The 170,479-nt window shown below is 71.2% G+C and carries 166 protein-coding genes, 2 pseudogenes and 1 riboswitch (1 of these 169 cut by a window edge); of the genes and pseudogenes, 87 read left to right on the forward strand and 81 right to left on the reverse strand.

The features are described 5' to 3' along the window. The 3 genes in view from ACZ418_RS27460 to ACZ418_RS27470 are tightly spaced (at most 2 nt apart) and all read right to left on the reverse strand, a layout consistent with a single transcriptional unit that may run on beyond the window. A protein-coding gene (locus ACZ418_RS27460; RefSeq protein ID WP_468367928.1) for an ABC transporter permease crosses the window boundary here: on the reverse strand, nt 1-1,999 show its 5' portion. Its footprint begins 302 nt before the window's first position; the window shows 1,999 of its 2,301 coding nt (coding positions 1-1,999); it begins with the start codon at nt 1,997-1,999; the stop codon falls past the left edge of the window. A 2-nt stretch (nt 2,000-2,001) separates the two neighbouring features. Next, on the reverse strand, nt 2,002-2,793 hold the full coding sequence (locus ACZ418_RS27465; RefSeq protein WP_468368342.1) for an ABC transporter ATP-binding protein: 792 nt from the start codon (nt 2,791-2,793) through the stop codon (nt 2,002-2,004). After that, entirely contained in the window at nt 2,751-3,266 is a 516-nt protein-coding gene (locus ACZ418_RS27470; RefSeq protein WP_468367931.1) for a PadR family transcriptional regulator, read from the reverse strand. The genes ACZ418_RS27465 and ACZ418_RS27470 overlap by 43 nt, the downstream gene beginning before the upstream one ends. Before the next feature lie 130 nt (nt 3,267-3,396). Between ACZ418_RS27470 and ACZ418_RS27475 the strand changes: the two genes are divergently transcribed. From ACZ418_RS27475 to ACZ418_RS27495, 5 genes are all read left to right on the forward strand, one after another. Further along, on the forward strand, nt 3,397-4,668 hold the full coding sequence (locus ACZ418_RS27475) for an ABC transporter substrate-binding protein (protein ID WP_468367933.1): 1,272 nt from the start codon (nt 3,397-3,399) through the stop codon (nt 4,666-4,668). 135 nt (nt 4,669-4,803) lie between these two features. Further along, nucleotides 4,804-6,414, forward strand: coding sequence for a glycoside hydrolase family 13 protein (locus tag ACZ418_RS27480; RefSeq protein WP_468367936.1), 1,611 nt, complete (start codon nt 4,804-4,806; stop codon nt 6,412-6,414). Nucleotides 6,415-6,455: 41 nt separating this feature from the next. Beyond that, nucleotides 6,456-7,781: an ABC transporter substrate-binding protein gene (locus tag ACZ418_RS27485; protein ID WP_453172517.1), complete on the forward strand. Its 1,326-nt coding sequence runs from the start codon at nt 6,456-6,458 to the stop codon at nt 7,779-7,781. Between the two features lie 12 nt (nt 7,782-7,793). Beyond that, on the forward strand, nt 7,794-9,146 hold the full coding sequence (locus ACZ418_RS27490) for an ABC transporter permease (RefSeq protein ID WP_468367940.1): 1,353 nt from the start codon (nt 7,794-7,796) through the stop codon (nt 9,144-9,146). Between the two features lie 8 nt (nt 9,147-9,154). Next, on the forward strand, nt 9,155-9,994 hold the full coding sequence (locus ACZ418_RS27495) for a carbohydrate ABC transporter permease (RefSeq protein WP_468368345.1): 840 nt from the start codon (nt 9,155-9,157) through the stop codon (nt 9,992-9,994). Nucleotides 9,995-10,009: 15 nt separating this feature from the next. Here ACZ418_RS27495 and ACZ418_RS27500 read toward each other — a convergent pair whose 3' ends face one another. The 7 genes from ACZ418_RS27500 to tkt form a co-directional block, all read right to left on the reverse strand. Then, nucleotides 10,010-10,426 carry a hypothetical protein gene (locus ACZ418_RS27500; protein WP_468368348.1) on the reverse strand — a complete coding sequence of 139 codons (417 nt, stop codon included), beginning with the start codon at nt 10,424-10,426 and terminating at the stop codon, nt 10,010-10,012. Continuing rightward, a complete protein-coding gene (locus ACZ418_RS27505) occupies nt 10,423-10,917 on the reverse strand; it encodes a lamin tail domain-containing protein (RefSeq protein WP_468367942.1) in 495 nt (164 codons plus the stop codon). Before ACZ418_RS27505 ends, ACZ418_RS27500 begins: the two co-directional genes overlap by 4 nt. 117 nt (nt 10,918-11,034) lie before the next feature. Further along, complete coding sequence (gene pgl / locus ACZ418_RS27510) at nt 11,035-11,817, reverse strand: 6-phosphogluconolactonase (RefSeq protein WP_468367945.1); 783 nt, start codon at nt 11,815-11,817, stop codon at nt 11,035-11,037. After that, nucleotides 11,814-12,872 carry a glucose-6-phosphate dehydrogenase assembly protein OpcA gene (gene opcA, locus ACZ418_RS27515; RefSeq protein ID WP_468367947.1) on the reverse strand — a complete coding sequence of 353 codons (1,059 nt, stop codon included), beginning with the start codon at nt 12,870-12,872 and terminating at the stop codon, nt 11,814-11,816. Before opcA ends, pgl begins: the two co-directional genes overlap by 4 nt. Beyond that, nucleotides 12,869-14,407 carry a glucose-6-phosphate dehydrogenase gene (gene zwf, locus ACZ418_RS27520; protein WP_468367950.1) on the reverse strand — a complete coding sequence of 513 codons (1,539 nt, stop codon included), beginning with the start codon at nt 14,405-14,407 and terminating at the stop codon, nt 12,869-12,871. The genes opcA and zwf overlap by 4 nt, the downstream gene beginning before the upstream one ends. A 1-nt stretch (nt 14,408) precedes the next feature. Continuing rightward, nucleotides 14,409-15,527 (reverse strand): transaldolase, encoded by a 1,119-nt coding sequence (gene tal, locus ACZ418_RS27525; RefSeq protein WP_468367952.1) that lies wholly within the window; start codon nt 15,525-15,527, stop codon nt 14,409-14,411. A 33-nt stretch (nt 15,528-15,560) separates the two neighbouring features. Further along, on the reverse strand, nt 15,561-17,648 hold the full coding sequence (tkt, locus tag ACZ418_RS27530; RefSeq protein ID WP_468367954.1) for a transketolase: 2,088 nt from the start codon (nt 17,646-17,648) through the stop codon (nt 15,561-15,563). A gap of 376 nt (nt 17,649-18,024) precedes the next feature. Between tkt and ACZ418_RS27535 the strand changes: the two genes are divergently transcribed. The 4 genes from ACZ418_RS27535 to ACZ418_RS27550 all read left to right on the forward strand — a co-directional run bounded on the left by ACZ418_RS27535 (nt 18,025) and on the right by ACZ418_RS27550 (nt 21,386). Beyond that, the gene (locus ACZ418_RS27535; RefSeq protein ID WP_468367956.1) at nt 18,025-18,981 is read left to right on the forward strand and encodes a heme o synthase; all 957 of its coding nucleotides are present in this window, start codon (nt 18,025-18,027) and stop codon (nt 18,979-18,981) included. A gap of 69 nt (nt 18,982-19,050) precedes the next feature. Further along, entirely contained in the window at nt 19,051-19,371 is a 321-nt protein-coding gene (locus ACZ418_RS27540) for a hypothetical protein (protein ID WP_468367959.1), read from the forward strand. Nucleotides 19,372-19,520: 149 nt separating this feature from the next. After that, nucleotides 19,521-20,627 (forward strand): amidohydrolase family protein, encoded by a 1,107-nt coding sequence (locus ACZ418_RS27545; protein ID WP_468367960.1) that lies wholly within the window; start codon nt 19,521-19,523, stop codon nt 20,625-20,627. Nucleotides 20,628-20,645: 18 nt separating this feature from the next. After that, nucleotides 20,646-21,386, forward strand: coding sequence for a DUF4111 domain-containing protein (locus tag ACZ418_RS27550; RefSeq protein ID WP_468367962.1), 741 nt, complete (start codon nt 20,646-20,648; stop codon nt 21,384-21,386). A 1-nt stretch (nt 21,387) separates the two neighbouring features. Here ACZ418_RS27550 and ACZ418_RS27555 read toward each other — a convergent pair whose 3' ends face one another. Genes ACZ418_RS27555 through ACZ418_RS27570 form a run of 4 tightly spaced genes read right to left on the reverse strand, consistent with a single transcriptional unit; the run spans nt 21,388 to nt 25,003 of the window. Next, nucleotides 21,388-22,398 carry a COX15/CtaA family protein gene (locus ACZ418_RS27555; RefSeq protein ID WP_468368351.1) on the reverse strand — a complete coding sequence of 337 codons (1,011 nt, stop codon included), beginning with the start codon at nt 22,396-22,398 and terminating at the stop codon, nt 21,388-21,390. 48 nt (nt 22,399-22,446) lie between these two features. Further along, nucleotides 22,447-23,178 (reverse strand): ABC transporter permease, encoded by a 732-nt coding sequence (locus tag ACZ418_RS27560; protein ID WP_468368354.1) that lies wholly within the window; start codon nt 23,176-23,178, stop codon nt 22,447-22,449. 53 nt (nt 23,179-23,231) lie between these two features. Further along, a complete protein-coding gene (locus tag ACZ418_RS27565) occupies nt 23,232-24,155 on the reverse strand; it encodes an ABC transporter ATP-binding protein (protein WP_468367964.1) in 924 nt (307 codons plus the stop codon). A 53-nt stretch (nt 24,156-24,208) separates the two neighbouring features. Continuing rightward, the gene (locus ACZ418_RS27570) at nt 24,209-25,003 is read right to left on the reverse strand and encodes an AAC(3) family N-acetyltransferase (protein WP_468367966.1); all 795 of its coding nucleotides are present in this window, start codon (nt 25,001-25,003) and stop codon (nt 24,209-24,211) included. A 183-nt stretch (nt 25,004-25,186) separates the two neighbouring features. Between ACZ418_RS27570 and ACZ418_RS27575 the strand changes: the two genes are divergently transcribed. From ACZ418_RS27575 to ACZ418_RS27610, 8 genes are read left to right on the forward strand one after another with little or no spacing between them, the layout of a single operon-like run. Next, on the forward strand, nt 25,187-25,921 hold the full coding sequence (locus ACZ418_RS27575; protein WP_468367968.1) for a helix-turn-helix transcriptional regulator: 735 nt from the start codon (nt 25,187-25,189) through the stop codon (nt 25,919-25,921). Continuing rightward, the gene (gene sufB / locus ACZ418_RS27580) at nt 25,918-27,339 is read left to right on the forward strand and encodes a Fe-S cluster assembly protein SufB (protein ID WP_351209414.1); all 1,422 of its coding nucleotides are present in this window, start codon (nt 25,918-25,920) and stop codon (nt 27,337-27,339) included. Before ACZ418_RS27575 ends, sufB begins: the two co-directional genes overlap by 4 nt. A gap of 59 nt (nt 27,340-27,398) precedes the next feature. Further along, nucleotides 27,399-28,583 (forward strand): Fe-S cluster assembly protein SufD, encoded by a 1,185-nt coding sequence (sufD, locus tag ACZ418_RS27585; RefSeq protein WP_468367970.1) that lies wholly within the window; start codon nt 27,399-27,401, stop codon nt 28,581-28,583. Next, nucleotides 28,580-28,897 (forward strand): non-heme iron oxygenase ferredoxin subunit, encoded by a 318-nt coding sequence (locus ACZ418_RS27590; protein WP_351604967.1) that lies wholly within the window; start codon nt 28,580-28,582, stop codon nt 28,895-28,897. The genes sufD and ACZ418_RS27590 overlap by 4 nt, the downstream gene beginning before the upstream one ends. A gap of 7 nt (nt 28,898-28,904) precedes the next feature. Next, nucleotides 28,905-29,669, forward strand: a complete 765-nt coding sequence (sufC, locus tag ACZ418_RS27595; protein WP_468367973.1) for a Fe-S cluster assembly ATPase SufC — start codon at nt 28,905-28,907, stop codon at nt 29,667-29,669. Next, complete coding sequence (locus ACZ418_RS27600; protein WP_451004181.1) at nt 29,666-30,922, forward strand: cysteine desulfurase; 1,257 nt, start codon at nt 29,666-29,668, stop codon at nt 30,920-30,922. Before sufC ends, ACZ418_RS27600 begins: the two co-directional genes overlap by 4 nt. An 18-nt stretch (nt 30,923-30,940) precedes the next feature. After that, nucleotides 30,941-31,408: a Fe-S cluster assembly sulfur transfer protein SufU gene (gene sufU, locus ACZ418_RS27605; protein WP_031166065.1), complete on the forward strand. Its 468-nt coding sequence runs from the start codon at nt 30,941-30,943 to the stop codon at nt 31,406-31,408. Continuing rightward, complete coding sequence (locus tag ACZ418_RS27610; protein ID WP_103812962.1) at nt 31,405-31,737, forward strand: metal-sulfur cluster assembly factor; 333 nt, start codon at nt 31,405-31,407, stop codon at nt 31,735-31,737. The genes sufU and ACZ418_RS27610 overlap by 4 nt, the downstream gene beginning before the upstream one ends. 68 nt (nt 31,738-31,805) lie before the next feature. Here the strand turns inward: ACZ418_RS27610 and ACZ418_RS27615 are convergent, their stop codons facing one another. After that, nucleotides 31,806-32,594, reverse strand: coding sequence for an AbfB domain-containing protein (locus ACZ418_RS27615; RefSeq protein ID WP_468367977.1), 789 nt, complete (start codon nt 32,592-32,594; stop codon nt 31,806-31,808). A gap of 128 nt (nt 32,595-32,722) precedes the next feature. Here ACZ418_RS27615 and ACZ418_RS27620 point away from each other — a divergent pair, with 128 nt between their 5' ends. From ACZ418_RS27620 to dapD, 3 genes are all read left to right on the forward strand, one after another. Then, nucleotides 32,723-33,046, forward strand: coding sequence for a DMT family transporter (locus ACZ418_RS27620; RefSeq protein ID WP_468367979.1), 324 nt, complete (start codon nt 32,723-32,725; stop codon nt 33,044-33,046). Next, complete coding sequence (locus ACZ418_RS27625; protein ID WP_468367981.1) at nt 33,046-33,579, forward strand: TetR/AcrR family transcriptional regulator; 534 nt, start codon at nt 33,046-33,048, stop codon at nt 33,577-33,579. Before ACZ418_RS27620 ends, ACZ418_RS27625 begins: the two co-directional genes overlap by 1 nt. Nucleotides 33,580-33,643: 64 nt before the next feature. After that, nucleotides 33,644-34,630, forward strand: coding sequence for a 2,3,4,5-tetrahydropyridine-2,6-dicarboxylate N-succinyltransferase (dapD, locus tag ACZ418_RS27630; RefSeq protein ID WP_468367984.1), 987 nt, complete (start codon nt 33,644-33,646; stop codon nt 34,628-34,630). 369 nt (nt 34,631-34,999) lie between these two features. On the opposite strand, the gene ACZ418_RS27635 is transcribed toward dapD, so the two are convergent. Next, the gene (locus tag ACZ418_RS27635; RefSeq protein WP_468367987.1) at nt 35,000-35,524 is read right to left on the reverse strand and encodes a hypothetical protein; all 525 of its coding nucleotides are present in this window, start codon (nt 35,522-35,524) and stop codon (nt 35,000-35,002) included. Nucleotides 35,525-35,899: 375 nt separating this feature from the next. Between ACZ418_RS27635 and ACZ418_RS27640 the strand changes: the two genes are divergently transcribed. The 4 genes from ACZ418_RS27640 (at nt 35,900) to ACZ418_RS27655 (ending at nt 39,578) form a co-directional block, all read left to right on the forward strand. Next, nucleotides 35,900-36,076, forward strand: a complete 177-nt coding sequence (locus ACZ418_RS27640) for a hypothetical protein (RefSeq protein ID WP_468367990.1) — start codon at nt 35,900-35,902, stop codon at nt 36,074-36,076. Nucleotides 36,077-36,534: 458 nt separating this feature from the next. Then, nucleotides 36,535-38,055: a helix-turn-helix domain-containing protein gene (locus tag ACZ418_RS27645; protein WP_468367993.1), complete on the forward strand. Its 1,521-nt coding sequence runs from the start codon at nt 36,535-36,537 to the stop codon at nt 38,053-38,055. Nucleotides 38,056-38,270: 215 nt separating this feature from the next. After that, nucleotides 38,271-38,624 carry a hypothetical protein gene (locus ACZ418_RS27650; RefSeq protein WP_468367996.1) on the forward strand — a complete coding sequence of 118 codons (354 nt, stop codon included), beginning with the start codon at nt 38,271-38,273 and terminating at the stop codon, nt 38,622-38,624. A gap of 351 nt (nt 38,625-38,975) precedes the next feature. Then, nucleotides 38,976-39,578, forward strand: a complete 603-nt coding sequence (locus ACZ418_RS27655; RefSeq protein ID WP_468367999.1) for a hypothetical protein — start codon at nt 38,976-38,978, stop codon at nt 39,576-39,578. Between the two features lie 1,101 nt (nt 39,579-40,679). Here ACZ418_RS27655 and ACZ418_RS27660 read toward each other — a convergent pair. Then, nucleotides 40,680-41,012, reverse strand: coding sequence for a hypothetical protein (locus ACZ418_RS27660; protein WP_468368001.1), 333 nt, complete (start codon nt 41,010-41,012; stop codon nt 40,680-40,682). Between the two features lie 334 nt (nt 41,013-41,346). Between ACZ418_RS27660 and ACZ418_RS27665 the strand changes: the two genes are divergently transcribed. After that, nucleotides 41,347-41,661: a hypothetical protein gene (locus tag ACZ418_RS27665; RefSeq protein ID WP_468368004.1), complete on the forward strand. Its 315-nt coding sequence runs from the start codon at nt 41,347-41,349 to the stop codon at nt 41,659-41,661. A 106-nt stretch (nt 41,662-41,767) separates the two neighbouring features. Here ACZ418_RS27665 and ACZ418_RS27670 read toward each other — a convergent pair whose 3' ends face one another. Continuing rightward, entirely contained in the window at nt 41,768-42,271 is a 504-nt protein-coding gene (locus ACZ418_RS27670) for an HAD domain-containing protein (protein WP_468368006.1), read from the reverse strand. Between the two features lie 111 nt (nt 42,272-42,382). Continuing rightward, nucleotides 42,383-43,285 (reverse strand): 4-hydroxy-tetrahydrodipicolinate synthase, encoded by a 903-nt coding sequence (gene dapA / locus ACZ418_RS27675; protein WP_468368008.1) that lies wholly within the window; start codon nt 43,283-43,285, stop codon nt 42,383-42,385. 167 nt (nt 43,286-43,452) lie between these two features. Here dapA and ACZ418_RS27680 point away from each other — a divergent pair, with 167 nt between their 5' ends. The 4 genes from ACZ418_RS27680 (at nt 43,453) to ACZ418_RS27695 (ending at nt 45,872) form a co-directional block, all read left to right on the forward strand. Continuing rightward, complete coding sequence (locus ACZ418_RS27680) at nt 43,453-43,596, forward strand: hypothetical protein (protein ID WP_468368011.1); 144 nt, start codon at nt 43,453-43,455, stop codon at nt 43,594-43,596. After that, a complete protein-coding gene (locus ACZ418_RS27685; RefSeq protein WP_468368014.1) occupies nt 43,593-44,285 on the forward strand; it encodes a hypothetical protein in 693 nt (230 codons plus the stop codon). The genes ACZ418_RS27680 and ACZ418_RS27685 overlap by 4 nt, the downstream gene beginning before the upstream one ends. A gap of 249 nt (nt 44,286-44,534) precedes the next feature. Further along, entirely contained in the window at nt 44,535-45,092 is a 558-nt protein-coding gene (locus tag ACZ418_RS27690) for a DUF3618 domain-containing protein (protein WP_468368017.1), read from the forward strand. 42 nt (nt 45,093-45,134) lie between these two features. Then, nucleotides 45,135-45,872: an SRPBCC family protein gene (locus ACZ418_RS27695; RefSeq protein ID WP_468368020.1), complete on the forward strand. Its 738-nt coding sequence runs from the start codon at nt 45,135-45,137 to the stop codon at nt 45,870-45,872. Nucleotides 45,873-45,884: 12 nt separating this feature from the next. Here ACZ418_RS27695 and ACZ418_RS27700 read toward each other — a convergent pair whose 3' ends face one another. After that, nucleotides 45,885-47,711: an endonuclease/exonuclease/phosphatase family protein gene (locus ACZ418_RS27700; protein WP_468368023.1), complete on the reverse strand. Its 1,827-nt coding sequence runs from the start codon at nt 47,709-47,711 to the stop codon at nt 45,885-45,887. A gap of 264 nt (nt 47,712-47,975) precedes the next feature. On the opposite strand from ACZ418_RS27700, the gene ACZ418_RS27705 reads away from it, so the two are divergent. The 5 genes from ACZ418_RS27705 (at nt 47,976) to ACZ418_RS27725 (ending at nt 54,349) form a co-directional block, all read left to right on the forward strand. Next, on the forward strand, nt 47,976-49,403 hold the full coding sequence (locus tag ACZ418_RS27705) for a hypothetical protein (RefSeq protein WP_468368026.1): 1,428 nt from the start codon (nt 47,976-47,978) through the stop codon (nt 49,401-49,403). Between the two features lie 184 nt (nt 49,404-49,587). Then, nucleotides 49,588-51,036, forward strand: coding sequence for an alkaline phosphatase PhoX (locus ACZ418_RS27710; RefSeq protein WP_468368029.1), 1,449 nt, complete (start codon nt 49,588-49,590; stop codon nt 51,034-51,036). A 359-nt stretch (nt 51,037-51,395) separates the two neighbouring features. Next, nucleotides 51,396-52,979, forward strand: coding sequence for a TROVE domain-containing protein (locus ACZ418_RS27715; protein ID WP_468368032.1), 1,584 nt, complete (start codon nt 51,396-51,398; stop codon nt 52,977-52,979). Nucleotides 52,980-53,157: 178 nt separating this feature from the next. Then, on the forward strand, nt 53,158-53,721 hold the full coding sequence (locus ACZ418_RS27720) for a 2'-5' RNA ligase family protein (protein ID WP_468368035.1): 564 nt from the start codon (nt 53,158-53,160) through the stop codon (nt 53,719-53,721). 61 nt (nt 53,722-53,782) lie between these two features. After that, a complete protein-coding gene (locus tag ACZ418_RS27725; protein WP_468368038.1) occupies nt 53,783-54,349 on the forward strand; it encodes a TetR/AcrR family transcriptional regulator in 567 nt (188 codons plus the stop codon). A gap of 81 nt (nt 54,350-54,430) precedes the next feature. Here the strand turns inward: ACZ418_RS27725 and ACZ418_RS27730 are convergent, their stop codons facing one another. The 7 genes from ACZ418_RS27730 to ACZ418_RS27760 form a co-directional block, all read right to left on the reverse strand. Beyond that, on the reverse strand, nt 54,431-55,621 hold the full coding sequence (locus ACZ418_RS27730; RefSeq protein WP_468368041.1) for a TerD family protein: 1,191 nt from the start codon (nt 55,619-55,621) through the stop codon (nt 54,431-54,433). Nucleotides 55,622-55,703: 82 nt separating this feature from the next. Further along, a complete protein-coding gene (locus ACZ418_RS27735) occupies nt 55,704-56,693 on the reverse strand; it encodes a zinc-dependent alcohol dehydrogenase family protein (RefSeq protein WP_468368043.1) in 990 nt (329 codons plus the stop codon). Next, the gene (locus tag ACZ418_RS27740) at nt 56,690-57,517 is read right to left on the reverse strand and encodes a carbohydrate ABC transporter permease (protein ID WP_468368045.1); all 828 of its coding nucleotides are present in this window, start codon (nt 57,515-57,517) and stop codon (nt 56,690-56,692) included. Before ACZ418_RS27740 ends, ACZ418_RS27735 begins: the two co-directional genes overlap by 4 nt. Next, nucleotides 57,514-58,449, reverse strand: a complete 936-nt coding sequence (locus ACZ418_RS27745) for a carbohydrate ABC transporter permease (protein ID WP_468368048.1) — start codon at nt 58,447-58,449, stop codon at nt 57,514-57,516. The genes ACZ418_RS27740 and ACZ418_RS27745 overlap by 4 nt, the downstream gene beginning before the upstream one ends. After that, nucleotides 58,446-59,810, reverse strand: a complete 1,365-nt coding sequence (locus ACZ418_RS27750) for an ABC transporter substrate-binding protein (protein ID WP_468368051.1) — start codon at nt 59,808-59,810, stop codon at nt 58,446-58,448. The genes ACZ418_RS27745 and ACZ418_RS27750 overlap by 4 nt, the downstream gene beginning before the upstream one ends. Nucleotides 59,811-59,887: 77 nt before the next feature. Further along, complete coding sequence (locus ACZ418_RS27755) at nt 59,888-60,658, reverse strand: DeoR/GlpR family DNA-binding transcription regulator (RefSeq protein WP_468368054.1); 771 nt, start codon at nt 60,656-60,658, stop codon at nt 59,888-59,890. A 690-nt stretch (nt 60,659-61,348) separates the two neighbouring features. Continuing rightward, nucleotides 61,349-62,158, reverse strand: coding sequence for an NAD-dependent epimerase/dehydratase family protein (locus ACZ418_RS27760; RefSeq protein WP_468368057.1), 810 nt, complete (start codon nt 62,156-62,158; stop codon nt 61,349-61,351). 212 nt (nt 62,159-62,370) lie between these two features. On the opposite strand from ACZ418_RS27760, the gene ACZ418_RS27765 reads away from it, so the two are divergent. Then, the gene (locus ACZ418_RS27765) at nt 62,371-63,312 is read left to right on the forward strand and encodes a 5-dehydro-4-deoxyglucarate dehydratase (RefSeq protein ID WP_468368059.1); all 942 of its coding nucleotides are present in this window, start codon (nt 62,371-62,373) and stop codon (nt 63,310-63,312) included. A 100-nt stretch (nt 63,313-63,412) separates the two neighbouring features. Continuing rightward, a complete protein-coding gene (locus ACZ418_RS27770) occupies nt 63,413-64,576 on the forward strand; it encodes a hypothetical protein (protein ID WP_468368061.1) in 1,164 nt (387 codons plus the stop codon). Here the strand turns inward: ACZ418_RS27770 and ACZ418_RS27775 are convergent. Further along, on the reverse strand, nt 64,513-65,745 hold the full coding sequence (locus ACZ418_RS27775) for an MFS transporter (protein WP_468368063.1): 1,233 nt from the start codon (nt 65,743-65,745) through the stop codon (nt 64,513-64,515). The genes ACZ418_RS27770 and ACZ418_RS27775 overlap by 64 nt on opposite strands. 239 nt (nt 65,746-65,984) lie before the next feature. Here ACZ418_RS27775 and ACZ418_RS27780 point away from each other — a divergent pair, with 239 nt between their 5' ends. The 5 genes from ACZ418_RS27780 (at nt 65,985) to araD (ending at nt 70,881) form a co-directional block, all read left to right on the forward strand. Further along, nucleotides 65,985-66,566 (forward strand): TIGR03086 family metal-binding protein, encoded by a 582-nt coding sequence (locus tag ACZ418_RS27780; protein WP_468368066.1) that lies wholly within the window; start codon nt 65,985-65,987, stop codon nt 66,564-66,566. A 150-nt stretch (nt 66,567-66,716) separates the two neighbouring features. Further along, complete coding sequence (locus ACZ418_RS27785; protein ID WP_468368069.1) at nt 66,717-67,469, forward strand: MBL fold metallo-hydrolase; 753 nt, start codon at nt 66,717-66,719, stop codon at nt 67,467-67,469. A 135-nt stretch (nt 67,470-67,604) separates the two neighbouring features. After that, nucleotides 67,605-68,252: a GntR family transcriptional regulator gene (locus ACZ418_RS27790; protein WP_468368072.1), complete on the forward strand. Its 648-nt coding sequence runs from the start codon at nt 67,605-67,607 to the stop codon at nt 68,250-68,252. Beyond that, nucleotides 68,249-69,160 carry a dihydrodipicolinate synthase family protein gene (locus ACZ418_RS27795; protein WP_468368075.1) on the forward strand — a complete coding sequence of 304 codons (912 nt, stop codon included), beginning with the start codon at nt 68,249-68,251 and terminating at the stop codon, nt 69,158-69,160. The genes ACZ418_RS27790 and ACZ418_RS27795 overlap by 4 nt, the downstream gene beginning before the upstream one ends. Further along, a complete protein-coding gene (gene araD / locus ACZ418_RS27800) occupies nt 69,157-70,881 on the forward strand; it encodes an L-arabinonate dehydratase (RefSeq protein ID WP_468368078.1) in 1,725 nt (574 codons plus the stop codon). The genes ACZ418_RS27795 and araD overlap by 4 nt, the downstream gene beginning before the upstream one ends. A 166-nt stretch (nt 70,882-71,047) precedes the next feature. Here the strand turns inward: araD and ACZ418_RS27805 are convergent, their stop codons facing one another. Further along, nucleotides 71,048-71,350: a hypothetical protein gene (locus tag ACZ418_RS27805; RefSeq protein WP_468368080.1), complete on the reverse strand. Its 303-nt coding sequence runs from the start codon at nt 71,348-71,350 to the stop codon at nt 71,048-71,050. Nucleotides 71,351-71,487: 137 nt separating this feature from the next. On the opposite strand from ACZ418_RS27805, the gene ACZ418_RS27810 reads away from it, so the two are divergent. Next, nucleotides 71,488-72,285, forward strand: coding sequence for an HAD family acid phosphatase (locus ACZ418_RS27810; protein WP_468368083.1), 798 nt, complete (start codon nt 71,488-71,490; stop codon nt 72,283-72,285). 108 nt (nt 72,286-72,393) lie between these two features. Here the strand turns inward: ACZ418_RS27810 and ACZ418_RS27815 are convergent. Continuing rightward, nucleotides 72,394-72,681, reverse strand: a pseudogene (locus ACZ418_RS27815) (hypothetical protein); the annotation flags it as partial. Nucleotides 72,682-72,832: 151 nt separating this feature from the next. On the opposite strand from ACZ418_RS27815, the gene ACZ418_RS27820 reads away from it, so the two are divergent. Continuing rightward, a complete protein-coding gene (locus ACZ418_RS27820; RefSeq protein WP_468368086.1) occupies nt 72,833-74,230 on the forward strand; it encodes an NCS2 family permease in 1,398 nt (465 codons plus the stop codon). A 22-nt stretch (nt 74,231-74,252) separates the two neighbouring features. On the opposite strand, the gene ACZ418_RS27825 is transcribed toward ACZ418_RS27820, so the two are convergent. From ACZ418_RS27825 to ACZ418_RS27850, 6 genes are all read right to left on the reverse strand, one after another. After that, on the reverse strand, nt 74,253-75,707 hold the full coding sequence (locus tag ACZ418_RS27825; RefSeq protein ID WP_468368089.1) for a peptidoglycan D,D-transpeptidase FtsI family protein: 1,455 nt from the start codon (nt 75,705-75,707) through the stop codon (nt 74,253-74,255). Nucleotides 75,708-75,761: 54 nt separating this feature from the next. Continuing rightward, the gene (locus tag ACZ418_RS27830; protein WP_468368092.1) at nt 75,762-76,421 is read right to left on the reverse strand and encodes a response regulator transcription factor; all 660 of its coding nucleotides are present in this window, start codon (nt 76,419-76,421) and stop codon (nt 75,762-75,764) included. Nucleotides 76,422-76,438: 17 nt separating this feature from the next. Then, nucleotides 76,439-77,680, reverse strand: a complete 1,242-nt coding sequence (locus tag ACZ418_RS27835) for a sensor histidine kinase (RefSeq protein WP_468368095.1) — start codon at nt 77,678-77,680, stop codon at nt 76,439-76,441. Then, nucleotides 77,677-78,615 (reverse strand): hypothetical protein, encoded by a 939-nt coding sequence (locus tag ACZ418_RS27840; RefSeq protein WP_468368097.1) that lies wholly within the window; start codon nt 78,613-78,615, stop codon nt 77,677-77,679. Before ACZ418_RS27840 ends, ACZ418_RS27835 begins: the two co-directional genes overlap by 4 nt. Nucleotides 78,616-78,692: 77 nt before the next feature. Further along, nucleotides 78,693-79,163 carry a GNAT family N-acetyltransferase gene (locus ACZ418_RS27845; RefSeq protein ID WP_468368100.1) on the reverse strand — a complete coding sequence of 157 codons (471 nt, stop codon included), beginning with the start codon at nt 79,161-79,163 and terminating at the stop codon, nt 78,693-78,695. A gap of 49 nt (nt 79,164-79,212) precedes the next feature. Beyond that, nucleotides 79,213-79,983 (reverse strand): IclR family transcriptional regulator, encoded by a 771-nt coding sequence (locus ACZ418_RS27850; protein WP_468368103.1) that lies wholly within the window; start codon nt 79,981-79,983, stop codon nt 79,213-79,215. A 131-nt stretch (nt 79,984-80,114) separates the two neighbouring features. Here ACZ418_RS27850 and ACZ418_RS27855 point away from each other — a divergent pair, with 131 nt between their 5' ends. From ACZ418_RS27855 to ACZ418_RS27875, 5 genes are all read left to right on the forward strand, one after another. After that, entirely contained in the window at nt 80,115-81,644 is a 1,530-nt protein-coding gene (locus ACZ418_RS27855; protein ID WP_468368106.1) for an aldehyde dehydrogenase (NADP(+)), read from the forward strand. A 50-nt stretch (nt 81,645-81,694) separates the two neighbouring features. Beyond that, nucleotides 81,695-82,303, forward strand: a complete 609-nt coding sequence (locus tag ACZ418_RS27860) for a DUF1349 domain-containing protein (RefSeq protein ID WP_468368109.1) — start codon at nt 81,695-81,697, stop codon at nt 82,301-82,303. Nucleotides 82,304-82,342: 39 nt separating this feature from the next. Further along, nucleotides 82,343-82,846, forward strand: coding sequence for a GNAT family N-acetyltransferase (locus ACZ418_RS27865; protein ID WP_468368112.1), 504 nt, complete (start codon nt 82,343-82,345; stop codon nt 82,844-82,846). Between the two features lie 76 nt (nt 82,847-82,922). Continuing rightward, nucleotides 82,923-83,639 (forward strand): DsbA family oxidoreductase, encoded by a 717-nt coding sequence (locus tag ACZ418_RS27870; RefSeq protein WP_468368115.1) that lies wholly within the window; start codon nt 82,923-82,925, stop codon nt 83,637-83,639. Between the two features lie 97 nt (nt 83,640-83,736). Beyond that, complete coding sequence (locus tag ACZ418_RS27875; RefSeq protein WP_468368118.1) at nt 83,737-84,807, forward strand: aminotransferase class V-fold PLP-dependent enzyme; 1,071 nt, start codon at nt 83,737-83,739, stop codon at nt 84,805-84,807. Nucleotides 84,808-84,874: 67 nt separating this feature from the next. Here ACZ418_RS27875 and thpD read toward each other — a convergent pair whose 3' ends face one another. The 4 genes from thpD to ectA form a co-directional block, all read right to left on the reverse strand. After that, nucleotides 84,875-85,768, reverse strand: coding sequence for an ectoine hydroxylase (gene thpD / locus ACZ418_RS27880; RefSeq protein WP_468368121.1), 894 nt, complete (start codon nt 85,766-85,768; stop codon nt 84,875-84,877). Nucleotides 85,769-85,774: 6 nt separating this feature from the next. After that, nucleotides 85,775-86,179 (reverse strand): ectoine synthase, encoded by a 405-nt coding sequence (locus ACZ418_RS27885; RefSeq protein WP_468368124.1) that lies wholly within the window; start codon nt 86,177-86,179, stop codon nt 85,775-85,777. A gap of 62 nt (nt 86,180-86,241) precedes the next feature. Further along, nucleotides 86,242-87,513, reverse strand: a complete 1,272-nt coding sequence (gene ectB / locus ACZ418_RS27890) for a diaminobutyrate--2-oxoglutarate transaminase (protein ID WP_468368127.1) — start codon at nt 87,511-87,513, stop codon at nt 86,242-86,244. A 13-nt stretch (nt 87,514-87,526) separates the two neighbouring features. Continuing rightward, entirely contained in the window at nt 87,527-88,045 is a 519-nt protein-coding gene (gene ectA, locus ACZ418_RS27895; protein WP_468368129.1) for a diaminobutyrate acetyltransferase, read from the reverse strand. Between the two features lie 520 nt (nt 88,046-88,565). Between ectA and ACZ418_RS27900 the strand changes: the two genes are divergently transcribed. The 5 genes from ACZ418_RS27900 to ACZ418_RS27920 all read left to right on the forward strand — a co-directional run bounded on the left by ACZ418_RS27900 (nt 88,566) and on the right by ACZ418_RS27920 (nt 93,213). After that, on the forward strand, nt 88,566-89,411 hold the full coding sequence (locus tag ACZ418_RS27900) for a basic amino acid ABC transporter substrate-binding protein (RefSeq protein WP_468368132.1): 846 nt from the start codon (nt 88,566-88,568) through the stop codon (nt 89,409-89,411). Then, nucleotides 89,408-90,241 (forward strand): amino acid ABC transporter permease, encoded by an 834-nt coding sequence (locus tag ACZ418_RS27905; protein WP_468368134.1) that lies wholly within the window; start codon nt 89,408-89,410, stop codon nt 90,239-90,241. The genes ACZ418_RS27900 and ACZ418_RS27905 overlap by 4 nt, the downstream gene beginning before the upstream one ends. Then, nucleotides 90,238-91,032: an amino acid ABC transporter ATP-binding protein gene (locus tag ACZ418_RS27910; RefSeq protein ID WP_468368137.1), complete on the forward strand. Its 795-nt coding sequence runs from the start codon at nt 90,238-90,240 to the stop codon at nt 91,030-91,032. Before ACZ418_RS27905 ends, ACZ418_RS27910 begins: the two co-directional genes overlap by 4 nt. Nucleotides 91,033-91,050: 18 nt before the next feature. After that, entirely contained in the window at nt 91,051-92,142 is a 1,092-nt protein-coding gene (locus ACZ418_RS27915; protein WP_468368140.1) for an amidohydrolase family protein, read from the forward strand. A gap of 168 nt (nt 92,143-92,310) precedes the next feature. Beyond that, nucleotides 92,311-93,213 carry an SCO1860 family LAETG-anchored protein gene (locus tag ACZ418_RS27920; protein WP_468368143.1) on the forward strand — a complete coding sequence of 301 codons (903 nt, stop codon included), beginning with the start codon at nt 92,311-92,313 and terminating at the stop codon, nt 93,211-93,213. A 129-nt stretch (nt 93,214-93,342) separates the two neighbouring features. On the opposite strand, the gene cobC is transcribed toward ACZ418_RS27920, so the two are convergent. Genes cobC through cobM form a run of 6 tightly spaced genes read right to left on the reverse strand, consistent with a single transcriptional unit; the run spans nt 93,343 to nt 99,684 of the window. Next, nucleotides 93,343-94,404, reverse strand: coding sequence for an Rv2231c family pyridoxal phosphate-dependent protein CobC (cobC, locus tag ACZ418_RS27925; protein WP_468368146.1), 1,062 nt, complete (start codon nt 94,402-94,404; stop codon nt 93,343-93,345). Continuing rightward, complete coding sequence (locus tag ACZ418_RS27930) at nt 94,394-95,332, reverse strand: sirohydrochlorin chelatase (RefSeq protein ID WP_468368149.1); 939 nt, start codon at nt 95,330-95,332, stop codon at nt 94,394-94,396. The genes cobC and ACZ418_RS27930 overlap by 11 nt, the downstream gene beginning before the upstream one ends. Next, nucleotides 95,329-95,916: a precorrin-8X methylmutase gene (locus ACZ418_RS27935; protein WP_468368357.1), complete on the reverse strand. Its 588-nt coding sequence runs from the start codon at nt 95,914-95,916 to the stop codon at nt 95,329-95,331. The genes ACZ418_RS27930 and ACZ418_RS27935 overlap by 4 nt, the downstream gene beginning before the upstream one ends. A gap of 5 nt (nt 95,917-95,921) precedes the next feature. Continuing rightward, complete coding sequence (gene cobJ / locus ACZ418_RS27940; protein WP_468368152.1) at nt 95,922-97,625, reverse strand: precorrin-3B C(17)-methyltransferase; 1,704 nt, start codon at nt 97,623-97,625, stop codon at nt 95,922-95,924. Next, nucleotides 97,622-98,869: a precorrin-6y C5,15-methyltransferase (decarboxylating) subunit CbiE gene (cbiE, locus tag ACZ418_RS27945; protein ID WP_468368154.1), complete on the reverse strand. Its 1,248-nt coding sequence runs from the start codon at nt 98,867-98,869 to the stop codon at nt 97,622-97,624. Before cbiE ends, cobJ begins: the two co-directional genes overlap by 4 nt. Next, nucleotides 98,866-99,684, reverse strand: coding sequence for a precorrin-4 C(11)-methyltransferase (gene cobM / locus ACZ418_RS27950; RefSeq protein WP_468368156.1), 819 nt, complete (start codon nt 99,682-99,684; stop codon nt 98,866-98,868). Before cobM ends, cbiE begins: the two co-directional genes overlap by 4 nt. A gap of 117 nt (nt 99,685-99,801) precedes the next feature. On the opposite strand from cobM, the gene ACZ418_RS27955 reads away from it, so the two are divergent. Then, entirely contained in the window at nt 99,802-100,536 is a 735-nt protein-coding gene (locus ACZ418_RS27955) for a ZIP family metal transporter (RefSeq protein WP_468368158.1), read from the forward strand. Between the two features lie 50 nt (nt 100,537-100,586). On the opposite strand, the gene cobI is transcribed toward ACZ418_RS27955, so the two are convergent. The 10 genes from cobI to ACZ418_RS28005 all read right to left on the reverse strand — a co-directional run bounded on the left by cobI (nt 100,587) and on the right by ACZ418_RS28005 (nt 114,192). After that, nucleotides 100,587-101,318, reverse strand: a complete 732-nt coding sequence (gene cobI, locus ACZ418_RS27960) for a precorrin-2 C(20)-methyltransferase (protein WP_468368161.1) — start codon at nt 101,316-101,318, stop codon at nt 100,587-100,589. Then, nucleotides 101,315-102,691 carry a cobyrinate a,c-diamide synthase gene (locus tag ACZ418_RS27965; RefSeq protein ID WP_468368164.1) on the reverse strand — a complete coding sequence of 459 codons (1,377 nt, stop codon included), beginning with the start codon at nt 102,689-102,691 and terminating at the stop codon, nt 101,315-101,317. The genes cobI and ACZ418_RS27965 overlap by 4 nt, the downstream gene beginning before the upstream one ends. Then, entirely contained in the window at nt 102,688-103,287 is a 600-nt protein-coding gene (gene cobO, locus ACZ418_RS27970; protein ID WP_468368166.1) for a cob(I)yrinic acid a,c-diamide adenosyltransferase, read from the reverse strand. The genes ACZ418_RS27965 and cobO overlap by 4 nt, the downstream gene beginning before the upstream one ends. After that, nucleotides 103,287-105,287, reverse strand: a complete 2,001-nt coding sequence (locus ACZ418_RS27975) for a putative cobaltochelatase (RefSeq protein ID WP_468368169.1) — start codon at nt 105,285-105,287, stop codon at nt 103,287-103,289. The genes cobO and ACZ418_RS27975 overlap by 1 nt, the downstream gene beginning before the upstream one ends. Then, a complete protein-coding gene (cobN, locus tag ACZ418_RS27980; protein WP_468368172.1) occupies nt 105,284-108,937 on the reverse strand; it encodes a cobaltochelatase subunit CobN in 3,654 nt (1,217 codons plus the stop codon). The genes ACZ418_RS27975 and cobN overlap by 4 nt, the downstream gene beginning before the upstream one ends. Continuing rightward, complete coding sequence (locus ACZ418_RS27985; RefSeq protein ID WP_468368174.1) at nt 108,934-110,442, reverse strand: cobyric acid synthase; 1,509 nt, start codon at nt 110,440-110,442, stop codon at nt 108,934-108,936. Before ACZ418_RS27985 ends, cobN begins: the two co-directional genes overlap by 4 nt. Beyond that, the gene (locus tag ACZ418_RS27990; protein WP_468368177.1) at nt 110,439-111,401 is read right to left on the reverse strand and encodes a cobalamin biosynthesis protein; all 963 of its coding nucleotides are present in this window, start codon (nt 111,399-111,401) and stop codon (nt 110,439-110,441) included. The genes ACZ418_RS27985 and ACZ418_RS27990 overlap by 4 nt, the downstream gene beginning before the upstream one ends. Nucleotides 111,402-111,499: 98 nt before the next feature. Then, a riboswitch (cobalamin riboswitch) is annotated at nt 111,500-111,641 on the reverse strand. A 142-nt stretch (nt 111,642-111,783) separates the two neighbouring features. Then, nucleotides 111,784-112,011, reverse strand: a complete 228-nt coding sequence (locus ACZ418_RS27995; RefSeq protein ID WP_468368180.1) for a hypothetical protein — start codon at nt 112,009-112,011, stop codon at nt 111,784-111,786. Between the two features lie 34 nt (nt 112,012-112,045). Further along, nucleotides 112,046-113,296 (reverse strand): inorganic phosphate transporter, encoded by a 1,251-nt coding sequence (locus ACZ418_RS28000; RefSeq protein WP_468368183.1) that lies wholly within the window; start codon nt 113,294-113,296, stop codon nt 112,046-112,048. Between the two features lie 143 nt (nt 113,297-113,439). After that, complete coding sequence (locus tag ACZ418_RS28005; RefSeq protein WP_468368186.1) at nt 113,440-114,192, reverse strand: lysozyme; 753 nt, start codon at nt 114,190-114,192, stop codon at nt 113,440-113,442. A gap of 189 nt (nt 114,193-114,381) precedes the next feature. On the opposite strand from ACZ418_RS28005, the gene ACZ418_RS28010 reads away from it, so the two are divergent. The 3 genes from ACZ418_RS28010 to ACZ418_RS28020 all read left to right on the forward strand — a co-directional run bounded on the left by ACZ418_RS28010 (nt 114,382) and on the right by ACZ418_RS28020 (nt 118,074). Further along, the gene (locus tag ACZ418_RS28010; RefSeq protein WP_468368187.1) at nt 114,382-115,044 is read left to right on the forward strand and encodes a class II aldolase/adducin family protein; all 663 of its coding nucleotides are present in this window, start codon (nt 114,382-114,384) and stop codon (nt 115,042-115,044) included. A gap of 133 nt (nt 115,045-115,177) precedes the next feature. Then, the gene (locus tag ACZ418_RS28015) at nt 115,178-116,305 is read left to right on the forward strand and encodes an alpha/beta hydrolase (protein ID WP_468368190.1); all 1,128 of its coding nucleotides are present in this window, start codon (nt 115,178-115,180) and stop codon (nt 116,303-116,305) included. A 203-nt stretch (nt 116,306-116,508) separates the two neighbouring features. Then, nucleotides 116,509-118,074 carry a hypothetical protein gene (locus ACZ418_RS28020; protein ID WP_468368192.1) on the forward strand — a complete coding sequence of 522 codons (1,566 nt, stop codon included), beginning with the start codon at nt 116,509-116,511 and terminating at the stop codon, nt 118,072-118,074. Between the two features lie 16 nt (nt 118,075-118,090). On the opposite strand, the gene ACZ418_RS28025 is transcribed toward ACZ418_RS28020, so the two are convergent. After that, nucleotides 118,091-118,504, reverse strand: a complete 414-nt coding sequence (locus tag ACZ418_RS28025) for a VOC family protein (RefSeq protein ID WP_468368195.1) — start codon at nt 118,502-118,504, stop codon at nt 118,091-118,093. 198 nt (nt 118,505-118,702) lie between these two features. Here ACZ418_RS28025 and abc-f point away from each other — a divergent pair, with 198 nt between their 5' ends. The 3 genes from abc-f (at nt 118,703) to ACZ418_RS28040 (ending at nt 121,810) form a co-directional block, all read left to right on the forward strand. Further along, complete coding sequence (gene abc-f, locus ACZ418_RS28030) at nt 118,703-120,301, forward strand: ribosomal protection-like ABC-F family protein (protein ID WP_468368198.1); 1,599 nt, start codon at nt 118,703-118,705, stop codon at nt 120,299-120,301. Nucleotides 120,302-120,624: 323 nt separating this feature from the next. Then, entirely contained in the window at nt 120,625-120,846 is a 222-nt protein-coding gene (locus ACZ418_RS28035) for a helix-turn-helix domain-containing protein (RefSeq protein ID WP_004002281.1), read from the forward strand. 160 nt (nt 120,847-121,006) lie between these two features. Next, nucleotides 121,007-121,810 (forward strand): enoyl-CoA hydratase/isomerase family protein, encoded by an 804-nt coding sequence (locus ACZ418_RS28040; protein WP_468368201.1) that lies wholly within the window; start codon nt 121,007-121,009, stop codon nt 121,808-121,810. Nucleotides 121,811-121,848: 38 nt separating this feature from the next. On the opposite strand, the gene ACZ418_RS28045 is transcribed toward ACZ418_RS28040, so the two are convergent. Next, nucleotides 121,849-122,571 carry a nucleopolyhedrovirus P10 family protein gene (locus tag ACZ418_RS28045; RefSeq protein WP_468368203.1) on the reverse strand — a complete coding sequence of 241 codons (723 nt, stop codon included), beginning with the start codon at nt 122,569-122,571 and terminating at the stop codon, nt 121,849-121,851. 96 nt (nt 122,572-122,667) lie between these two features. Here ACZ418_RS28045 and ACZ418_RS28050 point away from each other — a divergent pair, with 96 nt between their 5' ends. Genes ACZ418_RS28050 through amaP form a run of 5 tightly spaced genes read left to right on the forward strand, consistent with a single transcriptional unit; the run spans nt 122,668 to nt 124,943 of the window. Then, on the forward strand, nt 122,668-123,138 hold the full coding sequence (locus ACZ418_RS28050) for an Asp23/Gls24 family envelope stress response protein (RefSeq protein ID WP_468368206.1): 471 nt from the start codon (nt 122,668-122,670) through the stop codon (nt 123,136-123,138). A gap of 46 nt (nt 123,139-123,184) precedes the next feature. Beyond that, the gene (locus ACZ418_RS28055) at nt 123,185-123,379 is read left to right on the forward strand and encodes a hypothetical protein (RefSeq protein ID WP_468368209.1); all 195 of its coding nucleotides are present in this window, start codon (nt 123,185-123,187) and stop codon (nt 123,377-123,379) included. A gap of 6 nt (nt 123,380-123,385) precedes the next feature. Then, a complete protein-coding gene (locus tag ACZ418_RS28060; protein WP_468368212.1) occupies nt 123,386-123,742 on the forward strand; it encodes an Asp23/Gls24 family envelope stress response protein in 357 nt (118 codons plus the stop codon). Further along, on the forward strand, nt 123,742-124,356 hold the full coding sequence (locus ACZ418_RS28065) for a DUF6286 domain-containing protein (protein ID WP_468368214.1): 615 nt from the start codon (nt 123,742-123,744) through the stop codon (nt 124,354-124,356). Before ACZ418_RS28060 ends, ACZ418_RS28065 begins: the two co-directional genes overlap by 1 nt. A gap of 5 nt (nt 124,357-124,361) precedes the next feature. Next, nucleotides 124,362-124,943: an alkaline shock response membrane anchor protein AmaP gene (gene amaP, locus ACZ418_RS28070; RefSeq protein ID WP_468368217.1), complete on the forward strand. Its 582-nt coding sequence runs from the start codon at nt 124,362-124,364 to the stop codon at nt 124,941-124,943. A gap of 16 nt (nt 124,944-124,959) precedes the next feature. Here amaP and ACZ418_RS28075 read toward each other — a convergent pair whose 3' ends face one another. From ACZ418_RS28075 to ACZ418_RS28095, 5 genes are all read right to left on the reverse strand, one after another. Next, on the reverse strand, nt 124,960-125,715 hold the full coding sequence (locus ACZ418_RS28075) for an SDR family oxidoreductase (RefSeq protein WP_468368219.1): 756 nt from the start codon (nt 125,713-125,715) through the stop codon (nt 124,960-124,962). Between the two features lie 5 nt (nt 125,716-125,720). Continuing rightward, nucleotides 125,721-127,505, reverse strand: a complete 1,785-nt coding sequence (locus ACZ418_RS28080; RefSeq protein WP_468368222.1) for a glycoside hydrolase family 15 protein — start codon at nt 127,503-127,505, stop codon at nt 125,721-125,723. 91 nt (nt 127,506-127,596) lie between these two features. Then, on the reverse strand, nt 127,597-128,394 hold the full coding sequence (locus ACZ418_RS28085) for an SURF1 family cytochrome oxidase biogenesis protein (protein WP_468368225.1): 798 nt from the start codon (nt 128,392-128,394) through the stop codon (nt 127,597-127,599). A 49-nt stretch (nt 128,395-128,443) separates the two neighbouring features. Continuing rightward, nucleotides 128,444-128,677, reverse strand: coding sequence for a hypothetical protein (locus tag ACZ418_RS28090; RefSeq protein ID WP_055704294.1), 234 nt, complete (start codon nt 128,675-128,677; stop codon nt 128,444-128,446). Nucleotides 128,678-128,786: 109 nt separating this feature from the next. Then, a complete protein-coding gene (locus tag ACZ418_RS28095; protein WP_468368228.1) occupies nt 128,787-129,779 on the reverse strand; it encodes a DEDDh family exonuclease in 993 nt (330 codons plus the stop codon). A gap of 838 nt (nt 129,780-130,617) precedes the next feature. On the opposite strand from ACZ418_RS28095, the gene ACZ418_RS28100 reads away from it, so the two are divergent. Together ACZ418_RS28100 and ACZ418_RS28105 are read left to right on the forward strand one after the other, a co-directional pair. Next, complete coding sequence (locus ACZ418_RS28100; protein ID WP_468368230.1) at nt 130,618-131,328, forward strand: VIT1/CCC1 transporter family protein; 711 nt, start codon at nt 130,618-130,620, stop codon at nt 131,326-131,328. A 112-nt stretch (nt 131,329-131,440) separates the two neighbouring features. Further along, nucleotides 131,441-131,683 (forward strand): annotated as a pseudogene (locus ACZ418_RS28105) (zinc-binding dehydrogenase); the annotation flags it as partial. A 4-nt stretch (nt 131,684-131,687) separates the two neighbouring features. Here the strand turns inward: ACZ418_RS28105 and ACZ418_RS28110 are convergent. The 3 genes from ACZ418_RS28110 to ACZ418_RS28120 form a co-directional block, all read right to left on the reverse strand. Then, on the reverse strand, nt 131,688-132,698 hold the full coding sequence (locus ACZ418_RS28110) for a CopD family protein (protein WP_468368233.1): 1,011 nt from the start codon (nt 132,696-132,698) through the stop codon (nt 131,688-131,690). A 124-nt stretch (nt 132,699-132,822) separates the two neighbouring features. Further along, nucleotides 132,823-134,202: a CoA transferase gene (locus ACZ418_RS28115; protein WP_468368236.1), complete on the reverse strand. Its 1,380-nt coding sequence runs from the start codon at nt 134,200-134,202 to the stop codon at nt 132,823-132,825. A 150-nt stretch (nt 134,203-134,352) separates the two neighbouring features. Then, a complete protein-coding gene (locus ACZ418_RS28120) occupies nt 134,353-135,879 on the reverse strand; it encodes a S8 family peptidase (protein WP_468368239.1) in 1,527 nt (508 codons plus the stop codon). A 260-nt stretch (nt 135,880-136,139) separates the two neighbouring features. On the opposite strand from ACZ418_RS28120, the gene ACZ418_RS28125 reads away from it, so the two are divergent. The 3 genes from ACZ418_RS28125 (at nt 136,140) to moaA (ending at nt 139,257) form a co-directional block, all read left to right on the forward strand. Further along, complete coding sequence (locus ACZ418_RS28125; protein ID WP_468368241.1) at nt 136,140-136,496, forward strand: DUF485 domain-containing protein; 357 nt, start codon at nt 136,140-136,142, stop codon at nt 136,494-136,496. Then, a complete protein-coding gene (locus tag ACZ418_RS28130; RefSeq protein WP_468368244.1) occupies nt 136,493-138,112 on the forward strand; it encodes a solute symporter family protein in 1,620 nt (539 codons plus the stop codon). The genes ACZ418_RS28125 and ACZ418_RS28130 overlap by 4 nt, the downstream gene beginning before the upstream one ends. Before the next feature lie 155 nt (nt 138,113-138,267). Next, nucleotides 138,268-139,257: a GTP 3',8-cyclase MoaA gene (gene moaA / locus ACZ418_RS28135; RefSeq protein ID WP_468368247.1), complete on the forward strand. Its 990-nt coding sequence runs from the start codon at nt 138,268-138,270 to the stop codon at nt 139,255-139,257. Here the strand turns inward: moaA and ACZ418_RS28140 are convergent. After that, nucleotides 139,254-139,472: a hypothetical protein gene (locus tag ACZ418_RS28140; RefSeq protein WP_468368250.1), complete on the reverse strand. Its 219-nt coding sequence runs from the start codon at nt 139,470-139,472 to the stop codon at nt 139,254-139,256. The genes moaA and ACZ418_RS28140 overlap by 4 nt on opposite strands. A gap of 226 nt (nt 139,473-139,698) precedes the next feature. Beyond that, nucleotides 139,699-140,091: a DUF3099 domain-containing protein gene (locus tag ACZ418_RS28145; RefSeq protein WP_468368253.1), complete on the reverse strand. Its 393-nt coding sequence runs from the start codon at nt 140,089-140,091 to the stop codon at nt 139,699-139,701. Nucleotides 140,092-140,292: 201 nt separating this feature from the next. On the opposite strand from ACZ418_RS28145, the gene ACZ418_RS28150 reads away from it, so the two are divergent. Continuing rightward, nucleotides 140,293-140,580, forward strand: coding sequence for a GlsB/YeaQ/YmgE family stress response membrane protein (locus tag ACZ418_RS28150; RefSeq protein ID WP_468368255.1), 288 nt, complete (start codon nt 140,293-140,295; stop codon nt 140,578-140,580). A 66-nt stretch (nt 140,581-140,646) separates the two neighbouring features. Here ACZ418_RS28150 and tyrS read toward each other — a convergent pair whose 3' ends face one another. The 3 genes from tyrS to ACZ418_RS28165 form a co-directional block, all read right to left on the reverse strand. Then, nucleotides 140,647-141,915, reverse strand: a complete 1,269-nt coding sequence (gene tyrS / locus ACZ418_RS28155; RefSeq protein WP_468368258.1) for a tyrosine--tRNA ligase — start codon at nt 141,913-141,915, stop codon at nt 140,647-140,649. A gap of 66 nt (nt 141,916-141,981) precedes the next feature. After that, nucleotides 141,982-143,376: a metallopeptidase TldD-related protein gene (locus tag ACZ418_RS28160; RefSeq protein WP_468368260.1), complete on the reverse strand. Its 1,395-nt coding sequence runs from the start codon at nt 143,374-143,376 to the stop codon at nt 141,982-141,984. Next, the gene (locus tag ACZ418_RS28165; RefSeq protein ID WP_468368263.1) at nt 143,373-144,896 is read right to left on the reverse strand and encodes a TldD/PmbA family protein; all 1,524 of its coding nucleotides are present in this window, start codon (nt 144,894-144,896) and stop codon (nt 143,373-143,375) included. The genes ACZ418_RS28160 and ACZ418_RS28165 overlap by 4 nt, the downstream gene beginning before the upstream one ends. 157 nt (nt 144,897-145,053) lie before the next feature. On the opposite strand from ACZ418_RS28165, the gene ACZ418_RS28170 reads away from it, so the two are divergent. The 4 genes from ACZ418_RS28170 to ACZ418_RS28185 all read left to right on the forward strand — a co-directional run bounded on the left by ACZ418_RS28170 (nt 145,054) and on the right by ACZ418_RS28185 (nt 148,524). Further along, nucleotides 145,054-146,196: an SEC-C domain-containing protein gene (locus tag ACZ418_RS28170; protein WP_468368265.1), complete on the forward strand. Its 1,143-nt coding sequence runs from the start codon at nt 145,054-145,056 to the stop codon at nt 146,194-146,196. Nucleotides 146,197-146,525: 329 nt separating this feature from the next. After that, nucleotides 146,526-147,245 carry a 3-oxoacyl-[acyl-carrier-protein] reductase gene (fabG, locus tag ACZ418_RS28175; protein WP_453172279.1) on the forward strand — a complete coding sequence of 240 codons (720 nt, stop codon included), beginning with the start codon at nt 146,526-146,528 and terminating at the stop codon, nt 147,243-147,245. A gap of 5 nt (nt 147,246-147,250) precedes the next feature. Beyond that, nucleotides 147,251-148,018, forward strand: coding sequence for an enoyl-ACP reductase FabI (gene fabI / locus ACZ418_RS28180; protein ID WP_468368268.1), 768 nt, complete (start codon nt 147,251-147,253; stop codon nt 148,016-148,018). Between the two features lie 155 nt (nt 148,019-148,173). Further along, entirely contained in the window at nt 148,174-148,524 is a 351-nt protein-coding gene (locus tag ACZ418_RS28185) for a hypothetical protein (protein ID WP_468368270.1), read from the forward strand. Nucleotides 148,525-148,535: 11 nt separating this feature from the next. Here ACZ418_RS28185 and ACZ418_RS28190 read toward each other — a convergent pair whose 3' ends face one another. Next, nucleotides 148,536-149,228, reverse strand: a complete 693-nt coding sequence (locus ACZ418_RS28190) for a FadR/GntR family transcriptional regulator (protein ID WP_468368273.1) — start codon at nt 149,226-149,228, stop codon at nt 148,536-148,538. 94 nt (nt 149,229-149,322) lie between these two features. Between ACZ418_RS28190 and ACZ418_RS28195 the strand changes: the two genes are divergently transcribed. From ACZ418_RS28195 to ACZ418_RS28210, 4 genes are all read left to right on the forward strand, one after another. Next, nucleotides 149,323-150,693, forward strand: coding sequence for a CynX/NimT family MFS transporter (locus ACZ418_RS28195; protein WP_468368275.1), 1,371 nt, complete (start codon nt 149,323-149,325; stop codon nt 150,691-150,693). 480 nt (nt 150,694-151,173) lie between these two features. Then, nucleotides 151,174-151,293, forward strand: a complete 120-nt coding sequence (locus tag ACZ418_RS28200) for an SGM_5486 family transporter-associated protein (protein ID WP_279617406.1) — start codon at nt 151,174-151,176, stop codon at nt 151,291-151,293. A gap of 183 nt (nt 151,294-151,476) precedes the next feature. Next, the gene (locus ACZ418_RS28205; protein ID WP_468368278.1) at nt 151,477-151,683 is read left to right on the forward strand and encodes a hypothetical protein; all 207 of its coding nucleotides are present in this window, start codon (nt 151,477-151,479) and stop codon (nt 151,681-151,683) included. Between the two features lie 78 nt (nt 151,684-151,761). Continuing rightward, nucleotides 151,762-152,280 (forward strand): SixA phosphatase family protein, encoded by a 519-nt coding sequence (locus ACZ418_RS28210; RefSeq protein WP_468368281.1) that lies wholly within the window; start codon nt 151,762-151,764, stop codon nt 152,278-152,280. Between the two features lie 63 nt (nt 152,281-152,343). Here ACZ418_RS28210 and serB read toward each other — a convergent pair whose 3' ends face one another. Both serB and ACZ418_RS28220 read right to left on the reverse strand, forming a co-directional pair. Further along, entirely contained in the window at nt 152,344-153,567 is a 1,224-nt protein-coding gene (gene serB, locus ACZ418_RS28215; RefSeq protein WP_468368284.1) for a phosphoserine phosphatase SerB, read from the reverse strand. Between the two features lie 206 nt (nt 153,568-153,773). Continuing rightward, nucleotides 153,774-155,555, reverse strand: a complete 1,782-nt coding sequence (locus ACZ418_RS28220; protein ID WP_468368287.1) for a streptophobe family protein — start codon at nt 155,553-155,555, stop codon at nt 153,774-153,776. A 241-nt stretch (nt 155,556-155,796) separates the two neighbouring features. On the opposite strand from ACZ418_RS28220, the gene ACZ418_RS28225 reads away from it, so the two are divergent. Beyond that, nucleotides 155,797-158,385 (forward strand): ABC transporter ATP-binding protein/permease, encoded by a 2,589-nt coding sequence (locus ACZ418_RS28225; protein ID WP_468368290.1) that lies wholly within the window; start codon nt 155,797-155,799, stop codon nt 158,383-158,385. Nucleotides 158,386-158,468: 83 nt separating this feature from the next. Here the strand turns inward: ACZ418_RS28225 and ACZ418_RS28230 are convergent, their stop codons facing one another. From ACZ418_RS28230 to ACZ418_RS28240, 3 genes are all read right to left on the reverse strand, one after another. Further along, the gene (locus ACZ418_RS28230) at nt 158,469-159,224 is read right to left on the reverse strand and encodes a transglycosylase SLT domain-containing protein (RefSeq protein ID WP_468368294.1); all 756 of its coding nucleotides are present in this window, start codon (nt 159,222-159,224) and stop codon (nt 158,469-158,471) included. Between the two features lie 300 nt (nt 159,225-159,524). Beyond that, a complete protein-coding gene (locus tag ACZ418_RS28235; RefSeq protein ID WP_468368297.1) occupies nt 159,525-160,643 on the reverse strand; it encodes an S-adenosylmethionine:tRNA ribosyltransferase-isomerase in 1,119 nt (372 codons plus the stop codon). Continuing rightward, nucleotides 160,640-161,335, reverse strand: a complete 696-nt coding sequence (locus tag ACZ418_RS28240; protein ID WP_468368300.1) for an SDR family NAD(P)-dependent oxidoreductase — start codon at nt 161,333-161,335, stop codon at nt 160,640-160,642. Before ACZ418_RS28240 ends, ACZ418_RS28235 begins: the two co-directional genes overlap by 4 nt. Nucleotides 161,336-161,562: 227 nt before the next feature. Here ACZ418_RS28240 and ACZ418_RS28245 point away from each other — a divergent pair, with 227 nt between their 5' ends. The 3 genes from ACZ418_RS28245 (at nt 161,563) to ACZ418_RS28255 (ending at nt 163,759) form a co-directional block, all read left to right on the forward strand. Continuing rightward, nucleotides 161,563-162,708, forward strand: a complete 1,146-nt coding sequence (locus ACZ418_RS28245; protein ID WP_468368303.1) for a GAF domain-containing sensor histidine kinase — start codon at nt 161,563-161,565, stop codon at nt 162,706-162,708. Next, entirely contained in the window at nt 162,701-163,342 is a 642-nt protein-coding gene (locus ACZ418_RS28250; protein ID WP_351209562.1) for a response regulator transcription factor, read from the forward strand. The genes ACZ418_RS28245 and ACZ418_RS28250 overlap by 8 nt, the downstream gene beginning before the upstream one ends. Nucleotides 163,343-163,513: 171 nt before the next feature. Next, on the forward strand, nt 163,514-163,759 hold the full coding sequence (locus tag ACZ418_RS28255) for a chaplin family protein (RefSeq protein ID WP_468368306.1): 246 nt from the start codon (nt 163,514-163,516) through the stop codon (nt 163,757-163,759). 87 nt (nt 163,760-163,846) lie between these two features. Here ACZ418_RS28255 and ACZ418_RS28260 read toward each other — a convergent pair whose 3' ends face one another. Further along, a complete protein-coding gene (locus ACZ418_RS28260) occupies nt 163,847-164,635 on the reverse strand; it encodes a hypothetical protein (RefSeq protein WP_468368309.1) in 789 nt (262 codons plus the stop codon). 150 nt (nt 164,636-164,785) lie between these two features. On the opposite strand from ACZ418_RS28260, the gene ACZ418_RS28265 reads away from it, so the two are divergent. The 3 genes from ACZ418_RS28265 (at nt 164,786) to ACZ418_RS28275 (ending at nt 167,184) form a co-directional block, all read left to right on the forward strand. Then, complete coding sequence (locus ACZ418_RS28265; RefSeq protein WP_208901649.1) at nt 164,786-165,577, forward strand: ABC transporter ATP-binding protein; 792 nt, start codon at nt 164,786-164,788, stop codon at nt 165,575-165,577. A gap of 98 nt (nt 165,578-165,675) precedes the next feature. Next, nucleotides 165,676-166,107, forward strand: coding sequence for an NfeD family protein (locus tag ACZ418_RS28270; RefSeq protein ID WP_468368312.1), 432 nt, complete (start codon nt 165,676-165,678; stop codon nt 166,105-166,107). 111 nt (nt 166,108-166,218) lie between these two features. Continuing rightward, the gene (locus tag ACZ418_RS28275) at nt 166,219-167,184 is read left to right on the forward strand and encodes an SPFH domain-containing protein (RefSeq protein ID WP_468368314.1); all 966 of its coding nucleotides are present in this window, start codon (nt 166,219-166,221) and stop codon (nt 167,182-167,184) included. Nucleotides 167,185-167,253: 69 nt separating this feature from the next. Here the strand turns inward: ACZ418_RS28275 and ACZ418_RS28280 are convergent, their stop codons facing one another. The 3 genes from ACZ418_RS28280 to ACZ418_RS28290 form a co-directional block, all read right to left on the reverse strand. Further along, nucleotides 167,254-167,760, reverse strand: a complete 507-nt coding sequence (locus tag ACZ418_RS28280) for an HNH endonuclease (protein ID WP_468368317.1) — start codon at nt 167,758-167,760, stop codon at nt 167,254-167,256. A 168-nt stretch (nt 167,761-167,928) separates the two neighbouring features. Further along, nucleotides 167,929-168,468: a YbhB/YbcL family Raf kinase inhibitor-like protein gene (locus ACZ418_RS28285; protein ID WP_450984970.1), complete on the reverse strand. Its 540-nt coding sequence runs from the start codon at nt 168,466-168,468 to the stop codon at nt 167,929-167,931. Nucleotides 168,469-168,513: 45 nt separating this feature from the next. Next, nucleotides 168,514-169,296: a sporulation protein gene (locus tag ACZ418_RS28290; protein ID WP_468368320.1), complete on the reverse strand. Its 783-nt coding sequence runs from the start codon at nt 169,294-169,296 to the stop codon at nt 168,514-168,516. Between the two features lie 99 nt (nt 169,297-169,395). On the opposite strand from ACZ418_RS28290, the gene ACZ418_RS28295 reads away from it, so the two are divergent. Then, nucleotides 169,396-170,046 carry a DNA-3-methyladenine glycosylase gene (locus ACZ418_RS28295; protein WP_468368323.1) on the forward strand — a complete coding sequence of 217 codons (651 nt, stop codon included), beginning with the start codon at nt 169,396-169,398 and terminating at the stop codon, nt 170,044-170,046. Nucleotides 170,047-170,479 lie beyond the last annotated feature (433 nt).

Here is a 170,479-nt window from a genome sequence, read left to right on the forward strand (position 1 = left end):
CCAGCACGTCCCGCTCGCCCTCGCGAACGCTGCCGCCGATGGCGGTGAGCAGCTCGACCAGCCCGATCAGGGCCAGTACGGCGATCAGCCCGGCGACGACCGCACGCAGCGGGGACAGGCCGTCGGCCGGGTTCGTCACTGTGTGCACGTCGAGGTGGCCCCGGCCGGCCCGGGCCAGTGCGGCGGCCACGGGCTGCGGGGCGGTGCCGGGGCGCAGCCGCAGTTCGTAGAAGGCGGGGGTCAGCGCGGGGTCGTTCTCGCGGAGGGTGTCCAGGGAGGTGGTCACCACCCGGCCGGCGTTCTGCGGTTCGATGCTGCGCCCCACGATGTGCAGGATCTGCGGCCGGTCGCCCACCGTCATGCGCACCCAGTCACCGACCCGGGCGTGCAGCAGGTCCAGCAGGCCCTGGCCGGCCACCGCCTCGTCCGGTCCGTGTGCGGCCCGGCCCTCGGCGAGGGCGTAGGGGTAGGGCTCGGCACGGGTGCCCACGCCGCGCAGCGCGATGGTGCCGGTCTGACCGGGGACCAGTGCGGCGACCTCGACGCCGGGGTAGGCGGCGGCGACCCGGTGATCGCCGGTGAGCAGGGCCCGTACGGCGGATGTGTCCAGGGCACCGTCGGAGCGGACCGTCAGGGACGTCGGCAGACCCATGCGGTCCGGGCTGTTGTGGAAGCGGTCGATCGTGGTCCAGGCGCTGAGCGCCACCACGATCAGCAGCAGCGGCAGGGTCAGCCGGGCCACGGTGGCCAGCGAGCGGCCGCGCCCCGTGAACGCCTTGTGGCAGCCGAGGACCAGCGCGGCCGGCAGCCGCAGCCCGAGCGCCCGCCGGGCCGGTCCGGTCAGCCGTCCGCCGGCCGGTGCGGCCGGGCGCGGCACCGGAACCGGCGGCACCCGCCCGGCCCGCCACGCCGCGAGCCCCGTGGTCAGTCCGATGAACAGGACCGCGCCCACGGGCACCACGAGCAGCGCCACGGTGTGCCCCGGCAGCCCCTGCCACACTCCCACGGCGTCACCGAGCCGGCCCGGGATCAGGCTGCCCAGGGCATCGGTGAGCGCCGCCGCGGCCACCGAGCCGAGCAGGGCGTAGGCCAGGTGCTGGAGCAGGAAGATCCGGACGACCTGACCGGGTGTGAAGCCGATCGCCTTCAGCACCGAGATGTCCCGCAGATGCCCGCGGATGCGGGTGGCGATCGCCCCGTGCACGGCGAACCCGGCGGCGATCAGGGCGCCGAGACCGAACAGGCCGAGCACCTGGCCGAGCAGCCGGTTGTCGCCCTGGGCCGCGGCGCGTGCCTGCTGCCAGGTGGAGACCTCGCCGACCGCGCCCGCGCCCAGCACCGTGACGGCCCGCTGCACCGCGTAGTCCGTGTCGGCCGGGTCGCCGAGGCGCAGCCCGATCACTTGGCCGCCGGGAGCACGTACGGCGGAAGGCAGCGCCCACACCAGCCCCGGCTGCTCGCCCGCGCTGTAACGGGGCTCGGCACTGTCCGCGATGCCCTCGACGGTCAGGGAGCGGGCGGTACCGGGCAGGGTCAGGGTGTCCCCGGGCTCCGCCAGCAGCGCGCGGGCCAGGCTGCTCTCCAGCACCACCCCGTCCGGTTCGGCCGGATCCAGCCAGTGCCCGGCGGTGAGCAGCGGCCGGCCGACGGAGGGTGGCTTCGGGGTGCCGCGCAGCTCCACGGAGGCGCGGGTGCCGCGTACGGCGACGGTGGCGGACTCGGTGCGGTAGGGGCCGGCCACGGACTCGACACCGGCCAGCCGGGCCAGCCCGCGGGCGTCGGCCGACGGCACCGTGTGGATCCACACGTGCGCCCCGCGGGCCTGTGTGAAGACGCGCTGCCAGGGGTTGGTGGCGTATCCGAACAGGGCGGTGGCCAGCAGCAGCGAGACGACGATCCCGGCGGTGGCCAGCACGAGGAACAGCGCCTCACCACGGTGGGTACGCAGATCGGAGTGCGCCCAGCGCAGGGTGGCTCGTACGTCCCGGAGATCCAGCACCGTCAGTCCCTCAGCTCCAGCACGCCCGAGATCCCCGGCTTCCTGGGCGGCGGGGTGCCGTCCAGGGCGGCGTCGTCGGCTATCCGCCCGTCGAAGAAGCTGATCACCCGGTCGGCGGCGCTCGCCAGCCGGGCGTCATGTGTGACCAGCACGATCGTCTGGCCCCGTCCGTGGAAGCGGGACAGCAGCCGCATCACCTCGCGCGTGCCCTTGCTGTCCAGGCTGCCGGCGGGCTCGTCGGCCAGCAGCAGCGGGGGATGGTTGACCAGGGCCCGGGCGAGCGCGACCCGCTGCTGTTCGCCGCCGGACAGCTCGCCCGGCATGCTGCGCTCCTTGCCCTGGAGCCCCAGCTCGGCCAGCAGCTCCTCACGCTCGGCGCGGGCCTTCTTCGGCGGGACGCCGGCGAGCAGGGCGGGCAGCTCCACGTTGTCGGCGACGGACAGGTTCGACACCAGGTTGAAGAACTGGAACACGATCCCGATCGCCTTGCGGCGTTCCACCGCCCAGCGCGCCTCGCTGAAGGAGTCCGTGCACCGGCCGTCCAGCCAGATGCTGCCCTCGTCGGGGCGCTGCAGCCCGCCGAGCAGATGCAGCAGCGTCGACTTGCCGGCGCCGGACGGGCCGGTGATCGCCACGAACTCGCCCCGCGCCACGGACAGGTCGACCCCGCGTACGGCATGCGCGGGCGCGCCCTCGCCGTGGTGGGTCTTCACCAGACCCTCGGCGCGCAGCACCGGAGTGCCGTCAGTGCTCACCGAAGGTCCTCCAGTTCCTCCTGGCACCGCTCCAGCCAGTCGAGATCGGCCTGCAGATGCAGCATCGCGCCCTCGATGAGCAGATGGGCGATGCGGTTGTCCCGGTTCTCGGCCGCGGCCAGCTTCGACAGGTTGCGCATGGTGTTGAGGTACTGGCGCCGCTGGTGGTTGATGAGGGCGATCTGGTCGGCGAGACCGGTCTGCGGGGCGAGGGCGAGCTTCATGAAGAACTCGTCCCGCACCCGCGGCTCGTCCTCTGTCTCCTCGAACCAGGCGTGCAGCGCCTCCCGCCCGGCGTCGGTGAGGTGGTAGACCTTCTTGTTGGGTCGGCTGGACTGCGCGACGTCCTCGCCCTCGATCAGTCCCGACTTCTCGAGGCGGCCGAGGGTGACGTAGATCTGGCCGACGTTGGGCTGAGGGTACGCGGAGCCCAGCAGTTGCTCAAGGTCCTGCTTCAGCTCATAGCCGTGGGCCGGGCCGCGGGCGAGGAGTGCCAGGAGGGGCAGGCGCACTCGTGCTCTCCTCCTAGTCTGCGTAATGTGCTCCAGGCCCTAGTATCGCCCATACCTAACAGGTATACATGGCCTCTGGCTCCCGGGCGAGGGTGCCCGGAGCCGTGTGTACGTGTTCAGGGAGGAACCTATGCGGTGGATACGCGCCGCCGGTAGGGGCCTCCTCGTTCTCGCCGTGATCCTCACCGGGTACGTCGCCTCCGGCGCGCAGGCCGACGAGGGGACGGGCGACGGCCGCGGCCCGCTCACCCTGGCCACCGCCGGCGATCTCACCGGCTATCTCGCCCCGCTGCTCCAGGGCTGGAACCGCACCCACCCCGGCGAGAAGGTCACCCTCGTCGAGCTGCCGGACTCCGCCGACGAGACCCATGCGCAGATGACCACCGACCTGCGCGGCGGCGACCGGGGCCGGTTCGACGTCCTCAACATCGACGTCAACTGGACCTCGGAGTTCGCCGCGGCCGGCTGGATCCGCCCGCTGCCGCCGGACCGCTTCCCGCTGAAGAGCTTTCTGCCGCCGGTCGTGGACACGGCCACCTACGACGGCCGGCTGTACGCCGTCCCGTACGTCACGAATGCCGGACTTCTCCTGTATCGCAGGGACATCCTCGCCAAGGAGGGCGTGCCGCCGCCGCGCACCTGGGCCGAGCTGGAGCGCGACGCGAAGACCATCGCGCCGAGGTACGGACTCGGCGGCTACGCGGGTCAGTTCCTGCCCTATGAGGGCCTCACCGTGAACGCGGCCGAGGCCGTCTACTCGGCGGGCGGCACGATCCTCGGCGACGAGGGCACCCGGGTCACCGTCGACTCCTCCGCCGCCCGCAAGGGCATCGGCTTCCTCGCCCGTGGCGTCCGCGAGGGCTGGATACCCAAGGCGGCGCTGACCTACAAGGAGGAGGAGTCCAAGCAGGCCTTCCAGGACGGCAGGCTGCTCTTCCTGCGCAACTGGCCCTACGCCTACGTCGTCGCCTCCGCCAAGGGTTCCAAGGTCGCCGGGAAGATCGGCGCCGTACCGCTGCCCGGCCCCGACGGACCGGGGACCAGCGTGCTCGGCGGCTCCAACCTGGCCGTCAACTCCCATACCCGGCACCCCGATTCGGCCGCCCGTCTGATCGCCTACCTCACCAGCGCGCCCGTCCAGCGCCAGGTGCTCACCCGGGGCGCGCTGCCGCCCGTACGCGCCGCGCTCTACGAGGACCCCACGCTGGTCCGCAGGTTCCCCTATCTGCCGACCCTGCGCACCGCCGTGCTCACCGCCCGGCCGCGCCCCAAGAGCCCGCACTACGACCAGGTCAGCCTGGTGGTGCAGGCCGTGATGCAGGACGCGCTCAGCGGGCGGGAGACGCCCGAGCAGGCCGTGCGCCGGCTTGCGCGCGAGCTCGACGCGATCGCCCGCCGATAGTTACTTGTTAAGTAACGCGCAGATCTCATCTGGGCGCCCAATGCCCCATTAAGTCCGTATTCGAACCCCCAACTCCTCGGTAGCTTGCGTTCTTTTCGTTGACACCCTCACGACACACCTACCTAACATGCATGCATGCTGAGTAAGTACCACTGGTGGCGTGACGCGGTGATCTACCAGGTCTACGTCCGCAGCTTTCTCGACAGCACCGGCGACGGCATCGGCGATCTGGCCGGCGTCCGGGCCGGGCTGCCGTATCTGAAGAAGCTGGGCGTCGACGGCATCTGGCTGAGCCCGTTCTATCCCTCGCCCCAGCACGACCACGGCTACGACGTGGCCGACTACTGCGGGGTCGACCCGCTCTTCGGTGATCTCGCCGAGTTCGACCTGCTGATGGCCGCCGCGCACCGGCTCGACATCAAGGTGCTCCTCGACATCGTCCCCAACCACTGCTCCAGCGAGCACCCGTGGTTCCGCGAGGCGCTGGACAGCGCACCCGGCAGCCCGGCCCGCGCCCGCTTCCACTTCGCCGACGGCCGTGGTCCGGGCGGCAGCGAGCCGCCCAACAACTGGCACGCCATGTTCGGCGGCCCCGCCTGGACCAGGCTCGGCGACGGCCAGTGGTACCTGCACATGTTCACGCCCGAGCAGCCCGACTGGAACTGGCGCACCCCCGAGGTCGCCGCCGAGTTCGACCGCGTCCTGCGCTTCTGGCTGGACCGGGGCGTCGACGGCTTCCGCATCGATGTCGCCGCCGGCCTCTACAAGCACCCCGAACTGCCCGACTCCGACGACCCCGAGGCCGACGCCCGCACCCGCGACTCGGTCAACCCGCTCGCCTGGAACCAGCCCGAGGTGCACGAGGTGTGGCGCCGGTGGCGCGCGCTGTGCGAGGAGTACACCGCACGCGACGGCCGCGAACGCCTCCTGGTCGGCGAGGTCTCCGTCCCCACCGCCCGCGAACACGCCCGGTACGTCCGCCCCGACGAACTCCACCAGGCCTTCTTCTTCGACCTGCTCGGCGCCCCCTGGGACGCCGACGCCTTCCGCAAGGTCATCTCCGAGGCCATGGAGGACATCGCGGGCACCGGTTCCACGGTCACCTGGGTCCTCAACAACCATGACCAGGTCCGCACCGTCACCCGCTACGGCGAACCCGCTCCCGAGGGCAGCGGTCTCGGCGCCGCCCGCGCCCGCGCCGCCGCGCTGCTGATGCTGGCCCTGCCCGGAGCCGCGTACATCTACCAGGGCGAGGAGCTGGGCCTGCCCGAGGTCGTCGACCTGCCCGACGACGTGCTCACCGACCCGATATTCCGCCGCACCGGAAGCCGTGCCCGCATCCGCGACGGCTGCCGGGTGCCGCTGCCCTGGTCCGGACAGGCCTCCCCGTTCGGCTTCACCTCCGGCGTGGAGGGCGCCAAGCCCTGGCTGCCGCAGCCCGACTACTTCGCCGAGTACGCCACCGACCGCGCCCTCGCCGACACCCGCTCCTTCTGGCACCTGTACCGCGATGGCCTCCAACTCCGTGCAAATCTACCGCAGTTGGGCGAAGGCACGCTCGACTGGCTGGACACCCCGCCCGGCGTCCTCGCCTTCACCCGCGGCGAGGGCCTGGTCTGCGCCGTCAACTTCGGTACGGCGCCCACGCCCGCCCCGGTCTCCGGCACCCCCCTGCTGTCCAGCGGCCCCTGCCCGGCCGGCGTCCTGCCCGGCGCCACGGCCGCCTGGTGGCTCAGCGACCTCTGACCCCCGTCACCGTCACCTCACCCCCCGAAGGGACATCAACGATGATGCGACGACGTACCACCCTGCTCACCAGCTGCACCGCCCTCGCCCTGGCGCTCGGCGCGACCGCCTGCGGCGGCGGGCCCGTCTCGGCCGGCGGCGGTGACAAGGCGCTCAGCGGCCAGACCGTCACCGTGGCCGGCGTCTGGACCGGCAGCGAACAGAAGAACTTCCAGAAGGTGCTGGACGCCTTCACCGCGAAGACCGGCGCCAAGACGCAGTTCATCTCCACCGGCGACAACGTCTCCACCGTCGTCGGCAGCAAGATCGAGGGCGGCAACGCGCCCGACGTCGTGATGGTCCCGCAGGTCGGCGTGCTCGACCAGTTCGCGAAGAAGGGCTGGCTCAAGCCGCTCTCCCCGACGGCGCAATCGACGATCACCGCCGACTACGCGCCCGTGTGGAAGAAGTACGGCAGCGTCGACGGCACCCTGTACGGCCTCTACTTCAAGGCCGCCCACAAGTCCACCGTCTGGTACAGCCCCGACGCGCTCTCCCAGGCCGGGGTCAAGCCGCCGAAGACGTACGACGAGATGCTGAAGGCCGGCCACACCGTCTCCGACTCCGGGCTCGCGGCCTTCGCCGTCGGCGGTGAGGACGGCTGGACCCTCACCGACTGGTTCGAGAACATCTACCTCTCCCAGGCCGGACCCGAGAAGTACGACGCCCTCGCCGCGCACAAGCTGAAGTGGACCGACGCGAGCGTGGTCAAGGCGCTGGGGACGCTCGGCAAGCTGTTCAAGGACAAGCAGCTGATCGCGGGCGGCCAGAAGGAGGCCCTGAACACCGACTTCCCCAGCTCGGTGGAGAAGGTGTTCGGACCCAAGCCCGAGGCCGGCATGGTCTACGAGGGCGACTTCGTGGGCGGAGTCGCGCACGACCAGTTCGGCAAGACCATCGGCAAGGACGCGAACTTCTTCCCGTTCCCGGCGGTCGACGGCGGCACGGCACCCGTAGTCAGCGGCGGCGACGCGGCGGTCGTCCTCAAGGACGGCAAGAACGCCAAGGCCGGCATGAAGCTCCTGGAGTACCTGGCCACCCCGGAGGCCGCGGCCGTGTGGGCGAAGGCGGGCGGCTTCCTGTCCCCGAACAAGAAGCTCGACCCGGCCTCCTACGGCGACGACGTCACCCGCGCCACCGCCAAGTCCCTGATCGACGCGGGCGACTCGGTCCGCTTCGACATGTCCGACCAGGCCCCGGCGGCTTTCGGCGGCACCAAGGGCGCCGGCGAGTGGAAGCTGCTCCAGGACTTCCTGCGCGACCCGTCGGACCCGAAGGGCACCGCGGCGAAGCTGGAAGCCGCCGCGGCCAAGGCCTACCAGGGCTGAGCGGCAGCCATCATGACCGCCACCGCTCTCGTGAAACAGCAGGCGGGCCCGCGGGCCGCCGGCGCGGCGCGCGGGCGCCGCAGCCGGCGGCGCGCCCGGCTGATCGCCCTGCTCTTCGTCTTCCCCGCGCTGCTCCTGCTCGGCGCGCTCGTCGTCTACCCGGTGCTGTTCTCCGTCGGCCGCAGCTTCTTCGACGCCTCCGGCACCCGGTTCGTGGGCGGCGGCAACTACGCCGAGATGTTCCGCGACCCGGCGACCCTGAAGGCCATCCGCAACACCGCCATCTGGGTGGTCGTGGCCCCGTCCCTGCTGACCGGCCTCGGCCTGATCCTGGCCGTGCTGGTGGAGAAGGTCCGCTGGGCGACGGCGTTCAAGCTGCTGCTCTTCATGCCGATGGCCGTGTCCTTCCTGGCCGCCGGCATCATCTTCCGGCTCGCCTACGACGAGGACCCGAACAAGGGCGTGCTGAACGCGGCCGTGGTCTCCGTCCACGACGCCTTCGACGGCACCTCCTCGTACCCGACAGCGCGCGGCCGCCAGGGCCTGCTGACCCAGGACCGCGACGGCTCGTACCGTACGACCGCCTCCGCGGGCCACTCGGTGACGCTCCCGATGGTCGGGGTGCTGCCCAAGGACCTGCCCAAGGGCGCCTCGCCGGCATACCCGGCGGCCTCCCGCAGGGCCGCGCCGGGCGAGCTGCGCGGTGTCGTCTACCTGGACTTCACCCCCGGCGGGGGCGGCAGGCAGGGCAAGGTCGACCCGAAGGAGAGCGGCCTGCCCGGCATGCACGTCCAGGCGGTGCGCGACGGGCAGACGGTCGCGAGCACGACCACCGCGGCCGACGGTTCCTTCCGCTTCTCCGGGCTGCGCGCGGGCTCGTACACGGTGAGACTGCCGCAGTCCAACTTCGCCCCGCCCTACCAGGGCGTCTCCTGGCTCGGGCCGACGCTCGTCACCCCGGCGATCATCGGCGCGTACCTGTGGATCTGGACGGGCTTCGCGATGGTGCTGATCGGTGCGGGTCTGTCGACCCTGCCCCGGGACGCGCTGGAGGCGGCCCGGATGGACGGCGCGAACGAGTGGCAGATCTTCCGCCGGATCACGGTCCCCCTGCTGGCGCCGGTGCTCACCGTCGTCTTCGTGACCCTCGTGATCAACGTGATGAAGGTCTTCGACCTCGTCTACATCATCGCGCCCGGACCGGTGCAGGAGGACGCCACCGTGCTCGCGACCCAGATGTGGCTCGTGTCCTTCGGCGGCGGTAACAACCAGGGCCTCGGCAGCGCGCTGGGCGTGCTGCTCCTGCTCCTGGTGATCCCGGCGATGGTCTTCAACGTCCGCCGCTTCCGAAGGAGCCAGCGATGAACTCGGCGATGAACACCGTCCGGCGGGGCCTGGGCAACGGCCTGGTGCAGGCCTTCCTGGTGGTGATCGGCCTGGTCTGGCTGACCCCGCTCGCCGGCCTCTTCGTGTCCTCCCTGCGCTCGGCGCAGGACACCGCGAAGGGCGGCTGGTGGACGGCCCTCAGCAGCCCCGGACAGCTGTCCTTCGACAACTACTCGGCCCTGCTGAAGAACTCCGGCATGACGCAGGCCTTCTGGAACACGGTCCTGATCTCGGTGCCGGCCACGACGCTCGTCGTGGTCATCGCCGCCCTCGCCGGATACGCCTTCGCCTGGCTGGACTTCCCGCTGAGGGAGCCCCTCTTCCTGCTGGTGGTGGCCCTGTTGGTGGTGCCGGTCCAGATCGGCCTGCTGCCGGTGGCCAAGCTCTTCGGCGCGCTGGGCCTGTTCGGCACGATCCCCGGCGTGGTCCTCTTCCACGTGGCCTACGGCCTGCCCTTCGCCGTGTTCCTGCTGCGCAACTACTTCGCGGAGATGCCGAAGGAGATGCTGGAGGCGGCCCGGATGGACGGGGGCAGCGAGTGGCGCATCTTCACGCGCCTGGTCCTGCCGGTGGGGCGTCCCGCGATCGCCTCGCTCGCGATCTTCCAGTTCCTGTGGGTCTGGAACGACATGCTGGTCGCCCTGCTCTTCGCCGACAGTTCCTCCCAGCCGCTGACCGTGGAACTCCAGTCCCAGATCCGCCAGTTCGGCAGCAACATCGACGTCCTGGCCCCGGGCGCGTTCCTGTCCCTGATCGTGCCGGTGGTCGTGTTCTTCGCCTTCCAGCGGCACTTCGTCCAGGGCGTGATGGCGGGCTCGGTCAAGTGACCGAGCCCGCGCGGCTCACGCGTACGTCCAGCGCCGGGCGCTGCCGCTGTAGGAACACGTGATCGGCGTACCGCTCGCCGTGGTGGTCGTCGCCCCATGGTCGCTGCTGCGGCAGAACTGGCCCGTCTGGTAGCAGTTGCCGGCGTTGGAGACGATGGAGCAGGTGCCGCTGCCGCCGCCACTGCCGGTGTCGTCACTGCGCACCGTGCCGGAAGCGGCCTTGGTGACGGTGACGGTCGGTCCGGGCGTTCGGACGGTCTTCGTCCTGGTGACCGTAGGCCCGGGCTCAGGCCGGGCGGTCACGGTGGTCGTCGCGGTGACGGCCACGGTGGGCCGGGGCGCCGGTGCCGACGCCTTGGCCGCGCTGTCGTGCGTGGACTGGCCACAGCCGACCGCGCCGGCGGCCACTCTCCCGGGAGGGCTCGGCGTCAGCCGTGGAAGGTGATGTAACCGTTGCCGTCCGGGTCGTTGCCGGACTTGGTGTAGGCGTGGGTGTCCGCGTGGGCACCGGACGGCTTGTACAGGTAGATGGTGTCCCTGTCGTTGTTCCAGATGAAGTTGCAGTTCTGGCGGTAGACGACGTTGTTGGCGTCCGAGTCGGTGCCGTGCCCGCCGCGCAGCTTCACGTAGTCGCCGGGCTGGAGGTAGTGGTTCGAGGGGAACGTGAACCGGTTCCCGGCGGCGTCCTTGACGACGTAACCCTTGAGGTTGACGGTCGTGCTGCGCGAGTAGTTCTTGATCGTCAGGTACTCGTCGCGGGTGTTGCCCGTCTGGCAGTTGTTGGAGTCCCGCCCAGGCGCGTCGTACTGGACGCCCTTGATCTTCAGGGCGGAGGAGTACTCGGTCGCCTGGGCCGGCGCGGCGACGACGACGGCGAGCGTTCCGGCCGTGACAGCGGTGGCCAGCGCGAAGCGTATACGCATGATGAGGTCCCCCCTCAGTGGTGCGGTTCAGCGCCAGGAGCTTACACAAAAGTTGACGGTTGCACGGATGTTCCGTGCAGAAATTGTGAAGCTCCGTCGAGGGGGGACCTCAGTGGTTCACGGCGACGCCGGCGGATACAGCGATCGCGGCAGCTGCGAAGCCGCGGCCGAGTCCAGCAGCCACAGCGTGCGCGAGCGGCCGTACGCCCCCGCCGCCGGGGCCTGGATCTCGCCCGCGCCCGACAGGGCGATGGCCGCGGCCTCCGCCTTGTCCTCGCCGGCCGCGAGGAGCCAGACCTCGCGGGCCGCGCGGATCGCCGGGAGGGTGAGGGAGATCCGGGTCGGCGGCGGCTTGGGGGCGCCATGGACGCCGATCACCGTGCGTTCCGTCTCCCGCACCCCCGGATGCTCCGGGAAGAGCGAGGCCACATGGGTGTCCGGGCCGACGCCCAGCATCAGGACGTCGAAGGTCGGGACCGAGCCGTGGTTCTCCGGCCCGGCCGCCTTCGCCAGCTCTGCCGCGTACGCCTCCGCCGCCGCTTCGACGTCCGTACCGTACGGCCCGTCGGAGGCGGGCATGGCGTGCACGCGCTCCGGGTCCAGCGGGACCGAGTCGAGCAGGGCCTCGCGGGCCTGCGTGACATTGCGCTCGGGGTCGCCCTCGGGCAGGTAGCGCTCATCGCCCCACCACAGGTCGAGCCGGCCCCAGTCGATGGCGTCCCGGGCCGGTGCCGCCGCCAGCGCGGCCAGCAGGCCGTTGCCGTTGCGGCCGCCCGTGAGGACCACGGACGCGGTGCCCCGGGAGGCCTGCGCGTCCACGATCTTCGTGATCAGGCGGGCCGCGGCGGCCTGCGCCATCAGTTCCTTGTCGCGGTGGACGACCAGCTGCGGAGTGCTCACTTCGCCGCCGCCTTCCTCGCAGGTGCCTTCTTCGCGGTCTTGGCCGCCGCCCTCTTGGCCGGTGCCTTGGCCGCTTCCTCCTCGGGCTGGGGCTCGGCCACCGGCTCGCCCGCAGGCTGCTGCTCCGGGACCGTGTGCAGCCGCTCCACGCCGTAGCGCAGCGCCGACGCGTAGGTGTCGTCCGGGTCGAGCCGGCGCAGCTCCTCCGCGATCAGCTCGGCGGTGTCCCGTCGCTTCAGCGCCACCGCGCGGGCCGGCTGGCCCTCGATGGCCAGCGTGGCCAGCGTGCCGTCCGCGCGGTCCAGGACGATCGGGCCGCAGCTCGTGTCCATGCGGACCGCGGTGAGACCCGGGCCGCCCGACAGCGACCGCTTCACCGGTACGTCCAGCCGGTCCGCGAGCCACATCGCCAGCAGCTCACAGCTCGGGTTGAACTCCTCGCCCTCCACCTCGACGGCCCGCACCTCACAGGTGACCTGGTCCAGGGCCGCCGCGAGCATCGAACGCCACGGCGTGATCCGGGTCCAGGACAGGTCGGTGTCGCCGGGCATGTAGGCCTCGGCGCGGGCGGACAGCTCCCGCACCGGCTGCTCGGCGGCGTAGCTGTCGGTGACCCGGCGCTGGGCGAGCGCGCCCAGCGGGTCCTTCGCCGGGTCCAGCGGGGCGTTCACCGGCCACCACACGACCACCGGCGCGTCCGGCAGCAGCAGCGGCAGCACGACCGAGTCGGCGTGGCCCACGACCTCGCCGTACAGCCGCAGCACGACCGTCTCGCCGGTGCCCGCGTCCGCGCCCACCCGCACCTCGGCGTCGAGACGCGAGGAGGTGCGGTCGCGCGGGGTGCGGGAGACCCGCTTGATGACCACCAGGGTGCGCGAGGGGTGCTCGTGCGAGGCGTCGTTGGCGGCCTTCAGCGCGTCGTAGGCGTTCTCCTCGTCGGTGACGATGACGAGGGTCAGGACCATGCCGACGGCGGGGGTGCCGATGGCGCGGCGGCCCTGGACGAGCGCCTTGTTGATGTCGCCGGCGGTGGTGTCGGTCAGGTCTATCTTCATGGCCGGCGCCAGCTCCGTCCGTCTCGTGCGAGCATCTCGTCCGCCTCGGCGGGGCCCCAGGTGCCCGACGGGTACTGCGCGGGCCTGCCGTGCTTGTCCCAGTACTCCTCGATCGGATCGAGGATCTTCCAGGACAGCTCGACCTCCTCCGTGCGCGGGAAGAGGTTGGCGTCGCCCAGCAGCACGTCCAGGATCAGGCGCTCGTACGCCTCCGGGCTGGACTCCGTGAAGGACTCGCCGTAGGCGAAGTCCATGGAGACGTCCCGGATCTCCATCGAGGTGCCCGGCACCTTGGAACCGAACCGCACGGTCACGCCCTCGTCCGGCTGGACGCGGATGACGATCGCGTTCTGGCCCAGCTCCTCCGTCGCCGTGGTGTCGAAGGGCGAGTGCGGGGCCCGCTGGAAGACGACGGCGATCTCCGTCACGCGGCGGCCCAGGCGCTTGCCGGTGCGCAGATAGAAGGGGACGCCCGCCCAGCGGCGGTTGTCGATCCCCAGCTTGATCGCCGCGTACGTGTCGGTCTTCGACCTGTGGTCGATGCCCTCTTCCTCGAGGTAGCCGATGACCTTCTCGCCGCCCTGCCAGCCGCCCGCGTACTGCCCGCGCACGGTGCTGCGGCCCAGGTCCTTGGGCAGCCGTACCGCGCCGAGCACCTTCTCCTTCTCCGCGGCCAGCGCGTCCGCGTCGAAGGAGGCGGGCTCCTCCATGGCGGTCAGCGCCATGAGCTGGAGCAGGTGGTTCTGGATGACGTCACGGGCGGCGCCGATGCCGTCGTAGTAGCCGGCGCGGCCGCCGATGCCGATGTCCTCGGCCATGGTGATCTGCACGTGGTCCACGAAGGACCGGTTCCAGATCGGCTCGAACATCGTGTTGGCGAACCGCAGCGCCAGGATGTTCTGGACGGTCTCCTTGCCGAGGTAGTGGTCGATGCGGAACACCTGGTCCGGCTCGAACACCTCGTGCACGACCTTGTTCAGTTCCTCGGCCGACTTCAGGTCGTGCCCGAACGGCTTCTCGATGACCGCGCGCCGCCAGGAACCGCCCGACTGGTCGGCCAGCCCGTGCTTCTTCAGCTGCTGGATGACGACCGGGAAGGAGCGCGGCGGCACCGACAGATAGAAGGCGAAGTTGCCGCCTGTGCCCTGTGCCTTGTCCAGCTCCTCGATGGTGGAGCGCAGTCGCTCGAAGGCGTCGTCGTCGTCGAAGGTGCCCTGGACGAAGCGCATCCCCTGGATGAGCTGCTGCCAGACCTCCTCGCGGAACGGCGTACGGGCGTGCGCCTTGACGGCGTCGTGGACCTCCTGCGCGAAGTCCTCGTGCGCCCACTCGCGGCGGGCGAAGCCCACCAGCGAGAAGCCCGGCGGCAGCAGACCCCGGTTGGCGAGGTCGTACACCGCGGGCATCAGCTTCTTGCGGGACAGGTCGCCCGTGACACCGAAGATGACCAGACCGGACGGCCCCGCGATACGCGGGAGCCGTCGGTCGGCCGGGTCACGAAGCGGGTTCGCTCCGGAACCGGAAAGGGGTGACAACTCAGCCCTCCGAAGGGGCAAGGCGCTCGAGCTCCGCCTGAGTGGACTTCAGCAGGTCGTTCCAGGACGCCTCGAACTTCTCGACGCCCTCGTCCTCCAGCACCTGCACGACGTCGTCGTACGAGATGCCGAGCTTCTCCAGCGCGTCGAGGTCGGCGCGCGCCTGCTCGTAGGTGCCGGCGATGGTGTCGCCGCTGATCTGGCCGTGGTCCTCGGTGGCCTCCAGCGTGGCCTCCGGCATGGTGTTGACCGTGTTCGGCGCGACCAGCTCGGTGACGTACAGCGTGTCCGGGTACGCCGGGTCCTTCACACCGGTCGACGCCCACAGCGGACGCTGCTTGTTGGCGCCCGCGTTCTCCAGCGCCTGCCAGCGGTCGGAGGAGAAGACCTCCTCGTACGCCTGGTAGGCGAGGCGCGCGTTGGCGACGGCGGCCTTGCCGCGCAGCGCCTTGGCCTCGTCGGTGCCGATGCCGTCCAGGCGCTTGTCGATCTCGGTGTCCACGCGGGACACGAAGAAGGACGCCACGGAGTGGATCAGCGACACGTCCAGGCCGCGCTCCTTGGCCTTCTCCAGGCCGGAGAGGTAGGCGTCCATGACGGCCCGGTACCGCTCCAGGGAGAAGATCAGGGTGACGTTGACGCTGATGCCGTGACCGATCGTCTCGGTGATCGCCGGCAGACCCGCCTCGGTGGCCGGGATCTTGATCAGGGTGTTGGGGCGGTCCACCAGCCAGGCCAGCTGCTTGGCCTCGGCGACGGTGGCCCTGGTGTTGTGCGCCAGGCGCGGGTCGACCTCGATGGAGACCCGGCCGTCCTTGCCGCCGGTGGCGTCGAAGACCGGGCGCAGGATGTCGGCGGCGTCGCGGACGTCCGCCGTGGTGATCATGCGGATGGCCTCCTCGACGGTGACCTTGCGGGCGGCGAGGTCGGCGACCTGCTGCTCGTAGCCGTCTCCGCCGCTGATCGCCTTCTGGAAGATCGTCGGGTTGGTGGTGACGCCCACGACGTGCTGCTGGTCGATCAGCTCGGCGAGGTTGCCGGACGTGATCCGCTTGCGCGACAGGTCGTCCAGCCAGATCGCGACGCCTTCCTCGGAGAGGCGCTTCAGTGCGTCTGTCATGGAATTACATCTCCTACGTGTCGTATATGGGCGTCAGCGCTGGGCGGCGGCGATGGATTCCCGGGCCTTGGCGGCCACATTCTCGGCAGTGAAGCCGAACTCGCGGAAGAGCACCTTGCCGTCGGCGGAAGCACCGAAGTGCTCCAGGGAAACGATGCGGCCGGCGTCCCCCACATAGCGATACCAGGTCAGCCCGATGCCCGCCTCCACGGCCACACGGGCCTTCACGGACGGCGGGAGCACGGAGTCCCGGTACCCCTGGTCCTGCTCCTCGAACCACTCGACGGACGGCATCGACACGACTCGCGTCGGAACACCCTCGGCCTGGAGCTGCTCACGCGCCTCCACGGCCACATGCACCTCGGAACCGGTGGCGATCAGGATCACCTGCGGCTCGCCGCCTTCGGCCTCGAACAGCACATAGCCGCCCTTGGCCGCGTCCTCGTTGGGCTCGTAGGTCGGCACGCCCTGGCGGGTGAGCGCGAGGCCGTGCGGCTGGCCCTTGCCGAACTCCTTGGTCCAGCGACCCAGGATCTCGCGCCAGGCGATCGCGGTCTCGTTGGCGTCCGCCGGGCGGACGATGTTCAGGCCCGGGATCGCGCGCAGCGAGGCCAGGTGCTCGACCGGCTGGTGGGTGGGGCCGTCCTCGCCGAGGCCGATGGAGTCGTGCGTCCACACGTACGTCACCGGCAGGTGCATCAGGGCCGACAGGCGCACCGCGTTGCGCATGTAGTCGGAGAAGACGAGGAACGTACCGCCGTAGACACGGGTGTTGCCGTGCAGCGTGATGCCGTTCATCTCGGCGCCCATCGAGTGCTCGCGGATGCCGAAGTGGATCGTGCGGCCGTACGGCTTGGCCTCGGGCAGCGGGTTGCCCTCGGGCAGGAACGAGCTCTCCTTGTCGATGGTGGTGTTGTTCGACCCGGCGAGGTCGGCGGAGCCGCCCCACAGCTCGGGGATCACCGCGCCGAGCGCCTGCAGCACCTTGCCGGAGGCGGCACGCGTCGCGACACCCTTGCCCGGCTCGAAGACCGGGATCTTCTCCTCCCAGCCGGTGGGCAGCTCGCCGCGGCTGATGCGGTCGAACTCGGCGGCACGCTCGGGGTTGTCGTCCCGCCACACCTGCAGGGACTTCTCCCAGTCGGCGCGCGCCTGGGCGCCGCGCTCCAGGGCCTTGCGGGTGTGCGTGATCACCTCGTCCTCGACGGCGAAGCTCTTCTCCGGGTCGAAGCCCAGGACGCGCTTGGTGGCCGCGACCTCCTCCTCGCCCAGCGCCGAGCCGTGCGCGGCCTCGGTGTTCTGGGCGTTCGGGGCCGGCCAGGCGATGATCGAGCGCATCGCGATGAAGGACGGCTTGTCCGTGACCTTCTTCGCCTCCTGGATCGCGGCGTAGATCGCCTGCGGGTCCAGGTCGCCGTTGTCCTGGGCCTCCACGCGCTGCACATGCCAGCCGTAGGCCTCGTAGCGCTTGACGGTGTCCTCGGAGACGGCCGTCTCGGTGTCGCCCTCGATCGAGATGTGGTTGTCGTCCCACAGCAGGATCAGGTTGCCGAGCTTCTGGTGGCCGGCCAGCGAGGAGGCCTCGGCGGAGATGCCCTCCTGCAGGCAGCCGTCACCGGCGATGCAGTAGATGAAGTGGTCGAAGGGCGACTCGCCGGCCGGGGCCTGAGGGTCGAACAGGCCGCGCTCGTAGCGGGCGGCCATCGCCATGCCCACCGCGTTGGCGACACCCTGGCCGAGCGGACCGGTGGTGGTCTCGACACCCTTGGTGTGCCCGTACTCCGGGTGGCCCGGGGTCTTCGAACCCCAGGTGCGGAAGGACTCCAGGTCCTCGAGCTCCAGGCCGAAGCCGGCCAGGTAGAGCTGCGTGTAGAGGGTCAGGGACGAGTGGCCGGCGGACAGCACGAAGCGGTCGCGCCCCACCCACTCCGGGTCGGCCGGGTCGTGCCGCATCACCTTCTGGAAGAGGGTGTAGGCGGCCGGGGCCAGGCTCATCGCCGTACCGGGATGGCCGTTGCCGACCTTCTGTACGGCGTCGGCGGCCAGGACACGGGCGGTGTCCACGGCCCGCTGGTCCAGCTCGGTCCACTCAAGGTCTGTGGTGGTCGGCTTGGTGCTCACCCTGGGTCAGGGCTCCTCTCCACATGTCGGTCGCCGGTCTTCGGGGCATACGCCCACCCGGCCGCCGACGCGCTTGTCGCCCGCCGGCCGCTGACGAGCCTACCCCTGTGAGGACGTGCATTTTTTCGAGTGTTTCCAGACTGCCGGGACTCCGTCGGATCCGCCTCCCGACTGGCCGAGAAGCCATTTGGCACATGAATACGGAGGCGGTCATCTGAGCGCTCAATCGAGTGCCCGCTCCCCTCTTATGGGGCGTGCGCCAACACGACCCCACCCCCGCGAAGGGCGGGGTATGGGCAACGTCTAAAGTGGCGTGGTACGCGCGAGCCTTTACCGCGACTTCACCGGGGAGGCTCGCTGGGAGTCTCTGTCAGGGGTGTGCGTGACGGCCGTCGAATCACGTCCAGCGGGCGTGCTGGGTGGTGCGAGCCAGGGCCCGGTCCACCGGCCGTTCGGGGCCCGTGTCAAGGCGTTCGTGGCTCTGACCAAGCCGCGGATCATCGAGCTGCTGCTCATCACCACCGTTCCGGTGATGTTCCTGGCGCAGCAGGGCGTGCCCGACCTCAAGCTGGTCCTGCTGACCTGCATCGGCGGCTACCTCTCGGCAGGCGGCGCCAACGCGCTGAACATGTACATCGACCGGGACATCGACGCCCTGATGGACCGCACCTCGCAGCGCCCGCTGGTGACCGGCATGGTCAGCCCGCGCGAGTGCCTCGCCTTCGGCGTCACCCTCGCGGTCGTCTCGACGCTCCTCTTCGGCTTCACCGTCAACTGGCTGTCCGCCTGGCTGTCCCTCGGCGCACTCCTCTTCTACGTCGTCGTCTACACGATGCTCCTCAAGCGGCGTACCTCGCAGAACATCGTGTGGGGCGGCATCGCGGGCTGCATGCCCGTGCTCATCGGCTGGTCGGCCGTGACCGACTCCCTCTCCTGGGCGCCGGTCATCCTGTTCCTGGTGATCTTCTTCTGGACCCCGCCGCACTACTGGCCGCTGTCCATGAAGGTGAAGGACGACTACGCGCGCGTGGGCGTGCCGATGCTTCCCGTGATCGCCTCCAACAAGGTCGTCGCCAAGCAGATCGTGATCTACAGCTGGGTGATGGTCGCCGTCTCCCTGCTCCTCACCCCGCTCGGCTACACCGGCTGGTTCTACACGGCCGTCGCGCTGGCCGCCGGCGGCTGGTGGCTGTGGGAGGCGCACGCGCTGCAGAACCGCGCCAAGGCCGAGGTCACGGGCGTGAAGCTGAAGGAGATGCGGCTGTTCCACTGGTCGATCACCTATGTGTCGCTGCTGTTCGTGGCGATCGCGGTGGACCCGTTCCTGCGCTGACGCACGCCGGGCGTACGTCACAGAGCCCTGCTCTCGCCAGCCGATCTACCCGCGAGTAGCATCCTGGCCATGGCAGACACGCAGCAGGTTGACGCGAGGGCCGAGCGCAAGGCCGCAAAGCTCGCCCACCGGATCAGCGCCTTCGCCAAGGCCCACGGCGGCGCCGAGGGCCAGGTGGCCTACATCGGCGAGCGCGGCGCCCGCATCGTCCTCGTCGGCGAGGACGGCGGCTGGGGCGACCTGGTGGCCCCCAGCACCGAGATCGCCGAGAAGGCCGTGGAGAAGTCCGGCATCACCGTCCACGAGTCCTTCGACGGCGAGTTCGCGGCGAAGGTGAAGACGGGCTCGTACGAATGGAAGCGCATGGCCGGCATTCAGATCGGCGGTTGAACAGCCAACCCGGAGGGGCGCGGGGAACTGCGCGAGCAACCACAGACGACCGGTAGCCGCCGAACCACCCGCACTCCCCGAGCTGATCCGCGACCTCAAACCCCGTTCACTCGTTAGGCCGCAAAGCCAGCGCACGCGGGGAGGCCCGGATGATCGAAACACCGTCCCTCGTGGACCAGTACTGCCACGGCGTACTGCGCACAGAGCTGGGCCTCGGCACCTTCGAGGCCCAACTCGCCCGCACCGAGGGCCCACCCGCGCCCGGCACCACCCTCTTCGACACCCAGACGGGATTCGCCGTACGGCGCTGGTGCCCACCCCTGCTCGGCCTGGAACCGCACTGCCCGCCCGCCCGCTATCTGGCCCGGCGCCGGGAACTGGGCGTCCTGGAAGCGGGCCGCAGGCTGCTGCGGGGCAGCGGCATCACCACCTACCTCGTCGACACCGGTCTGCCCGGCGACCTCACCGGCCCCGCCGAGCTGGCGTCCACGGGTGATGCCGACGCCCGTGAAATCATCCGGCTGGAGCAGCTCGCAGAGCAGGTCGCCGACACCTCCGGCACCGTCGAGTCCTTCCTCGCCAACCTCGCCGAGTCGGTGCACGGCGCCGCCGCGAACGCGGTCGCCTTCACCTCCGTCGCGGGGCTGGGACACGGACTGGCGCTCGCGCCCGAGCCGCCGGGGCCGGGGGAGGTGCGGGGCGCGGCGGGTCGCTGGCTGGCCGGGCGGCGGGTCGGCGGGCCGCTCACCGACCCGGTGCTGTTACGGCATCTGCTGTGGATCGCCGTGGCCTCCGGCCTGCCGCTCCAACTGCACGCCGGGCTCGGCGAACCGGCCTCCCGCATCGACCGTACCGACCCCGTGCTGCTCACCGACTTCGTGCGGGCCACCGCGGGCCTCGGCACCGACCTGATCCTGCTGCACGGCTACCCGTACCACCGCCACGCCGCCCACCTGGCCGGCGTCTTCCCGCACGTCTACACCGACTCCGGCGCCGCGCTCGTCCGCACCGGCGCCCGTGCGGCCACCGTCCTCGCCGAGATCCTGGAGCTGGCCCCCTTCGGCAAGATCCTCTTCTCCACGGGCGCCCATGGCCTGCCCGAGCTGCACGTCGTCGGCGCCCGGCTGTTCCGCGAGGCCCTGGCCCGGGTCCTGGGCACCTGGGTCGCCGAGGGGGCCTGGTCCCTGGAGGACGCCCAGCGGGTGGCCCGGATGGTCGCGGCGGACAACGCGCGCCGGGTTTACGGACTGGCGTGAGCTGCCCAGACTGGGCGGATGCCGACCGTATCGCTGCTCGACCGCTTCCTCGACGGACTCACGCCGCTGCGACCGCGCGCCTTATGGGCACACGGCTCACTCGCCGGCGGTGACTATCAGGAGGGCCGCAGCGACCTGGACCTGATCGCCGTACTGCCGGGCCCGGTGCGCCTCGGGACCGTACGGCGGGTGGTGGCCCTGCACCGGCGGCTGCGGGCCGAACCCCTCGCCCCGAAACTCCACTGCAGCTATCTCACCCCGGCCACCCTGGGCGACCCGGACCGCTCGCACCTCACCTGGGCCCACGGACGCCTGCTGCGCCGCCCGGTCACCCCCGTCACCCGGCGCGAGCTGCACGACTTCGGGCGGGTGCTGTACGGCGGATCCCCGGCCGGACTGCTCCCGCCGGTGCCGGAGCGGCAATTGCACGACTTCGTCGTACGGGACCAGCGGGACTACTGGCGCCCGGCGGTGGACAAGGCGCGGCTGTGGCGGCAGGACGTGTGGGTGGACCTGGGCCTGCTCACCTTCGCCCGGGCCACCGTGACCCTGCGCGACGGGCGGCTGGTCTCCAAACGGGAGGCGCTCGACGAACTCCCGGCGCTCGGCGCTCCCGTCGAGGTCGTCAAGGACATCACCCGCCGGCGTTACGACGACGACCCCGCCCCGGCCGCCCAGGACTGGCTCGACCGCCGTGCCGAGCTGACCCGCGCCTACCTCGGCCCGGCGATCGACACGCTGGTCACCACCTACGGGTGACTCACGCGCGCGTGCCCACCGTCATCTCGGCCGAGGGGCCGGGCAGGTCCGGCGTGGCCTCCGGGCGTTCGCGCAGCGCCAGCAGGACGCGCAGCACGCCGATCCACACCAGGCAGGAGCCGAGCATGTGCAGGCCGACCAGCAGTTCGGGCAGGTGGGTGAAGTACTGCACGTAACCGATCACACCCTGGCCGAGCAGGATCAGGAACAGATCGCGGGTGCGCGCGAGCGGGCCCTTCGGGGCGTCCACCGCCTTCAGCACGAACCACAGCGCGAACGTCAGCGTCACCACGATCCAGGCGAGCACCGCGTGCAGCTTGGCCACCGTCTCCCAGTCGATGGGGATCCGCTTGACGTCGCTGGAGTCACCGGCGTGCGGCCCGGCTCCGGTCACCACCGTGCCGACCGCGATGAGCAGCAGGGACGCGGCCACCAGGAACCACACCAGCTGCTGCACGGCCTTGCCGACCAGCGGCCGGGGCGCGCCGTCGCCCTCGCGGGTGCGCTGCCACATCACCGCGGCGACGGTCGTCAGGGCCGTCGCGAGCAGGAAGTGGGCCGCGACCGTGTACGGGTTGAGGCCCACCAGCACCACGATGCCGCCGAGGATCGCGTTGCTCATCACCAGCCAGAACTGCGCCCAGCCCAGCCGGGTCAGACTGCGCCGGTACGGCTTCTCCGAGCGGGCGGCGATGATCGCCCAGCCGACCGCCGCGCACAGCACGTACGTCAGCATCCGGTTACCGAACTCGATCGCGCTGTGGTAGCTCAGCGCGGTCGTCGGCGTCAGCGAGCCGTCGGTGCACTCGGGCCAGGTCGGGCAGCCGAGGCCGGAGCCGGTCAGCCGGACGGCGCCGCCGGTGACGACGATGACCACCGACATCACGAGTGCGGCGAGGGCCGCCCGCTGGACCGTCCGGGGGGACGGGATCCAGCGTGCGGCGATGAAGGCGAGCGGGTTGCGCACGGCCGCTGCGGCGTCGGCGGGGTTCAGCTTGGGCACGCCCACCATCGTAGGCCGCCGCTTGTGCACGCTTTCACGAGGGTCCACCGCGACGCCTCACTCCCAGCGGAAGAACTTGCCTGCCGCGGCCAGCCCGACGCCCGCCCACACCGCGAGGATCCCCAGGTCGCCCCACGGCATCCCGGCGCCGTGCTGGAGCACGTCCCGCAGGCCGTCCGACAGCGCGGAGATGGGCAGCAGCCCGAGCACGTGCTGCGCGCCCGGGCCGAACTTCTCCAGCGGCACGATGACCCCGCCGCCGACGAGGAGCAGCAGGAAGACCAGGTTGGCGGCGGCCAGGGTCGCCTCCGCCTTCAGCGTGCCCGCCATCAGCAGACCCAGGCCGGAGAAGGCGGCCGTACCGAGGATCAGCAGGAGCAGGACGGCGGCCACGCTGGTAAATGTTCCAGCGCCGTGCGGGGACCAGCCCAGCGCGAACGCGATGGCCGTCAGCAGGACCACCTGGAGGACCTCGGTGACCAGCACGGACGCGGTCTTCGCGGTCATCAGGCCCCAGCGGGGCAGCGGCGAGGAGGCGAGCCGCTTGAGCACGCCGTAGCGGCGCTCGAAGCCGGTCGCGATGGCCTGCCCGGTGAACGCCGTCGACATCACGGCGAGCGCCAGGATGCCGGGGGCGAGGAAGTCGACCGCCTTGCCCTTGCCGGTGTCCACGATGTCCACCGAGCTGAAGAGCGCCAGCAGCAGGGTCGGGATGACCACGGTCAGCAGCAGCTGCTCGCCGTTGCGCAGCAGCATCCTCGTCTCCAGCGCCGCCTGGGCCGCGATCATGCGGGGGAGCGGCGCCGCGCCCGGCTTCGGGGCGTACGTACCGGTTGCAGTGGTCACGAGCGCAGCTCCTTGCCGGTCAGCTCCAGGAAGACGTCCTCCAGGGTGTGCCGCTCCACCGAGATCCGGTCCGGCATCACTCCGTGCTGGGCGCACCAGGAGGTCACGGTGGCCAGCAGCTGCGGGTCGACCTTGCCGACGACCCGGTAGGCGCCCGGGGTGAGCTCGGCGGCCGTGCAGTCGGCCGGGAGGGCCTTCAGCAGGGAGGCCACGTCGAGGCCCGGGCGGCCGGTGAAGCGCAGGGTGTTCTCCGCGCCGCCCTTGCACAGCTCCTCCGGGGAGCCCTGGGCGATGACCCGGCCGCCGTCGATGATCGCCACGTCGTCGGCGAGCTGCTCGGCCTCTTCCATGTAGTGGGTGGTGAGGATCACCGAGACGCCGTCGGCGCGCAGGTCCTTCACCAGGTCCCAGGTGGCCCGGCGGGCCTGCGGGTCCAGGCCGGCCGTCGGCTCGTCCAGGAACACCAGCTCCGGGCGCCCGACGACGGCCATGGCGAGCGCGAGACGCTGCTGCTGGCCGCCGGACAGCCGCCGGTAGCCGGTCCGGCCGCAGCTGCCCAGTCCCAGCCGCTCGATCAGGGCGTCCACGTCCAGCGGGTGCGCGTGCAGCTTCGCGACGTGCCGGAGCATCTCGTCGGCCCGGGCGCCGGAGTACACGCCGCCGGACTGGAGCATCACGCCGATACGGGGACGCAGCTCGGCGGACTGGCGTACGGGGTCGAGGCCCAGGACGCGCACCGTGCCGGAATCCGGCTTCCGGTACCCCTCGCAGGTCTCGACCGTCGTCGTCTTCCCCGCCCCGTTGGGACCGAGTACGGCGGTCACGCCCGCCCCGGCCACCAGGTCGAGGCCGTCCACCGCGGTCTTCGTGCCGTACCGCTTCACCAGGGCCTGGACCTGGACCACAGGCTCACTTCGCATGGTCCCAGAGTCTAGGGAGACCGCTTGCCGTCCGGACCGGCGGGTAGGGGAACTCACTCTTCCCGGGGCCGGTGCAGCGGCAGCCACCGCTCGGCGTAGGCCACCACGTCCGCCACCGGGAACAGCCGTGCCTGCGCCGCGCCGACCCCGCCGCGCACGACGGGCCGGTCCCGCTCGAAGTCGTGCCCCAGCTCGTCGAACCGGTCGGAGCTGATCGACACCTCGACCACCGTCTCCCAGCCCCCGCCGGGAGCGGGCCGCCCGACCTCGACCAGCCGGGCGGGTATCCGGTACTCGGCCAGGTGGAAGGCGGTGCAGGAGTCGTAGCCCGCGCCGAGCAGCAGGACCCGGGCGCCCAGCTTCTCCAGCCGGGCCAGCGGGCTCCGCTCGCCGAGCCGGCAGTCGGGGGCGTGACCGTCGGTGATCTCCCGCGCGCGGGGGCCGAGCGCCGCGAACGAGGTGTGCGGGTGCGCGCTGCGCAGGGCGCCCGGCCAGGTCCGTACGGTCTCCGGGATCACGCCGACCCCGCGGGTGGGGGTGATCAGCGGGTCGTACGGCGGCATGGTCGCCCGGATCCGGTCCCACCACTCCCGGGGCACGGGCGGTCTGCTCCACAGCGCGGGGTCCGACAGGTCGGCCGACTGGGCGGGGACGACGAGCGTGCCCGAAGGGCCCAGTGCGTCGAGCAGTCCCTGGACGACCGCGACGGCCCCTCCGTTGACCCAGCCCAAGGAGCTGAGCGAGGAGTGGACGAGGAGGGTCTCGCCGGACTCGACACCCAGGTGGCGTAGCTGTGCGGCGAGGGCGTCGCGGGTGACAAGAGGGCCGGTGGGAGGGGGTGTCGGCATGGTTCGCGAGTCTTCCGGACGGGCCCGCGTGCCGCCACCGAATTGCCTGCTCAGGACGGTGCCGGTGATCGATCAGAGATCGTTTCCGCAGGTCACTTTAGGTATGCCTAAGTGACGCAGGGCACCGCTCGGTGATCCGGACGGCGCTTGTCAGGCTCTGCGGAATTACGCAACAATGGCGTTGTGAAAAACGTCGGCGAGGCTCGGGAGACCCCCCTGGGGGCCCCGCAGGAGGAACTCGCGACCGGTGAGCGCTCCACGCGCAACCGCGTCGCGCGCTCCATCCTGGACCACGGCCCGTCGACCGTCGCCGAACTCGCCGGCCGGCTGGGACTGACCCAGGCGGCCGTCCGGCGTCACCTGGACGCACTGGTCGCCGACGACGTCGTGGAGGCCCGCGAACAGCGTGTGTACGGCACGCGCACGCGTGGCCGCCCCGCGAAGGTCTTCGCGCTGACCGACTGCGGCCGGGACGCCTTCGACCAGTCGTACGACAAGCTCGCCGCAGACGCGCTCCGCTGGATCGCCGAGCAGGGCGGAGGCCCCGAGGCGGTCGCGGCCTTCGCCCGCGCCCGGATCGCCGCCCAGGCGAGCGCGTACCGCAAGGCGATCGAGACGGTCACGCCGGACAAGCGAGCCGAAGCCCTGGCCAAGGCCTTGAGCGTCGACGGGTACGCTGCTACGGCGCGCAGCGCACCGGTCGGCGAGCAGCTGTGCCAGCACCACTGCCCGGTCGCCCATGTCGCGGAGCAGTTCCCGCAGCTGTGCGAGGCGGAGACGGAGATCTTCGCCGAGCTGCTGGGTACCCACGTCCAGCGACTGGCGACCATCGCGCACGGCGACGGCGTCTGCACGACGTTCATCCCCAAGACATCCACTGACGCACCTGCAAACACGGCCGGGAGGAACCCCGCATGACTCTCCCCACGGAGACTGCCCACCCTGAGCTCGAGGGCCTGGGCAAGTACGAATACGGCTGGGCCGACTCCGACGTGGCCGGTGCCTCCGCCAGGCGCGGCCTGAACGAGGAGGTCGTCCGCGACATCTCCGGCAAGAAGTCGGAGCCGGAGTGGATGACCAAGCTGCGCCTGAAGGGCCTGAAGCTCTTCGAGAAGAAGCCGATGCCGAACTGGGGCTCCGACCTCTCGGGCATCGACTTCGACAACATCAAGTACTTCGTGCGCTCCACGGAGAAGCAGGCGGAGTCCTGGGAGGACCTGCCCGAGGACATCAAGAACACCTACGACAAGCTGGGCATCCCGGAGGCCGAGAAGCAGCGCCTGGTCGCCGGTGTCGCCGCCCAGTACGAGTCCGAGGTCGTCTACCACCAGATCCGCGAGGACCTGGAGGAGCAGGGTGTCATCTTCCTCGACACCGACACCGCGCTGAAGGAGCACCCGGAGCTCTTCAAGGAGTACTTCGGGACCGTCATCCCCGCCGGTGACAACAAGTTCGCGGCCCTGAACACGGCCGTGTGGTCCGGTGGCTCCTTCATCTACGTGCCGAAGGGCGTCCACGTCGAGATCCCGCTGCAGGCCTACTTCCGTATCAACACGGAGAACATGGGCCAGTTCGAGCGGACGCTGATCATCGTCGACGAGGGTGCCTACGTGCACTACGTCGAGGGCTGCACCGCCCCGATCTACAAGTCGGACTCGCTGCACAGCGCCGTGGTCGAGATCATCGTCAAGAAGAACGCCCGCTGCCGCTACACGACCATCCAGAACTGGTCGAACAACGTCTACAACCTGGTCACCAAGCGCGCCGTGGCCTACGAGGGCGCGACCATGGAGTGGATCGACGGCAACATCGGCTCCAAGGTGACGATGAAGTACCCGGCCGTCTACCTGATGGGCGAGCACGCCAAGGGCGAGACCCTCTCCATCGCCTTCGCGGGCGAGGGCCAGCACCAGGACGCCGGCGCCAAGATGGTCCACATGGCGCCGAACACGTCGTCCAACATCGTCTCCAAGTCGGTCGCGCGCGGTGGCGGTCGTACCTCGTACCGCGGTCTGATCGAGATCGGCGAGGGCGCCGCCGGGTCGAAGTCCAACGTGCTGTGCGACGCGCTGCTGGTGGACACCGTCTCCCGCTCGGACACGTACCCGTACGTCGACGTCCGCGAGGACGACGTGTCCATGGGCCACGAGGCCACTGTCTCCAAGGTCTCCGAGGACCAGCTCTTCTACCTGATGAGCCGCGGCCTGTCCGAGGACGAGGCCATGGCGATGATCGTGCGCGGCTTCGTCGAGCCCATCGCCAAGGAGCTGCCGATGGAGTACGCGCTGGAGCTCAACCGGCTGATCGAGCTGCAGATGGAGGGCGCGGTCGGTTGATCCCCGGTCCGCAGTCCCCGTCAAGCCACTGACCTGAGAAAGCGAGCAATACGACAGCCATGGCTGAGGCCCAGAACATCCCGGTGGGTTCCACCACCGCCGGCTCGATCGCGGTCGCCGCGGAGTCGACCGTCGTCTCGCGCATGAGCGCGCCCCCGTCCTTCGACGTGGCGGACTTCCCGGTCCCGCACGGCCGCGAGGAGGAGTGGCGGTTCACCCCGCTGGAGCGCCTGCGCGGGCTGCACGACGGCACCGCGGTCGCCACCGGCGACGGCGTGAAGGTCACCGTCGAGGCCCCCGAGGGCGTCATCGTCGAGACCGTCGGCCGCGACGACGCACGGCTCGGCAGGGCGGGCACCCCGGTGGACCGGGTCGCCGCCCAGGCGTACTCGGCGTTCGAGAAGGCCGGCGTGGTCACCGTCCCCAAGGAGACGGTGCTCACCGAGCCGATCCGGATCGCCGCGCACGGCGAGGGTGGGGTCGCCTTCGCCCACCAGGTGATCGAGCTGGGTGCCTTCGCCGAGGCCGTCGTCGTCATCGACCACACCGGTGACGTCGTGCTCGCCGCCAACGTCGACTACATCCTGGGCGACGGCGCCAAGCTGACCGTCGTCTCCGTCCAGGACTGGGACGACAAGGCCGTGCACGTGGCCCAGCACAACGCGCTGGTCGGCCGGGACGCCTCCTTCAAGTCCGTGGTCGTCACCTTCGGCGGTGACGTCGTCCGCCTGCACCCGCGCGTGACCTACGCCGGCCCCGGCGGCGAGGCCGAGCTGTTCGGCCTGTACTTCACCGACGCCGGGCAGCACCAGGAGCACCGCCTGCTGGTCACCCACAACACCCCGCACTGCAAGTCGAACGTCGTCTACAAGGGCGCGCTGCAGGGCGACGACGCGCACGCGGTCTGGATCGGCGACGTGCTCATCGAGGCCAAGGCCGAGGGCACGGACACCTACGAGATGAACCGCAACCTGGTCCTCACGGACGGCGCGCGCGTCGACTCGGTGCCGAACCTGGAGATCGAGACCGGCGAGATCGTCGGCGCCGGCCACGCCTCCGCGACCGGCCGCTTCGACGACGAGCAGCTCTTCTACCTGATGGCCCGCGGCATCCCGGAGCACGAGGCCCGCCGCCTGGTGGTCCGCGGCTTCTTCGCCGAGCTGGTCCAGCAGATCGGTGTCGCCGACATCCAGGAGCGCCTGCTCGCCAAGATCGAGGAGGAGCTGGAGGCTTCGGTCGCATGACCTTCGTACGCGTCTGCGGGCTGAGCGAGCTGGAGGAGGACACCCCGAAGCGGGTGGAGATCGACAGCACGCCGGTCTCGGTCGTCAAGACCGAGGGCGAGGTGTTCGCGATCTACGACATCTGCTCCCACGCGAACGTCTCGCTCTCCGAGGGCGAGGTGGAGGACTGCCAGATCGAGTGCTGGCTGCACGGCTCGTCCTTCGACCTGCGCACCGGCAAGCCGTCCGGCCTCCCGGCCACGCGCCCCGTCCCCGTATACCCCGTAAAGATCGAAGGGGACGACGTGCTCGTCTCCCTCACCCAGGAGTCCTGAGGCACCCATGGCAACGCTTGAAATCCGAGACCTGCACGTCACCGTCGAGGCCGACAACGCCACGAAGGAGATCCTCAAGGGCGTCGACCTCACCGTGAAGCAGGGCGAGACGCACGCCATCATGGGCCCCAACGGCTCTGGCAAGTCGACCCTCGCCTACTCCCTCGCGGGTCACCCGAAGTACACGGTCACCAGCGGCACCGTCACCCTCGACGGCGAGGACGTCCTGGAGATGTCCGTCGACGAGCGCGCCCGCGCCGGCCTGTTCCTGGCGATGCAGTACCCGGTCGAGGTCCCCGGCGTCTCGGTCTCCAACTTCCTGCGCACCTCCGCCACCGCCGTCCGCGGCGAGGCCCCCAAGCTGCGCACCTGGGTGAAGGAGGTCAAGGAGGCCATGGAGCGCCTCAACATGGACCCGTCCTTCGCCGAGCGCAACGTCAACGAGGGCTTCTCCGGCGGTGAGAAGAAGCGCCACGAGATCCTCCAGCTGGAGCTGCTCAAGCCGAAGGTCGCGATCCTGGACGAGACCGACTCCGGTCTGGACGTCGACGCGCTCCGCATCGTCTCCGAGGGCGTCAACCGCGTCCGCGAGACCGGCGAGGTCGGCACCCTGCTGATCACGCACTACACGCGCATCCTGCGCTACATCAAGCCCGACTTCGTCCACGTCTTCTCCGGCGGCCGGATCGTCGAGTCCGGCGGTGCCGAACTCGCCGACAAGCTGGAGGACGAGGGCTACGAGGCATACACGAAGGGTGGCGTATCCGCGTGACACAGCTGCCGGGCCTCCTCGACACCGAGGCGATCCGCAAGGACTTCCCCGTGCTGGACCGGCTGGTCCACGACGGCAAGAAGCTCGTGTACCTGGACAATGCGGCGACCTCGCAGAAGCCGCGCCAGGTGCTGGACGCCCTGAGCGAGTACTACGAGCGCTACAACGCCAACGTCCACCGCGGTGTGCATGTGCTCGCCGAGGAGGCCACGGCGCTGTACGAGGGCGCGCGCGACAAGGTCGCCGCGTTCATCAACGCGCCGAGCCGCGACGAGGTGATCTTCACCAAGAACGCCTCCGAGTCGCTGAACCTCGTGGCGAACATGCTGGGCTGGGCCGAGGAGCCCTACCGGGTGGACCACGAGACCGAGATCGTCATCACGGAGATGGAGCACCACTCCAACATCGTGCCGTGGCAGCTGCTCGCGCAGCGCACCGGCGCGAAGCTGAAGTGGTTCGGTCTCACGGACGACGGCCGGCTGGACCTCACCAACATCGACGAGATCATCACCGAGAAGACGAAGATCGTCTCCTTCGTGCTGGTGTCGAACATCCTGGGCACGGTCAACCCGGTCGAGGCGATAGTCCGTCGCGCCCAGGAGGTCGGCGCGCTGGTCTGCATCGACGCCTCCCAGGCCGCCCCGCACATGCCGCTGGACGTGCAGGCCCTGCAGGCCGACTTCGTGGCCTTCACCGGCCACAAGATGTGCGGCCCGACGGGCATCGGCGTCCTGTGGGGCCGCCAGGAGCTGCTGGAGGACCTGCCCCCCTTCCTGGGTGGCGGCGAGATGATCGAGACGGTCTCGATGCACTCCTCCACCTACGCCCCGGCGCCGCACAAGTTCGAGGCGGGCACGCCCCCGATCGCGCAGGCGGTCGGTCTCGGCGCGGCCATCGACTACCTCCAGTCGATCGGCATGGAGAAGATCCTCGCCCATGAGCACGCGCTGACCGAGTACGCGGTCCAGCGTCTGCAGAAGGTCCCGGACCTGAGGATCATCGGCCCGACCACGGCCGAGGACCGGGGCGCCGCGATCTCCTTCACGCTCGGTGACATCCACCCGCACGACGTGGGCCAGGTCCTCGACGAGCAGGGCATCGCGGTCCGCGTCGGCCACCACTGCGCGCGGCCCGTCTGCCTCCGGTACGGAATTCCTGCGACCACGCGAGCGTCGTTCTATCTGTACTCCACGCCGGCCGAGATCGACGCACTGGTCGAGGGGCTGGAGCACGTACGGAACTTCTTCGGCTGAGAGGCGTGAGCTGAGACCGTGAAGCTGGACTCGATGTACCAGGAAGTCATCCTGGACCACTACAAGAACCCCCACGGGCGTGGTCTGCGGGATGGCGACGCCGAGGTGCACCATGTGAACCCGACGTGCGGCGATGAGATCACCCTCCGTGTGAAGTACGACGGCACGAAGATCGCGGACGTCTCGTACGAGGGCCAGGGCTGCTCGATCAGCCAGGCGAGCGCGTCGGTCCTCAACGAGCTGCTGGTCGGCAAGGACCTGGCCGAGGCGCAGAAGATCCAGGAGACCTTCCTGGAGCTGATGCAGTCCAAGGGCCGGATCGAGCCCGACGACGCGATGGAGGACATCCTGGAGGACGCGGTCGCGTTCGCCGGTGTCTCCAAGTACCCCGCGCGGGTCAAGTGCGCCCTCCTGAGCTGGATGGCGTGGAAGGACGCGACGGCCCAGGCGCTGGGTGGCGCCGACGCCGAAAGGAAGACGGCATGACCGACACCGCAGAGATGAAGCCGGTCTCGGAGGAGGAACTCCGCGAGGCCCTGATGGACGTGGTCGACCCCGAGCTGGGCATCGACGTCGTCAACCTCGGGCTGATCTACGGCATCCACATCGACGACTCCAACGTGGCGACCGTCGACATGACCCTGACCTCCGCGGCCTGCCCGCTGACGGACGTCATCGAGGACCAGGCCAAGTCCGCCACGGACGGCCTCGTCAACGAACTGCGCATCAACTGGGTCTGGATGCCCCCGTGGGGCCCCGACAAGATCACCGACGACGGCCGCGAGCAGCTTCGGGCGCTCGGATTCAACGTCTGACACAGAGCCTGTGAAAGGGGCCATGGCCGTGTGCCGTGGCCCCTTTCGCGTGCACGGGCTCAGCGTGCTCAGCCCAGCCCGTCCACCAGCAGGAACGCCGAGTCCGCGCGGTAGAGGTCGGTGTTCTGGTACGGGTCCAGCTTCAGCTGGAAGTTCTGGTGGCGCAGGAAGCGGCCGGGGTAGTTGACCGACTCCAGCATGACCGCCCCGCTGAAGGAGGAGGGGCGGGGGCAGAAGGTGGCGTCCTGGCGGAACAGGGGCGTGCCGTCGTCGAGTTCGGCGCGCAGGAGGAAGTTCCGGTGGCGGAGGTAGCCGCCGTCCGCCGTGGCGAAGGAGTAACAGCCGCTGTTCGCAAGACCTTTGACGACAGTGAAGGTCGCTGCGCGGCGGTCGGCGGGGGTGGTGACCGGATCGAGCTTCACGAGGTCACCGCTGATGTGCCAGTAGCGGTCCGGGTAGTTGAGGGAGCGGACGGAGGTTTCCCTCTTCGCGGGCTTGGTGGAAGTTCCCCGAGGCGACGGGGACTTGGTGGGTATGGACTTCGGTGTGGCCGAAGGCGAGGCAGCCGCCTGAGATGCCGCCGGGAACGTGCCCTTGCCGCCCTGCGGGGGCGGGGTCGTCCGTGCCGACGGGGAGGCGAAGGAGAGCAGGCCGGGGCCGTTGTCCGAGGGTGCTCCGGTCGGCTGCGCGGTGGTCGTGGTGCGCGGGGGCCTGTCCTTCATCGCCAACGCCGTGACGCAGGCGGTGACGATCGCGAGTGCCAGCGCGCCGGCCAGCCAGAGTCTTCTGGTGCCGGGGGACCGGGAGGCATCGGCGCTCCAGCCGGTCTCCCAGGGATGGGGGGTGTGGTCGGGCATGGCCCTGCACATTAGTGCCGGCGGACGGTTCAGCGAGCGGTTTCTGTGAGAGTGGAACGATCTCGTTGTGTACGCCCGTACGTATCTGTTGTGTACGACCGTACGCATCGTTGTGTACGCTCGTACGCATGGGATATCTGTCACTCGCCGGCGCCATCGCCGCCGAGGTCGCCGCGACGACGGCGATGAAGTACAGCGAGGGGTTCAGCCGTTTCTGGCCCTCGCTCGTGACGGCTCTGGGCTACCTGGTCTCCTTCGCACTGCTCGCCCAGACGCTGAAGACCGTCCAGATCGGCACGGCGTACGCGATCTGGTCCGGCGTGGGCACCGCGGCCATCGCCCTCCTCGGACTGCTGCTGTTCGGGGAGGGGCTGAGCCTCGCCAAGGTCGGCGGCATCCTGCTGATCGTCGGCGGAGTGGTCGTGCTGAACCTGGGCGGGGCGAGCCACTGATGCCGCGCCGCTACGACCCCGACCGGCGCCGGCGCCTCATCGACGCGGCGATCCGCGTGGTCGGCCGGGACGGCATCGCGGGCCTCAGTCACCGCTCGGTCGCCGCCGAGGCGGACGTACCGCTCGGCTCCACGACGTACCACTTCGCCACCCTCGAAGAGCTGATGGTGGCCGCGCTGCGGCAGTCGAACGAGAACTTCGGCCGGGTGCTGGCCGAGCAGCTGCCGAAGGAGGGCGAAGGCGATCTCGCCGCCGAACTCGCCCGCGCGCTCGGCGTGTGGCTGGGCGGCGACCGCACGGGCGTGGAGCTGGAGTACGAGCTGTATCTGGCGGCCCTGCGCCGGCCCGCCCTGCGCCCCGTCGCCGCCGAGTGGACCGAGGAGGCGGCTGCCCTGCTGGCCCGCCGCACGGACCCGGTCACCGCCCGCGCCCTGCTCGCCCTGCTGGACGGGATCTGTCTCCAGGTGCTGCTGACGGGCGGTTCGTACGACCAGGAGTACGCCCGCGCCGCCCTCGCTCGGCTGATCCCCTGAAGCGGCGCCCGGCACGTGAGACGCGGTTCGCCCTGACCACCCCGCCCACGTTAGGTTTTCTTCCATGACCGACTCTGCTTCCCGCACCACCGGCGCCGTCGCCGCCGGCCTCGCCACCCTCGCCTCCGACGGCACCGTTCTCGACACCTGGTTCCCGGCCCCCGAGCTGGTCGAGGAGCCGGGCCCGGCCGGCACCGAGCGGCTCACCGCCGAGCAGGCGGCTCAGCTGCTGGGCGGCGGCGCGACCGCGGCGATCGGCCCGGACGCCCGCCGGGGCGTCGAGGTGGTCGCGGTCCGCACGGTCATCGCCTCGCTGGACGAGAAGCCGATCGACGCGCACGACGTCTACCTGCGTCTGCACCTGCTCTCGCACCGCCTGGTCAAGCCGCACGGCCAGAGCCTGGACGGCATCTTCGGCCACCTCGCCAACGTCGCCTGGACCTCGCTCGGCCCCGTCGCCGTGGACGACGTCGAGAAGGTGCGGCTGAACGCCCGCGCCGAGGGCCTGCACCTGCAGGTCACCTCGATCGACAAGTTCCCGCGCATGACCGACTACGTCGCCCCCAAGGGCGTCCGCATCGCCGACGCCGACCGGGTGCGCCTCGGCGCGCACCTCGCCGAGGGCACCACGGTCATGCACGAGGGCTTCGTCAACTTCAACGCCGGCACGCTGGGCACCTCCATGGTCGAGGGCCGGATCTCCGCGGGCGTCGTGGTCGGCAACGGCTCCGACATCGGCGGCGGTGCCTCGACCATGGGCACCCTGTCCGGCGGCGGCAACGTGATCATCTCCATCGGCGAGCGCTGCCTGATCGGCGCCGAGGCGGGCGTCGGCATCGCGCTCGGCGACGAGTGCGTGGTCGAGGCCGGCCTGTACGTCACCGCGGGCACCCGGGTCACCATGCCCGACGGACAGATCGTCAAGGCCCGCGAGCTGAACGGCGCCTCCAACATCCTCTTCCGCCGCAACTCGATCACCGGCGCGGTCGAGGCCCGCCCGAACAACGCGGTCTGGGGCGGCCTGAACGACATCCTGCACAGCCACAACTGATCACGCGCGGCCGTGACCTGCGGCCCCCCTCTCGACCAACGCTGTGACCTGCTCCGAGCTGTCGGCACCTGTCGACGTTGGTCACCATTGAGCGCCCTTCCACGGCCCGAGGACGGCCCGGGAGGGCGCTCGTGCGTGAGCACCGCATTAGGAGTTCGATCACCAGGTAGGGAGTTCCTGGCGGCTCATGTGGGGGCGGGCCACGAACGGTCTCCACGGGGTGCCTACGTCTGCTGCGCTGGCAAGGATGGTGAAGGCGTTTGAAGTGAAGACATTGCCCCTTATGTACCAGTAGGTTACTCGCCGGATGGGTGTGTTCTCGTCCGTCGTGAGGTTGACCATGACAGACCGGGCCGAGCGGCTCCGCTGTCAGCGGTTGCTCGTGGTGCCGATGTCGACGATGTGGTTGTACCGCTCCACCAGCACGAAAAGCTTGATCTTCTGCGTCGTCTCCCCGCTGCCGAAGGTCAGGGTGACGATGACCTCATGGCCGTTACCCACGGCGCCGTTGTCGGTCACCGTCCACTTCCGCGGGACGTTTTGAGCACGCAGGACACCGTCCGCCCCGTGCTTCTTCTCCCAGGCCGCCAGTCGCTTGGCGAAGTCGGGCGTCAGGTAGTGCTTGCGGAGCACCGTTTCCAGCGTGGCGTCCGGGTCCGTGTAGTCGCCGATCGCGTCGATGTACGCGCCGTAGAAGTCGGCGACCCGGGTCACCACTTGGCCGCTCGTGCCGCTGACGGACTGCGGTGCGGCGGCGGACGACTTTGCGGGGGCATGGACGGATGCCTGTGCCGACACCTGTGTCGACACACCGAGTCCGACAGCCAGGACGAGGCCGGCGGCGACGGCCGCGCGGCGGCCCGGACGGCGGTGTGCGGGGGACTTCCTGTTCATGTGCATCTTCCTTTTCCGTTCCATATGTGGTTGCTCTCGGCCCGGTGTCTTCGTGCCGGGGCCGTCGTGTGGCTATCGCCTTTTCGGGTCGGCGGGCGCTGCCCCGGAGTCATGAACATCTGCTGCTGCGCGGACCCATTCCCCCCTGCCGCGGCTCGGGGCGCGTTCGACGACACCAAGTCCTGCTGAATCGCGCCGAATGACCCTGTCAGTGGTCGATTGGCCGGCCTCCCCACCCCCGTGGCGGAGGGCTGCCCCGGTCATGCGGTCAGCGGAGCTTGTCCGCGGCCCGTGACGGCCGTCTTCTTGGAGGCCTTCACCGGCGCATGCCGGAAGTCGCGAGACGGGTGTCAAAGACGCCCCAGGAGGTCACCGGTGCAGGCCGTATCCGTGCCTGCCCTCTTCGGCAGGCAGCGTGCCGTAGTCCTTCAGCGTGGCCTCGGTCTCCGGGTCGACCTTCTCGATGCGTGCGCACAGGACTTGATGTCGTTGCTCGGCCGCGAGAAGCGCCCCTTCGCCACAGTCGTCCTGGACAACTGCACGCTGACCTGACGGACGGTCGCTCCTGTCGAGTTCGGTGCGGAGCTCCCGGTACCAGGTCCGGGCTGTCGCCGCCCAGCGCCATGCGTAGACAGCGGTCCTGTTCCACCGCCTCCGGTACGCAGGCGGTGACCTTGCCGACCGTTCAGGGCGGGCTTGGATACGACGGGAGTTGGGCCGCCGTGAGGAAGCCGACGCCTTGGCCGCGACGTTTGCCAGTGTGGCGAGCGTCGTGCCGAGGGCGAGCCCGTGACGGCGAGTGCAAGGGGCGGGCCTGCTCGGGTGCGCTGGGGCATGGGTGTCTCCCGTGGATGAGTGCATGAGAGTCGTTTGTCGCCCGCCGCAGACTGGCCGGTCCGGTCCTGGTCGGTGCGACACCAAGAGCATCAGCCGTCACGACGGCTCGGCGCAACGCCGGACGCCCGCCCGGCGAGGGTGGAACCATCCCAGCCCATCTGACGTGCAGGTATATGGACCGCCTGAGATACGGGGACACGTGGGAGGTTGGGGGAGCGGTGTCGACCGAGGACGACGTCGAGCAGTTCGCGGCGCTGCTGCGCCGGCTGAAGGACCGCACGGACCGGAGCTACGGCTCCCTGGCCCGCCGTCTCGGCATGAACACCTCCACGCTGCACCGCTACTGCGCGGGCGAGACGGTCCCGCAGGACTACGCCCCGGTGGAGCGGTTGGCCGCCTTCTGCGGAGCAACACCGGAGGAACGCCTCGATCTGCACCGCCTGTGGCTGCTCGCGGTGACGGCACGACAGCGGCCGAGGGCGGGTGAGGAGGCAGCGGAGCCGACAAAGACCGAAGGGGCACTGAAGCCGACAGGGGACGAGCGGGCTTCGGGTCCGGACAGCCGGACGGCGGGGCGTGCGGGTGGCAGCACGCGCAGTGTGGGTGGCGGCGCCGACGGCATCGGTGGTGACGGGGGCGGCACGAGCGGTTCACCACCGCGACTCGATGCGGGCGCCCCCGACGCCGCACTGGCTGCTCCCGACGCTCCCGGACCGGGCAGTCGCGAGTCGACGGCCCAGTGGGATGCGGTCCGCTCAACTGGACGGCCCTGGTACGGCCGTCGCCGTACCGTCGTCGGCGCAGCCACGGCGACCGTACTGCTGGTGACGCTGGGTAGTATGTCGGCGCTGTCGGCCGACCGGTCTCACGACAACTCCGCCAAGGCCCCCGGTCAGTCCCGTACGACAGGAACCGGTACGTCACACCACCCCTCGGCTACTGCGGCCAGCCCCTCCCGCAGCCGCTCTTCGGCCTCGCCCTCCACAGGAGTACGGGCTTCAGGGAGCCCCGAGTCGAAGGGCGGATCGTCGGCGGAGACGAAGAGCGACGCCCCCGTGCCAACCGATGTGCCACTCACGTGGACCGCCGACTCGCAGATCTGGGACGGCGGTTGCGGGCACGACTACGTCATCGGGAAGGAGCCGGCCCAGGTGCCCCCGCCGCCCGTACAGCAGGACGCCGGAGTGTGGGCAGCGACGCAGCAGGCGGTACCTGGGCGGCAGACGATGGTGCAGATCTCGGTGCAGGGGAAGTCGTCCACGGCCGTGGTCCTCGCGGCCCTCCGGGTCCGTATCGTCAGCCGCGGCACCCCGGTCACCGGCAACGCGTACGCCATGGGCCAGGGCTGCGGCAGTGATCTGCCGCCCCGCAACTTCTCCGTGAACCTGGACGTCGACCGCCCGATCGCCCACGCGCGCCCCGGCAACGACAGCGGAAAGCCCGTCCCCGCGGTGCAGTTCCCCTACCGCGTCTCCGCCGAGGACCCGGAGGTGCTGCAGGTCACCGCGACGACCGAGGCCTACGACTGCAACTGGTACCTGGAACTCGACTGGTCATCCCAGGGCCGCACCGGCACGGTCCGTATCGACGACCACGGCCATCCGTTCCGCACCAGCAGCATCAAGGGCCTGCCCCACTACTGGTACGGCACGAACGACCACGGTGTGCGTCAGTGGGTACCCACCGACTCTTGAGGGAACGTGGGAGCTGCTCGGGCCATTTTCGCGATGTGACCGTTCCCCGTCACCCAGGCCCATGCTGCTGGAGGTGCCGGTTGCTGCCGCTTCGGCCAGGAACGCCCGCCTGGTTCCACTCAGGTTCGGTGTCGGCTCCGGCATGACACCTGTCATATGCAATACCGGATGCAGAGCACTGGGGCCCGCGGGCCGACGCCCGTACGGTACTTCCCATGACGAAGAGCAACGGGGTGAAGCCACAGAAGACCGACATCAAGGTGAGCCTGATCGGCGGTCATCGCCTGGCAGGAGCCACCCTCCACGAGAGGACCGTCACTGCTTCCCTCATCGGTGGTGCCGACGTCGATCTGACGGACATCGACATCCCGGACGGCACCGAGCTGCGCATCACCAAGTTGAGCCTGATCGGCGGCGTCAGCCTCAAGGTCCGCCGCGACGTCCGGGTGGAGGTCCACGGGCTGCGCCTGGGCGGAGTGAAGGACGATGGCCCGAGCGAACCGGGTGGCCCGACAGTCCGGATCGACGCCTGGGGCCTGGTTGGCGGCGTCAGCGTCACCCGCGCCTAGCTAAAGTTCAAAGAAGCCACCAACCTCCCACAGGCAGATGACAGATGATGGATCGGCAGGCGAGACGCAGATATCGCTGGGGTCGTGGCCTGTGGACACGGTGCGTGACCGTCGCCCGCGCCGTATCTTCACTGCATGCTGGACAGGTGCACGCTTTCCAAGTCTGTTGGTGGTCCCGGGGGCATCGAACATGGCCGTTCACCTGGGTTCATGCGCGGCCGCTCGTGAGGGTGGCGAGCGCCGTCGGTCTCGTCTGAACGGCCATGAACGGCGCTGAATGAGACGGAAACTGAGACGGACCCGCGCGTAACCCGGGTGACGGTGGGCTGCGATCGGCGCTACCGTGCGGCGGTGATCAGCAATGAGGGAGTACGTCTGGGCGCGGAGGCCGCACGGCGCTTGGCGCAGACAGGGCTCTATGAGTTCGAGTCAGGACTGACGGATGCCGAGTTCGAGCGCATCGAGCAGGAGTTCGGGTTCGAGTTCGCGGACGATCACCGCGCGTTCCTTGCGGCGGGCCTTCCAGTCAACGTGCCTCCCGAGGAGGGGCAGACCTGGTCCAAGCCCTGGCCCGAGTGGCGCAGCGGCGATCCGGAAAGGTTGCGCGATCAGCTCGGCTGGCCGGTCGAGGGCGTTCTCTTCGACGTCGAGCGCAACGCATTCTGGTACGAGGCATGGGGTGAGCGTCCGGCTGATGCCGCGGCCGCCCTGGCCACTGCACAGCGTCATCTTCCAGATGTGCCGCTGCTTGTGCCGGTGTACGGCCACCGGTACCTTCCTGCCGGCCGGGGAAGCTTCGGGCATCCGGTGCTCTCGGTGTGGCAGACCGACATCATCTACTACGGGCTGGACCTGGTCGACTACATGCACCAGGAGTTCGACGAGGCACGAAGCGATGTCGACGAGACCTGGGACCCGAGAGCAACAGTCCCCTTCTGGCGCGACCTTCTCTGAGTTCTGAGACCTGCGGGCGCCCTTAGCTTGGGAAGCTGAGGTGATCTCTGGCTGAATGGGCTGCTGCCCTGGGGCGGAGCGCTGACGGTGCCTGGCTGGCCGCTACTGCGTTGCCCGCTGTTCCCCGTGGTTCCCCGCACGAACTGGCACGCATCTGGCACGACCGCAAGCGGTGTGAGCCGTGGCCGCAAGAACAGTGAGGACCACGACGGCCAAGGGAGATGGCCAGATAGGAATGTCCTGGATTCGATCAGCGGTTGGTCACTCTGACCACCTAAGCGTTGTCCCGTAAAGTCGGGCGCCTCATGGCGTACGTCAACCCGTATGCCAACAGCAGCACACAACGACGCCTACCGCCTTTGATCATCCATCGGTGGGTCCAGGCTCAAGCCACACCCAGCGGTCATGGTGAAAGAAAGAGTCGACTAGAGACATCAGTGGATCCCCTTGCATTCCGCCACATGTAAAAGTAGCAGATTCCCCGCTTTGGACGGAAAATTGGACCTCTGGGCTTCCCGTCCAGTTGATACGCATTTGCAGGGTGTGCTCACCCGGACTGACCGTCAGCTCGATCTCCTCGCCCTCCCTGATACGAGCAACCTGGGTTCCATCCATCATGACCCGATACCGTACAAATCTATCCCCCGGACTCGGTTCTCGATACAGACTGATGGTCGCAGCGCCATGTTCCATATAAACAGGCTGGTGGCTGCCATTCTTGAACGCCACTCGTGAAGAGGCGCGCCGCCACGTAGCGGGACAGCCCTTAGGAGTAGCCCGGCGCTCGGAAGATGCGGGCAAGTTTTGGTGGGCTGGGCCGCCGGCGCTTCGCCAGTGGCGTGCTGGGCTGTCGAGTGCCGTTGCACCGCTTTAGGAGTTCGAGCGGGGTAGGTGCTGACTGCTGGACCGCCGCGCTTACGGTGCGGTGCAGTCAGGTGTGGATGTCAGCGGCTGCCCTACAGTCCGCGCCTACAAAGTTGCGCGCAGTCCGGAGGCCCCTTCGGTCCCAGACGTCTGCACGGGTCATAATCCTGCGAGTGATCAACGGGCTTGCGAAGCGGGTCGTGATCACCAGGACCCACTTCGCGAGGGGCGCGCCAGCTAGGGCGCAATGGTGACGGTGGTCTCGACGGCTTTGTTCGGGTTCGACGCGCAGGCCATGTAGATGCGCTCCGTGGCTCCGCGCTTGGCATGTTCATTGATGTTGGTTATGCCGACGAGCGTTCCCACGGGATACTCTCCAGTGGCGTCGGGCTTGAGCTCCGTAATCCCGATGGGAGATCTCGCCGTGGTCTCGCCGCCGATGAGCGCGCCCTCGGCAATCCCGCCCTGGCTGGGGTCCTCGCAGTTGCGCAGGGTCAGGATGACAGTTGCGCCGGGCTTTGCGGTTTTGGGGCTGACGGTGGCGATGGGGTTGGGGCCGTCGGTGGCCATCGCAGCGGGGGCCGACAATCCCAGCACGACGCACCCTGCGACGGCGGCAGCGGGTATTCGGAGCACGGTTGCCTCCCTCGGGCGCGGCCTGCGGGGGTCTCCCGAGCAAGATGACCGCCTCCCGTGCTTTCCGACCGTAGGAACTCAGGGTGTGCGCCGCGATGTTGATTAGCCCGAATGGGTGAACGCCTTGTGCGACGGTTACACCCGGCGAAACTTGCATGCTTGATCGTGCCGATCTCCAGAGGTCCACGTTGTCCGGCAGGTCAAGCTCATCCGAGGCACCCAGGCGGTCTTCGGCCCGCCCAAGGGAGGCAAGGAACGGCATGTGCCCTTGCCCGAGACGGTTTCCTTCGCGCTGGCCGCCCACATCACGAAGCGCGAGCCGGTTGAGGTCACGCTGCCCTGGAAGACGCCGGACGGCCCGCCCGTGACGGCCTCGCTGCTGTTCGTCAACGTCCGGAACAAGGCTCTGGCTGTACACCGAACTCGCTTCAACCGCTTCGTGTGGCGACCCGCTCTCACATCCGCCGGCATCCCCCTCGGACGCGAGAACGGCGAGGCGCGCACCCGGGCCGCCGTGGATCGCGTCTTCCGGGACCCCGACAGCACCGAGGACGGCCCCGAGACGGCCCAGGGGGCAAGCTAGGCCCCTGACCTGCGTCTTACTCAGAACAGCCACAACTGACCCACCGCGCCCCAGCGCCCTCCGCCGTATGTGGCGGAGGGCGCTGTGTCATGCGGAGGGTGCTGTGTCATGCGGACGGAGGCGCCGCGAACTCCCGCAGCGCCGCGAAGTCGTCCTCGCGCAGGCCGATTCTCGGGTTCACGTGATGGAGCAGGGCCGGGGCGGGGTGGCGGGCGGCCACGTACGCGGTGTCCGCCGCGCTCTGCTCGTCGTCCACCCAGGCGAACGGGCGGCCTCCCGCGTACGCCACGATCGCCTCCGTCTTCCAGTGCACGCCGTCGGGGCGCTCGGCGAACAGGCCCGTACCGAAGTCGACGTACGGCAGCTCGGGCAGCCCGACGACCGGGGCGATCCAGACGTTGGCCTCGGCCATCCAGGTCGTCGCCCAGACCAGTTCGTAGCCGAGCCCGAGCAGAGCCGGGCCGTGGTCCGGGTTCAGCCAGACCCGCAGCGGGCGCCGGGGGAACACGGGCACCCGGATCGTCGTATAGCCCGCGGGCCGGCGTTCCGGCTGGGCCGCGTACGGGTTGAGGGGGCCGTCGACGTCCAGGAACAGCAGGGGGCGGCTCACCAGGCCACCGTACGGCAGGGAGGCGGGCCGGTCCTCGGAGTTTTTCTCCGGGCCCCGGACGGGATCCTCGGTCCGGCGCCTGGGCGGACGGCAAGCGGTGCCGAGCGCTGATCAGGCCGTCGTCAGTTCCTCGTAGCGCGCCAGCAGTCCGTCGGCCGCCTCCCGGCCGGCGGGCAGCAGGGGTGCGCGCACCGGGCCCGCGGGCAGTCCCAGGCGGGCGAGGAGGGCCTTGGCCGTGACCGTGCCGGGCAGGCCCGCGCCCATCATCGCCTCGATCAACGGCGTCGCGCGTAGCTGGAGTTCGGTCGCCCGGGCGGTGTCGGCCGCGTCGAAGGCATCGAGGACTGCGGCGATTGCGCCGGGTACGGCGTTCGCTACCGTGCTGACACAGCCCGCCGCGCCGACCGCGTACAACGCGAGTACGTGCTCGTCGCAGCCCGCGTAGTACGCGAGGTCCGTGTGGGCCAGCACCTTCTGGGTGCCGAGGAAGTCGTAGGAGCAGTCCTTGACGGCCACGATCCTCGGGTGCGCGGCGAGGCGGATGACCATGTCCGGTTCGATCCGGGTGCCGGTGCGGCCCGGGATGTCGTAGAGCATCACGGGCAGCCCGCTCGCGTCGGCGACCGCGCGGAAGTGCGCCTCCACCGCCTCCTGTGGCGGCCTGCTGTAGTACGGCGTCACCACCAGCACGCCGTCGGCGCCCGCCTTCTCCGCCGCCAGGGCCAGCTCGACGGTGTGCCGGGTGTCGGCGCTGCCCACGCCCGTGACCAGGGACACCCGGTCGCCGACCGCCTCCCGGACGGCCGCGACCAGCTCCGCCTTCTCCGCGTCCGTGGTGGTGGGCGACTCGCCCGTGGTGCCGTTCAGCACCAGGCCGTCGCAGCCCCCGGCCACCAGCCACGAGGCCAGCTTCCGGGCACCGTCCAGGTCGAGGGCACCGTCCGCGGTGAACGGCGTGATCATCGCGCAGAGCGTGCGGCCGAAGGGGCGGGTGGTGGTGCGTGAGGTTGTCATACGGGTAGTGTCGGCAGTCTGTCGGTGAAGCTCTACTTAATTCTGCTACGGGGTATTGCTAAGAACTGCTGATGGGTGGCGGTTACGGGCGGAGGCCGTGTGTCCAACTCGGCCCCTCATGGGTCACTATGGCCGGAGGGTCACCGACGTCCGTCATGGGAGGCACCATGAAGCTCGGCAAGGCACTGGCCACCGGCGTCGCCGAGGAGCGGCCGCTCGTCCAGGAGGAGAAGGCCCCGCTCCCCGAAGAGATCGCCGCCCCCGTCGAACCGGCCGAGCCGGCCCGCGAAGAGGTTCCGGCCGTCCGATGAGACTGCGGCTCCCCGCGGAACGCCCTACGGAGCCGCCGACCGGATACAAGATCGCCCACCCGGTGCTGTCCCAGGACGGCACCCGGGCCGGGTTCACCGGTGTGTCGCTCGGCGGCGCGCTGCCGTACGCCGTGCTCGACGATGCCGCGTGTGTCTACGGCCGCCGGCACCGGCCGCCGGCCCGGCTGTGCGACTGCGGCTTCCACTGCGTCCACGACCGCGGTGCCGCCGAGGCCATGCTGTGCACCGCCGAGCACCGGACCGCCCTGCTTCTGGAGGTCTCCGTGCTCGGCGCCTACATCCGCTTCGAGCGCGGCTTCCGTTATGCCCGGCAGCGGGTGCGCACGGCCACCGCCGGTCCGTGCCCCTGTGGTGCCACCGCCGTCGCGCTCGGCGACGCCGGCTGGGGCAGGCCCGGCTGGCGGGCCCTCGCCCCCGTCTGCGGCGGTTGTGTGCGCGGCCGTACGTCGGTTTCGCTCGCCGGTTTCGCCCGGCTGGCCGGGCAGGGGGTGCGGGTGGTGGCGCGGGGCGGTGGCACCGGGTTCCCCGCCGCGTCGGTGGCCGGGGCGGAGCTGGGAGTACCCGAACTCGTCGCCGAGGCGGCGCTGTTGCAGGCGCGACTCGACTGGTTCCAGGGCCAACTCGCGCGCCTCGGCGAGCGCGGGGGCGGGGGCGTCGAGCGGGACTGACGGTCTTCGGGGCGGGTACCCGAATCTGTGGGTGCGTGGGTGCGGATGCCTGCGGCGGCCCCTGCAGGTGCGTCGCGGCCGGGGGCGCGCCTACGGTGGGTTGTGAGTCGGTGCCGCGCCGGGTGGTGCCCGTCCTCGGTCCGGCGCACTGTCTGTCCAGGGCGCGCCGGCCGCTGCGGGCGGACACCACCCGCCACGTCCCCTCCCCGCCGTGCGCGGCCTCGACACGATCAGGGAAAGGGCACATCGATGAAGCACAGGATTCCGCACGGATCGGGCGCCAAGGGGCCCGACGAGCTGCGGCAGCAGATCGAGCACACGAGGCACCAACTCGGTGGCACAGTCGCCCAGTTGGTCGGCAAGGCCGATGTGAAGGGTCGGGCCCGGGTACGGGCCGCCGACCTGAAGGACAAGGCCGGTGCCATGACCGTGCAGCTGCGTGAGAGCGCCGCCCAGGCCGGCCATGGCATGCAGGACCGGGCCGTCAAGGCCGGCCACGCGGTGCAGGGCCGGGCCGCTCAGGCGGGTCATGTGGTGCAGGGCCGGGCCTCGCGGGTGGGGCACGCGCTGCAGGGGCGGGCCGTGCAGGCCGGTCATACGGCGCAGGACCGGGCGAGCCGGGCCGGGCATGCCGTTCAGCACCGGGCCGGACGCGCGGGCCACGCCGTCGAGGACACCGTTCCGCAGCCCCTGCGCGGCGCGATGCGCGCGGGCATGCGCCATCCGGGACCGGTCCTCGCCGTGGGCGTGGTGGGCGCGGCCGCGGTGACGGCCGGTATCGTCTGGCGCAGGCAGCGTCACCATTGACCGCCCCATGGGGCCCCGACATGAGTGAGCAGGAGCCCCGCCATGTCCGAGGAATTCGAGATCGTCCGCGAGTTCGAGGTCGACGTCCCGCCTGAGAAGGTCTGGGCGGCCGTCACCACCGGCACCGGTGGCTATCTGTGGCCCATGGAGCCGCCAGAGCCCCGGGTCGGTGGTGCGGGCCCCTTCGGGTCCACCGTCACCGCCTGGGATCCGCCCCACCGGTACACCAACCGCAGTGAGGACGTCGGCTTCCCGGTCCAGTCGCTGAACCGGCTCGACTACACCATCGAGCCCCGCGACGAGGGCCGCCGCTCCTGGGTGCGCTATGTCCACAGCGGCATCTTCACGGATGACTGGAACAACCAGTACGACGGCGCGAGCAAGCACACCAACTTCTATCTGCACACCCTGTGCGAGTACCTGACGCACTTCGCGCCCCGCCCGGTCGCCTTCGCCCAGCTGAACGGGCCCGCGGCCTCGGGGACGCCGGGGGCGCTCGCCGCCGTCGCCCACGCCCTCGGTCTGGCGGACGACGCGGCCGCGGGTGCGAAGGTCGGGGTGCGGGGGCCGGGCGGGCGGACGCTGGACGCCGTACTCGACTACCGCAGCCCGTACTTCATCGGGCTGCGCACCGACGACGCGCTCATCCGCTTCTTCGGACGCGGCCACTGGGGCGCCCCGCTCGGCATCAGCGTCCACGACTTCGCGCCGGACGCCGACGCCGAGGCGAACGAGAGTGCCTGGCAGGACTGGCTGAACGGGGTGTTCAGCCAGTCCTGAGAGCGGCTCTGCTCACGGGCGGAAGCGCAGCACCTGCGGGTCGTGGTCGCTGATCTGGTCGTTGAACTCCGAGTTGATGTGCACGGAGTCGTAGTCGAAGTCGCAGCCGCGCCGGATCGCCGGGCTGATCAGGATCTGGTCCAGGACCTGCTCGTTGCCCTGGTAGTCGTAGGTGTAACGCTCGCTCCTGGGCAGCGACTTGATCGCCGACCACAGCTCCCCGTCACCCTCCAGGATCTTCGCCGTCCCGGAGAACTCGAAGTCGTTCATGTCGCCGAGCGCGATGACGTTCGCGTTCTTCTGGACGGCCAGGATGTCATTGACGAACGCGTTCACCTCGGTCGCCTGCGCGTGGCGCTGGATCTCCGAGCTGCGCGTCGGCGGCTGGTACTGCGAGGTCAGGCCCTGGTCGCCGCCCTTGGAGATCAGGTGGTTGGCGATCACGAAGACGGTCTTGCCGCGGAAGACGAACTGGCCGACCAGCGGCTTGCGGCTCTTGGTCCAGGCCGCGTTGCCCGGGTCGATGCGGCCCGGGGAGACCGTCAGCTCGGCCTTGCCGTTCTCCTTGGTGACGCCGACCGCGGTGGTGGAGTCGCCGCCCGCGCGGTCCACGAAGGACACCCGCTCCGGGTTGAACAGGAACACCTGGCGGATGTTGCCGCCCGGCTCGCCGCCGTCCTGGTCGTTGACCGGGTTGATCGAGCGCCAGTCGTACTTCGGGCCGCCCGCCGCGACGATCGCGTCGATCAGTTTGTTCACGGTGACGCTCGCGTCGACCGTGCCGTCGTCCGTGGCGCCGTTGTCGTCCTGGATCTCCTCCAGGGACACGATGTCCGGCGACTGCAGGTTGTTCACGATCGCGGCGGCGTGCTGGTCGAACGTCTTGTCCGACGGGTCGAGGTTCTCGACGTTGTAGGTGGCCACCGCCAGCTCGCGGCTCGACTGCTTGCGCGTGGTCTCGCGCTCCAGTCCGCCGCTCTGCAGGGTGCCGAGCTTGCTCGCCACCAGGGTGTAGCCGCCGTACTGGTTGAAGTCCAGCGGGCCGGTGGTGGCGCCCTCCAGGGTGTCGCCGACGTTCGCCTTCGGGAAGTCGGCGGTCGAGCCCAGCGACTGGATCTGCAGCCGGCCGGTGTTCTGCGAGTCGTAGGAGCCGTAGACCGTGCCGCCGCGCACATTGCGGTGCTCCCACGGCTTCACCGTCACCCACAGCTCGCTGTAGGGGTCGGTGGCGGTGACCACGCGGGTGTCCTCGACCTGGACGTTCATGCCCTCCAGGGACTCGTAGTAGTCCAGGGCGTACGTCGAGGGGTCCAGGGTCAGGCCGTTGATCGAGCCGCCGGCCGCGGTGTCGCCCTGCGGCGCGTACTCGTCCGGGACCGAGTCCTCGTCGATCACGACCGGCGCCGGGACCGCATCGCCGGTGGAGACCGTCGTGATCGCCGGCTTGGTGATCTCCGTGACCGACTGGTTGCCGGAGGCGGTGCCGCCCGGGACGTACTCGGAGACCGTGCCGGTCACCGTCACCGAGTCGCCGACCGCGACCTTCGGCGTGGAGCCGGTGAAGACGAAGACGCCCTCGCTGGTGGCCGGGTTGTCGTCCGGGCTCGGATCCTGGATCCAGAAACCTCTGGAGGAGCCGTACGCCCGCGTGGCCGTGACGATGCCCGGCACATCCGTCACCTTCTGGCCCGCGAACGGCGATATTCGGGTGGTGCTCTGAATGTCGTGGATGCGCACCGAGTCGGCGTGCGCGGGAGACGTGAGAACGACGGCGGACGCCGCGCTGCAGACAGCGGCGACGGTGAGCGCGGCGAGGCGCGCGGAAGACCTGCTCGGCAAGGTATCCCTCCGGGGACGTGACGATGTGCCGGGACGAGGTGGTACGGGAGCGTGTGGGGGTCGTAGCCCTCCGTGACGCGCGTAGAGCCGAGTGAACAGTTGTCCCCCCAACTTCTACGCGCGTCAATCTCCTGCCTGGCGAAGGGAGTTGTCAAGGTTTCGGCCATGTATGGCGGTCGACGGGGAGATGAACCGGGCGGCATGGGTGGAAATCCGTCTAGGCTGAGCGGCTGAGCCCGTTCACGGTCCGAGGAGAACCAGCCGATGTCAGACAGCTCCCCCCTGCCGCCCGTACGGCTGCACCCCGAAGCGGAGCTGGCACGCGCCGCGCTGTCCACCCCGCTGCTCTCCCGCGCCGCCCGCCTCGCCCGCTGGGCCGGGCCCGAGACCCGCGTGGACGCCGGCGGCGGACTGGTCGAGGAGCAGCTTCCGGCCGCCGCCCAACTGCTCGGGCTGAGCGGTGACGACGCCGCCGCGTACGCCAGTGAGGCCTGGCGGGTCGCCATGGACGCCGGGCTGGTCGAGATCGTGGACGAGGAGACGGGGACGGTCCGGGCCGGCGAGGAGCTGAAGCTGCTCACCGGCGGCGCCCCGGCCGATGTGCTCGCCGTGTGGCTCGCCGCACTGGAGACCGTCGTCGCCGACGCGAGCGTCCCGGACCTGGACGATCTGGTCGATGCCCTGGACGAGGGCGGCGAGATCGATTTCTCGTCACTCGACTGGGACCCCGAGGCCGAGGCGGAGTTCCTGGACGGCGTTCTCGGCAACCTCTACCTGCTGACGGTGAGTGAGGGCGGCCCCGGCGAGGGTCCGGTCCCGCTGCCCGCCCTCGCCGCCTCGATGATCGTCCCCGACGGCATGGTCGAGCCCACCAACGACGTCCTTGAACAGGTCTCCGACGCGATGATGCGGCTGGACGACCAGTTCCGGGCGCTGGAGCCGGTCGGACTCGTGGAGTACCAGCCGGTGGACGAGGTGTTGATGGCCGATGCCGAGGAGGAACCCGCGGCGCAACTCGACGACACCGATGTCTCGCGGTACGGCATGGTCCGGCTGACCCCGCTCGGCGTGTACGGGCTGCGGGCGCGGCTGCTGGAGGCCGGGTTCCAGGCGCCGGCCGTCGGTGAGCTCGCCGACAAGGGTGCGGACGCGCTGCTCGACGGTACGGCCGGGTTCGGGCAGTCCGCCGCCCGCGCCGAGACCGAGCTGTGGCTCACGCGGCGCGAACCGCTCGATGCCGCCCGGGAGTTGCTGGCGGCGGCACGAGGTGCGGACGCGGGCGCGCCGCTGCGCCGGCTGCGCTGCCAGCAGGCCTTGTCCCTGATCGGTGCGGAGGCCGAGCCGGCGCTGCGGGAGGTGCTGGACGATCCGGAACTGGGCGGGCTGGCCCGGGTGTGGCTCAGCGAACGGGGCGCGGCGGGTGTGCCGGCGCCGTCCGAGGAGCTGGTGTTCTGGCTGACCATCGACACGGTGGCCGCGCAGCTGGCGGCCGAGGGCAACTCCGAGGAGCTCCAGGCGCTGGTGGAGGGGCTGGCCGCGCAGCACAGCGGGTTCTTCTCCGCGGCCTGGCGGGTGGGGCACCCGGCCACGGCCGATGTGCTGGAGGCGATGGGGCGGCTGCATCCGGACAAGAAGGTGGCGAAGGAAGCGCGGAAGGCCGCGTTCAAGGCGCGGTCGCAGCGCGGGGCCTGAAAAACTCCTTGAGCTGATCATGGCGTGGCTTGAGTCGGCCATGGGGTGGCGTATACGGATTCTTGAACAAGGGTCTCTGAAGTAGTCCGCTGTTCAACCCCTGTTCAAGGTGCGGCGGGAGCGTGTGCGCCGAACCGAGGTCCGCCACCCTCCACGGCACTCCCACCGTCTCAGGAGACTCACCATGTCGCTCACCCGCAGGGACTTCGCCAGAAAATCCGCGATCACGGGTGCCGGGGTCGCCCTGGCGGGCAGCGTCGGCGCACTCGCCACGGCGCCGAACGCCCTCGCTGCGACGGACACCGACAGCGCCGGGACGGAGTCGGCGCACGGCGACCACGACGGCGTCGGCTACGGCCCGTTGGTCCCCGACCCGAACGGCCTCCTCGCCCTGCCCGCCGGCTTCGAGTACAAGATCATCACCTACAGCGGCAGGACCAGGCTGGAGTCCGGCGAGTTCACCCCGTCCAACCACGACGGCACCGCCACCTTCGAGGGCCCCCGCGGCACCACTCTCCTCGTCAACAACCACGAGCTGGCCGGCGCCCGCGCCAACTGGCCGCACCCCGTGCCGCTGACCGAGGGGCTCGTCTACGACCCGGCGGCGGCCGGCGGCTGCACCGTAGTGGAGGTCCGCCGTGGCGGCGAGGTCGCCGAGTGGGTCGGCATCGCCGGCACCGCCACCAACTGCGCGGGCGGCAGCACCCCTTGGGGTACCTGGCTGACCTGCGAGGAGACCGAGGACAAGGCCGGCAGATACGGTTTCACCAAGGACCACGGCTATGTCTTCGAGGTCGACCCGGAGGACCGCCGGGCCAACCGCGACCCCAAGCCCGTCAAGGCGCTGGGCCGCTACGCCCACGAGGCCGTCGTCGTCGACCCCAAGCGAGGCCACCTCTACCTGACCGAGGACGCGGCCGGCCCCAACGGCCTGCTCTACCGCTGGACCCCGCCGGAGGGCTTCCGCCACGGCCGCGGCGCGCTGCGCACCCTCGCCGACGACGCCGGCGTGCTCCAGGCCTTCAAGTGCTTCGACTCCGGCGGCAAGTTCGTGGACGACCTGTCCCGTGCCACGAGGATCGGCACGGTCTACGGCGTCGACTGGATCGACGTCCCCGACCGCGACGCCAAGACGGTCTCGGTCCGCAAGCAGTTCACCGACGGCCAGATCACCCGCGCCCGCAAGCTGGAGGGCATGTGGTGGGGCGACGGCGGCGCCTACATCGTCTCCTCCTACGCCCGTGCGGAGAGCCCGGTCCAGCACGACGGCCAGGTCTGGTTCTACGACCCGCGGCGCCGGACCCTCACCCTGAAGGTGCTGCTCGGCGTGAACCCCGACCCGGGCAAGGACGGCGCCTTCGACGGTCCGGACAACATCACCGTCTCCCCGTACGGCGGCCTGGTCATCGCCGAGGACGGCGAGGGCGTCCAGCACCTGTTCGGCGCCACCGACAGCGGCCGTACCTATCCGATCGCCCGCAACGAACTGAACATCGGCACCGAAGCGGAGCCGGAGTACAGCGAGTTCACCGGCGTCACCTTCTCGCCCGACGGCAAGACCCTGTTCGCCAACATCCAGACGCCCGGCATCATGCTCGCCATCACCGGGCCCTGGAAGCGGCAGCAGCGATAACGCCGGAAGCGGAGATTAATTCGCTCGCAGGTCCACAGCTGCGCCTCCTACAGTGAGATCACAACGTCACGCACCTCCCGGTGCGATGGCAGCGGCTACTTCCCTTTCCAGGAATGAAACAACAGCCGCAGCCGACTTGATCTCGGGAGGCGCAGCTCATGGTGGGTGTCCGGTGCGCAGGCAGCGGATACTTCATTGGGATCAGAAGGTTGCGGGTTCGACTCCCGTCACCGACTTCGGGTCGGTGTAGCTCAATGGACAGAGCATCTGACTAAGGACCGTCGCCGACTCTCGACCTCGGACACCCTCCATTTGCCGCGCCCCCTTCCGAAACCGCAATGAATTCGGGGGAATTCACCATGGCGCGATTCAACACGCGTGCCGCCAAGGCGCAGCCGACCTCGCCCGTCACCACCACCGCCCGCACCCTGCGGACCTACGAGGGCGGCCGGGGCCACGAGCGCGACACACGCTCCCAGCTCTTCCTGCTCGCCGTCTCCAACTTCGTCACGCGGAGCACCTTCTACGAGTCCGGCACCGACCGCGACGACCGGTTCGCCGAGCTCGTGCGCGACCTCGCCGTCAGCGACCCCGACTGGACCGCCGGCCTGCTCGGCTGGCTGCGCGGTGAGGGGCACATGCGGACGGCCTGGCTCGTGGGCGCCGCCGAGTATGTGCATGCACGTCTGACGGCCGGCGCGACCGACGGCCCGGCCAACCGGCAGGTCGTGGACTCCGTGCTCCAGCGCCCGGACGAGCCCGGCGAGCTGCTCGGGTACTGGACGTCGAGGTACGGCCGTGCCGTCCCCAAGCCCGTCAAGCGCGGGGTCGCCGACGCCGTACGACGGCTGTACCACGCCAAGTCGCTGCTGAAGTACGACACCGCGTCCAAGGGCTACCGCTTCGGCGACATCCTCAACCTCGTGCACGCGGCACCGGACCCGGACAAGCCGTGGCAGGGCGCGCTGTTCCAGTACGCGCTCGACCGCCGGCACCACCCGGACACCGCCGTGCCGCCCGCGTCCCTGCCGGTGCTCACCGCGCACCGCGAGCTGATGGCGCTGCCGGTGCCGGAGCGGCGGTCGGTCGTGACCTCGCCCGGCGGTGCAGAGCGGCTCGCGGCGGCCGGGATCACCTGGGAGGCGCTGGCCGGCTGGCTGCAGGGCCCCATGGACAAGGCGGCCTGGGAGGCCGTGATCCCGTCCATGGGTGCGATGGCGCTGGTCCGCAACCTGCGCAACTTCGACGAGGCAGGGGTGTCCGACGAGGTCGCGGCCCGGGTGGCGGCGAAGATCAGCGACCCGGAGCAGGTGGCGCGCTCGCGGCAGTTCCCCTTCCGCTACCTCGCCGCCTACCGGCACGCACCGTCGCTGCGCTGGTCGTACCCGCTGGAGCAGGCGCTCGGCCATTCGCTGGCCAACGTGCCCGCGCTGCCGGGCCGGACGCTGGTCCTGGTCGACCGGTCGGGCTCGATGTTCTGGTCGCAGTCCCAGGACGGCTCGGGGCTGACCCGGGCGGACGCGGCGGCGATCTTCGGCACCGCGCTCGCGCTGCGGGCGGCCGACGCCGACCTCGTCCAGTTCGGTACGACCAGCGACAGGGTGCCGTTCCGCAAGGGCGAGTCGGTGCTGAGGATCCTGGAGCGCTTCGGCAGCCTGGGCGGCACCGACACCACCGACGCGGTGCGCCGGCACTACCGGAAGCACGACCGGGTGCTGATCGTCACCGACGAGCAGTACGCCCCGAACCGGCACGGCGCCCCGACCGACCAGGTCCCGGCCCATGTGCCCGTCTACACCTGGAACCTGGAGGGGTACCGGGCGGGCCACGGACCGTCGGGAAGCGGGAACCGGCATGTATTCGCCGGCCTTTCGGATGCTGCCTTCCGCATGGTGTCCCTGATCGAGAATGGTCGCGACAGCCGTTGGCCGTGGCTTGTCTGAGTTCTGGCGGCCCTGCGCGGCGGAGCTTGTGCGGACGCCGGGCCCGGGGGGACGGGGCCATGATGGAAGAGTGCCCTGCCCCCCGGCGCCTCGTCCTGCGACGCCCGGCCCGTCCGAGGCCCCCCGTCCCGCCGCCGCTCCCGGTCGTCTGGAGTCGGGCCCCACGCCGCGGAGTGCCGTGGTGTGGCTGCCGCCGGCCGGGCTGTGGCCTGCCATCCAGGGCATCCGTGCCGAGCACGACCCGCAGATCCGCCGCTGGCCGCCCCATGTGAACCTGATCTTCGGCTTCGTGCCGGAGGAGGACTTTCCGGCGGCGCTCCCGCTGCTGGCCGCGGCGGCCGTGGAATGCGAGCCCTTCGACATCCGGCTCGGCGGGGTCCGCTCCTTCCGCCACCGGTCCTACTCCACCGTGTGGCTCGACCCCGCGGCGGCCGGTGCCGCGCCCTGGACGGAGCTCCGGCGTGTGCTGGCGGAGCCCTTCCCGTCCTGCACGGACCGCTTCCCGCGCTTCACCCCGCACCTCTCGCTCGGCCGCACCCGCGTCCCACGCGTCCTCACCGCCGAGTGCGCCGCCCGGCTCGGCGTGCTGCACGCGCGCGTGGACGAGATCGCCGTGCTGTCGCGCCGGGGTGACGGCCCCATGCGGACGCGTGCCACGATCGGCCTGGGCACCGGCGCGGTACGCCACCACCTGGGACCGGACCCGGCGACCGGCGGATACGAGCCACCCGAGCGGCACTGACCGGGTGAACCAGGTCTCGCTAGGCTGTGGAGATGATCCCCGGTGTGCGAGGAGTTGCTGGATGCCGCAGGTCAGGCCCATGCGCGCGGACGCCCGACGCAACTACGAGCGGTTGCTGAAGGTCGCGGCCGAAGCGTTCGCCGAGCATGGGGAGAACGCGTCGCTGGACGACATCGCCAAGCGGGCGGGCGTCGGCTCCGGCACGCTCTACCGGCACTTCCCGACCCGGCAGGCGCTGCTGGAGGCCGCGTACGTGGACCGGATGGAGGCGCTGGGGGCGCGGGCCGACGAGCTGGCGAAGGAACTGCCGCCGGGTGAGGCGCTGATGGAGTGGCTGAACGAGTTGTGCGTCGCCACGATTCAGGTGCGCGGGTTGAAGGCGCTGCTGGGGTCGGCGGTCACGGACGGCAGCTCGGCCGCGTCGACGGCGTGCGCCACCACGGTGCACAGGGCGGCGGGCCGTTTGGTGGAGGCGGCTCAGAATGAGCGTGCCCTGCGGGCCGACCTGCGGCCGATCGAGCTGCTGCGGCTGGCCCACGGGGTGGCGACGGCCTCGGAACTGGGGGGAGGGCAGGGCCGGGAGATCCGGCGGTATCTGACGCTGCTGGCACAGGGGCTGGCGCCCTGAAGGGCGCGAGGAACTCGTGGCCGGCAACGGTCCGCACCCCAGCGGCGATCTACGGCCCCACAGCTCCCCGCACCCGACCGGCTACAGGGCCCGCGCCCCCGGCTCGACCATGTTTCTCACCGTCCGGGCCTTCACGAAGTCGCCCAGCGCCGTCATGTCCCACTCACCCGAGAACTGGCGGATGAGCTTGGCCATCATCACTCCCGTCTGGGGCTCGGCGTGGGTGAGGTCGAAGCGGACCAGTTCCTCGCCGGTCGTGGCGTCCAGCAGACGGCAGTAGGCCTTGGCGACCTCGGTGAACTTCTGCCCCGAGAAGGAGTTGACCGTGAAGACCAGGCCGGTGACCTCCTGGGGGAGACGGCCGAGGTCGACCGTGATCACCTCGTCGTCGCCCGCGCCCTCACCGGTGAGGTTGTCACCGGAGTGCCTGATCGCGCCGTTCAGGATCGTCAGCTTGCCGAAGTAGCAGCTGTCGATGTGGTTGCGCTGCGGGCCGTAGGCGATCACCGAGGCGTCCAGGTCGATGTCCGCGGCATGGAACGCCGGCTCCCAGCCCAGCCCCATCTTGACCTGGGAGAGCAGCGGGCGGCCGCCCTTGATCAGGGACACGGTCTGGTTCTTCTGGAGGCTGACCCGGCCCTTGTCGAGGTTGATCTTCCCGGCGCCCGCAGCGGGCCCGGGCGGGACCGGGGGAGCGGACATCGGCGGGGCGGGCGGGGTGACCGGGGTCTGCATGGCGGGCGCCGGCGGGGCCACCGGCTGCGCAGGGGCTGCCGCCGGCTCCTCCACGGTCACCCCGAAGTCCGTCGCGATGCCGGCCAGACCGTCGGCGTACCCCTGGCCGACCGCGCGGGCCTTCCAGACGCCGCCCCGGCGGTAGATCTCCACGACGACCAGCGCCGTCTCCGTGCCGAGCTGCGGCGGGGTGAACGTGGCCAGCACCGCACCGCCGTCCGCGTCGCGGATCGTGGCCGTCGGTTCGATGCCCTGGAAGGTCTGGCCGACCGCGTCCGGGCTGGCCGTGACCACGATCTTGTCGATGTCCGGGGGGACGGCGGCGGTGTCGACCGTGATCGCGTCCGGCGCCGCACCGCCGCCGGAGGCGTATGTCACGCCCGGCCCCGCCGGCTGGTTGTAGAAGATGAAGTCGTCGTCCGAGCGCACCTTGCCGTCGGCCGTGAGCAGCAGGCCCGACACGTCGAGCCGCACCGGAGCGGCGACGTCCACCGTCACGCGCGCGGCCGAGAGAGGGATGTTCGAGCCAGGGGTCATAGCTGTCATGCCGGGTGAACGAACGACACCGCTTTACCGTTCCCTTACCCGCCGAAACCCGTCGAACGGCCCGCCGAACGGCCTACGGCACCACCACGATCTTCCGGCCCACCCCGGCCGCGAACTGCTCCAGCGCCTGCGGATACCGCGCCAGCGGGATCCGGTCGCTGATGAACACCTGTGGGTCCAGCACCCCGTTCGCGAACAGCTCGGCCGCCCGCTCGAAGCTGTGCAGCACCGCCATGGAACCGGTGATGGTGATCTCCTGGTTGTAGATGCGGTACGGGTCGATCGTCACCCGGGTCGCGTAGTCGGCCACCCCGAACTGCAGGAACGTGCCCGCCTTCGCCACCCGCTCCAGGCCGTCCTGGATCGCCGCCGCGTTGCCGGTCGCGTCCACGACCACGTCCCAGCCCTGCGGGCGGTCCAGCTCGTCCGCGCCGGCCGCCGCGCCCGAGACACCGAGCCGGCGGGCCGTCTCCAGCCGGGCCGGGTTCACGTCGACCACGTCCACGCTCGCCGCGCCGGTCCGCTTGGCCAGCTCCAGCATCATCAGGCCCATGGTCCCGGAGCCGTAGATCAGGACGTGGGCGCCGAGGCGGGACTGCAGGACGTCGTAGCCGCGCACCGCGCAGGACAGCGGCTCGACCAGGGCCGCGTCCTCGGTGCGCACGTGCTCGGGCAGCTTCACGCAGTTGGCCACGGGGGCGACGGCGTACTGTGCCGCCCCGCCCGCCGTCGTCACGCCGATCGCGCCCCACCGCTCGCACATGTTGTTGTGGCCGTCGCGGCAGTAACGGCACTCGTAGCAGTACAGGGAGGGGTCCACGGCCACCCGGTCGCCGACCGCCACCTCGGTCACCCGGCTGCCGACCCCCACCACCTCGCCCGCGAACTCGTGCCCGGGGACGATCGGCAGCTCGGGCGCGAACTCGCCCTGGAGGATGTGCAGATCCGTGCCGCACAGTCCGCAGGCCGCCACCTCGACGACGACCTCGCGGGGACCCGGAGTCGGGTCGGGCACCTCGGTGACGACGGCGCGGCCCACGGACTCGATGACGGCGGCCTTCATTTCACGGCTCCCAACGACAGGCCCTGGACCAGCTTGTCCTGGGCGGCGAACCCCGCGGCGAGCACCGGCAGGGAGACGACGAGCGACGCGGCGCACACCTTGGCCAGGAACAGGCCCTGGCTGGTGATGAAGCCGGTCAGGAAGACGGGGGCGGTCTCGGCGACCACGCCCGTGAGCACTCGGGCGAAGAGAAGTTCGTTCCAGCTGAAGATGAAGCAGATCAGCGCGGTGGCGGCGATGCCGGGCAGGGCGATCGGGGCGACCACGCGCGCGAGGATGGTCGGCAGCCGGGCGCCGTCGATCTGCGCCGCCTCGATCACCGCCACCGGGACCTCGGCGAGGAACGACTGCATCATCCACACCGCGATCGGCAGGTTCATGGAGGTGTAGAGGATGACCAGGAGCCAGACGTTGTCGAGCATCCCGGTGTTCTTCGCGAACAGGTAGATCGGCAGCAGTCCGGCCACCACCGGCAGCATCTTCGTGGACAGGAAGAAGAACAGGACGTCCGTCCACTTGCGGACCCGCCGGATCGACAGCGCGTACGCGGCCGGCAGGGCGAGGAGCAGCACGCAGATCGTGGACACCACGGACGCCACGGTGGAGTTGACCAGCGCCGGCCAGGGGCTCGCGCCGCCGCCCGCCCCGAAGAACTCGCGGTAGCCGTCGAGGGTCAGCGAAGCGGCGAAGGACGGCGGGTTGGTCGCCGCGTCCGACTCGGAGTGGAAGGACGTCAGCGCCATCCAGGCGATGGGCAGGAAGAACACGATCCCGACGAGCCAGGCCACGAGACCCAGGCCGCTACGGCTCCGCACGGCGTTCATGCGCGGGACACCTCCTCGCGGAACAGGGACGACACCACGCGCAGGGCGAAGGTCGCGATGATGATCGAGCCGATGACCACCAGGACGCCGGCGGCCGAGGCGAGGCCGTTCTCGTGGGCCTGGTAGAAGCTCTGGTAGACGGTGTAGGGCAGGTTGGCGGTGCCGAGTCCGCCGGACGTGATCGTGAAGACCGCGTCGAAGTTCTGGACGATGTAGATCGAGCCCAGCAGGGCGCCGAGTTCGAGGTAGCGGCGCAGATGCGGAAGCGTCAGATGGCGGAAGACCTGCCAGTCGTTCGCGCCGTCCACCCGCGCGGCCTCGATCTGCTCGTGGTCACGGCTCTGCAGCCCGGCGAGCAGGATCAGCATCATGAACGGCGTCCACTGCCACACCAGGGAGGCCTCGACCGCGAGCAGCGGGGTGTTGGAGATCCAGTCGGGCTGTGGGCCGCCCACATAGTGCAACAACCCATTGAGCAGGCCGTATTCGGGGTTGTAGAGCACATGCTTCCAGAGCAGGGCCGCGGCCACCGGGACGACGAGGAACGGGGCGATCAGCAGGGTGCGGACGACGCCCCGGCCGCGGAACTTCCGGTCCAGGAGCAGGGCCAGCGCCAGCCCGAGGACCAGGCTGACCAGCACCACCGTCACCGTGAGCAGCACGGTCGTCCAGACCGAGTGGCGCAGGTCCGCGTCGGTCAGGACCTGGCGGTAGTTGTCCAGGCCGGTGAAGTGGCGGGCCTTGGGATAGAGGGCGTTCCAGTCGAAGAAGGAGATCACCAGCGTGGCCACGAACGGCAGCTGGGTGACGACGATCATGAAGACGAGGGCGGGCATGAGGGGGGCCCGGGTGGCCCAGGCGCGCAGGCGGGCGGAGGGCTGCCGCGTGGCGCGTACCGGTGCGGTCGCAAGGGGTGCTGTCGTCGCGGTCATCGTCCCTCGTACTCCTTGGAGATCTTCTCGGCGAGCGCTTGAGACTTCTGCAGGGCCGAGTCGACGGACTGGCGTCCGGCGATGGCCGCACTGATCTCCTGGGAGACCTTGGTGCCGAGGTCGGTGAACTCGGGGATGTCGACGAACTGGATGCCGGGCGCCGGGCGCGGCTGTACGCCGGGGTCGTTCGGGCGGGCGCTCTCGATGGCCTGTTTCGTCATGTCCTGGAAGGCGGCGGCCGACGCACGGTAGTCGGCGTTGGTGTACGTCGACGCCCGCTTGCCCGCCGGGACGTTCGGCCAGCCGCTGGTCTCACCGACCAGCCGCTCGTACTCCTTGCCGGACGCCCAGGACACGAACTTCCAGGCCTTGTCCGGATTGCGGGAGGCCTTCTGGATGCCCCAGGCCCAGGTGTAGAGCCAGCCGGAGGACGGGGTCTTCTCCACGGGGGCGGGGGCGTAGCCGAGCCTGCCCTTGACCGGGGATCCCTTCGCCTCCAGCAGGCCGGCCGCGGAGGTGGCGTCGTACCACATGGCGACCTTCCCCTGGGTCGTGTCGTTGAGGCACTCGGCGAAGCCGGACTGGGCGGCACCGGACTCGCCGTGCGCGCGGACCAGGTCGACATAGAACTTCGTCGCCTTTTCGAACTCGGGGGAGTCGAGGTGCGCCTTCCAGTTCTTGTCGAACCAGGTCCCGCCGAAGGTGTTCACCACGGTGGTCAGCGGCGCGATCATCTCGCCCCAGCCGGGCAGGCCGCGCAGACAGATGCCCTTCATGCCGGACTGCGCTCCGTCCAACCGCGCGGCCAGATCGGCGACCTGCTGCCAGCTCGGATGCGCCGGCATCGTCAGGCCCTTCGCCGCGAACACGTCCTTGCGGTACATCAGGAAGGACGACTCGCCGTAGAAGGGCTGGCCGTAGAGCTTGCCGTCGGAGCCGGTCAGCGACTGGCGCATGGGCGCGAGGACGTCCTGTTCGTCGTACGACGGGTCCCCCGCGACGTACGAGCTCATCTCGTGCAGCCAGCCGTTGCGGGCGTAGATCGGTATCTCGTAGTTGCTCAGGGTCGCCACGTCGTACTGGCCGGCCTGGTTGGCGAAGTCCTGGCTGATCTTGTCGCGGACGTCGTTCTCGGGCAGGACCGTGAAGTTGACCTTGATGCCGGTCTCCTTGGTGAAGCGGGGGGCGAGCTTCTGGAGTTCGGTCATCTGGGGGTTGTTGACCATCAGCACGTTGATGGAGTTGCCACCACCGGTCCCGCCCGCGCCGACCCAGCAGCCGGAGAGCAGCGGGGCGAGCAGCGTCCCTGCGGCGGCCATGGCGAGCGTGGCTCGCGGCCTCCGTCGGCTCTGGGTTCGCATGGATCGCTCCTGGAGATATCTGGATTTAAGGGGCACTTGGGGGTGTGGAGGGCCTCTGTGGGGAGTGAGTTGGACTTTCAGACCCTGATGACCTGCGGGCCCAGCAGGGAGTAGCGGTGGGCCTCGGCGGCCGGGAGCTGGGTGCTGGTCACGATCGCCTCCAGCGCGCCGACCTCGGCGAACCGGCAGAAGCTGACCGCGCCGAACTTGGTGTGCACGCCCGCGAACACGGTCCGGCGCGAGGCCCGCATCGCCTGCGCCTTGACCTCGCTGACCGCGGGGTCGGGCGTGGTGAGGCCGTGCTCGCGGGAGATGCCGTTGGCGCCGATGTAGGCGAGGTCGAGAACGAAGCCGGCGAGCATCTTCGTCGTCCAGTGGTCGACGGTGGCCAGCGTGCCGGCCCGGACCCGGCCGCCGAGCAGCAGGACCTGGATCTGCTCGGCCTCCGCCAGCGCGCCCGCGACCGGCAGGGACGCGGTGACCACGGTCAGCGGCCGGCCGGCCGGCAGGGCCTCGGCGATGAGCTGCGGGGTGAAGCCCTCGTCCACGAAGACCGTCTCCGCGTCCCCGAGCAGCTCGGCTGCCGCGGCCGCGATCCGGCGCTTCTCGGGCACATGGCTGGTGGCCCGGAAGGCGAGCGTCGTCTCGAAGCCGGCGCTCTCCACCGGATAGGCGCCGCCGTGCGTACGGCGGACCAGTCCGTGGTCCTCCAGGGCGCGCAGATCGCGCCGGATGGTCTCCTTGGCCACGCCCAGCTCGGCGGCGAGGGCGGTGACGTCGACCGAGCCGGTGGCGCGTGCGGCCCGCACGATCGCGCGCTGGCGTTCTTCCGCCGTCCCTGTGCCCATGTCGTCACCCACCTTCCCGCGGAACTGCCCGTTCGGGCCCATGGGGGAAGTTCTACAGCGGCTGTGCGGCACTGACCAGGCCTGTTGCGGGCCCGATACTGCCCGTTCGTGCCCGTTCACCGAGGGCGCTGCCCGGCGCGGACCTGCGAGGCCGTGCCCGGCGGGGTGGGAGCGGGCGTCCCGGATGCCCGTATGCGGCGGCGGGCGGGCCCGTTCGGTGCCCGCCCGCGCGCATGGACGATGGGTTTGCGCCGCCGGAGCCCTTTCATTGTCCGGGGCTGCACGGTGGCCGGGTCGCCCCGGGGGCCTGTCGGCCCGTGGGCGGTGACGCAGGTGCCCCCGGCGCGTCGGCCGTCCTCCGCCAGGGCGGGCGAGCCGGTGGGGGCCGCCGCGCGCCCGGGCCCGGTGGCTTTCGTCGGATGGGGGCCGTGGCGGGCATGGTCGGGGAGGGCAGCGCCGGGAGTGCTCGGTGTGTGGGTGCTGTCGGTCGTGTCCGGCCGGCGGTGTTCTTCGGGTGGCACCTGTTCGGCGGCTCGGCGCGGCGCGGTGGCGAGGCAGGGTTGGTCGTTGCTCCTGGCGTACCGGGGGCCGCCTTGGGGGACAGGCGGCAGCCGGGGCCGTCACCGTGGCGTCGGCCGGCCGTGTGGCACGGCGTCCGGTCGGGGCACGCCTTCCCGCGGCCGGCGGGACTCAGTGCGGCCAGATCGGCGGGTCGTTCACGAAGTGCCCGCCGAGGTGGCTGTGTGCCGGGTTCTCCGGGTCCAGCTCGCCCTGCTCGGCGATCAGCTTCTCGGCGTACGGCTCGGAGTCGTCCTGCGGGTCGTAGCCGAGCGCCCGGGCGGTGGTCAGGTCCCACCACAGCCGGGTGTTGGCGGAGGAGCCGTAGACGACCGTGTGGCCGACCTCCTCGGCGGTCAGGGCCGCGTGGAAGAGGCGGGCGCCGTCGGCCGGGCTCATCCACACCGAGAGCATGCGCACGCTGGTCGGTTCCGGGAAGCAGGAGCCGATGCGCACGGAGACGGTCTCCAGCCCGTGCTTGTCCCAGTACAGCTGGGCGAGGTCCTCGCCGAAGGACTTGGACAGGCCGTAGAAGGTGTCCGGGCGGCGCGGGGTGTCGATCGGGATCGGCGGCTCGCCCGGGCGCGGGGCCGGGGTGAAGCCGACGGCGTGGTTGGAGGAGGCGAAGACGATCCGGGGCACGCCCTCCTGGCGGGCGGCCTCGTAGAGGTTGTAGGTGCCCTCGATGTTGGACTTGAGGATCTTCTCGAAGGGGGCCTCCAGGGAGATGCCCGCGAGATGCAGGACCGCGTCCACGCCCCGCACGGCCTCGCGCAGGGCCGCCGTGTCGGCGAGGTCGGCGGTGATCGCGTCCGGCGCGTCCTCGATGGGGCGCACGTCGAACAGGCGCAGCGTGTAGCCGTACTCCGGCAGCAGGGACCGCATCAGGGTGCCGAGCCCGCCGGCGGCGCCGGTGAGCAGAACGGTGCGGGGAGCAGGCATCCCGGTTCTCCTTGTGGCCGGCATTCACATACGTGGACACGCTAGAGACTTTCGCCGTGCACCGTCAAGTGTCGCGTGATGTCGGTGAATCCGCTCCGGGTCTTGCGAGTTTGCCTGCTTGACCTGCCGCGAAAAGGCCCCGTAGCGTGGTCGCGTTCAGAAATATGGACATGGATCAGAAACATGCACCGGCGTGTCGCAAGGGAGAGCCCGTGACGCCAGCCCCTCTCACCGAACGGCTCAACGAACCGAGCGGGCCGCTCTTCTTCCCCGTCACGGCCTACGGCCCCGACGGCTCGCTCGACCTCGACGTCTACCGCACCCACGTCCGCCGGGGCGTCGCCGCCGGTGCCGCCGCGGTGTTCGCCTGCTGCGGCACCGGGGAGTTCCACGCGCTGCTGCCGGAGGAGTTCGAGGCGTGCGTCCGGGCGGCCGTGGAGGCTGCCGAGGGGCGCGTCCCGGTCGTCGCGGGCACCGGCTACGGCACCGCGCTCGCCGTCCGCTACGCCCGTCTCGCCGAGCAGGCAGGCGCCGACGGCCTCCTCGCCATGCCGCCGTACCTCGTCCTCGCCGGTCAGGAGGGCCTGCTGCGGCACTACCGGGAGGTCGCCGCGGCCACCGGCCTGCCGGTCATCGTCTACCAGCGCGACAACGCCGTCTTCACCCCGCGCACGATGGTGGAGCTCGCCCGCACCGACGGGATCATCGGCCTCAAGGACGGCCTCGGCGACCTCGACCTGATGCAGCGGATCACCAGTGCCGTACGCACCGAGGTCCCTGGCGACTTCCTGTACTTCAACGGCCTGCCCACCGCCGAGCAGACCCAGCTCGCCTACCACGCCCTCGGCGTCACCCTGTACTCCTCGGCCGTCTTCTGCTTCGCCCCCGAGATCGCCCTCGCCTACTACCGGGCTCTGGCCGCGGGTGACACCGCGACCCTGCGGCGCCTTCTGGACGGCTTCTACGGCCCGTTCGTGGAGCTGCGGGCCCAGGGCCGCGGCTACGCCGTCTCGCTCGTCAAGGCGGGCGTACGGCTGCGCGGCCTGGACGTCGGCGAGGTCCGGCCCCCGCTGCACGAGCCGGCGGAGGAGCACGTCAAGCAACTCGCCCAGCTGATCGAGCGGGGCTGCGCGCTGCTGGAGGAGGACGCGTGAGAGAGCGTCGGTACGGCTCGGAGGGGATGTGTGAGGGGCGTCGGTACGGCTCGAAGGCGGGACGCGTGAGCGGGCGTTCGTGCGGCTCGGAGGAGGGCGTGTGAAGGCGTCGGCGTTCGTCTACCCCTGGGACGTCAACGGGGACCCTGAGGCCCCCGCGCGCATCGCCGGACTCGGCGTGGAGCAGGTGACCCTCGCCGCCGCCTACCACTCCACCCGCGCCCTGACCCCCCGCCATCCCCGCCACCGCATTGTCACCGCCGAGTACGCGGCCGTGCTCTACCCGCCGGGCGACCGCTGGGCGGGTCGCGGCATCAGGCCGTACCCCGCCGGCCGCTGGGCCCCGGGGGACGCCTACGGCGAGGCGGCGGCGGCGCTGGCCGCGGCGGGCCTGGAGGTGCACACCTGGGTCGTCCTCGCCCACAACTCCCGTCTGGGCGCCGAGCATCCGGACACCTCGGTGGTCAACGCCTACGGCGACCACTATCCCTGGGCGCCCTGCATCGCCCAGCCCGCCACGCGCGCGTACCTGGTCGACCTGGCCGCCGAGGCCGCGGTACGCCCTGGCGCGCGCGGCACCGAGCTGGAGTCCCTCGGCTGGTACGGGCTCCAGCACCTGCACGCCCACGACAAGACCGGCGGGGTCGGCCTCGGCGAGGCCGGCCAGTACCTGATGTCGCTGTGCTTCTGCCCGTCCTGCCGTACCGGGTACGCCGAACAGGGGCTCGACCCCGAGGAGTTGGCCGCCTCGGTGCGGGCCGCGCTGGAGCCGCTGTGGCGGGGCGCGGCCGGCGACGAGGGCTGGCCGACGGTCGAGAAGCTGCTCGGCGAGGAGAAGGCGGCTCGCACGCGCGCGTGGCGCGACGAGGTCGCCGGCACGCTCCAGGAGGAGGCCGTCGCCGCCGTACGCGCCGCCGCCCCGGCCGGCTTCCAGGTCCTGCTGCACGCCGACCCGGTCTCCTACCACTGCGGCGCCAACGCCGGCGTCGACCCCGCCCGCGTCCTCGCCGCCGCCGACGGCGTGGTGGTGCCCTGCACCGGCCGTACGGCCCTGCTGGCGCCCTTCGCCGAAGCGGCCCGGGAGCGGACGGTGCTGGCCGCCAACCTCACCGTCGTCTCGGGGATGGGCGGCAGCCCCGGCACACTCGCGGCCGACGCGGCACGCGCGCGTGCGCAGGGCGCGACCGAACTGCGGCTCTATCACGCCGGGTTGGCGTCGGACTCGGACGTCGCCGCGGTGCGCGAGGCGCTGTCGGCGCGCTGAGCCAGGGAAGCGGCCGTCCCGAGCAGGGCGAGGCCGTACAGCGGCAACAGGAGTGCGGGGGAGGTCAGTTCGACCAGGGCTGCGCCCACGGCCAGTCCGACGGCGTTGGGTGTGAAGACCAGGGTGCCGGCGGTGGCCGTCGCCCGGCCGAGCAGCGGGCCGGGCGTCTCCCGCTGCACGGCGGTGAAGACCGCGACGAGCACGCAGGGGAGGCCGAGACCGGCCGCCGCCGAGGACGCGATCGCCACCGGGTCCGACGGCACGGCGCGGGCGGCCACCGCGAGTGCCGTCAGCGCGATCCCCGCCGCCGCGAACCGGCGGGCGCCGAGCCGCCGCAGCGCGGCGCCCGAGACGAGTCCGGCCGTCACCGAACCGGCACCCTGGACGGCGTACAGCACGCCCGTGTACGCGGGGGAGTGGCCGAGCCGGTCGACGACGGCGTACAGCGTCGTGCTGCACAGGGCGGTGAGGAGCATCGTCGTACCGCCCGCCCGGACCAGCGGGCGCAGCACCGGGTGGCCCCACAGGTGCCGGACGCCCTCCGCGGTCTCCTCGCGCCAGCTGCCGCCGGACCGGGCGGGCCACTCCTCGTGCACCCGCAGCAGGGCGTACAGCCCGGCGGCGACCGCGAAGGTGCCCGCGTCCAGGCAGGCGACGGCCGGGCCGCCGAAGGCCGTGTACAGCCCCGCCCCGGTCAGCGGGGCGACGAGTTTCATGCCTTCGGTGACGGCCATGCGCAGCCCGTTGAAGTCGCCGAGTCGCTCCGGGCCGATCGCCCCGGTCACCAGGGCCGACTCGGCCGCGTCATGCACGACCTCGGCGGCGCCGTAGACCAGCAGCACGGTGAAGAGCAGCCACAGCCCGCCCGGGGAGTCCACGGTGCACAGGGTGAGCAGCAAGGCCGCCAGGCCCGCGTTCAGGGCGACCAGCAGCGGCTTGCGTGGCACGCGGTCGGCGATCGTGCCGAGCGGCGGGCCGGCCAGGGTGGGGGCCCACATGGCGAGCATGCACAGCGCGGCCAGGCCGTCGGACCCGGTGAGGTCCTTCACCCACACACCCGAGGCCAGAAACAGCGCGGAATTGCCGAAGCCCGACACCACCACCGCCGCCAGATACAGCCCCGCGTTGCGGTCCTGCAGCACGCGAAGCAGGGTCCAGGAAGTCGTCATGCCTGCTCATCGTGGGGCTAAGGAGGGCCGGCGCGGATCGGTGAGGTGCCTTATCCCGGAGGGCCGGCAGACGGCGGCAATCCGTCGGAACCTGTCAGGAATGCCCTCAGCGGCGGCAGCCTCGGCGCCCACGACCCCTCGTTCGGCTGCGCGCTGTGCGACCCGGTGACCGATGAGTTTTCGGGGGCCGGCCGGTCAGCCCTTCGTACGAGGAGTGCAACCCGTGAAGGAGTAGCGGCATGACCATGATCGACCTCGGCCCCCAGACCCTGATCGTGGCGCGGCTCGCCGAGTCCGTGACCGACGAGCAGCTGTCGGCGCGCACCCCGTGTCCCGAGCTGGCGGTGCGGAATCTGCTGGGCCACCTGCTGCACCTGTCCGTCGCCTTCCGTGACGCGGCCCGCAAGCACCTCGGTGCGACGACGGACACCAACCCGAACGCCGCGGTCCCGGACATCGGCCCCGGCTGGCGCGAGGAACTGCCCAAGGTCCTGGACGAACTGGCCGACGCCTGGCGCGATCCGGAGGCCTGGACCGGCATGACCCGCGCGGGCGGGGTGGACCTGCCCGGCGAGATCGCCGGCGCCGTCGTCGCCGACGAACTGGTCATCCACGGCTGGGACCTGGCCCAGGCCATCGGACGCCTCTATGCCCCCGACCCCGCCGCCCTGGACTCGGCCCTGGGCTTCCTGCTCATGGCGGCCGAGGACCCGAACCGCGGCGGCGGCATCTTCGGCCCGGTCGTCCCGGTGGCGGAGGACGCGCCGCTGCTGGAGCGGGCGGTGGGGCTGAGCGGCCGGGACCTGATGTGGCGTCCATGACTGAGCAGGAGGGCATCCGCTCAGCGCCTGCCCTGGAAGCGCCGCCGGTCGGTGCCGCGTGCAGGGGCGACATCAGCGCGAAGGAGGAGCCCGGGTTCCACTTGTCCCGGTGAGCCGGGGCAGGCGCACCCGCCGTCGTACTCTCCCCCCATGCCACTCACGCTCACCGTCCTCGGTACCGCCTCCCCGCACCCCGGCCCGGACCGGCCCTGCTCCGGTTACCTGCTGTCCGGCGGTGGTGCCGAGGTGTGGGTGGACGCGGGGCCCGGTACGTTCGCCGCGTTGCAGCGGCACACGGACCCCGCGCGGCTCACCGCGATCTGGATCTCCCATCTGCACGCCGACCACAGCGCCGATCTGCTGCCGGCCGCCTACGCGTTCGCCTTCGGCGGGATGACCCCCGCCGCGCCGATCCCGGTGTACGCCCCGCAGGACTGCGCCCGCCGGGTGGCCGGCTTCCTCGGGCGGGCGGACGTCGACTTCCTCAAGGGCGTCTTCGACTTCCGGGCCCTGTACGACGGTCATGACGTGCGGCACTGGAACCTCCGCCTCACCGCACGCGCCGTCGCCCACGACACCGAGGCGTACGGGCTGCGCGCCGAATGCCAGGGGAGCGTGCTCGCCTACTCCGGGGACAGCGGGCCCTGTGCCGCGCTCGGTGAACTCGCCGTCCGGGCCGACCTGTTCCTGTGCGAGGCGGACCTCGGTCGACATCGCGACAGCGGACAGGTCCACTTGACGCCGGAGGACGCGGGCCGGATCGCCCTTGAGGCCCGGGTCCGCGAACTGCTCGTCACCCATGTCGGACCCACACTCACCCGTGAGGAAGCCACCGCCCGCGCCGCCGCGGTCTTCGGCCGCACCACGCACACCGCCGTCGAGGGCGACACCCGCACCGTCTGAGGTCACCGCCCGCCTTTTATGTCAGAGGCATTGACGAAACCCGGCACCCCTCCTACCTTCAACGCGTCGCACTTCGTACGTCATATATGAGACGCGATATATGAGACGGCGATATGTGAGATCCGAGAGGGCCGCATGACCTCTGTGCCCACCCCGATCCCGTCCCGCACGCAGTACGTGCTGGACGCGATCAAACACCGCATCCTGACCGGGCAGCTGGCGCCTGGTCAGGCCCTGGTCGAGACGGAGCTGGCCGCGCAGTACGGGGTGTCCAAGACCCCGGTGCGGGAGGCGCTGAAGACGCTCGCCGGGACCGGACTCGTCGTGATGAGCCAGTACAAGGGCGTCACGGTGCGCATGGTGGACGCGGACATGGCACGCGAGGTCTACGACGTGCGGCTGCTGCTGGAGCCGGAGGCGCTGCGCAGAGCCGTCCGGCGAGGTGCCTGCCTCGACGCCGCGCGCGACGCGCTGAGCCGGGCCGACGCCGCCCACGACACCGCCGAACGGTCGCTCGCCAACCGGGAGTTCCACCGCGCCCTCTACCTGCCGTGCGGCAACCCGCTGCTCGGCCGGATGCTGGACGAGGTCCGCGACCAGGCCGCGCTGGTCTCCGCCGTCGCCTGGGCCGCCGATCCCTCCTGGGAGCGGGAGGCCGCCGAGCACCGGGAGATCCTCCGGCTCGCGCTGGACGGCGATGCCGACGGAGCGGCCGGCGCGCTGCACGCCCACATCGCGTCCTTCGTCCGGCGCGCGTTCCCCTCAGAGGAAGGTCATTCATGAGCAGCGTGACGTTAGAGACCCAACGGGCGGCCCTGGCCGACGTGGTGGCCATCCCGGTGACCCCGTTCGCCGCGGACGGCTCCGTCGACACCGGCGCCCACCGGGCCCTGCTGCGTCGCCTGCTCGACGGTGGGATCCGCACCCTCACCCCGAACGGAAACACCGGCGAGTTCTACGCCCTCACCCCCGAAGAGCGCCGCCTGGTCACCGAGTCGACCGTCGAAGAAACCGGTGACCGCGCCGCGGTCCTCGTCGGCGTCGGCCACGACCTGCCCACCGCCGTCGCCTCCGCCCGGCACGCCCGCGACCTCGGTGCCGGGATGGTCATGGTCCACCAGCCCGTGCACCCGTATGTCTCCGTGGCCGGCTGGGTCGACTACCACCGGGCCATCGCCGAGGCCGTGCCCGAGCTGGGTGTGGTGCCGTACATCCGCAACGCGCAGCTGACCGGCGCCAGGCTCGCCGAACTCGCCGACCACTGCCCGAACGTCATCGGCGTGAAGTACGCCGTACCGGACGCCGCCAAGTTCGCGGCCTTCGCCCGGGACGCGGGCCTCGACCGCTTCGTCTGGGTCGCCGGTCTCGCCGAGCCGTACGCCCCCTCCTACTTCTCCGCGGGCGCCACCGGCTTCACCTCAGGACTCGTGAACGTCGCCCCGTCCGTTTCGCTGGACATGATGGAAGCGCTTCGATGCGGCGACTATCCGGCCGCGATGAAGGTCTGGGAGCAGATCCGCCGCTTCGAGGAACTCCGCGCCGCCCATGGCTCCGCCAACAACGTCACCGTCGTCAAGGAAGCCCTTGCCGCGCTCGGCCTGTGCCGCCGCGACGTCCGCCCGCCGAGCAGGCCGCTGCCCGAGGACGAGCGCGCCGAGGTCGCCGCCATGGCCGCCGGATGGGCCATATGACCGACGCCGCGAAGAAGTTGAGAAGCCATCAGTGGTACGGCACCCACGGGCTGCGGTCGTTCAGTCATCGGGCCCGGACCCGGCAGCTCGGGTATCTGCCCGAGGAGCATCTGGGCAAGCCGGTGATCGCCGTGCTCAACACGTGGTCCGACATCAACCCGTGTCATGTGCATCTGCGGGATCGCGCCCAGGCGGTGAAGCGGGGGGTGTGGCAGGCGGGAGGGTTTCCGCTGGAGTTCCCGGTCTCGACGCTGAGCGAGACCTTCCAGAAGCCGACGCCGATGCTCTACCGGAACCTGCTGGCGATGGAGACCGAGGAACTGCTGCGCTCCTACCCGGTCGACGGGGCCGTGCTGCTGGGCGGGTGCGACAAGTCCACGCCCGCACTGCTGATGGGTGCGGCCAGCGCCGATCTGCCCGCCGTCTTCGTGCCCGCCGGGCCCATGCTGCCGGGGCACTGGCGGGGCGAGGTGCTCGGATCCGGTACGGACATGTGGAAGTACTGGGACGACAAGCGGGCCGGTCTCATCGGCGACTGCGAGATGACCGAGCTGGAGAGCGGGCTCGCGCGCTCCCCGGGGCACTGTATGACCATGGGTACGGCGTCCACGCTGACCGCCGTCGCCGAGGCCCTCGGCGTGACCGTGCCGGGCGCGTCGAGCATTCCCGCCGTCGACTCCGGGCACGAGCGGATGGCCGCCAAGGCCGGGATGACGGCCGTCGAGCTGGTGCGGAACGACCGGAGGCTGTCGCGGATCCTCACGCGTGAGGCCTTCGAGGACGCGGTCACGACCGTCCTGGGCCTCGGCGGCTCCACCAACGCCGTGATCCATCTGATCGCCATGGCGGGCCGGGCCGGCGTGAGGCTGACCCTGGACGACTTCGACCGCATCGCCCGGACCGTGCCCGTCCTCGCCGACGTCCGCCCCGGCGGCCGGAAGTACCTGATGGAGGACTTCCACTTCGCGGGCGGCCTGCCCGGCTTCCTCTCCCGCATCACCGACCTGCTCCACCTGGACCGGCCGACGGTGTCGTACGACACCCTGCGCGAGCAACTGGACGGCGCGCAGGTGTACAACGACGACGTCATCCGCCCCCGCGACAACCCGGTCGCGAGCGAGGGCGGGGTCGCGGTCCTGCGCGGCAACCTCTGCCCGGACGGCGCGGTCATCAAGCACATCGCCGCCGAGCAGCACCTGCTCAAGCACACCGGCCCGGCGGTCGTCTTCGACGACTACAAGACCATGCAGCGCACCATCAACGACCCCGCGCTCGGCATCACCGCCGACAGCGTGCTGGTGCTGCGGGGCGCCGGTCCCAAGGGCGGCCCGGGCATGCCCGAGTACGGCATGCTCCCCATCCCCGACCACCTGCTCAAGCAGGGCGTGCGGGACATGGTCCGGATCTCCGACGCCCGGATGAGCGGCACGAGTTACGGCGCCTGCGTGCTGCACGTGGCTCCGGAGTCGTACATCGGCGGCCCGCTGGCGCTCGTGCGGACCGGGGACCTGATCACCCTGGACGTCGAGGCCCGCAGCCTCCATCTCCACGTGGACGACGCGGAGCTGGAGCGCAGGCGCACTGCCTGGACCCCGCCGCCCGCCCGGTACGAGCGCGGCTACGGCGTCCTCTACAACGGCCAGATCACCCAGGCCGACACCGGCTGCGACTTCGAGTTCCTGGCCCGGCGGGGCACGGTGCCGGATCCGTACGCGGGGTGATCCCCACAAGCCGAACCCGCATACCGGCACCCTGCCGGAACCATTCTGGACGCCCAACCTGGCGGTCGTCGGTGGAGACGGGGTGCTGATGCCGGAGCCCCAGTTGTTGCCGGCGGACGACCGAGGACCCCTTGCTCACACGACGATCGGCGCGACGATGAACTGATCAGTTCAGGTGCCACAGCGCGTACGTGGCAAGCAGCATGACCGAGCCGCCGAGCGCCATCAGCGCACCCATGAACCGCAGATAACCGGCGGACGCGAAGAGCGTGGGCGACCCACCGAGCCGCCCCATGGCCGCCCACGTCTCCTCGTTCCTGCGCCGAATCCGCTCGGACCTGCGCGTGGTGATGCCGCGCACGTCGAAAGCCCAGTTCACCCCGCACCACAGGGCGGCCAGGCCGCCCACGGCGAAGACGACGAGGATCACCGGTGACGGTCCGTGGGTCCCTGCGGCGAAGTCCTGCATGTGCGTGATGTCCTTCCGGCGTGTCCTCGACAACTGAACCTATCGATCGGATAACAGACCTCGCAAGGTGGGGTGTTATGCGCGTAGACATTCTCCGACCTGGTACATCACTCTCATCCACCAGATCCGGAGAATCCATGCGGAAGTCCCACAGAGTCGTCGCCGCCGGTGCCGCCTGCGCGCTCGCCGGTGTCGCACTGTACGGCGCGGGCGTGGCCACCGCCGGTCAGTCGACGGCGAACTCCACCCACGAGCCCTACAACATCGGGCAGTTGGTGAAGGACATCGACACCTACTACGGCACCCACGCCGACAGCAACGGCGTCTATCAGGCGTCCCCGGACAGCCCGTACGCCCAGGACCTGGCCGACCTCGACGCAGACGCCAAGCGCTACATCGACAAGGCGGCCCGCAAGGCGCACCGCCACGGCGAGAAGCCGGCCGTCGTCTTCGACATCGACGACACGCTTCTGCTCAGCCTCGACTACGAGAAGCGCTACAACTACACGTTCAACCCCACCACGTGGAACGACTACGTGAACCGCGCCGACCGCCCGGCCGTCTTCGGCAGCCCCGAGCTGGTGCAGTACGCCGAGTCCCAGGGCGTCGAGGTCTTCTACAACTCCGGCCTGAGCGAGGCCCAGCGCGCCGCCGCGGTCGCGAACCTGAAGAAGGTCGGCGCCGATGTGAACCTCGACGCCGACCACATGTTCCTCAAGGACAAGGCCAACCCGCCGGCCTACCTGAGCGACTGTGCCACCCCGGCCGCCTGGACCTGCACGACCGTGCAGTACAAGTCCGGGACGCGCAGGCACATCGAGGACGACCTGGGGTACGAGATCATCGCCGACTTCGGCGACCAGTACTCGGACCTCGACGGCGGCTACGCCGACCGCACGTACAAGCTGCCGAACCCGACCTACTTCGTCAGCTGAGCACTAGCCGTACGTCCTGAGCAGCCGCTCGTACTCGGCCCCCGTCACCGGCAGCACCGTGTCGTGGCGGGGGCCGGCCGGCGAGGCGACCGAACGTTCCGGCTGTTTTCACGAGAGCGCGACAAAGTCACCCGTCACCGCGTGGACACGCCCCCCGACAGCACCCGTGATCGTGTAGCTGTCGTCCTTCGCGTCGCGCCCGCCCCGCGCATGGTCGTACTGCCCCGCGAACACCCACTGCCCCGCAGGCACCGTACGGCCCTCCCTGAGCCTCCACGTGTAGACGACGAACCCGGCCTTCTCCTCGACCGTCTGTGTGAAGTCACCCTCCGGCAGCGAGCGCCACGCCCCCGTCGAGGACACCCCACCGGTCTGCGCGACCTTCAACTTCCCGGTGCGGCTCTGCGAGTCACTGTACGGCGGGCCGGACAACGTATGGTCCACCGAACCAGATTCCGTAACACGGGGAAAACCTGAAACAGGTTGAACAGGGGAACAATCCAGCCAGCATCCGCAAGCCGATCATCAGGTGACAAGGAGTGGGAGCATGTCAGTGGACCGGTACTTCAGGATCTCCGAGCGGGGATCCACGCTCAGCCGGGAGATACGCGGCGGCTTCGCCACGTTCTTCACCATGGCCTACATCCTTGTCCTGAATCCGATCATCCTGGGCAGCGCCAAGGACAAGTTCGGGCACACGCTCGACACCGGCCAACTCGTCACCGCCACCGCGCTGGTGGCATGTGTGATGACGATCGTCATGGGTGTCGGCGGCAACCTCCCGCTCGCCATCGCCGCCGGCCTCGGCCTCAACGCCGTCGTCGCCTTCCAGTTGGCGCCCCTGATGAGCTGGCCCGACGCGATGGGCCTGGTGGTCCTGGAGGGCCTGGTCATCTGTCTGCTGGTCCTCACCGGACTGCGCGAGGCCATCATGAACGCGATCCCGCAGCAGCTGAAGCAGGCCATCGGCGTCGGCATCGGCCTGTTCATCGCCTTCATCGGCCTCGTCGACGCCGGGTTCGTCAGCCGCATCCCGGACGCCGCGCACACCACCGTGCCCGTGCAACTGGGCGCCGTCGGGCGCCTGACCGGCTGGCCCGTGCTCGTCTTCTGCCTCGGTGTGCTGCTGACCATCGCGCTCGTCGCCCGGAAGGTGAAGGGCGCGATCCTCATCAGCATCGTGACGATGACCGTCGTCGCGATCATCGTCAACGCCGTCGCCGACATCAAGAGCTGGGGCCTGACCACGCCCAAGGTCCCCGACAAGATCGTGGCCGCACCGGACTTCGGGCTCATCGGTCACTTCAGCCTGTTCGGCGGCTTCGCCAAGGCCGGCGCCCTCACCGCCGTCCTGCTGGTCTTCACCCTGATCCTGTCCGACTTCTTCGACGCCATGGGCACGATCGTCGGCATCAGCGCGGAGGCCGGACTGCTGGACGAGAGGGGGCAGGTGCCCGGCATCGGCCGGGTGCTGTTCATCGACGGTGCCGCGGCCGCCGTCGGCGGCATCGGCTCCGCCTCCTCCAACACCGCCTACATCGAGTCCGCGGCCGGCGTCGGCGAGGGCGCCCGCACCGGCCTCGCCAACCTCGTCACCGGAGGCCTGTTCGGCCTCGCCCTCTTCCTCACCCCGCTGCTCACCATCGTCCCGCTCCAGGCGGCGGCGCCCGCGCTGATCGCGGTGGGCTTCCTGATGATGACCCACGTCAAGCACATCGACTGGGACCGCTACGAGATCGCCATCCCGGCGTTCCTCACCATCGCGGCGATGCCGTTCACCTACTCCATCACCGACGGGATCGGCGCGGGCTTTGTGTCCTACGTCGTCATCAAGACGGTGCTGGGGAAGGCACGGGAGGTCAACTGGCTGTTGTGGGCCGTGTCGGCGCTGTTCCTCGTGTACTTCGCGATCGACCCGATCGAGCAGATTCTCGGGGTGAAGTGAGGCACGCCCCTTACGGGGAGCCCTACTTCAGCGCCGCCTGCATCATCGCCTTCGCCACCGGCGCCGCCAGACCGTTGCCGCTCACTTCCGACCGTGCCGCGTCCGACTGCTCCACCATGACCGCCACCGCGACCTCCTTGCCGTTGGTGTCGGACTTGGCGAAGGACGTGAACCAGGCGTACGGCGTCTTGCTGTTGTTCTCGCCGTGCTGGGCGGTGCCGGTCTTGCCGCCGACCGTGGCGCCGTCGATCAGGGCGTTCGTGCCGGTGCCGTCCTTGACCACCGTCTCCATCGCCGACTGGAGCTGCTCGGCGGTGGAGGAGCTGACGATCTGCTTGGTGTCCGCGCTGTCGTCGTAGTTCTGCAACACCTCACCGCCACTGTCGGTGATCTGCGACACCATATGCGGCGAGACCAGCTTGCCGCCGTCGGCTATGGCCGCGGACACCATGGCCATCTGCAGCGGGGTCGCGGTGACGTCGAACTGGCCGATGCCGGACAGGCCGGTCTGCGCCTTGTCCATGCCGGAGGGGTACACGCTGGTGTAGGCCCGCACCGGCACGTCCTGCGCGTCGTCGTTGAAGCCGAACCTCTCGGCCATGGACCGCACCTTGTCCTGGCCGAGCCGGACGGCCATGTGGCCGAAGACGTTGTTGCAGGAGTACTGCAGGGCGACGCGGATCGAGGCGTTCTTGCACGGCGCCGACTTGTTCTCGTTGGTCAGCGGACGCACCGTGCCGGGCAGGACGTACGGGTCGGGGCTGTCGGTCGGTTCGTCCACGTTCTTGTACAGCCCGTCCTCGAGCGCGGCCGCCGCCACGACCAGCTTGAAGGTCGAGCCCGGCGGCAGCGGCTGGCGCAGCGCACGGTTGGTGAGCGGCTTGTCCTTGTCGGCGTTGAGCTGCTTCCAGGCGGTGCCGGCCGTGTTGGCGTCGGTCAGCGCGGAGGGGTCGTACGACGGCGTGGACACGGCCGCGAGGATCTTGCCGGTCTTCGGGTCGATCGCGACGGCGCCGCCCTTCTTGTCGCCGAGCGCGCGATAGGCCGCCTTCTGCACGTCCGGGTCGATGGTGGTGAGCACATTGCCCGGGTCGGCGCGCTTGCCGGTGAGCGTGTCCAGCACGTTCTTCAGCCGGTTGTCCGTGCCGTTGAGCAGGTCCTTGTAGATGCCCTCCAGCTGGGTGGGGGCATAGGCCTGCGAGGCGTAGCCCGTCACCGCCGCGTAGAGCCTGCCGTCCGTGTACGTCCGCTTGTACGCGAGGTCGCTCCCCGTGGTCCGGGTGGAGCCGGTGATCGCGTTTCCGGCCACGATGATGTTCCCGAGCGGCTGTGAGTACGTCTGGATCGCGTTCCGCCGGTTGTCGTTGTCGTCCGCGAGGGCCTTGCCGTCGTAGAACTGCACCCAGGTCGCCCTGACCAGCAGAGCGAGCACGAGCAGCAGCGCGAAGACGGACGCCCGCCTGATCGTCTTGTTCATCCCGCTCGGAAGACGACCGAGAGGGGGGCGATCGTTCCCGTACGCCCCGTTTTCTCATCCTGCGTTCAGGAAACCGGCCTCGTACGCGGCGATCACCGCCTGGGTGCGGTCCCGGGTGCCCGTCTTGGCCAGCACCGCCGCGACGTGCGACTTCACGGTGGCGGGGCCGACGTCCATGCGCCGGGCGATCTCGGCGTTGGTCAGTCCCCCGGCCAGGTGCCGCAGCACCTCGCTCTCGCGTCCGGTGAGCTTGCTCACCCACGTCGGCGGTGCGGGCGCCGTGCGGGCGTGCTCGGCCGCGAGGGCCCGGACGGCCGACGGGAACAGCAGGCTGTCGGTGCGCGCGACCAGCCGTACCGCCTGCACCAGAGCGTCGGCGTCCGCCCGCTTGAGCAGGAACCCACAAGCCCCGGCGCGCAGCGCGTCGTACACGTAGGAGTCGTTCTCGAAGGTGGTCACGACCACGACCCGGGGCGGCTCGTCGAGCGTGGCGAGGATCTGCTCGGTGGCCCGGATGCCGTCGATCTCCGGCATGCGGACGTCCATGAGCACGACATCGGGCCGCAGCTCCCGGACGACGGACACGGCCTCGGCACCGGTCGCCGCCTCACCGACCACCTCCACATCGGGCTCGACGGAGAGGATGGCACGCAGGGCGGTGCGGACCATGCGCTCGTCGTCGGCGAGGACGATCCGGATCACGGGCTGGGGCATTCGAGTCCTTCCGACGGTCATGTGGCCTTCAACGGCAGTCGTACGGACAGCCGCCAGGTGTCTCCCGAGGGTCCCGCCTGCGCCGTGCCGCCGAGCAGCCGCACCCGGTCGGCGATGCCGCGCAGCCCGTGGCCGCCGCCGGGGCGGGGAGCCGGGGCGGCGCCCAGCGGGTTCTCGACGGTGATCTCCAGGTACCCGGCGGCGGTGGCGATACGGACGGTGACCGCCGTGCCGGCGTGCTTCAGCGCGTTGCTCAGGCCCTCCTGCACGATCCGGTACGCCTCCCGGGAGACCAGCGGCGGCAGTGCGGCGGGATCCGTGCCGACGGTGGCCGTCACGGGCTGCCCGGCGGCCCTGGTCCGGCGCAGCAGCCCGTCCAGGTCGCTCTCCAGGGTCGGCGCGGGCGCGGTGCCCGGCGCGTCCCCGTCCCGCAGCACGCCGAGTACGGCGTCGAGTTCGCCGACCGTGCGCCGGGTGGTCTCCTCGATGGCGGCGAGCGCCTCGCGGACGAACTCCGGGTCGGTGTCGAGGAGCCGGCGGGCCGCGCTCGCTTGGAGGGTGACGGCGCTCAGGGCGTGGCCCACGGAGTCGTGCAGCTCGCGGGCGAGCCGGTTGCGCACGGCGAGGTCGGCGGCGCGGGCCTCGGCGGCGGCCAGCCGGTCCTCGGGGGTGGGCCCCAGCAGCCTGGGCGCCCAGCGGGCCAGCAGGGCCCCGCAGCCGGCGGCGCAGGCGGCGAGCGCGAGCAGCGTGGCCAGGCCCGCGACCGGCGAGAGCGCCAACGCCCAGGTGTGGTCGAGGGCTTCGGGCAGGGCGAGCGGGGAGTGACGCAGCCCGGCGAACAGCGGCAGGACGATCAGCACCACCGCGAAGGGCGGCACGGCCAGCGACATCCCGGCGATGATCCCGCCGAGGCCCAGATGCAGCGTGAACCAGACGGCCGTACGGGACCGTTCGGCCCGCGTCCGGGCCGGGCCGTGGGCGAGGGAGTCCGCGTCGATCCCGCACAGGGCCCGCACCGCCGCCGACTCCAGCGGCCGGGTCAGCGGGAACAGCGACGTGACGGCCGCGAGGGGCAACCCGACGGCGAACGAGCCGAGTTGGAGCGGCAGGGACTGGAAGACGTCGTCCACGCCGGTGAGCGGCCCGACGACGAGCGAGCCGACGAGGACGTACGGCATGGCGAGCGCGCCGCCGAGGATCAGATGGATCCAGCGCCGCCGCGCCCGCCTGCCGAAGAGCGTCCTCAACTCCCTTGTCACTGCGGCGCCTTGAGGGGCCGGTCCGCGAGGAAGTGGGCGATGACGCTCGCCACGAGCAGGCCGACGATCATCTGCCCAGCGTAGGTGAGGCTGGTCAGCGGTGTCGGCCTGTAGGTCGTCACCAACGTCCCCAGCGCTATCCAGCCGCCCCAGCACGCCACGGCCCCGGAGCCGATCCAGGCCAGCGCCAGCGGTACGGCGACCGGCAGCGTACGGCCCCGACGGAAGGCGAGCTGCCAGGCGCCGGTGACGGCAGCGGCGAGGAAGAGGGCGAAGACGCACTGCATGGACCGCTCGCCGCTGCCGTCCGCTGCGGCCGCCCCGAAGGCCCGCAGCAGCCGGATCGCGCCCGGGAACAGCGCGATCAGCGCCGCCGTCACGGCCGTCAGCCGCTGCGCCTTCACCGGGCCGTCGGCCGGCAGGTTCCCGACCCGGCCCCGCCACAGATGCCCCCAGCGCTCACGGGCGTACCCGGTGAACAGCGCGCCCAGCGCCAGCCCCTGCACGATGAACCCGCTGTACACCACCCCGAAGACCCAGTCGGCCAGGAAAGGCTTGTCGTCGCTGTGGCCGACTCCACCGCCGTGGACGACGAGCTGCAGGGGGAAGCCCACCATGATGGGCGCGAGGAGTCCCACGGCGAGCCACATCGGCACCGCGAGCAGCCAGGCCGGCACCCGTCGGCCCCAGGGGCGGGTCAGCAGCAGCGCCAGCACGATGACGGCCGCGTCCATCAGCACGGTGAGCCCGTTGGCGAGCGCCAGGGGCAGCCGGTGCTTCAGCAGCGGGCTGCCGTCCGGGATGCCGAGGTGGCTCCCGGCGATCCAGGCGAGCTTGAGGGACAGATAGGGCAGGCAGGCGGCGATGGCGACAAGCCGGAGCGAACGCCGCCGGGCGGAGACACCCATGGGAGCAGGGGCCGTTGAGATCGTCATGGCTCAACGCTCCCGCGCGTACCGGGCGTTCACCTCCTGCGGCCCGACGATCCGTCTCCGCCGTACGGGGGAGGCGCTCAGTCCTGCAGGACGAGCACGACCTCCTCGATCTCCTTCCCGCGCCCGTTCGCGTACCCCTGGGCGCGGGCCGTCTCGCGGAAGCCGCACTTCTCCAGCACCCGTAGCGACGCCGCGTTGTCGGCCGCCGCCCGCGCGTACAGCGGCCGTTCGAGCACCTCGGCGAGCAGGGCGCGCAGCGCCGCCGTGGCGACACCGCGGCCCCAGTAGGCGCGGTCGATCCAGTACGTCACCTCGCGCTCGCCGGCCGCTCCGTAGACCGCAGCGTTACCGGCCACCTCGCCGTCGGCCAGGACCGTGCGCAACACGTGGGCGGAGTCGCGCACGCGCTGCCAGTAGCGCGCGAAGGCCTCCCGGTCGTACGGGTTCTCCGGGCCGAACGCGGCCATCCGGACGGCCTCCGGGTCGGTCATCTGCCGGTGGAACACCGGCAGGTCACTGTCCTCGACGGCCCGCAGCGCGATCTCCATGGCGCCCGAGCCTATGACGGCGCGGGCGCCGGGCCCAGAACCGTGCGCCTCAGAGCCTGCGGGTCGCCAGCGTCAGCCGGTCGCGGGCGTCGAACAGGGCGTCCCTGATCATCTGCTCGTGGGTGGGGGTCAGCCGGGCCACCGGCACCGAGCAGCTGATGGCGTCGCGGGCCGGGGTGCGGTAGGGAATCGCCACGCCGAAGCAGCGCAGGCCGAGGGTGTTCTCCTCGCGGTCGACCGCGAAGCCCTGCTCCCGCACCTGGTGCAGCTCCTCGATGAGCTTCTCCCGGTCGGTGATGGTGTTCTCGGTGAGCGCGGGCAGCGTCTCCGGCAGCAGCTTGCGCACCTGTTCGTCGGCGTACGTGGCGAGGATCGCCTTGCCGAGGGAGGTGGAGTGGGCCGGCAGCCGGCGTCCGACCCGGGTGAAGGGGCGCAGGTAGTGCTGGGACTGGCGGGTGGCCAGATAGACGACGTTGGTGCCGTCGAGCCGGGCCAGGTGGATGGTCTCCGTCGTGTCGTCCGAGAGCCGGTCCAGGGTCGGCCGGGCGGCGGCCACCACCTCGTCGCCGTCGATGTACGACGTGCCGACCAGCAGCGCCCGCACCCCGATGCCGTACCGCGTGCCCGTCGCGTCGGTCTCCACCCAGCCCAGCTCCACGAGCGTGCGCAGCAGCATGTACAGGCTTGACTTGGGGTACCCCACGGCCTCCTGGACGGCCGCGAGGGAGTGCATGCCGGGCTTGCCGGCGAAGTACTCGAGCAATTCAACGGTCCGCACCGCGGACTTGACCTGGGCCCCGCCTGTCTCGCCAGCCGACATCGCCCTTGACCCCTTCAATCGCCGGGAAATAGTCTCCGAGCAGCATATTCATCATCAGAGACAGTGTTCAGTATATCGAACGCGGCTGATGGGTGACCCTAGTTCTTGCGGCCTTACTGGAGGGACCCGCGGTGGCAGCAGCACCAGTCTGGAGTGTCGACCCGCGTACCGGGAAGCAGCGTGAACAGGTTGCGGTGGAGGCCACAGCCCACGAGGTGGACACGGCGGTCCGCGCGGCCCACGCCGCACGCGGCGCCCTCGCCGACCGTGCGGTGCGCTCCGCCTTCCTGCGCTCGGCCGCCGCGGGCCTGGACGCGGCCAAGGACGGCCTGGTCGAGACCGCCGACGCCGAGACCGCCCTCGGCCCGGTCCGGCTGACCGGCGAACTCGCCCGCACCAGCTACCAGCTGCGGGCCTTCGCCGACATCGTCGACGAGGGCGCCTTCCTCGACGTCGTCATCGACCACCCCGACGACACGGCGACCCCGCCCGTCCCGGACCTGCGCCGCTACAAGGTGCCGCTCGGCGTCGTCGCCGTCTACTCCGCCTCCAACTTCCCCTTCGCCTTCTCCGTCGCCGGCGGCGACACCGCGAGCGCGCTCGCCGCGGGCTGCCCGGTCGTGGTCAAGGCCCACCCCGACCACCCGGCCCTGTCCGAGCTGGTCGCCAAGGTGCTGCGCCGGGCCGCCGCCGAGCACGGCGTCCCCGAGGGCGTCATCGGCCTGGTGCACGGCTTCGAGGCGGGCGTCGAACTGATCAAGCACCCCCTGGTCGCCGCGGCGGGCTTCACCGGTTCGGTACGGGGCGGACGCGCCCTCTTCGACGCGGCCGCCGCCCGGCCGGTGCCGATCCCGTTCCACGGTGAGCTGGGCTCGCTGAACCCGGTCCTGGTGACCGAGGCCGCCGCGGCGGAGCGCGCCGAGGAGATCGGCACCGGGCTCGCCGGGTCGATGACGCTCGGGGTCGGGCAGTTCTGCGTCAAGCCCGGCCTGGTGCTCGTGCCGTCCGGCGCGGCGGGCGACGGCCTGGTCAAGGCCCTGACGGCCGCGGTGAGCAACACCGAGGCGGGCGTGCTGCTCGACCACCGGATGCGGGACAACTTCATCGCCGGGGTGGCCGAGCGCGCGGGGCTCCCCGAGGTGGACTCCCCGGTCACCCCGGGCGCGGGCGGCGAGCACACGGTCAGCGCCGGCTTCCTCACGGTGCCGGCGAGCAGGCTGGCCGAGGAGGGGGCCTACGACCGGCTCCTGGAGGAGTGCTTCGGGCCGGTCACCGTGGTGGTCCGCTACGAGGACGAGGATGAGGCGGCGGTGGTGCTGTCCCGTCTGCCGGGCAACCTGACGGCGACGGTGCAGCTGTCCACCGAGGAGGCGGCCGGTCAGGGACGCGGGGCGGAGATCCTCACCCAGCTGACTCCGCTGGCCGGGCGCGTGGTGGTCAACGCCTGGCCGACGGGGGTCGCGGTGGCGCCGGCCCAGCATCACGGAGGGCCCTACCCCGCGACGACCTCCACCTCCACCTCCGTGGGCGGTACGGCCATCGAGCGGTGGCTGCGGCCGGTCGCCTACCAGAACGCGCCGTCGGCTCTGCTGCCGGCCGAGCTGAAGGACGAGAACCCGCTGGGGCTTCCCCGGAGGTTCAACGGGGCTCTGGAGCGATAGCGCACTCCGGCCTTCGAACCTTCCGTCGAGACAGCTGAGACAATCGGACCATGGACGTGGAACTCCCCGAACTCCCCTTCCTCCTGCGCACGTACGGCCCCGACGGGCACTGGTCGTACGAGGACGGCGTGCTCACCGGCTGGGCCGGCCCCCGGCAGGACCGGTTCGTCACCCCGACCGGGGAAGCCCTGGACCCCGCCTCCGACGCGCCCCGGCTGCTGGGCGCGCCGGAGGGCGACTTCCAGTTGATCGCGCGGGTCACGGTCGGGTTCAACGCGTCCTTCGACGCGGGCGTGCTCTACGTCCATGTGGGCGAGCGGGCCTGGGCCAAGCTCTGTCTGGAGTACTCCCCGGACGTGCCCACCGTCTGCACGGTGGTCACCCGGGGACACTCCGACGACGCCAACTCCTTCACCGTGGAGGGGAGTTCGGTGTGGCTTCGGGTCAGCCGGACCGGACGGGCCTTCGCCTTCCACGCCTCCCGGGACGGCGAACGCTGGACCTTCGTGCGGCTGTTCACCCTGGGCGACGAGAAGGAGACCGATGCCGCGCTGGTCGGCTTCATGACCCAGTCGCCGCTGGGGGAGGGCTGCGTGGTCACGTACGACCACCTGGAGTTCAGGACGTCCTGGCCGAGCGACCTGCGAGACGGAAGCTGAGCGCGGAACCGGGTCCGGTGCGGTCACGTCCTCCGTTGCATGATCAGTGAACGTGTTAAGGGCACTCTGGTGATCCGCACCGCCTTGGCCGCCGAAGCCGAGGCCATCGCCGATCTGCATGTCCGGGCCCGCTCGACGTACTACCCGGACGGCCTCCCGCAGGCCGACTTCGACTGGACCGAGGCCTGGCGAAGTTCCATCGAGCGCCCCGACGGCCATGTGCTGTGCGCCGTCGAACAGGGCCGGATCGTCGGCATCGCCTCCTTCCGCACCCCCGACGGCGCCCCCGCGGAAACGGTCAAGCTGTTCCAGTTCCATGTCGACCCCGAGCACTGGCGCTCCGGCATCGGTACGGCCCTGCACGCGGCCTGCGTGGAGGAGTGGCGGGCGGACGGCAAGCGCACGGCCGTACTCGACGTGCACGTCGACAACCGGCGCGCCCAGGCCTTCTACGCCCGAGGCGGCTGGGTCCCGGACCCGGAGAACCCGCCGGCCGAGGGCGACCACCACCTCTTCCTGCGCTTCTCCGTGCCCCGGGAATGAACCGGGCTGTTTGAACGTTCACGTACCCGGCGGGAGAGAGCCTCCGCGCCCGTACGACCTGGAGAGAGCCGAAGACATGCGCGTCGAGATCTGGAGCGACATCGCCTGCCCCTGGTGCTACGTGGGCAAGGCCCGCTTCGAGAAGGCGCTCGCTGCCTTCCCGCACCGCGAGGACGTCGAGGTCGTGCACCGCTCCTTCGAGCTGGACCCGGGCCGCGCCAAGGGCGATGTGCAGCCGGTGATCACCATGCTGACCAGGAAGTACGGCATGAGCGAGGCCCAGGCCCAGGCCGGCGAGGACAACCTCGGCGCCCAGGCCGCCGCCGAGGGCCTGGACTACCGCACCCGGGGCCGCGACCACGGCAACACCTTCGACATGCACCGTCTGCTGCACTTCGCCAAGGAGCAGGGCAGGCAGGACGAGCTGATCCAGATCCTGTACCGGGCGAACTTCGCCGAGGAGCGGTCCGTCTTCACCGAGGGCGACGAGCGGCTCGTCGAGCTGGCCGTGGAGTCCGGTCTCGACGCCGAGGCCGTCCGCGCGGTGCTCGCCGACCCGTCCCGCTACGCCGACGAGGTCCGCGCCGACGAGCGCGAGGCCGCCGAGCTCGGCGCGACCGGCGTGCCCTTCTTCGTCCTCGACCGGAAGTACGGCGTCTCCGGCGCCCAGCCCGCCGAGGTCTTCACCCGGGCGCTCAGCCAGGCCTGGGGCGAGCACTCCCCGCTGAAGCTGGTCGAGCAGGGGGACGCCGACGCGTGCGGCCCGGACGGGTGCGCGGTCCCGCAGCACTGAGAAACCGCAGGTCGGCGCGGATGTATAAGGCTTCCTGAGCGGATCCACGCAAAAATCCGCAATGGACTACGACTTCACGGGGCCGCACAGTGGTCCCATGGAGACCACGGAGACCACGGAGACGTTCGAGAGCCTCGTCCGCGCCGAGTTCACCCCGAAGACCACCTACCTCAACACCGCGAGCAACAGCCTGCTTCCGGCCCGCACCGTCGCCGCCCTGCACGAGGCGGCGCTGCTGCGCGCCGAGGGCCGGCCGCTGACCCCGCTGTACGAGGACGTGGAGGCCTGCCGGGCCGGGTACGCCCGGCTCGCCGGAGTCCCGGCCACCCGGGTGGCGGCGGGCGCCTCGGTCGCCGCGCACACCGGGGTGATCGCCGCCTCGCTGCCCGCCGGCGCCGAGATCCTCACCGCCGAGGACGACTTCACCTCCGTACTGAACCCGTTCCACGTGCGCGGCGACCTCAAGGTCCGCACGGTCCCCCTGGAGCGGATCGCCGAGTCCGTCCGCGCGGGCACCGCGCTCGTCGCGGTCAGCGCCGCCCAGTCCGCCGACGGGCGCATCGCCGACCTGCCCGCCCTCAGGGAGGCTGCCCGCACGCACGGGGCGCGCACGTACGTCGACTTCTCGCAGGCCGCCGGGTGGCTGCCGATGGACGCGGACGCCTACGACTTCACCGCCGCGGTCTCCTTCAAGTGGCTGCTCGGCCCGCACGGCGCGGCCTTCCTCACGGTCCCCGAGGACTTCGGGGGGCTGACCCCGTTGCTCGGCGGGTGGGTCGCGGCCGAGAAGCCGTGGGACAGCTGCTACGGCCCGGTCGCCGAACTCGCCCACTCCGCACGCCGGTTCGACCTGACCCACGCCTTGTTCACCTTCGCGGGCCTGCGTCGGTCGCTGGAGCTGATCGAGGAACTGGGCGTGGCCGCCGTGCACGCCCATGACGTCGCCCTCGCCGACCGGTTCCGGGCGGGGCTGGCGGCGCTCGGCCACGCTGCCGTGTCCGCCCCCGGCTCGGCGATCGTCTCGGTGCCGGAACTCGGGCCCCGGCAGCCCGAGTTGAGCGAGGCCGGCATCGAGGTCTCCAACCGGGCGGGCAACCTGCGGGCGTCCTTCCACCTGTACAACACGGAAGCGGACGTGGACCGCCTGCTGGACGTGCTGGCCGGCTGACGGCATGACCGGGCCGGAGCCCCCCGTCCCACACGAGGAGGCCCCGGCCCGGTTGCTGGAGAGGCGCCTACTTCACCGGAGTGAAGTCCCTGGCGCCGATGAACTCCGGCCGCCGCACGGGCGCCGCGAACGGCTCCACCGCTGCGTTCTCCACGCTGTTGAACACGATGAACACGTTGCTGCGCGGGAACGGGGTGATGTTGTCGCCCGAGCCGTGCATGCAGTTGCAGTCGAACCAGGTCGCCGAGCCGGCCTTGCCGGTGAACAGCCGGATGCCGTGCTCGCCCGCCAGCGCGGTCAGCGCCTCGTCCGAGGGCGTGCCCGCGTCCTGCATCTGCAGCGACTTCTTGTAGTTGTCCCTGGGCGTGGCGCCGGCGCAGCCCAGGAACGTCCGGTGCGAGCCCGGCATGATCATCAGGCCGCCGTTGGTGTCGAAGTTCTCGGTCAGCGCGATCGAGACGGACACCGTGCGCATGTTCGGCAGACCGTCCTCGGCGTGCCAGGTCTCGAAGTCCGAGTGCCAGTAGAAGCCGCTCGCGCCGAAGCCGGGCTTGACGTTGATCCGGGACTGGTGGACGTACACGTCCGAGCCGAGGATCTGCCGGGCGCGCCCGACCACCCGCGGATCGCGCACCAGGGTCGCGAACACCTCGCTGATCTTGTGCACCTCGAAGACCGAGCGGATCTCCTTGGACTTCGGCTCCACGATGGAGCGCTCGTCGGCGCGGATCGCCGGGTCGGTGACCAGCCGGTCCAGCTCGCGCTTGTAGACCTCGACCTCGTCCGGGGTGATCAGCTGGTCGATGGCGAGGAAGCCGTCACGCTCGTACCCCTGCAGGTCGGCCGCGGCGATCGGGCCAGGGGTGTCCGGGGAGCCCCAGACGACCGGGTCCTGACGCGGGACGGTCACCTCGGTGGTGCCGCGGGTCGGGTAGAGATCGGTGACGTCGGCAGTGGTCATGGGTTCTCACACCTCCTCGGGCTCGGTGAGCAGGGGGTAGACGCCGTTCTCGTCGTGGTCCTCCCGTCCGGTCACCGGCGGATTGAACACGCAGATGCAGTGGAAGTCCTCCTTGACGCGCAGCGTGTGCCGCTCGTGCCCGTCGAGGAGGTACATGGTGCCGGGCGTGATGGTGTACGTCGTCCCGGCCTCGTGGTCGGTGAGTTCGGCCTCGCCCTGGGTGCAGACGACGGCCTCGACGTGGTTGGCGTACCACATCGACGTCTCGGTGCCGGCGTACAGGATGGTCTCGTGCAGGGAGAAGCCGACCCGCTCCTTGGCGAGGACGATCCGCTTGCTCTCCCAGGTGCCGGACTTCGCCTTGACGTGCCGGTCGGTGCCTTCGATGTCCTTGAACGATCGGACGATCACGGTGGTGTTCTCTCTTCGGGTTGATCAGGAGGTTGATCAGAGGGGGTCGGTCCGAGGTCCGGTCAGCCGGTTTCGCGGACGGCACGGGCCAGGATGCTCAGCCCCTCGTCCAGCTCGTCGGGGGTGACGGTGAGGGCGGGCAGCAGCTTGACGACCTCGCCCTCCGGGCCGGACGTCTCGATGAGCAGCCCGAGTTCGAAGGCCCGCCGCGCGATCCGCGAGGCCCGGCCCCTGTCGTGGAACTCCATGCCCCACACCAGGCCGCGCCCGCGGTACTCCTTCACATCGGCGAGGTTCTCCTCGGTGATGGCGATCAGCGCCTGCTCGACCTGCTCGCCACGGGCGCGGGTCTGCTTCTCCATGGCCGAGCCGTCGGTCCAGTACGTCTCCAGCGCCGCGGTGGCGGTGACGAACGCGGGGTTGTTGCCCCGGAAGGTGCCGTTGTGCTCGCCCGGTTCCCAGACGTCCAGCTCGGGCTTGAACAGGCACAGCGACATCGGCAGCCCGTAGCCGCTGATCGACTTGGAGACGGTGACGATGTCGGGCGTGATCCCGGCCTCCTCGAACGAGAAGAAGGCACCCGTCCGCCCGCACCCCATCTGGATGTCGTCGACGATCAGCAGCATGTCCTGCCGCTCGCACAACTCCTTCAGCGCGCGCAGCCATTCGGGCCGGGCGACGTTGATGCCGCCCTCGCCCTGCACGGTCTCCACGATCACCGCCGCGGGCTTGTTGAGGCCGGAGCCCTGGTCCTCCAGCAGCCGCTCGAACCACAGGAAGTCCGGGACCGTGCCGTCGAAGTAGTTGTCGAACGGCATCGGCGTGCCGTGCACCAGCGGAATGCCCGCGCCGGCCCGCTTGAAGGCGTTGCCGGTCACCGCGAGCGAGCCCAGCGACATCCCGTGGAAGGCGTTGGTGAACGACACGATCGCCTCCCGCCCCTTCACCTTCCGGGCCAGCTTCAGCGCCGACTCCACGGCGTTGGTGCCGGTCGGCCCCGGGAACATGACCTTGTACGGCAGATCGCGCGGGCGCAGCACCAGATCCTGGAAGGTCTGCAGGAAGGACCGCTTGGCCGTGGTCGACATGTCCAGGCCGTGGGTCACACCGTCCCGGGACAGATAGTCGATCAACGCCCGTTTGAGTACGGGGTTGTTGTGGCCGTAGTTGAGTGAGCCGGCACCGGCGAAGAAGTCGAGGTAGGCATGACCGTCCTCGTCGAACATCCGGCTGCCCTGCGCGCGGTCGAAGACCGTGGGCCAGCCGCGGCAGTAGCTGCGCACCTCGGACTCGAGTGTCTCGAAGACGCTGAGGTCGGGCTGGGTGATGGTCACGGTGAATCGCTCCTCAGTGGGCGGTGATGTCGGTCAACGGGCCGATGCGGTACAGGACTTCGGGATCGTGCGGGCCGTCCGGGAACAGCTCGGCGGGGAACAGCACCGCACGCTCCAGGCGCGCGCCGTGCCGGGCGGCGAACGAGGTGAACAGCCGCTCGGAGGCGGTGTTGCCAGGGGTGATGGTGGTCTCCACCTCGGTGACGCCGCGCTCGGCCACCAGGCGCCCGGTCAGCCCGTCCAGCAGTGCGGCGGCGATGCCGAGGCCCCGGTGGCCGGTGTCCACGGCCACCTGCCAGACGAGCAGGGTGCGGGGGCGCTCCGGCCGCACGTAGCCGGTGACGAAACCGACCGGTTCCCCGTCCGCACCGCGCGCCACCGCCGAGGTGCCGGCGAAGTCCCGGCACCACAGCAGATAGCTGTACGAGGAGTTCAGGTCGAGGGTTTTCGAGTCCTTGGCGAGACGCCAGAGCGCGGCTCCGTCAGTCACCGCCGGCTGGTCGATGAGCAGGTCTGCGGGTGCGGCAGTCATGCGGCACGAATTTAGCGAGGTGAATTAGGAAATGCACGGCCGCGGTCGCTGTGCCGCACAGAGGGCTCGGTGAAATGTCTGGATTGGCCCGCATCAAATCGGGACAAAATTGCCGCATTGTGGAGTGCGTCACACGATGGAAACTGTCAAAAAATCGCCACGAAACTTCCCTGTTTAGTCCTGCAAAAAGCGGGCAGAAGATGACGGGAAGCTGCCACTGGGAAAAGTGGCGGGAATTGTGAAACTAAATTGAATTCCGGCCCTGGCGTCAGAATGGGGGCGGCGTGGCGCGTTCGGGTTCGCCGCCATCCGGGCCCGCCCGCTCGCTCGCCGAGATCGCCGACACGCCCGCCGGATCGCCCATCACCGCGCCCGGACCGGCCGCCGCGCGGATCGTTGTTCGGGGGCAACTCCACCGATCTTAGGTGGAAGGCTCTCGTAACCATCGGTTTGGTTTGAGGGACTCAAACTCTTCCTTATAATCGGAACCCACAGTTCCCCCACAGAGAAGATGCCCCACATGAAAACGCTGCTCGGACGCCGGACCCGCCTCCTGGCTGCCACCACCGCGACCGCCGGGCTGGTCCTCGTCGTGGCCGGCTGCTCCTCGAGCGGGGGGAGCGGCGGTGCCACCGTCAAGGGCGTCCACGTCGTCAAGGCCGGTCAGCTGACCACCTGCACCCACCTGCCGTACCCGCCGTTCCAGTCGGAGATCAACGGCAAGGTGCAGGGCTTCGACGTCTCCCTCATCGACCTCGTCGCCAAGAACCTCGGTGTCAAGCAGCAGATCGTCGACACGCCGTTCGAGAACTTCAAGACCGGCGCCTTCCTGAACTCCGGCCAGTGCGACCTGGCCGCCGCCGGCATGACGATCACGCCCGAGCGCAAGAAGAACGTCGACTTCTCCGACCCGTACTTCGAGGCCACCCAGGCGGTCCTCGTCGACAAGAACAGCGGCATCAACTCGCTCGCCGACGTCAAGGCCAAGGGCAAGAAGCTCGGCGCCCAGGCGCAGACCACCGGCGAGGACTACGTCAAGGGCAAGGGCTTCGACCCGACCTCCTTCGAGTCCTCCGACGCGGTCCTCAACGGCCTGCGCACCGGCCAGGTCCAGGCCGTCGTGATCGACTATCCGGTCGTCCAGGGCTGGCTGAAGGACAAGGCCAACGCCGACAAGTTCAAGGTCGTCGACAACCTCAAGACCGGCGAGCAGTACGGCTTCACGGTCAAGAAGGGCAACACGGCGCTGCGCGAGGCGATCAACAAGGCCCTGAAGGACGCCAAGGCCGACGGCACCTACAAGAAGCTCTACGAGCGGTGGATCGGCCCGTACAACGCCTCCGTGGCCTCCCCCGCCGCCTCATGACCGACGCGGACGTACAACTCCAGCCGAAGAAGCAGGGGCTGACGCGACGCCAGAAGCGCCGGCTGTCGCGCGGGATCCAGTACGCCGTCTTCGTCGCCGCCGTGATCGCCATCGCGGTCACGGCGGACTGGGGCCGGCTGCAGAACCAGTTCGCGCAGGGCAGCATCGCGAAGCAGATGTGGCCGGACGTCATCACGCTGGCGCTGAAGAACACCGTCCTGTACACGGTGTCCGGCTTCGTCCTCGGACTGGTGCTCGGCCTGGTCATCGCGCTGATGCGGCTGTCCTCCGTGGGGCCGTATCGCTGGGTGGCCGGCATCTACGTCGAGATCTTCCGCGGCCTGCCCGCGCTGCTGATCTTCGTCTTCATCGCGGTGGCCGTCCCGCTGGCCTTCCCGGGCACGGAGATCCCCGGCGGCACCTACGGCAAGGGCGCGCTCGGCCTCGGACTCATCGGTGCCGCCTACATGGCGGAGACGTTCCGCGCCGGCATCCAGGCGGTGCCCAAGGGGCAGATGGAGGCGGCGCGTTCGCTGGGCTTCTCGCCCGCCCGCGCGATGATCTCCATCATCATCCCGCAGGCTTTCCGGATCATCCTCCCGCCGCTCACCAACGAGCTGATCATGCTCTTCAAGGACTCCTCCCTGGTGCTGCTGCTGGGCGTGACCCTGGAGGAGCGCGAGCTGTCCAAGTACGGCCGGGACCTGGCGAGCACCACCGCCAACTCCACGCCGATCCTGGTCGCGGGCCTGTGCTACCTGCTGGTCACCATCCCGCTCGGCTTCGTCGCCCGGCGTCTGGAGGCCAAGGCCCAGAAGGAGATCAAGTGACCCGCCCCGAGATCCGCGTCCAGGACCTGCACAAGTCCTTCGGCGACAACCACGTCCTGCGCGGCATCGACCTGGAGATCGACCAGGGCGAGGTCGTCTGCGTCATCGGCCCCTCCGGCTCCGGCAAGTCCACGCTGCTGCGCTGTGTGAACCTGCTGGAGGAGCCCACCAAGGGCCAGGTCTTCGTCGGCGGCACCGAGCTGACGGACCCCGACGTCGACATCGACGCCGTACGCCGCCGGATCGGCATGGTCTTCCAGCAGTTCAACCTCTTCCCGCACCTGAGCGTCACGGAAAACCTCACGCTCCCGCAGCGCAGGGTCCTCGGGCGGGACAAGGCGAGCGCCGCGAGGATCGCCGCCGAGAACCTCGCCCGAGTCGGCCTGGCCGAGAAGGCGGACGCCTACCCGTCCTCGCTCTCCGGCGGCCAGCAGCAGCGCGTGGCGATCGCCCGGGCCCTGGCGATGGGTCCGGAGGTCATGCTCTTCGACGAGCCGACCTCGGCGCTCGACCCGGAACTGGTCGGCGATGTCCTCGCAGTCATGCGCATGCTCGCCCGCGAGGGCATGACCATGATGGTCGTCACCCACGAGATGACCTTCGCCCGCGAGGTCGCCGACCGGGTCGTCTTCATGGACGGCGGCGTGATCGTCGAGGACGGCAGCCCCGAGCAGGTCATCGGCAACCCGCAGCACGAACGCACCCGCCACTTCCTGTCCCGGCTGCTGGACCCGGCGATGGCCGAGGTCGAGGAGGAGACCTCCGACCAGGTGGGTAAGGACCGGCCGTAGGCCGTTAGGGTGCGGTACATGAGCGATGGCGCGGTGCTGCACGTGAAGGGGCGGGTCCTCGTCGGACCCGAGGACGTCCGCGACGAGCTGTGGGTGGTCGGCGGCCGGGTGACCTACGACCGCCCCGCCGGGGCCCGGGACGTCCGGACCGTCGAGGGCTGGGCGCTGCCCGGCCTGGCCGACGCGCACTGCCATGTGGGCCTCGGCCCGGACGGCCCGGTCGACGCGGGCACCGCCGAGAAGCAGGCGCTCACCGACCGGGATGCCGGCACCCTGCTGATCCGGGACGCCGGCTCGCCCTCCGACACCCGCTGGATCGACGACCGCGAGGACCTGCCGAAGATCAAACGGGCCGGCCGGCACATCGCCCGCACCCGTCGCTACATCCGCAACTACGCGTGGGAGATCGAGCCGGACGACCTGGTCGCCTATGTCGCCCAGGAGGCCGAACGCGGCGACGGCTGGGTGAAGCTGGTCGGCGACTGGCTCGACCGCGACCTCGGCGACCTCGCCCCCTGCTGGCCGCGCGAGGCGGTCGAGGCGGCCATCGCCGAGGCACACCGGCTCGGCGCCCGCGTCACCGCGCACTGCTTCGCGGAGAACTCCCTGCGCGACCTGGTCGAGGCGGGCATCGACTGCATCGAGCACGCCACCGGCCTCACGGACGACCTGATCCCGCTCTTCGCCGAGCGGCAAGTCGCGATCGTCCCCACCCTCGTGAACATCGCCACCTTCCCGCGGCTCGCGGACGGCGGCGAGCAGAAGTTCCCGCGCTGGTCGGCGCACATGCGCCGGCTGCACGAGCGCCGCTACGACACCGTGCGCAACGCCTACGACGCCGGGATCCAGGTCTACGCCGGCACGGACGCCGGCGGCTCGCTGGCCCACGGACTGGTCGCGGCGGAGGTGGCGGAGCTGGTCACCGCCGGCATTCCCGCCGTGGACGCCGTCTCGGCGGCGTGCTGGAGCGCCCGCGCCTTTCTCGCCGCCCCCAACCTTGTGGAGGGCGCACCGGCCGACCTCGTGGTGTACGAGGCCGACCCGCGCGCGGACGTACGGGTGCTGGCCGCGCCGCGCCGGGTGGTGCTGAACGGCATCGTGGTCGAGTAGGCAAGCAGGGGCGTAAGAGCCCAGCGGACACACCTGTGCCCGCTGATTCGAATCGGCGTGCGGCAAATCCACGTTTGAGTGAAGTAACCCAGGATCGCTGACCGTTCACCCACAGTGCGTACAAGGTTGACGTGTCCCAAGCATGTTCCCACTGGGGGTCCCACCGCCTTGAACAGCAACAACTTCCGCATGCCCGCACGCCGTCTCGCCGCCGCGGCGACGGTCACCGCCCTCGCCGCGGCGCCCGCGGTCCTGGGCGCGGGCGCCGCGCACGCGACCGGTGACCACGGTCGCGCCTCCGCCGTCGTCCTGCGTACCGGGCTCGACGTGTCCCTGCTCGACAAGACCGTCGACCTTCCGCTCGCGGTCTCCCTCAACGAGGTCCAGGCACCGCAGAGCGCCGACCGCACCGCACTGTCCGCCCGGCTCGACGGCGTGGCCGGCGGCAGGCCGTTCACGGTCCTCGGCGCGGACGTCGCCTCGGCGAAGGCCACCGTGACCGCCGAGCGCGCCGAGGGCTCGGTCCGGCTCGTCGACGCCAAGCTGCACGTCCCCGGCCTGCCCCTGCTGTCCCTGATCGAGGTCGGCACGGTCACCGCCAAGGCGACCTGCGAGGCGGGCAGGGCGCCCGTGGCCGACGCGAACGTCCTCGGCGCCGTCACCGTCCTCGGCAAGCGCATCACCCTCACCGCCGGCGGCCCGAGCGAGGTGAACGTGCCCGGCGTCGGCGAGGTCCGCCTCGACCTCGCCCAGCGGCGCACCACGACCCGCACGGCCGCCGCCACCGCCCTCGAACTCAAGGTCTCCGTCAACCCCTTGAAGCTCAACGTGGCCGACGTCGAGGGCACGGTCACCCTGGCGAAGGCCACCTGCGAGTCCCCGACGGCCCCGCCGAGCGGGCACCCGGTGCCGAGCCACGACCCGGCTGCAGACGTGAAGACGCAGGGAGACCGGGCCGACCTCGCGGAGACCGGCGGCAGCTCAGCGACCCCGTACATCGCGGGCGGCGCGCTGGCGCTGGTGCTGCTCGGCGGGGGAGCGGTGACGGTGGCCCGGCGCCGCAAGGGCTGACGCCACCTCCCTGTGCCGCTCCCCACCCGGCCGTGCGGGACCGGGGGGCTTGGCCGTCATGCCGGGCAGGGAGCGGCCTCCCGGCCCGCGCACAGTCGACTGCGGGCGGGGGCCGGGGCGGGGCCCCGGCTACCGGAGCGCAACGGACAGCGCCGACAGAAACCCGCTCACCGTGGCCCGGTCCCGCACAGCCACCCGCACCCATTCCTCACCGAGCCCCGGAAACGTGTCCCCCCGCCGCACCGCATAACCGAGTTCCCGCAACCGGTGCCGTACCACGGCAGCCCCCGGCATACGGACCAGCACGAACGGCCCCTCCGCAGGCCCGATCACCCGCACTCCCAGGGCAGCGAACTCCGACAACCCGGCCACCAGATGGACCCGGTCCGCGGCGATGCGATGCGCCGCATGCCCCGCCTCCGCCAGCGCCCGCGGCGTCACACACGCCCGAGCGGCGGCCAGCGCGGGCGTGGACACCGGCCACAACGGCTGAGCCCGCTCCAGTTCGGCGATGATCTCCACAGGAGCCAGCACATACCCGATGCGCAGCCCGGCCAGCCCCCAGGTCTTGGTCAGACTGCGCAGCACCACCAGCCCCGGCACATCGGTCCGCCCGGCCAGCGCCTCCCGCTCACCCGGCACCGCGTCCATGAACGCCTCGTCGACCACCAGCACCCGCCCGGGCCGGGCGAGCCGGGCGACCGTCCCCGCCGGATGCAGCACCGAGGTCGGATTCGTCGGATTCCCGATCACCACCAGGTCCGCCTCCTCCGGCACCGCCGCCGGATCCAGCCGGAACCCGTCCTCCGCCCGCAGCAGCACCCGGTCCACGGTGTGCCCCGCGTCCCGGAGCGCCGCCTCCGGCTCGGTGAACTGCGGATGCACCACGACCGGTCGCCGTACCTTCAGCGCGCGGGCGAGCAGCACGAACGCCTCCGCCGCGCCCGCCGTCAGCAGCACCCGCTCCACCGGCAGCCCGTGCCGCGCCGCCACCGCCGCCCGCGCGGCCCGCCCGTCCGGGTAGGCCGCGAGGGACGACAGCGAGCCGGCGATCTCCTCCCGCAGCCACGGCGGGGGCGTGTCCGCACGGACGTTGACGGCGAGATCGACCAACGCGGCCCCGTCGTCCCGCACTTCGGCGTCCCCGTGATGCCGCAGATCGTGCCCCGACCCAGTCCCCTCAGTGCGCATGGCTGTGCGAGTGCCCCCCGTGATGGTGATGCCCGTGACCGTGCCCGGGGCCGTGGTGGCCGTCGTCGTCCGGGTGGAAGTGCGGCTGCTGCGGCAGCCCCACCTTGTCCTCGAAGCCCGGCAGCGCGATCCGGTACACGCACGAGTCGCAGTTCATGCGCAGATCGCCCTTGACGGCCTCCTCGTACCGCTCCGTCACCAGGTCCAGCAGCTCCGGCTCGGGCCCGATGACCTCGGCCGACCGCACCTCGATCGCCGGGTGCGCGGCCGCCCACCCCTCGGTCTGCTGCCGCACCCGGTCCGGCAGGATCCCGGTGAACAGGAAGTAGGGGAGTACGACGATCCGCCGTGCCCCCAGCGCCGCGCACCGGTCGAGCCCGCTCGGCACGTCCGGCGCCGCCAGCGACACGAACGCCGTCTCCACCCCGGCATACCCGCGCCCCTCCCACAGCAGCCGCGCCGCCTTGTGCACCTCGGCGTTGGCGTCGGGGTCGGTGGACCCGCGCCCCACCAGCAGCACGGTCACATCGGCCCGGTCCGCCGGGCTCCTCCCGGAGGAGCCCAGCGCCTCGTCCAGCCGCCGCTCCAGCACGCTCAGCAGCGCCGGGTGCGGGCCCAGCGGACGGCCGTAGGTGTACGAGATGCCCGGGTGCCGTTCCTTCTCGCGGGCCAGCGCGGCCGGGATGTCGCCCTTGGCGTGCCCGGCGGAGACCAGCATCAGCGGCACGGTGGCGAACCGCCGTACCCCCCGCGCCACCAGTCCGGCGACGGCCTCGCCCAGCGGCGGCGCGGACAGCTCGATGAAGCCGCCCGCGACCGGCATGTCGGAGCGGAGCTGCAACTGCCGCACGAAGTCGCGGAACGCCTCGGCTCCGGCGTCGTCACGGGTGCCGTGGCCGGCGATGAGCAGGGCGGGCGGGGTGGTCACGAGGTCTCCTCAGGCGAAACGGGGTGGTACAGCAGGGCGTTGAGCGCGGCGGCGGCAACCGCCGAGCCGCCCTTCTCGGACACGTTGCTCACGGCGGGCAGCCCGCTGTCGCGCAACGCGGCCTTGGACTCGGCGGCGCCGACGAAACCGACGGGCAGGCCGATGACGAGCGCGGGGGAGGCGTCCAGGGTGAGCAGCTCCTCCAGAGCGGTCGGCGCACAGCCGATCACCCACAGGGCGCCGGGTCCGACCTGCTCGTAGGCGAGCCGGACGGCATGGGCCGAACGGGTCAGCCCGAGGTCGGACCTGGCCTCCTTCAGCCGGCAGACCGTCTCCCGGCGGGTGATGCCGGCCGCGACCATCTCCACGTCCACGACGACCGGCGCCCCGGCGTGCAGCGCCACGTGCGCCTCGACCAGGTCGCCTTCGTCCATGACGAGATCGGTCGCGTACTCCAGGTCGGCGGCGGAGTGGATGACCCGCTCCACCACCGCCCGGGTCAGCGGCGGGAAGTGCGAGGTGTCCAGGCGGGCGCGCAGCCGCCGGAAGGACTCCTGCTCGATGGGGTGGACCACACGGGCCACAGGGTTCACTGGGCGCCCTCCTGGGTGCGTTCCTGCCAGCGGTAGCCGCGCGGGGTCACCATGCGCCCCGCGATGATCCGGGTGGCCGTATTGCCCACAGTGACGACCGTCATCATGTCGACCCACGCCGGATCCAGTTCGGCGAGGGTCGTGACCCGGCTCGACTCGTCCGGCCGGGACGCGTTGCGCACGACACCCACCGGCGTCGTCGGTGCCCGGTGCTCGGCGAGGATCGCGAGCGCCTTCGGCAGCTGCCAGTCGCGGCCCCGGGAGCGCGGGTTGTAGAACGTGACGACGATGTCCGCCTCGGCTGCCGCCCGCACCCGCCGCTCGATGACCTCCCACGGCGTGTGCAGGTCGGACAGGCTGATGGACACGTGGTCGTGGCCCAGCGGCGCGCCCAGGACCGCCCCGGCGGCCAGTGCGGCCGTCACCCCGGGCACCCCGACCACGTCGATGTCGTCCGAGGCCTCGGCGAGCGCCGGCGACGCCATGGCGTACACGCCCGCGTCCCCGCTGCCGATCAGCGCGACCGCATGCCCCTCGCGGGCCTGAGCGACCGCCGTACGCGCCCGCTCCTCCTCGGCGCCGAGCCCCGACTCCAGCACCCGGGTGCCGGGCCGCAGCAGGTCTCGGATCTGGTCCACGTACTGGTCCAGTCCGACCAGCACCGAGGCCCGGCGCAGCTCGGCCGCCGCGCGCGGGGTCAGCAGGTCCCGGGCGCCGGGTCCGAGCCCGACCACCGCGAGCCGCCCGCGCCCCGGACGCCGTACGACGGCACAGGTCGCCATCGCGGGCTGCCCGTCCTCCCGCACGGACTTCCGCTTGGGGACGAGGAGTTCACCACCGCGCACCAGAGCCGCCGCCTCGGCGACCGACGGGGTGCCGACGGCCGCGAGCGGCGCGTTCGACGGATGGGGCACCTCGACGGCGGCCAGCTCCTCGGCGGAGTACGTCACCAGCGGCACCCCCAGCCGCTCGGCGGCGGCCACGATGCCCGGCTCCTCCGCCTTGGCGTCCACGGTGGCGAGTTCGGCCACGGACTTCGGCGAGAGCCCCGCCTCCCGCAGCGCCGCCTCGACCAGCCCCAGCACCTCCGCCAGCGGCGCCCCCTTGGACGCGCCGACCCCGACCACCAGCGACGGCGGCCTGAGCAGCACCTCGCGCTCGCCGGGCTCGACGGCCCGATCGGTGAGCCGGATCGTGTACGCGCCCTGCGCCGAGGTCGGCAGCGGCGGCAGCGGCCACGCCAACTCGGCCTCGAGCGCGACCGGTTCACCGTCCAGCAGGGCCCGGGACACGACCGCGACCGCGCCCTCGTACGGCAGCCCCAGCGTGTCCAGGCCCGCCAGCCCCACCGAGTCCGTCGCGGTCGTCACCACCGGCTCGGCGCCGAGCAACTCGCCCACCTCGCACGCGAGTTCATTGGCGCCGCCGCCGTGCCCGCCGACCAGCGACACCGCGAACCGGCCGCCCTCGTCCACGCACACCACACCCGGGTCGGCCGCCTTGTCGCCGAGCAGTGGCGCGAGCAGCCGTACCACCGCGCCCGTCGCCAGGAAGCACACCAGCTGCTCGCACTCGGCGAACGCGGCCCGCACCGCCTCTTTGACGGGACCCTCGTACACCCGCGTCCGGTCCGGCCAGGCCGCGGCCAGCCGGTCCCGTGCCGCGGCTCCCGCCGCGGTGGCGGAAATCAGGCCGATCACTGGAGAACTCCTTCACTAGGCACCGGGGTTCTGACACCCCACAGCAGAAACACAGGATTGGTCGCCGCGAGCCGGGTCACGTCCCCGGGGAGGGGCGCCAGGCGCGAGGACTGCAGCAGCACCCCGTCGCAGGTGAACCCGGCGGCCGTGAGCGCCTCGCGAGCCGCCGGCACCCGGTCGAGGGCGGCCATGGCGACGACGACCGTACGCCGGGCCCGCCGCGCGCACGCGCTCACGACGGCGGGCAGTTCACGCCCTGCGCCGCCGACGAACACGGCGTCGGGATCGCCGGCGAGCCCGGCCAGGACCTCCGGTGCCGAGCCGTGCACCACGTCCACGTCCACACCGTGCGCATGCGCGTTGGCGCGGATCCGCTCCACCCCGTCCGCCGCCTTCTCCACCGCGACGACGGCCGCGCCGAGCCGCGCGCACTCGACGGCCACGGAGCCGGAACCCGCGCCCACGTCCCACACCAGGTCGCCGAGGCCCGGCCCCAGCCGGGCCAGGGCGAGCGCCCGTACCTCGAACTTGGTGATCATCGAGTCGCGGTGCGCGAACTCGCCCTCGTCCAGGGCCCACCGGGAAGGCCGCGCAGGAACTCCGGCGACCGTACGCACCGGCCCGAGCGCCCGCGTCTCGTCCAGGCACAGCACCACGCTCACCGCGGTTCCCCAGTCACGGGCGGCGGCCTCGGCGGGCGTGACCCGTTCGACGCGCTCCTGCGCGGAGCCGAGGGCGGAGGCGACGACGAGGACACGCCCCGGCACACCCGGGTCGGGCAGCAGCGCCGCGCCCAGTTCCGCCGGCCCCGCGCCCGGCCCCGTCAGCACGGCCACCTTCGGCCGCGCCCGGCACACGTTGACCGCCGTACGAAGCTCCCGGCCATGCGCGCTGACCACCACGGCGTCGTCCCACGGCAGCCCCACCCGCGCGAACGCGGCGGCGACGGACGAGACCCCGGGCCGCACCTCCAGCCGCCGCGGCCCGAACCGCTCGGCCAGCACCCGCACGATCCCGAAGAACCCTGGGTCACCGGACGCCAGCACCACCACCGGAAGCTCTTTGTCGACATACTCGGCGATCGTGTCCAGGGCGGGCGCCAGCGGCCCGAGCGCGACCCGCTCGGCGCCCTCCGGCAGCCTTACCGCGTCCAGGTGCCGGCGCCCGCCGACGACGAGGGCGGCCCGGGCGAGGAGATCCTCCGGAACCGGCACCCCCGTCCCGGTGCCGACGACCGTGATCAACTGCTCGCTCCCCGCTCGCGCAGGGCCCGCCGGGCCTCCGGGTCGGCCTTGCGGTACCCGTGGAAGTGGCCGGGGTGGTACAGGTGCGAGCGGGTGCCGTGCGCGTCCAGCGCCGGGCCGACCAGGAAGAGCGTGTGCTTCCAGAGCCTGTGCTCCTTGACCGTCTCCTCCAGCGTGCCGACCGTGCACTTCACCACCAGCTCCTCCGGCCAGGTCGCCTGGTAGGCGACGACCACCGGGGTGTCCGTGGGGTAGCCGCCCTCCAGCAGCTCGCGCACCAGCTGCCCGCTGCGGGCGGCGGACAGGAAGATCGCCATCGTCGTACCGTGCCGGGCGAACTCCCGCACCTCTTCTCCGGGCGGCATCGGCGTCTTGCCGCCGCCCAGCCGGGTGAGGACGACGGACTGCGCGACCTCGGGGATGGTCAGCTCGCGCCGTGCGAGAGCGGCGACGGCGGAGAAGGCGGACACCCCGGGTACGACCTCGGTCTCGATCCCGATCTCGGCGCACCGGTCCAGCTGCTCCTGCGTGCCGCCCCACAGCGCCGGGTCGCCGGAGTGGATCCGTGCCACCCTCAGACCCTCGGCGTGGGCGCGCCGGTAGACGGCGACGACCTCCTCCAGGGGCATGGTCGCCGAGTCCAGGACCTCCGCGTCCGCACGCGCGTGTTCGAGCACCTCCGCCTGGACCAGGCTCGCCGCCCAGATCACCACGTCCGCCTCCGCGATGGCGCGCGCGGCGCGGAACGTCAGCAGATCGGCGGCGCCGGGGCCGGCGCCGACGAACGTCACCTTGCCGGTGGGGGCATCGGCCATGGGAAGGGTCCTCTCGTACGGAAACACTCATCAAAAGCGGGTGAAATGTCAGGGTCTGGCAGGGTGTGATCGGCCCCGGATGTGCGCGAAGGTGCCTCCATCGGATAGCAAGGGCCTATGGCGGTCTTCGTCGCGCTCGGCGCGTTCCTGATGACGCTGGCCGGCGGCTGGACGGCACAGCGCGTGACCGACCGTCGCCATCTCGTCCTGGGACTGGCCGGCGGCCTGATGCTGGGCGTGGTCGGCCTGGACCTGCTGCCGGAGGCACTGCGCGCCGCCGGCCGCGAGATCTTCGGCGTACCCGCCGCCCTGCTGCTGTTCGTGGCCGGTTTTCTCCTGGCCCACCTGGTGGAACGCACCCTGGCCGCCCGTCAGGCCGCGCACGGCGGCGCCGAAGGCCCGGGCCACCGGGCGCCCGAGGTGGGCCTCGTGGCGGCCGCCGCGATGGTGGGCCACAGCGCGATGGACGGCGTGGCGATCGGCGCGGCCTTCCAGGTGGGCGGCGGCATGGGTGCCGCCGTGGCGCTCGCCGTGATCGCGCACGACTTCGCCGACGGCTTCAACACCTTCACCATCACGAGCCTGTACGGCAACGCCCGCCGCCGGGCGATCGCGATGCTGGTGGCCGACGCCTGCGCACCCCTGCTGGGCGCGCTGTCGACGGTCTTCTTCCACATCCCCGAATCGGTCCTCGGCGGCTACTTGGGCCTGTTCGGCGGCGTCCTGCTCTATCTCGCCGCCGCCGAGATCCTGCCCGAGGCCCACCACGAGCACCCGGCGCGCTCCACCCTGCTGTGCACGGTGGCGGGCGTGGCCTTCGTCTGGCTGGTGGTGGGTCTGTCCGGCGGCTGAGCCGTCCGGCCGGCGGCACGCGTCCAGGCGGGCCGGCCGGCTCGTTCGCCTCACAGCTTCCCGCCCCGTCCGCCGTCCCGCCGCGGGGGCGCGATCAGCGTCGACAGATACGGCAGCGGCGTCCCGTCCAGCTCGGCGGCCGGCCGCACCGACTCCTCCGGCAGCCCCAGCGCCGAACCCCATACGGCATCGACCAGCCGCCCGGTCTTGGCGAGCGCCTCGGCGACCTCGGCGGCCTGCCGCCCGAACTTGTACGCGACGACGGTCCCCGGCCCGGCCAGCGCCTCCTTGAGCACGGCGGACCCGGCGGTCACCGGCACCAGCGTCAGCGGCTCGGTGCCCTCGGTCAGCACGGCACCGGACCGGGCCGCCAGATCCTGCATGGCGGTGATCCCGGGCACGGTCTCCACGACGACACCGGGCACCAGCCCGGCGATCGTCTGCGCGAGATACGTGAACGTCGAGTACACATTGGGATCGCCGATGGTGGCGAAGGCGACCGACCCGTGCCGCTCCAGCAGCCCGGCGACCGCGGCACCCGCCGCGTCCCAGGCGGCCTCCCGCCGCGCCCGGTCGGTCCGCTCGTTCAGTGCGAACACCACCCGGACGACCTTGTCCTCGGGCACGTAGTGCAACACGGTCGCCTCGGCCCGGCCCCGCTCCCCGGTGTCCATGACGGGTACGACGACCACATCGGCGGCCCGCAGGGCGTTGACCCCCTTGACGGTCACCAGCTCCGGATCACCGGGACCGACCCCGACTCCGACCAGCCTGCTGCTCATGACGTCCGGCACCTCTCCACGAACCGACGGGCGACACCGGGCTCGGACGCCCAGTGCGTGTGCAGATAACTCGCGTGCACGCCCTGCTGTACGAAACCTTCGACCCGCCGGACGGGCGCCCGCACACCCCACGCCGGAGCGGCCCCGGCGCCGGGCTCGACGACGGTCCGATGGAACTCATGCCCCCGCATCCGCGTCCCCGCGGCGGCCAGCACACTGTCCCCGACGGCCACGGCGTCCCGGTAGCCGAGCGTCAGCCGTTCCGTCATCCGCGCGGTGGCGTCCAGCACGCCGCACATCGGCTGTCCGTCCAGCTCCCGGCACAGATAGAGCAGTCCTGCGCACTCGGCGGCGACGGGAGCACCGCGCTCCGCGAGTTCGGCCACGGCTTTCCTGAGCGGTTCGTTGGCGGACAGCTCACCGGCGTACACCTCGGGGAAGCCGCCGCCGATGACCAACCCGGAGGTTCCTTCGGGCAGTTGCTCGTCGTGGAGCGGATCGAAGGTGACCACCTCGGCGCCGGCGGCGGTGAGGAGTTCGGTGTGCTCGGCGTAGGAGAAGGTGAAGGCGGACCCACCGGCTACGGCGACACGCGGCGTCGACTTCTCAGCCGACAGTTTCGGGTGGTGGGTGGGCGAGGCGGGGGTCCAGGGGGCGGAGCCCCCTGGTACGGCACCCGCAGTGCGGGCAAGTGCTTCCAGGGCGCCCAGGTCACACCCCTGAGCCACCTGCGCAGCCATGGCCGCCACCGCCTCGACCGCCGCAGCCCGCCGCTCGGCGACCGGCACCAGTCCAAGATGCCGCGAGGGTGTGTCCACCCGGGCCACCCGCCGCAGCACTCCCAGAACCGGTATCCCCGCCGAATCCAGCGCCTCCCGCAGCAGTTCCTCGTGCCGGTCGGAACCCACCTTGTTCAAGATCACGCCCCCGACCCGCACCTCGGGATCCCAGGAAGCGAAACCGTGCACCAGTGCGGCGACGGACCGGGACTGCGACGACGCGTCGACCACCAGCACCACCGGAGCGCCCAGCAGCTTGGCGACGTGCGCGGTGGACGCGAGTTCACCCTCGCCCGCCGCCCCGTCGTACAGCCCCATCACGCCTTCGACGACGGCGATGTCACACCCCCGCGCCCCGTGCAGGAACAGCGGAGCGACCAGCTCCGGCCCGCACAGGTACGCGTCCAGGTTGCGCCCCACCCGCCCGGTCGCGAGCGCGTGGTACCCGGGGTCGATGTAGTCCGGCCCGACCTTGTGCGGGGACACGGCGAGCCCCCGCGCGGCGAACGCGGCCATCAGCCCCGTGGCGACGGTGGTCTTGCCGCTGCCCGAGGAGGGCGCGGCGATGACCAGCCGAGGCACCGACGACGTCACCACTCGATGCCCTTCTGGCCCTTCTGCCCCACGTCCATGGGGTGCTTGACCTTGGACATGTCGGTGACGAGGTCGGCGAGGTCCACCAGCTTGTCCGGCGCGTTCCGCCCGGTGATCACCACATGCTGCGTACCGGGCCGGTTCCGCAGCACGTCCACGACCTCATCGGTGTCCACCCACCCCCAGTGCATGGGGTAGGCGAACTCGTCCAGCACGTACAGCCGGTACGTCTCGGCGGCCAGGTCCCGCTTGACCTGCTCCCAGCCCTCCCGGGCCTTCTCCTCGTTGTCCATCTGGGCGTCGCGCTGCACCCAGGACCAGCCCTCGCCCATCTTGTGCCAGTCGACGGTGCCGCCCTCGCCGGAGGCGCCGAGTACCCGGAGCGCGTTCTCCTCGCCGACCTTCCACTTCGCCGACTTGACGAACTGGAACACCCCGATCGGCCACCCCTGGTTCCAGGCGCGCAGCGCGAGCCCGAACGCGGCGGTGGACTTGCCCTTGCCGACACCGGTGTGCACGACGACCAGCGGACGGTTGCGTCGCTGGCGGGTCGTCAGACCGTCATCGGGTACGACACTCGGCTGTCCCTGCGGCATTACGCGGCCCTCCTCGACATCCCCTGCACATCCCTGACCAGCCCGGCGATCGAGTCGGCCCGCAGCTCGTCCAGCGTGACGGCCGTACCGCCCAGCTCACCGGCGAGCTGCCCGGCGAGCCCGAGCCGCACCGGCCCCGACTCGCAGTCCACGACCACCGACGCGACCCCCTCGGCCGCGAACAACCGAGCCGCACGCCCGGCCAGCGCGACCGGCTCGGGGCCACCCGTGGCACGCCCGTCCGTCACGACCACCATCAGCGCCCGCCGCGCCGGATCCCGCAGCCGCTCCACGCGCAGCACCTCGTGCGCCTTGAGCAGCCCGGCCGCGAGCGGCGTACGGCCACCGGTCGGCAGCGACTCCAGCCGGGCCGCCGCCGCGTCCACGGACGAGGTCGGCGGCAGCGCGACCTCCGCGGCCGACCCCCGGAAGGTCACCAGCCCCACCTTGTCCCGCCGCTGATAGGCGTCCAGCAGCAGCGACAGCACGGCACCCTTCACGGCGCTCATCCGTTGCCGCGCCGCCATGGACCCGGAGGCGTCCACGACGAACAGCACGAGGTTCCCCTCGCGTCCCTCCCGGGTCGCCTGCCGCAGATCGTCCCGGCGGATCACCAGCCCCGGCCCCGACCGGCCGCGCGCCCGCTGGTGCGGGGCAGCGGCCTGCACGGTGGCGGCCAGATGCAGCCTGGTCAGCGCACCCTGGGGCCGCCGGGCCCCGGTCGTCCGCCCGTGCTCGGTGCGCGCCCGAGACCGCCGCCCGGCCGCACCCTCGCCGAGCCCGGGCACGCTCAGCACCTTGGTCCGGAACGGTTCGGCGGCCCGTACGGCCGACTGTTCCTGAGCGCCGGACGCCTGCGGTTCCCCGCCCTCACCGGCCTCGGGCCGCGCGGCGGTGTCCCCGCCGCCCTGGGGGCCGCTGTCGGGCGCCGGCTGCCCACCGCCGCCTCCGGGCCCGTCGGGATCGGGATCGTCGTCGCTCTCGCTCTCGCCGGAGAACTGCTCCAGCGTCTCGTCCAGCTTGTCCTCGTCCAGACCGGGAGCGTCGAACGGATTCCGCCTGCGCCGGTGCGGCAGCGCCAGCAGCGCGGCCTGCCGTACGTCCTCGGCGAGCACGTCCGTCCGCCCCGCCCATGCGGCCAGGGCGGTCGCCGTGCGCGCCATCACGATGTCGGCGCGCATGCCGTCCACCTCGAAGGCCGCACAGGTCGCCGCGATCTGCCGCAGCGCACCGTCGCCCAGCCGCACCTGCGGCAGCAACTCCCGTGCGGCCACGATCCGTTGCCGTACGGCGGCCTCCTCCTCGGCCCACCGCACGGCGAAGGCGGCCGGATCGTCGTCGTACGCCAGCCGGCGCCGCACCACCTCGACCCGCTGGTCCGGCTCCCGCGAGGCCGCGACCTCCACGGTCAGCCCGAAGCGGTCCAGCAACTGCGGCCGCAGCTCGCCTTCTTCGGGGTTCATCGTGCCGACGAGCAGGAAGCGCGCCGCGTGCCGCACGGAGACACCCTCGCGCTCGACGTACGAGGCACCCATGGCCGCCGCGTCCAGCAGCAGGTCGACCAGGTGGTCGTGGAGCAGGTTGACCTCGTCGACGTACAGGATCCCGCGGTGCGCGTCGGCCAGCAGACCCGGCTCGAAGGCCTTCACGCCCTCGGCGAGGGCCCGCTCGATGTCCAGGGCACCGACCAGCCGGTCCTCGGAGGCGCCGACGGGCAGCTCGACCATCCGCGCGGCCCTGTGCGCACCCGGCCCCTGCTCGTGCGGGCCGTCCGGGCACGACGGGTCCGGTGCCGCCGGGTCACAGGAGAAGCGGCAGCCCGGGACCACGGCCACCTCCGGCAGCAGCGCCGAAAGGGCACGTACGGCCGTCGACTTGGCGGTGCCCTTCTCGCCGCGCACCAGCACGCCACCGACCGCCGGTGAGACGGCGTTCAGCAGCAGCGCGAGCCGCAGATCGTCCTGGCCGACCACGGCCGTAAAAGGGAAGGGGGTTGTCACTGGTCGTCGCCCTCCAAGTCGCCTTCCAGCTCCAGGTAGGTGGCGCGCAGCCGCTCCAGCGTGTCCGCGTCCGGCTCGGCCCACAGGCCCCGGTCCGCCGCCTCCAGCAGGCGCTCGGTGATGCCGCGCAGCGCCCACGGGTTGGACGCCTTCATGAAGTCCCGGTTCTCCGGGTCGAAGACGTACTCCGCGCTCAACTTCTCGTACATCCAGTCGTCGACCACGCCCGCCGTGGCGTCGTACCCGAACAGGTAGTCCACGGTCGCCGCCATCTCGAAGGCGCCCTTGTAGCCGTGCCGGCGCATGGCCGCCATCCAGCGCGGGTTGACCACTCGCGCCCGGAAGACACGGTGCGTCTCCTCGCCCAGCGTGCGGGTCTTCACCTGGTCCGGCACCGCCGAATCACCCACGTACGCCTCGGGGTTGGCGCCGGTCAGGTGCCGCACCATGGCGACCATGCCGCCGTGGTACTGGAAGTAGTCGTCGGCGTCGACCAGGTCGTGCTCCCGGGTGTCGACGTTCTTCGCCGCAACGGCGATGCGCTTGAACGCCGTCTCCATGTCGCCGCGCGCCGCCCGCCCGTCCAGCCCGCGCCCGTACGCGTAACCGCCCCAGACCGCGTACACCTCGGCCAGATCCGCGTCGCTGCGCCAGTTCCGGGCGTCGATCAACGGCAGCAGCCCGGCGCCGTACGCCCCCGGCTTGGAGCCGAAGACACGGGCCGTCGCGCGCCGCCGGTCACCGTGCACGGCGGTGTCCTCGTCGGCGTGCGCCTTCACGAAGTTGCTCTCGGCCGGCTCGTCCAGCTCCGCCACCGCCCGCACCGCGTCGTCGATCAGCCCGACCACATGCGGGAACGCGTCCCGGAAGAACCCGGAAATACGGACCGTGACGTCGATGCGCGGCCGGCCCAGCTCCTGCAGCGGGACCACCTCGAAGCCCGTGACCCGGCGCGAGGCGTCGTCCCACACCGGACGGCAGCCCAGCAGCGCCAGGATCTCGGCGATGTCGTCGCCCTGGGTGCGCATCGCCGACGTGCCCCACACCGTGAGGCCGACGGACTTCGGGTACTCGCCCGTGTCCTGCAGATACCTCTGCACCAGGGAGTCGGCGAGCGACTGGCCGACCTCCCAGCTCAGCCGGGAGGGAATGGCCTTGGGGTCCACCGAGTAGAAGTTCCGGCCGGTCGGCAGCACGTTGACCAGACCGCGGGTCGGGGAGCCGGACGGGCCGGCCGGGACGTAACCGCCGTCCAGGGCCCGCAGGATGTGCCCGATCTCGTCGGTGGTGCGGGCGAGCCGCGGTACGACCTCGTCGCAGGCGAACTCCAACACCGCGACCGCATCCGGGAGTTCGGTGCCGAGCGCGTCACCGAGCACGGCGGGCACGGCCGTGCGGTCCCAGGCCCGCTCCTCCATGCCCTCCGCGATCCGCCGGCACAGCTGCTCCAGCAGGTCGATCGCGTCGGAGGCGGTACGAGCCGGCCCGTCCACCAGGTCGGTCAGCTCTACAGGCACCTTCACCGGAGCACCGGGTTCGGCCAGCAGCTCCTTCTCGACGAGCCCGAAATGGGTGGCCAGACACGCACGCAGACCCGGCAGGGCGTTGGCCTGCCCGCCCCACACCTGGGACGCCCGCAGCACCGCCAGCACCAGGTTCACCCGCGGCTCACCGACCGGGCCCCCGCCCAGGATGTGCAGGCCGTCGCGGATCTGCACGTCCTTGATCTCGCACAGATAGCCGTCGATGTGCATGACGAACTCGTCGAACGCGTCGTCGTCCGGCTGTTCGTCCACGTGCAGGTCGTGGTGCAGCTCGGCCGCCTTGACCAGCGTCCAGATCTGCGCGCGGACCGCCGGGGCCTTCGTCGGGTCCAGGTCGGAGACCAGCGCGTACTCGTCCAGCAGCTGCTCCAGCTTGGCCAGGTCGCCGTAGGTGTCGGCGCGCGCCATCGGCGGCACCAGGTGGTCGACCACCGTGGCGTGCCCGCGCCGCTTGGCCTGGGTGCCCTCACCGGGGTCGTTGACGATGAACGGGTAGATCAGAGGCAGATCGCCGAGGACGGCGTCCGGCGCGCAACCGCGCGACAGCCCCAGCCCCTTGCCCGGCAGCCACTCCATCGTGCCGTGCTTGCCCATGTGCACGATCGCGTCGGCGCCGAAGCTGTTCTCCAGCCAGCGGTAGGCCGCCATGTAGTGGTGCGAGGGCGGCATGTCGGGGTCGTGGTAGATCGCGATCGGGTTCTCGCCGAATCCGCGCGGCGGCTGGATCATGACCACGACGTTCCCGAACTGCAGGGAGGCCAGCACGATGTCGTCGCCGTCGACGTACAGGCTGCCCGGCGGCTCGCCCCACGCCTCCACCATGGCTTCCCTGAGCTGCGGGTCCAGCTTCTCGAACCACGCCCGGTAGTCGGCCAGCGGGACCCGCGCGGGCGCCGCCGCCAGCTGCTCCTCGGTGAGCCATTCGACGTCGTGGCCGCCGGCCTCGATCAACCGGTGGATCAACTCGTCGCCGCCGGAGGGGTATGCGGTGAGCCCGTATCCGGCGTCCCGGAGCGCGTCCAGCACCCGCACCGCCGACGCGGGCGTGTCCAGACCGACCGCGTTGCCGACCCGGGAGTGCTTGGTCGGGTACGCGGTGAAGACCAGCGCGATCTTCTTCTCCGCGTTCGGCTTGTGCTTCAACCGCGCGTGCCGCAGGGCGATCCCGGCCACCCGCGCGGACCGCTCCGGGTCGGCCACGTACACCGGGACCTCGTCCGGACCCTGCTCCTTGAAGGAGAACGGCACGGTGATCAGCCGGCCGTCGAACTCCGGGATCGCGACCTGCATCGCCGCGTCCATGGGGGAGAGGGCGGCGTCCGACTCCTCCCATGCGGAGCGCGACGAGGTGAGGCAGAGGCCCTGGAGCACCGGGATGTCCAGGTCCGCGAGCGCGCCGATGTCCCAGGACTCCTCGTCGCCGCCCGCCGAGGCCTGCGAGGCGTGGGTGCCGCCGGCCGCGAGCACGGTCGCGATCAGCGCGTCGGCCCGCCCCAGCAGCTCGTACAGCCCGGCGTCCGCGCCGCGCAGCGAACCACAGTAGACGGGGAGGGCGTTCGCGCCCTGCGCCTCGATCGCCTCGCACAGGGTGTCCACGAAGGCGGTGTTGCCGCTGAGCTCGTGCGCCCGGTAGAAGAGCACACCCACGGTCGGACGGCCGCTGTGGATCTCGTAGGAGCCGTGGACGCCGTACTCCGGCATTCTGCGCGGCTCCTCGAAGCCCTCACCGGTCAGCAGCACGGTGTCCGAGAGGAACCGGGACAGCTCCAGCAGGTTCGCGGGCCCGCCCTCGACCAGGTACTTCAGCGCCTCCGCCACCACACCGGCCGGCACCGACGACTCGGCCATCAACTCGGCGTCCGGTACGGCCTCGCCGCCCAGCAGCACGGTCGGTACGCCGGACGCCCGCAGCACGGCCAGCCCCTCCTCCCAGGCGCGCTTGCCACCCAGCAGCCGTACGACGGCGAGGTCCGCGCCCTGGACGAGGCCCGGGAGTTCACCGGCGACGTCCACCCGCGTCGGGTTGCCGATGCGATAGTCCGCGCCGGAGGCCCGGGCCGCCAGCAGATCCGTGTCGGCGGTCGACAACAACAACACTGTGCTCATGCAGGCGCTCCCGGTGGGATGAAAGGCAGTCCTTGCGGCGCGCCCGACTCGATGAGCCGCCACAGCGCGTCCGTGTCCGCGTGCTGTTCGATCAGGTCGCCGAGCCGGTCGAGCTGCTCCTCGCGCAGCGCGGCGAAGGAGGTGTCCGGCGCGGGCACGAAGCGGCGGCCCGCGGCGGCGGCCACCTCGCGCAGAAAGGCGCGGCGGAAGCCGTCCGACTCCAGCGAGCCGTGCCAGTGCGTGCCCCAGGTCTGGCCGGCCCGGCAGCCGTCCAGGAAGGGATCGCCGCCGTCGATCGTGGCGACCCCGTGGTGGATCTCGTACCCCTCGACCCGCTCGCCGAGGGCCTCGCCGGTCGGCCGGGTCAGGGTCTTCTCGCGGGCGAACCGCACCCGTACGGGCAGCACACCGAGCCCGGGGACCTCGCCGGCCCGCGACTCGACCTCGTCCTCGATGCGCTCGCCGAGGATCTGGAAGCCGCCGCAGATGCCGAGGACGGGCCGCTGCTCGGCGGCCCGCCGCACCAGGGCGTCCGCGAGGCCCCGCTCCCGCAGCCACTCCAGCGCCCGGACCGTGCCCCGGGTCCCCGGAACCACGACCAGGTCCGCGTCCGCCAGCTCCTCCGGACGGTCCACGAACCGCACCACGACCCCCGGTTCGGCGGCGAGCGCGTCCACGTCGGTGAAGTTGGACATCAGCGGGATCGCGCACACGGCGACCCGCAGCACGTCCTCGCCGACGGGCGGGGTCACGGTGGACTCGCGGACCGTGCCCCGCAGCGAGACCGCCATCCCGTCCTCCTCGTCGATGCCGAGCCCGTGCCGGAACGGCAGCACGCCGTACGTACGCCGGGCGGTGAGGCCGTGCAGCATCTCCAGACCTGGCTCCAGCAGGGAGACATCGCCACGGAACTTGTTCACCAGGAACCCGGCGACCAGTTCCTGGTCCTCCGGCGAGAGCAGGGCGACGGTCCCGAAGAAGGAGGCGAAGACACCCCCGCGGTCGATGTCGCCGACGATGAGCACGGGCAGTCGCGCGTGCCGTGCGATCCCCATGTTCACGATGTCCGTCCGCCGCAGATTGATCTCCGCGGGCGAGCCCGCCCCCTCACAGATCACCGCGTCATACGTGCCCCGCAACTCGGCCAGGCAGTCCAGCACCGTGCCGAGGAGCTGCTGCTGCCGCCCGCCGTGGTACCCGCGTGCGCTCAGCTCGCCCACCGGCCTGCCCAGCAGCACCACCTGGCTGCTCTGCTCGCCGCCCGGCTTGAGCAGCACCGGGTTCATCAGCGCGGTCGGCTCGATCCGGCACGCCTGGGCCTGCATGGCCTGTGCCCGCCCGATCTCCGCGCCCTCGCGGGTGACGAAGGAGTTGAGCGACATGTTCTGCGCCTTGAACGGCGCGACCTTCACGCCCTGTCGCACCAGCCATCGGCAGATCCCGGCCGTCACGACGCTCTTTCCGGCGTCGGAGGTGGTGCCGGCGACGAGGAGTCCCCCGTTCACTTCCCACGTCCCTTCAGACCCTTGACGCTCTTGACGAGGAGGCGCGCGGTGACCGTGCTGCCGAGCGCGAGCAGGCCGACGCGGCGGGAGAGCCGTACGGCCCGGTCGATGTCGGTGACCCGAACGGCCCGGCCGGTGTCCCCGTTGAGCACGGGCCGGTGCTCGACGCGGCCGCCGTAGGAGAGCGTTCCGCCCAGGCGGACGCCGAGGGCGCCCGCGAAGGAGGCCTCCACGGGCCCGGCGTTGGGGCTCGGGTGCCGATGGGCGTCGGCCTTCCAGGCGCGCAGGGCACCGCGCGGGTCGGGGCCGGCCGCGGCGGCGAGTACGGCGGTCAGCCGGGCCCCCGGCCAGCCGGCCAGGTCGTCCAGCCGGGCGGAGGCCCAGCCGTAGCGCCGGTAGCGCGGGGACCTGTGACCGACCATCGCGTCCAGGGTGTTGACGGCCCGGAAGCCCAGCAGCCCGGGCACCCCGGCCACGGCCCCCCACACCAGGGCGCCCACGACGGCGTCGGAGGTGTTCTCGGCGACCGACTCGACCACGGCCCGGGCGATCCCGTCGGCGTCCAGCGCCTGTGGGTCCCGGCCGCACAGGTGCGGCAGCCGCGCCCGTGCCGCCTCGACGTCCCCGGACTCCAGGGCGCGCCCGATCGTACGGGCCTCCCGGGCGAGCGAAGTACCGCCTACGACCGCCCAGGTGGCGGCGGCGGTCAGCGCGACGGAGGCGGCGGGGGAGGGGCGTACGGCGCGTGCGGCCAGCGTGCCGAGTGCGACGGCGCCACCGGCGCACACGACGGTGTGCACGGCGCCCCAGCCGCGGTGGTCGTGCCACAACGAGCGGTCCACGGCAGCGGCCGCACGCCCGAACGCGGCGACCGGATGCCCGCGGCGCGGATCGCCGAGGAGCAGGTCACCGAGAAGGCCGGCGGCGGCGCCGTACGCGTAAGTGCGATCGGCACCCATCGGCTCAGCCGGCCGTGGGTACAGGAGTGGGCCTGGTACTGGTCCTTCGGCAGCCGGGCATGGCGATCTGTGTCCTCACTCAGGGTGTCCGCGCCCTGGATCGACGAGATTCGGCGGTGAGAGTTCCTGGCTCCCGGGGGTTCTTCCCCGGTGACAGTGGCGGGACCGCGCCGGATTCGCACCGGCTTCCTCTCCTGCCGCCGTACATGGCCTGGGCAGTCCACCACGCGCCCGGAACGGCCGTCAACTTGCCGTTGACCTGCGCGGGGAGAGTGTGCCGATCCCCACATCGTGGGGCGCCCGTGGGCTGTGCGCATGGCGAAGGCTCCCCTCCGTCAGGGACGGAGGGGAGCCTTCGGATTGCCCGATTCGTGCTGCCCGGTCAGGACTTGGAGACGATGAGGAAGATGCCGTACGACACCGCCGCCGCGCAGGCGGCGAAGCAGAGGTAGGCGCCGGTGACGGCGAGGGCGGCGGAGGTGCCCTGGGCCGCGGCCTTCTCGCGCCGGGCCAGACCGTTGATGCCGAGGGTGAACAGGGCCACCAGGCCCACCGTGAACACGAGGCTGACGCCGAAGACGGAGCCGAGGGCCGACCAGTCGATCTTCATGGGGTTGCTTCCTTGGTTACCGGCGTGGCCGGGGTCAGACGGTGGCGGCCGGCGGGGCGGCCTCGGTCGCGGGCTCAGCGGCGGCCGGGGAGGGGATCGTGGCCGTCAGGTCCTCGGTGATCGTGCCCGCCGGGGGCGGGGTCACCGCGGCGATGGCGGCGGTCACCACGCCGGCCGGCTCCTCGGACACGTCGACGACGTTGGTGTGGTCGACGACCTCGCGGCGGGAGAACTTCCAGATCGCGGCGCTCGAGGCGACCAGGAAGACGGCGACGACGGCGGTGCCCCAGTCACCCAGGTCCGTGACGGACTCGGCGCCCGCGCCGACCAGCGCGGCGGCCGGGAGCGTGAGCACCCAGGCGACGGCCATGCGGGTCGCGGTGGACCAGCGGACCACCCCGCCCTTGCGGCCGAGGCCCGCGCCCATCACCGAGCCGGAGACGACGTGCGTGGTGGAGAGGGAGAAGCCCAGGTGCGAGGAGGCCAGGATGGCGGTCGCGGCGCTGGTCTGGGCGGCGAAGCCCTGGCGCGGCTCCAGGTCGGTCAGGCCCTTGCCCATGGTGCGGATGATCCGCCAGCCGCCGATGTAGGTGCCGAGCGCGATGGCCAGGCCCGCGGAGAGGATGACCCAGGTGGGAGGGTTCGAGCCCGGGGCGATGGCGCCGCCCGCGATCAGCGCGAGGGTGATGATGCCCATCGTCTTCTGGGCGTCGTTGGTGCCGTGGGCGAGGGAGACCAGGCCGGCGGAGGCGATCTGGCCGGCGCGGTAGCCCTTGCGGGTGGCCTCGCCCTCGGCCTTGCCGCCGATTCCGTAGGAGAACCGGGTGGCCAGCATCGAGGCGACGCCCGCCACGAGCGGCGCGGCGACCGCCGGGAGCAGCACCTTAGTGACCAGGACGTCACCGTGCACCGCGCCGAGGCCGGCGGAGGCGATCGTGGCGCCGATCAGACCGCCCATCAGGGCGTGCGAGGAGCTGGAGGGCAGGCCCACCAGCCAGGTCAGCAGGTTCCAGAGGATCGCGCCGACCAGGGCGGCGAAGATGACCTCGGGACGGATGCCGGTCTCGTCGACGAGACCTTTGGAGATCGTGTTGGCGACCTCCACGGAGAGGAAGGCGCCCACCAGATTGAGGGCGGCGGACATGGCCACCGCGATCTTGGGCTTCAGGGCGCCTGTCGAGATGGTGGTCGCCATCGCGTTGGCGGTGTCGTGGAAACCGTTCGTGAAATCGAACGCGAGAGCAGTTACTACCACTATCGCGAGGATCAGCGAGAAGCTTTCCATTTACCCAGGCAATCGTTCGAGGTCATTGGCTGGACGACCGTAGGCAACCTGGGTGAACGGAAGATGAACTGGGGCGGGCGCCAGGGTGTCCGAAGGGGGGGATTGAGGTTCCGCTTGGCTCCGGCGGCCCAGGCGCCCCTTGGCTACCAGCCCCGGGCGAAGGTCCGCAGCCGGACCGCGGACCCGTTGAAGAGATTCTGGTCACCCGGCAGCCGGCCGTCGGCGTCGAACTGCCAGAACATCCAGTGCCGCCAACCACCCGGCAGCGGCCCCGGCCGTGAGGTGCCGTGCCGGGCGATCCACAGGGCGTGGCTCGTGGCGAAGGCGTGGCTGTTGCCGGTGCAGAGCCGCCACCACTCGGTCGTCGTGTAGATCACCGGGCGGCGGCCGGTCTCCTGCTTGATCTCGTCGCTGAAGGACCGGATCCAGCGGACCATCCGCGTCCTGTCCAGTCCGTAGCACTTCTGCTTCTTGCTGTACGGGTTGTCCTCGATGTCCAGCGCGGGCGGCAGGGTCCGGCCGTCCGCCACCCAGTCCCCGCCGTTCCGCACGAAGTACGCGGCCTGCTGGGCGCCGGAGGACCTGTCCGGCCGTGCGAAGTGGTACGCGCCCCGGTACAGGCCCGCCTCGTGCGCGCCGTCGTACTGCTGGGCGAAGTAGGGGTTGCGGTAGTCCGTGGACTCGGTCGCCTTGACGTAGACGAACCGCGCGCCCGTCGACCGGGCGACTGCCCAGTCGACGGGCTTCTGGTGCGACGAGACGTCGTGCCCCCGGGGCAGGCCCGAGGCCGCCGGATGTCCGGCGGCCGCGGACGCGGTGCCCGTGAGGGCGAGCGCCGCCACGGCCGCCGCGAGGACACCGGCGCGGTGGCGGACAGGGGTGCGTTTGCTGGCCATGTGTCTCCCCGGGTCGGCGGACGAAAGATCGTCCTGCGGGCAAGAGGGACCATTGAAGGCCCGCTGATCGCCGAATCAGCGCCTCTTCGCGGCGATTCACCAGGACTTCCGCCCGTTCGGGGGCATGCGCTCGCGGCCGGAAGTGTCCGTCCGTCCCCCTCCCGCGGGCCCGGCTGGCAGGATCGCGGCATGGCTGAACAGCGGCGGGACGCGGAACAGGAACGAATCTGGACGGAACTGGTCGCGACGGCACGGCGGACGGTGGCCGACGGGCTGGTGGTCGGCACCTCCGGGAACGTCTCGGCGCGCGTGGGCGACCTCGTCCTGGTCACCCCGTCGGGCGTGCCGTACGACCGGCTCACCCCGGACGACATCACCGGCGTCGACCTCACCGGACGCCAGGTGCTCGGCACGCTGGTGCCGACCAGCGAGCTGCCCATGCACCTCGCCGTCTACCGCACCACCGACGCCCGCGCGATCGTCCACACCCACGCCGTGCACGCGACGGCGGTCTCCACGCTCGTGCCGGAGCTCCCGCTGGTCCACTACATGGCGGCAGCCCTCGGCGGCCCCGTCCGGGTCGCCCCCTACGCCACCTACGGCACCGACGAACTCGCCGAGAACATGCTCCGCGCCCTGACCGACCGCTCCGGCTGCCTCCTGCAGAACCACGGCACGATCACCTACGGCACCACCCTCGACCAGGCCTACGACCGCACCGCCCAACTGGAGTGGATGTGCCGCCTGTGGCTGACGGCGTCCTCGGTACCGGGCCTGACGCCGTCCCTGCTGACGGAGGCACAACTGGCGGAGGTCGGGGAACGCTTGAGGGGGTACGGCCAACGGAGGTGACACCGTGCCGCCCAGCCCTTCGCTCCGGCGCTTCCTCGTCCCTGGTGCCCGCCGCAGCGGCGTTCACCCCGACGCTCCTCGCCGCCCCGCCTTTCCACTGGCCGGTAGGCCCAACCCCCACGACACTGGACCCGTGCGCCCAGTCAAAGCGACCGCCACCGCACTGACCGCGGTCCTCGCCGTCGGCGCGGTGTCCGTCGCCGCCGGCCGGATCGCCAGCGACGCCGCCCTGAAGGCGCCCGCGGGCCGCCCCCTGCCCACCGAACCCCGCCTCACCGTGCACGGCACCGCCGCCGGCCAGATCACCCTCACCCGCGACCTGGCCTCGCTGCGCCCCGGCACCTACGGCCTCGCCGGCGACGGCTCCCACGCGGTCGTCGGCCCCGTCCTGGAGGCGGCCCCGCACGCGGCCGACACCGTCGTACGCCGCCTGGAACGCGTCACCCACGGCACCCTCGCCCCCGGCGACCCGGTGTGGCTCACCCCGAACCTGTACGTCGGCGACCCCGGCACCGCCCTCGGCCTCGACCACACCGACCTCGACGTGCCCGGTGAACTCGGTGCGCTGCCCGCCTGGTTCGTGCCCGGGGCCCGGGACACCTGGGTGATCGCCGTGCACGGCCTCGGCGCCACCCGGGAACAGGCCATGAACCTCATGGCCGCCCTGCACGCCCGCCGGGTGCCGGTCCTCGCGCTCGCCTACCGGGGCGACCTCGGCGCGCCCCGCCCGCCGGACGGCCTGAGCCACCTCGGCGAGACCGAGTGGCGCGACCTGGACGCGGCGATCCGCCACGCCGTCCGCCACGGCGCCCGCCGGGTCGTCCTGCTCGGCTGGTCCACCGGCGCCACCATGGCCCTGCGCGCCGCCGAGCACTCCGCGGTGCGCGAGCGCATCGCCGGACTGGTCCTCGACTCGCCGGTGCTCAGCTGGGAGGCCACGCTGCGCGCCCTCGCCCGGGCCCGCCGCACCCCGCAGCCGCTGCTGCCGCTCGCGGTGCGCGCCGCCCAGGGCCGGACCGGCCTGTACGCCGACCGGGTCCCCGAGATCACCGACCCCGACGTGCTCACCGTACCGACCCTGATCTTCCACGGGCCCGACGACCAGGTGGCCCCCTGGGAGTTCTCCCGCCGGCTCGCCCGCCGCCGCCCGGATCTGGTCGCCCTGCACACCGTCGCGCAGGCCCCGCACGCGGCGATGTGGAACGCCGACCCGAAGGAGTACGAGGAGCGGCTGCGCCGCTTCCTGACCCCGCTGGTATGAGGGCGCTCCCGACCCTCCCGCAGCTGCCGGAAGTACCGGTGCCGGGCATTCCGTTTAATGCCGTACCAAGGCCGCACCGAGGCCGTACGACTGGCCTGATCACCCCTCCTCGCGCCGCCCCGAACCCCGTGCCTTGGCCAGCCCCGTCGCCCCCCGTGACATTCCGTTTGGGTTTTCGGACCGTCAACCGGAAGACTGCACCCGTGACGTCCCGTATCCCGCGCGACTCCAGGCTCCGACTCGTCCGACCGCGACCCCTGGCCGCCGCCCCCAGAGCTGTGAACCAGCGGCGCCCGCGCCGCCCCGTACCCCGGCCGCCGGAGGGCACCCCCGCCCCCGCGGAACTGGCCGGAATGGCCCGCACCGGGCTGGCCGGCCCGGTCCGGGTCGCCCGCTGGGCCGACGCCGCACTCGGCCCCGGCAGCGACGGCGCCACCGCCGACGGCAAGGCCACCCTCTCCGACGCCACCGCCCGACGCGCCGCCGCCGACCTGGGCCTGAGCGTCGCGCAGATCCGCACCGACTGGGACACGGCACGCCTCGCCGGACTCGTCGAGGTGCACGGCGACAGCGCGCGCCCCGGCTGGCGGCTGCGCGCCTGGGACCGCGACGACAGCGCCGTACTGCGCGGCTGGGTCGCCCTCTTCGACGCCTGGTCGCTCGCCTCCCCGGAACCCGAGGAGCACGAGCCGGCCGCCGTCGCCGAGGTCGTCTCGGCCATGCCCCAGGTGCTCTCCTTCCTTCAGCTGTCCGCCGGGCCCGTCCCGGTCGAGCAGCTCCTCGACCTGCTCCAGCAGCGGGTGACCGAACTGCGCACCCAGCGCTGCGAGGTGCCCTACGGGCCCGGCACCGAGCAGCCGGCCGAGTCCGGGCCCGCGCGGCCGACCGTGCCGGCTGCCCGGCAGCCGTCCGAGCCCCGGTCGGCACAGCCCGCCGTGCCGGTGGCGCGGCGGCCGTCCGAGCCGGGACACGTGAGCCCGGCTGCCGACTCCCCGAGCCCGGCGGAACTCGCGGCCGCCGTCCCGGAAGATGCCGCGCCCACCGGCGACACTCCGCTCGAACCCCTCCTCGACTGGGCGCTGCGGGCCCTCGCCTCGGTCGGCGCGCTGACCTACGGCGACGGCCAGGCCACCCTCACCCCGCTGGGCAGCTGGGCGGTGTGGGTCAAGCTGGAGCAGATCTGTGTGGCCGCGCAGAGCCCGGCCGGCAACATCGAGCAGTCCGCCGAGGACATGCTCCGCGGCTGCGCCCAGCTCCGCCCCAACGCCGCCCGCGCCGAATACCGCGCCTGGCTCGCCGCCCGCACCGTCGGCGATGCCATCACCGAGCTGATCCACGCCGCGCGCGGCGATGACGCGCTGCTGCGCGGCCTGGCCTTCGAGGCGCTGCGCGTCGTCGGTGCCCCCGCCGAGCCCGACGTACGCGCCGTCGTGGACGAGCCGGCCCTGCGGCCCTACGCCCTGCTGTGGCTGGCCGAGCACGACGGGATCGACCCGGAGGACGCCCACGAGGTCCTCACCCGGGAGGAGGCGACCTGGCTGTGGGTGGACACGGCCGCCGCCGTCGCCGACCACGGCGAGTCGCCGATGCTGGTCCGGCACCTGGAGTCCGCGGTGCAGCCCACCGTCCCCCAGCTGCTCGACGAGGTCCGCGCCGTCGGGCACCCGCGCACCGTGCAGGTCCTGGTCGCGCTCGCCGCCGCGCATCCCGACCCGGCCCTGGCCAAGGCCGTGCGCCGGGCCGCCTTCCAGGTGCACACCGGAGGATGAGCGGCGCGGGGGTCGCTCAGGCGCCGATCTCCGGGGCGTACGTCCCGAAGCTCCAGATGTTGCCCTCGAGGTCCCGGGCCATGTAGTCCCGCGAGCCGTAGTCCTGGTCCGTCGGGGGCATCAGGATCTCCACGCCGTGCTCCAGGGCCCGCTGGTGGTGGGCGTCCACGTCGTCCACGACGACGTACACCCCCGCGGGCCCGGCGTCCTTCATCGCCGCGTCGAAGAGGCCGCCCCGGCCCTTGGAGCCGATCATCACCGCGCCGTTGCCCTGGACCAGCTCGGCGTGCATCACCTTGCCGCCCTCCGTCTCGTACACCGACAGCTCGGTGAAGCCGAGGCCCTCCGTGAGCTGTTTCATCGCCGCCTTCGCGTCCCCGTACAGCAGCGTGGGGTAGAGGCTCGGCCGTCCGCCGCCCGTGCCTGCCATGCCGATCACTCCTTCGTGCGTCGGTTCCGTGGCGTCCCGTTCAGTCTTGCAGCCGGCACGGACCGAACGCGCGGACGTAGAAAAACCGCTTGCATGGCCCCGTTAGACTTCTCCCATGGCCATTCTCCTCGCGCATTAGACGGCGGGAACGTCCTCAGCCGCCCACCCGCCAACCCCTGTACGCCCTGGAGTCTGTCCTTGATCTCCGCCTCCGGTATCGAGCTGCGCGCCGGTGCGCGCGTCCTCATCGAGAACGCCACCTTCCGTGTCGCCAAGGGCGACCGCATCGGCCTCGTCGGCCGCAACGGCGCCGGCAAGACCACCCTCACCAAGTGCCTGGCCGGCGAGGGCATCCCGGCCGCCGGCCAGATCACCCGCTCCGGCGAGGTCGGCTACCTTCCCCAGGACCCCCGCACCGGCGACCTGGACGTCCTCGCCCGCGACCGCGTCCTCTCCGCCCGTGGCCTCGACGTGCTGATCCGCAAGATGCGCGAGAACGAGGAGCGCATCGCCACCGGCAAGGGCGCCACCCGGGAGAAGGCCCTCAAGCAGTACGAGCGCCAGGAGACCGAGTTCCTCACCAAGGGCGGGTACGCCGCCGAGGCCGAGGCCGCCACCATCGCCGCCGCGCTGAACCTGCCCGACCGCGTCCTCGGCCAGCCGCTGCACACCCTCTCCGGCGGTCAGCGCCGACGTATCGAGCTGGCCCGCATCCTGTTCTCGGACGCGGACACCCTGCTGCTCGACGAGCCGACCAACCACCTCGACGCGGACTCGATCATCTGGCTGCGGGACTACCTGAAGACCTACCGCGGCGGCTTCATCGTGATCTCCCACGACGTCGATCTCGTCGACACCGTGGTCAACAAGGTGTTCTACCTGGACGCCAACCGGTCCACGATCGACATCTACAACATGGGCTGGAAGCTCTACCAGCAGCAGCGCGAGGCCGACGAGAAGCGCCGCAAGCGGGAGCGGGCCAACGCCGAGAAGAAGGCCGCCGCCCTCAACGCCCAGGCCGACAAGATGCGCGCCAAGGCCACCAAGACGGTCGCCGCGCAGAACATGGCCCGGCGGGCCGAGAAGCTGCTCTCCGGCCTCGAAGAGGTCCGGATGTCCGACAAGGTCGCCAAGCTCCGCTTCCCGGAGCCCGCGCCCTGCGGCAAGACCCCGCTGACGGCGGAGGGCCTGTCGAAGTCGTACGGCTCGCTGGAGATCTTCACCGACGTCGACCTCGCCATCGACAAGGGCTCGCGGGTCGTCATCCTCGGCCTCAACGGCGCGGGCAAGACCACGCTGCTGCGCCTGCTCGCCGGCGTCGAGAAGCCGGACACCGGTGAGGTCGTCCCCGGCCACGGCCTCAAGCTCGGCTACTACGCCCAGGAGCACGAGACCCTCGACCCGGACCGCACGGTCCTGGAGAACATGCGCTCGGCCGCCCCCGACATGGACCTGGTCGAGGTCCGCAAGGTGCTGGGCTCGTTCCTCTTCTCCGGCGACGACGTCGACAAGCCGGCCGGCGTCCTCTCGGGCGGCGAGAAGACCCGTCTCGCCCTGGCGACCCTGGTCGTCTCCTCGGCGAACGTGCTGCTCCTCGACGAGCCGACCAACAACCTCGACCCCGCCAGCCGCGAGGAGATCCTCGGCGCCCTGCGCACCTACAAGGGCGCGGTCGTCCTCGTCACCCACGACGAGGGCGCCGTCGAGGCGCTCCAGCCGGAGCGGATCATCCTGCTGCCCGACGGCGTCGAGGACCTGTGGGGCTCCGACTACGCGGATCTCGTCGCCCTGGCGTGATCCACTGCGTATGGATCATTCGGCTCATCCGTGATCCATCATCTGTGTGAGATCTCCTCGTATCGAGGTGTGTCGTACACGGATTTCCCGGCCGATCCCTTGCGTACCAAGGGATCGGCCGCCGCGCATCCCTGACCTGGCACTTCGCGAATCCACCCGTTCGGCCCCCTCGACACCACCCCATGGAATCCTTGATTCCGCTTGTGGGGATCGACTCCCGTCGTCACAACGATGTCCCACGGACCTTGCCGAATGGGTGGCCATCAGACCCAAGAGGGGTGATCATGAGGAGACCAGAGCGCACTTCCCATGAGGAGGCACGGGTGGCCGAGACTCTGAAGAAGGGCAGCCGGGTGACCGGCGCCGCGCGCGACAAGCTCGCGGCAGACCTGAAGAAGAAGTACGACTCCGGTGCGAGCATCCGGGCGCTGGCCGAGGAGACCGGCCGCTCGTATGGCTTCGTACACCGGATGCTCAGTGAGTCGGGCGTCACGCTTCGTGGGCGTGGCGGAGCGACCCGGGGCAAGAAGGCCGCATCGTCCTGACGCCGGGCGGCCCATCGGCTTCGATGGTGGGGCCACCCGGTCGGCCTCCCCCTGGGTCTTGAGGGGCCTGGGGGGACGCCAGATCAGCCGGGTGGTTACTGTGCAGTCACTTAGGCATGCGTAGGCATGCCCGGATGACCGCACCCATCGGAGGCGCCCCATGGCTTCGCCCGACCAGGACCTCGCTCCTGTACTCGACAAGGACGGCGTACGGCTCACCGTCGACGACGCGCTCGCCACGGTGACGCTGACCAACCCGGCCAAGCGCAACGCGCAGAGCCCTGCTCTGTGGCGCGCGCTCACCGAGGCCGGCCGGCTGCTGCCGGGCTCCGTCCGTGTCGTCGTGCTGCGCGGCGAGGGCAGGTCCTTCTCCGCCGGGCTGGACCGGCAGATGTTCACCCCGGAGGGGATCCCGGGCGAGCCGACCTTCATCGAACTCGCGCGCCGTGACGACGCCGGGCTCGACGCGAGCATCGCCGAGTTCCAGGAGGCGTTCACCTGGTGGCGGCGGAACGACATCGTGTCGATCGCGGCTGTCCAAGGGCACGCCATCGGGGCCGGCTTCCAGCTCGCGCTCGCGTGCGATCTGCGGGTCGTCGCGGACGACGTGCAGTTCGCCATGCGCGAGACCAGCCTCGGCCTGGTCCCCGACCTGACCGGGACTCACCCGCTGGTCGGTCTCGTCGGGTACGCCCGCGCGCTCGAGATCTGCGCGACCGGACGGTCCGTCGGCGCGGCGGAGTCCGTCGCCTGCGGGCTGGCCAATGTCGCCGTGCCGGCGGCGGAACTCGATGCGGCGGTACGGGACTTGGCGGCTGCGCTGCTGGCTGCGCCGCGGGACGCGGTCGTCGAGACCAAGGCGTTGTTGCGCGGGGCGCTGGGCCGTGACTACGAGGCGCAGCGTGCGGCCGAGCGTGTCGCCCAGGCACGGCGGCTTCGGGATCTGGCCGGCCTCGGCGAATGAGCCCCGCGCCGGTAAGGCGCCCCGCGCCGGCCAGCCGCTCAGCCGACCACCGTTACCAGCACGGCCACCGTCGGCCGGTCCTCCAGCGCGTCCCTTACGGCCGTGCGGACCTGCCGAGCCACGTCAATGGCTCGGCGGTCCGTGCTCGTCGTCAGCTCCACGCGCGCGTGCCGGTGCGGTAGCGCCGTACCGGCCGTGCGCTCCTCCAGGTGCACCGCCCGGCCCACACCGCCGAGGGAACCCGTCAGCCCGGTCACGCCGGCGACGGACAGCGCGGCCGCGGCCACCCGGGCCTCGTCCGGGTCCGTGGGCTCCCGCGCGGGCACCGGCCGCGGTGCACGCACCGCCGCGACCGGCTCCGCCGTGTCCAGCAGGTCGGTGACCCGCAGGTCCACCTCCGTGACCGCGAGCCCGAGCCGCTCCGTCGCGGCCGTCGCCAGTGTCAGCCGTAGCCCGGACGCGACGGCCGGCAGCGGCTCGGTGGCCGTCGCGGCGAAGTCCGCCGTCAGCCGCAGCGGGCCCGGCGGCAGCGCACTCGGCGGAGCCGGTACGACGGGCTCGTGGACCTCCTCCGGATCGGCGAGCGCGAGCCGCAGGGTGCCGAGCCGCACCCCGGGCATCCCCTCGGCCGCCGCGCGCTCCAGCACCGCCGCGGCCGCGCCCTCCGCGATCCAGACGCCGTCGCGCGGCCCGCCGAGCGGCAGCAGCCGTCCCAGCCCGACCTGGCGCCGAACTACCTGTGTCCACCGGTCCGCCGTCATTCCTCCAGCCTGCCGTATCACCGGGGCGCTGCCGGGGAACCTTGCTTACGGTGGCAAAGGACGATCGAAGGGGCCGACCGAAAGGGACGTACGGCGATGACCGACATGACGACGACTCCCGAGGGTGAACAGGAACCGCAGGTTTCGACCCGCAAGACGACCCGTCGCGGCGGCGGCGATCCCGCGGCCCGTGGCCGGACGACCATCGCCGACGGCGTCGTGGAGAAGATCGCCGCTCTGGCCGTCCGGGACGTGGTCGGCGTCCACGCCCTGGGCAGCGGCCTGGCCCGGACCTTCGGCGCCGTGCGCGACCGGGTGCCCGGCGGCTCCAAGTCGGTCACCCGGGGCGTGAAGGCCGAGGTCGGCGAGGTGCAGACGGCACTCGACCTGGAGATCGTCGTGGACTACGGCGTCTCGATCGGCGATGTCGCCCGCGCCGTGCGGGAGAATGTGGTCGCCGCCGTGGAACGCATGACCGGACTTGAGGTGGTCGAGGTCAACATCGCGGTGAGCGACGTCAAGCTGCCCGAGGAAGAGGAAGAGGAACCGGAGCCCCGGATCCAGTGAGACCCGGTCCCGGACCCCGCACGCCTGACGAGCTGAGGAGCGCTCCATGAACATGGCCGTGGTCGGCATGATCGCCGGAATGGCGCTGGGCTTCGCCGGGTACTTCGGCGGCTTCGGTGCCTTTCTGCTGGTGGCGGCGCTGGGTGCGCTCGGGTTCGTCGTCGGCCGGTTCGCGGAGGGCGACCTGGAACTGGGTGACTTCTTCCGCACCCGAGGCGACCGGCGTGACCGGCGGCGGTGACCGACGGTGAGTGCCGAGACCGGCGCGGTGCGCCCGCCGTCGGCCCTCGTGCCGCCGGGCGAGCGCGGCGCCACCCGGATCGCCGACCGGGTCGTGGCGAAGATCGCCGCGCAGGCCGCCCGGGAGGCGCTGCCCCCGCTGCCCGCCGACGCGGCGGCCCCGCACGCCACGGTCGTCGTCCACCAGGAGACGGCCCGGGTAAGCCTGTATCTCGAACTCGGCTACCCCTGCGACATCGGCGCCCACTGCGCTGCCGTGCGTCGCCATGTCGCCGAGCGGGTAGGCGCGTTGGTGGACATGTCGGTGCCCGAGGTCGCCGTCCAGGTCGAACGGCTGCACCCGGCACCGCACGGGAGGGCGTGATGAGCGAACCCCGGTCGACCACACCGACCCTCGACAAGGACCCCGGCACCACCCCGCCCGCCCCCGCGGAGGGCAGCGGCCGCTTCTGGTCCCCGCGCCGCGTCCCGGCCGCCGTCGTCGCGCTCCTGCTGCTGGCCGGCGCGGGCCTGCTGCTGTACGACATCGCCGCCGTACGCGCCCACCACCCCGCGATGCACTGGCGCCGCGCACTCGCCCGGCAACTGGCCGAACGGCCCCTGGACGACATCTGGGTGCTGACCGGCGCGGCCGCCGCCGTCGCACTCGGCCTGTGGCTGATCGTCCTCGCCGTCACACCCGGCCTGCGCGGGCTGCTGCCCATGCGGCGCCCGCACCCGGATGTCCGCGCCGCACTCCGGCGCGACGCGGCGGCGCTCCTGCTCCGCGACCGGGCCATGGACATCTCCGGAGTCCGGTCGGTCCGGGTGCGGATGCGCCGCACGAAGGCCGACGTCCGTGCCGTCTCGCACTTCCGTGACCTGGACGAGGTACGCGCCGACCTGGACACCGTGCTCACGGACGCCATCCGGGGCCTCGGCCTGACCCGGCCGCCCGCGCTGTCCTTGCATGTGACCCGGCCCGGACGGAAGGGGTGACGGCGATGCGCACCGGCGGCCTCAACCGCGTCCTGCTGGCCCTCGTCGGCCTGCTCCTCCTCGCGCTCGGCGGCGCGGTGCTCGCCGTCGGCCTGGGCGCGCCACCGCCCTCCTGGTGGATCCACACCGGCCCGCACGACGTCCTGCTCACGCAGGCCGAACGCACCCACTGGCGGGCCGCCGGCTGGTGGTGGCCGGCGGTCATCGCCGGCCTCGCCGTGGTCGTCCTGCTCACCCTGTGGTGGCTCACGGCGGTCCTGCGCCGTCGCCGGCTGGCCGAGATCCTGATCGACACCGGCGACGACGAGTCCGCCCTCCTGCGCGCCCAGGCCCTGGAATCGGCGCTGGCCCAGGACGTCGTACAGCAGGAGGGCGTGGCGCACGCGGAGATCCTCCTGCGGGGCCGCCGTACGGCACCCACGGCAAGGGTGCGGCTCCGACTGGAGCCGCACGTGGACCCGGCAACGGCCCTGAACGAGTTCACGGCCCGGGCCCTGACCCGTGCGCGCGAGTCGGCGCGCCTGCCGTCACTTCCGGCAGAAGTACGGCTGGGGTCGGTCAAGTACCGTGCAAAAAGGGTCACTTGAACTCGGACGACGACCCTCAGAACCCGTGCCGCATCCCGCCGTCCACAGGCAACATGACCCCACTGAGATAAGACGCCGCCGGAGACAGCAGAAACGCCGCGACCTTCCCGAACTCCGCCGGAGTCCCATACCTGCGCAGCGGAATCCGAGACTCGCTCGCCGCCCGGGTGGCCTCAGGATCCGCCGACAGCGCGTCCAGCTCGCGCACGCGATCCGTGTCGATGCGCGACGGCAGCAGCCCCAGCACCCGGATCCCGCGCGGCCCCAGCTCGTCCGCGAGGGACTTGGCGAACCCGGCGAGCCCGGGCCGCAGCCCGTTGGAGATGGTCAGCCCCGGAATCGGCTCGTGCACCGACGCGGACAGCACGAATCCGATGACCCCGCCCGGCTCCAGCTCGGCCGCCGCCGCGCGAGCGAGCCGAACCGCACCGAGGAACACCGACTCGAACGCGGCGCGCCACTGCTCGTCGGTGTTGTCCGCGACGAACCCCGGCGCCGGCCCGCCCACGCTCACCAGGAGGCCGTGGAAGCCGCCGAAGTGCTCCCGCGCGGCCGCGATCAGCCGCTCCGGCGCCTCGGGGTCGGCGTTGTCCACGCCCACGCCCACCGCGTTCGGGCCCAGTTCGGCGGCGGCGTCGGCCACCCGCTTCTCGTCCCGGCCGCTGATCACGACCTTCGCCCCGTCCGCGACGAGTTCCCGCGCGGCGGCGTTGCCCAGTCCGCGGGTCGCCCCGGTGACGACGTACACCCGGTCCTTCAGTCCAAGATCCATGGCCCCTATCCTGCCCGGTCGTCCCCGAACAGTGTGAGGGCGGTGTTCACCAGCGCGATGTGGCTGAAGGCCTGCGGAAAGTTGCCCAGATGGCGGCCGTCGACCGGGTCGTACTCCTCGGCCAGCAGCCCCACGTCGTTGACCAGGCCCGCCAGCCGGTCGAACAGCTCCCGTGCCTCGTCCTTCCGGCCGGTCAGATACAGGGCGTCGGCCAGCCAGAACGAGCAGGCCAGGAAGGCGCCCTCACCGCCCGGCAGCCCGTCGACCACCGAGTCCTCGGTGTCGTACCGGCGCAGGAAGCCGCCGTGCCCGAGGTCGTCGCGGATCGCGTCGACCGTGCCGACCACCCGCGGGTCGTCGGGCGGCAGGAAGCCGACGCGCGGGATGAGCAGCAGCGACGCGTCGAGTTCGCGGGAGCCGTAGTACTGGGTGAAGGTGTTGCGCTCGTGGTCGTAGCCCTTCTCGCACACCTCCTGGTGGACCTCGTCGCGGAATCTGCGCCAGCCCTCCAGGTCGCCCTTGAGGTCCTTGTACTCCTCCAGCGTCCTCACGGCCCGGTCGGCGGCCACCCACACCATCACCTTGGAGTGCACGAACTGCTGCCGGCCGCCGCGCACCTCCCACAGGCCCTCGTCCGGCTGCCGCCACGCCGACTCCAGGAACTGCATCAGGGCGCGCTGCATCGCCCACATGTGCGGCCGCGGGGCCAGACCCGAGCTGCGGGCCAGGGCGAGCGAGTCCATCACCTCGCCGTACACGTCGAGCTGGAGCTGCTCGACCGCGCCGTTGCCGATGCGTACGGGGGCGGAGTCGGCGAAGCCGGGCAGCCAGGACAGCTCCATCTCCGGCAGCCGGCGCTCGCCCGCCACGCCGTACATGATCTGCAGGTCGGCCGGGTCGCCCGCGACCGCGCGCAGCAGCCAGTCGCGCCAGGCCGAGGCCTCGTCCTGGTAGCCGGCCTTGAGCAGCGCCCCGAGGGTGAGGGTGGAGTCGCGCAGCCAGCAGTACCGGTAGTCCCAGTTGCGCACCCCGCCCGGCTTCTCCGGCAGCGAGGTGGTCGCCGCGGCGACGATCCCGCCGGTCGGCATGTAGGTGAGGGCCTTGAGGGTGATCAGGGAGCGGACGACCAGGTCCCGGTAGGGTCCCCGGTAACGGCACTGCCGGGTCCAGCCCTGCCAGTCGGTGACGCTGCACTCCAGGCCCTCGAAGGGGTCCTTGAGCGGCGGGCGCTGCTCGTGCGAGGGATGCCAGGTGAGCACGAACGCGACCCGCTCGCCCTCGGCGACGGTGAACTCGGAATGGGTGCCGAAGTCCGCGCCCCAGGTGTGCACGGCGGGTTCGGAACGCAGCCAGACCGAGTCCGGGCCCGCGACGGCCACCCGGTGCCCGTCCGCGCGGCGCACCCACGGCATGATCGAGCCGTAGTCGAAGCGCAGCCGGAGGGTGCTGCGGACGGTGACCCGGCCGCTGACGCCCTCGATGATGCGTACGACGTCGGGGGCGCGGTCGCGCTGCGGCATCAGGTCGGTGACCCGGACCGTGCCGTCCGGGGTCTCCCACTCGGTGTCGAGGACGAGGGTGTCGGGCCGGTAGGCGCGGCGTGTGCAGGTGTCCGCTCCCTCGGGGGCGATCCGCCAGTAGCCGTGGTCCTCGTCGCCCAGCAGCCGGGCGAAGCAGGCGCCGGAGTCGAAGCGGGGCAGGCACAGCCAGTCGATCGAGCCGTTCTTGCCGACCAGCGCCGCGGTCTGCTCGTCACCGATGAGTGCGTAGTCCTCGATGCGCGCGTTCACGGGATCCGGTTTCCCGGCGGGCCAGAGGGCCAATCAGGTGGTGCGCCGGGGGAGTGACGTGTACCTCCGCGATGCTTCCCCGTGGTGCCCGTCAGACCGCGGCCGGTGCGCTCTCCTCCTGCTTCGCCGCCGCCGCGGCGGCCTCCTCCCGGTCGCGGATCTCCCGCCGGACCAGAAACCACCAGCCGACCGGGACACCCGCGGCGAACAGCCACCACTGGATCATGTACGCGTAGTTCAGCGGGGCGTCCTCGCTGCCGGGGTCGGAGATCTGCTCCGGGCCGCCCTTGGGCGTGGGCGCCGTTTGTTCAACATAGCCGCCGAGCACCTGCGCGCCGAGCCGGTGCGCCTCCTCCGTGCTGTTGATCAGCATGATCTGCCGGTCGGGGAGGCCCTTGACGTTCTTGATGCCGCTCGCCGCGGTCGTCTCGTCGGCCATCAGCCGCCCCGTGATGGTGGTGCGGCCGGACGGCGGTGCGGGGATCTTCGGGAAGGCGGTCTGGGCGCCGTTCGCGGGGATCCAGCCGCGGTTGACGAGGAGGACCCTGCCGTCCGTGAGGACGAGCGGGGTGAGCACGTGGAAGCCGACCTCGCCGTCGGAATTGGTCCGGCGCCGGACCACGACCTCCCTGGCGGTGTCGAAGGTGCCGGTCGCGGTGACCGTGCGGTACTTCTCGGTGCGGGTCACCGTGTGCCCGGGGGAGGTCAGCCGCTCGACGGGGACCGGCTCGGCGTGCAGCGCCGAGGAGACCAGGTCGTTGCGCGCGGTGCGCTCCTCGTACCGGTGCTTCTGCCAGAAGCCCAGCCTGATCATCGTCGGGATCAGCGAGATCGCGACGATGGTGAGGATCACCCACTGGCGGGACAACAGGAAGCGGTAGCGGTGCACCCCACGACGGTACATCCGGGCCGTGGGGTGCATTCAGGCGGGTACCGGGTCACACCCGGTCGACGATTCCCACCTTTCCCTCGGCGCGGGCGCAGTGGGCCCCGCAGTAGAACCGGCCGTCGGCCTCCACGCCCTGGCCGATGATCTGCACCCGGCAGTGCTCGCAGATGGGGGCCATCCGGTGGATCGCACAGGAGAAGCAGTCGAAGACGTGCACCGCGCCCTGTGCGTGGACCTCGAAGGTCATTCCGTAGTCATTGCCGCAAACTTCGCATTTCGCCATGCGCCACAGGGTGAGCCCGTCACCGGTGCACTGGCGAGCGGCCGCCGGGTGAGTCGTCCGGCAACCACCCGTTCGTACGATGAGCACCGCTTCCGTACGATGCGCGCCGTCACTCGTCCGCGGGCTCGACGTCCCGCAGCAACTGCCCGAACGCGGCCTCGTCCACGATCGGGGTGCCGAACTGCCGCGCCTTGACCACCTTGGACGTGCCCGAGTCGGGGTCGTTGGTCACCAGCAGGCTCGTCAGCCGGGAGATGCTGGACGCCACGTGCAGACCGGCCTCGGTGGCCCGGTCCTCCAGCAACTCGCGCTCGACGGAGGTGTCCCCGGAGAACGCCACCCGCATGCCCTGTTTGAGGCGTTTTCCGTCTTCGTAGCGACCCGGGTTGGGATAGGGGCATGCGGGCCGTTTGCGGGAGGGTCGCCAACTGGTCGTCCGATAGCCGCCGTAGCCCCCGTATCCGCCTGACGACTGCCGGGGCACCGAGCGGTCCGACCACTCCGTCAGCGGCCGGCACTCCAGCAGCGGCAGCCGTACGCCGCCCGCCGCCGCGGCCCGCAGGCTCGGCCGGAACGCCTCCGCCAGCACGCGCGCGTCGTCCAGCGCGTGGTGCGCCCGCTGCTGTACGACGCCGTAGTGCGCCGCCAGCGACTCCAGCTTGAAGTTGGGCAGCGGCAGCCCCAGCTCCTTCGACAGCGCGATGGTGCACAGCCGCTGACGCACCGGCGCCTCGCGCTCCGCGCGCGCGTACTCCCGCGCGATCATCTGCCAGTCGAAGACGGCGTTGTGCGCGACCAGCACCCGGCCGTCCAGCCGGGCCGCGAACTCCTCGGCGATGTCCGCGAAGAGCGGTGCCCCTTCGAGCACCTCGCTCGTCAGACCATGTATCCACACCGGTCCCGGATCGCGCTCCGGGTTGACCAGTGTGTACCAGTGGTCCTCGACCTCGCCGCGCTCGTCCAGCCGGTAGACGGCCGCCGAGATGATCCGGTCGTCCCGGGCCAGGCCGGTGGTCTCCACGTCAACGACCGCGTATCCCTTCGGATACGCGGCCGGCCACTGGGTGGGGGAGGACACTGCGGTCGCACGGTCTTCGAGCATGGTCACTGAGGATACGGGCCACGACTGACACTGCTGACCTTCAGGTGCCGGTGGCTCCGCCGGTTTGCCGCTCAGCCGCTCGACCGCCGCACGCGTGTGCCGGCTTTGGCCCACCCCGTCGGCCCGCAAGCCCGCCCGCTGGTTCAGGCTTCGCGTGCGTGCGTGGGCAAAGTGGTCGGCCAGAAGCGACCGCACCAGCGCCCGTACAGCCGTCACGAACAGCCGCTCCGTGTCCACCGGCCGCGCCGGCGCACGCGCCGCCCCGGACGCGGTCGCCGCGCTCCTGCCGCAGCCCTGAAACCCTTCGGCGGTCCGCTCGTTCCGGGTGAACATCAGCGAGGTCGGCCTGCTCGGACATCCGCTCGGCGCGGGCTCGGTCGCCGGACCGAGCGGGAGATCGCCGCGACACGCACCGCGAGCGCGCGGCTTCCCGAACCGTGTTGCAGATGACGGCCCGTCAGAAGACGGGCGCGCCCGCACCGGCGGGCGCGAGGTCTTCGGTGAGCCCGAGAAGCTCGGCGAAGTGACCGTCGAGTGCGACGGCCCCGGTGTGCGTGCGGCGCTGAGCCGGCACGGCGTCGCGTTCGTCGAGGTGCGCGGCACGGTCGCGCCGAGCTGCCGCTGCCGGAGCCGAGACCGCGCGAGGAGTTCGCAGCCGTGCTCGGCGGCAACGCGGCCCGCGTCCGCGGGTTCGACCTCGCCCTCCTCGACCCCGTCGCGGCGCAGGTGGTCCGGGTGTGGTGAGGCAGGACGTGCGTCGGTCCTCGACCTGTCCGGCAGCGACCGGCTCGGGCTGTTCGACGGGTCCGGCGGCCCTGAAGGTGCCATCCTCGGTCCTGTGACCGAACCAACCCACGAAGAGACCCACGGGGGCGCGCTCGGCTCGCGGCTGAACTGGCTGCGGGCCGCCGTGCTCGGCGCGAACGACGGCATCGTCTCCACCGCGGGCATCGTCGTCGGCGTGGCCGGGGCCACCCAGAGCCGGTCCGCCCTGCTCACCGCCGGACTGGCCGGCCTGCTCGCCGGGTCGATGTCCATGGCCGCCGGCGAGTACGTCTCCGTCTCCACGCAGCGCGACTCCGAGGTGGCCGCGCTGGCCGTGGAGAAACGGGAGCTGCGGGAGCAGCCGGAGGCCGAGTTGCAGGAGCTGACCACGTTGCTGGAGGAACGCGGACTGTCCCACGAGGTGGCCCGGGAGGCCGCCGAACAGCTCACCGCGCGGGACCCGCTCAGGGCCCACGCGCGTGTGGAGCTCGGTATCGACCCGGAGGACCTGACCAACCCCTGGCACGCGGCCTGGGCGAGCTTCCTGGCCTTCACGGTGGGCGCGCTGCTGCCGCTGCTGGCCATCGTCCTGCCCCCGGCCGGCTGGCGGCTGGGTGTGACCGTCGTGTCCGTCCTGGCGGCGCTCGTCCTCACCGGCTGGAAAAGCGCCCGGCTCGGCGCTGCCGACCCGAAACGCGCGGTGCTGCGCAATGTGGTGGGCGGGGCGCTGGCGATGGCGGTCACCTACGCGGCGGGCAGCCTGCTGGGCGCGGCGGGGGTCTGACACGCGGGCCGGGGACCCTGGGCGCGCAGGCCGGGCCGGCGACGGCGTACCGTGAGCCGCGCTCGACCACCCCCCGAGCGCCCCGCACCGACCGTCTAGGCCGTCCGGGAACGTCCGGGAACTCACCCGCGGCCAGGGCCGCACGCCGTCGTAGAGGCCGTCGGCACCGAGCAGTCCATGCGGACGGCCGTCAACATCACCCGCGACGGCGGCGCGATCGGCTTCGTGGGCGTGCCGCACGATCGACCCCTCGCCGGTGTTCGGCATGACCGTCGACATCGAGGGAGTGCCCGAGGGCCACAAGGCGATGGACGAGCGCACCGCCCTCAAGGCCCTGGTCACGGGCGACCGGTGACCCGCTAGGTCCAGCGGATCGGCAGCGGCAGCGCCGTGAGCAGACCCGAGACCGCGACCACCGCGCCCAGGGCGATCAGCTCGGCCCGAGCGGGCGGGTACGCGGTCAGTGGGTCGGCGGCGCGGCGCAGCCGGATCCGCGCCCACAGGGCGAGCAGTGCGACGGCGGCGACCAGGATCACCTTGGCCAGCAGGGTGCGTCCGTACGCCGTCGTCGTCAGCTGGTCCAGGATCGTGGCCGACGGCATACGGCGCAGCGCACTGCACACGCCCGTCGCGGTGATGGCGGCGAGCAGGACCGTCGCCACGCGCGCGTAGCGGCCGAGCAGCGCGGCTCCGGCCGGATCGCCGTGCCACAGCCTCAGCAGCCGCAGGGCGTGCAGCAGACCGCCGGTCCACAGCGCCGCGCACGTCAGGTGCACCAGCGTCAGACCCGAGCCGGCCAGCGGGCTCTGCTCGGTCGTCGGGTGGGCGCGCAGCGCCTCGGCGACCACCACCGCGGCCAGCGGCCACACCTGGGCCGCCGGGCGCCTCAGGAACGCGCACAGGGCCGCCAGCACAAAGGCGTTGACCTCCAGCAGGGCCAGCCGGCCGTCGCGGGAGCCGTACAGCCCGCCGACGTCGATCTGGCCGAGGCGGTGCGGGACCAGATTGCCGGCGGCCACCACCGAGGCGAGCGCCAGCGCGGCGACGAAACCGGCGGCGGTCGCGAACAACGCCCAGCTGCACGGCCGTTCGGGCGGGACACCGGGCAGACGACGGGCGAGCCGGTGCACGAACAGCTCACCGAGGGGCACGCTCAGAGCGGCGAACAGCACCGCGCGCAGCAGGCCGATGCCGCCGACCCCCGGCGCGGCGGCCTCCCCGGTGCCGTGCAGCGCCGCCGACGGCCCGAGCAGGGGGATCAGGGCGCCCAGCGCCACCAGGACCAGGAGCGCGACGGCCCGGCCGGTGCCGGACCGCCGTGCCGAGCCCTCCGCGTCGGTCACCTCGGCGGTCGGTCGTATCAAGCTCACCCCGGGATCTTCGCCAGCCGCCGCAGAACCGGGCAAGTCCCGGAAAACAACTGGCAGTACGGAATTCCACGCATACATACGTTTCCGGCCGCCCGCGCGCTCACCTGTTTCCGGCCGCGAGCACTCACCGCCAGCGGGCGCTGTCCGACCCCCACGGCACCGGAGGCCGCGCCCAGTCGGCGGGACCGCCCGCGAAGGACACGGGCGGCAGCGCGTGCCGCAGCCGGCCGAGCGGGCTGTCCGTCTCGGCCAGCCAGGCGTCCGGGCCCTCGTACGGCGCTCCCGTGGCCGCGCTCGGCCGGATTTCGGCGGTCAGCCAGTGCGCGGTCCTGGCCAGCGCCAGCCGCACCACCCGGCCGCCCCCGTCGTACGACTGCTCGGTCAGCGCCCGCAGTACGGCCGCCGCCAGGAGATAGCCGGTGCCGTGGTCCAGCGCCTGCGCGGGCAGTGCGCCGGGCTCCTCGGCCGAGCCCTCGGTCGCGGCGATGCCCGTCGCGACCTGCACCAGGCTGTCGAAGCCGCGCCGCCCGCCCCAGGGGCCGTACGCGCCCCACGCCGACACCTGCGCCACGACCAGTCCGGGCCGGCGCGCGACCAGTGCCTGCGGCGAGAGCCCGAACCGGTCCAGGGCGCCCGGCCGGTAGCCGGTGACGACGACGTCCGCCGCGGCCAAAAGCTCCTCGAAGGTGGCGCGGTCGGCGGTGAGGTCGAGCGTCGCCGACCGCTTCCCGAAGCCCGTGTCGGCGTGCTGGTCGGGGAGTTCGGGCAGCCAGGGGGCGTCCACGCGGAGCACGTCCGCGCCGAGCAGGGCTAGGGTGCGGGTGGCGACCGGGCCGGCGAGGACCCGGGTCAGGTCCAGCACGCGCAGCCCGGCGGCGGGCAGCAGGGGAGCGGCGGCGGGATCGAGCGGGGTGAGCACGCGCGCGTGCGGGGAGCCGAGGCGCTCGCGCTCGACCAGCGGGCGTGCGGCCACCTCGGCGGCCTGCCCGGTGGCCGCCCACTCCTTCGGGCTGCGCAGGGCCACCGCGAGTCCGCCGGCGCCGTACACCGCCTGCTCGACCTCCCCAGCGGACCGCTCGGCGAGCCGGCCGGCCACCGCCTCCGGCGTGGCGTCCGCCGGCAGGCCCAGCGCGCCGAGCAGCCGGGCCCGGTGGTGCGGATAGTTGGCGTGGGTGCGCACCCAGCCGTCGGCCGTCCGCCAGAACCGCGACAGCGGCGCGAAGACGACCGGTGGCCGCCCGTCGACCAGCAGGTGCCGTTCGCTGTGGAAGGCGGCCGCCACGGCGCCGTCGTCGACCCGGACGGTGGGCACCTCGGCGAGCCCGGCCCGGCGGGCCGCCAGTTCGGCGGCGGCCAGCGCACAGGCGCCGACGCACGCGCGTGCCAGCTCCCGCACGGGAAGCCGCGCCGGAAGGGCGCCGGGGCGCTCGACCGTCGTCACCCGGGAGACGAGAGCGGAGTCGCCGCCCAGTGCGGACCATGCCACCTCGATGTCAGTAGTCATGACCACACTATGCATTATTGATTCATCAACATTGATTGAATCAACTCTGGCCGATCGTGCAGTAACAGGTGGGTGGCCGGAGCACGCTCCCGCCACCCACCCCTGACCGGGCCATACTTGGTCACCGCGGTTGCGCGGTGACTTGACCGGCTACTTGACTGCGCGCAGCGCGTTGACGACGCCGAAGCCGTAGAAGCCGTTGACGCGCTTGCCGCCGACGCAGGTCGCGTCCACGACCCCGTCACCGTTGCCGTCGTAGGGCTCGCTCGGGCAGCCCGGGTTGTCCGCCTCGGCCTTCAGCAGGGCCTGCAGCTCGGCCGGAGTGGCGTTCGGATGGGCGGACTTCAGCAGCGCGGCCACCGCGGCCACGTGCGGGGACGCCATCGAAGTGCCCTGCAGGAAGCCGTACTGGTTGTTCGGCAGCGTGGACAGGATGCGGCCGTTCTTCGACGGCGTGTCCGGGATCTGGTACTTGTCGCCGCCCGGCCCCGCCACGTCGATCACGCCCAGGCCGTAGCTGGAGTAGTAGGACTTGGCGCCCTTCACGCCCACCGCGCTCACCGTCACCACACCGGGCAGCTGGGTCGGCACGTCGAAGCACTCGTGCGGGTCGACCGTGCGGGTCGTGGCCGTAGAGTCGTCGGGGCTGGAGGCGTCCGTGAGCGCGTGCGCGTCCAGGTCGTCGTTGGAGTTGCCCGCGGAGGCCACATTGAGCGTGCCCCTGCTCTGTGCATAAAGCTGTGCCCTGTTGACCGCGTCAACGATGGCACGTTGATCCGGATCATCCATGCAGTTGTAGAGCCACGGATCAACGTAGTAGCTGTTGTTGGTGACCTGGATGCCGTGGTCGGCGGCGAACACGAAAGCGCAGACCACGCTCTCCGGGTAGAACAGCTGCGTCGAGTCCGGCTGGGCCACCGTGATGCTCGCGACCTTCACGCCCGGCGCCACACCGGCCACGCCTATGCCGTTGCGGGCCGCGGCTATCTCGCCGGCCACATGGGTGCCGTGGTAGTGGGCGGCGTCCGCCGGGCGCCACGCGCCGTACGTCGTGTCCGCCTTGCCGCTCACGCAGTTCGCCGACTGCGAGGCGGAGAAGTTCGGGGCGATGTCCGGGTGGGTGTCGTCCACGCCCGTGTCGATGACACCGACGGTCACGCTGCTGCTGCCCGGGTCGATCCGCGCGGCCTGGTCGGCGCCGATCGCCCGCAGGTCCCACTGGTCCGCCTCCAGGGGCTCCTCGCCCGGGGCCGCGGCCTGGGCGAGCTTCGCGGCCTCCGCCTTCGACAGGAGCTGCACCGCACCCTCGTCGGTCGTCCCCGTGGCACTCAGCGGCGCGGTACGCGTGGCGCCCGCCGAGTCCACCCCGCGCACCGCACGCATCAGCGCGGCGAAGTCCGGGTTCGCGGAGTGGGCGACGATCACGCCGATCCTGTCGTAACTGGCCACCACCGAGCCGCCGTTGCGCAGGATCTCCCGCTGCACGGACTCGATCGTACGGTGATCCGTACGGGTGTTGACCACGTACGCGAGGTTCGGTCCGTCCGCCACCCGCGCCGCCCCGACCGCGTCGGGCGCCGCGGAGGCCGCCGCCGGCAGGAAGCCGAGCGAGGCGGTCAGCGACAGCACGACGGGCACGGCGAGCGCGAGCCGGCGTCTGGAACGCAGATGAACCATGGGATCTCCACATCATCCGGATACGAAACCGCCCGAGACACAGATGGTGCTCGGGCAGGTGCATGACGCGTGGTGCAGGCAGAACCTAACCCCACGGCTCACCGCTCAGCAATGACTTGGCAATGGCTCAACAAGACCGCTTGCGAAACAACTCATAGGACTTGAACCGGTCCTTGCGTGGCGCCGTGGACCTTGGGCAGGGAGCGCCAGCACGATCGAGCGCCCCGTTCGTCATCGCTTCCGCAACGCGAGGAGACCCCGTGGCCACCGAGACACCGCCCCCCGCCACACCGGGGGCCCCACTTCCCTCCACCGAGGAGTTCGCCGAGGTGCAGCAGAGCGCGGAGTTCGGCGCACTGCGCCGCGCCCACCGCTCGTTCGCCTTCCCGCTGGCCGTCGCCTTCACCGCCTGGTACCTGCTGTACGTGCTGCTCTCCAACTACGCGGGCGGCTTCATGGGCACCAAGGTGGCCGGCAACGTCAATGTGGCCCTCGTCCTGGGCCTCGCCCAGTTCCTCACCACCTTCCTCATCGCCTGGTGGTACGCACGGCACGCCGCCACCCAGCTCGACCCCAAGGCGGAGGCCATCAAGTCCCGGATGGAGGGCGGCGCATGAGCCCCGCGATCACGCTGGCCGCCGGCGAGGCGAGCGACCACCGGACGCTGATCGTCACCCTGTTCGCGGTGTTCGTCGCCGCGACCCTCGTCATCACCGTCTGGGCGGGCCGCCAGACGAAGAACGCCGCCGACTTCTACGCCGGCGGACGCCAGTTCACCGGCTTCCAGAACGGACTCGCCGTCTCCGGCGACTACATGTCCGCCGCGTCCTTCCTCGGTATCGCCGGCGCCATCGCCCTGTTCGGCTACGACGGCTTCCTGTACTCCATCGGCTTCCTCGTCGCCTGGCTCGTCGCCCTGCTCCTGGTCGCCGAGCCGCTGCGCAATTCCGGCCGCTACACCATGGGCGACGTGCTGGCCTACCGCATGCGCCAGCGGCCGGTCCGCACGGCCGCCGGCACCTCCACCATCGTGGTCTCGATCTTCTACCTGCTGGCCCAGATGGCGGGCGCGGGCGTCCTCGTCTCGCTCCTGCTCGGCATCACCAGCGACGGCGGAAAGATCGGCATCGTCGCCCTGGTCGGCGTGCTGATGATCGTCTACGTCACCATCGGCGGCATGAAGGGCACCACCTGGGTCCAGATGGTCAAGGCGGTGCTGCTGATCGCGGGCGCCCTGCTGCTGACCTTCCTGGTCCTGCTGAAGTTCCACTTCAACGTCTCCGACCTGCTCGGCAAGGCCGCCGACAACAGCGGCAAGGGCTCGGCGTTCCTGGAGCCCGGTCTGAAGTACGGCGCCACCGGCACCACCAAGCTGGACTTCATCTCGCTCGGCCTCGCCCTGGTCCTCGGCACCGCGGGCCTGCCGCACATCCTGATCCGCTTCTACACGGTCCCGACCGCAAAGGCCGCCCGTAAGTCGGTCATCTGGGCGATCGGCCTGATCGGCACCTTCTACCTGATGACCCTCGCACTCGGCTTCGGCGCCGCCGCGCTGATCAAACCGGCCGAGATCATCGCCTCCAACAAGGCGGGCAACACCGCGGCACCCCTCCTTGCGCTGCATCTGGGCGGCGTCGACTCCAACTGGGGCGCGATCCTGCTCGCCACCATCTCGGCCGTCGCCTTCGCGACGATCCTGGCGGTCGTCGCGGGCCTCACCCTGGCCTCGTCGTCCTCCTTCGCCCACGACATCTACGCCAACGTCATCAAGAAGGGGCAGGCCACCGAGAAGCAGGAGGTCGGCGCGGCCCGCTGGGCGACCGTCGGCATCGGCGCGGTCTCCATCCTCCTCGGCGCCCTGGCCCGTGACCTGAACGTGGCCGGCCTGGTCGCCCTCGCCTTCGCGGTCGCCGCCTCCGCCAACCTGCCGACCATCCTCTACAGCCTGTTCTGGAAGCGGTTCACCACCTCGGGCGCCCTGTGGTCGATCTACGGCGGCCTGGTCACCGCGGTCGGCCTGGTGCTGTTCTCCCCGGTGGTCTCCGGCAGCCCGGCCTCGATGTTCCCCGGCGTCGACTTCCACTGGTTCCCGCTGGAGAACCCCGGCATCATCTCCATCCCGGTCGGGTTCCTGCTCGGCGTCGTGGGCACCCTGCTGTCCAAGGAGGTCCCGGACGCCGGCAAGTACGCCGAACTGGAGGTGCGGTCCCTGACCGGCACCGGGGCGCACTGACATTCGTACGACGGCCGCGTCGTACAGGGACTGTACGGTCCTACGACGCGGCCGTGCCGCACCTCGTCGGATCGGGCCGCTGTCGTTGTCAGTGGTGTCACGTACTCTCGCAGTGACGGAAAATAAGTGATCCGGGATCGAGGGAGGGGGCCCACGTGCTCATCGACACCTACGGCCGGGTGGCCACCGACCTGAGGGTCTCGCTGACCGACCGCTGCAATCTGCGCTGCACGTACTGCATGCCCGAGGAGGGCCTGCAGTGGCTGGCGAAGCCCGATCTGCTCACCGACGACGAGATCGTCCGCCTCGTCGACATCGCCGTGCGGATGCTCGGCATCGAGGAGGTCCGCTTCACCGGCGGCGAGCCCCTGCTGCGCCCCGGCCTGGTCGGCATCGTCGAGCGCGTCGCGGCCCTCGCCCCCCGCCCGCAGATGTCCCTCACCACCAACGGCATCGGCCTCAAGCGCACCGCGACCGCGCTGAAGGCGGCCGGCCTGGACCGGGTCAACGTCTCCCTGGACACCCTCCGCCCCGACGTCTTCAAGACCCTGACCCGCCGCGACCGCCACAAGGACGTCCTCGCAGGCCTTGAGGCCGCCCGCGAGGCCGGTCTGACCCCCGTCAAGGTCAACTCGGTCCTGATGCCGGGCGTGAACGACGACGAGGCCCCCGACCTGCTGGCCTGGGCCGTGGAGCACGACTACGAACTGCGGTTCATCGAGCAGATGCCGCTGGACGCCCAGCACGGCTGGAAGCGCGAGGGCATGGTCACCGCCGGGGACATCCTGGCCTCCCTGCGCACCCGCTTCGACCTCACCCCCGAGGGCGCCGACGAGCGCGGCTCGGCCCCGGCAGAACGCTGGCTTGTGAACGGCGGCCCGCACCGGGTCGGCGTCATCGCCTCGGTCACCCGCCCCTTCTGCGCGGCCTGCGACCGCACCCGCCTCACGGCCGACGGGCAGATACGCACCTGTCTCTTCGCGACGGAGGAGACGGACCTGCGGGCGGCTCTCCGCAGCGACGCCCCCGACGAGGAGATCGCCCGCATCTGGAAGCTGGCGATGTGGGGGAAGAAGGCGGGAGCGGGCCTGGACGACCCCTCGTTCGTGCAGCCGGACCGGCCGATGTCGGCGATCGGCGGCTAGGCTCCTGCAGGGTCTTCCCAGTCGGCGAACTTCACGACGTCCTTCAGGAAACCCCGTACCCCGAGGAACTGCGAAAGATGCTCGCGATGCTCCTCGCACGCGAGCCACGTCTTGCGCCGCTCCGGCGTGTGGATCTTCGGGTTGTTCCACGCCAGCACCCACACGGCAGCGGCACGGCAGCCCTTGGCGGAGCAGATCGGCGTCTCGTCACTCACGGGTTCGTCTTCGGTTCGTCGTACAGAAAGGGCCGGAACAAGGCGACGCCGAGCAGCCACGGGGGGAGCTGCCCGGCGTCGGTCCGTCGCTCCGACGGGGGATGCGGAGCGCGTACGCAGTATGTCACGGCTACCCCATCGCCCGGCACTGGAACTACAGGATCGATCTGAGCTTTTCTTGAGCTTGACGGGCGACGGCGTTCCGCTTCCGTCGTATCGGCAACGGTCACATCGGGTCGGACCGCTCGCCACCCGCCCCCGTCGGATGAGCCGCCGCATCCTCCGGTACGGATTCCGCATGCGCCTCCTCCGCCCGCGGCGGCGTGATCATCGGCCGCGTCGGAGCGGTGATGAACGTGGAGGGAAGGGACGGCGGCCGCTCCCGGCCGGCGTTCGCGATCACCACGGCGATATAGGGGAGCAGCGCTCCGGCGACGAGCGCCACGACGGCGACGTACCGTTCGACGTTCCACAGGGAGACCGCGAGGATCACCGACACCGTGCGGATCGTCATCGAGATGACGTACCTCCGCTGCCGGCCCCGTACGTCCTCGGCGAGTCCCGTCCGGGCTCCGGTGATCCGGAACACCTGGACGTTGCCGCCGTGCTGTTTCCGCATCACATTCCACCATCCGCCCACATCGGCTCTCCCCGACCCTTTACGTTACGCCGCGGCTGCGCCGCCCACGAGACCGGGTCGCCCGCTGCCTGCGGTAACGCCACCGGCCGTACCGCGCACGGGGGAACCCGACATGCGCCGTACGGCCCACCGACCCACACTGGCCGTAATGCTCACGTCGAGCCGTACGAGGAGGCAGCCATGGGCTGGTTGTGGGCCGTCATCGTGGGATTCGTGCTGGGCCTGATCGCCAAGGCGGTCATCCCGGGCAAGCAGCACAGCCCGCTCTGGCTGACCACCATCTGCGGCATGCTCGGCGCCATCGTGGGCAACGCGGTCGCCCGCGCCGTCGGCGTGGCGGCGACCCCCGGCATCGACTGGACCCGGCACGCCTTCCAGCTCGTGGCGGCGATCATCATCGTCGCAGCGGTGGACGCCCTGTACATGGCGACGCTGGGCAAGCGGAAGCAGGAGAGAGCCGGGGCGTGAAAACCCGCTGAGCGGGGACGCCCCGAAAGGGGCGCGGGGCTGTGTTCTCCCCACGCCCCCACGGCGCTAAGCGGAAACGACCTCCACCGCGGCCAGGTTCTTCTTCCCCCGCCGCAGCACCAGCCACCGCCCGTCCAGCAGATCCCCGGACAAGGGCACCGCGTCCTCGGAGCCGACCTTCACGTTGTTCACGTAGGCCCCGCCCTCCTTCACGGTCCGCCGCGCAGCGGACTTGCTGGCGACGAGCCCGACCTCGGCGAACAGGTCGACCACCGGACCCAGCTCGGCGACCTGGATGTGCGGCACCTCGGACAGCGCCGCCGCCAGCGTCCGGCCGTCCAGCTCCGCCAGCTCACCCTGCCCGAACAGGGCGCGCGACGCGGCGACCACCGCGGCCGTCTGGTCCGCGCCGTGCACCAGCGTCGTCAGCTCCTCGGCGAGCGCACGCTGCGCGGCCCGGGCCTGCGGCCGCTCCTGTGTCTGCCGCTCCAGCTCCTCGATCTCCTCCCGGGACCTGAAGCTGAAGATGCGCAGGAACTTCGAGACGTCACGGTCGTCCGCGTTCACCCAGAACTGGTAGAACGCGTACGGCGTCGTCATCTCGGGGTCGAGCCAGACCGTGCCGGACTCGGTCTTGCCGAACTTGGTCCCGTCCGCCTTGGTGATCAGCGGGGTGCCCAGCGCGTGCACCACGGCGTCCTGCTCGACCCGGTGGATGAGGTCCGTGCCCGACGTGAGGTTGCCCCACTGGTCGCTGCCGCCCGTCTGCAGGGTGCAGCCGTACCGCCGGTAGAGCTGCAGGAAGTCCATGCCCTGCAGGATCTGGTAGCTGAACTCGGTGTAGCTGATGCCCGCATCGGAGTTCAGCCGCCGGGAGACGGCTTCCTTCGCGATCATCTTGTTGACCCGGAAGTGCTTGCCGATGTCCCGCAGGAACTCGATGGCCGACAGGCCCTGGGTCCAGTCCAGGTTGTTGACCATGACAGCGGCGTTCGGCCCGTCGAAGTGCAGCAGCGGCTCGATCTGGGCGCGCAGCCGGTCCACCCAGCCGGCCACGACCTCCGGCGCGTTCAGCGTGCGCTCGGCCGTCGGCTTCGGGTCGCCGATGAGACCCGTGGCGCCGCCGACCAGCGCCAGCGGCCGGTTACCGGCCTCCTGGATGCGACGCATCGTGAGGATCTGCACCAGGTTGCCGAGGTGCAGGCTGGGCGCGGTCGGGTCGAAGCCGCAATAGAACGTGACGGGGCCGTCCGCGAACGCCTTGCGCAGTGCGTCCTCGTCCGTGGAGAGGGCGATGAGCCCACGCCACTTCAGCTCGTCGACGATGTCCGTCACGGTTCTCGTGTCTCCTTGATGATCTTCGGGCAGTCGGGTGACACCCGACCACGAACGCCTACGAGGTTATACGCCCTGGCTGACAGAGCTCATGTTGAAATCCGGGATCCGCAGCGCCGGCATCGCGGCCCGGGTGAACCAGTCGCTCCACTCGCGCGGCAGCGTCTTCTCCGTACGGCCCGCCTCCGTGGCCCGCCGCAGCAGGTCCACCGGCGACTCGTTGAACCGGAAGTTGTTCACCTGCCCCGTCACCTCGCCGTTCTCCACGAGGTAGACGCCGTCCCGGGTCAGACCGGTGAGCAGCAGCGTGGCCGGGTCCACCTCGCGGATGTACCACAGGCAGGTCAGCAGCAGCCCGCGCTCGGTGGCCGCGACCATGTCCTCCAGCGAGCGGTCGTTCCCGCCGTCCAGGATCAGGTTCCCGAGGACCGGGGCGACCGGCAGCCCGGTCAGGCCCGCGCTGTGCCGCGTGGTCGTCAGGTGCTTGAGCACACCCTCGCCGATCCACTCCGTCGTGTGGGTCGGCAGCCCGTTGTCGAACACGGACTGGTCCCCGCCGGAGGAGTGGGCCACCACGAAGGGCGGGCACTCCAGGCCCGGCTCGTTCGGGTCGCTGCGCAGGGTCAGCGGCAGCTCGGCGAGCTTCTCGCCGACCCGGGTGCCGCCGCCCGGTTTCGAGAACACCGTCCGGCCCTCGGCCGCGTCCCGGCCCGATGCCGACCACAGCTGGTAGATCAGCAGGTCCGCGACGGCCGTGGGTGGCAGCAGCGTCTCGTACCGGCCGGCGGGCAGCTCCACGCGCCGCTCGGCCCAGCCGAGCCGTACGGCCAGCTCGGCGTCGAGCGCACCCGGGTCGATGTCCTTGAAGTCCCGCGTGGAGCGGCCCGCCCACGCCGAGCGGGTGCGGTCGGGCGACTTGGCGTTCACCTCCAGCGTCCCGGTGGGCTGGTCGTGCCTGAGGCGCAGCCCGGTGGACGTGCCCAGGTACGTCGACACCAGCTCGTGGTTGGCGAAGCCGTACAGCTCACGGCCGCCCGCACGCGCGCGTGCGAACGCCTCGCCGAGCGCCGGGGCGAAGTCGGCGAAGACCGCGGAGGAGGTCTCGGCGGGCGCGTCCGTGAAGTCCGGCGACTGCGGCACCCCGCCGACCAGCGGCTGTGCGTCCTCGGCGGGCCCTGCACCGCGCGCCGCGGTCTCGGCGGCCCGCACCAGCGGCTCCAGCTCCTGAGCGGTGACCGCCGAGCGCGAGACGACCCCGGAGGCGGTGCCCTCTTTGCCGTCCACGGTCGCGATCACGGTGAGCGTACGGCCGCGCGTCACGCCGTTCGTGGTGAGCGCGTTGCCCGCCCAGCGCAGGTTGGCCGTGGAGTGCTCGTCGGCGATGACGACACAGCCGTCGGCCCGGGACAGCGCGAGCGCCTGCTCGACGATCTCGTGCGGCTTGTTCGTACGGGCGCTCATCGACCGGCCTCCTGCGTGGTGTTCAGAATGTTGACGCCCCTGAAGAGGGCGGACGGGCACCCGTGCGACACCGAGGCCACCTGCCCCGGCTGGGCCTTGCCGCAGTTGAAGGCGCCGCCGAGGACATAGGTCTGCGGACCGCCCACGGCGGTCATCGAGCCCCAGAAGTCGGTCGTGTTCGCCTGGTACGCCACGTCCTTCAGCTGACCGGTGATCCGCCCGTTCTCGATCCTGAAGAAGCGCTGCCCGGTGAACTGGAAGTTGTACCGCTGCATGTCGATCGACCAGGACCGGTCGCCGACCACGTAGATGCCCCGGTCGACGCTGCCGATCAGGCCTTCCGTGGACAGGCCCGCCGGGTCCGGCCGGAGCGAGACGTTGGCCATGCGCTGCACCGGCACATGCGCGGGGGAGTCGGCGTACGCGCATCCGTTGGAGCGGTCGAACCCGGTGAGCCGGGCGATCCGCCGGTCCAGCTGGTAGCCGACCAGCGTGCCGTCCTTCACCAGGTCCCAGGACTGTGCCTCGACGCCCTCGTCGTCGTACCCGACGGTCGCCAGGCCGTGCTCGGCGGTGCGGTCGCCGGTGACGTTCATCAGCTCGGAGCCGTAACGCAGCTTGCCCAGCTGGTCGAAGGTGGCGAAGGAGGTGCCGGCGTAGGCGGCCTCGTAGCCGAGCGCCCGGTCCAGTTCCGTCGCGTGCCCGATGGACTCGTGGATGGTCAGCCACAGGTTGGACGGGTCGACGACCAGGTCGTACAGGCCCGGCTGCACGCTCGGCGCCCGCATCTTCTCGGCGAGCAGCTCCGGGATCCGCTCCAGTTCGTCGTCCCAGTCCCAGCCGGTGCCGGTCAGGTACTCCCAGCCCCGCCCGACCGGCGGCGCGAGGGTCCGCATCGAGTCGAACTCGCCGCTGGACTCGTCCACCGACACGGCGGTCAGCTGCGGATGCAGCCGTACCCGCTGCTGGGTGGTCACGGTCCCGGCGGTGTCGGCGTAGAACTTGTTCTCGTGCACGGTGAGCAGGGAGGCGTCCACGTGGTTGACGCCCTTGGCGGTCAGCAGTCGCGTGCTCCAGTCCGCCAGCAGCGCGGCCTTCTCCTCGTCCGGCACGGAGAACGGGTCGATCTCGTACGACGACACCCACGTGCGGTCCGCGTGCACCGGCTCGTCGGCCAGCTCCACCCGCTCATCGGACCCGGCGGCCTTGATGACCTGCGCGGACAGCTTGGCCATGGCCACCGCCTGCGAGGCCACCTTGGCAGCCGCATCCATGGTCAGGTCCACACCGGAGGCGAAGCCCCACGTACCGCCGTGCACGACCCGCACCGCGTACCCGAGGTCGGTGGTGTCCGACGACCCGGCGGGCTTGGCGTCCCGCAGCCGCCAGGACGCGCTGCGCACCCGCTCGAACCGGAAGTCCGCGTGCTCGGCCCCGAGCGCACGCGCGCGTGCCAGAGCGGCGTCGGCGAGGGCGCGTAGGGGGAGTGCCAGGAACGACTGATCGATTTCATGGGGCACGGGTGGGAATCCCTTCGGTGCTCGCCTGTGATGACCGTCGCAGGCAGTGAATCACGTCTCACTCCCAGGGTTCTCCCGAAAAAGCACGGGGGTCTCCGGCCGGAGCGCACACACGACTCCCCGGCGCGCTCGACTCCGACGGCACTACGGTGAGCCCATGGTCGGCAAGCACGGTAAAGCGGGCAAGAACAGGATGAGGCGCAGGAGCGGGCGCGCCACCGCTCTGCGTCCGCCACGCCCGACGCCCACTCCCACGCAGGCCGCTGCGGAGTTCGAGCGGCTGGCCGAGCAGCACCCCGAGGAGCGGGAGGACCTGCTGCGGGAAGCGGCCGAGGCGTGGAGCGACGCGGGCGAGCACGAGCGCGCGGTCGCGCTGTACGAACGATTGCTGGACCCGCTGGGTGAGGGAAGCCGGGAGCCCGATCTTGTGGACGCGTTGCGCATCAATGCGTTGTGGGACGCCGGGCGCCGGGACGAGGCCCGCGCGGCGGCCGCAGCGTTCCGCAAGCGCCATCCCCGGGACGGGGGCGCCTGGATGTTCGTCGCCGAGGTCTTCGAGTCCGCGCACGAGACGGCGACGGCGGCCGAGTGGTACACGGCGGGCATCACACACGTCCTGGGCGCCGGTACGACGGTGACGGCCGACGCGGTGGAGGACTCTTCCGACGGCTTTGACGTGGAGACGCTCCTCATCGGCCGCCACCGGGTGCGGCGTCTGCTCGGCGAGCCGCACGACGACTGGGACGATGTGGCGGATGAGCTGCACGAGCGGCGCGCATCGCCCCTGCAGGGGCGGATGCACCCCCTGGACATACTGCACGATCCCGTCCGACTTGCGAGGTTGGCGGAGGGCGGTCCCGATGCCCTGGAGGCAGAGTTCGCGGAGCTCGCGGACGCGATTGCCGAGGACCGGGCGGTGCGCACCGGCCCCCAGGCGACGTGCGTGCTGTTCTGGCCGCGGGAGGAGTTCGACCGCATGCTGCAGCGCTGGCCGTCCGCCGTGGATGCGTACGGCGATGACCATGCCGCCCATCTGCGGCAGGTCGAGCGCACCCTGCGGGACCTGTCGGACCAGGGCGGCAGCCGCCTGGCGGTCGGCCGGGCAACGGTGAGCGGTCTTGACGCGCACGTGCGCGAAACGGGCGGGTCCCCCCACACACCGGCCGCGCGGTCCGCGTACGCGGCGGAACTGGCTCGCACGGGCCAGGCCCACGACTGGCCCCCGCCACGCAACGGCCTCTGCTGGTGCGGTTCCGGACGTAAGTACAAGAAGTGCTGCGGGAACCCTGCGAACCGGTGATCGGCGCCTCGGGCCGTTGCCGGACAAGGGCGAGGCGACTCGTCGGCGCTGGTCACCTGGATGACCCGGCGCAGCCACTGGGCCGAGTTGGACGCCTTCCTCGGCCAACGCGCCACTCAGCCACTCGCCACCAGCACGCTCGGCTTCGTGGAGACCGTAGGGACCCCGATCGACTGTAGAAACCCGACAGTGACTACCGCCCGCCACTGTCGGTGCCCGAATGCCCACGCGCCCGGCAGTACCGATAGGTTTCCGATGAAGCCGCCTGTCATCCAGGTGTCCGGGCGGGTTGTCCGACATCTGCAGACCGCTATCGAAAGGGTGATCCGTTGAGCCGCTCGGTTCTCGTCACCGGAGGAAACCGGGGCATCGGCCTCGCCATCGCCCGCGCGTTCGCCGACGCCGGCGACAAGGTCGCGATCACGTACCGCTCGGGTGAGCCGCCGGCCGCCCTGACGGAATTGGGCTGCCTGGCCGTCAAGTGCGACATCACCGACCCGGAGCAGGTGGAGCAGGCCTACAAGGAGATCGAGGAGCAGCACGGTCCGGTCGAGATACTGATCGCCAATGCCGGTGTGACCAAGGACCAGCTCCTGATGCGCATGTCCGAGGAGGACTTCACCTCGGTCATCGACACCAACCTCACCGGCACCTTCCGTGTCGTCAAGCGCGCCAACCGCGGCATGCTCCGCGCCAAGAAGGGCCGCGTCATCCTGATCTCGTCCGTCGTCGGCCTGCTCGGCTCGGCGGGCCAGGCGAACTACGCCGCCTCCAAGGCCGCCCTGGTCGGCTTCGCGCGCTCCCTCGCCCGTGAGCTGGGCTCGCGCAACATCACCTTCAACGTCGTCGCGCCCGGTTTCGTCGACACCGACATGACCAAGGTGCTCAGCGACGAGCAGCGCCAGAACATCGTCTCGCAGGTGCCGCTCGGCCGCTACGCGCAGCCGGAGGAGATCGCCGCGACGGTGCGGTTCCTCGCCTCGGACGACGCCTCGTACATCACTGGAGCCGTCATCCCCGTTGACGGCGGACTGGGAATGGGTCACTGATCACCATGAGCGGAATCCTCGAGGGCAAGCGCGTCCTGATCACCGGCGTGCTGATGGAGTCCTCCATCGCCTTCCACGCGGCCAAGCTGGCCCAGGAGCAGGGCGCGGAGATCATCCTGACGGCGTTCCCGCGGCCCACGCTGACCGAGCGCATCGCCAAGAAGCTGCCGAAGCCCACCAAGGTCATCGAGCTGGACGTCACCAACGACGAGCACCTCGGCCGGTTGGCCGACCTCGTCGGCGAGGAGCTGGGCGGCCTCGACGGCGTCGTGCACTCCATCGGCTTCGCGCCGCAGGACGCGCTCGGCGGCAACTTCCTCAACACGCCGTTCGAGTCGGTGGCCACCGCCATGCACGTCTCGGCGTACTCCCTGAAGTCGCTCACCATGGCCTGCCTGCCGCTGATGCAGAACGGCGGCTCGGTCGTCGGTCTGACCTTCGACGCGCAGTTCGCCTGGCCGCAGTACGACTGGATGGGCCCGGCCAAGGCCGCCCTGGAGGCCACCAGCCGCTACATCGCCCGCGACCTGGGCAAGCAGAACATCCGCTGCAACCTCATCTCGGCGGGCCCGATCGGCTCCATGGCCGCCAAGTCCATCCCGGGCTTCGGCGAGCTGGCCTCCGTGTGGGACACCCGCTCCCCGCTGGAGTGGGACCTGAAGGACCCGGAGCCGGCCGGCAAGGGCATCGTCGCCCTGCTGAGCGACTGGTTCCCGAAGACCACCGGCGAGATCATCCACGTCGACGGCGGTCTGCACGCCATCGGCGCCTGATCCTCGTACCCGACGCCCCGTTTCCCGCAGCGCGCGGGAAGCGGGGCGTCACCCGTTCGGCCCACCTGCCGGGCGCCCCGCGGCCCGGGCGGCTCACCCTGGATGGAGCGTTCACCTCACGCGTCCCTCCCCAGCCCGGCCGAGGAGGTCCCGTTGTGCGCCTGTCCCGAAGCCTGGCCCCGGTGACCGTGGCCGTGGCCCTCGTGCTCTTCCTGCCGTACGACGCGATCCCCTACGCGCGCGTGGACGACGGAAAGCCCCCCGCGCCGAGCCTCTTCGGGGCCGCCTGCCGTACGACCGTCCACGGCTCCCATGTGGTGGCCTACTGCCACAATCCCTATGTCGACACCGATCGCGTGCGTCTGCACATCGAGTGCGCCCGCTGGTGGGACATCGACACCGACAGCGCACCGGTGGACACCGGACCCGCCATGACCGTACGGCTGACGGGCCGGTGCTGGAAGGAAGTCCGCTCGGTCTGGATCAGCCACCAGAACGAGCACTGAAGCGGCTGGTTTCAGTCACCGGAAGATGCGTTGAACCGGCCCGGGCGGCACAGGAACGGATAGCTCGCGGCCTCGGCCGCCGCCGCCTCCGCGTCCCCGGCGCGGATCGCGTCCACCAGACGCGTGTGGTCCATGTACGTCTCCGGAGTCAGCTCCGCGCCCACGTCCGCGCGCAGCCAGTCCCGCAGCACCTCGCCCAGATCGGCGTACATGGCGGTGATCACGTCGTTGTGCGAGGCGGCCACGACGGCCAGGTGGAAGGTGGCGTCGGCGGCCACGAAGGCCTCCGCCTCCCCGGTCTCCCAGGCCGCCTCGCGCCGGTCCAGCAGCGTGTCCAGCTGCTTGAGGTCCTTCTCGGTGCGCCGCTCGGCGGCCAGCTTCGCCGCGGCCGACTCCAGCGCGGCGCGCAGCTCGGCGATGTGCCGGGGATCGGCGTCGGCGAACCGCCGGTGCATCACGCCGGCCAGCTCGCTCGTCGCCACCACATAGGTGCCCGAGCCCTGCCGGATGTCCAGCAGCCCGTTGTGGGCGAGCGCGCGGACGGCCTCGCGGACGGTGTTGCGGGCGACGCCGAGCTGCTCGACCAGTTCCGGCTCGGTCGGGATGCGCGAGCCGACCGGCCACTCGCCGGAGGTGATCTGGTTGCGCAGTTCGGCGATGACCTGCTCGGACAGCGCCGAACGGCGCGGGTGGCTCAGGGGCATGGCACACCTTCGCACGCGAGGCCCGGACGGGGGCGCCCCGGGGCCGGAATACCCAATGGACAACCAATCATCCCATGATTCTATGATGGGTCTCATGGCGCGTGAGGAAACCCGGACAGTGGAGACCCGTACGGCGATGGCACCGACCGAACGCGGAACGGCCGCCCCGACGAGCACCCCCGAGACGACCCCCGACGCCCACCGCACGCGCGCGTGGGCGACCCGCCTGGTCGTCGTCGGCATCGTCCTGTCCGCGGTGAACCTCCGCCCGGCCATCACGAGCCTCGGCGCGCTCCTGGAGGAGGTCCGCGACGGGCTCGGCATGAGCGGGAGCGTGGCCGGCGTGCTCACCTCCGTGCCCCCGCTCTGCTTCGCGGTCTTCGGCATCACCGCACCCCGGCTGGCCCGCCGCTTCGGTCCGGCCGCCGTGGTGTGCGCCGGCATGGCCGCCATCACCGCCGGCCTGCTGATACGGCCGTTCGTCGGCAACACGGCCGGGTTCCTGGCCGCCAGCGCGCTCGCCCTGATGGGCATCGCCGTCAGCAACGTGCTCATGCCGGTCATCGTCAAGCGCTGGTTCCCCGACCGGGTCGGCTCCATGACCGGCCTGTACTCGATGGCCCTCGCCCTCGGCACCTCCCTCGCCGCCGCGGTGACCGTGCCCCTGACCGACGCCCTCGGCGGCAGCTGGCAGTCCGGCCTCGCCGTGTGGGCCGCCCTCGCGGGCGCCGCCGTCCTGCCCTGGCTGCCGCTCGTACGGGAGCGTGGCGGCGAGGGCGCGACCGCGCGGGCGGGTCAGCGGGAGCGCGCGGAGCAGCGGGGGGAGGTACGCCGTGCGGGAGAACGGCAGGTGGGGGCGGCGGCACAGCACGCGCCGCTGCGCATCACCCGCAGCCGCACCGCCTGGGCGCTCGCCGCCTTCTTCGGCCTCCAGGCCACCGCCGCCTACATCACCATGGGCTGGATGCCGCAGATCTTCCGCGACGCCGGCGTCCCGGCCGGCACCGCGGGCGTGCTGCTCGCCGTCACCATGGTGATGGGCGTGCCGCTGGCCTTCGTCATCCCGCGGGTCGCCACCCGGCTGCCCCACCAGGGGCCGATCGTGCTGGTCCTGGGCGTGTGCGGGCTCGCCGGATACGCGGGCCTGTACTTCGCGCCGGCCGCCGGAGCCTGGGCCTGGGCGCTGCTGCTCGGCGTCTCCAACTGCGCCTTCCCGCTGGCCCTGACAATGGTCGGCATGCGGGCCCGGAGCGGGCCTGGCGTGGCCCAGCTGTCCGCGTTCGCGCAGAGCACCGGCTATCTGATCTCCATCCCCGGCCCGCTGCTGGTCGGCGTGCTCTACCAGCAGAGCGGCGGCTGGGGCCTGCCGATCGCCCTGATGACGGGCCTGATGCTGCCGCAGATGCTGGTGGGCTTCCTGGCGGGCCGCAACCGCACGGTGGAGGACGAGGCAACCACACGCTGACCTGGGACGGGCCGCGGGCGCGCGATGCGCTGACCGGCGTGGCTGGGGCTCGCGGGGGCGATGCGCTGAGCGCGGTGGGTGGGGTCGGATGGCGTGTGTCGCTGCCTTTTCCGCTGGGCTCGGAGAGGGGGCGCTGCGCTGAGCGGCGTGCCGTGGGGCTGGGCCGGGGTTGACGCGCTGGGCAGGGCGGCTCTGGCTGGAGGGCGCGAGGCATTACTCGCCGGGCCGGTTCGGAGAGGCGATGCGCTGAGCCTTCGGCCAAGGCCGAGGAGCGGTGCGCTGAGTCTCCAGGCAGGTCCGGAGCGGCGATGCGCTGACCCTCGCGGACGGTGACCGGGGCGGGCCCCGTGCAGATGGCTCCGTCGGTCTGCGGTGGACCGGTGCGGGACGGCCGAGGGATGAACCGTGCCCGGCGCTGCCTGCGAGGCGACTGTGCGCCCCGGCCGACCCCCGCGGAGCGGAGGGTGCGAGACTGGGCGCATGCAGCCTGTGCTCGACCCGAACCCGCAGAACGGCCAGAAGAAGATGCTGATCGTCTTCGGCTCGTTCTTCGCCATCTTCGTGATCATCGCCGTCATCGCGACCCTCGCCTCCCCGTGACGGCCGCGTCCCGGCCCGCCTCTTCCGGCGGATGGTGGGGTTAGCTCCACCATCCCCTAGGGGGAAAGGGTCAGGGTCGACTGGGTGGAAGTCCGGATGGGTTGGCCGCCCCGGATTCCGTAGCTTCGAGATGTGACCGCACGACACGGTCACGGACCCGCTCGAAGACCCACGGAGGCGATCATGCCGGCCCGCACCCACTCCCGGCCCCACCCGGCGACCACGGGCGGCGTCGACATCCGGCTGCCCTGGTGGGCCCTCGTCCTCCCCGCGCTCGCCTTCATCGCACTGCTGGCGCTGATACTGAACCCGTCGGACGCCCACGCGGCGAGCGGCGACCCGGCGATCACGCACCTCTTCGAGCGCGCCCAGCAGCTCCTCACGCGCTGACCAGGAGCCTCCGTACGCGGTGAATCCGCATGTCAACTACCTGCGCCCCATGGCCTGTTTCATGCGAAGCTGGGTCCCATGAGCGCCGCAGAACCTCGCAGTATCGTCCTCCTCCGGCATGCCAAAGCCGACTGGCCCCAGGTGTCCGACCACGAGCGCCCGCTCGCAGAGCGCGGCCGCAAGGACGCCGCGGTCGCCGGACGCAAGCTGGCCGACACCGGCATCACCTTCGATCTCGCCCTGTGCTCCACCGCCAACCGGACCCGCGAGACCTGGAAGCTCGCCGTCCACGAACTGGCGCACCGGCCGAAGACCGTCTACGAGGAGCGGGTCTACGAGGCCTCGCCCGGCGAACTGATCGCCGTGCTGAACGAGACTCCGGACGACGTGCGGAACCTGATCCTGATCGGCCACAACCCGGGCGTCCACGGCCTGGCCGACATCCTGTCCGGCACGGCCGAGGGCGACGCCCGCGACCGGATGAACCGCCGTGGTTTCCCGGCCGCCGGTTTCGCGCTGCTGTCCTTCGACGGCCCCTGGAAGAGCCTGGAGCCGGGCGTGGCCACGCTCACGGACTACTGGGCGCCCGCCGAGTGACCCCACCCAAGCGCGAGGGCCCGGCACCGCACAGGTGCCGGGCCCTCACGCATTCAGGCCTGCTCAGCCCTCGTCGTGCGTATCGGCCGCCTCGACCTCTTCGCGGGTGACGCCCAGCAGATACAGGACCGTGTCGAGGAAGGGGAAGTTCACCGCCGTGTGCGCCGCCTCGCGGACCACCGGCTTGGCGTTGAAGGCGACGCCCAGACCGGCCGCGTTCAGCATGTCCAGGTCGTTGGCGCCGTCGCCGATCGCCACCGTCTGCGACAGCGGCACCCCGGCCTCCGCGGCGAACCGGCGCAGCAGCCGGGCCTTGCCCGCGCGGTCCACGATCTCGCCGGTGACCCGGCCGGTGAGCTTGCCGTCGACGATCTCCAGCGTGTTGGCCTGCGCGAAATCCAGGCCCAACCGTTCCTTCAGATCGTCCGTGACCTGGGTGAAGCCACCGGAGACGACCCCGACCTGGTAGCCGAGCCGCTTCAGCGTGCGGATCAGGGTGCGGGCGCCCGGCGTCAGCCGGACCTCGTTGCGCACCTTCTCCACCACGGAGGCGTCCAGCCCCCTCAGCAGCGCCACGCGCGCGTGCAGCGACTGCTCGAAGTCCAGCTCCCCGCGCATCGCCGCCGCCGTGACCTCGGCGACCTTGTCCTCGCAGCCGGCGTGCGCCGCGAACAGCTCGATGACCTCGTCCTGGATCAGCGTGGAGTCCACGTCCATGACCACCAGGCGCTGAGCGCGCCGGTGCAGACCCGCCGCGACGACCGCGACATCGACACCCAGTGCCGCCGCGTCCGTGACCAGGGCCGTGCGCAGCGGCTCGGTCTCCACGCCGGAGACCGCGAACTCCACTGCCGTCACCGGGTACTTTGCGAGCCGGAAGATACGGTCGATGTTGCCGCCGGCCTTCGCGATCCGGTCGGCGATGGCGGCCGTCGACTCGGCGGTCAGCGGATGGCCGAGGACGGTCACCAGCGAACGCCCGAGGCCACGCGGCCGGTTGTCACCGTGCCCCGAGATGATCTCCGCCTGCATCTTCATCGACTCGGCCCAGCTGTGCACGGTGGCCCTCAGATCGCCCTCCAGGCCGGCCGGCGGCTGCGTCACCAGCGCGCACAGCACCAGCCGGCCCCGGGTGACGACCTGCTCGATGTCGACCACGTCGACGAGGTAGGCGGCGAGGGTGTCGAAGAGACCCGCCGTGATGCCCGGCCGGTCCTTGCCGAAGATCTTGACGAGGAGGGTGGGGACCTCGGGGGTCTGTTCAGCGGAGGTCTGCAAAGCGCTCATGGTGTCACCACCGTATCCGGCACCCAGTGCCGTACGCCGTCGAGGTCCGACTGACGGACACGGAACAATGGATGTCGCGCCGGTGTCAGGGATCTTGCCGCCGGGAGACACCGCCCGCCCCCACGCGGCGATCCCCGGCTTCACCACGACTGTGCCACGAGATGCCCCGACGGGCAGGACGTGCGCTTGTGCACGCCCCGGCCGGCTCACCCCCGACGCTTCGGCTTCCCCGGCGGCGGAGGGGGCGGCGGTGGCCATTCGGTACCGTCGGGACCCTGCGAGCGATCACCTCGCCGTGCCGGGGGACGGCGCCGGGCCGGCGGGGGAGCGGAGTCGAGTGGGCGGGCGATGGTCGGAGCGCCGTACATGTCGTCCCCGGCGGACGTCGGCCCGGCGCCCGGTGGCTCCTCGCGCAGGTCCTGCGGCACCTGAAGGTCCTTCGGCACCTGGAGATACGGATTCGTGTCCGGGTTCGGCGGCCGGTACGGCGCGCTCGGCGCATACGGCCCGACACCGTCGCCGCGTCCGGAACGACCGTCACCGGGCCCACCGTACGGCGCGGCCTCTGCCGCACCCGCCCCGCCCCCCGGCACCCCGCGCGCCGCCCAAGCCGCCCGCCCCCCTGCCGCCCCCGTCGCCCAAGCCGTCAGGGCCCCGATCGCCCCGGCGCCCGCGCCCCACGCCGCGCCGAGGAGCAGGGCCAGGCCGAGGCGGCCGTGCAGTTCGAGGCCGGCGTCGAAGGCGTCGAAGCCGAGCACGGACAGGGACGAGGTGACGGACACGCCCGTCAGCCAGGCGAGCAGGGGCAGGGCGAGGGCGGTGGTGATGCCGAGGCGCAGTCCGCACCGCGCGGCGAAACCGAGGGCGCTGTCGGCCTGCCGTACCACCGGCGTGCGGACCGCCGTCAGGACGCCGGCCAGCAGCATCGCCAGGGCCGCGGCCAGGGCCAGCAGCCATACCCGGCGGTCCAGGTCGGCGAGCCGGCCCAGTGTCACGGGCTGATCGGTGCCCGCACCGAGGAGCCGGTCCAGCGGATGGGGGAGGGACCTGCCGAGGATGCCCGAGGCGTGGCCGTCCCAGGGGACGAAGAGACCGAGGGGGAGGCCGAGCCAGACCCCGTTCGGCGCGCCGAGCAGGGCCGCCCCGGCGATCCGCCCGGGATGGTCGTCGCCGATCGCCGCGTACGCCGCCGCCGCGAGCCCCGCCGCCACGGCCACCAGCAGCACGGTGACGAGCGCCGAGACCGCCGGCCGTACCGCCCGGTGTACGACGGACCAGCCCGGTGGCAGGGGAGCGCGCCGGGAGGCGAGCAGGGCGATCAGCAGGACGCCGGCACACCAGAGCGCGCCGCCGAGCAGCGTGGCCGTCGTGTCCACGGTGAAGCCGACCGCGGCCTTGGCATGGACGAGGTCGCCGATCCGGTCCGGCAGCAGTCCGCCCACATCGCCGAGGCCGGGGATGCTCAGTCCGCCGCCTCCCTTGCCGCCCGTGCCCGGCAGCCTGTCCAGCCCGAGCGAGCCGCCGTCGATGGTGACGACGTCGTGACCCGCCCAGCCGAGACCGCCCAGCAGTGCGACGAAGAGCGCGACCACCGTGCCCGCGCGGGCGAGGAGTTCGGCGGGTGCGACGACAACTCCGGCCGTGCGCAGGGACCGTAGGAAGAACCATGACAGCAGCAGGGCACCGGCCAGGCTCACCCCGAGTGGCGTGATCTCGATGGCGGTGTGGGCCGCGGCGCCTTTCAGTCCGAAGGCGGACACATCGCCCGACGGCGTGACCGAGCCACCCACCCCCAGCGCCACAACTGCCGCCGTCATGGGGCCGAGTGAGCCGGCCGCGTCCGCCTTCAGCAGATGCAGACCGAGCGCGGCCGTACCCGCCATGCCGATCAACGCCCAGCTCGCCGCGGCGATCGCGGACAGCAGGACGTCCTTCCAGGGCACCGTCGTGGCACGCGGCGCGGTCTCGGTGCTCGTGGCAGACCTCATGGCACACCCCCCGATCCGCGGCGCGGCACCGGAGCCGCGCTTGTCCCCCTCGCCGGGATTACCACTCTCCGGCCCGGTTTCAACCCCGTCAACGGGGCGAGTTGAAGCGTGCGCGGGCGCCCGTTGACAAGGCCCGGGTTTCGGTCAGCGGGCCGGGCCTGAAATAGTTCCCCCCGATGTTCGACATCCCTAGACTCCCTGTGATGGGGGTAATTCGGGGGACAACTCAGTGGGGCATGGAGTGCCGGAACTCGTACTGGAATCAAACGGACGGACCTGGACGTTGGACCCGTCCAGGCCCTACACCCTCGGCCGCGATCCGCAGGGTGACATCGTCTTCGACGACGCCAGGGTGTCCTGGCGGCACGCCACGGTCAGCTTCAACGGCCGCAGTTGGGTCATCGAGGACCATGGCAGCACCAACGGCACGTTCGTGCAGGGCCGGCGGATCCAGCAGATGGAGATCGGGCCGGGCGCGTCGCTGCACCTCGGCAACGCGACCGACGGACCGCGGTTGAACCTGTCGGGTGCCGCGGCCGGTCAGCAGCAGTCGGCGCCGTACGCCGCGCAGGGCGCCGGAGCGCCGGGCTGGGCCCAGCAGGCACCCGCCTCGCAACAGGCCGCGCAGCCGCAGGCACCGGCCCCGCAGCAGGCCGTACCGCACCAGGCGGCCGCGGGAGCGCAGGCCCCGCAGCAGGGCTGGCAGCAGCAGGCGCCCGCGTTCCCGCAGCAGGCGGGGCCCGCGGATCAGTACGTGCAGAAGACGCCCGGTGGTGACGCGGGGGCGCCGCCGGTCTACGGCGACCGCAGCCCGACCACGTTCCACCAGTTCGCCGTCGGCCGGGTGATGCGCATCGGCCGTGCCCTGGAGAACGACCTGGTCGTCTCCGACCTCCAGGTCTCCCGGCACCACGCGGAGTTCCACGCCACGCCGGACGGCCGGCTGGAGATCCGCGACCTCGGCTCGCACAACGGCACCTATGTCAACGGCCAGCCGATCCCCAAGGGCGGCTCGGTGCAGCTGGGCCCGGCCGACATCGTCGGCGTCGGCCACTCCACCTTCCGGATCGTCGGCGACCGGCTCGAGGAGTTCGTCGACACCGGCGAGGTCTCCTTCTCCGCGCGCCATCTGACCGTCACGGTCGACGGCGGCAAGCAGATCCTGAAGGACGTCTCCTTCGGTGTCCCGGAGAAGTCCCTGATCGCGGTCATCGGCCCGTCCGGCTCGGGCAAGTCGACCCTGCTCAAGGCGCTCACCGGCTACCGGCCCGCCAACCAGGGCGAGGTCCTGTACGACAACCGCAACCTGTACAAGCAGTTCGCCGAGCTGCGCCAGCGCATCGGTCTGGTCCCGCAGGACGACATCCTGCACAAGGAGCTGACCGTCAAGAAGGCCCTGAAGTACGCGGCCAAGCTGCGCTTCCCGGCCGACACCACCGCCGCCGAGCGCGAGGCCCGCATCGACGAGGTGCTGCGCGAGCTCAAGCTCGACATCCACAAGGACAAGAAGGTCACCTCCCTCTCCGGTGGCCAGCGCAAGCGTGTCTCGGTGGCCCTGGAGCTGCTCACCAAGCCGTCGCTGATCTTCCTGGACGAGCCGACCTCCGGTCTCGACCCGGGCATGGACCGCGATGTCATGCAGCTGCTGCGCGGCCTCGCCGACGACGGCCGTACGGTCCTCGTGGTCACCCACTCGGTGGCCGAGCTCGCGCTGTGCGACAAGCTGCTGGTGATGGCGCCGGGCGGCGCGGTCGCCTACTTCGGCCCGCCCGAGGAGGCGCTGAACTTCTTCGGCTACGACAGCTGGGCCGATGTCTTCTCCGCCTTCGAGAACTACCGCGACTACGACTGGGCGGGCCGCTGGAAGGGCTCGCAGCACTACCAGATGTACGCCGCGGACGTGGACTCGGTCGCCCCGCAGGCCGTACACATGCCTCCGCCGCAGGCCATGAAGCCGCCCAAGCCACAGGGCTGGGGTTCGCAGCTGATGACCCTGATCCGGCGCTATGTGTCGGTCATCGTGTCCGACAAGGGTTTCCTGGCGCTGACGGTGATCCTGCCGGCGGTGCTCGGCGCGGTCAGCCTGCTGATCGACCACAAGAGGGGCCTGCTGGTCAACGCGGCGATCAACCCGAGGACCGGCACGCACATACCCAACGGCACCGCCACCACCGTGCTGCTGATCCTCGCGGTCGGCGCGTGCTTCGCGGGCGCCGCGAACTCCGTGCGTGAGCTGATCAAGGAACGGGTGATCTACGAGCGGGAGCGTGCGACCGGCCTGTCCAGGTCGGCGTACCTGATGTCCAAGGTGGTCGTGCTCGGCGCCGTCACGGTGCTGCAGGGCCTGATGGTCGGTGTGATCGGCTTCTCCAGCCGTGAGATCCCGGACCAGGGTGTCGTGCTCGGCGGTTCCACCCTGTTCGAGCTGTGCGTGCCGATCATGGCGCTCGGCTTCACCTCGATGATGGTCGGCCTGGTGATCTCCTCGCTGGTGAAGACCGCCGAGAAGACCATGCCGCTGCTCGTGATGTTCGCGATCATCCAGGTCGTCTTCACCGGCTGCCTCTTCACCCTGCACGGCACGCTCGGCGTCAACGAGTTCTCGTACCTGATGCCGTCGCGCTGGGCGGTGGCCGCGGCCGGCGCCACGCTGGACTTCAACAACATCGCCCCGAACACCGACGACCCCGGCAGCACCGATCCGCTGTGGAACCACACGGCCGGGGCCTGGACGCTGGACATGGTCGCGCTGATCGTGCTCGGCGTGGTCTGCGGCTTCTTCGTGGCCCGCTTCCTGCGTCGCCATGAGCCGGAGGTCATGCGCAAGTAACCGTGCCGGTACGACGCGAAGGGCGGCACCCCGCGATGGGGTGCCGCCCTTCGGCGTCACGTGTCCGAGGTCCGCGCCAGGCCTCAGTACGCGCTGTTGACGTTGTCCATCGAGCCGTACCGGTGCGCCGCGTAGTTGCAGGCGGCCGTGATGTTGGCGACCGGGTCGTAGATGTTCCACGACGTGCCGGACACGTGGTAGGCCCGGAAGGTCGGGTCGATGACCTGGAGCAGACCCTTGGACGGGATGCCGTTCTGGGCGTTGATGTCCCAGTTGTTGATGGCCATCGGGTTGCCCGAGGACTCACGCATGATGTTGCGGTGCAGACCGCTGTAGGAGCCCGGGATGCCGTGCTGCTTCATGATGTCCAGCGCCTGACGGATCCAGCCGTCGAGGTTGTTGGCGTACGTCTTCGCGGCGACCGGCTGCATGTCGATCCGCTGGGCGGAGCGGCTGGCGGCCTCGTTGGCGGCGCGGTCCTGCGCGGCCTTCTTGGCGGCGTCGGCGGCGGCCTTCTGCGCGGCGGCCTTCTTCGCGGCCTCGGCGCGCTGCTTGGCGGCGGCGGCCTCGTCGGCGGCCTTCTTCTGCGCGGCGAACGCGTCCAGCTTGACCGTCTCGGGGGCGAGCTGGTCGGTGACCGTGCCCTTGACGTTCTTCAGCGCCGTGCTGGTGGCGACCTGGGCGGCCGTGGCCGGCGCGCCGGTGGTGACGGTGTCGGCGCTGCTCGGGACGGCCGAGACGGCGATGGCGGCGGTGCCCAGAGCGGCGACGCCGAGGACGGCGATCTTGTGCTGTTTGGTCAGGGCACTATGAGCACGGTTGAGGATGTTCTTGGGCATGGCTGATGGACCTCTTCGATAGCGCGGAGGTCGCTCCTGCGTCCGCCGGGGGAATCGGCTCCTCCCACACGAACGCCGCGGGCCGGTGACCCACGGCGCTGAGCGACGGAAGCAATTCTTAGCTGGCGCAAAATTCCCTGGCAAAGATGTGCCCTACGATCCTCCCTAGTGGATCGCCGAACGGCAAAACGGGACAGACTGGACCATCTGTCCCGTTCATGCGGGGATGCTTTATCTCCTATGTCTCTTCGTACGTGATCTGGACCCTATGTGCGGGCTCACATCGGAGACGTGGCAGTTTCACCAGGAGTTGCCATCGCAATGCTCTGTGTGAGGGGTCTCCGCCGGGAGGATGAGATGCACGTCGCCGAACTCGTGCCACAGGTAGAGCCCCCGCAGCGCCTCCTCGTAGGCACGGTCGACCGCGGCCTGCCCCGCGACCGCCTCCAGCATCAGCAGGTGCGAGGCCTCCGGCTCGTGCAGCCCGGTCAGCAGCCCGTCCACCACCCGCACCCCGCGCTCGGGCGTCACGACCAGGTCCGTCCACCCCCCGGCCGCCCGCACCACCCCGTCCGTCCCCGCCGCCGACTCCACGGCCCGCACGGCGGTCGTACCCACGGCGATCACCCTGCCGTCGCCCGCCCTCGCGGCGTTGATCGACCGCGCCGATGTCTCCGGCACCGCGAACCGCTCCGGATACGGCGGCTCGTGCGCCTCCGCCGACGCCACCCCCGTGTGCAGCGTGATCGGCGCGAACTGCACCCCCCGGCTCACCAGCTCCGCCACCAGGGCCGCGGTGAAGGGGCGCGCCGCACTCGGCATCTCCGCACTGCCCGACCCGTCCGGCGACGGCAGCGCGAACACCGTCTGGTACGCCGACAGCGGCTGCTCCCCCTCTGTATAGGAGTAGCGAATCGGCCGCCCGTGCACGCGCAGCATCCCGAGGACGTCCCCGTCCGCCCGGGCCCACCACAGCCGTTCCCCGCGCGGGCTCAGCGGCTCCTGAAGCACCAGCCGCCCCGACCCCGGCAGCACCACCTCCGTACCCGCACGCGTGCCCGTACGCGCGTGCGTGGTACCTCGCCCGTCCGATTCCCGCAGCTCCACCGCCCACCGGCCGTCGTCCCCGCGCGTGGAGAAATGCACCACCACGCGCGCGTGCCCGATCCGCCCGTCCACCGCCGCGGCCAGCGTGGGCGAGGTGTTCACCACCAGCAGGTCCCCGGCCCGCAGCAGCAGCGGCAGCTCCGGGAAGGCGTGATGCGTCACCTCTTCACCGCGCGACACCAGCAGCCGTACGGCGTCCCGGCCCAGCCCCGGACCCCGCTGCTCGGCGGGCACGCGCGCGGACAGCCCCTCCGGCACCCTCCCCCACTCTCGACTTCGCTCGAGCGGGGGGACCCCCATGCCGGTCCTCATCGCCGCTCCAGCAGCGCCGGCGCCGCGTACCGCCCGCTGGCCGGCCGCTCGTCGAGCAGCCGCAGGAACGCCGGTACGACCGTGTCCGGCGCCGGACGCGGATCGTCGTCCTCGGGTACGGCCGCCGCGTACAGCTCCGTCGCCATGTCCCCGGGATCCACCGCCCACACCCGCAGACCGGGCTCCTCCACGCCCAGCACCGCCGCCAGCTGGTCCAGGGCGGCCTTCGAGGCGCCGTAGCCGCCCCAGGCCTCGTACGCCTCGGCCGCCGCGTCCGAGCTGACCGCGACCACCGTCCCGCCCGGCGACTCCCGCAGCAGCGGCAGCGCCTCACGGACCAGGCCCAGCGCGGCCACCACGTTCACCTCCAGCGCCCGCCGCAGCCCCTCCAGGGGCAGCTCGGCAAGCCGTACCAGCGGCTCGGCACCCAGCGCGCTCGCATTGCTGACCAGCAGGTCGACCCCGCCCAGCCGGCGCGCGGCCGCCACCAGCGCGGCCCGGTGCCCGGCATCCGTCACATCCCCGGCCAGCGCCTCCACGCGCGTGCCGTACCCGGCGACGCCCTCCGCCGCCTCCTTGAGGGCCTCGGCGCCCCGGGCGTCCAGCACCAGATCCCAGCCTCGCGCGGCCAGCGCCGCTCCGAGCGCCCGCCCCAGGCCCTTCGAAGCCCCCGTGATGATCGCAACCGGCATGACTACCGTCCCCTCGTCGCTCACCGCCCTTCGCCGAGCGGTGATCACACCGTAGGAACGGCGCCGTCCCGGCCGCCTCGGACGCGGGCCGCAAACCGCAGGGCCCTTCGGCGTACACCGCACGTCCGGGGCCCCGGGACCTAGACCGGCCGGCCTAGGACCAGCGGACCGGGCCCCGCCGCCACAGGGCCGATCCGCCTGTCACACTCCGCCGGTACCGTGAGGACATGAGTCACCGCCCCCGGTCCGGCCTGGCAGCGGTCAGTTCCGCGCTGCTGGCCATGAGCAGGCATCTGGAGGTGCGCGACGTCCTCAAGACGATCGTCGCCTCCGCCCGCGAGCTGCTCGACGCCCAGTACGCCGCCCTCGGCGTCCCCGACGACCACGGCGGCTTCGCCCAGTTCGTCGTCGACGGCGTCAGCGACGAGCAGTGGCGCGCCATCGGCCCGCTCCCTCGCCAGCACGGCATCCTCGCCGCGATGCTGCACGAGGCGAAGGCGGAGCGCCTCGCCGACGTGCGCAAGGACCCCCGCTTCGAGGGCTGGCCGGCCGCGCACCCGGACCTGGCCGACTTCCTCGGCCTGCCCATCCGTGACGGCGACGAGGTCATCGGCGCGCTCTTCCTCGCGAACAAGAACTGCCCCAAGCCGGAAGGAAGTTGTGGCTTCACAGAAGAGGACCAGGAGCTGCTCTCCATCCTCGCCCAGCACGCCGCCATCGCCCTCACCAACGCCCGGCTGTACGAACGCAGCCGCGAACTCACCATCGCCGAGGAACGCTCCCGCCTCGCCCATGAACTGCACGACGCGGTCAGCCAGAAGCTCTTCTCCCTGCGCCTGACCGCGCAGGCCGCGGCCGCCCTCGTCGACCGCGACCCCGCCCGCGCCAAGGGCGAACTCCACCAGGTCGCCGCGCTCGCCGCCGAAGCCGCCGACGAACTGCGCGCCGCCGTCGTGGAGTTGCGCCCCGCCGCCCTGGACGAGGACGGCCTGATCGCCACCCTGCGCACCCAGACCCAGGTCCTCGACCGCGCCCACACCGCGCGCGTGACCTTCACCAGCAACGGCTTCCGCGCCCTGCCCGCCGCCCAGGAGGAAGCCCTGCTCAGGGTCGCCCAGGAAGCCCTGCACAACGCACTGCGCCACTCCGGCGCCGAACACGTCGACGTGAGCGTGCAGCGGCGCGGCGGCGGGGCCGTGCTGCGCGTCACCGACGACGGCGGCGGCTTCGACCCGAAGGCCGTCCGCCGCGCCGGACGGCATCTGGGCCTGGTCTCGATGCGGGACCGCGCGAGCGGGGTCGGCGGCACGCTGACCGTGGAGTCGGTGTCCGGCAAGGGCACCACGATCGAGATGGAGGTCCCCGGTGGCTGACGCAATCAGAGTGCTGCTCGTCGACGACCACCAGGTCGTCCGCCGGGGCCTGCGCACCTTCCTGGAGGTGCAGGACGACATCGAGGTCGTCGGCGAGGCCGCCGACGGCGCCGAGGGAGTCGCCCGCGCCGAGGAACTGCGGCCGGACGTCGTCCTGATGGACGTCAAGATGCCGGGCATGGACGGCGTCGAGGCCCTGCGCCGGCTGCGCGAACTCGACAACCCCGCGCGCGTGCTCGTCGTCACCAGCTTCACCGAGCAGCGCACGGTCGTACCGGCCCTGCGCGCGGGCGCCGCCGGATACGTCTACAAGGACGTGGATCCCGACGCCCTCGCCGGCGCGATCCGCTCCGTGCACGCCGGCCACATCCTGCTCCAGCCCGAGGTGGCCGGGGCCCTGCTCTCCCAGGAGGAGGCCAACTCCGGCCAGAGCAGAGGTGGTTCGCTCACCGACCGGGAGCGCGAGGTGCTCGGCCTGATCGCGGACGGCCGCTCCAACCGCGAGATCGCCCGCGCCCTCGTGCTGTCCGAGAAGACCGTCAAGACGCATGTCTCCAACATCCTGATGAAACTCGACCTCGCGGACCGCACCCAGGCCGCGCTGTGGGCCGTGCGACACGGCGTGACCGGCTGAAACGCCATGCCCGGGGTGTTGACCCACGGCAACACGGAGGGTTCCGCTCCGGACTGAGATTCATACCGTCGTGGGAATGTCACCGGGATGGCGCATCCTCCGGCGATCTCCGCCGTTCTCCAGTGCGTGCCGCGGCGAACCGCCGCGGTGACCGCCTAGGAGGGGTTGAAAGTGAAGAACCTGAAGAAGGCCGCGGCTGTGACGATGGTGGCCGGTGGCCTCTTGGCCGCCGGTGCGGGCATGGCCTCCGCCACGACCGGCAGCTGGGCCGGCGGCGAGGCCCACGGCTCCCCGGGCGTCGGTTCGGGCAACGTCGTCCAGGTCCCGGTGGACGTCCCGGTGAACGTGGTCGGCAACAGCGTGAACGTCATCGGCGTGCTGAACCCGGCCTTCGGCAACCTCGGCCTCAACCACTGAGGTCCGGCCGACACCGACCACAGGCCTCCCGGTGCCCATCGGGAGGCCTGCCATGTGTCGTCCGGTGCCGGCGCCCCCACCGTCCGGTTACCGGGCTCCCCGCTCCCGCTCCTCCACGATGGAGTTGTACGCCGCCACCTGCGCCCGCCGAGCCGTCCGCTCCACCGGCCGCAACGCCTCCGCCCGCGCCGCCATCTCGCTGGAGCTGACCGCGCCCCCGTGCCCGTTGGCGTACGCCAGCGACACCAGCAGCGCGACCCGTTGAGCCAGCTCCAACACCCGTACCGCACGCGGTGGGTACCCCGGCGCCAGCACCTCTCGCCCGCGCTCGGCCCGCGTCCGGTACGCGTCGATCGCCGCCTCCGCCACCGGACCCGACCCGGCGACGTCCAGCTTCGACAGCACCTCGGTCGCCTCGCGCAGCGCCTCCGCCAGCTCCCGCTCGGCCTCGCCCAGCGACGGCACATCGGCGGGCGGCGCCTCCCGCACCGGCAGCACATGCCAGACCACCTCGGCATGCACATCGCCCTCCGGCCCCGCCTCGTACACCTGAGGCACCAGCCCGAACGCGGCGCCGTGGCAGACCACCGCCTCCTCGGCCTCCAGCGCCCGCGCATTGAACTCGGGCGGACCGCTCAGCCCCAGCGGATGCCCCGGCGCCGGCAACGCGACCCGCAGCCCGGTCGCCCCCAGCGTCCGCAGCCGCCCCAGCGCCAGCGTGAGCCCGACCTGCGCGGACTCCCCGGGCAGTCCCGCCACCCGGTGCACGGTGTCCCCACCCACGATGGCGAGCGCGGCGTCATCCGGAGAGACAAGTCCGGCCAAAAGGGCATTTCCCCAAGCGGCAAGGCGTCCTGAACGCGGTTCCGTGAGCATGCTCCCACCCTAAGGACCGGACCGATGGAATGGAGCGGGGCACTCGTGGCGTAGATTTCATAAGGGCTGCGCCCACAGGCGCGGCGGACCGAGCCACAGGCGTACGCGACAGCCGAGACCGGCCACACTGCAAGGGGAGACAACGCGCTCATGAGCGATGTTCTGGAGCTTCAGGACGTATCCGTGGTCCGCGAGGGCCGGGCTCTGGTGGACCAGGTCTCCTGGTCGGTGAAGGAGGGCGAGCGCTGGGTCATCCTCGGGCCCAACGGCGCCGGCAAGACCACCCTCCTGAACGTCGCCTCCAGCTACCTCTTCCCCAGCAAGGGCACCGCGACCATCCTCGGCGACACCCTCGGCAAGGTCGACGTCTTCGAGCTGCGCCCCCGCATCGGCGTGGCCGGCATCGCCATGGCCGAGAAGCTCCCCAAGCGCCAGACGGTCCTGGAGACGGTGCTGACGGCCGCGTACGGCATGACCGCCCACTGGCAGGAGGAGTACGACGAGGTCGACGAGCAGCGCGCCCGTGCCTTCCTCGACCGCCTCGGCATGAGCGACTACCTCGACCGCCGCTTCGGCACCCTCTCCGAGGGCGAGCGCAAGCGCACCCTGATCGCCCGCGCCCTGATGACCGACCCCGAGCTGCTCCTGCTGGACGAGCCCGCCGCCGGCCTCGACCTCGGCGGCCGCGAGGACCTGGTCCGCCGCCTCGGCCGGCTCGCCCGCGACCCCATCGCCCCCTCGATGATCATGGTCACGCACCACGTCGAGGAGATCGCCCCCGGCTTCACCCACGTCCTGATGATCCGCCAGGGCAAGGTCCTCGCCGCCGGCCCGATCGAGCTGGAACTGAGCTCCCGCAACCTCTCCCTCTGCTTCGGCCTGCCGCTCGTCGTCGAGCAGGTCGGCGACCGCTGGACGGCTCAGGGCCTGCCCCTGTCCTGACCCTTCACCCGAGGCCTTCCTGAGCCCTTCCTGAGGCCTCACACCCCGCTCCCTTTCGCGCCCTGTCCGCCGCTCGACCCCGGCCCTACCATGACCGTGTGAACGACATCGACGCATGGGTGTGGTGGCTCGTCGGCGCGGCAGCGCTCGGAATCCCGCTCGTCGTCACCGCCATGCCGGAGTTCGGCATGCTCGCGGTGGGAGCCATCGCGGCCGCCGTCGCCGCGGGTCTCGGCCTGGACGCCGTGGTCCAGGTCCTCGTGTTCGTCGTCGTCTCCGTCGCGCTCATCGCCGTCGTCCGCCCCATCGCGACCCGGCACAGCAGACAACTCCCCGGACTCGCCACCGGTGTCGACGCCCTGAAGGGCAAGCAGGCGGTCGTCCTGGAACGCGTCGACGGCTCCGGCGGCCGCATCAAGCTCGCCGGGGAGGTCTGGTCGGCCCGTGCCCTCGACACCGACCGTGCCTACGAAGTGGGCCAGGAGGTGGACGTCGTGGAGATCGAAGGGGCCACCGCCATCGTCATCTGAGGCATCATGCCCACGAGTTGGGCGATGGTCTGTCAGACTCGACCAGCAAGATCTTCTGCAACCACGAGATCTGCCGAAGGCGCCGAGGCGGAGAGGGGTACGGGGAACACGATGGAACCGGTCATCATCGTCCTGGTCATTCTGGTGGTGTTGGTCTTCATCGCCCTGATCAAGACCATCCAGGTCATCCCACAGGCCAGCGCCGCCATCGTCGAGCGCTTCGGCCGCTACACACGCACCCTGAACGCGGGCCTGAACATCGTGGTCCCGTTCATCGACACCATCCGCAACCGCATCGACCTGCGCGAACAGGTCGTACCCTTCCCGCCGCAGCCGGTGATCACCCAGGACAACCTGGTGGTCAACATCGACACGGTCATCTACTACCAGGTGACCGACGCCCGCGCGGCCACCTACGAGGTCGCCAGCTACATCCAGGCCATCGAGCAGCTGACGGTCACCACCCTCCGCAACATCATCGGCGGCATGGACCTCGAACGGACCCTGACCTCCCGCGAGGAGATCAACGCCGCCCTGCGCGGCGTCCTCGACGAGGCGACGGGCAAATGGGGCATCCGCGTCAACCGCGTGGAACTGAAGGCCATCGAACCGCCCACCTCCATCCAGGACTCGATGGAGAAGCAGATGCGCGCCGACCGTGACAAGCGCGCCGCGATCCTGACGGCCGAAGGTACGCGCCAGGCCGCCATCCTCACCGCCGAGGGCGAGAAGCAGTCCCAGATCCTGCGCGCCGAGGGTGAGGCCAGGGCCGCGGCCCTGCGCGCCGAGGGCGAGGCCCAGGCGGTCCGCACGGTCTTCGAGGCGATCCACGCCGGCGACCCCGACCAGAAGCTCCTGTCCTACCAGTACCTGCAGATGCTCCCGAAGATCGCCGAGGGCGACGCCAACAAGCTCTGGATCGTCCCCAGCGAAATCGGCGACGCCCTCAAGGGCCTCTCCGGCGCCATGGGCAACTTCGGCCCCCTGGGCGGCGGCCAGGGCAACGGCGGAGCCAACGTGCCCGCACAGAACAACGGCCCGAGCGCGGAGCGCCGCGAGAAGCCGAACATCGACTAGGAGTTCTGGACAACGCCGGTTCCCACCGCGCCCCTCCAGGGGCGCGGGGAACTGCGCGATCAAACACGGTCAGGCAGCATCCCGAGCCAACCACTCAGGCAGAGCCTCGAACTCCTCGGTGCCCAGAGCCAAGAGCATCGCATCAGCTGGTGTCGGCTCAAATGGCTGACGCAGCAAAGCCATACCCGCCTCCTCAGGAGTCCGGTTGGCCTTCCGGTGATTGTCCTCCGCACACGCGGCAACCGTGTTCAGCCACGTGTCCTGCCCACCCTGCGCCCGCGGCACCACATGGTCCACCGTCGTGGCCCTGCGCCCGCAGTACGCGCACCGGTGCCGGTCCCGGACCAGCACACCCCGCCTCGACCACGGGGCTTGTCTTCGGAACGGCACCCGTACATACCTGCACAGCCTGATCACCCGGGGCGCGGGTATGTCCACATCGGCACCGCGCATACGCAGTTCGGGATGGGCCTGCTCCACGACGGCCTTGTCCTGGAGCACCAGAACGACGGCTCGATTCAACGTCACCGTCGACAGCGGCTCGAAGCTCGCGTTCAGCACCAGCGTGTCCCGCATCCAGCCCACCTCCCGTGCGCATCTGCCCACCCCCCGGCGGGCTTGGATCAACTCTGGACGGGCGCGCCGAGATGGACAACGCAATAAAAAATGCCCGCCTCCGATCACTTCCAAGACCGGAGGCGGGCAAACGTTCAGTGAACGCTCGGCTGAATCCGTACTGTGCGGTCAGCCCTGCGCCGGGTTCTCGTACTCACCGATGAGCTGGGCACGGGCGAGGGTGTGGAAACGCAGATTGAAGCCGACGACGGCCGGAGAGACGTCGGCATCCGGACCGAGCTTCTCCTGGTCCACCGCGTACACCGTGAAGACGTACCGGTGCGGCCCGTCCCCGGGCGGCGGCGCGGCGCCACCGAAGTCCTTCGTCCCGTAGTCGTTGCGCACATGCACCGCGCCCTCGGGCAGGCCCTCGAACTTGCCGCTGCCCGCACCCGCCGGCAGCTCCGTCACGGAGGCCGGGATGTCGAACAGGACCCAGTGCCAGAACCCGCTGCCGGTCGGCGCGTCGGGGTCGTAGCACGTCACGGCGAAGCTCTTGGTCTCCGCGGGGAAACCCTCCCAGCGCAGATGCGGCGACGTGTTGCCCTCCGCGTGCACCTGGTCGCTCTTGAGCGTCGCCCCCTCCTCGATGTCCGCGCTCGTCACCGTGAACGACGGCACGGGCGGATGGAAGTCATGGGGGAGCGGCCGCCGCTTGAGCTCGGTCACCTCGGTACCTCCTGATCGATGATCTGGAACCAGCAGTCCCCGAGCCTAGAACCAGTTGCGCTTGCTGCCGACCTCGGACAGCCACTGGTTCAGATAAGCCGCCCAGTCGGTCCCCATCCAGTCGTTCAGACCCACCTGGAAGGACCGGTAGGTGTCCGAACCCTCGCTGAACAGACCCGGCTTCTTGTCCATCTCCAGCACGACGTCCATCGCGTGCTCGTCGGCCACGAAGCTCAGCTCGACCTGGTTCAGGCCCCGGTACTGCGACGGCGGGTGGAACTCGATCTCCTGGTAGAAGGGCAGCCGCTGCCGCGTGCCCCGGATGTGGCCGCGCTCCATGTCCGCGTTCTTGAAGCGGAAGCCCAGCTGGATGAAGGCGTCCAGGATGGCCTTCTGCGCCGGCAACGGGTGGACGTTGATCGGGTCCAGGTCGCCGGAGTCCACGGCCCGCGCGATCGCCAGCTCGGTCGTCACCCCGATGTGCATCCCGCGCAGCGCCTGCCCGTCGATCATCGTGACCGGCGTCTCCCAGGGGATCTCCAGACCGAACGGCACCGCGTGCACCGCACCCGCCTGCAGTTCGAAGGCACCACCGAGCCGCACCTTGGTGAACTCGATGTTCTGCTTGTACTCCTCGTCGCCGCTCTCCACCTCGACCTTGGCCTGCAGACCGACCGACAACCCCTCGATGTCCTGGTTCACGGACCCACCCTGGATCCGCACCTCACCCTGGACGACACCGCCCGGCACCACATTGACCTCGGTCAGCACCGTCTCGACCGAGGCCCCGCCGGCCCCGAGGCTCGCGAGCAGCTTCCTGAACGCCATTGACTCTCCCTTTACGAACGGACCTCGCCCCTACAAACGCGATCCGCCCGCACCTGGTTCCGCCGAGCGGCTGCCCCGTCTGCACTACCCTCGGAGGGCATGATCGCGCCCCCGGACCGTACGCCACTGCCCAGAGAGTTCTTCGACCGCCCGGTCCTGGAGGTGGCACCGGACCTCCTCGGCCGCATCCTGGTGCGTACGACCCCCGACGGCCCGATCGCCGTCCGCCTCACGGAGGTCGAGGCGTACGACGGCCCGAACGACCCCGGCTCACACGCCTACCGTGGCCGCACCGCCCGCAACGAGGTGATGTTCGGTCCCCCCGGACACGTGTACGTCTACTTCACCTACGGCATGTGGCACTGCATGAACCTCGTCTGCGGTCCCGAGGGCCGGGCGAGTGCCGTCCTGCTCCGCGCCGGCGAGGTCGTCGACGGCGTCGAGTTGGCCCGCAAACGGCGAGTTTCGGCCCGGAACGACAAGGAACTGGCCAAAGGCCCGGCCCGCCTGGCGACGGCCCTGGAAGTCGACCGCGCCCTGGACGGCACGGACGCGTGCGCCTCCGGCGAGACCCCGCTGCGGATGCTCACCGGTACGCCGGTGGCCGCTGACCAGGTACGAAGCGGACCCCGCACCGGAGTCGCCGGCGAAGGCGGGAACGGCGACATCCATCCCTGGCGTTACTGGGTGGCGGACGACCCGACGGTGAGCCCCTATCGGGCACACGTCCCCAGGCGGCGCCGAAGTTGACGTGCCCCACGAAGGTGCGTAATGTATCCCGAGCCGCTGAACCGGGTACGGCGATCGCCTGCAGCCGGAGCGGCCAACCCACTACTCAGCTACAACCCCTCAGCGGGGTCGATTTTGGCGCGCCCGCGTGCCCGAATTCGAACTCGCGAGACTCGATTATGAGTCGCCGAGAGAATGAGCTAACGTAGTGAATGTCGAAAGGGCGGACGGCGAAAGCCGAAAGCCCCGAGGACATCCCGCCGACAGGGAATCGGATCGAGAAAAGATCTGATAGAGTCGGAAACACCGAAGGGAAGCGCCCGGAGGAAAGCCCGAGAGGGTGAGTACAAAGGAAGCGACCGTTCCTTGAGAACTCAACAGCGTGCCAAAAATCAACGCCAGATATGTTGATACCCCGTCCGTCGGAACATTCCGATGGTCGAGGTTCCTTTGA

This window comes from Streptomyces sp. NPDC030820 (assembly GCF_055572075.1).

What these genes read in the sequence shown, in the direction of transcription:
- ACZ418_RS27475 (WP_468367933.1), top strand. Translation starts at nt 3,397, where the DNA reads ATGCGGTGGATACGCGCCGCCGGTAGGGGCCTCCTCGTTCTCGCCGTG.
- ACZ418_RS27480 (WP_468367936.1), top strand. Translation starts at nt 4,804, where the DNA reads ATGCTGAGTAAGTACCACTGGTGGCGTGACGCGGTGATCTACCAGGTC.
- ACZ418_RS27485 (WP_453172517.1), top strand. Translation starts at nt 6,456, where the DNA reads ATGATGCGACGACGTACCACCCTGCTCACCAGCTGCACCGCCCTCGCC.
- ACZ418_RS27490 (WP_468367940.1), top strand. Translation starts at nt 7,794, where the DNA reads ATGACCGCCACCGCTCTCGTGAAACAGCAGGCGGGCCCGCGGGCCGCC.
- ACZ418_RS27495 (WP_468368345.1), top strand. Translation starts at nt 9,155, where the DNA reads ATGAACACCGTCCGGCGGGGCCTGGGCAACGGCCTGGTGCAGGCCTTC.
- ACZ418_RS27505 (WP_468367942.1), bottom strand. Translation starts at nt 10,917, where the DNA reads ATGCGTATACGCTTCGCGCTGGCCACCGCTGTCACGGCCGGAACGCTC.
- opcA (WP_468367947.1), bottom strand. Translation starts at nt 12,872, where the DNA reads ATGAAGATAGACCTGACCGACACCACCGCCGGCGACATCAACAAGGCG.
- tal (WP_468367952.1), bottom strand. Translation starts at nt 15,527, where the DNA reads ATGACAGACGCACTGAAGCGCCTCTCCGAGGAAGGCGTCGCGATCTGG.
- ACZ418_RS27540 (WP_468367959.1), top strand. Translation starts at nt 19,051, where the DNA reads ATGGCAGACACGCAGCAGGTTGACGCGAGGGCCGAGCGCAAGGCCGCA.
- ACZ418_RS27545 (WP_468367960.1), top strand. Translation starts at nt 19,521, where the DNA reads ATGATCGAAACACCGTCCCTCGTGGACCAGTACTGCCACGGCGTACTG.
- ACZ418_RS27550 (WP_468367962.1), top strand. Translation starts at nt 20,646, where the DNA reads ATGCCGACCGTATCGCTGCTCGACCGCTTCCTCGACGGACTCACGCCG.
- ACZ418_RS27555 (WP_468368351.1), bottom strand. Translation starts at nt 22,398, where the DNA reads ATGGTGGGCGTGCCCAAGCTGAACCCCGCCGACGCCGCAGCGGCCGTG.
- ACZ418_RS27560 (WP_468368354.1), bottom strand. Translation starts at nt 23,178, where the DNA reads ATGATCGCGGCCCAGGCGGCGCTGGAGACGAGGATGCTGCTGCGCAAC.
- ACZ418_RS27565 (WP_468367964.1), bottom strand. Translation starts at nt 24,155, where the DNA reads ATGCGAAGTGAGCCTGTGGTCCAGGTCCAGGCCCTGGTGAAGCGGTAC.
- ACZ418_RS27570 (WP_468367966.1), bottom strand. Translation starts at nt 25,003, where the DNA reads ATGCCGACACCCCCTCCCACCGGCCCTCTTGTCACCCGCGACGCCCTC.
- sufB (WP_351209414.1), top strand. Translation starts at nt 25,918, where the DNA reads ATGACTCTCCCCACGGAGACTGCCCACCCTGAGCTCGAGGGCCTGGGC.
- sufD (WP_468367970.1), top strand. Translation starts at nt 27,399, where the DNA reads ATGGCTGAGGCCCAGAACATCCCGGTGGGTTCCACCACCGCCGGCTCG.
- ACZ418_RS27590 (WP_351604967.1), top strand. Translation starts at nt 28,580, where the DNA reads ATGACCTTCGTACGCGTCTGCGGGCTGAGCGAGCTGGAGGAGGACACC.
- sufC (WP_468367973.1), top strand. Translation starts at nt 28,905, where the DNA reads ATGGCAACGCTTGAAATCCGAGACCTGCACGTCACCGTCGAGGCCGAC.
- ACZ418_RS27610 (WP_103812962.1), top strand. Translation starts at nt 31,405, where the DNA reads ATGACCGACACCGCAGAGATGAAGCCGGTCTCGGAGGAGGAACTCCGC.
- ACZ418_RS27615 (WP_468367977.1), bottom strand. Translation starts at nt 32,594, where the DNA reads ATGCCCGACCACACCCCCCATCCCTGGGAGACCGGCTGGAGCGCCGAT.
- ACZ418_RS27620 (WP_468367979.1), top strand. Translation starts at nt 32,723, where the DNA reads ATGGGATATCTGTCACTCGCCGGCGCCATCGCCGCCGAGGTCGCCGCG.
- ACZ418_RS27625 (WP_468367981.1), top strand. Translation starts at nt 33,046, where the DNA reads ATGCCGCGCCGCTACGACCCCGACCGGCGCCGGCGCCTCATCGACGCG.
- dapD (WP_468367984.1), top strand. Translation starts at nt 33,644, where the DNA reads ATGACCGACTCTGCTTCCCGCACCACCGGCGCCGTCGCCGCCGGCCTC.
- ACZ418_RS27635 (WP_468367987.1), bottom strand. Translation starts at nt 35,524, where the DNA reads ATGAACAGGAAGTCCCCCGCACACCGCCGTCCGGGCCGCCGCGCGGCC.
- ACZ418_RS27645 (WP_468367993.1), top strand. Translation starts at nt 36,535, where the DNA reads ATGGACCGCCTGAGATACGGGGACACGTGGGAGGTTGGGGGAGCGGTG.
- ACZ418_RS27650 (WP_468367996.1), top strand. Translation starts at nt 38,271, where the DNA reads ATGACGAAGAGCAACGGGGTGAAGCCACAGAAGACCGACATCAAGGTG.
- ACZ418_RS27660 (WP_468368001.1), bottom strand. Translation starts at nt 41,012, where the DNA reads ATGGCCACCGACGGCCCCAACCCCATCGCCACCGTCAGCCCCAAAACC.
- dapA (WP_468368008.1), bottom strand. Translation starts at nt 43,285, where the DNA reads ATGACAACCTCACGCACCACCACCCGCCCCTTCGGCCGCACGCTCTGC.
- ACZ418_RS27680 (WP_468368011.1), top strand. Translation starts at nt 43,453, where the DNA reads ATGAAGCTCGGCAAGGCACTGGCCACCGGCGTCGCCGAGGAGCGGCCG.
- ACZ418_RS27685 (WP_468368014.1), top strand. Translation starts at nt 43,593, where the DNA reads ATGAGACTGCGGCTCCCCGCGGAACGCCCTACGGAGCCGCCGACCGGA.
- ACZ418_RS27690 (WP_468368017.1), top strand. Translation starts at nt 44,535, where the DNA reads ATGAAGCACAGGATTCCGCACGGATCGGGCGCCAAGGGGCCCGACGAG.
- ACZ418_RS27695 (WP_468368020.1), top strand. Translation starts at nt 45,135, where the DNA reads ATGTCCGAGGAATTCGAGATCGTCCGCGAGTTCGAGGTCGACGTCCCG.
- ACZ418_RS27705 (WP_468368026.1), top strand. Translation starts at nt 47,976, where the DNA reads ATGTCAGACAGCTCCCCCCTGCCGCCCGTACGGCTGCACCCCGAAGCG.
- ACZ418_RS27710 (WP_468368029.1), top strand. Translation starts at nt 49,588, where the DNA reads ATGTCGCTCACCCGCAGGGACTTCGCCAGAAAATCCGCGATCACGGGT.
- ACZ418_RS27715 (WP_468368032.1), top strand. Translation starts at nt 51,396, where the DNA reads ATGGCGCGATTCAACACGCGTGCCGCCAAGGCGCAGCCGACCTCGCCC.
- ACZ418_RS27725 (WP_468368038.1), top strand. Translation starts at nt 53,783, where the DNA reads ATGCCGCAGGTCAGGCCCATGCGCGCGGACGCCCGACGCAACTACGAG.
- ACZ418_RS27730 (WP_468368041.1), bottom strand. Translation starts at nt 55,621, where the DNA reads ATGACCCCTGGCTCGAACATCCCTCTCTCGGCCGCGCGCGTGACGGTG.
- ACZ418_RS27735 (WP_468368043.1), bottom strand. Translation starts at nt 56,693, where the DNA reads ATGAAGGCCGCCGTCATCGAGTCCGTGGGCCGCGCCGTCGTCACCGAG.
- ACZ418_RS27740 (WP_468368045.1), bottom strand. Translation starts at nt 57,517, where the DNA reads ATGAACGCCGTGCGGAGCCGTAGCGGCCTGGGTCTCGTGGCCTGGCTC.
- ACZ418_RS27745 (WP_468368048.1), bottom strand. Translation starts at nt 58,449, where the DNA reads ATGACCGCGACGACAGCACCCCTTGCGACCGCACCGGTACGCGCCACG.
- ACZ418_RS27750 (WP_468368051.1), bottom strand. Translation starts at nt 59,810, where the DNA reads ATGCGAACCCAGAGCCGACGGAGGCCGCGAGCCACGCTCGCCATGGCC.
- ACZ418_RS27755 (WP_468368054.1), bottom strand. Translation starts at nt 60,658, where the DNA reads ATGGGCACAGGGACGGCGGAAGAACGCCAGCGCGCGATCGTGCGGGCC.
- ACZ418_RS27760 (WP_468368057.1), bottom strand. Translation starts at nt 62,158, where the DNA reads ATGCCTGCTCCCCGCACCGTTCTGCTCACCGGCGCCGCCGGCGGGCTC.
- ACZ418_RS27775 (WP_468368063.1), bottom strand. Translation starts at nt 65,745, where the DNA reads ATGACGACTTCCTGGACCCTGCTTCGCGTGCTGCAGGACCGCAACGCG.
- ACZ418_RS27780 (WP_468368066.1), top strand. Translation starts at nt 65,985, where the DNA reads ATGACCATGATCGACCTCGGCCCCCAGACCCTGATCGTGGCGCGGCTC.
- ACZ418_RS27785 (WP_468368069.1), top strand. Translation starts at nt 66,717, where the DNA reads ATGCCACTCACGCTCACCGTCCTCGGTACCGCCTCCCCGCACCCCGGC.
- ACZ418_RS27790 (WP_468368072.1), top strand. Translation starts at nt 67,605, where the DNA reads ATGACCTCTGTGCCCACCCCGATCCCGTCCCGCACGCAGTACGTGCTG.
- ACZ418_RS27795 (WP_468368075.1), top strand. Translation starts at nt 68,249, where the DNA reads ATGAGCAGCGTGACGTTAGAGACCCAACGGGCGGCCCTGGCCGACGTG.
- araD (WP_468368078.1), top strand. Translation starts at nt 69,157, where the DNA reads ATGACCGACGCCGCGAAGAAGTTGAGAAGCCATCAGTGGTACGGCACC.
- ACZ418_RS27805 (WP_468368080.1), bottom strand. Translation starts at nt 71,350, where the DNA reads ATGCAGGACTTCGCCGCAGGGACCCACGGACCGTCACCGGTGATCCTC.
- ACZ418_RS27810 (WP_468368083.1), top strand. Translation starts at nt 71,488, where the DNA reads ATGCGGAAGTCCCACAGAGTCGTCGCCGCCGGTGCCGCCTGCGCGCTC.
- ACZ418_RS27820 (WP_468368086.1), top strand. Translation starts at nt 72,833, where the DNA reads ATGTCAGTGGACCGGTACTTCAGGATCTCCGAGCGGGGATCCACGCTC.
- ACZ418_RS27825 (WP_468368089.1), bottom strand. Translation starts at nt 75,707, where the DNA reads ATGAACAAGACGATCAGGCGGGCGTCCGTCTTCGCGCTGCTGCTCGTG.
- ACZ418_RS27830 (WP_468368092.1), bottom strand. Translation starts at nt 76,421, where the DNA reads ATGCCCCAGCCCGTGATCCGGATCGTCCTCGCCGACGACGAGCGCATG.
- ACZ418_RS27840 (WP_468368097.1), bottom strand. Translation starts at nt 78,615, where the DNA reads ATGACGATCTCAACGGCCCCTGCTCCCATGGGTGTCTCCGCCCGGCGG.
- ACZ418_RS27845 (WP_468368100.1), bottom strand. Translation starts at nt 79,163, where the DNA reads ATGGAGATCGCGCTGCGGGCCGTCGAGGACAGTGACCTGCCGGTGTTC.
- ACZ418_RS27850 (WP_468368103.1), bottom strand. Translation starts at nt 79,983, where the DNA reads ATGTCGGCTGGCGAGACAGGCGGGGCCCAGGTCAAGTCCGCGGTGCGG.
- ACZ418_RS27860 (WP_468368109.1), top strand. Translation starts at nt 81,695, where the DNA reads ATGGACGTGGAACTCCCCGAACTCCCCTTCCTCCTGCGCACGTACGGC.
- ACZ418_RS27865 (WP_468368112.1), top strand. Translation starts at nt 82,343, where the DNA reads ATGATCAGTGAACGTGTTAAGGGCACTCTGGTGATCCGCACCGCCTTG.
- ACZ418_RS27870 (WP_468368115.1), top strand. Translation starts at nt 82,923, where the DNA reads ATGCGCGTCGAGATCTGGAGCGACATCGCCTGCCCCTGGTGCTACGTG.
- ACZ418_RS27875 (WP_468368118.1), top strand. Translation starts at nt 83,737, where the DNA reads ATGGAGACCACGGAGACCACGGAGACGTTCGAGAGCCTCGTCCGCGCC.
- thpD (WP_468368121.1), bottom strand. Translation starts at nt 85,768, where the DNA reads ATGACCACTGCCGACGTCACCGATCTCTACCCGACCCGCGGCACCACC.
- ectA (WP_468368129.1), bottom strand. Translation starts at nt 88,045, where the DNA reads ATGACTGCCGCACCCGCAGACCTGCTCATCGACCAGCCGGCGGTGACT.
- ACZ418_RS27900 (WP_468368132.1), top strand. Translation starts at nt 88,566, where the DNA reads ATGAAAACGCTGCTCGGACGCCGGACCCGCCTCCTGGCTGCCACCACC.
- ACZ418_RS27905 (WP_468368134.1), top strand. Translation starts at nt 89,408, where the DNA reads ATGACCGACGCGGACGTACAACTCCAGCCGAAGAAGCAGGGGCTGACG.
- ACZ418_RS27915 (WP_468368140.1), top strand. Translation starts at nt 91,051, where the DNA reads ATGAGCGATGGCGCGGTGCTGCACGTGAAGGGGCGGGTCCTCGTCGGA.
- cobC (WP_468368146.1), bottom strand. Translation starts at nt 94,404, where the DNA reads ATGCGCACTGAGGGGACTGGGTCGGGGCACGATCTGCGGCATCACGGG.
- cobM (WP_468368156.1), bottom strand. Translation starts at nt 99,684, where the DNA reads ATGGCCGATGCCCCCACCGGCAAGGTGACGTTCGTCGGCGCCGGCCCC.
- ACZ418_RS27955 (WP_468368158.1), top strand. Translation starts at nt 99,802, where the DNA reads ATGGCGGTCTTCGTCGCGCTCGGCGCGTTCCTGATGACGCTGGCCGGC.
- cobI (WP_468368161.1), bottom strand. Translation starts at nt 101,318, where the DNA reads ATGAGCAGCAGGCTGGTCGGAGTCGGGGTCGGTCCCGGTGATCCGGAG.
- cobO (WP_468368166.1), bottom strand. Translation starts at nt 103,287, where the DNA reads ATGCCGCAGGGACAGCCGAGTGTCGTACCCGATGACGGTCTGACGACC.
- cobN (WP_468368172.1), bottom strand. Translation starts at nt 108,937, where the DNA reads ATGAGCACAGTGTTGTTGTTGTCGACCGCCGACACGGATCTGCTGGCG.
- ACZ418_RS27990 (WP_468368177.1), bottom strand. Translation starts at nt 111,401, where the DNA reads ATGGGTGCCGATCGCACTTACGCGTACGGCGCCGCCGCCGGCCTTCTC.
- ACZ418_RS27995 (WP_468368180.1), bottom strand. Translation starts at nt 112,011, where the DNA reads ATGAAGATCGACTGGTCGGCCCTCGGCTCCGTCTTCGGCGTCAGCCTC.
- ACZ418_RS28000 (WP_468368183.1), bottom strand. Translation starts at nt 113,296, where the DNA reads ATGGAAAGCTTCTCGCTGATCCTCGCGATAGTGGTAGTAACTGCTCTC.
- ACZ418_RS28005 (WP_468368186.1), bottom strand. Translation starts at nt 114,192, where the DNA reads ATGGCCAGCAAACGCACCCCTGTCCGCCACCGCGCCGGTGTCCTCGCG.
- ACZ418_RS28010 (WP_468368187.1), top strand. Translation starts at nt 114,382, where the DNA reads ATGGCTGAACAGCGGCGGGACGCGGAACAGGAACGAATCTGGACGGAA.
- ACZ418_RS28025 (WP_468368195.1), bottom strand. Translation starts at nt 118,504, where the DNA reads ATGGCAGGCACGGGCGGCGGACGGCCGAGCCTCTACCCCACGCTGCTG.
- ACZ418_RS28040 (WP_468368201.1), top strand. Translation starts at nt 121,007, where the DNA reads ATGGCTTCGCCCGACCAGGACCTCGCTCCTGTACTCGACAAGGACGGC.
- ACZ418_RS28045 (WP_468368203.1), bottom strand. Translation starts at nt 122,571, where the DNA reads ATGACGGCGGACCGGTGGACACAGGTAGTTCGGCGCCAGGTCGGGCTG.
- ACZ418_RS28050 (WP_468368206.1), top strand. Translation starts at nt 122,668, where the DNA reads ATGACCGACATGACGACGACTCCCGAGGGTGAACAGGAACCGCAGGTT.
- ACZ418_RS28055 (WP_468368209.1), top strand. Translation starts at nt 123,185, where the DNA reads ATGAACATGGCCGTGGTCGGCATGATCGCCGGAATGGCGCTGGGCTTC.
- ACZ418_RS28065 (WP_468368214.1), top strand. Translation starts at nt 123,742, where the DNA reads ATGAGCGAACCCCGGTCGACCACACCGACCCTCGACAAGGACCCCGGC.
- amaP (WP_468368217.1), top strand. Translation starts at nt 124,362, where the DNA reads ATGCGCACCGGCGGCCTCAACCGCGTCCTGCTGGCCCTCGTCGGCCTG.
- ACZ418_RS28075 (WP_468368219.1), bottom strand. Translation starts at nt 125,715, where the DNA reads ATGGATCTTGGACTGAAGGACCGGGTGTACGTCGTCACCGGGGCGACC.
- ACZ418_RS28090 (WP_055704294.1), bottom strand. Translation starts at nt 128,677, where the DNA reads ATGGCGAAATGCGAAGTTTGCGGCAATGACTACGGAATGACCTTCGAG.
- ACZ418_RS28095 (WP_468368228.1), bottom strand. Translation starts at nt 129,779, where the DNA reads ATGCTCGAAGACCGTGCGACCGCAGTGTCCTCCCCCACCCAGTGGCCG.
- ACZ418_RS28115 (WP_468368236.1), bottom strand. Translation starts at nt 134,202, where the DNA reads ATGACTACTGACATCGAGGTGGCATGGTCCGCACTGGGCGGCGACTCC.
- ACZ418_RS28120 (WP_468368239.1), bottom strand. Translation starts at nt 135,879, where the DNA reads ATGGTTCATCTGCGTTCCAGACGCCGGCTCGCGCTCGCCGTGCCCGTC.
- ACZ418_RS28130 (WP_468368244.1), top strand. Translation starts at nt 136,493, where the DNA reads ATGAGCCCCGCGATCACGCTGGCCGCCGGCGAGGCGAGCGACCACCGG.
- ACZ418_RS28145 (WP_468368253.1), bottom strand. Translation starts at nt 140,091, where the DNA reads ATGCGGAAACAGCACGGCGGCAACGTCCAGGTGTTCCGGATCACCGGA.
- ACZ418_RS28150 (WP_468368255.1), top strand. Translation starts at nt 140,293, where the DNA reads ATGGGCTGGTTGTGGGCCGTCATCGTGGGATTCGTGCTGGGCCTGATC.
- ACZ418_RS28160 (WP_468368260.1), bottom strand. Translation starts at nt 143,376, where the DNA reads ATGAGCGCCCGTACGAACAAGCCGCACGAGATCGTCGAGCAGGCGCTC.
- ACZ418_RS28170 (WP_468368265.1), top strand. Translation starts at nt 145,054, where the DNA reads ATGGTCGGCAAGCACGGTAAAGCGGGCAAGAACAGGATGAGGCGCAGG.
- fabI (WP_468368268.1), top strand. Translation starts at nt 147,251, where the DNA reads ATGAGCGGAATCCTCGAGGGCAAGCGCGTCCTGATCACCGGCGTGCTG.
- ACZ418_RS28190 (WP_468368273.1), bottom strand. Translation starts at nt 149,228, where the DNA reads ATGCCCCTGAGCCACCCGCGCCGTTCGGCGCTGTCCGAGCAGGTCATC.
- ACZ418_RS28195 (WP_468368275.1), top strand. Translation starts at nt 149,323, where the DNA reads ATGGCGCGTGAGGAAACCCGGACAGTGGAGACCCGTACGGCGATGGCA.
- ACZ418_RS28200 (WP_279617406.1), top strand. Translation starts at nt 151,174, where the DNA reads ATGCAGCCTGTGCTCGACCCGAACCCGCAGAACGGCCAGAAGAAGATG.
- ACZ418_RS28205 (WP_468368278.1), top strand. Translation starts at nt 151,477, where the DNA reads ATGCCGGCCCGCACCCACTCCCGGCCCCACCCGGCGACCACGGGCGGC.
- ACZ418_RS28210 (WP_468368281.1), top strand. Translation starts at nt 151,762, where the DNA reads ATGAGCGCCGCAGAACCTCGCAGTATCGTCCTCCTCCGGCATGCCAAA.
- serB (WP_468368284.1), bottom strand. Translation starts at nt 153,567, where the DNA reads ATGAGCGCTTTGCAGACCTCCGCTGAACAGACCCCCGAGGTCCCCACC.
- ACZ418_RS28220 (WP_468368287.1), bottom strand. Translation starts at nt 155,555, where the DNA reads ATGAGGTCTGCCACGAGCACCGAGACCGCGCCGCGTGCCACGACGGTG.
- ACZ418_RS28230 (WP_468368294.1), bottom strand. Translation starts at nt 159,224, where the DNA reads ATGCCCAAGAACATCCTCAACCGTGCTCATAGTGCCCTGACCAAACAG.
- ACZ418_RS28235 (WP_468368297.1), bottom strand. Translation starts at nt 160,643, where the DNA reads ATGAGGACCGGCATGGGGGTCCCCCCGCTCGAGCGAAGTCGAGAGTGG.
- ACZ418_RS28240 (WP_468368300.1), bottom strand. Translation starts at nt 161,335, where the DNA reads ATGCCGGTTGCGATCATCACGGGGGCTTCGAAGGGCCTGGGGCGGGCG.
- ACZ418_RS28245 (WP_468368303.1), top strand. Translation starts at nt 161,563, where the DNA reads ATGAGTCACCGCCCCCGGTCCGGCCTGGCAGCGGTCAGTTCCGCGCTG.
- ACZ418_RS28260 (WP_468368309.1), bottom strand. Translation starts at nt 164,635, where the DNA reads ATGCTCACGGAACCGCGTTCAGGACGCCTTGCCGCTTGGGGAAATGCC.
- ACZ418_RS28265 (WP_208901649.1), top strand. Translation starts at nt 164,786, where the DNA reads ATGAGCGATGTTCTGGAGCTTCAGGACGTATCCGTGGTCCGCGAGGGC.
- ACZ418_RS28275 (WP_468368314.1), top strand. Translation starts at nt 166,219, where the DNA reads ATGGAACCGGTCATCATCGTCCTGGTCATTCTGGTGGTGTTGGTCTTC.
- ACZ418_RS28280 (WP_468368317.1), bottom strand. Translation starts at nt 167,760, where the DNA reads ATGCGGGACACGCTGGTGCTGAACGCGAGCTTCGAGCCGCTGTCGACG.
- ACZ418_RS28290 (WP_468368320.1), bottom strand. Translation starts at nt 169,296, where the DNA reads ATGGCGTTCAGGAAGCTGCTCGCGAGCCTCGGGGCCGGCGGGGCCTCG.
- ACZ418_RS28295 (WP_468368323.1), top strand. Translation starts at nt 169,396, where the DNA reads ATGATCGCGCCCCCGGACCGTACGCCACTGCCCAGAGAGTTCTTCGAC.